Source organism: Bradyrhizobium sp. USDA 336 (assembly GCF_044908355.1).
In the GTDB taxonomy this organism is placed as follows: Bacteria; Pseudomonadota; Alphaproteobacteria; order Rhizobiales; family Xanthobacteraceae; genus Bradyrhizobium; species Bradyrhizobium yuanmingense.
This window is the reverse complement of the sequence record NZ_JBIYDC010000002.1, coordinates 4,004,695-4,232,637: the sequence shown is the minus strand read 5'-3', so window position 1 is coordinate 4,232,637 and position 227,943 is coordinate 4,004,695. Positions and strand designations below refer to the sequence as shown.

Below are 227,943 nucleotides of genomic sequence, written 5' to 3'. Positions count from 1 at the left end.
CTATGCCATCATCGGCGCCTCGGCGATCGACGAGGAGGGGGCGCTGCTCGACTTCGACTATCGCGAGGTGCAGGTGGCGCAGGCCATCATCGCCAATGCCCGCAGCGTCATGCTGGTCGCCGATTCCACCAAGCTGCGCCGCAGCGCGCCGGTGCGCATCGCGCACATCACCCAGATCCAGACCTTCGTCACCGACCAGGAGCTGCCCGAGCGCCTCGCCACCATCTGTCACAGCAAGGGCATCGAGGTGGTCGAGGCGATGCCGAAGGGCGCGGAGGTCGACGATGCGTCGGCCGAGGTGCAGGATGCCGCACCGGAAGCCGCACCAGTGGTGCGGCTGAGATAGCGGCTAAGCGTCGTCCCAGGGGTTGAGCAGCGGAACGCCCATCGGTTTGAAATCCTCTACATTGCGCGTAACAACCGTCAAACCATGAACTAGCGCCGTTGCAGCAATGAGCGCGTCGCGTTCAGCGCGCGGGTTGGGAACGTGAAGTTGTGCGGAACGTTGCGCGACAGCAATATCGATGGCCAGGATCCGCCCCTCGAAGCGTGCCAGAATCTGGCTGTTGATCCAGCTGCGCAAGATGGCACCTTGCGCTGCGTCCTTGCGTTCGATCAGGCGTGCGCCAAGTTCGATCTCGAGAATCGAGATGACTGAGATGAAGAAGTTTGCTGCTGGAATTGCGCCTGCCCAGGCAACGACGTGCCGATCAGCCTTGTCCGGTCGCCTCAGCTCGGAAACGACATTGGTATCCAGCAGAAACATCAGTCGAGATCGGCGGGCTTAGAGATGCCGCCCTCAATGCGAGGCGGATCGAAGTCGAAGTCCGCATCCGCCTGCGCCAGAGCTTCCGCAAGGCTCATGTGCCCGCCGGTCAGGCGCAAGTAATCCTCGATGGTCAGCAGGACATGGGCTGGACGGCCGCGATCCGTAATGAAAACGGGTCCTCGCGATGCCGCTTTCTTGGCGCCGCTGGTGTCTTGATTGAATTCTCGGCTGCTGAGGGTGGTGACCATCTTCTGAGCCTCCAAGCCGTGGCATGTCGATTGGGGGAATTTATGTAGAAATGTTGCTACATGCAAGCTGGTTCGCCGATGCTGGCTGCCGTTCGATTGTGCGGCTTGCCGCAAGTCTGTCCGTCCACCTGCCGATCTCGCCGCCTCCTTGCCCACCAAAAAGTTCCTCTTTCGCTTCCTTTCGCCTCTCTTTCATCTTGCTTTCGTTTTTCGGTGTGATCTAATCAAAAACGAAAGTAGCCGCTCGATGGAACGGGCGGTCGCCGGGGGATGCGTCTATTGGAGCGTATTTTCGATCTCGCCATCATCGGAGGCGGTGTTAACGGCTGCGGCATCGCGCGTGACGCGGTGGGCCGCGGCAATACCGTTTTCCTGTGCGAAATGAACGATCTGGCGAGCGGGACATCGTCCTGGTCAACCAAGCTCGTGCATGGCGGCCTGCGCTATCTCGAATATTACGAATTTCGGCTGGTCCGCGAGGCGCTGATCGAGCGCGAGATCCTCTGGGGCATCGCGCCCCACATCATCCGGCCCCTTCGTTTCGTTCTGCCGCATCACGCCGGCCTGCGCCCGGCCTGGCTGCTGCGCCTCGGCCTCTTCCTCTATGATCACATCGGCGGCCGCCACCTGTTGCCGGCGACCCGCTCGGTCGATCTCAAGCGCGATGAGGTCGGCAAGCCGCTGATCCCGAACCGCTACAGCCGCGCCTTCGAATATTCGGACTGCTTCGTCGACGACGCCCGCCTCGTCGTGCTCAATGCGCGCGATGCAGCCGACAAGGGCGCCGAGATCCGCACCCGCACCCGCGCCACCGAGATTCGCCAGTCGGACGGCGTCTGGACCGTCAGCATGGTCGATACGCTGACCGGCGCGCGCTCGCAGATTCAGGCCAAGGCGCTGATCAATGCCGGCGGGCCCTGGGTCGAGGACGTGCTCGGCCGCGGCGCCGGCGTGAATGCGAAAGCCAAGGTGCGCCTGGTGCAGGGCTCGCACATCGTCGTGAAGAAGCTCTACGACCACGACCGCGCCTACATGTTCCAGAATGCCGATGGCCGCATCATCTTCGTGATCCCGTACCAGGATGACTTCACGCTGATCGGCACCACCGACCGCGACTATGACGGCGATCCTGCCAAGGTGAAGGCGACGACTGAAGAGATCGAGTATCTCTGCAAGGCGGCCAGCGAATATCTGGCCAAGCCCGTCGCGCCCGCCGACGTGGTCTGGACCTATTCCGGCGTGCGTCCGCTCTATGACGACGGCGCCAGCGAGGCCAAGGCCGCGACGCGCGACTACGTGTTCGAGCTCGACACGCCCGGCGGCGTGCCGCTGCTGTCGATCTATGGCGGCAAGATCACGACCTATCGCAGGCTCGCCGAAGAGGCCCTGGAGCGCCTTGCGCCTTACTTGCGCAGTGCGAAAGCGCGCGAGGGCTGGACCGGCAAATGGCCGCTGCCGGGCGGTGACATGAACGTATCCGACATCGACGGCCTGATCGCTGAGCTGCAGCGCGGCTATCCCTTCCTCTCCCATGAGCATGCGCGGCGCCTGGCGCGCGCCTATGGCACCCGTGCGATCAAGCTGCTCGGCGATGCAAAATCGGCTGCCGATCTCGGCCAGGCCTTTGGCGCCACGCTGACCGAACGCGAGGTCCGCTATCTCATGGCCAATGAATGGGCCGTCACCGCCGAGGACGTGGTCTGGCGCCGTTCCAAGCTCGGCCTGCGACTATCTGCCGACGAGATCGCGACCCTCGACGACTGGATCAGGAGCCATGCCGTGGCGCAAAGTCCCCTGCTGGAAGCGGGAGGACGCTCATGACCGTGACACTCGATCACGTGACCCGGACCGTGGAAGGCGTGCCGCACATCCGTGACGTCTCGCTGACGCTCGAAAGCGGTACGCTCAACGTGCTGCTCGGGCCGACGCTGTCAGGCAAGACCTCGATCATGCGGTTGCTCGCCGGCCTCGACAAGCCGACCACGGGCAAGGTGTTCGTCAACGGCAAGGACGTCACCGGCGCCGACGTGCGCCAGCGCTCGGTCGCGATGGTGTACCAGCAGTTCATCAACTACCCCTCGCTCACGGTCTACGAGAACATCGCCTCGCCCCTGCGCGTGCAGGGCAAGCCGCGCGACGAGATCGAGGCGCGCGTCGCCGAGGCCGCAAAGCTGCTGCGGCTCGAGCCGTTCCTGAAGCGCACGCCGCTCCAGCTCTCCGGCGGCCAGCAGCAGCGCACCGCGATCGCACGCGCGCTGGTCAAGGGCGCCGACCTCGTGCTGCTCGACGAGCCGCTCGCCAATCTCGACTACAAGCTGCGCGAGGAGCTGCGGGCGGAGCTGCCGCGCATCTTCGAGGCCTCCGGCGCGATCTTCGTCTATGCCACAACCGAGCCGACCGAGGCGCTGCTGCTCGGCGGCAACACGGTGTGCATGTGGGAGGGCCAGGCGCTGCAGATGGGTGAGACCACCAATGTCTATCGCCGGCCGCAGACCTTGCGCGTTGCGCAGGTGTTTTCGGATCCGCCGCTGAATCTTGTGGGCCTCGAGAAGGGGAACGGCATGGTCCAATATGCGGGCGGGAGTGCAGCGCCCGCCTCCGGGCTTTATGCCGGTCTGCCCGACGGCTTCTATCGCGTCGGCTTTCGTGCCCATCAGCTCGGGCTTGCCAATGGCGAGGCCGACCGTCACGCCTTCCACGCCACTGTCACGGTGACCGAGATCACGGGTTCGGAGAGCTTCGTGCATCTGACCCGCGACGGATCGAATTGGGTGGCGGTGCTGCACGGCGTGCACGAGTTCGAGCCGGGCCAGATGCTCGATGCCGTGCTCGATCCCAATGATGTCTTCGTCTTCGATGCCGCCGACCGTCTGGTCGCGGCACCGGGCTCTTAGGAGGGAGATGCGCCATGGCCCGCATTGACCTCGTCGATCTCGCCCATTCCTACGGCGGCAACGATGCGCCGCAGGAGAGCTTTGCGCTCAAGCCTGTCACCATGACCTGGCGGCAGGGCGGCGCCTATGCGCTGCTCGGCCCGTCCGGCTGCGGCAAGACCACGCTTCTGAACGTCATCTCCGGCATCATCACGCCGTCGCGAGGGAAGATCCTGTTCGACGGCAAGGACATCACGCCGCTGTCAACCCAGAAGCGCAACATCGCGCAGGTGTTCCAGTTTCCGGTGATCTACGACACCATGACGGTGGGGCAGAACCTGGCGTTTCCGCTGAAGAACCGCGGCGTGCCGAAGGCCGACATTGACAGGCGCGTCGCCGAGATCGGTCGCCTGCTCGATCTCGAGCCCTATCTGAACCGCAAGGCCACGCGCCTGACCGCCGACGCCAAGCAGAAGATCTCGCTCGGCCGCGGCCTCGTGCGCAACGACGTTGCCGCCGTGCTGTTCGACGAGCCGCTGACCGTGATCGACCCCGAGCTGAAATGGCAGCTCCGCTCCAAGCTGAAGGCGCTGCATCGCGAGCTCGACCTCACGATGATCTACGTCACCCATGACCAGACCGAGGCGCTGACCTTCGCCGACACCGTGGTCGTCATGCATGACGGCCGCGTGGTGCAGAGCGGCACGCCGGCCGAGCTGTTCGACAAGCCGGCGCATACTTTCGTCGGCTATTTCATCGGTTCGCCCGGCATGAACATCCTGCCAGCCGAGGTGAGGGGGCGTGAGGCCAGGATCGACGGCCACGTCATCGCGCTGAATCGCAGCTACGACAACCTGCCTGCAGGGGCGAAGATCGAGATCGGCGTCCGTCCCGAATTCGTCGAGGTGGTCGCGCCCGCACCTAGCCTGCTCACTGCCAGGATCGAGCGCATCGACGATCTCGGCCGCATCCGCTTCGCTCGCGTGCGCGTCGGCGACGCCAAGCTCGCGGCGCGCGCGCCTGGCGGCTTCACCAGCGCGGACGGCACCGCCGGGCTGAAATTCGATCCGTCGCACGTCCACGTCTATGCCGACAGCCTTCTGGTGGAGGGGGCCGCCTGATGGACAAGACCGTCAACCAAAAAGCCTGGTTCCTGGTGCTGCCGGTGTTCCTGGTCGTCGCCTTCTCGGCGGTGCTGCCGCTGATGACGGTGGTGAACTATTCGATGCAGGACACCTTCGGCAACAACCAGTTCTTCTGGAACGGCGTCGGCTGGTTCAAGGAGCTGCTCGATCCCTCCACCGACCTCGGCGGCCGCTTCCTCGCCTCGCTCGGCCGCAACCTGTTCTTCTCGCTCGTCATCCTCGCCATCGAGGTGCCGCTCGGCATCGTCGTCGCGTTGTCGATGCCGCGCGAGGGCTGGACGGTCGCAGCCTGCCTCGTCATTCTCGCGCTGCCGCTGCTGATCCCCTGGAACGTGGTCGGTACCATCTGGCAGATCTTCGGGCGTGCCGACATCGGGCTGCTCGGCTACGTCCTCAACGCCATGGGCTTCGACTACAACTACGTCTCCAACGACGTCGATGCCTGGTTCACGGTCATCGTGATGGACGTCTGGCACTGGACCAGCCTCGTCGCGCTGCTGTGCTATGCCGGCCTGAAGTCGATTCCCGAAGCCTATTACCAGGCCGCGCAGATCGACGGCGCCTCGCGCTGGGCCGTGTTCAAGGCGATCCAGCTGCCGAAGATGAACGGCGTGCTGTTGATCGCGGTGCTGCTGCGCTTCATGGACAGCTTCATGATCTACACCGAGCCGTTCGTCGTCACCGGCGGCGGACCCGGCAATTCCACCACCTTCGTGTCGATCGAGCTGGTCAAGATCGCGCTCGGCCAATTTGACCTCGGCAAGGCCGCCGCCCTGTCGCTGGTCTACAATCTCATCATCCTGATTGTCTGCTGGATCTTCTACACCGTCATGACCAATGCCGGTGTCGAACGCAAAGTCCAGGCTTCGAGCGAGCCGGCGGTGGAGCCCAAGCCTTCGCCCGCGCTCAAGCCAGTGCCCGCACTCGAGCCAAGGGAAGGAGTGGCCTGATGCATTCGATCCCCGGCCGCCGCCTCATCATGGGGCTGTTCCTGATCTTCCTGCTGCTGCCGATCTACTGGCTCGTCAACATGAGCTTCAAGACCAACAGCGAGATCGTCTCGACGATGACGCTTTGGCCGCACAATCCGACGCTGCAGCACTACAAGCGCATCTTCACCGACGAGAGCTGGTATTCGGGCTACATCAATTCGCTGGAGTACGTCGTCCTCAACACCATCATCTCGATCGCCGTGGCGCTGCCGGCGGCTTACGCCTTCTCGCGCTACCGTTTCCTCGGCGACAAGCATCTGTTCTTCTGGCTGTTGTCGAACCGCATGGCGCCGGCGGCGGTCTATGCACTGCCGTTCTTCAACCTCTATTCGGCGATCGGCCTGTTCGACACCCCCTGGGCCGTCGCGCTCGCGCATTGCATCTTCAACGTGCCGCTGGCGGTGTGGATCCTCGAAGGCTTCGTCTCCGGCGTGCCGCGCGAGATCGACGAGACCGCCTTCCTCGACGGCTATTCCTTCCCGCGCTTCTTCATCAAGATCCTAGTGCCGCTGATCGCGAGCGGCATCGGCGTCGCCGCCTTCTTCTGCTTCATGTTCTCCTGGGTCGAGCTGCTGCTGGCGCGCACGCTGACCTCGGTGCACGCAAAGCCCATTGCCGCGATCATGACGCGCACGGTCTCGGCCGCCGGCATGGACTGGGGCCTGCTCGCCGCCGCCGGCGTGCTCACCATCATTCCGGGCGCGCTGGTGATCTGGTTCGTCCGCAACTACATCGCGCGCGGCTTCGCGCTCGGCCGCGTGTAAGGAGGCAACCATGGAGTCAATCGCATGGATGGCCTGGACGCTGCCGACCGCGATCTTCTTCGCCGCGCTCGCCTGCACGCTGGCGCTGATGACCTGGCTCGCCGCGGTCTATCCGGAGGCCGAGCGCGTCGGCGTGCTGCGCATTCCGACCACGCGCGGCGACCGCCTGTTCATCTCGCTGATCGCGGCCGCCGTCATCCACCTCGCCTGGATCGGCCTCGTCGGCACCGACGCGATCGCTACGCTGCCTATCGGCGAGGAGGGGTTTGAAATCTCGAGCCTGTGGCTCGCATCAGGAATTTCGCTGGTCACGGCCGCGCTCATTTTCCGCACGGTCTGAAGCTTGCGAAGGGACGGCCAGATCCGGGAGCAACCCGGGCCTGTATAAAAGTTTGTCGCTGCAACGGAGGAACAACATGCGACAGTTTAGGAGAAGGAAAGGTCCATTGACCAAGAATAGTTTTCTGACCATGTCCAGCGCCGCTGCGATCATCGCGGTGTCGTTCGCCGTCTCGGCGCCGGTTCGCGCCGCCGACGAGGCCGTGATCCAAAAGTGGATCGCGGAATTCACGCCTTCGACGCTGTCGAAGGAAGACCAGAAGAAGGAGCTGGAGTGGTTCGCCAAGGCCGCCGAGCCGTTCAAGGGCATGGAGATCAACGTCGTCTCCGAGACGATCACGACTCATGAATACGAGGCGCAGACGCTCGCCAAGGCATTCTCCGAACTGACCGGCATCAAGCTCAAGCACGATCTCATCCAGGAAGGCGACGTCGTCGAGAAGCTGCAGACCCAGATGCAGTCGGGCAAGAACGTCTATGACGGCTGGATCAACGATTCCGATTTGATCGGCACGCATTTCCGCTACAACCAGACCATTGCGCTCTCCGACTACATGACCGGCGAGGGCAAGGACGTCACCAACCCCATGCTCGACGTCAACGACTTCATCGGCAAGTCGTTCGGCACCGGGCCGGACGGCAAGCTCTATCAGCTGCCCGACCAGCAGTTCGCGAACCTCTACTGGTTCCGCTACGACTGGTTCACCAATGCCGACTACAAGGCCAAGTTCAAGGCCAAGTATGGCTACGAGCTCGGCGTGCCCGTGAACTGGTCGGCCTATGAGGACATCGCCGAGTTCTTCACCAACGACATCAAGGAGATCAACGGCGTCAAGGTCTACGGCCATATGGACTATGGCAAGAAGGACCCCTCGCTCGGATGGCGCTTCACCGACGCCTGGCTGTCGATGGCAGGCAACGGTGACAAGGGCATTCCGAACGGTCTGCCGGTCGACGAATGGGGCATCCGCATGGAGGGCTGCCGCCCGGTCGGTTCTTCGGTGGAGCGTGGCGGCGACACCAATGGCCCGGCCGCAGTCTACTCGATCACGAAGTATCTCGACTGGATGAAGAAGTACGCCCCGCCGCAGGCGCAGGGCATGACCTTCTCCGAGTCCGGCCCCGTGCCGTCGCAGGGTAACATCGCCCAGCAGATGTTCTGGTACACCGCCTTCACTGCCGACATGGTGAAGCCGGGTCTGCCGGTGGTGAATGCGGATGGTACGCCGAAGTGGCGTATGGCTCCGTCGCCGCACGGCTCCTACTGGAAGGAAGGCATGAAGCTCGGCTACCAGGACGCTGGCTCCGCCACGTTGCTGAAATCGACTCCGCCGGATCGCCGCAAGGCAGCCTGGCTCTATCTCCAGTTCATCGTCTCCAAGTCGGTGAGCTTGAAGAAGAGCCATGTCGGTCTCACCTTCATCCGTGAATCCGACATCTGGGACAAGTCGTTCACCGAGCGTGCGCCGAAGCTCGGCGGCCTGATCGAGTTCTACCGCTCGCCCGCGCGCGTGCAGTGGACCCCGACCGGCAACAACGTGCCCGACTATCCGAAGCTCGCGCAGCTGTGGTGGCAGAACATCGGCGATGCGTCGTCCGGTGCGAAGACGCCGCAGCAGGCGATGGATGCTCTCGCGGCGGCTCAGGACTCCGTGCTGGAGCGTCTGGAGAAGTCCGGCGTGCAGGGCGCCTGCGGTCCGAAGCTGCACAAGAAGGAGTCGGCCGAGTACTGGTTCGCCAAGGCTCAGAAGGACGGCACCATCGCGCCGCAGCGCAAGCTCGCCAACGAGAAGCCGAAGGGCGAGACGGTGGACTACGACACGCTGATCAAGTCGTGGCCCGCCACGCCGCCCAAGCGCGCGGAAGTGAAGTAAGCGGCGCTTAGAGCGACATCAAACGCGAAAGGCCGGGAGCGATCCCGGCCTTTTTGTTTTGTCGTTGTGGTGCGAGGGTTTTTCACACCCTCGGTGTCATTGCCCGCGAAGGCGGGCAATCCAGTATTCCAGAGACGGTCGTGGTTGAACCGAGAAGCCGCGGCCTACTGGATGCCCCGCCTTCGCGGGGCATGACAGCGTCCTGTGTGGAGAAGAACCTACTCCGCCGGCTCGGCCGCGAGCGTCGGGTAATCCGTGTAACCCTTGGCGCCGCCGCCGTAGAAGGTGTTCTTGTCCCAATCGTTCAGCGCCGCCCCCTGCTTCAGCCGCTCGACGAGGTCGGGGTTGGAGATGAACGGCTTGCCGAAGGCTATGAGGTCGGCGGCGTTCGCGTCCAGCACCTTGCTGGCGAGGTCGAAATCGTAGCCGTTGTTGGCGACGTAGGCGCCCGAGAAGCGCTTGCGCAACGATGCATAGTCGAACGGCGCGATGTCGCGCGGCCCGCCGGTGGCGCCCTCGACCACGTGGAGATAGACCAGCTTCAACGCGCTGAGGCCGTCGACGATGTGATCGTACAGCGCCTGCGGATTGGAATCCGAGATGTCGTTGGCCGGCGTCACCGGCGAGATGCGGATGCCGGTGCGCTCGGCGCCGGCCTCGGCGACGACGGCCTTGGAGACCTCCAGCATCAGCTTCGCGCGGTTCTCGATCGAGCCGCCATAGGCATCTAGGCGCTTGTTGGCGCCGTCCTTGGCGAACTGCTCGAGCAGATAGCCGTTGGCGCCGTGGATCTCGACGCCGTCGAAGCCGGCTTCCAGCGCGTTCTTCGTGGCGCGCTTGAAGTCGTCGATGATCCCTGGAATTTCAGCGAGCTCGAGCGCGCGCGGCTCGGAGACGTCGGCGAAGCCGCCATTGACGAAGGTCTTGCCCTTGGCGCGGATCGCGCTCGGTGCCACCGGGGCTGCGCCATTCGCCTGCAGATCGACGTGCGAGATGCGGCCGACATGCCAGAGCTGGACGAAGATCTTGCCGCCGCGTTCATGCACCTTGTCGGTGACCTTGCGCCAGCCGGCGACCTGCTCCTTGCTATAGATGCCAGGCGTGTCCTGGTAGCCCTGACCTTGTTGCGAGACCTGGCTTGCCTCGGTGATCAGCAGGCCTGCGGACGCGCGCTGGGCGTAATATTCGGCGGCGAGCGGACCGGGCACGAAGGTGCCGGATACGGCGCGGTTGCGCGTCAGCGGCGCCATGACGAGGCGGTTGGCCAGCGTGAGCGGGCCGAGCTTGTAGGTCTCAAACAATTTGGCCGAACGGCTCATGGGAATGCTTCCGGGCGGTGAGAGGTCTCGAACAATTGTGCATCGCGACATCGGGCGCAAGGGATGAGCCATACGGAAAGTGCAGGCGAGCTACGCGGCAGGGCGCGCGTAGCATAATTCATGTGCAATGTCGGCTGCGACAGCGAAATCCCACTGTCGCGGCCGTGCGATTTCACAAATCAGTTCGCGCCGAGGAAATCGCGCTTGCCGATCTCGACGCCGTTGTGACGCAAGATGCCGTGGGCGATCGCGGCGTGGAAATAGAGGTTCGGCAGCGAGAACGAGCTCAGGAATTGCTGTCCCGTCATGGTGATGGTCTTGCCGGGGCCGATCGGAAAGGTGACGTCCTTGGCGTCGGCGCCCTCAAACTGCTCGGGCTTGAAGGATTTGACGTAGTCGATCGTTTTCGCCAGCCGCTGCTTCAACTCCGCAAAGCTCGTTTCGGTGTCGGGCGTCGAGGGGACCTCGCTATGCGTCAGCCGCGCGCAGCCTCTGGTCGGATAGTCGCTGACCAGCTGGATCTGCCGCGACAGCGGCAGCATGTCCGGGAACAGGCGCGAGCCGAGCAGGACGCTGGGATCGATCTTCCTGGCCGCGCAATGCGCCTCAGCTTTGGTGAGCAGCCCGGTCACACTGTTCAGCATCTGCAAATAGGCGGGGACGACGGCGTCGTAGAAGGACATGTGATGCTCGCTTCAAATGGTGGGGAAATCTCAGGAGAAAACCTGAGCCACTCACATGGGAGCCTCATGGAAAATTGCAATCGCCGAAAGCCGCTTGTGCGATGCGAAAACTCTACCGCACCGTCGTCTGGGGCAGGACCTGCGCCGTGCCGCCGCGCATGCGCGCAAGCAGCTCGGCGGTCGGCCAGGAATCCGCCGGCAGGCCGTACTTGATCTGCGTCGCCTTCACCGCGGCGCGGCTCTGCTGCCCCAGCACACCGTCGACCTTGCCGACGTTGAAGCCGGCGCGCACCAAGAGCTGCTGCAATTCCTTGAGCTCGTTCAACGGCAATTGCGCGACCGGCGCAGCCGGCTTGCGCATCGGCGCGGCTCCGGCGATGCGCGAGGCGAGATAGCCCGCGGTGGTCGCGTAGATCAGCGAGTTGTTCCACTCGGTGTAGGCGGCGAAATTCGGATAGGCCATGAAGGCCGGCCCGAAGCGTCCCATCGGCAGCAGCACGGAGGCTGCGAGATTGTCGTTCGGCAAGGGCCGGCCGTCGGGATAGGTGACGCCGAGTTGCGCCCATGTCGAGCGCGGCTCGCGCACGGTGAGATCGGTCTTCTCCCACGGCAGGTTCGGCGGCACCTTGATCTCCTCCAGCCACGGCTCGCCGCGCCGCCATTTCAGTCCGTTTGCGATGTAGTTCGCGGTCGAGCCGATCACGTCGGCCGGCGAGCGCAACAGGTCGCGCCGTCCGTCGCCGTCAAAGTCGACCGCGTAGTTGAAGTAGTGCACGGGCAGGAATTGGGTTTGGCCGAGTTCGCCGGCCCAGGAGCCGATCATCTCGTCGGGATGCAGATCGCCGCGGTCGATGATCTTTAGCGCCGCGATGGTCTCGTTCACGAACATCTCCGAACGGCGGCAATCATAGGCCAGCGACACCAGCGATTTCAGCGTCGGCAAATTGCCCATGTTGGCGCCGAAATCGCTCTCGAGGCCCCAGAACGCGGCGATCACCGCGGGCGGCACGCCGTATTCCTTTTCCGCGCGCGCAAACGCCGCGGCGTATTGCTTGATGTGCTGCTGCCCGTTCTGCATGCGATAGGCCGCGGCCATGCGGCCGGCGAATTCGGTGAAGAGCTGGCCGAACACGCGCTGGCCGCGGTCGCGGTTGACGATGCCCTGGTCGTAGACAAGATAGGGCGATGCCTCCGCGATCGTGCGCTGCGACACGCCGGCGGCCACCGCCTGTTGCTTCACCTCAGTCAGGAAGCGATCGAAGCTCGCGCCATTGTGGCACGAGGCGGCGCGCGGCGAGGGGGCTGTCGCTTTCGGCGCTGCGGGCTTGGCCGGCGGCGGAAGCATTTGGGCGGATGCCGTGGCCGTGCATGCGACAAGCGCGACGGCCGCGATCGGAAATCGGGTCTGGACCATGGGGGTTCCGGCGGGGAGGAGCAGGCGTGGATTCGACCGGAGTTTAGGGGAAGCGGCCGCCCCAGGCCATCCCCACCCTGCACCTGATCTGGAGGACGATAGGTCGCCCGCCTTGGTGCGCGGGGCATGTATCCAGAAATCAAGCGCTTGGCTCGGTGGGATCAATCCAGCGAAATCGGGGTTGACCTGTCGAAACCGTTACGGAAAGGCTCGTGCTATGGCCGAGTTGCCTCCGGCGTCGACGCAACGAACACCGGCGGTGCCAGCCGCATCCTCGCCCATGCTCACGGCCGGCGGCATCGTCCTCGCCATCGGAGCCCTCTATCTCGGCCGGGAAATCTTCGTTCCTTTTGCCCTTGCGATCCTGCTGAGCTTCGTTCTCACGCCCTTGGTCAATTGGCTGAGACGTTGGAAAGTGCCCCGCATTGCGGCAGTGCTGATTGCCGTTTTCTTTGCCTTCATCGTCGTCGTAGGGATCGCCGTGGTCGTTGGGCGCCAACTGGTCCAGCTCGCCAGCAACCTTCCCAATTATCAGACCACCATCACCGAGAAGATCCGATCGTTGCAAAGCTCGGCGCCGGGCGGTGGGGTCGTCGACGCCGTCACCACGACGATGCAGGATCTCGGCAGAGAGATCTCGGGAGATGAGAAAAAGTCGCCGGCCGCGTCCTCCCGGCTTGGCACCGGTGGTGAGAGTCGGGAGCCAATCACCGTGCGGGTGGAGCCGCCACAGCCGAGACCGCTGGAGCTCATTCGTTCCGTCATAGGTCCGCTGCTGGCGCCGCTTGCGACTTCCGGGCTGGTCGTCATTTTCGTGATCTTCGTGCTGCTCGAGCGCGAAGACCTGCGCGATCGATTCATCAAACTGGCAGGAGCCGGTGACCTTCAGAAGAGTACTCAGGCCATCAACGATGCTGCGTCCCGGGTCAGCCGCTATCTGCTGATGCAGCTCGTTGTCAATCTGACTTACGGCGTGCCGATCGGTCTTGCACTCTACTTTATTGGCGTACCGAACGCGATTCTCTGGGGCTTGCTCGCAGCGGTACTCCGATTCATTCCCTACCTCGGCCCTTTCCTGGCTGCGATATTTCCCGTTGCCCTGGCGATCGCCGTCGATCCGGGCTGGACGATGCTGTTCTGGGTCGTCGGTTTGTTCGTTACCGCTGAACTCGTCAGCAACAATGTCATAGAGCCTTGGCTTTACGGCTCCAGCACCGGGCTGTCGTCCCTCGCAATCATCATCGCCGCGATCTTCTGGACGATGCTGTGGGGACCCGTCGGGCTGTTTCTGGCGACACCTTTGACCGTCTGCCTCGTCGTCATCGGGCGCTACGTCCCGCAGTTAGAGTTCTTGGGCATACTTCTCGGCAGCGACCCTGTGCTCGCGCCGGAGGAGCAACTCTACCAGCGCCTATTGGCCGGCAACCTGGAGGAGGCGGTTGAGTTCGCCGAGAATTATGTCGACGAGTGTTCCTCGTGTGAGCTGTACGATAACGTCGGAATTCCAGCGCTGCGCCTGGCGGAGAACGATCGTCAGCGCAGCAGCATTGATACCAACTATCGTCGTCTGGTCGCGGATACCGCTATCTCGGTTGTGCGGGAGGTTGACGACCATATCTGCGAGAAGGCGCCTGCAGTGAAAGAGGGCAATCACTCGGCGCAGCGACCATGCGTCCTCTGTCTCGCTGGACGCACGGAGCTCGATCATGCAGCGGCGGAGATGCTCGCGCAGGTGCTCGAGGAGCGCACCATCGGCGCCAAGGTCTTGCCGCCGATCGCGGTCAGTCGGGGAGCATTGGAGCAACTCGATCTCCAGGGGGTCGACGTGGTGTGCCTGTCCTACTTTCACCCGCAGCCGCAGGTCTACGCCCGCTATGTCTTTCGTCGCCTGCGCCGTCGGGCTCCACAGGTGAAGCTTGCCGCCTGCTGCTGGAATTTGATCGCCGGAACGGAACAGACGGGAGAGCTCAAGACCCAGATGGCGGCCGACGCGGCATTCGCCTCTCTCCAAGCATGCGTCGAGCAGGTTGAAGCATGGGTCGGTCGCGCGGCAGCTCTCGGCGATACGCCCCAGCTCACGGCCGACGCCGAACGTGCGCAGCTCGCCGCGCTGCGCGGACTTGGCCTGGACGCCTCGAAACGCCAGGACCTGGATGAGGCGTCCAGAAAGGTCGCGCAAGCGTTCAACGTTCCGATCGCGCTGGTGACATTGGTCGATAATATTCAGCTAACCGCCGCTGAAACCCGCGCCCAAGAAGTTCAAGCAGGTCTGCCGAGCAATCACGAGGGCTCCCTCGACGCGCATGTGATCGCTGCAGGCGATATGCTGGTTTCGGAGGATGTGACCGAAGACCCGCGCTTCGCCGACGATCCGCATGTGCTGGAGCGAGGCATTCGCTTCTACGCGGGGGTCCCGCTACGGACTTCATCCGGTCATGTTGTAGGCTGTCTTTGTGTAATTGATACTCAGCCGCGGGAGTTCACCGACCGGGATCGTGACCGCCTGCAGGAGATGGCGAAGCAATTGATGATCGATATCCAGAGCGCTCGAGCGGCCACAGGCGTCGAGTCGGATAGCTCGAGAGAGGTGCATCCCGCCCCCTAGCGGAGAGGAAGCCGACCTTGCCGCTAACAGTGCGCGGCGCTAGCCGAACAGCCGCATCAGCAGCGCCTTACCGACCGGGAGCGCCCTGACGCCCCGATAGGCTCGAACATATTCGCCGGCATAGAACGCCCTGATTGCATGCACGCGCGTGTCCATGCCTTCCGCGAACCGCACGGCAAATCCATCAATGGTCCGCCGCACCACGATGGCCGCGATCGAGCGGCCGTAGATCTGGCACTCGATGGTGCTCCCAAGCGCCGGCGGATCGAGATCGATTAGCCGCGCACCGGTGATGGAGATATCGGCGAGCCGCGCCAGATGCGACCTGCCGTCCTGGCGCAGCAGCACCGGCTCGTTGCGATTGAAGCGCTCCGCCTTGCGCTTGCGCGGCTGCTCGATGCAGACGAAGCAGACCACGGTGAGGATGAACGCGTTGTAGAAGCTCCAGGCGAGCGCCAGTCCGCCATAGGCGATGTTCTCGCCGCGCTGCTGCAGGATGAAGGCATAGGCGATGGATGCGAGCGTGATGAAAAGTGCGCAGCCGTAGATGCGCAGCAGCGGCCATTCGACGAAGCGTCGGTCGCGGTCGCCGCCTTTCGCGGTGACCTTGAACTTGTGTCCCTTCGGCTTCAACAGGCCGGTCGCCACCGCCTTGAGCACGGCAGGCGCGGCAATCAGTTGCGACACATCCGTCATCATTGCGAGCGAGCGGCCGCGCGAAAGCCAGGCCATGCTGAGGCCGTTCCAGACATAGAAGGGCAGAAAGACCCGTAACAGCTCGCTCAGATCGGCCCGCACCGCCTGGATGCCGAACAGCAGGAACAGCCAGGGCACTACAAGGCCCGCCACTTTCGAGGTGTAGACCGCGGACCAGCTCATGAAGGCGTCGGCCAGCGAGAGGCGGTCGATGAAGGGCAGCTTCGAGTCCCGCGAGAGCGGCCCGCTGCGGCCGCGCACGATCTGCATCAAGCCGAGGCACCAGCGGGCGCGCTGGGTGATGTATTCCTTCAGCCCTTCCGGCGCGAGCCCGATCGTCAGGCGCTCGTTGAGATAGATGGTATTGAGTCCGCGTTCCTTGAGGCGCAGCGTGACGAGATAGTCCTCCGTCACCGAATCGGTCGGAAAGCCGCCGATCCGCATCAGTCCGGAATAGCGGATGAGGGAGGAGGTGCCACAGCAGAACGCGACGCCCCAGGCGTCCTTGGCCGGCAGCAGGATGTCGAAGAAGAAGCGTTGCTCGTCGGGCCAGACGTCGGTCGCGGCGAGGTTGGTCTGGATCGGGTCGGGATTGATGAAGTGCTGCGGGGTCTGGACTACGCCGACCGACGCATCGTCCATGAGCGAGACGGTGCGCGCAAGGAAATCGGGCCGCGGCACGAAGTCCGCATCGAGAATGGCGACGAACTGCGGCCGCTCCGGCAGCGCCCCGACATGCCTCAGTGCGTGGTTGATGTTGCCTGCTTTGGCGTGCTGGTTGTCGGGCCGCGTCAGATAGTGGCAGCCGAGCTCGGCGGACAGCCGCCGCAGCCAGGGCCGCCTTCCGTCGTCGAGCACCCAGACGCGGTAATTGCCGTAGCCCATGCCCGTCGCGCCGATGATCGTGCGCTCGAGAATTCCTCGTTCCTCGTTGTAGGTGCAGATGAAGACGTCTATCAGCGGCGCGCCCGGATCGGTGGTGCGGCCGTCGACCTTCGCTGCGCCGGTGCGGTCGCGCGTCCGGCTCAGGAACAGCAGCGACAACGCGACCGCGACGAGCGAGGCCGCCTCCAGCAGCATGAAGGGGTAGCCGATCACGGCATCGACGGTCAGGCGCGGCGGCGGAAGCGTCGACATGATCCGCCAATAGAGATAGCGCAGCAGCAAGGTCACCGAGACAATGGCCAGGAACGAGCGCGCCATCGTGCTGTCGCGCCTCAGCAGCGGTACGATCGCCATGAAGGCGCCGAGCGCGATCAGGCCGGGCGTCAGCGCCGCCGTCACGGTGCGGTCTCGTGCCGCGCAAACACCACGCGGCCGGTGCGGCCGACCGTGCAGGCGCGAGCTGCGGCATCGCGCGAGGCCACGGTCACACGATAGGGCTCCTTGCTCAGCGCATCCGGATTGATGGCGAGATTGGCCGGCGCGCCGGCAGCGCCGGTCAGGTTGACCACGGTGCCGGAGATCGGCTCGCCGCCGTCATTGGGCTCGAACGTCGCGTGGTCGCCGAGCTGCAGGCGGTTGTAGACGCTCTCGGTGACATTGGCGGTGATCACGGCGCCGCTGCAATCGAGCACTTTGAGCAATGGCTGGCCTGCCTGCACGTCCTCGCCCGGCGATGTCATCATCTCCCAGACGCGGCCTGCGACGGGTGTCGTAATGTTGGCTTCGGTGAGATCCGCGAACCGGACCTCCTCCACGATGATCTCGTTGGCGAGCCAGGCGATCTCCGTATCGGTGCGCGCGAGATCGGCCTCGAGGTCGCCGGCACGCTGGCGCATCTCCTCCTCGCGCTGAACCGAGCTCGGCCGGTCGTTGTAGCTGTCGCCGAGGAAGGATCCGTTCCGCGCCGCGGCGAGCTCGACCTTGGCCGCGTCCAGCCGCTTGCGCGCACCGAGCTCGGTCTGTTGCGACACCGAGAGCTCGCGCGTCAGACGTGCCAGTTCGACGGTCGAGACATTGCCCGATTTTGCCAGCGAGGAGGCGCGCTCGACGGCGGCACTGGCCTCGTCCCGCCGCGCCGCCGCCGCCTCGATCGAGGTCTGGATCTCCGCGATGCGGGCCTCGAGCTGGAGCACGCGTCCGTCGCGAAACAGCGCGGCCTGCCGCGCCAGATCCTTTTGTGCCGCCTGCGCCGAAGCGAGCTTCGCCGCAAGGCTCGGCCGTTCGTTCTCCAGGCGCGATTTCTGCCGCCGGAGATCGTCAAGCCGGGTGCGATCGCCGCGCGAGTTGAAGACGCGCAGGACGACGGTCCCGGCTTCGAGCTTGGCCTGGTCAGTGACGCGCTGGGCGGCTGCGACGCGGCCACCGATCGGGGTGCGCAAGGTGACGAGGCGGGAATTTAGCACGGCTTCGACGCTCGAATTTTCCCAGATCGCCCGCAGCGGCAGCCAGCCGAAAACGGCGACGATGGCGAGCCCGATCGCGACCTTGGCGCCGCGCCGCAGATACGGCCAGCGGCGCCCCGATTCTTGCCCGCGCTGCGTCGTGGAAGCATGGTCGGACTCGTCATTGGTGAAGAGGTGCTCGTGCAGGGAGTCCTGCAAACCCTTCGCATCAGTTCTGGCGTCGTGAGAAGAGGGGGCGGATGAGGGGGCGACGGAGGCGGCGCTCGAGCGGTCTACCATGGCGGTCACCTTGCTGACGGGAGGCCAACGGGAACCCGGTCAATGCACAAGGCCAATGCCGCGTGCCCGTTACCGCGAGTTATGCGGAAATTGCGCTTTCCAGGTTGCTAAGCCTCCGCGTGTGTTTTTGCGCAAATCCCGGTCAAGCTTTAGTGGCGGCGGAAAGGCTGGCTGGCGCCGCTGGCGTCTGCGGCTCCACGACGCACGAACCTTGCAGCCGGCGGCCGCATTCATACTTCGAAGGTGCCGGCCAGAGGTTCGCCCGCGGCCGCCCTAGGAGACGGCCATGAACTATTTTCGTACCGCAATGCTGCTCGCTGGCCTGACCGCCCTGTTCATGGGCGTCGGCTATCTGATCGGAGGCGCCTCGGGCGCCATGATCGCGCTCGTCATTGCCGCCGCAACCAACCTCTTCACCTACTGGAACTCCGACCGCATGGTGCTGTCGATGTACGGCGCCCATGAGGTCGATCGTTCGACCGCGCCGGAGCTGGTCGGCCTCGTCGCCGAGCTTGCGGGCCGTGCCGGCCTGCCGATGCCGCGCGTGTTCGTGATGGATGAGGTCCAGCCCAACGCGTTCGCCACCGGCCGCAATCCGGAAAACGCCGCGGTCGCCGTCACCACCGGTCTGATGAACCAGCTCAGCCGCGAGGAGCTCGCCGGCGTGATTGCGCACGAGCTCGCGCATATCAAGCATCACGACACGCTGCTGATGACGATCACCGCGACCATTGCCGGTGCGATCTCGATGCTGGCGCAGTTCGGCATGTTCTTCGGTGGCAATCGCGACAACAACAACGGTCCGGGCATCGTCGGCTCGATCCTGTTGATGATCCTCGCTCCGCTCGGTGCCATGCTGGTGCAGATGGCGATCAGCCGGACCCGCGAATATGCCGCCGACAATCTCGGTGCGCGCATCGTGGGGCAGCCGATGTGGCTGGCCTCTGCGCTGGTGAAGATCGAGGGCGCCGCGCACCAGGTCCCAAACTACGAGGCCGAGCGAAACCCTGCGACCGCGCACATGTTCATCATCAATCCGCTGTCTGGCCACGGGGTGGACAACCTGTTTGCCACCCACCCCTCGACGCAGAACCGCGTCGCCGCCCTCCAGCAACTGGCAGCCGAGCTAGGCGCGCGCGCGGCGCCGTCGGTCGGCGCCAACGAAAACTATCCACCGCGCGGGCCGTGGGGCCGCTCCTCCTCACGTCGTAGTCCCTGGGGCTGACGGAGCCGGCAAGGATTGCGTCTGGCTTTGTGATCTGGCGCACACAGGGGGGTCCCCGACCGGTGTTAACTCCTCGGCGTGACCATTCCTTCGAAAGGGGATGCGTGGCCGGCGCGCTGCCGGCCACCGTCGAAGATGACCAGAATTGCCGTACCATTGCTGATCGTCCTTTGCGTGCTCGTCGGCTTGTCCACGCACATGGTCGTCAATTGCGGCGACGAGGATGATCCCGACATCTGCTCGGCCGTGATCGGCTTCTCGCCGCTGCGCGGCTCGCTGATCGCCTTCGCCTATGCGGGACGTGGACGGATCGCGCTGCGTCACGGCGACTTCAAGCGGGCGATCGCCGATTTCGATGAGGCCATCCACCTCAATCCCAACCGCGCTTCGCTTTATCGCTACCGGGCGCTGGCGCGCCGGCAGAACGGCGACCTCGAGCTTGCCATTGCGGATTACGACGAGGCGATCGCGCACGATCCCAAGCGCGCCGCACCTTATCACCAGCGTGGTCTCGCGCTCGCCGCAATGGGCGATCTCGACCGCGCCATCCTGAGCTACAGCACGGCGGTCCGCCTCGACCCCTCCGATGCGCAGGCCCGTCTCGACCGCGGCCTTGCGTTCCTCGCCCGCGGCCAGACGGACGACGCCCGCGCCGATTTCGAGGCCGCGCTGGCGCTGCCCGCCGGCAAGGACGGTCACGCGCGAGAGGCCGCGCGCGCCAAGCTCGCGGAACTCGACAGCGCCGAGCCGACACTGGTGGCCGCGCCGCGAAGATGAGCATCTGGCGCGGCGGCACCCTCTCACGTCTTTAGGACAGGTGGCTTGCCGCATAGCGACGAGATCGGTGAGAGATGCGGAAAGCGAGACTGTCGCGGCTGCCTGCTGCGCGTATGAACCAATTCAACAAGTATTGAGTTGGATCAATACCGGCAGGGTCCAGAGTGCATCCATGTCGTGCGCCCCCTGGAGGAGCTTCCAATGTACAAATGGGCTTTGACGATTCTGACCGTGAGTATTGCCCTGACAGCGGGAGATGCCCGGGCCCAAAGATATGACCCCGCTTATCCCGTTTGCTTGAACGTCGTTTCTCGCGGAATGACCCCTTACTACCGCTGCAGCTTCACGACGATGGACCAATGCAGGGCGTCGGCAAACGGCCAGATGTGCGTCCTCAATCCCTACTACGCCGGTCCTCCGGCGAGAGGAAACGCTCGGCGTCAGCATCGCCAGACCTACGTGCCACCGAGGCCGCCGATCCACTACCGGGCTGCACCCTACAATCAGTTCAATGAACCCTATTATGGAGCGTCCCAAGGTTACGCGCCTGGCGAGAAAGAGCGCTTTCTCCAAAGTGTGAGGCAATACATGTGAGGGATGTCGCTCGACTGTGTTGGCGCAGCGCATCCTAGGGCTGGGATCGTCGAGGTCGCGGCCGGCCCGATTGCGGCGGGCGCGCGGGAGCGTGTCGCAAACGCGCAACGCGGCGATCCGATCACGCCGGAGATGACAGGGTAGACAGGTCGTCGAGCCTCCAGATCGCCAACCCGCAGCGGCGATCAGGGAGGAACAACGGCTACGTCTTCTTTTTCGCTTTGGCTTTCTTTGCGGCCTTCTTCGCCGGCTTCCCGTCCTTTGCCTTCTCCGCCTTCACCGTAACAGGCGTGCTGGCGGCCAGGCGCATCGACCGCGCGTAGCTGTCGGCGACGTTGTCGGCGGACATCTGCAGGCGCTTGGCGGCCGCATTGGCCTGCTCCATGGTGGCCTTGGCCATCATCTTGAAGCGCTCGCCGGTCTCCTTGCCCTTGGCCTTGGCCGCAAGGCTGTTGAAGCGATCCCGCCGCTCCTTGGCGCGGGTCATCAGGCCCGCATGCAGCTGTCTGGCCAGTTGCCGGATCACGACATCCAGGTCGGCGTCCGCCATGGTCTCTCATCCCCTTCGAAAACGGTATCGATGCGGGCGGGACTATGCAGATCGGACCCCGGCTTGGCAATTCCCGGCTGTGCGTCATCCGCAGCTTACCGAGCGTGCGAAACAAAAAAGCCGCGCTGTTCGCGCGGCTCTTTGGCTTGGCTTGGCTTGGCGCCGTCCGCTCATTTCAGCGAGGCGACCGGGCCGTTCGAGGCCGCCGGCTCGGGGTCGAAGCCGAACACGCCGACGAGATATTTGTAATAGTCCGGCATCTTCTCCTTGAGCGCCTCGCGCGACTTTGGATCGTGGAATTCGCTCTTGCCGGCCAGGAAGATGCTGGCGGTCACCGCAAAGAATTCCATGGGATTCTTCATCGCATAGGATTCCTTGGGCAAGAGGTCCTTGGACTTGGCGAGGGCGTAGTAGGTGATCACGCCCTTGTTGGCGTAGCCGTCCGGCAGCAGCCGCGCGTGGAAGGCGTGCAGCATCTCGTGCAGCAGCACGGCCTCCTTCTCGTAGCGCATCATGTCCGGCCGCAGCATGATCACGCCGAGGCGCGAATCGACCGCGAGGTCGACGGCATTGGGATTGGTCCAGCGCTGCTTGGCGGGGTCCCAGACCGTCAGGGTCCGGGGCGCGGTGCGCTGCATGTCCGGCGTGACCCGGCCGTAGCAGGCGGTGGCGGCGCCTTCGTCGAGGCAGGCGAGTTCGCTCGCGACGATCGGAACGGTGTGGAAAAAGCGCAGCACGCGCGGGGAGAGGCCGACGCCTTCGACGACGTCGATCTGGCTCTTCAGGTTCTCGGTGAGCTTGTCGACATCCTTGCGGTCGCGGTTCTCGGAGATGTCGAACATGTAGCCGCGGTAGCTCTGGAAGCCCGGCGGCAGCGGCTGCGCCGCGCCGGCATCGAGCGACCCGGCGATGGTTGGACTGGCGAATAGCGCGCCGACAATGGTCGCGGTCAGCAGCAACGCAATGCGCATGGTGAACCCCCTGATGTCACTTCGCCCGGCAGATTAGGCCGCCCTTGTTTGCGAAAAGTGAGTGCGGCGAGACTAAGGCACCGATGTTGAGGCGTGCTTAACCGTTGGTTGCAGATCGCGCGGGCGGATTAGGGTCGGGTTAACCAAGCGTGGATCGGCTGCGCGCTTCGGCGTAACATCCGCCCGGGCTCGAGGCCCTCACATCATAGCCGAAGGGGAGGATGCCATGTATGCCGCCATCCGTCAGGCCAAGGCGAAAAGCGGGAGCGCGGAAGAGCTGACGCGCCGCATCAAGGACGGCGCCGTTCCCATCATCAGCGACGTCGACGGTTTCCGCGCCTATTACGTCGTCTATGGCGGCGACGACACGGTCACCGCGATCTCGATCTTCGACAAGTTCGAGCAGGCGGAGGAAGCCAACAAGCGCGCCATCGCCTGGATCGAGAAGGATCTCGGCCCGCTGCTCGCCGGCGACGCCCGCGCCGTGGCGGGGCCGGTGATCGTGCATACGCTGGCGTAGGTGGGCGGGTCGCTATCGCCACACATTCAACTGTCATCGCCCGCGAAGGCGGGCGATCCAGTACTCCGCGGCAGCAGTGATTGAGCCGATGGGCCGCGGCGTACTGGATGCCCCGCTTTCGCGGGGCATGACAGCGGTGGGTGTAGCGTGCTCCTCCTGCCAAACGCGCAGCCGCTCCCTCACAACTCCCTTGCATTCGAGAACGCAAAGCTCGACACCCTTCTCGTCGTCTCGTCCAGGATCAACGTGCGCGTGATCGGCGGCTCGGCGCGCTGGGCGCAGTTCTCGCGCTCGCAGAGGCGGCAGTTGACGCCGATTGGGGTGCCCTCGGCCTTCTCCAGGTCCAGGCCGGTGGCGTAGGTCAGGCGGGCGGCGTGGCGGATCTCGCAGCCGAGGCCGATGGCAAAGCGCGGCTGCGGCAGCGGATGCGGCGCCACGGGGCGGCGCACCATCTGCGCGATCGAGAAATAGCGCGTGCCGTCGGGCAGCTCGATCACCTGCTTGAGCAGACGATCCGGCGTGTCGAAGGTCGAATGCACGTTCCAGAGCGGACACGTGCCGCCGAATTTCGAGAACGGGAAGGTGCCGGAGGAGAAGCGCTTGGAGACGTTGCCGGCATTGTCGACGCGCAAGAGGAAGAACGGAATGCCGCGCGCATTCGGTCGCTGCAGCGTGGTGAGGCGGTGGCAGACCTGCTCGAAGCCGGAATTGAAGCGCTGTGCCAGCACGTGGATGTCGTAGTTCAGCGCTTCGGCGGCCGCGAGGAACGCCGGGTAGGGCATCATCACGGCGGCCGCGTAGTAATTGCCGAGCGTGATCCGGAACAGCCGCCGCGGCGCATCGTCCAGCGGGCCGGCCCGGCCGATGATGGTCTCCAGCGCCTGCGCGCATTCCGCTAAGCCCAGCTGGAAGGCGAGCTGGAATGCGCGGCCGGGCGGATCGACCAGCTCCGAGATCAGCAGCTGGCGGCGGTGGCGGTCGAATCGGCGGAGCGTCTCACGCATCACGTCGACCGGCATGATGCGGGTCTGGATCGAGTGCTTCTCGCGCAAGCGCGCGATCAGCGCGGCATACAGCCCTTCGGCGGGCTCGTTCAGCTCGTCGCGCAGATTTTCCGCCGCCTGCTCCAGCTCCGGAAAATAGTTGCGATTGGCCTCGATCAGCTCGCGCACGCGCTCGACCGGATTGGCCTCATAGCGCGTGCCGACGTCGCGGTCGGCCATCTGCGCCGCGGCCAGCGTCTCGCCCTGGCGCGCCTCGGTATAGGCCGCGTAGAGCCGCTGCAGCGCATGGGTGACGCCCGGGCAGAGCTCGGCGAGGTCGCGCAGCTCCTGCTTGGGCACGTCGATCTGCCGGAACAGGGGATCGGAGAAGATCTCGTTCAGCTCGGCGAAGAAGCGGTCCTCGTCCGCGGTGGCGAGGTCGCGCAGGTCAAGGTCATAGGTCTCGGCCAGCCGCAGCAGGATCTGCGCCGTGACCGGGCGCTGGTTGCGCTCGATCAGGTTGACGTAGCTGGGCGAGATCCCGAGCCCCTCGGCGATCTGGGTCTGCGACAGCCCCAATTGCTGCCGGATCCGCCGGAAGCGCGGGCCGACGAAGAGTTTCTTGCCGGAATCGGCGGGCATCACCAGCTCCCTTCTTCGCCTCTGCCCGCTTGCGGGGAGAGGCCGACACGCACCGAGCGATGAGAAGCATCGTTCGGGGCGTGGCGGGTGAGGGGGAGCTTCCGCAGGGGAGGTGAGAGTCGGACTCGCGGAGAGAGCCCCTCACCCCGACCCTCTCCCCGTAAGAACGGGGAGAGCGAGAAAGCAGCGGATTCGACGGGCATGTCTCAGATCTCCAGACTCAATCAAGGTCAGAATCGTTGACCTATAATTTTACAATTTTTACAAAGTTACATCTATTACACGTTCAGATGTTACATGACATCACCAATAAAAAACAAGCCATCTGTACGAACTTTTCCTTTTCGCGTTTAGCTCCTGACACGCATCTCGCAATGCATTGTCAAGAATGTCGATGGCCCCTCGCCATCGTCAGCGAAAGGATCAGGCACATGAATTACCAGCCCCGCGGTATCAGCACCCTCCAGGGTCCGTCCTCGTATCAGGACGAGGTCAAGGCGGCTCAGGCGCTCCTCGAGACCCAGCCGACCTGGAACGGCGTGTCGGCCGAGGCCGTCGCGCGCATGCGCCTGCAGAACCGCTTCAAGACCGGCCTCGACATCGCCCGCTACACCGCGGCCGTGATGCGCGCCGACATGGCCGCCTATGACAAGGATCCCACCAAGTACACCCAGTCGCTGGGCTGCTGGCACGGCTTCATCGCCCAGCAGAAGCTGATCTCGGTCAAGAAGCATTTCGGCGGCAAGACCGACCGCACCTACCTTTATCTCTCCGGCTGGATGATCGCGGCGCTGCGCTCCGAATTCGGTCCGCTGCCCGACCAGTCCATGCACGAGAAGACCGCGGTGCCGGCGCTGATCGAGGAGCTCTACACCTTCCTGCGTCAGGCCGATTCGCGCGAGCTCAACGACATCTTCCGTCTGCTCGACAAGGCGCGCAAGGAAGGCGACAAGACCCGTGAGAAGGAGCTGATCGAGAAGATCGACAACTTCCAGACCCATGTCGTCCCCGTCATCGCCGACATCGATGCCGGCTTCGGCAACGCGGAGGCGACCTATCTGCTCGCCAAGAAGATGATCGAGGCGGGCGCCTGCGCGCTGCAGATCGAGAACCAGGTCTCCGACGAGAAGCAGTGCGGCCACCAGGACGGCAAGGTCACGGTGCCGCATGACGTCTTCCTGGCGAAGATCCGCGCCTGCCGCCACGCCTTCCTCGAGCTCGGCGTCGAAGACGGCATCGTCGTGACCCGCACCGACTCGCTCGGCGCCGGCCTGACGCAGCAGATCGCCGTCAGCCACAAGCCCGGCGACATCGGCGACCAGTACAACAGCTTCCTCGATTGCGAGGAAATCACCGCGGAGAACGCCAAGAACGGCGACGTCATCATCAACCGCAACGGCAAGCTGATGCGTCCGAAGCGGTTGCCCTCCAACCTCTACCAGTTCCGCCCCGGCACCGGTGCAGACCGCTGCGTGCTCGATTGCATCACCTCGCTGCAGAACGGCGCCGACCTGCTCTGGATCGAGACCGAGAAGCCGCATATCGAGCAGATCGCCAGCATGGTCGACCGCATCCGCAAGGTGGTGCCGAACGCCAAGCTCGCCTACAACAACTCGCCGTCGTTCAACTGGACCCTCAACTTCCGTTGGCAGGTCTACGACGCGATGAAGGAAGCGGGCCAGGACGTCAGCAAGTACAATCGTGCCGAGCTGATGAAGGCGGAGTACGACGACACGCCGCTGGCAAAGGAAGCCGACGAGCGCATCCGTACCTTCCAGGCGGATTCGGCCAAGCGCGCCGGCATCTTCCACCACCTGATCACGCTGCCGACCTATCACACGGCCGCGCTCTCGACTGACAATCTCGCCCGCGAGTATTTCGGCGAGCAGGGCATGCTGGGCTACGTCAAGAACGTCCAGCGCGCCGAGATCCGTCAGGGCATCGCCTGCGTGAAGCACCAGAACATGGCCGGCTCCGACATCGGCGACGACCACAAGGAGTACTTCGCGGGCGAAGCTGCGCTGAAGGCAGGCGGCGTCCACAACACGATGAACCAGTTCGGCTAACGGCGGATCGGACCGGTCTGGAAGCCAGGTTGGAGTCCAGGCCGGTCACGCACCTCAACAGGAGACTGACAATGACCAAAGGCAGCAATTTCTGGGTGATCGGCGGCGAGTTCGGTTCGATGAACTTCCACAAGCTCGTGGAAGGCTCGGCCCAGGTCAAAGGTCCGTTCAAGACCCGCAAGGAAGCCGAAGAGTGCTGGAAGGAAGTCTCGGAAGAAAGCCGTCACAAGGCCGGCGTCCGCTTCTCGATCGTGGAAGAGCCCTCGCGGGTCTCGGCCTGATCGCCCCGACTTAAGAAGACGTCCAAGGACGGATGGTCCCATCCAGGCCCTGCCTGGGTGGGATCGTCTGTTTTTGGCACAGGTGAAACGGCTGTGGGCGCCGTAAGTCTCTGGAATTGTAGGCCTTTGCGGAGGGTTTGGTTGCTGATAGGTTAATGGGGATAAGTCGAGGACGAGGCCGACAATGTCAGAGCCCGAGACCAGCGGGACCGATCCCGGCCAGCCGCGCCCGGTGCGACTGCGCGATGCGCTGCTGCGCGCGCGGATCGAGGCGGCCGACCGCACCGGCGTCGTGGTCGATTTGCGCGACGCCGAGGTGGCGCGGCTCGAGATCCTCAACGACGCGCTCGATCCCCTGTTCGCCCAGGTGCCCGATCAGATCGACCTGTTCGACCGCGGCATCAGCCAGGGCGATACGCCGCGGCTGTGGATCGACGTCGTCGCCCACATCGTGATGGGGCGCGACAAGCGGATGTACCGCTTCGTCCAGGACACCCGCTTCGGCCGCATCGTGCTCGCCGAATCGCACGACACCGCCGTGATGGTCGAGGCCGTCACCGACTATGTCGCGCGCCGCATGGTCGAGCGCGAGCGTGCGATGGTGGTCCAGCCCGAACCGCAAGCACCGACCGCCGCGCCGCCGCCGCGCCGTTCGCGCGTCTGGCCGTTCGTGTTCGGCTTCGTGCTGGGCGCGGCCGCGCTGTTCGGGCTTGCAGTGCTGGCGGTCTTGCGGAACTGGTGAGGCTCTCTCCGCCGTCATTGCGAGGAGCCCTTGCGACGAAGCAATCCAGACTGCCTCCGCGGAGATTCCTGGATTGCTTCGCTGCGCTCGCAATGACGGCCGGGGACTAGATCAACCGCACATGCTTGATCTGTCCGATCTGAAATCCAGCCCCGAGGCTTCGCACCGTCTGCTCGCAGCGCCAGCCGGCATTGTCCTTCTCGATGGTGAACAGATTATACGCCGCCGCTGGATAACGTCCGTGCGCCAGCGCGGAGGCCGACGGCACGCCGAGCGCGGGAATGTTGCCGTTTGGACCCTCGAACCACATCGTCGAATGAATGTGGTCGTGCCCGTGCAGGACCAGCTCGACGCCGTGGCGCTTCAACAGTCCCAGCAATTCCGGCGCGTCCGTCATCCGCTTCGCCCGCGCGCTGGACTTCAGCGGATGATGCACCAGCAGCACGCGGAAGACGTCTTCCGCGGCGAGCCGCTCGAGCACCTCCGCAAGCGCGGCGAGCTGATCGCGCCCGAGCGTGCCGGTCGCCATCAGCGGCAGGGTCGGCACCGCCGTGGACAGGCTGATCAGGGCCAGCGGCCCGCGCCGGCGCACCGCGGGGAAGGCTGCGCCGCCGGGTGTGTCCGCGGCGATGTAGTGCAGGAACGTCTCGCCGAAGCGATGACGCGTCGCGCTGACATAGGCGTCGTGATTGCCGGGGATCGCGGTCACGCGGTCGGGCGGGCCGACGCTTTCGAGCCAGGCCAGCGCCGGTGCGAACTCCGCCTCCAGCGCCAGGTTGACGAGATCGCCCGTCACTGCGATGTGGTCGGGCGCCTGCGCCTTCATGTCGGCGACGAGCGCGTCGAGCACCTCGCGGCGCTGGTACTTGTGGCGGTTGCGCGTCCAGTTGACATAGCCGAGCGCGCGCTTGCCCGCGAGCTCGATCAGCCGCGGCTTCGGCAAAGGCGCCAGATGCGGATCGGACAGGTGGGCGAGCGTGAAGGGAGCCAGCGTGAAGGGAGTCATGGCGCGCGAATGCCTCGCTATTGCTCCGCTGTAATGGCAAGGTCGCGCGCGCCGCGCAAGCAGGGCCTGAAACGGGGGGCGTCGAGGAGCCTGATGGGAGAACGTCTGAACCGAGCCCGACGGAAAGCCGAGCCGCTGCTGCGGCGGTTCTTCCACGTCTATTTCCTGCTCGTCCGCGGCATGACGCTCGGCGTCCGCGCCGTGGTGCTGGATGCCGACAATCGCGTCTTCCTGGTCAGGCATAGCTACGTCAGCGGCTGGTATTTGCCTGGCGGCGGCGTCGACTTCGGCGAGACCATGGAAGAGGCGTTGCGACGCGAGCTCAAGGAGGAGGGCGACATCGATCTGACCGGCGAGGCGATCCTGCACGGCGTCTTCCTCAACAGCCACGTCTCCCGCCGCGACCACGTCGCGGTCTACGTGGTCAGGCAGTTCAGGCAGGACCGCGTCCCTGAGCCCAACCGCGAGATCGTCGAATGCGGGTTCTTCGACAATGCCGCATTGCCCGAGGGCACCACGCCCGGCACGCGGCTGCGGATCGCCGAAGTGCTCGATGGCAGGCCCGTGATTGCGACGTGGCGCTGAGGGCGGCTTGTGCTAGTAACCCGCTCGACGCGCACGGTAGGCCACGCCGCTCGGGCGCGAGCCGACAAGCCTCGGAGTGCTGCCCTGATGACCACAACGCAACTTCGTATCGCGGTGCTGGTGCCCTGCTACAACGAGGAGGCCGCGGTCGCGACCGTCGTTGCCGATTTCCGCAAGGCGCTGCCCGCGGCGGAGATCTACGTCTACGACAACAATTCGCGCGACCGGACCGCCGCGGCCGCGCGCGAAGCCGGCGCGATCGTGCGCAGCGAGCGGCGGCAGGGCAAAGGTCACGTCGTACGCCGCATGTTCGCGGACGTCGAGGCCGACGTCTATGTGCTGGTCGACGGTGATGCCACCTACGATGCGCCGAGCGCACCGATGATGATCGACAAGCTGCTCGACGAGCATCTCGACATGGTGGTCGGGCTTCGCGTCGATCAGGTCCAGGCCGCCTACCGGCTCGGCCACCGCACCGGCAATCGCATGCTGACCGGCTTCCTGTCCGATACCTTCGGTCACGCTTTCAAGGACATCCTGTCCGGCTACCGGGTGTTCTCGCGCCGCTTCGTCAAGTCCTTTCCCGTCCTCTCCGACGGTTTCGAGATCGAGACCGAGCTTGCGGTCTATGCGCTGGAATTGTCGCTGCCGGTCGCCGAGGTCGAGACGCCCTACTATGCGCGCCCCGAAGGCTCGTTCTCCAAGCTCAACACCTGGCGCGACGGCTTTCGCATCCTCGGCACCATGCTGAAGCTCTATCGCAGCGAGCGGCCGTTGCGCTTCTTCACGGTGATCGGAATCCTGCTGGCGCTGGCGTCGATCATCTTCGCGATTCCGATCGTGATCACCTTCATCGAAACCGGCCTCGTGCCGCGCCTGCCCACCGCGGTGCTGTCGATGGGCCTGATGATCATGGCCCTGCTGTCGGTGTCATCAGGGCTCGTGCTCGATACGGTGACGCGAGGGCGGCGGGAGATGAAGATGCTGGCCTATCTGTCCCAGCCGGCGTCGAAACGGGACGCAGGTTGAGCCAGGCCTGCAGTTCGCCCGCCGGGAGGTGAAACGGGGCACCGCCGCCGCCCATGGACCTTCGCAGGCGCAAGTGCTACTCCGCGAATTGACATGAACGATCTCTCACTGACCATTCTTCCCGAAGCCGCCGGCGACGCTCAGGCGATCGAGCGGCTGCACGAACGCACCTTCGGCCCCGGCCGCTTCGTGCTGAGCGCCTACCGGATCCGCGAGCACGTCGACCATCTGCTCGAACTGTCCTTCACGGCCCGTATCGGCACGCTCCTGGTCGGCTCCGTCAGGCAATTGCCGATCCTGATCGGCGAAACGCCCGCGCTGCTGCTCGGGCCGCTCACCGTCGAGCCGCCGTTCCGCGACCGCGGCATCGGCCGTCAGTTGATGGAGCGCGCGCTGAAGGACGCCAGGGAAAAAGGCCACCGCCTCGTGCTGCTGGTCGGCGACGAGCCCTATTACGGCCGCGTCGGCTTCAAGCAGGTGCCGAAGGGCCGCGTCACCATGCCGGGTCCCGTCGATGCCGCGCGCATCCTGGTGTTCGAGCTCGTCGACGGCGCCTTCGAGGGCGTGTCGGGCGCGGTCGGCCCCGACTGGAGCAAGGCGCGGACATAGGAGCGGCGCGCGTCGTTGGAAACGCCGTAGCCCGGATGGAGCGCAGCGCAATCCGGGAAGGTCCTGCCGCAACGAGAGAACCCCGGATTACGCTACGCTCCATCCGGGCTACGACACTGCTCGTAGCTCATCCGGCTAAGAGACCGTCGAGAAGACGCGCGGCTGCGCGCGTCATACTCCGTCATTGCGAGCGCAGCGAAGCAATCCAGAATCTTTCCGCGGAGGCGGTCTGGATTGCTTCGTCGCAAGAGCTCCTCGCAATGACGGCGTGTGTCGTTACCTAGAACTTGAAGTTCGCGAACGCCCTGACGCCGATGCCGGGCAACAGCACCTGGTCCTTGTTGAAGGAGACGGCGTTGCGGATGTTTTCGTTCAGCAGGTTGTTGCCGACTAGCCCAACATGCATCTCGCGCGCGCCGAACCAACGTTGATCGAGCTGCGTTTTGTAGCTGACCTCGGCCCTTAGCAGGTTGTAGCCGGGCGTCGGCGTCTCCGCGATCGGTGCGATGTCGTTTTGCGCGAACGCGTGCAGCAGGTTGATCCGCGCAAACCAGTTGGCGTCGCGATAGTACACACCACCGCCCAGCCGCTGGGGCGGAATGCGTGGCACGTTGGTGCCGTCATCGAAGGTCGCACGCACGATGTCGTATTGACCTTCGATGCCCCAGATCCCGTTCCAGACCGGCATCACGTCGTACTGGAACTGGAATTCGCCGCCACGAAATGTCGCGTCGCGCTGCGAATAGACCGCCTGATTCAGTTCGAGGCCGGCGCCAAGCTGGCAAACGCCGTCCTCACACGTGTTGCCGGTCAGGCGCCGGTAGATAAAGCCGTTGAACTTGGTGTAGTAGCCGGTGATTTCGAAGCGAAGCGGCCCGACCGCCCGTCGCAGTCCCGCCTCGACCGACTTGGCGGTCTCGATGCCGAGATTGGGATTGCCGATGTCGAAAGTGGTGGTGGCATCGTGGCCGCCGCGCGAGAACAATTCCGCCGGTTTCGGCGCGCGTTCGACATATTGGCCGGTGATGCTGGCGACCAGATCCCAGGGAAGGCTGTGGATCAGGCCGATGCTCCCGCTCACCGGCGTGAAGTTGCGGTTGACCGCTGTTGCGGGGCCGATCGCGGCCGGATCGACGGCGAGGTCGAACACATCGGGGACGAAGGCTGGCGCCGTGCCGCTCAACCTTGCGCTCTCGACGCGCCCGGCGATCTGAGCCTTGGTGGCTTCGCTGAACTTGAACTCGTTGAAGATGTACCCGGCGACCTTTGTGTTCTTGTTCGGATCGAACAGTCCGTTGATCGGACTGCCTGGATCGTCCGGACTCGGCGCAGTCAGCTTCTGGTGCGACGCCTGAACACCCACAGCGGTGGTCAGCGCGGCAAAGCGGACGTCGAATGGCGCAAGCTGCACCTCGACGCGGCCTTCCTGTTCCTTGTTGGTGAAGGTCTGTCTCACGCCGAGGGAGCCGAGGTCGGCAGAGTCGGCGAGCCCGACCTCATCGTGCTTATAGTCGGTGGCGCTGGCCCAGAACCGGATCGCATCGATCGCCGCCGCGTCCGGCCGATACTCGCCTTTTGTCGTGAATTTTGTTTGTCGTCCGTCGATCCGCGTCAGGAACTCGCTGCCCTCGATACCGGGAATGTGATAGAGCGCGTTGTGCTGCGTGATTGCCGCGCCGACGTAGCCGCCGTCGAAGATGTAGGAGCCGCCGACAGATCCGCCGTAGGCCTGCGATGCCGAATTCGGCTGACGGCCGTTGAACGGCAGCGTCGGGTCGGTCAAGAACGGGTAGCTCGGGATGTTGTAGTCGCCGGCCTTGCGGCCAAAGGCATCGGCGTGGAAGGCAAAGTTGCCGCCGCCGGCGTCGAGCAGCACGGCACCTTCGGTCCCGCGATCGACCGACGTCACGGCCGTCCGTGTTTCCGCGGTGATGCAGCCCGGCGATCCCACGTTTGCCAGCGGCGCCTTGGTCGGGAGTCCGTAAGTCGGGAAGGGCGCCGTGCAGGACGGCAAAGCATCCGGAATTCGATTGTTGGTTGCGCTGACCACGCCGCCGATCGCGGTGGAGCCGTAGCGCAGCGTCGCCGGTCCGCGGATGACCTCGACCTGGTTGGCTGCCAGCGGATCGATCGGCACGAAGTGATCCTCGCCGAGGTCGGACGCGCCGTTGCTGCCCGTTCCGTTCTCGACAATGCCGACACGGTTGGTGTCGAGGCCGCGAATGATCGGGCGGCTCGATGCACCGGGTGCGTATTCAGAGCCGGTGATGCCGGGCTTCGAGAACAGGAGATCGCCGAGCGTGCCGCCGCCGTTGCGCCGAATCTCCTCGTTCGGCACGACCGTGACGGTCGCGAACTGATCGGTCACAACAGGCAGCACGCCTTGCTGAGGCGCGGCAGGCACCGGGGCTGCCGGCGCCGCTTCCGCCGTCTGCTCACGGCTGCGCGCCCGCGCGGACCGCGTGCCGCGGCCCGCGTTGCGCGACGGCACCACTGCTCGACGCACGATGGGGCTCGGCGCGGTCACGGTGACGGCGGGAAGCTCGGTCGACGATCTGTCTTGTGCCGAGTCCTGGGCGAACGCGGATGTAGCGGCGGCGCCGAGCAGGAGCAGGCTTGCTCCGCCAAGGCGCTGCGCGCGTCGCAATTGAAATGACATGGTCCTGATTCCACTCAGGCGCCGTCCGGATGATGCTCTGCTGACCGGAGGCGGCCTGCCGTCGCGACGCGACGGAATTCGACTTCAACTTCTCCCAGATACTTGCCGATGGGCGGCGAGGCTGGGCGTGATCAAGCGTTGGAGTCAGGACGCAGGAGGGGCGCGCGGCTGGAACGCCGTGCCGGCCGATGTCAGATGAGCGAACTCGGCGTCGAGGCTGCGCCGGAGCAGCTCGATCGCCTGCGGGAGCAGCAGCACGGGCGGCGTCGCCGACACGATCGTGCCCGCCATCGCAATGATGGCGCAGATGGCGCAACCCTCGTCGCGCGAATGCTCGCGGTCGGGACTTGAGGGCGATTGCTTCTCGACGGCGGCGCTGTCGGTGGTTGCAACGTCCTTGGCGCCGCCTTCTGTGTGCTGGGCCGAGGATTGAGCAAGCGGCGCAGCCTGCGCGAACCAATGGCTGTGGCCGAACGTCAGCGCGAGCTGCACCAGCATCGCGAACAATGCGAGCCGGGCGCCGTGCCTGATCTTCGACCGGAACCACTTCATCTGGAAAACGCCACCCCCACACCGAGGCGTCAATCCCAGGACGCCGCGATGTTATAGTATAACATCGCCCGACGGTCCGTGCATGTCAACGGCAGGGCGAGCTGCCTGTGCACGCAGCCGCCCGATGTGTCCTTCGGGCAACGGGCGTGGGATGAATGGTGCTCGCCAAGCATTCGAAACACCTCCCCCGAAGGGAGAGGTCGGATCGCATCGGAGATGCGAGCCGGGTGAGGGCTTACGGTCTCACGATGCGCTGCGGCACCTCACCCGGATTGCTATGGCGCGCAATGCGCGCCGTAGCAATCTGACCTCTCCCCGTCGGGGAGAGGTGAGCCATGGACAGTCGGCAGAATTTCATCGCGCCTCAGGAGCTCACCGCCCCTCGCGCACCCAGGTCGCCGCGAATGCGCCGAGCAGCAGCAGCAGGCCGATCACGCCGGCGAAGATCGGCAGCACGCCGACGCCCTTGACGACGCTGGCGTCGCGCATCCGCACGCCCATCCAGCCATCGCCGTGGAACATGCCGACCGAGCGCACCGGCAGGATGCGCGGCAGCTCGACGCTCGAGCCAGAGGCCACGCGCACGGCATCGCCGCCTGTCGCCTGTGTCAGCGGCTTCAACGTATCGACCGTGGAGGTGACTTCCGAAAATTCCTTCGGATTGGTCGGGCCGACATTGATCAGCGCTTTCAGCGTGCCGTCGGTGGCCTGCCACAGGCCGAGCTCGCTCGCCGGCAGGCTGGCGCGCCACTCGCCGGGATCGCCGGCGCTCAGCGTCAGATCCTGCGATACACCCGATGGCGAGGTCACGCTGACGGGCTGGACGCTGTCCGCCATGGTCTGACGCACCACGACGAGGTCCTTGCCCTGCACCTGGAGGCGCAACGCCTCCTCGTCGAGATCAGGCTGCTTCATCAGCCAGTGCGACATCCGCCGCAGCAGGTCGAGATGCGGACCGCCGCCCTCATAGCCGCGCGCCCACAGCCAGATGTGGTCAGACAGCAGGAGCGCGACGCGGCCCTCGCCGAAGCGAGACAGGAACAGCAGCGGCTTGCCGTCGACGCCGGTCATGACGGGCGGGTTGACCGCATTGCGGGTATCGACGGTGCGGAAGAACCGGCTCCAGCGCGGCGGCTCGCTGGCGGAGCCCTCCAGCCCGCGCGTGACGGGATGGCGTTTGCCGAGGTCGGACAGATGCGCATAGAACGGCTTCTCGGTGACGCCGACGGGTTCGGCCGGCAGCACCGAATCGAGCGGCGTGCGCCAGATGCTGCTGTTCGAGGCATAGTCGGGGCCGGCCGAGACCAGCACGGCGCCGCCTGCGCGCACGTAACGTGCCATGTTCTCGAAATAGGGGATCGGCAGCACGCCCTGGCGGGCATAGCGGTCGAAGATGATCAGCTGGAATTCGTTGATCTTCTGCTGGAACAGCTCGCGGGTTGGAAACGCGATCAGCGACAATTCGTTGATCGGCGTGCCGTCCTGCTTCTCCGGCGGGCGCAGAATGGTGAAATGCACGAGGTCGACGCTGGCGTCGGACTTGAGCAGATTGCGCCAGGTGCGCTCGCCCGAATGCGGCTCGCCCGAGACCAGCAGCACGCGCAGCTTGTCGCGCACGCCGTCGATGGCGACGACGGCGCGATTGTTCACCGGCGTCAATTCGCGTTCGAGCGGCGAGGCCTCGATCTCGACGATGTTCGGCCCGGCATGCTTGATGTCGACGTCGACGCTCGCGGCCTGGCCGCTGGAGAGCGTGCGCTCGTTGATGACCTCGCCGTCGCGGCGGACCGTGACCCTGGCGCGCTCGCCGGTGACACCCTGGTCGTCGAGGCGGTAGGAGATGGTCTGGCTCTGCCCGACGATACCGAAGCGCGGCGCGGCGGTGATCGCGATGCGGCGGTCGCGCTCGTCCTTCTGGCCCGTAACCAGCGCGTGCACCGGCGCCTGGAAGCCGAGCGCGGCGGCGTTCGCGGGAATGTCGTGGACGCGGCCGTCGGTGATCAGGAACGCGCCGGCGACGCGGTCGACCGGGACGTCCGCCAAGGCCGAGGCCAGCGCGCCGAACAGCTTGGTGCCGTCGGTCTCGCCGTCGGCCTGTCCGGCTTCGACGACACGGACCTCGAGGCCCTTGATCTTCTTCAGGCTGTCGACCAGCGCCTCCTGCGCTTGCGCAGCTTCGCGATTGCGGTTGCCGAAGTTCTGGCTCGGGCTCTTGTCGACGACAACAGCGGCGACCGAGGTGAGGGGATCGCGGTCCTCGCGGGTGAAGGAGGGATTGGAAAGCGCCAGCAGGAACAGCGCCAGCGCGGCCACCCGCACCGCGGCGCCGCGCGCGCGCGCCAGCAGCAGCACGAGCGCGACAATGACGATCGCGGCGAGCGCGAGCCACAGCACGATGGTAGGAACAAGCGGTGTGAACGCGATGCCGTAGTTCATGTCGATCCTATTGCCCCAGCCGTTCGATCAGCGCCGGAGCGTGCACCTGGTCGGCCTTGTAGTTGCCGGTCAGCGTGTACATCACGATGTTGGCGCCGGCACGGTAGGCGAATTCGCGCTGGCGGGCGTCGCCGCCGGTCACCGGCAGCATGGCCTGTCCGTCGGGCCGCACCGCCCAGGCGCCTGCCAGGTCGTTCGAGGTGATGATGATCGGCGAGACGCCGTCGCCGCCGCGCGCCGGCCGTTGCGCGCTCTCATCGTCGTCTTCGCGCGGCAAGGTCTCGACCCAGGTCTGGCCGGCGGTGAAGCGGCCGGGGAAGTCGCGCAGCAGATAAAAGGTCTTGGTCAGCACGTGCTCTCGCGGCACCGGCTCGAGCTCGGGCACGTCGAGCGAGGACAGGATCTCGCGCAGCGTCTGCATGGCCGGCGTCTGCGCCGCGCCGTTGGCGCCGGGTGGCGCCTCGATCGCGTCGCGGGTGTCGAACAGCACGGTGCCGCCCTGCTTCATGTAGGCGTCGATCTTGTTGATGGCGTCCTGCGGCGGCTTCGGCGCGCCCGGCACGATCGGCCAGTAGATCAGCGGGAAGAACGCGAGCTCGTCGCGCGCGGGATCGACGCCGACGGGATCGCCGGCCTCGAGCGCAGTGCGCTGGGCCAGGAACAGCGTCAGCCCGTTCATTCCCGCCTTGACGATGGAATCGACGTCCGCATTGCCCGTGACGACATAGGCGAGGCGGGTCTGCGACACCGACTTCATCGCGAACTCGTCCGTGACGCCGTCGGCGCGCGACGGCGCCGGCGAGAGCGCCGCGAATCCCGCGAGCAGGGCGAGCACGATCATCGCGGGCGCGGCGCGGCGGCGCAGCAGCGCGGCAATGCCGCCGCCGAGCACCGCGATGATGATGGCGTCGATCAGGAACAGCGCGAGCGCCGTCGACAGCAGCCAGCCGCGCAAATCGCGCGGCTCGGCATTGGTGTAGGTGGCGTGCCGGGCGCGCAGGCTCGCGGTGTTCAGGGCGGCGATGCGGTCGGCGCTGGCAAGCGTGTTCACGGCGAGCGGTCCTTCTGCCGGGCCGTAGAAGCCGGGCGGATGATCTGATGTGGCGCGGTCGCGATAATCGGCAGGAAGCGGCTTGGCCGTCGCGGGCGGCGGACCGAACGCGCCAAATCCGTCGAGGATGTGCAGCGGCGCCACGGTCTCAGCGGTCGCTTCGCCGGCAACGCCAGCGCCGGGCTTCGCGGTGTAGCCGGACATGTCGACCACCCGCCGCAGCATTTCGACGAAGGTGCCCGACATCGGCAGATCCGACCAGCGCATGTCGGCGCTGACGTGGAACAGGCTGACGAGGCCCTTGCCACGATGCTCGCCGGTGACGAGCGGCGTGCCGTCTTCCAGCGAGGCCCAGCTCTTGGTGGCGAGCACGGCGTCGGGCTCGGCCAGCACCTGCCGGCTCACGGTGACGTCCTTGGGCACCGCGACGCCGGCGAACGGGCCGTCGACGGCGAAGGAGGCGAGATGCTGCGGCTTCTCCCAGGTCAGGCTGCCGCCGAGGGTGCGGCCGCCCTTGCGCAGCTTGACCGGCACGAGGTCGTCCTCCGCCTGTGCCAGCCGGGGCCCAGCGAACCGCACCAGCACGCCGCCCTGGTCGACCCAGGCATTGAGGCGTTCGCGCAGCTCGGGGGCGATGGTGCCGACATCGGCGAGGATGATCATCGGCAGCTTCTGGTCCAGAAACTGCGTGATGCCCTGCTGCGGCGAGCCCTTGTCGGCGAGCCGGACGTCGGCGAACGGCGCCAGCGCGCGGGTGAGATAGAAGGTCGGCGCCAGCAGTGGCTGCGCGGTCTCGCTGGTCGCGCCTGAGATGATGCCGATGGCGCGGCGACGCCAGCGCTTGTCGAGCAGCTGCACCGCGCCGGCCGAGCGCTCGCCGGAGATTTCGAGCCGTGTGATGTCGTTGCGCAGCTCGACCGGCAGATCGAACGCCGCCTCGGTTTCCTTGTCCTGCGGGCCGAACGAATAGCGCGCTTCGCCGATCGGCGAGGCCTTCTGGTCCAGCGCGCGCACCGTGCCGACCGCAATCCCGCTGTCGGTGCGCAGCACCTTCACCGTCATCTTCGCCGCGGCATTCTCGGCGGCGACCAGGGCCAGCGGCGAGGAGGTGCCGCCTTCGAACACGGTCAGGCTGCGGTCGCCGATGGTCTTGCCGAGGCCGGCCACGAAGTCCTCGCCGCGGCCGGTGTCGACGCCGTCCGAGAGCCAGGCGATCTCGCAGTCGCCGGTGACCTTGAGGAAACGGTCGACCGCAGCCAGCGTCTCGACCCGGTCGATCGAATAGGGCTTTGGCGCCAGCTGCCGCAGCGCGACGCGCGCCGCACCCGCCGGCATCAGGGTGATGTCGCGGTTCGGCTCGGACAGCGGCACCAGCGCGATGCCGCGGCCGTCATTGTCGGCATTGGCGATAAGCTCGTCGGCGGTCCTGATCCTGACGTCCCAGTGCGATGCAGCGCTCCAGCCGTCGTCGAACATGATCATCAGCGGCGCCTTGCTCCCGGCGACGCCAGTTTGCGGATTCCAGATCGGGCCGGCGGCGGCGAAGATCACCAGCGCGGCGGCGAGCAGGCGAAGCGCGGTCAGCCACCATGGCGTCCGCGAGGGCGTCTCTTCTCTTGGCGTGATGTCGAACAACAGCCGCGTCGGCGGAAACTCGATGCGCCGCGGCCGCGGCGGCATCACGCGCAGGAGCCACCACAGCACGGGCAGGCTGAGGAGGCCGATCAGGAGCAGCGGTTGTGTGAAGGCGAGCGGCAATCCCATCATGCGGCCGGCCCCGCCTTGATCGTCGTGGTGCGTGCGCCGGACTTGCTCACCTGCATGCCCGCATGCAGGAACAGCAAGAGCTCGGCGGCGGAACGGTCGGTCGCGTGCGTCGTGAACAGCCAGTCGAGCTTGTTGGTCTCGGCGCGGATCTGGTCGCGGTGCAGCGCGAGGCGCGCGGTGTAGTCCTGGGCCCAGCTCTCGGCGCGGCCGGCGGTGATCACGCCAAAGCCTTCCGGCTCGACGAACTCGACGCGGCCGGAATAGGGGAACGATTCCTCCGCGGGATCGACCACCTGCACCATCGTGCCGTGCGCGCCGGAGCTGGACAGCCCGGCGAGCGTCGTCCTGATCTCGGCGATCGGGGACCAGAAATCCGACAGCACGATGATCTCGGCCAGCGCGGCCGGAACGAAGGATGGCGGCAGGCTCAGTCGGTCCGCATCGTCATGCAGCATAGCCTGCGCCATCCTGTCGATGATGCTGCGGCTTGCAGTCGGTGCCATCAGCCCGGGAATGCCGACGCGCTCGCCGCCGGCGACGAGCAACTCGGCCAGTGCAAAGGCGACGATCAGTGTCCGCTCGAGCTTGGACTCGCGCGCGTTCTTCGAGGCGAACGCCATCGAGGGCGAGCGGTCCGGCCAGATCCAGACCGTGTGCGAGGCTTCCCATTCCAGCTCGCGCACGTAGAGATGGTCGTCGCGCGCCGAGCGGCGCCAATCGACGTTCTGCGACGGTTCGCCCGAGACGAAGCGGCGGTACTGCCAGAAGTTTTCGCCCGAGCCGGCGCGGCGCCGTCCATGCAGGCCGTGGATGACGTTGGCGGCGATGCGGCGGGCCTCGAGCACCAGGCGCGGCAACGAAGCGGCGAGCGTGCGGCTTTCGCCATCGGCACGTCGGATCGCCAGGATCTCCTTCGCTGCCCGCCCGTTCTCCGCTGCCATCAACCGATCCGTGTCTTCAATTGCCGGATCACGTCCGGAATCGTGCGGCCTTCGGCGCGCGCCTGGAACGTCAACGCCATGCGGTGCTTCAGCACGGGCTCGGCAAGGTCGAGCACGTCGTCGATCGAGGGGGCCAGGCGGCCGTCGATCAGCGCACGCGCGCGCACCGCCAGCATCAGGGATTGGCTGGCGCGCGGGCCGGGGCCCCAGGCAATGAACTTGCCGGCTTCGCCGGCGTCCGGACCCGGGCGGGCCGAGCGCACCAGCGAGAGGAATTGCTTCCACCACGGAATCTCCGACCGGCAGGCGCCGGATCAGGCGCTGCGCGGTGATCAGCGCATCGGGCGTCATCGCGCCCTTGGCCAGCGTCTCCTCCGCGCCCGTGGTCTCGAACAGGATGCGGCGCTCGGCATCGCGGTCGGGATAGTCGACGTCGATCTCCATCAGGAAGCGGTCGAGCTGGGCTTCGGGCAGCGGATAAGTGCCTTCCTGCTCCAGCGGGTTCTGCGTCGCGAGCACGTGGAAGGGTTTCGGCAGATCGTGACGCGCGCCGGCGACGGTGATGTGCTGCTCCTGCATCGCCTGCAACAACGCCGATTGCGTGCGCGGTGAGGCGCGGTTGATCTCGTCGGCCATCAGGAGCTGCGCGAACACGGGACCGGCAATGAAGCGGAAGGCGCGCCTTCCCGCGGTGCTCTCGTCCAGCACTTCGGCGCCGAGAATGTCGGAAGGCATCAAATCGGGCGTGAACTGGATGCGTTTGGCGTCGAGACCGAGCGTGACGCCGAGCGTCTCCACCAGCTTGGTCTTGGCAAGACCCGGCACGCCGATCAGGAGCGCATGGCCGCCGGAGAGGATGGTGACCAGCGTGTTCTCGATCACGCGATCCTGGCCGAAGATGACCGAGGCGATCGCGTCCTTGGCCGCGCGAACCTGGCTCGACACCTGCTCGGCCGAACGGACGATCCCGTCCTCGAGTTTCTCGACACTCTCCGCCATTCGCTTGCTCCTTCAGCCTGTGCAACGCGGCTTGCTTGCATCGTCAGATCCGCACGTCAGGTCATCACGCCAGATCATCACGCCAAGATCATGGGCCCCATGCTAGACTTGCAGGAAGGCCATGTATTCGTTGAATTAACCTATCCCCACCTTATCGGCTTCGGGGTATGTACGGCATCACGAAGTGGCGACCTCCACACCGGGCTATTCCGGATGGAACCGCGCACCTAAGTACAACGTAGACCTGCACCAATCGTGCCAATCACAAAGTCAGGGCAAACCATGGCGAACCAAGGGCAGAGCGCCGATCGGGGTCTTGAGGGACTGACTGCCGCCGCCAAAAGCGCTGCCAATGCCGAAGGGGCCAAAAAGGGCCTGCCTCCGGTGCATCTGTGGAATCCGCCGTTTTGCGGCGATCTCGACATCCGAATCGCCTCCGATGGTACTTGGTTCTACATGGGGACGCCAATCGGGCGTCCCGCTTTGGTGCGGCTGTTTTCGACCATTCTCAAGCGCGAGGGCGACAAGCATTTCCTGGTCACGCCGGTGGAGAAGGTCGGTATCCGCGTCGACGATGCGCCGTTCATGGCGGTCGAGATGCAGAAGGACGGCGAGGGCAGCCATCGCGTGCTGCACTTCCGCACCAATGTCGACGACTGGGTCAGCTGCGACGCGGCGCACCGGCTGCGTTTCGAGCAGGCGGAGGATGGCGGGCTGACGCCCTATCTGCACGTCCGTGCCAACCTCTGGGCCAAGGTGACGCGCGCGCTCTATTACGATCTGGTTGACATGGGCGAGGAGCGGATGGTCGATGGCCAGCCGATGTTCGGTGTCGAGTCGGCCGGCGAGTTCTTCGCCATGGCCGATGCGGAGCAGGTGAGGGCGGCGCTTTGAATTTGAACAACCCTATCCTGACGAACGAGCCGGTCGCGCTTGGCGCTGCGGATTTCTTCGCCCGCTCCAGGGCGCGGCTCGGCTTCGACGTGCCGCCCGGCCTCTATGATCCCAACATCATCCCGGCCTCGGGCGATCCCGGCACCGACAAGATGCTCGAGATCATCGCGCGCGAGCAGCCGGTGCGCCCGGCAGCGGTCTTGATCGCGGTGGTCGATCATCCCGAGCCCACCATCCTGCTGACGCAGCGCTCGGCGCATCTCAACGACCATGCCGGCCAGATCGCCTTTCCCGGCGGCAAGATCGACGCGATCGATGCCTCGCCGCTCGATGCGGCGCTGCGCGAGGCCGAGGAAGAGGTCGGGCTGTCCAGAGACTTCGTCGAGCCGCTCGGCTATCTCGATCTCTACGGCACCGCCTTCGGCTTCCGCATCCTGCCGACGGTTGCCAGGGTCAGGCCCGGCTTTTCGCTCAGCATCAACCATTCCGAGGTTGATGATGCGTTCGAGGTGCCGCTATCCTTCCTGATGAATCCGGTGAACCACCAGGTGCACAGCAAGGAATTCCGCGGCACGCCGCGATCCTATTACGCGATGCCGTTCGCGGAACGCTACATCTGGGGTGCGACGGCGGGCATGCTGCGTGTGCTGTATGAGCGGATCTATTCGTCATGATCCGGACGGTTCTGACCGAGATCGGAATTTTCCTCATCCCCTTTGCCGTCTATGCGCTGTTCCTGGCCGCGAGCCGCTCCGGAGTGTTCGCACGCTCCTCATGGCCGGTCGCGATCGTCGCGCGTCTTGCGCTGGTGGCGATCGTGCTGGTCATCGCCGGCCTCATCGGCTTGGCGGAGTTCTCCGGCGCGCCGCCGGATTCGACCTACGTCCCCGCCCATATCGAGGACGGCAAGCTCGTGCCGGGCACGGAAAAGTAGGGCCGGATCCATGAGCGCGGAGCCTTTACTCGCCAATGCGCCCTGGCTGACCGCAGGCGGTACCGCGCGCGTCCTGGCGCTGCTCGGCACTGATGGCGAGGAGGCGCGGGTGGTCGGCGGCGCCGTGCGCAACGCGCTGCTCGGTCTTGCGCCGGGTGACATCGACATCGCGACCACGGCGCTGCCCGACGAGGTGATACGGCGTGCCAAGGCTGCCGGCATCAAGAGCGTGCCGACCGGCATCGACCACGGCACGGTCACCCTGGTGATCGATGCCCACCCCTATGAAGTCACGACGCTGCGCGAGGACACCGAGACCTTCGGCCGCAAGGCGAAGGTCGCGTTCGGCCGCGACTGGGTCAAGGATGCCGAGCGGCGCGACTTCACCATGAACGGCCTGTCGGTCGATGCGCACGGCGTGGTCTACGATTATGTCGGCGGCATCAACGACGCCAAAGCGCGGCGCGTGCGCTTCATCGGCGATCCCGACCAGCGCATCGCAGAGGATTACTTACGCATCCTGCGCTTCTTCCGCATCCACGCCGCCTTCGGTGCCGGCGAGCCCGACCGCGACGGCTATCTCGCCTGCATCCGCGGACGCGCGGGCCTGGCCAGCCTGTCGGCCGAGCGGGTGCGCATGGAGATGCTCAAGCTGCTGGTCGCCGGTGGTGCGGCTGCGGCCGTGCGGGCCATGGCCGAGGGCGGATTGCTGCAGGCGTTGACCGGCGGCGTCGTCTATACGGGTCCCCTGGACACAATGATCGCGATCGAGCGCGAGCTCGGCCTCAGCCCCAGCAGCACGCGGCGCCTTGCCGCGCTCGCGGTCGCCGTCACCGAAGACGCCAAGCGCCTCGCCGTGCGCCTGCGGCTCTCCAATGCCGAGGCCAGGGCGCTGGATTCGATGGGGCACCGCTGGTGGCGCCTCGCCACCAAGGACGAAGCCAATGCGCGGCGCTTGCTGTACCGGCTCGGGCCCGAGAGCTATCACGACCGCGTATTGCTGGGCTGGGCACGCGCCGCCGCTGACGTGCATTCGCCGCGCTGGCGCGCGCTCGCCGAGCTGCCGCAGCGCTGGACCGCACCCAAATTTCCGCTGAAGGCCGCCGATTTCATCGCCCGCGGTCTCGCCGAAGGACCCGCGCTCGGCCACGTGTTGACGCTCGCGGAGGACGCTTGGCTCGCGGCGGATTTCCCGCTGGAGGAAGCCGCACTCGCCGCCATCGCCGATCGAGCCGTAGCCCGCATCAGAGGCGACCAGAAAGATTGACCATCGTCTCGGGCGTCGCCGATATCTCGCTGCTCCAGCTTCTGCTTCGGTATGGCCGTGCCCGGCGTTCTTCGCCAAGGCCTTCGTCGAGCGGATGCCGGTGCACATCCGCACCGCGATCCTCGATGCCGCCGTGATCGCCGGCGGACTCGTGATGATCTCGGCGGCGGCGAGGCAGCTGATCGCCGGCCGAAATGGCGCTCTTGGCGTCTGAGGAGTACCCGATGTCGCTACAGTCTGGGCTGCGTCGCGTCAGGCGAACTTGGCGCGCGTGAACCGTGTTCCGCAGCTCCACGCTGTGTCTCCGCCGCTACAGCCAAGACGTGGGATCACGTCTAATAATCGGCTTGTAATATAGTAATTGGCGCATGACTGGTCATCGGCGGTTCTATTGGCGCTCGCGCGGCGAGGCCCCGCCTTGTCACGGCGCACAACATTGAGGGAAGTTATGAAGTCCATCGTCTCTGCTGCCCTTCTGGCCTCGGCTCTGTGTCTGTCCCAGGGCGCCTTCGCGGCCGATCTCGGCAGGGCTTACACCAAGGCGCCGCCCGCGCCGGTCGCATTCAGCTGGACCGGTTTTTATGCTGGCGTGCATGGTGGTTATGGCTGGAGCGATCCGACCGCGACCTTCGATCCGGGCGCGCTCGCAACCGGGACGGTCCCCGGCTATGTCGTCACGGGTGGGACTGGGCCGTTCACCCTGGATGTGAGCCCCAAGGGCGGATTCGGCGGCGGCCAAATCGGCTATAACTGGCAGTCCGGCACGTTCGTGTACGGTCTGGAAGCGGATGTCAGCGGCGCTGCCATCAGGGAAACGGCGAGCCGCCCCTTCAGCGTCACCGGAACGATCGGCGGCGACAATGGCGCCTTCACCGGCGTATTCAATCTCAAGCAGGAAATCGACGTGTTCGGCACGGTTCGCGGACGCATCGGCTATGCCGCGAACAACCTCTTGATCTACGGTACCGGCGGCTTCGCCTGGGGCCACGTCAAGAACAGCATCTTCACCTCCAATCTCGCCACGCCGAACATCGCCAATTTCAACGGCTTCTTCCCGGCCCTGACGCGAAGTGCATCCTCGTCGGAGGTCCAGGTGGGCTTCTCCGCGGGTGGCGGCCTTGAATGGGCTTTCGATCCGCGCTGGACGTTCAAGGCCGAGTACATCTACATCAATCTCGGAAAGTCGAACGGCAATGCTCTTGCATTCCCCGGCGCGTCGTTCACGGACACCGAGGTTCAGCTTCATACGGCCAAGGGCGGCATCAACTATCGGTTCTGATCCGATCGGCATCAGCTCGCAGGAGGGTTTCGCCGTTGCGAAACCCTCGCCTCGAGCAATGTCGTCATTTGCTCACCGCGGGTGCGGTGAGCAGCATCGTCAGCCGATATACTGGCCAGCCCGCGAGCGACAGCGACACCTGCTGATAGTGCAGCACTCCCATGGCCGGGTGCTTGAACGCGCTCGCCGCCCATCCTGCGCGCGGGTCGCATAGAACCACATTCCGCCACATCGCAGTCTCAGGTTCCCAAACTGGGTCGTGCTATCCCTTCCGGGAGGTTAGCCCCTCACCATATTCGGGCTGGACGTCTTCACCTGAGGAAACGCGATGAAAGCCCCCGCAAATCTCGCCGAGAAGCTCGCCACGTTCACCGATCGCTTCTCCCCGCGCACGGTGGCGACCTACAACGACAACGACATCATGGTGGCCAAGCTCGAGGGGCCGTTTCATTGGCACAAGCACGAGGACACGGACGACTTTTTTCTCGTGCTCAGCGGGACGCTGGACATCGAGCTGCGGGACCGCACCGTCACCCTCAACCCCGGCGAGGTTTTTGTCGTGCCGAAGGGCGTTGAGCACCGGCCGGTGGCGCGTGGGGAAGTGCACATCCTCTTGATCGAACCGACGGGGACGCCGAATTCCGGAGACAAGGCCACGGCGGCGCCTCGTATCCTCGTCTGATCAACCCGCGCCCGTCATCAGGACCGCGGTGAGGCCCTCGACGCACAGCGCCTTCACCGTCGAGCCATTGGCGGCGAGCTTCGCTTGCGAAATCCATCGCTTGCGCTTCTGCGACAGCGATGTCCGCTATCGCCCTGTGTTGACAGGGAAGCGGACATCGGACGCGCCGGAGCCGAACTCGGCTCGCACGAGAATGCAGTCCGAGAAGTGCCTATTCCTCGTCATCATCTTCGTCTTCGTCGTCCTCGTCGTCTTCTTCCACCTGCACGAGCACGGCGAGCGGCAGCGTCTCGCGGAACAGGTCGCCTTCCATGCCCATCCACAAGCACAGCGCCTCGTTCTCCTTCACCTCCGCGACGGTCAGCGGCTGACCGCCGGATTTCAGCATCACGACATCGCCGGCCTTCAGATCCATGGATTGTCCTTTCGGGTTGATCGACACGGCCGACGCTAACAGGCCGTCATGACAGGCCGATCACGCCGGCTGCCGGCGCCGGAAGGTGTCTCCGCGGTACGCTTCAGCTGCGCTCGCTCGTGACCGGCTGGTTCGGCAGGCACTGGTTGCTGAAATAGCCGATGGCATCGCGCGCGAGCGGAACATGGCAGAAGAAGCCGGTGGGGCGGTATCGCACCCTGATGCGATCCAGCTGCGCCATGGTCAGCGTCATGAACGCGTCCAGCCGGCGGGCCTGAAGCTGTAGCCTGTGCTCATTGCTGTCGCGTGGTTTGTCGAGCTTGCGATCGTTCGGCACGTCGTTGCCGGACGCCGGAGCTTGCAACGCATTCGGCCCGCTGCGGAGCACCTCGAAGCAATGGTGCATCACCAGGACGTGGTGCTTGGCGCTCCACCAGTTGATGGTCACGACCTTCTGCAACGCATCGATCTCGCCATCCGCCCGCCTGGCACAGAGGTTGACGTAGGATTTGAGCCCATTGGCCGTCGGGTCGTTGCACAATTCGTCGCTGGGGCGTCCCGGATCGGCGCCATTGAAGATCGCACCCTTGAACTGCGGAAGGTTGGCGTCGGAATCGCAATCGAAATTGTACTTGGTGAGCAGCGTTGCCGTCAGGGGATCCTGGTCGAGCGTGTGCTCCGCGGCCGGGTCGCGCCCGAGGTCGCTGGGCCAGTCGATGTAGATCTCCGCCTTGCGCGCAAAGATGGCGCCGTTCCGCCGCAGCGACGTGCGCGCCTTCCAATAGTCCGAGAACGAGCCGAATGACTTGGAGTCCACCGGAATGAAAGCGGGGCTTGCCTGCACCTTCAGCGAGCCGAACTGCTCGCGCAGCATGGTCTCCTGCTGGATCTGCACGTCGGCGAAGGCGTCCGAGATCTCGAGGAAGGTGTCGGTCGCCTTCTGCATGTCCGCCTTGGCCTGCTCGCCGACCTTCTGTTCATAGGAATTCAGGTACTGGAAATATCCGCCCAGGAAGCCGGTCAGCAGCGTCACGGCCGTCAGTCCCTTGGTGACCGAGAGGCGGCTGTCCCAGGATTGAATTCTCTGCCAGATGCCCGCCGCCTTCACCGGGGATCGCGTGCGCGCTGCCTGCTTCGGAAGGTCCTGCTCCATTGTCGCCTCCAACTCGTCACGCCCCGTGGCACGAGGCTACCGCAATCCCGGATTGCGGCTTGTGAAGCATTTCACTTCAGGTGAGGCAGGGGGGCTGCCGGATGTCGGCCGGCGGCAGCTCCTCGATCGAGCGGGGAAGGTGTCTGGACCACCTCCCACGCGATGCGCCTGCGCGGAACGTCGCCTTGAATTCGCGGTCGGCATCGCCTAGTTTTTCGGCGTGCCGCACGGTATCCGCTACCATCTTCGTCAACTCGCCAGAACGGCCATGTTCGTGGCGATATCCGCGTTTGTGCTTCAGGCGGCCCTGATTTCGGTCTCGCAGGCGCAGGCGGCTGTTGGCGCCATTCCGATGCCGTCCGTCACGCTCAACGGCTCTCTGCATTTCCACGATCAGTTGGCAGGCCACGTGCATTCCCACGCCGGCGACGACGCGGAAGGCCACGTCCATGACGGGCCGGATCACGACGACGACGGCGCTTCCGGCGTGGCCTGGGACATGTTTGGCACCTCGATCGCTTCAGCGCAGGTCGTTCACCTGCTCAGCGTCTTCGAAGTGCTCGGCGCCATGGACCTGCCGCTCGCGCAGGCCGTTGTCGGGGTGCGCCCCGACGGACTCGTCCGGCCACCAAGTACCTTCAGCATCGCGTAGTCCCGGCGGCGCTTCGGCCGCCGCCTTTTCGCATGTCTGAAGGATCTTTCGATGTTGATGAATCAGCGCTGCCCGAAAGGGCGGCTCGCGGCTCTTGGGCTGGCTGGCGCTTTTTGGTTGGCGAGCCTGGTCTTTGGCTTGTCGGGCGCCTTTGGCCATGAGGGGCACGATCACGGCGACGCCGAAAAGACGGCGGTCGTGTCCTCAGCCTATCCGAGGATTGCCGCACGTTCCGAGCTCTACGAAGTCGTCGGCATCCTGAAAGACGGCAGGCTGTCCGTCTTCATTGATGATGCCGTGACGAACGAGCCGGTCTCGGACGCCGCCTTGCAGGTCACGATCGGCGATTCTGCCCCGATCGAGGCATCGAGCGGGGAGGACGGCGTCTACACCGCCCCGATTCCGAACGGCACGCCGTCCGGATCGGTCGAGGTGATCTTCTCGATCAACGCTAGCAGGGGGAATGATCTGCTGGTCGACTCGTTCATACCGCGTGCAGAGGCCCGGCCCGCAGAGCAGAAGCACGCACCCGGCTGGCTTCTCTCGACCCGAGCCGCCATCGCCTCGTCCGTGCTCGCCGCCTTGGGATTCGGCGGTCTCTTCGCCTATTGGAAGCGGCGTGGCCGCTTCATGGCGGCCTCGATGTCCGCGGTGGTGGCGGGGGCCTTCGTCATTCTCGCCTCCGTCATGTTCGGCGAGGGCCGGACCAATGCAACGCAACCAAATCCGCTTGATGTTCCAGCGCTGAGCGATGCCCCGCGCCGCCTGCAAGACGACACCGTCTTCGCGGCCAAGCCGACGCAGCGTCTGCTCGAGGTACGAACCGCTGCAGCCGAGCCGCAGACGATTCATCCCGCCGTCACCCTGATCGGCCGTGTCATGGCCGACCCCAACCGCAGCAGCATCGTGCAGAGCATCTACGGCGGCCGCGTGGTTCCCGGCGATGACGGCATCCCCCGCATCGGGCAAACCGTCCGCAAGGGCGATCTGCTCCTCCGGATCGAGCCGCATCTGCCGATCGCCGATCGCACGACGATCCTCGAGAAGGTCGGCGAGATCGAACAGCTGATGGCGATCACGGACAACAAGCTGCGGCGTCTCCGCCCGCTGGCCGAACGCGGCGCGGTGCCGCAAGGGCAGGTCAACGATCTCGAAAGCGAATTGGAGGGCCTGCGGGCCCGCCGCGAGACCGTTCGCAATTCCCGCACCGGCTTCGAGGAGCTGCGGGCATCGACCGACGGAATCATCACCTCCGCCAAGGTCGCGCCGGGCCAGGTCATACAGCCGCAGGACGTCCTGTTTCAGATCGCGGACCCCGGCAGCCTCTGGGTCGAGGCGCTCGCCTATGACGAAATAGGCTTGAAGCAGCCAGAAGCCGCAACGGCTATGGCCCCGAACGGGCAGCAGATTGCGCTGAGCTTCGTCGGAACGAGCCGGGCGCTGCGCCAGCATGCGTCCGTGGTTCACTTCGCCATTCCGGAGCCACCGGCAGGTCTCAACATCGGTCAGCCGTTGAATGTGATGATCCAGGCCGGAGCGCCCGTGTCTGGCCTGGTCGTGCCGCGCAATGCCGTCGTTCGAAGTGGCAATGGTGAAAATATCGTCTGGCTGCACACGGCGCCCGAGCGCTTCGAGCCGAGACCGGTTCGCGTGGTGCCGGTGGACGCCGCCCGCGTGATCGTGGCTGCCGGAGTCAAGGAAGGCGAACACATCGTCGTTCGCGGCACCGACCTCATCAACCAGATCCGGTAGCCGGCCATGTTCAAGCTCATCGTCCAGACCAGCTTGCGCAATCGCCTGTTCGTGCTGGCCGTCGCCGCCGCGCTGGTCGGCTACGGCCTGTTCGTGCTGCCGAGCGTTTCGGTCGACGTCCTGCCCGACATCAACCGCCCGACCGTCAACATCCTGACCGAGGCAGAGGGATTGGCCCCCCAGGAGGTCGAGCAGCTGGTGACGTTCCCGATCGAGACGTCAATGAACGGCATGCCCGGTGTGATCCGGGTGCGCTCCGTCTCGGGCGTTGGTCTGTCAGTCGTCTATGTCGAGTTCGACTGGGGCGTCGACGTTTACCGCGCCCGGCAATTCGTCTCGGAGCGGCTGGCGCTGATCCGCGAGCAATTGCCGGCTGCGGCCAATCCCCAGATGGGCCCGGTGACCTCGATCATGGGCGAGATCATGCTGATCGCGCTGACGAGCGATGGCACGGCTTCAGCCATGGACGTTCGCGAGATCGCCGACTTCGTCGTCCGGCCGCAACTCCTCGCCATTCCCGGCGTCGCCCAGGTAATACCCATCGGCGGCGAGGTCCGCCAATACCGCGTGACGCCGAACGTCGCCACCATGCAGGCGCTCGGCGTCACCCATGATCAGATCGAGCAGGCGGTCGCAAGATTCGGCACCAACAGCGGCGGCGGCTTCGTCGACCAGCATGGCCGCGAATATCTGATCCGCAATGTCGGTCTCACCAGGCGTATCGAGGACCTCCGCAACACCGTCGTCGTCAACCGCGGAGAGCAGCCGATCCTGCTGAAGCAGATTGCCTCGGTGGATTTTTCCGCGCGGACCAAGCGCGGTGACGCCGGATATAACGGCAAGCCCGCCGTCATCGTCAGCGTCATGAAGCAGCCGGCTGCGGATACTGTGGCACTGACGCGCAATGTCGAGTCCACGCTGCGCGACCTGCAACGCACCATGCGCGGGGGCATCAACATCACCAACGTGCAGTTCCGGCAGGCCACCTTCATCGAGACCTCGATCGGCAATGTCGAGCGCGTCCTGATCGAGGCCGCGATCGTCGTCGCAATCGTCCTGTTCGTCTTCCTCATGAACGGTCGCGCCGCGTTCGTCTCGCTGACCGCCATTCCGATATCGATCCTGGTCACGGTTCTGGTGTTTCGCGCCTTCGGCCTCACGATCAATACCATGACGCTGGGCGGCCTCGCCATCGCGATCGGCGAGCTGGTCGACGATGCCGTGGTGGACGTCGAGAACATCCTGCGGCGCCTGCGGGAGAACGCTGCGTCGAGCACGCCGCGTCCTGTCCTCGACGTGATCTCCGGCGCGAGCCAGGAGGTTCGTTCCAGTATCGTCTATGCAACGATGATCATCGTCCTCGTCTTCGTGCCGCTGTTCGCCCTTCCGGGAATCGAAGGGCGGCTGTTCACGCCGCTTGGCGTGGCCTATGTGGTCTCGATCCTCGCTTCGCTGCTGACCTCGATCACGGTGACGCCGGTGCTGTCCTATTATCTGCTTTCGGGACGGGCCTATTCAGGTGACCGCGAGAGCTTTGTCGTCACGAAACTGAAGCAGGCCAATCGGCGGGTGCTCGGCTGGGCCTTCGAGCGGCAGGGCCCGGTGCTGGTCTCCGTCGCCGCTGCGGTCGCGGTGGCAGGCTATGCCGCGAGCCAGATGCCCCGCAGCTTTCTTCCGCCCTTCAACGAGGGGACGCTGGTCCTGTCGCTGCAGTACAATCCAGGCATTTCGCTCGCGGAATCGAACCGTCTTGGCCTATTGGCGGAGCAGTTGCTCGCAAAAGTGCCCGAGGTGAAGTCGGTCGGACGCCGCACCGGCCGTGCCGTGCTCGATGAGCACGCCGAAGGCGTGCACTACAGCGAGATCGATGTCGATCTGACGCCATCCAAGCGCCAGAAGGCGGAGATCTATGCGAGCATCCGCGAAGCCCTGTCGGCGCTGCCGGCGTCGCTGGCCATCGGACAGCCGATCAGCCACCGCCTCGATCATCTCCAGTCGGGTATTCGTGCCCAGATCGTGCTCAAGATATTCGGCCAGGACATCGAGACGTTGCGGCGGCTGTCCGAAACGGTGCGCCAGCGTCTATCGACGATCCCGGGTCTGGTCGATCTCCAGGTCGAGAAGCAGGTGCTGATTCCGCAAGTGCGGGTTCAAATCGACCATGCCCGAGCAGCGCTCTACGGCCTGACGCCGGCTGCAGTCACCCAGGCACTCGACGCGCTGTCCAATGGCCGGAAGGTCTCCCAGATCGTCGACGGCAATCGCCGCTTCGACGTCGTGATGCGCCTGTCGGAGCAGGACCGTTCGACGACCGGACTGCACAATTTGCTGATCCCGACCGGGTCGGAGTTCGTCCCGTTGAGCGCTTTGGCCGACATCGTCGAGACAGACGGGCCCAACCAGATTCAGCGGGAGGGGACCCAGCGCAGGATCGTCGTCTACGGCAACGGGGACGGGCGCCGCGACATCGCCGATATCGCTGCCGACATTCAGAGGTCGGTTCGCGAGCTCGATTTCCCGCAAGGCTACACGACCCGTCTCGAAGGCGCGTTCCAGGCCCAGCAGGAGGCGTCCTGGCGCATTGGCATTCTGTCGCTGGCCTCGATGGCGATGATCTTCGTCGTCCTCTACAGCCGCTACCGGTCGATCGCACTGGCGCTGATCATCATGGGAGGTATTCCGCTGGCCCTGATCGGCAGCGTCGCCGCGCTGAAGATGTCCGGGCAGCCGTTGTCGGTGGCCTCGATGATCGGTTTCATCACGCTGGCCGGCATCTCGGCGCGCAACGGGATCTTGAAGATCTCGCACTACATCAATCTCGCTATCCACGAAGGCGAGCGTTTCGGGGCTGGGCTGGTCATTCGCGGCAGCATGGAGCGCCTCAGTCCGGTGCTGATGACGGCGCTTTGCGCAGGACTAGCGCTCACGCCGCTCTTGATCGGCGCGGACGAGCCGGGCCGGGAAATCCTGCACCCGGTGGCCGTGACGATCTTCGGCGGCCTGCTCAGCGCCACGGTCCTCGACACAATCGTGACCCCGATTCTGTTTCTGATGTTCGGCAAACAGCCGCTGCAGCGACTGGTGGCCGGACACGCGGCAACGTTCACCCCCGCGGAAGCCTATTGATGCGCGCGGAAAACCACCGAGGAGCCTGCAATGAGAACATATATCGGCCTCGTCATGACGGCTGTGATGATCGCGACGCTGGATGTTGCCGCGGCGCAGACGAAGGGCAGCAACGGCGGCCCCGTCGTCAAGTCGCAAGGGCATCCGATCGAATTCGTCAGCAAGGGGACCGACATCGTCTTTTACGTTGGGGACGACGATGGATCGCCGCTGTCGACGAAGGATATGCGGGGACGCGCAACGATTCAGGATGGCGGCAAGACGGTCACCGTTCCGCTTGCGCCGGCCAATCCCAACATGATGACGGGAAAGCTGCAGGCCGAGCTGTCGCCAAAGGCGATCGTGGTGTTCTCCGGCAGCTTGCACGGTCATTCGTTGACAGCGAGATACGCTGCGCAATGATTGACGAAGCGCCACCCCTCGGCAGGTTTGCACATCGGCGATTTCACCGCGACAAAGCGCCCGTGATAAATAGTGGATCAATCAATACAATCTGAGCATCAATCGGGATGGCATGAGCACGTAAAATAGGCCCTCAGAAAAAATGTCGCAACGGAGGATCGACAATGGGCAATGCAACTCTCTTATCGAAGATTCGTTTTGGTGCGGCTGGCATCATGCTTCTTGCCGCGACCTCGATGGCATACGCGGCCTGGCCGGAAAGGAATATCACCTTCATCGTTCCATTCCCGGCGGGAGGCTCGTCCGACATGGTCGCGCGCGCAATCGGACAGAAGGTCTCCGATACGCTGGGGCAGCCGGTGGTCGTCGAAAACCGCTCCGGCGCAACGGGCGCGCTTGGAGCAACAGCGGTGGCCCGGGCCGCAGCGGATGGATACACCGTTCTCGTCGGCTCGATCGGTGTCTATGCGACGAATCCATTTCTTCAGCCCAATCTGAAGTATGATCCTCTGAAGGACTTCGACCTTTTGACGGTCGCTGTGCGCGCACCGAACGTCCTGGTCGCCAACTTGAACTTTCCGGCAAACACGGTCGCCGAGTTGGTGGACCAACTGAAGAAGGCCCCCGGCAAGATCACTTTTGCAAGCTCGGGTGCAGGTTCGTCCGATCATCTCACGGCGGCGCTGTTCTGGCAGCGCACTGGGACGACCGGTCTCCACGTGCCGTATCGCGGCGGGGCGCCTGCCGTGAGTGATCTCATCGCGGGGCATGTCAACGTATCGTTTCAAAACATCAACGCCGTCATCGGGCAAATTCAATCCAAGCAGCTCAAGGTCCTCGCCATCACCGGCGATGCCAGATCCCCTCTGTTGCCCGACGTGCCTACCTTGAAGGAACTTGGGGTTGATGGTGTCGATGTGTTTTCGTGGCAGGCGGTGGCTGCTCCGAAGGGCCTTCCTGCCGACGTGAAAGCAAAATTGCATGGCGAGATCGTCGCGGCGCTGAAGGCACCGGACATACGCAAACGAATGGAGGATATCGGCCTCGAAATCGTGGCCAACACCCCGGAGCAATTCCGGGAGTTTCTGGTCTCTGAGCTCGCCCGTTGGAAGCGGGTCATCGAGACCGGCAATATCACCGTGGAATAGGTTGCCTTGGGCGAGCTCGCGGGAGCGCGACTAGAGCATGATCCGGAAAAGTGCGTAGCGGTTTTCCGAAAAGATCATGCTCAAACAATAAGCTAAGCTAAAGCGCGATGACGATTCATCCTGATCGCATCGCGCTCTGGGCTCGATGGCAACCCTCGCGACGATGCCATAATACCCCTGTTTTGCCCGACGGGTCAAAGCCGTTTCGTAAAATCCGTAAGACCTTGATTTTGCAGCAGCGCGCTACTGTGCATGGGGTTGTTTTCGCAGTTTTGTTTTGGGCCCCGATCATCCCCGGTCCGGCAGCAGCTCGCCCAGCGAGCGGATGATGCGGTCGGGCCTAACCGTCGACCCTTCGGGCAGGCCCTCGCCATGCACGTCCATCCAGATCGCATAGATGCCGAGGCGCTGCGGCGTCACCACTTCCCATTCCAGATTGTCGCCGATCATCCAGGTGTCCTCAGCGGTGACGCCGAGCGCCTGCATCGCGTGCAGATAGGCGCGCTCCTCGGGCTTGCCGAAGCCGTGCTCGCCCTCGATCTGGATGTGGTCGAAGCGATGCGCCAGCTCGAAGCGCTCGACCTTGGCGCGCTGCATGTCGGCGGCGCCGTTGGTGACCAGCGCGAGCTTGATGCCGAGCGCCTTGAACTGGTCGATCGCCTCGTGCGCGCCGGGAAAGACGAACATCTCCTCCTCGCGATAGGCGGTGAAGCGGTCGGCGAGGCGAATGGCGAGATCGTCGGGCAGGGCGCGGTGGCCGGCGGCCGCGAGCGCGGCGAAGCCGCCCTTCACCGTCAGGTGCCGCGCCTCGGCGAGCTTCATCCGCCACGCCGGCTCGGCACTGGCCCAGAAGTTTCGCGCGAAGGCCAGCACCGCGGTTGCGACCATCGGCGGCGGCAGCGGGGCGAGCTCCTCGGCGAATTCGGCCGTGATCGTGTTCCAGGCGATCTCGGGCCGGCCATAGGCCGACAGGATGGTGTCGTCCATGTCGATCAGCATGGCGCGGGGCAGCGGCGGCAGCATGGCGTTCATGGCCACTTCACCTCCGGCGGCAGCGACGACAGGATGGAGTCCACGTTGCCGCCCGTCTTCAGCCCGAAGATGGTGCCGCGGTCGTAGAGCAGGTTGAACTCGACGTAGCGGCCGCGGCGGATCAATTGCTCCTCGCGGTCAGCAGGCGTCCAGGCGCTCGCAAAATTGCGTCGCACGATCTCGGGATAGATCTTCAGGAAGGCGCGCCCGACGTCCTGGGTGAAGGCGAGGTCGGCGTCCCAGTCGCCGCTGTCGTGCCAGTCGTAGAAGATGCCGCCGATGCCGCGCGCCTCTTTCCTGTGCGGCAGGTAGAAATACTCGTCGCACCATTTCTTGTACTTGTCGTAGTCGGCAACACCGCTCGGCTGCGCGCAGGCCTGTTTCATCGCGGCATGGAAGGCGATGCTGTCGGGATCGTCCTGCGTCCGCCTTCGCTCCAGCACCGGCGTCAGGTCGGCGCCGCCGCCGAACCAGGCCTTCGTGGTGACGACGAAGCGCGTGTTCATGTGCACGGCAGGGACATTCGGATTGCGCATGTGCGCGATCAGCGAGATGCCGGAGGCCCAGAATTTTGGATCCTCCGCCGCGCCGGGGATCTGCGCCCGGAATTCGGGTGCGAACTCGCCGTGCACCGTCGAGCAGTGCACGCCGACCTTCTCGAACAGCCGGCCATGCATCATCGACATCACGCCGCCGCCGCCGGCCGCGCCGGAATGGTCGGTGCGCTGCCACGGCGTGCGCCTGAAGCGGCCGGCCTCGCCCGGATAGAGGCTTTGCGGCGCGTCGTCCTCGAGCCGCTCGAAGCTCGCGCAGATGTCGTCGCGCAAGCGCTCGAACCAGGCACGGGCGCGGGCCTTGCGGGCTTCGATCGTCGTCACGTCCATCTGCATTCGCGGGTCGCGTCCTATCTGATGCCGAGCGATTTGTGGGTCTGCACGCTGAGCCGCCATTGCGGATGGTGCAGGCAATAATCGATCGCGCGCGCGGTGTTCTCGATGATTTCAGGCCCGTCCATCGGTTGCAGCGAGAAGCGCTCGAAGGCGAGATCCTCAAATGCTTCGGGCATCGCCAAGGCCTGGGGATAGACCAGCTTCAGCTCGTGGCCCTGGCGCAGGATCAGCTCGCTGCCGCCCTTGGGGCTGACGCAGATCCAGTCGAGCCCATCAGGAGCTGCGATCGTGCCGTTGGTCTCGACGCCGATCTCGAAGCCTCTTTCGTGCAGCGCCTCGATCAGCGCAGCGTCGACCTGGAGCAGCGGCTCGCCGCCGGTCAGCACCACATAGCGATTGGCGGCAGCAGCCGTCCATTGCGCGGCGATGGTATCTGCGAGTTCCGCAGCCGAGCCATAGCGCCCGCCCAGCGTGCCGTCGGTGCCGACGAAATCCGTGTCGCAGAACTTGCAGGTCGCATCCGCGCGGTCGGCCTCCCGCCCGCTCCAGAGGTTGCAGCCGGCAAAGCGGCAGAACACCGACGCGCGCCCGGCATGGGCGCCTTCGCCTTGCAGGGTCAGGAAGATCTCCTTGACCGCGTAACTCAAGCCTCTCTCCTCAACCTGTCAAACCTTGCGGGTTCCGGATCTGCCGCAGCGCCTCGCCCGCGGCCATGGCCACGCTCATGGCCACATTGAGCGACCGCAGCCCCGCCTTGATCGGGATCACCAGACGCGCATCGGCCGCCTCGACCACCGCATCGGTGACGCCGGCGCTCTCGCGCCCGAATAGCAGGATGTCCGAGCTCTGGTAATGAAAATCGCGGTAGTCGGTGGCGGCCTTGGTGGTGAACAGCAGCAGCCGGTGGCCCTGGCCTGCGCGCCAGTGTTCGAATGTCGCCCAGGAGACGTGGCGGGTCAGCCTGACATGGTCGAGGTAGTCCATTCCCGCCCGGCGGAACAGGCGGTCCGAGATGGGGAAGCCCGCCGGTTCGATGATATGGGCATCGAGCCCCAGGCAGGCGCAGAGGCGAAGAATCGTGCCGGTGTTCTGGGGGATGTCGGGCTGGAAAAGTGCGATCTGCATGGGCGGCGGCGAGTTGGCTTGCGGGCGCAAAATGTCTCAATAAAACATCGCCCGCCCGGGAATTCGTGCATTGCACGCTCCCACGCCGTTAGCGGGCTTGCGCTCGCCCGGCAAGGGTGCCAATAGAACGATTCTGGACTGCTGTTTCACCCGTTTAGAGGTGAATAAGCCAAGTTCTGCCGCCGCGGGGGGCCGCGGGCGCCGGCAGCCTTTCCGGGGACCTCTTGGGCGCCCCCCGGAGCGGTTCCACCGGTAGCGCAAGAAGAAAGGGTTGGAATCGTGACGACAGCGTCTTCGGCGGACCATCCGACACGCCGTGATTTCTTATTTGTTGCAACAGGGGCATTTGCAGCAGTAGGGGGCGCGGCTGCGCTCTGGCCCTTCATCTCCCAAATGAATCCGGATGCCTCGACCATCGCCGCCGGTGCGCCGATCGAGGTCGATCTCAGCCCGATCGCGGAAGGCCAGGACATCAAGGTGTTCTGGCGCGGCAAGCCGATCTACATCAGCCACCGCACCAAGAAGCAGATCGACGAGGCGCGCGCCGTCAACGTGGCGAGCCTGCCGGATCCGCAGACCGACGAGGCCCGGGTCAAGTCGGGCCACGAGCAGTGGCTGGTCGTGATCGGCATCTGCACCCATCTCGGCTGTATCCCGATCGCTCATGAAGGCAGCTACGACGGCTTCTTCTGCCCCTGCCATGGTTCGGTGTACGATACGTCCGGCCGCATCCGCCAGGGCCCAGCGCCCACGAACCTGGCAGTGCCGCCGTACCAGTTCGTTTCCGACACCAAAATCCAGATCGGCTGAGCTTCGGACTCAAGTCCGAAGCTTCGCGCCGTCTCGTCGTACTATTTCCTCAGGATCGCATCATGAGCGGACCATCCGACTACCAGCCGAGCAATCCGGCCCTGCAATGGATCGAGCGGCGCCTGCCGATTTTTGGTCTCATCCATTCCTCCTTCGTCGCCTATCCCACCCCGCGCAACCTGAACTATTGGTGGACCTTCGGCGCCATTCTTTCCTTCATGCTCGGAATGCAGATCCTGACCGGCGTGATCCTGGCGATGCACTACACGCCGAACGCCGATCTCGCCTTCAAGTCGGTCGAGCTGATCGTCCGTGACGTGAACTACGGCTGGCTGCTGCGCAACATGCACGCGGTCGGCGCCTCGATGTTCTTCGTCGCCGTCTACGTCCACATGTTCCGCGGTCTGTACTACGGGTCGTACAAGGAACCGCGTGAGGTGCTGTGGATCCTCGGCGTCATCATCTACCTCCTGATGATGGCGACCGGCTTCATGGGCTACGTGCTGCCCTGGGGCCAGATGAGCTTCTGGGGCGCCACCGTCATCACCAATTTGTTCTCGGCCGTTCCCTATGTCGGCGAGAGCATCGTGACGCTGCTCTGGGGCGGCTATGCCGTCGGCAACCCGACGCTGAACCGCTTCTTCTCGCTGCACTATCTCTTGCCGTTCGTGATCGCAGGCGTCGTCGTGCTCCACGTCTGGGCGCTGCACGTCGCCGGCCAGAACAATCCCGACGGCGTCGAGCCGAAGACGGAAAAGGACACGGTGCCGTTCACGCCGCATGCGACCATCAAGGACATGTTCGGCGTCGCCTGCTTCCTGCTGCTGTACGCTTGGTTCATCTTCTACATGCCGAACTATCTCGGCGACGCCGACAACTACATTCCGGCGAACCCGGGCGTGACGCCGCCGCACATCGTGCCGGAATGGTATTACCTGCCGTTCTACGCGATCCTGCGCTCGATTCCCGACAAGCTCGCGGGCGTCATCGCGATGTTCGGGGCGATCATCATCCTGTGCTTCCTGCCCTGGCTCGACACCGCCAAGACCAAGTCCTCGAAGTACCGTCCGCTCGCCAAGCAGTTCTTCTGGATCTTCGTCGCGGTCTGCATCCTGCTCGGCTATCTCGGCGCACAGCCGCCGGAAGGCATCTACGTCATCGCCGGCCGCATCCTGACGTTCTGCTACTTCGCCTACTTCCTGATCGTGCTGCCGCTGCTCGCGCGCATCGAGAAGCCGCGGCCGGTGCCGAACTCGATCTCGGATGCCGTGCTGGCCAAGACCGGCAGCCGGTCGACGCCGATGGTCTCGACCGCGATCGTTCTGGCGCTCGCCGGCTCGCTGTTCGCGGGCTCGATCGACAGCGCGAAAGCGGCCGAAGGCAGCGACAAGCCTCCGGGCAACAAGTGGTCGTTTGCTGGGCCTTTCGGTACGTTCGATCGCGGCGCCCTGCAGCGCGGCCTCAAGGTCTACAAGGAGGTCTGCGCCAGTTGCCACGGCCTGTCCTTCGTCGCCTTCCGTAACCTCGCCGAGCCCGGCGGGCCCGGCTATTCGGTGGCGCAAGCCGCGGCGTTTGCATCCGAGTACAAGGTCAAGGACGGCCCGAACGATGCGGGGGACATGTTCGAGCGCCCGGGCCGGCCGGCGGACTATTTCCCCTCGCCGTTCGCGAACGAGCAGGCCGCGCGTGCCGCAAACGGCGGTGCGGCGCCGCCGGACCTGTCCCTGATCACCAAGGCGCGCTCCTACAAGCGCGGCTTCCCCTGGTTCATCTTCGACGTCTTCACCCAGTACCAGGAGCAGGGGCCTGACTACGTCGCCGCATTGCTCCAGGGCTATGAGGACAAGGTGCCGGAGGGCGTCACTCTCCCGGAGGGCTCGTACTACAACAAGTACTTCCCGGGCCACGCCATCAAGATGCCGAAGCCGATCAGCGACGGCCAGGTGACCTATGACGACGGCTCGCCGACTACGGTCGCGCAGTACTCCAAGGACGTCACCACCTTCCTGATGTGGACCGCCGAGCCGCACATGGAAGCGCGCAAGCGCCTCGGCTTCCAAGTCTTCGTGTTCCTGATCGTCTTCGCAGGCCTGATGTACTTCACCAAGAAGAAGGTCTGGGCCGCCTCGCACTGAGCGGCGAAGGACGAGACGAGATGAAGAAGCCCCCGCGAGGGGGCTTTTTGTTGACTGGTCATTCCGGGGCGCGTGATCGCGCGAACCCGGAATATCGAGATTCCGGTTCGGTGCTGCACACCGCCGGGAATGACGAGAGTGTGGATTGCGCCGCGCGCTCCCACCCGCCAAAATACCGCCAACCGATCCCCCAGAAACTCACCGGAGGACACCATGGGAACCAGCATCACCTTCAAGCGCCCGGACGGCAAGGACGCTTCGGGCTATCTCGCCAATGCCGGGCGCGGCAATGCGCCGGGCGTCGTCGTGATCCAGGAATGGTGGGGCCTATCCGATCAGATCAAGGGCCTGTGCGACCGCTTCGCGCTGGCCGGCTTCGACGCGCTGGCGCCCGATCTCTACAAGGGCAAGGTGGTGCCGTATCACGACACGGACAGCGCCAACAAGGAGATGAACTCGCTCGACTTCATGGACGCCACCACGCAGACCGTGCGCGGCGCCACGCAATATCTGTCGCGCAACGGTGCCAAGGTCGGGCTGACCGGCTTCTGCCTCGGCGGCGCCGTCACCATCATCGGCGCGACCAAAATCCCGGAGCTCGCGGCCGGCGTCGTGTTCTACGGCATCCCGCCCGAGCAGGCGGCCAAGCCCGCCGACGTCAAGATCCCGCTCCAGGCCCATTTCGCCAACAAGGACGATTGGTGCACACCGGAGCTGGTGGGCGGCTTCGAGAAGGCCATGAAGGCCGCCGGCAAGTCGCTGGAGCTGTTCCGCTATGACGCCGAGCACGCCTTCGTCAACGAGCAGCGCCAGGCCGTGCACGACCGCGAAGCCGCCGAGCTCGCCTGGGGCCGCGCGACGGAGTTTTTCAGGAAGCATCTGGGGTAGGAGCGTGCCAGACCGATCCGAGAACCAAAAGGCGTCGGGAGCGCGAGGTCTTCGCGATCCCGGAGGAGCACAGGGCGGCCGTTCGCGAGGGGCTCGATCAAGCTGAGCGCGGCGAGTTTGCCAGCGACGCCGAGATGGCAGCCCTCTGGAAGAAGGGTGGCCTCTGACCCGCAGCTCGGCCACCCTTGACGCCGCCCCCGCGCCATGGTGAGTATCCGCCCATGAGCACCGCCGTCCGCCCAGCCCGTCTTTGGTGGCGCACCTCCTAAAGAGGTGGCCGGTGCGATTTCATTTCTCAAAATCGTCGAAGGTCGCCACGCAGTGCGGCGGCCTGATCGTTTGTCCTGTGTGGCGTTCCCTCGGCAAGTTTCGTAAGAGGACGACATGAACAGGACAGTCTTTGCCCTCCCGGCCAGAAGTGCGTACGCGACCCGCGCCGGTCTTGCGATCACGCGTGTGGCCGAGCAGTTCACCGGCGGCGCCAACCGGCTCGACGACCTGATCAACCTGCTCGACCGCCGCCGCGGCGTGGTGCTGTCCTCGGGCACGACCGTGCCCGGCCGCTACGAGAGCTTCGATCTCGGCTTCTCTGACCCGCCGCTCAAGCTCGAGACCGTTGGCGTCAATTTCAAGCTGGAAGCGCTGAACGCGCGCGGAGAGGTGCTGATCGCCTTCCTCGGCGACGTGCTGCACGAACCCTGCGTGGTGATCTCCGAAAAGACGGCGACGCGCCTTTCCGGCCACATCATCCGCGGCGATGCGCCGGTCGAGGAGGACCAGCGCACGCGGCGTGCCAGCGTGATGTCGCTGGTGCGCGATCTCGTCGCTGCCTTCTCCGCCAGTGACGACGGCCTGCTCGGCCTGTTCGGCGCTTTCGCCTACGACCTCGTGTTCCAGATAGAGGACCTCGTGCAGAAGCGCCCGCGCGAGACCGACCAGCGCGATATCGTGCTCTATATTCCCGATCGCCTGCTCGCCTACGACCGTGCCACCGGCCGCGGCGTCGTGCTCTCTTACGATTTCGCCTGGAAGGGCAAATCGACCGAAGGCCTGCCGCGCGAGACCGCCGACAGCCCCTATCTGAAGACGCCGCGTCAGGGCTTTGCCGATCACGCGCCGGGCGAATATCAGGCCACGGTCGAGACAGCGCGCGCCGCCTTTGCCCGTGGCGATCTGTTCGAGGCCGTGCCGGGCCAGCTGTTCGCCGAGCCCTGCGACCGCTCGCCGGCCGAAGTGTTCCAGCGCCTCTGCGTCATCAACCCGTCGCCCTATGGTGCGCTGATGAATCTCGGCGAAGGCGAGTTTCTCGTCTCGGCTTCGCCCGAAATGTTCGTGCGCTCGGACGGCCGCCGCGTCGAGACCTGTCCGATCTCGGGCACGATCGCGCGCGGCCTTGATGCGATCGGCGATGCCGAGCAGATCCGCCAGCTGCTGAATTCGGAGAAGGACGAGTTCGAGCTCAACATGTGCACCGACGTCGACCGCAACGACAAGGCGCGCGTCTGCGTGCCCGGCACCATCAAGGTGCTGGCACGCCGCCAGATCGAGACGTACTCGAAGCTGTTCCACACCGTCGATCACGTCGAGGGCATGCTGCGTCCCGGCTTCGACGCGCTCGATGCGTTCCTCACCCACGCCTGGGCCGTCACCGTCACCGGCGCGCCAAAGCTGTGGGCGATGCAGTTCGTCGAGGACCACGAGCGCTCGCCGCGGCGCTGGTATGCCGGCGCGATCGGCGCGGTGAATTTTGACGGCAGCATCAACACCGGCCTCACCATCCGCACCATCCGCATGAAGGATGGCCTCGCCGAAGTGCGCGTCGGCGCCACCTGCCTGTTCGATTCAGACCCCGCCGCAGAAGACCGCGAGTGCCAGGTCAAGGCCGCCGCGCTGTTCCAGGCGCTGCGCGGCGACCCGCCGAAGCCGCTCTCGACCTTTGCGCCTGATGCCACTGGCTCGGGCAAGCAGGTGCTGCTGATCGACCATGACGACAGCTTCGTGCACATGCTCGCCGATTATTTCCGCCAGGTCGGCGCCAGCGTCACCGTGGTCCGCTATGTGCATGCGCTCGACATGCTCAAGCAGAAGAGGTGGGACTTGCTGGTGCTGTCGCCCGGCCCCGGGCGCCCTGAGGATTTCGGGATCAAGACGACGATCGATGCGGCGCTGGAGAAGAAGCTGCCGGTGTTCGGCGTCTGCCTCGGCGTGCAGGCGATCGGCGAATATTTCGGCGGCGAGCTCGGCCAGCTCACCCATCCCGCCCACGGCCGGCCCTCGCGGGTGCAGGTGCGCGGCGGACGGCTGATGCGCAATTTGCCGAACGAGATCGTCATCGGCCGCTATCACTCGCTCTATGTCGAGCGCGACAGCATGCCGGAGGTGTTGTCCGTCACCGCCAGCACCGAGGACGGCGTCGCCATGGCGCTGGAGCACAAGACCCTGCCGATCGCCGGCGTGCAATTCCACCCGGAATCGCTGATGTCGCTCGGCGGCGAGGTGGGGCTACGTATTGTCGAAAACGCGTTCCGGCTGGATGCGCCGGTCAATTGAGAGGCACGAATGACTTTTGACCACGACATCAAGGCGAGCGTCCGCACCATCCCGGATTATCCCAAGCCCGGGATCATGTTCCGCGACATCACCACCTTGCTCGCGGATGCGCGCGCATTCCGCCGAGCCGTGGACGAGCTCGTCAATCCCTGGGCCGGCAACAAGATCGACAAGGTCGCCGGCATGGAGGCGCGCGGCTTCATCATCGGCGGCGCGGTGGCGCATCAGCTCTCGGCGGGCTTCGTGCCGATCCGCAAGAAGGGCAAGCTGCCGCATACCACGGTGCGCATCGCCTATTCGCTCGAATACGGCATCGACGAGATGGAGATGCACGTCGACGCGGTCGCACCCGGCGAGCGCGTGATCCTGGTCGACGACCTCATCGCCACCGGCGGCACCGCAGAAGGCGCGGTCAAGCTGCTGCGCCAGATTGGCGCCAACGTGGTTGCCGCCTGCTTCATCGTCGACCTGCCCGAGCTCGGCGGCGCCGCCAAGCTGCGCGCCATGGACGTGCCCGTGCGCACGCTGATGTCGTTCGAGGGGCACTGAGCGTCCTGGTCGTTTCGCCTACGATCGCTGCAATATCAGGCTGAGCTCGAGCTCCCGGAACGCGATGTAATTCCGCCGGGTCCATTGGTGCAACTCGGTCGAAGAGTCCTTCTCCTGGCGCAGATAGCCGGTGAAGGAGAAATTTAGCCGATCGATATAGGTCTTGAGGAAACCGGGCAGCGCGGGAAGGCGGAACAGCCGGCCGCCTCCCATTGCCGGCGGCAGCTCGCCGCGGACGACATATTCGTTGTCCACCGTGACCAGGTTCATCCGCGGGATCTGCCCACGCAGCATCTCGTGGGCGCGGGCCGAGACGCGGTCGGTGTCGGCGACGAACAGGATCATCGGCGCAACGTGGCGCCGCGCCGCCTCCTTCAGCAGGCCGATCTCGTCGGTCATCTTGAAGAACTCGTCGAAGGCGTGGAAGCCGAGGTCGATCACCTTGGCGATACCGTCATCGACGATGACGCGGTCCATCAGCTGCATCTTGCCGAAGGTGTCGATCACGTCGGCGGTCTCGGTCACCTTCGGCAGGTAATCGAGCAGCGACGGCTCTTTCAGGTTGACGTCGAAGGCCGCGACGTTGCCGTTCTTGAGCAGCAGGAATTCCGTCAGCAGCCGCGCCAGCAAGGTCTTGCCGACCTGCGGGCGAGGCGAGCAGATGATGTAGACGGGCGTTGCGGGCATCGACAGCTATTATCTGGGCCAACTCACCGCCCAATCCAGCCGTATCCACCCGGCTTGCGCAACTATTTTTCGCTGTTGCGGGTCACCGGCTTCGAACCGACGATGTCGGTCAGGCGGATGCGGTCGAACTCGCTCCAGACATTGGCCAGCCAGTGCCGGACATAACCGCGCAGCACGAAGGAATAGTTCGCGGCCTCGTCGCTGATGCCCTTGTTGGCCACGAATTTCAGGAACGGGACGGAGGACACCTCGACCTGCTCATAGGCCATTTCGTTGAGCTTGGGGATCGTCAGCTCGGTCGCGTCCTTGATGCGGTGGAAGTAGGAATTGTAGGTCGCCTGGTCCCACTGGAAGAACTGGGTGTCGTTGATGAAGTTCTTCACCAGGAAATATTTCGCGCCCCCCATGAAGCCTGCGGTCTCCGCGATCTCCTCCAGCGAGGCGATCGAGGGTCCGAGGATGTGGAACACGGCGAAGGTGATCTGGCCGGCCTTGGCGGCGTCGAGGAAGCCGATGTCGCGCAGCGAGGCCAGCGCCGGCGAAAGCAGGCCGGCGCGGACGTCGATCACGGTGACCGAAGGGCTGACAGCGTTGAGCGTGTCGAAGATCTTCATCTGGTCGGCCGTCGTCGTCATGTCGACGATCTCGGTGATGTCGGGGTGGAAGCGTTTCAGGGTTCCGCGCGGCGACTCCGTATCGAACGCCCGCGTCGGCACGTTGTTGGCCGAGAAATAATCGAGCAGGGTGCGCGATACCGTGGTCTTGCCGACCCCGCCCTTGTCCGCGCCCACCACAACCACTGCCGGCTTTGCCATTGCTGTCCCCTAACGCGCGCCCCCGATCGCGAGGTCGCAATCGGCCGGGCCCCAAATCGATGTCCCGAAAGACGTCCCGAGTCTGCTGTTGGGCGCGAACATGGCAGAAACAAGGGAGAATTCAATTCCTCGCGCTCCACTTACGGCAATTCCCGAGGATTTTCCCGATTGCCGGGAAACCCGGCGCATGAAGCGGCAAATCACGCCGTCAGTGACGGCCCCACGGTCCCATCGGATTGGCTGCCGGGGCTCCTGAGGGACTGGGCGCGGGAACGGGCGGCGGGCTCGCGGGACCGGCCGCATCGCTCCACGGTCCCTGCGAGAGCGGCGGCGGCCCGTCCTGCGCGCCTGCTTGTTCGGTCTCGAGTTGTTCCGTCTCTTCGGCGGGGTCCGGCAGAGGTCCCGGATCGCGCCCGCCGGCGAACTTGACCAGCGCGTCGACCCGGGACTGCACGGAAGGGTGGGTCGCGAACAGGTCGGCAAAGCCCTCGCGCGGATTGTCGACGCAGAGCTCCATCACCGCCGAGGTGGCGCCGGGCAGCTCGCCGCGGCCCTCGATCTTGCGCAGCGCCGAGATCATGGCGTCGGGGTCTTTCGTCAGCTCGACCGAACCCGCGTCGGCTAGATATTCGCGCGACCGCGACAGTGCGAGCTTCACCACCTGCGACAGCAGCCAGGCCAGCACGATCAGCACGATGGCGATGATGATGACGATGATCGCGCCGCCGCCGGAGCTCTTGCTTTCGCTCGACGACGAGGACGACCGCGACGACGAGGAGGAGCCGGAGGACGAGGAGCCGCCGGAGCTCCAGTTCAGATTCGTGAACAGGCGGAAGAACAATTCGCCGAAGAAGCCGACCACGCCGGCGATGATGACGGCGACCACCATCAGTTGCACATCGCCGTTCTTGATGTGGGTCAGCTCGTGGCCGAGCACCGCCTCGATCTCCTTGTCGTTGAGCGCATCGAGGAGACCCGTGGTGACCGTGATGGAATATTGCCGCGGATTGAGACCGGTCGCGAAGGCGTTCAGCGCCGGGCTCTCCATGATCTTCAGCTTCGGCATGGTGAGACCGCGCGAGATGCAGAGATTCTCGAGCAGATTGTAGAGCCGCGGCTGTTCTTGCCGGGTGACGCTGTGGCCGCCGGTCACGGCATCGATCATCGACTGGTGAAAGAAATAGGCGATCACGATCCAGACCGCCGCCACGACCGTTGCAATGGGCGCGGCCTTGAGCAGGTCCGAGAAGGCGTGTCTGAGATAGTACGCGACGGTCTCACTGTCATCGATGAACACTTCGGCCACCAGCGCGCCGGCATAGACCAGCACATAGACCAGCGCGAACAAGCCGGCGAGCAGCAGCATCGAACGAAGCTTGTTCGAGGCGATGTGCGTGTAGAGACCATACGCGGCCATGACGCGATGCCCTGCCGGCCTATCGGCTCAAATCAGAACTTCACCTGCGGCACGGTCTCGACCTCGGTGCGGCTGGCGCCGAGATCGAAGAAGTCCTTTTTGGTGAAGCCGAACATGCCGGCGAACAGAGCTGCGGGCAGCTGCTGGATGCCGGTATTGTATTCCTGCACCGCGTTGTTGAAGAAGCGGCGGCTCGCCGCGATCTTGTTTTCGAGGTCGGAGAGCTCGGAGGCGAGCTGCTGGAAATTGGCGTTGGCCTTGAGGTCGGGATAGGCCTCCGACAGCGCGATCAGCCGGCCGAGCGCGCCGGAGAGCTGGGTCTCGGCCGCGGACACCTGCGCCGGGCCCTGCGCCGACATCGCCGAATTGCGCGCCTTGATGACGTCGTCGAGCGTGCCGCGCTCGTGCGAGGCGTAGCCTTTCACCGTCTCGACCAGGTTCGGGATCAGGTCGTGACGCTGCTTGAGCTGCACGTCGATGTCGGCAAAGGCCTGGCCGACACGCTGGCTCAGCGCCACCAGGCGGTTGTAGGCGCTGAAAGCGATCAGCGCGAGGACGACGATGACGCCGAGGACGATCCAGCCGGTCGACATGGAGAACTCCTGAAGAGGGAAGAAGGCGGGCGCTAGGGTAGACGAAATTAACGCAGGATGAGAGCCCGGCGCGGAGGGAAGGTAAGACTTGGTCGGATCAGGAACGGCCCGAGTTCAAGGCAGGCACGGCCAGCGAAATTAACTTTCGGACATGACGGCATCGCCCCAGCGCCAGCGCCGGGCCTCGGCATAGGCCACCTTGTCCCGCCGCGGGACTTTTGCCGGCGCGACCCCGGCCTCCGTGCAAAGCTTGGCCGTGATCTCGGCCTTGCCGACGTCCGGCGGTGCCAGCACGCGCGCGGCGCGGCTCGCGGGCGGCGTGCGGGTCAGGGCGACGTGGATGAAGCGCTCGTCCTCGAACGGCACCTCGGCGCCTTTGATCTGCCGGTGCGCCTGCGAGCGCGGCAGGCGCTGGCTGAAATGGCACCAGTCAGGCGCGATGAGCGGGCACGGCCTTTCGTGCGGGCAGGGCGCGGTGACGAAAGCGCCAGCTGCGATCAGCTGCTGCCGCACGGCGAGGATGCGGGCATAGCCGGCGGGCGTGCCGGGCTCGATCACCACCAGCGCGTGGCGCGCTTTGGCCCACATCGCCTCGGTCAGCTTGCGCTGATCGGCCTCGCTGAGCTCGCCGATGATGTAGCTGGCGATGACGAGATCGGCCTGTGAGACCTCGGCGAGGTTGCCGCCGGCATCGCCGGGCAGATAACGGCACTTCGCCAATCGCGAGCTGCCGTGTGCCAGTTCGAGCGCGAGCCGGCTCAGCGTGGTGTTGGCATCGAGCAGGGTAAAATCCTGTAGCGACGGAAAGGCTTCCGCGGCGGCCCAGCTTGCCGTGCCCGGGCCGGCGCCGACGTCGAGCAATGTTTCGGGGGCGAGATCAGGCGCGATCTCGGTGAGCGCATTGAGGCTGGCCGCCACCGCCGCGTAGGTCGCGGGCATGCGCGCCAGCGCATAAGCGAGCGCATCGGCGTCCGACTTGATCGTGCTGGAGGTGCCGCCGGCGCGATACGTAGTCGAGATCTTCTGCGAGCGCTGGGCTGCGTCGCTGCGGGACAAGCCCTGCAGCTTGCCGTCGAGGGCGGCTTTCAGTTCGGCGGGAAGGGTGGGGGAGATCATCAGCAACCCCACGTCATTCCGGGGCTCGCGAAGCGAGAACCCGGAATCCATTTATCTGCAGCGTCGGTCGCACCATGGATTCCGGGTTCGATGCTGCGCATCGCCCCGGAATGACGGTCCAAGATCACGCCACGTTCTGGTCGAGAATGTCCACGGCCTCGGCGAGGCTCACCGACACCAGCTGCGAGACGCCGCGCTCGGCCATGGTGACGCCGAACAGCCGGTTCATCCGCGCCATCGTGATCGGGTTGTGCGTGATGATGATGAAGCGCGTGTCGGTGGAGCCGGTCATTTCGTGCAAGAGGTTGCAGTACCGTTCGACGTTGTGGTCGTCGAGCGGCGCGTCGACTTCGTCCAGCACGCAGATCGGCGAGGGGTTGGTGAGGAACACCGCGAAGATCAGTGCCATCGCGGTCAGCGCCTGCTCGCCGCCCGAGAGCAGCGAAAGCGTCTGCGGCTTCTTGCCCGGCGGCTTGGCGATGATTTCGAGGCCGGCCTCCAGCGGGTCGTCGCTCTCGATCAGGTGCAGCGCGGCCTCGCCGCCGCCGAACAGCTCGACGAACAAGCGCTTGAAGTGGTCGTTGACGACGTCGAACGAGGTCAGCAGCCGCTCGCGGGCCTCCTTGTTGAGGCTCTGGATACCCTGGCGCAGCCGCTTGATCGCCTCGACCAGGTCGTCGCGCTCGGTGACGAGGCCGGTGTGCTGGGTCTCGACCTCGCGCAGCTCTTCCTCGGCGCGCAGATTGACGGCGCCGAGGCGTTCGCGGTCGCGGCGCATCTTCTCGAGGTCTTCCTCGATCTCGTGCAGCGGCGGCAGCTCGGCGCCGGGCTCGAGCTCGGCAAGGCCGGCGACGGCCTGCGGCTCGACCTCGAGCATGTCGCGGATCTCGCGCTCGATGTCCTCGAGCCGGCGGCGGGCGCCTTCCATGCGCTCCTCAGCGCGGGCGGTGGCCTCGCGGGCGCTGGAGAGCGCCTCGAGCGTCAGCTTGGCGACACGGTCGGTCTCGGCCATTGCGGTTTCCGCGGTGGCAAGTGCGTCGGCGGCCATGCGGCGGTCGTTCTCGGCGTATTCGATCTCGGTGATCAGCGCGCTGCGCTTTTCGGCAAATACGGCCGGGGCGTTTTCGAGCTCGCTGCGCTCGATCGTGAGCTCGGCGATGCGGGCCTGGATGGTGTCGATATGGGAGGCCGCGCTCTCCTTGCGGTTCTGCCACTCGGTGCGTTCGGCGAGGATCGCCTGCACGCGGCGATCGGCGAGCTCGGCCTCACGTGCCAGCGCCTGCGCCTCGGCGCGGACCTGGGCGGCCATGCGGCGGCGGCCTTCGATGTCGCTGCGGACGGCGGCGAGCTGGGTCTCGGTGTCTTCGCTCGACGGCAGCTCGCCGATGCCGGCCTGGGCGTATTCGTAGGCGGCCTCGGCTTCGGCGCGATCGGCGGCGAGCCGGCTGTGCGCTTCCGACAGCGTCGCCTTGCGCGCGGCATGGCGGCTGATCTCGCGCTCGGCATTGGCATGGCGCTCGCGCGCGACGTTCAGCTCGCGCTGCGCGGCACGCCAGGCTTCGCGGCTGGCGCCTTCGGTGCTCGCCGCCATCTGGAGCTCGGACTCGGCGTTCTCCAGCGCCTGACGCTTGATCTGCGCGTCGATGCGGGCCTGCTCCAGCTCGTTCTCGATGTCGACGAGGCGGGCACGCTCGGCCAGGCGCCGCGCGGCGCCGGTCGGGGCATGCGCCGCGGCAACAAAACCGTCCCAACGCCAGACGTCGCCCTCGGGCGAGACCAGCCGCTGGCCGGTCTTGAGCTGCGACACCAGCTCGGCGCCGCGCTCGCGCGGGACGACACCGATCTGCGCGAGGCGACGCGCCAGCTCGGCCGGCGCCTGCACATGGTTGGAGAGCGGAACGGCGCCCTCGGGCAGCTCCGGATCGCCCTCGGTGTATCCGACATTGGTCCAGCGCATCGGCGCCGACGGATCGATCGGTGCATCGAGATCGTCGCCGAGTGCTGCGCCGATCGCCTTTTCAAAGCCCTTGTCGACGGTGATGCCGTCGATGATCGGCGGCCACAGATTCTTGGTCTCGCCGTTGACGATCTTCGAGATCGTGCGCGCCTCGGTCTCGAGCCGCTGCACGCGCTTGTCGGCCTCGACCAGTGGCGAGCGCGAGGATTCCAGCGTCTGGCGTGCCGCGACATGCGTCGTTTCGCTCGCCTGCGCCGCAGCTTCGGAGGCGGCCAGCGTCTCTTCCGCGGTCTCGACCAGCGCGGTCAGCTCGTCGAGATCGCCGAAGCCGCCGGTATCGGCGGCAAGCTTCTGCTCTTCCGCCGTGACGTTCGCAATCTCCTGATCGAGCCGGGCGAGCTTGTCGCGATGGGTGCGGACGTTGGCCTCGAGCTGGTTGCGCTTCGCCGTGAGGTCGGCGAGCGCGGTGGTGAGCTCGGCGAAGCGCTGCTCGGTCTCGGTCAGCACCGCCTCGGCCTCGGCGACGCGCTCGTCGACGCCGGAGCGCTTCTCGACGCGCGACTTGATCTCTTCCTTCAGCTCGGCATCTTCGGCGTCGAGCCGCTGCAGCGCGACGTCGGCGTCCATGGTCTGCTGCTGGGCGCGCGAAATGTCGCCCTCGAACTGGGCGAGGCGGCGCTCGAGCTCGGCGACGCGCTCCTTGGCGCGCTCTTCCTCGCGGTCGAGCTGCTCGCGGGCATTGGTCAGGCGTTGCAGGCCGGCCGCGGCGCGCGCTTCAGCATCGCGCAGCGCCGGCATCTCGGCGGCGCGGATCGCCTGGATGCGGGCGGCTTCGGCCTGGTGCTGAGTGCGCTCGGCCATCTCGCGCACGGCGAGATCGTGGGTCTGGCCGGATTCGTTGACGTCGGCATGGGCACCGACCCAGCGCAGGTGGAACAGCGTGGCTTCGGCCTTGCGGACCTTGGCGGCGACCTCGCGATAGCGCACGGCCTGGCGAGCCTGCTTCTTCAGGCCTTCCATCTGGCCGGAGAGCTGGCCGATCACGTCCTCGACGCGGGTGAGGTTGGTTTCGGCCGCCTTCAGCCGCAGCTCGGCCTCGTGACGGCGGGCATGCAGGCCGGCAACGCCCGCGGCATCTTCCAGCACGCGGCGGCGCTGCTCGGGCTTGGCCTGGATAATCTCGCCGATCTTGCCCTGGTGAACGAGGGCGGGCGAGCGCGCGCCGGTGGCGGCGTCCGCGAACAGGATCTGCACGTCGCGGGCGCGCACGTCGCGGCCGTTGATGCGGTAGACCGAGCCCGCCTCGCGCTCGATGCGGCGGGAGATTTCCAGGATCTGGCTGTCGTTCATCGCCGCCGGCGCGGTGCGATCGGCATTATCGATCGTCATCGTCACTTCGGCATGGTTGCGCGCCGGACGATTGCCGGAGCCGGCGAAGATCACTGCATCCATGTCGGCCGCGCGCAAGCTCTTGTAGGAGGTCTCGCCCATCGCCCAGCGCAGCGCCTCGACGAGATTCGACTTGCCGCAACCGTTGGGGCCGACCACGCCGGTCAGGCCGGGCTCGATGACGAAGTCCGTGGGCTCAACGAAGGACTTGAAACCGTGAAGGCGCAGGCGGGTGATTTTCATAAGCACGCATCTCTGTTGGCAGGCGCGAATCCCCCTGCCGGGACAATACCATGGAAGGCAATGTCGCTGTCTGGGTGAGTCGCGCGAGGCGCCTCATGCGGCTGGACAATGGCCGCGGTGCGCCGCGAGGGCAACCGGCGAAAGCCGCTTTTCCCAAGGGATTTATGCCGGGAAAGATACGGCTTTCGAGATGCGAATCAGGATCTTGACGCGCGAATCAGCTCTTCAGCAGCGGGTTGATCTTCTTGGCGAACTCCTCGAACGAGGTGTCGCCCTTGATCTTCTCGCCGTTGATGAAGAAGGTCGGCGTCGAATCCACCTTGAGCACGTCGCTGGCATATTTCTGGTCGGCGGCAATCTTGTCGAGCAGCGCCTGGTCCTTCAGGCAGGCCTCGACCTGCTGCTGGGTGAGGCCGGCCTGCTTGCCGATCCGCGTCAGGGTCTCAGTGGTGTTCTTCATCACCCAGTCATTCTGCTGGCGGAACAGCATGTCGGTGACCGCGAAGTATTTCGGGGCATCGTCCTTGGCGATGCAGCGCGATAGCATCGAGCCGGCGGCGGCTTTGATGTCGAGCGGGAACTCGCGGAAGATGTAACGCACCTTGCCGGTGTCGATGTATTCCGTCTTGATCTTCGGGAACACCTGCTCGTTGAAGGCGGCGCAGTGCGGGCACGTCATCGAGGCGTATTCGGTGATGGTGACGGCGGCATCCTTCGGGCCGAGCGCCATGTCGGGCAGCGACACCGGCTTGGCCACGTCGGCGGCCGACTGAGCCATCGCTTCCGTGATGAACCGCAGCGGCGAGAGCCCGGCGAACGCGGCAAGCCCGGTCAGCGACAGCATCGTGGTGAAGGCGCGGCGGGTGATGATCAAGGTCGGCTCCCGGGATTGGCAAGGTTCGCCCAAAGGACGGTCAAGGTTTCCTGCTCGGACGGCCTGTCGCTAGCTTGAAACGTCGTTTGAGGCAATGGCGGGCGCTACGGACAGGTCCAGTTTGGCCGCGGAATGAGGCTCAATTTCGCTTGATGGCGGCCCCGAGGCGCGCCAGCGCGGTCTTCAGTTCTTCATCCTCGATGTCGGTCAGGTTCTCCGCCACCTTGGCGACGGCCTTGGGGTCGGGCGGGCCGGGCCGCTTCCGGGCCTGCGGCCGCGACAGGGGCGCCTGGCGGAAGGCCAGCTTGCCGACCGCGCTCCAGCCGAAGAAGCGGTTGACCCGCTCCAGGATCACGTCGGCCGAATGCTGGATCTCCAGCGCCATCGGCCCCTCGACCCGCAGCACCAGGGTTGCCGGCTCCTGCGGCTGACCCTCGACCGGCCGTGGCCATTGCATCTTGAGCGGCTCGGCATGGGCCGCGATCTCCGGCCCCGCGATCTGCGCCCACCGCGTCACCAACTCGCGCGCCGCAAAGCCCTGCTTGGCATAGGCCTCGGCAAAGACGTCGTCGAGCAGGATCCCGAGCGGTTTGGCGCTGACGGGGCCGGGCTTGAAGATGGGGCCGGATTTGGACATGAGGCCTTATAGCACTTCGAACGCCGGGCCACAGACCCCCGGGCCCGTCATGGCCGGGCTTGTCCCGCCTGCGCGGCCGAAGCCGCTTCGGCGAGGCGGAGGCCCGGCCATCCACGTTCTTCCTGCGAAGAAAGACGTGGATGCCCGCGACAAGCGCGGGCATGACGTGGAGAGGCCAGTGCATTGCCGCTACAGTGAGGAATGAGCCCCAGATCCGCACGCAAGCCGAAGCCGGAACCTTCTCAGCCGGAGACCTCATCGCGCCCGCTCGCGCTCCTGCAATGGTACGACCGCCACCGGCGCCGACTGCCTTGGCGCGCCGCGCCGGGCGAGGCGTCCGATCCTTACCGCGTCTGGCTCTCCGAGATCATGCTCCAGCAGACCACCGTGAAGGCGGTCGGCCCCTATTTCGAAAAATTCGTCGCGCGCTGGCCTGACGTCACGGCGCTAGGACGCGCCTCGCAGGATGACGTGCTGCGGATGTGGGCCGGGCTCGGCTATTACTCGCGCGCACGCAACCTCCACGCCTGCGCGGTCGCGGTGACGCGCGAACATGGCGGCGTGTTTCCGGATACCGAGGAGGGGCTGCGCGCGCTGCCGGGGATCGGGCCCTACACGGCGGCGGCGATTGCGGCGATCGCGTTCGACCGCCGCACCATGCCGGTCGACGGCAATATCGAGCGCGTGGTGTCGCGGCTGTTCGCGGTCGAGCAGGAGCTGCCGCAAGCCAAGCCGCTCATCCAGCAACTGGCCGCGACGCTGCTGGCGGAGTCTCGCGCCGGCGACAGCGCGCAGGCGCTGATGGATCTCGGCGCCTCGATCTGCACGCCGAAGACGCCGGCCTGCTCGCTGTGTCCGTTCACAGAGGACTGCACGGCAGGCGCGCAGGGCACCCAGGAGACGTTCCCGCGCAAGGCACCGAAGAAGAGCGGGACGCTCAGGCGCGGCGCCGCCTTCGTGGTCACGCGCGGCGACGAGCTGCTTGTCCGCTCGAGGCCCGAAAAGGGGTTGCTCGGCGGCATGACGGAGGTGCCGGGCTCGGACTGGCTCGCCGGCCAGGACGATGCAACGGCGAAGCAGCAGGCGCCGCAGCTCAAGGGGCTGTCGCGCTGGCAGCGCAAGGTGGGCGTCGTCACCCACGTCTTCACGCATTTTCCGCTCGAGCTGGTGGTCTACACGGCCAAGGCCGAGGCCCGGGTCCGCGCGCCCGAGGGCATGCGTTGGGTACCGATCGCGACTCTGGCAGATGAGGCGCTGCCCAACGTCATGCGCAAGGTCATCGCGCATGGATTGGATCTCTAGCATCCATCCTGCTGACAGCAGGCTGTCAGCTGTCTTGCGCTAGCAGGGGGCAAAGGAGATCTCGCATGGTCAAGACCGCGCTCGATAACTTCCCAAGGCCCCCATGCGCCGAGCTGCTCGGCTGGCGCCTGCTCGATGCCCGTCCGGAGGAGGGCTGGATCAAGCTTGGCTTCGACGGCAAGCCGGAGTTCTGCAACCCCGCGGGCTTCATCCAGGGCGGCATGCTCTCGGCCATGCTCGACGACACCATGGGTCCGGCGGTGCTGGTGATGAGCGAGGGCCGGCTCTACACCACCACGATCAGCATGACCGTGAATTTTCTCAACCCGGCAAGGCCGGGGACAATCATCGGCGAAGCCAAGGTGACGCAGCTCGGCAAGACCATCGCCTTCGTCGAAGCCAAGCTGATGGCGGAGGACGGCACCGTGCTGGCGACGGCAAGCGCCAGCGAGCGATTGTTGGAGGCGGCGAGGGTGGTGAAGTGAGCGGGCACTGGTCTCTCGCTCCCTCGCCCCGTTCTTACGGGGAGAGGGTGGGGTGAGGGGCCTCTCTCAACACGGGAGATCCACGAGGGACCTGTACCCCCTCACCCGGATTGCATCTTCGATGCAATCCGACCTCTCCCCGCAAGCGGGGAGAGGTGAAGAGGAATGCGCCGCGCGAGTTGATTGATCAGACCCTCAAGCGCTCGCGCGGGCGTCCTTGCTCACGATCGGCGGCTTCGCATTCAGCGCCTCGACCTGGAATCCCGCAACGCGCTTGTAGTTGCCGGCGATGTCTTCCAGCTCCTTTTGCGACAGCACGTCGGTGACGACCCTGTACCCGTCAGGCGCGCGCTCCTCGACCAGCTGCATCACCTGCTCGGGGCCGTTCTTGCGGTTGAGCAGGACGAGGTCGGTGGTCGCGGGCTGCCGCTCGGCTTCATAGGCGAGCAGTGCCGCCTGCGTCGGACCGTGCGCCAGGATCTCGCGGGTGATGACGCGCGCGTCGAGGATCGCCTGCGAGGCGCCGTTCGAGCCGATCGGGTACATCGGATGCGCGGCATCGCCCATCAGCGTGACGCGGCCGAAGGTCCATTGCGACACCGGATCGCGGTCGACCAGCGGATATTCGTAAGCGTGCGGGCAGTTCCTGATCAGGGCGGGCACGTCGAGCCAGTCGAACGTCCAGCTCTCGAACCAGGGCAGGAACTCCTCCAGCCGCGCGGTGCGGTTATAGTCCTCGCGACGCCACTGATAGGTCGGCGGCATGTGGCGCTCCGCGACCCAGTTGATGAGGTGGTTGCCGTTTGCATCCGGTTCTTTCGAGATCGGATAGCAGACGAATTTCAGGATCTCGTGGCCGGCCATGATCATGCTGCGGCCGGTGAGGAAGGCTTTGGCCGGCGTGACGCCGCGCCAGAGGATGCGGCCGTTCCAGATCGGCGGGCCTTCGTTCGGATAGAGCTTTTCTCGCGCGGCGGAATGGATGCCGTCGGCGGCGATCAGGATCGCGCCCTCGTAGGTGCCGGCGGCCTTGCCGATCGCCCTGTCGACGAAGTCGGCGCGCACGCCGCCCGCCGTCTCGGTCCAGCCGGTCAGATGATGGCTGGTGAGGATGTTGTCGCGGCCGAGCCGCTCGAGCGCGGTGTCGAGCAGGATCTGCTGCAGCGTGCCGCGATGGATCGAGAATTGCGGCCATTTGTAGCCGGCCTCCAGGCCGCGCGGCTCGCTCCAGATCGGCTTGCCGTGCTTGGAGAAATAGGCGAGCTCGCGCGTCCGCACGCCGCTGGCGTCCAGCTTGTCCAGCAGGCCGAGCTCGATCAGTTCGCGCACCGCATGCGGCAGCACGTTGATGCCGACCCCGAGCGGCTTCAGTTCCGCGACGCTCTCGAACACTTTCACGGGAACGCCGATCTGATGCAGGCTGAGCGCAAGCGTCAGTCCGCCGATGCCGCCACCGGCGATGAGTACCGTCATGAGAAAACCCCTCCGATGGAGGCGTCTTGGCACAGCCGGGCGGCCGTGGGCAACTGCGAACAGGCCGCCTATGGACGGCGCGGCGGAGGACCGTTAACCTCCGGTTTTCCCCATGAGGTCCGACATGCTCAAGCTCTACTACGCCACCGGCACCTGCGCGCTTGCCACCTACATCACCCTGGAAGAGGCCGGCGCCGAGTACACGGCTGAGCGGCTGAGCTTCAAGGACAACCAGCAGAACAGCCCGGACTATCTCGCCATCAACCCGAAGGGCCGGGTGCCGGCGCTGGTCACCGACCGCGGCGTCCTGACCGAGACGCCGGCGATGCTGGCCTATCTCGCGCAGACCTTTCCCAAGGCGAAGCTCGCGCCGCTCGACGAACCCTTCGACTTCGCCCAGGTGCAGTCGTTCAACTCCTATCTCTGCTCGACCGTGCACATCAACCACGCCCACAAGATGCGCGGCGCGCGCTGGGCGACGGAGGAGAGCTCGTTTGCCGACATGAAGGCGATGGTGCCGAAGACCATGGGCGCCTGCTTCAAGCTGATCGAGCAGAAGATGTTTCGGGGACCCTGGGTGATGGGCGATCAGTACACGATCTGCGATCCCTATCTCTATACGCTTTCGACCTGGCTCGAAGGCGACAGCGTCGACATCAATGCGACGCCGAAGATCGCCGATCACTTCAAGCGCATGTCCGATCGCCCCGCGGTGAGCAAGGTGATGGTGGCGCAGAAGGCGTAACAACCCGACGATTCTTGTAGGGTGGGCAAAGGCGCAGAGCGCCGTGCCCACCATCTTTCCAAGATTGCAACAAAGGTGGTGGGCACGCTTCGCTTTGCCCGCCCTACGAGAGCTGGCGCCTGGCTTGCTCCAGCTCCCGCCCCGTCTCCAGCATCAGCCGCCGCAGCCAGATCGAGCCGGGGTCCATCTGCGCGCGTGTCGGATGGAACATGAACTGCTCGTCGATCCCGGGATCGAACGGCGGCGTCACCGCGACGATGCCGAGCTGCTTCGACAGCGCGGCGATCAGCCGGCGCGGCACGAAGGCGACGAGATCGGTGCGCGCGGCGACGTGCAAGGCTTCGAGATAGCCCGGCACGACCAGCGAGATATGTCGCTCGACGCCTTTGCTGCGCAGCCAGGTGTCGATGAGATCCTCAGGCTGGCCGCGGATGATCACGCCGACATGGCGGGCGGCGAGGAACGCCTCGCGCCGCTTCAGCCTCGCTCCCACAGGATGGCCGCGCCGCACCGCCAGCGCGTCGCTGTCGGTGTAGAGCAACTGGCGATGAAACCCCTTGAAGGCGTTGCCGATCGAGATCACGAGATCGATGGTGCGGGCGAACTCGGCGTGGAAGATCGCAGGTCCCCGCCACGGCACCACGTCGATGCGGACGTTGGGGGCAAGGCGCGTCACTTTCGCCATCAAGGGCGGCATCAACAGCTCGACCGCGAGATCCGGCATCATCAGGCGGAACTGCCGCTCGCTGCGCGCGGCATCGAAGTCATCGGGCACGAACAGCCCGCGGACCTGGTCGAGCGCCTGCGCCAGCGGCGCACGCAGGGCCAGCGCCCGCGGCGTCAGCTCCATCCGTACGCCCGTGCGCACCAGCAGCGGGTCACCGAAGATGTCGCGCAGGCGCTGCAAGGCGTGGCTCGTGGCCGGCTGTGACAGGCCGATCCTCAGGGCCGCGCGGCTGACATTGGCTTCGCGGAGCAATGCGTCGAGCGCGGTCAACAGGTTAAGGTCGAGCGAATTCAAATTCATGGGGTGAATAGATATCATATTTCATATCGATTTGAAGAATGACGTTGGCCCGGCGATGATCTCGGCGTTGTCACCACGAGGAGATGCCGCCATGAACGCGAGCGCCAACAAGAAACTGCTGCAGGATATCTTTGCTGCGGCCGCCAATCCCGATCCGGCCGCGCGCGACCGCGCCCTGTTCAGCGCAAGTCTCGCCGACGACGCCAAATGGGTCGTCACGGGGCAATATTCCTGGTCGCGCACCTTTGCCGGCAAGGAGGCGATCCTCAAAGATCTCCACGGCTATGTCCGCACGCGCCTGCGCGACCGTACGCGAACCATCGCCCATCGCTTCATCGTCGATGGCGACATCGTGGTGGTGGAAGCCAAGGGCGATAACGTCACGCCCGAGGGCGTGCGTTATGACAACGACTATTGCCTGGTCTTTCGTCTGGAGGACGGCAAGATCAAGGAGATTCGCGAGTACTGCGACTCCATGCTGACCGAGAAGGCGCTCGGCCCGTTTCCGCAAGCCCCCGCGAGGGCCGCGGGCTAACGGCTTGGACGAGGTCGTGTCCACCGGCCGCTCCTGTTCGTCACGGCCCGCGATATTTGTGCGGGCCTGTCGGACGCTGCTGGAACTCATGCAGACTCGGCGCGGAACTTTCGCATGCCGCCGACGTTCCCTCGGTTGCCGGGCGCGCCGCGCCCGCGCCAACCTGCGTTCTCGGGAAATTCATGCTGGCTGGGGCTTCGGACGTTTCAACGCAGGTAGGCCGCAGCTTCTCCGGACTCCGCGAACGATTAAGAGACGCAACGTCGGCTGCGCACCGCGACCTCGACGCGCAGCTCTCGGCATTCGATCTGACCGAGCTCTCCGGCTATCGACGCTTTCTGCAAGCCAGTGCCGGTGCGCTGCTGCCGCTCGAGACGGCACTCGTCGAGGCCGGTGTCAGTGCGGTTTTCCCGGACTGGCCGGAGCGGTCGCGAAGCGTGGCAATCCTGGCTGATCTCGAGCGCCTCGGCAGCGCGGTGCCGCGGCTGGTGTCCGTACCCCCACTGACGCGCAGCGGCGTTGTGGGCACGATGTATGTGCTCGAAGGCTCCCGTCTCGGGGCAAAGTTCCTGCTGAAGATGGTCGCCGATTCCGCCGATCCGCGGCCTTGCGAAGCTGTCGCCTATCTCAGTCACGGCACCGGCAGGCGGTTCTGGCAAAGTTTCCTGGCAAAGCTTGCAACCGACGAGCGCTGGGACGAAGACGAGGCGATCGAGGCGGCTCGCATCACCTTCGCCGCATTCGAGCAGGCGGCGGACCGGGCATGAACCAGGCCGTCAATCTCACCAATTGCGATCGCGAGCCGATCCACATTCCCGGCAGCGTGCAGCCGTTTGGCTTCCTGCTGGCCGTGCTCTCGGATTTCACGATCTGCATGGCGTCGGACAACGTCGCGAGCTTCCTTGGAACGGATGTTGCCGACCTGCTGCAGCGGCCGCTGTCGGGCGTGATCTCCGAGGCGGCGGTCGAAACGATCCGCAGCCGGGTCGATCATCTCGGCGGTCCGGATGCGACCGAACGCCTGTTCGGCGTCGAGCTGCAGCCCGGCAAGCCACCCTTCGATCTTTCGATTCATCTCTCCGGCGTCTATCTGATCATCGAGGCGGAGCCGAGCGTCCACGAGCCCGGCGTCAATTCCGGCGAGCTCGTGCGCTTGATGCTCGAACGGATCCGCAAGACACGCGGGATGGCCGATCTGGCGCGCGAGGCGGCGCGTCAGCTCAAGGTGTTGACCGGCTTCGACCGCGTCATGGTCTATCAGTTTCACCCGGACGGGTCCGGCGAGGTGATCGCCGAGACGGCGGAGCCCGGGCTCGAATCCTTTTTCGGCCTGCGTTACCCTGCATCCGACATCCCAAGGCAGGCGCGCGCGCTCTATCAGCGCAACTGGCTGCGCATCATCGCCGACGTCGACGCGCGGCCTGCCGCGCTGATGTCCACGGCCACGCATAATGCCGCGCTGCTCGACCTCTCGATGAGCGTACTGCGCTCGGTTTCGCCGATCCACATCGAGTACCTGCGCAACATGGGCGTTGCCGCCTCGATGTCGGTGTCGATCCTGCGCGACGGCAAGCTGTGGGGTCTGTTTGCCTGCCATCATTATTCGCCGCGCTACATCTCGTTCGACAAGCGCACCGCCTCCGAGCTGTTCGGGCAGATGTTCTCGTGGATCGTCGAGGGACGCGAGCGCGAGGGTGACGTCGCCTATGAGGCCCGCGCGCATCAGATTCAGGAACGTTTGATCGAGGTCGCCGCCTCGCACGAGCACAGCCGTCGCGCCATCGTCGACTTCCTCGGCGACTACCGCAAGATGATCGAATGCGACGGCGTCGCGGTGTGGTCCGACAACAAGATCGCGCTTCAAGGCGAGACGCCGACCGAGGACGAGGTCACGGATCTCGTCGGCTTCATCAACCGGACTTCGCCGGGCCGGATCTTCGCCAGCGCCGAGATCGCCGAGGTCTACGCCGCCGGCCAGGCCTTCCGTGACCGTGCGGCGGGCTTTCTCGCCATCCCGATCTCGCGGACCCCGCGCGATTGCCTGATCTTCTTCCGCCGCGAGGTCACGCGATCGGTGAAATGGGCCGCCGATCCCAACAAGGTCTACGACGAAGGGCCGCACGGGCCGCGTCTCACCCCGCGCAAGAGCTTCGAGCTATGGCAGGAAACGGTGGCGGGGCAGTCGAAGCCGTGGTCGGCGGCCGATATCCGCATCGCCGAGAGCCTGCGCGTCACGCTGCTGGAGGTGATCCTGCAACTGTCCGACCTCGCCGCGCGCGAGCGTCGCGGGGCACAGGAGCGGCAGGAACTGATGATCGCCGAGCTCAATCACCGCGTCCGCAACATCCTGAGCCTCGTGCGCGCCCTGGTGGCGCAGAGCAAGGACACCGCGACCGGCATCGAGGAGTTCGCCAGCGTGCTCGGCGGCCGCATCCAGGCCCTCGCGCGCGCCCACGACCAGATCACGAACCTGAACTGGGCACCCGTCGCGCTCCGCACCCTGGTCGAGTCCGAGGCCGGCGCCTATCTCGGTGCGCGCGCAGACCGGGTGAAGATGGGCGGTCCGAACGTCGCGCTCGATCCAAAGGCGTTCGCGACGCTGGCGCTCGTCGTTCATGAGATGATGACCAATTCCGCCAAGTACGGCGCGCTTGCCGATTCCACCGGCAGTGTCGAGGTGGTCTGGCGCCTCGACCCGTCTTCCAGCCTCGTCATCGAGTGGAAGGAGAGCGGCGGGCCGCCCGTGCAGCCGCCGTCGCGGCGCGGCTTCGGCACCACCATCATCGAGCGGTCGGTGCCGTTCGATCTCAAGGGCGATGCCGAGATCCGTTTCGACCTCCTGGGCGTCCAGGCGAAGTTCGTCATTCCGCCCAACTTCGTCCAGCTCGTCCCATCCATCGCGGGAGCCGCCATGCGTATCGAGGAGCAGCAATCTGCCCGTCCACGGATTTCCGACACGGCCCTGATCGTGGAGGACAACCTGATCATCGCGATGGCCGCGGAGGTCATCCTGCTCGACCTCGGCGCCCGCCACGTCGACACCGCCGCAACCGTCGACCAGGCACTGCGCTCGATCGAGCGTTCGCGGCCGAGCTTTGCTCTGCTCGATCTCAATCTCGGCAGCGAGAGCAGCATCAAGGTGGCGCAGAAGCTGAAGGAGATCGGGGTGCCCTTCATCTTCGCGACCGGCTATGGCGAGCGCGCGCCGATCCCCGAGCAATTGGCCTCCGCGCCGGTGGTCCAGAAGCCCTACACGCTGGAAGTGGTCGAGAATGCACTCGGCAAGTTGCAACAGGCCGGCGCCCAATAGGCATCCCCAGACGAACAGCATGCATCGGCGTGCATGGCACAGCGGATTCGCATGCGGCTTTGCATAGCTGCCGCCAAAATCGGCAGATTTGGTGCGGGTCGAGATCGGGCGCGCGAGGAATTTGAAGGTTCAATTAAGAAGTGTCCCCCATTGTGTCGCGGTGCAGCGTAGGCCGCCGGGGCGCGGCGTGCGGCTGTCGGAGTGGCCGTGACGATCGCCGGAGTCGTTCGGCCCCTCGAATTCACATGCATCTGGGTGGACAGTGGGAATGCCGAAATTTCGTTTGCGGATCAGGGGACGCCTGTACGCAGGCTTCATGGCCCTGGTGGCGGTGGGTGTCGTGATGGCGGTGGTTGCCGTCTGGAATTTGCGGGACGTGCAGGATCAGGTCGCAAGACAATCCGCCCTCTCGGACAGCACGGCGCGGGTGCTGGAAATATCGGCCCATCTGCAGGCTATTCAGCGGGCCAATTTGCGCTACGTCTACGACGGCAACGAGTCCGCAATGAAGGAAGCGCAAGAGCGCGAGACCGCGGCGAGCGAGCTGCTCCGGGTCGGCGCTCAGGGGACGCTCTCCGAGGAGCGGCGCGCGCTCTACAACGGCCTGATCGACGAGATCGCGAAAATGCGACGCCTGCGTGACAATCTCGGCGACGCCGTCAACGAGACGAGAACGGGCAAGGCGACGCTGCTGCCGAGTGGCGAGGACCTGGCCACCAAGACGAACAAGCTCGTCGACGTGGCGCGCGCCGCCGTCGATGAAGATACCGCTTCCCTCGTCGCCGATCTCGAATCCCGAATCCTGCTCGTGAGGATCGTAAACTGGCGTTTTCTGGCTCTTCGCGATGCGCAGGGCCCCGCGACCTTCAGGGCGAGCATCGACAGGGCACTACAACGGCTCGGGGCACTCGAAAAGAGCCCGCAGGCGGCGGCGTTGCGCGCCACGCTGGCGCCGGTGAAGACCTCGCTTGAAACCTACAAGACGGCGTTCGAGACGACCTCCGCAGCGATGCTTAAAGCGGACGAGATCTACAACAAGAGCCTCGCGCCCCTCATCGTCGACAGCATCGGCAAGCTCAAGGTGGCGGAAACGACGCTGAAGGAGGACTACGAGGCATCGCGCACCACCGCCGAGGCCGTGATCGCGGGAACGACGACGGTGCAGGAGATCGCCGGCGGCCTCGCCATCCTGTTCGGAGGCATCGTGGCCTTCCTCATCGCCCGCAGCATCGTCGGTCCGCTGACCTCGATGACGCAGGCGATGGGGCGGCTTGCCGGCGGCAATCTCGAGATCGAGATTCCCGGCCGCGGCAGGGCCGACGAGATCGGCGACATGGCCAAGGCGATCCAGGTCTTCAAGGACAACATGATCGAGACCGAGAGCATGCGCGCCGAGCAGGCCGAACTCGAGGCGCGGCAGGCCGAGAACCGCAGGAAAGACATGGCGAGGCTCGCCGATCAGTTCGAGCAGGCCGTCGGCGAGATCGTCAACACGGTGTCGTCGGCATCGGGCGAGCTCGAAGCCTCCGCCGGCACGTTGACGACGACTGCCGCACGCGCCCAGGACCTCTCGACGGAGGTCGCCAGCGCTTCGCAGGAGGCCTCGGCCAATGTGCAGGCGGTCGCCTCTGCGACCGAGGAGCTCTCCTCCTCGGTCTCCGAGATTGCCCGCCAGGTGCAGGAATCCGCCCGCATCGCCACCGAGGCGGTGGGTCAGGCAAGCCGGACCAACGAGCGCGTCGGCGCGCTCTCCAAGGCCGCCGCGCGGATCGGCGACGTGGTCGAGCTGATCAGCACCATTGCCGGCCAGACCAACCTCTTGGCGCTGAACGCCACAATCGAGGCGGCGCGTGCGGGAGAAGCCGGCCGCGGCTTTGCGGTGGTCGCTACCGAGGTCAAGGCGCTCGCCGAGCAGACGGCAAGGGCCACCGGCGAGATCGCCCAGCAGGTCTCCGGCATCCAGGCCGCGACCGAGGAGTCTGTCGGCTCGATCCGGGAGATCAGCGGCACCATCGAGCGGCTGTCGGAGATCGCGTCGACGGTCGCCGCGGCCGTGGAGCAGCAGGGCGCGGCGACGCAGGAGATCTCCCGCAACGTCCAGCAGGCGGCCCAGGGCACGCAGCTCGTCTCGTCCAACATCGGCGACGTGCAGCGCGGCGCCTCCGAGACCGGCTCGGCCTCCTCGCAGGTGTTGTCGGCGGCCCGCTCGCTCTCGGCCGACAGCAACCGGTTGAAGCAGGAAGTCGCCAAGTTCCTGAGCTCGGTCCACGCCGCCTAAAGCATGATCCGGAAAAGTGTGCAGCGCTTTTCCGAAGAGATCATGCTTGAACAACCAACCTAGAGCGCGCGATGACGCTTCATCCTGATCGCATCGCGCTTTAGAGTCTCGAACGCAAGAGGCCACGCGCATGCGCGTGGCCTCGAACAGCGGCGCGATCAAGCCACCTTGGTCGTCATGTGCTTGAACATGTTGGCTCGCGCTTCGTCGTCCATCTCGGCCTTGAAGGTGAACTTGTCCTTCAGGGCGATGGCGCGCGAAGCCGCCGGGCGCGCCGAGATCTCGTCGACCAGCCGCTTCACGTTCGGGTATCGCGCAAAGGCCTCGTCGCCGAGCTTGAACGGCACCATCCGCGCCCAGCCCCACATCGCCATGTCCACGATCGAATAGCTGTCGCCGACCATGTAGCGGCGGTCCTTCAGGTGAGCGTCGAGAATCTTGTAGTGGCGGTCAGTCTCGTACTGATAGCGGTTATGGGCGTAGTCGTGGTTCTGCTCCTTCGGCGCAAAATGCTTGAAGTGCACGGCCTGACCCGAATAGGGCCCGACGCCGGTGGCCACGAACATCAGCCAGGACAGGAGCTCGGCTCGGTTGGCGGGCAGGAATTTGCCGGTCTTCTCGGCGAGATAGAGCAGGATGGCGTTCGAATCGAACACGATGGTGCCGCCATCGTCGATCGCCGGCACCTTGCCGTTCGGATTGATTTTCAGGAATTCCGGCGTGAACTGCTCGCCCTTGCGGGTGTCGATCTTCACCGGCTCGAAAGACAGGCCGGATTCTTCGAGAAAGAGCGCGACCTTGGTCGGGTTCGGTGATCCATTGAAATAGAACTTGAGCATCCAGCATCTCCCCGGTGTCTATGTTGCCGCGCGCGGACGCGGCGTCGTTGGGCGAGCCTTGTCTTGCCTGAACCTCGTCCGAGAGAGCAACCGGCGAGTTTGCCGGGCGGTGTCTGCGCGGTACGCAGATCAGGCGGCGTAACAAAGGCCGATTGCCGCCGCGATGACCATGGCCGCACCAACGGCTTCCAGCCGCAGGCCGAGCCGCGCTGCGAGATGCATGTCGGAGGCGCGCGCCGCGCGCTCCGAACCGCGCGCATAGCCGTGAACGATGACGTCGTGGTTGAAATTGTCGTGCGCCTCGTTGCTGCTGGCGAGGCCGACGCAGATCACGAGCACGCCGAACAGCGCCAGGCCGAAGAATCCGAGCAGCGCGATCAGGAACATCGGAAACATGCCGACCAGGAAGATCGGCAGCAGCGGCACCAGCAGCAATGTCTCGGACTGTCGTCGCATGGGAGCCCAACCGGTCAGGAGGGGGCTAGTCCGGCGAATCTAGTCCTGGTTGGCGCGGCTTTCAACTCACGCCGCCGTCATTCCGGGGCGCGCGAAGCGCGAGCCCGGAATCCATTGGGCGGCATGGGACGCTGTTGGATGGGATTCCGGGCTCGCGCGCTTTGCGCGCGCCCCGGAATGACTTAGGAGAGGAAAGCTACTCCGCCGCCATGCCGGCGCGGATCTCGGCACGCAACTCGTCGATCAGCTTGAGGCCCTTCTTGGTCTCGACGTGCCAGAACGTCCAGCCGTTGCAGGCCTGTGCGCCCTGCGCCACCGCGCCGATGCGGTGGATCGAGCCGACCTTGTCGCCCAGCATGATGGCGCCGTCGGCGCGCACCAGCGCCCCTAACTTCTTCTTGGCGTCGAACAGCTTGGTGCCGGGCATGATCATGCCGCGCTCGATCAGCTCGGAGAACGCAACGCGCGGCGCCTCGCGCGCGGTCATGAACGGGGCAAGGCTCTCTTCCGGCAACGGCTCGACCTTGGCGATGCGCGCCTCGGCCGCCTTGGCGTAGGTCTTGTCGCGCTCGAAGCCGATATAGGAGCGGCCGAGGCGCTTGGCGACCGCGCCGGTGGTGCCGGTGCCGTTGAACGGGTCGATGACGAGATCGCCGGGCTTGGACGACGACAGCAGCACGCGCGCCAGCAGGCCTTCCGGCTTCTGCGTCGGATGCACTTTCTTGCCGTCGGTACCCTTGAGGCGCTCCTCGCCGGTGCAGAGCGGAATCAGCCAGTCGGACCGCGCCTGCACGTCCTCGTTGGCGGCCTTCAGCGCCTCGTAGTTGAACGTGTAGCCCTTGGCTTTCTCGTCACGCGCGGCCCAGATCATGGTTTCGTGCGCGTTGGTGAAGCGGCGGCCGCGAAAATTCGGCATCGGATTGGTCTTGCGCCAGACGATGTCGTTCAGCAGCCAGAAGCCGAGATCCTGCATGATGGCGCCGACGCGGAAGATGTTGTGATAGGAGCCGATCACCCAGATCGTCGCCGACGGCTTCATGGCGCGGCGTGCGGCGAGCAGCCAGGCGCGGGTGAAATCGTCGTAGGCGGCAAACGAATCGAACTTGTCCCAGTCGTCGTTGACGGCATCGACATGGGATTCGTCGGGACGCTTGAGGTCGCCCTTGAGCTGCAGATTGTAGGGCGGATCGGCGAACACCAGGTCGACGCTGCCTGCCTGGAGCTTCGACATCTCGGCGACGCAATCGCCGACGATGATGCGATGCGATGGGGACTCAAAATTTGTGCGGGGCGCCCTTGCAGACGCCCCGCGACGCGACTCTACCATGACTCAAGAACTCTGACTCAGGCGACGCTGTCGGCGACGCGGGACCAAACAACCGACTGGCCGTTACATTGAAGGGGCAAAGTAAAAATCGACTTAACCCGCCGCTTTCGTGAGCACTCCCCGCATCATCGTTCGCGCGCAAATTGTTGCGCGCATTCGCCTTGTTTTACAGTGTATTTCGCGCTTGCGCGCCTCGCGAGATCGATCGTGGCGGGAAAAAGGCTGTAAATTTCTCTCGGAAAAAATTGCTCGGCCCTCGGAAAAATTTGCTGGCATCGACAGGCTGTCGCACTAGGCAATTTTTGCCGGCCACGATATTGATAAAAGCAACGGAAATTTTACGTATGTGGCGCGTTGAGCTTTCGCGTTTCTGTGCGCCGTCGAAACTTAAATCAGGGACCCCAGAGGAAAGGCCGCCATGCGCTACGATGACTTCCGCCGCAGCGACGATATCGAGGATCGTCGCGACGAAGGTGGTGGCTTTGGCGGCGGCGGAGGCGGCGGGTTCGGCCTGCCGATGGGCGGCGGCGGGCTCGGCATCGGCACCATCATCATCCTCGGCCTGGTCGGCTACGCCTTCGGCATCGATCCCCGCATCCTGATCGGCGGCGCCGAGATCCTCTCCGGCGGCGGCCATGCGCCGACCTACCAGACCGATCGCCAGGCCTCCTCGGGCAAGCGCGGCGCGCCGACCGACGAGATGGGCAGCATGATCTCCGGCATCCTCGGCGAGCTCGACGATCGCTGGAGCGAGATCTTCCAGGCCAACGGCCAGTCGTACACCGGCCCGAAGATCGTGCTGTTCCGCAACGCTACCAATGGCGGCCGCTGCGGCATGGCGCAGTCGGCCATGGGGCCGTTCTATTGTCCGCCCGACCGGACCATCTTCCTGGACACCGCCTTCTTCCGCGAGGTCGAGACCCGCTTTCGCGGCTGCTCCGGCAAGTCGGCGTGCAATTTCACCACCGCCTACATCATCGCGCACGAGGTCGGCCATCACATCCAGAACCTGCTCGGCATCATTCCGCGTGTGACGCGGCTGCAGCAGCAGGTCGGCTCGAAGGCCGAGGCCAATGCGCTCCAGGTCAAGGTGGAGCTGCAGGCCGACTGCCTGTCCGGCGTCTGGGTCAACCGCGAGGCGAAGAAGCGTCCGAACTTCCTCGAGCCCGGCGACATCGAGGCCGCGCTGACCACGGCAAGCGCGATCGGCGACGACACGCTGCAGCGCCAGGCCACCGGCCGCGTCGTGCCCGACTCCTTCACCCACGGCTCGGCGGCGCAACGCAAGCAATGGTTCATGATCGGGTACCAGCAGGGCACGGTCCAGGCCTGCAACACGTTCGGTGCGGGGGCGTTGTAAGGAAAGGCTCGTGCCCCGGACGCAGCGCGGCGCGCCTTCAGCGGTGCGCTGCAGAGCCGGGGCCCATATTGCCGGTTGCCCAAGCCTCTGAAGTGGGTCCCGGCTCTGCGGCGCGGCGCTGATGCGCCGCACCTTGTCCGGGACACGAAAGACGCAACATGGCCATCGACGAATCCAAACAATTCATCCCGCTCAACATTGCGGTGCTCACGGTGTCCGACACGCGCGCGCTCAGCGACGACAAGTCCGGTCAGACCCTCGCCGATCGTCTCACCGCTGCGGGTCATCATCTCGCCGCGCGCGAGATCGTCACCGACGATGTCGAGGCGATCCGCGCCGTGATCCGCCGCTGGATCGCCGATAGCGGCATCGACGTCGTCATCACCACCGGCGGCACCGGCTTTACCGGGCGCGACGTCACGCCCGAGGCGATCGAGCCGCTGTTCGAGAAGCGCATGGACGGCTTCTCGATCGCCTTCCACATGCTGAGCCACGCCAAGATCGGGGCGTCGACGATCCAGAGCCGCGCCACCGCGGGCGTGGCGGGCGCGACCTACATCTTCTGCCTGCCGGGCTCGCCCGGCGCCTGCCGCGACGGCTGGGACGGCATCCTGGCGGCTCAGCTCGACTACCGCACGCGTCCCTGCAATTTCGTCGAGATCATGCCGCGGCTGGACGAACATCTGCGCCGGCCGAAAGCGCAGGGCGCGACGGTGTGATGCGCGTTGTGCGGATGATGTCTAGCTGATCGAGGTCACCCTCCCCTGGAGGGGGAGGGGGTCGATCGCGCGCAGCGCGAGCGGGGTGGGGTGATCTCTCCACTCAGGCAGTGTTGGATGTGGAGAGACCGTCACCCCACCCCGTCTCACATTACGCTGCGCTCCATGTGAGCCGACCCTCCCCCTCCAGGACCCCTCCAGGGGAGGGTAAGGTCACGGCGCGCGTTGTTGAATAAAAACAGTCAGAGATCCCGTTCCCACGTTTCGCCGATCAGATCCTGCCCGAAGCTGTGATGCGGCTCCGTCGCGACCAGCTTGAACCCCGCACTCTTGTAGATCCCCCGCGCGGCCACCAAAATGCTCTGCGTCCACAGCGTCATCTTGCTGTAGCCGCGCTCGCGGGCGCCTTGGATGCATTGCTCGACGAGGGCGCGGCCGACGCCGAGGCCCCGTGCTTTCTTCTCAACCTGCAACAGGCGGAGTTTGGCGATTTCGTCCGTGGCCTTGACCAGGAACACCGAGCCGATCGGCTCGCCGCCGGCCTCGGCGATCCAGCAGTGCTCGCGCGCGGCGTCGTAATTCCTGATGAACTGTGCGCAGATCTCGGCGACCAGCGCCTCGTAGCTGATGTCCCAATTGTAGTCCGCGGCGTAGGCGGCAGCCTGGCGGGAGACGACCCAACCCATATCGCCGACGCGATGGCTGCGCAGCATGAAAGAAGCGGGCGAGCTTCGGCGTTGCTCCAGCACGGCCTCGATGGTCGCCATCGCCTGCGTGAGCCGCGTCGCATCGCCGGGTGAAAGCTGAGCCAGCATCGCGGCGACCTCGTTTTGCGAGCTCTGGTTCAGCTTGACGAAAGCCTGCCGGCCTTTGGCGGTCAGGCTGAGCTGGTATTGCCTGCGGTCCGCGGGCAGGGGCTTTCGCGTGATCAGCCCCTTCTCGTCGAAGCTCTGGACGATGCGGCTGAGATAGCCGGGATCGAGACCGAGCTCGTGTCCGATCTCTTTTGCCGCAAGATCGTCGCGTTGGGCGAGTTCGTAGAGCACCCGCGCCTCGCTGAGCGAGAACGGGCTCTTGCCGAGGTGCTGGTCGAGCACGCCGAGCTTGCGGGTGTAGAAGCGGTTGAAGGCGCGAACCGCTGCGACGTGGTCGTCGGCGGCCTGTTCGGCCACGGCGCTTGATGACGAAGCTTTCGATAGCATGGGATCACCTCGATATTTGCCATTGTCAATTAATTGATTGACGTTGGCAAGTATCTCGGCGCTTCAGCCGACCATCACGATCCGGCTGCGCAGCATGGTCCGGGACGACCGGCCGAGCCGCCGGAGCAGCCGCGCCTCGGAATGCCGGGCGTGGGGCGGGTATCCACCGATCCGGTCGTAATGATCACGCGCGATCAGCAGGCCTTGATCGCCGAGCGGACCGATGAGCCTGCGCGCCACGGCCCAGAGGACGTCGCGCACTGCGGTATTTGCGTAGGGCGAACGGGCATAGCGGAACACCGCCGCACGATCCCGGCCGCTGGTGGCGACGGCCTGGATGAACTGGGTGGTTTCCTCGATCCAGCCGGTTTCCAGCACCGCGCCCGCAGGCAGGAACATCAGCCAGGGCGATCGGGCCTGGCGCGCGCCGGCAGCAAGCGCAGCGCCTTGCGAATGCCCATCGAAGCCGATGAAACGGCAGCCCGCGACGTCGGCAACACGCTCGATGACGCCGTTGCGCGTGCCGTCGACCAGAAGCACTTCCCGGATCACGCCGGCTGCGGCGCCGGGCACCAGCGCGGCCAGGGTTGCGACCGCCGTCTGCTCGACACCTTCGGTCGGAATGATGACGCTCAGCATGATTGAGGCTTCAGTTTCCGCACTTCGGGAGAAGCGTAGCGTTGCGTTGCATAATGTTGTCATAAACCCGTCGCGCTGCCGAGTGCAACTTTCGGAAGGGGCTTCGGCGTGCGATGGTAAACTGCCGCGAGTTCATCGCGGCCAGATGTGCCAGGCGCGGGCTGATAATATTGCCGAATGTTTCGGCACAAGCCGATCCTGACGGTATTATCCCCGATGCTTCGTAGCGACCTTTCGCTGCCCGGGAGAGACCTTGCATGAACGCCGATCATCTCGCCGTTGGCACGGCGCCAAAATCGCCGAAGCAGGAGGCCGCACCGACCTTGCGGATCCGGGCGCTGATGCTGGGCGACCGCATCAATGCTTCCAACTTGGAGATCGGCACGCTGGTGTCCTCGACGCCGGCCGCCTTCCGCGTTCATGCCGGCCTTGCCGTGATCTTTCGCTATGGCGTGGTCGTGCTGATCGGGCTGTTGCCGTCGGAGGAGAAGGTTCTCGTCGACAGCCTGAAATCACGCGTGACCGGAGAGCTCAGCCCGTACGAGGAGGAGATCGCGCAGGCGCAGCTCTGCAACGAGGAAGCGGGCGAGACGATCCAGCCGGGCGGGCCGATCTGCCTCGCCAAGTTCTCCGACGACCGGCTGCTGCTGGTTGCCGATGCGCTCGCAAAGAGCACGTCGCTGGCGCGCGACGAGCGCCGCGTCGCCGCGGTGTTCGACGTCATCGAGCCGTTTGCACGGGAGCTCGCCGAACACGGCCGCACCCCGCGTCGGCGCACGGGCATTCTGCAATTGATCGGCAACGCGCTGCTGGTACAGCAGCGCGTTGCCGGCCGCGTCGCGGTCGCCGAGAAGCCCGACGTGCTCTGGGAGAAGCCCGAGCTCGATCGGCTGTATTCCCGTCTCGAGGACGAGTACGAGCTGAAGGAGCGCCTCGACACGCTCGAGCGCAAGCTCACCGCGGTATCGGAGACCGCCAACGCGCTGACCGACATCATCGACACCCAGCGCTCGCTGCGCCTGGAGATCGCGATCGTGGTGCTGATCGTGATCGAGATCGCGATGGGGACTTTTCAGCTCCTGACCGGCCGCGGTCACTAAAGCACGATGAGTTCAGGTTTGATTGCTACAACGTAAGTGCACACCCTCTCCGCCTGCGGAGAGGGTGTTTCCGCAATGGCATAACCCCCTAGATCAGCGCCGCGCAATGGCGCGCGATCATCATCTCTTCGTTGGTGGGAATAACGAAGACCGCGACGGTGCTGTCGTTGCCGTTGATGCGCTCGCGCGCGGCATCGTTGCTTGCGGCGTCGATGCGCACGCCCATCCAGGCGAGACGCTGGCCGATGGCGCCGCGGATCTCCCTGGCATGTTCGCCGATGCCGCCGGTGAAGATCAGACAATCCAGGCCGCCGAGCGTGGCCGCCATCATCGCGACCTGCTGCGCCGCACGAAAGGTGAAGAGATCGACCGCCTCGCGCGCCGCAGCCTCGCTACTCGCCAGCAGTGTACGCATGTCCGCGGAGATGCCGGAAACGCCAAGCAGGCCTGACTCGTGATAGAGCAGGTGCTGGACCTCCCGGGCCGACATGTTCTCGTACTGTTGCAGATAGAGCAGCACGCCCGGATCGATCGCACCGCAGCGCGTGCCCATGACGAGGCCGTCGAGCGGCGTCAGCCCCATCGTGGTGTCGATGCTGCGGCTATCGCGCAAGGCGCAGAGGCTGGCGCCATTGCCGAGATGCGCGATGACAGTGCGCTTGGCCACGAGCTCCGGCGCGATCTCGGCCAGGCGTCCCGCGACATATTCGAACGAGAGGCCGTGAAAGCCGTAGCGCCTGACGCCACGCGCCTCGAATCGCCTGGGAATGGCGAAGCGGCTCGCGGGCGGCGCGAGGCCGTGGTGGAAGGCGGTGTCGAAACACGCGATCTGCGTCAGCTCGGGCCGGATCGCCGCCAGCGTTCGCACCGGCGCGAGGCAGCGCGGCTGGTGCAGCGGCGCCAGCGGCGTCAAGGCCTCCAGTTTCGCAATGATGTCGTCCATCAGGACCACCGGGCCTGAATAATCCGCCCCGCCGTGCACGATGCGATGGCCGACGGCCCGCAGGCTGCGTCCACCGAACCGGTCCTCGATGAAGGCGAGCACGTCCGCGAACAGATGGTCGCCGGCTGCCTGCGGCGCCTGCTTGCTTGTCTCGAACAGGTCTTCGCCTGCAGGGCCTTTCACCACCAGCCGGGGTTTGGCCTCGTGCTCGTCCAGCAGGCCCTTGCAGAGCAGGGCGGGCTCGGCCGCCGCGACATCGAACAGGCCGAACTTGATGCTCGACGATCCCGCGTTGAGGACGAGGACCGTGTCCGGCATCGCTAGTCGCCGGCCTCGGCCGGCGTGTTGCCGCCGGCGCTGTTCTGCCAGACCCAGTCACGAATCTCAGGCATGTCCTCACCATGCTCACGGACATAGCGGGAGTGTTCGATCAGTCTGTCGCGGAATTGCTGCTTCACCTGCGCAGCCTTGGTCGCCAGTCCCGGCACGCGTTCGATCGCCTCGATCGCAAGGTGATAGCGGTCGAGTTCGTTGAGCACGACCATGTCGAAGGGCGTCGTCGTGGTGCCCTCCTCGGCAAAGCCGCGCACATGCATTCCGGCATGGTTGGTGCGGCTATAGGTCAGCCGGTGAATGAGATAGGGATAGCCGTGATAGGCAAAGATCACAGGCTTGTCGCGCGTGAACAGGCTGTCGAAGTCGCGGTCGGACAGGCCGTGCGGATGCTGCTCCCTCGGCTGCAGCGTCATGAGGTCGACGACGTTGACGACGCGGATCTTCAAGTCCGGCAGCGTCTTGCGCAGGAGGTCGACGGCAGCGAGCGTCTCCAGCGTCGGCACGTCGCCGGCGCAGGCCATCACCACGTCGGGCTCGCCCTTTCCATCCTCCGTTCCCGCCCAGGTCCAGATGCCGATGCCGGCATCGCAATGCGTCGCCGCGTCCTGCATCGACAGCCATTGCGGCGCCGGCTGCTTGCCGGCGACGATCACGTTGATGCGGTTATAGGTGCGCAGGCAGTGGTCGGCGATCCACAGCAGCGTGTTGGCGTCCGGCGGGAAGTAGATGCGGACGATGTCGGCCTTCTTGTTGGCGACGAGATCGACGAAACCGGGGTCCTGATGGCTGAAGCCGTTATGGTCCTGGCGCCAGACATGCGAGGTCAGCAGATAATTGAGCGAGGCGATCGGACGTCGCCACGGCAGCTCCCGCGTCACCTTCAGCCATTTGGCGTGCTGGTTGAACATGGAATCCACGATGTGGGTGAAGGCCTCGTAGCAGGAGAAGAAGCCGTGCCGTCCCGTGAGCAGGTAGCCCTCCAGCCAGCCCTGGCAGAGATGCTCGCTCAGCACCTCCATCACGCGGCCGTCCTGGGCGAGGTGCACGTCGTAAGGTTCGGTCGGCTCCATCCAGACGCGTTCGGTGGCCTCGAACACGGCGTCGAGCCGGTTCGATGCCGTCTCGTCCGGGCCCATGATGCGGAAATTGCGCGCCTTCGCATTCAGGCGAATGACGTCGCGCAGGAATTTGCCGAGCTCGCGCGTGGCTTCCGCCACGACCTCGCCGGGCTGCGGCACCTCGATCGCGAAGCTGCGGAAGTCGGGCAGCTTCAGCTCCTTCTTCAGCACGCCGCCATTGGCATGCGGATTGGCGCCCATGCGCCTGACGCCGTCGGGCGCGAGCGCCTGAAGCTCGGCAACGAGGGCGCCGTTGCCATCGAACAGCTTTTCTGGCCCGTAGCTGCGCATCCAGTCTTCGAGCACCTTGAGATGCGCCGGGTTCTCGCGGCAGCCTGCGACTGGCACCTGATGCGCGCGCCAAAAACCCTCGACCTTCTTGCCGTCGACCTCCTTCGGGCCGGTCCAGCCCTTCGGGCTGCGCAGCACGATCATCGGCCAGCGCGGCCGCTCGACGCTTGTGCGACCGTCGCGGGCATGTTGCTGGATCGAGCGGATGCTGGCGAATGCGACGTCCAGCGCATCGGCCATGGCCTGGTGCATCAATTTGGGATCGTCGCCCGTGACGAACAGCGGCTCGTGGCCGAACCCGCGGAAGAGGTCCCGGATCTCGGCGTCCTGCATCCGTCCGAGCACGGTGGGGCCCGCGATCTTGTAGCCGTTGAGATGCAGGATCGGCAGCACCGCGCCGTCATGGGCGGGGTTCAGGAACTTGTTGGAGTGCCAGGACGCAGCGAGCGGCCCGGTCTCGGCCTCGCCGTCGCCGACCACGCAGGCGACGATCAAATCCGGGTTGTCGAATGCGGCGCCATAGGCGTGCACCAGCGCATAGCCGAGCTCGCCGCCTTCGTGGATGGAGCCCGGCGTTTCCGGCGCGGCGTGGCTCGGGATGCCGCCGGGGAAGGAGAACTGCCGAAACAGCTTGCGCAATCCGTCCGTGTCGCGCGCAATATCGGGATAGATCTCGCTGTAGCTGCCTTCGAGATAAGTGTTGGCGACCATGCCCGGACCGCCATGGCCGGGACCGCAGACATAAATCACGTTGACATCGAGCGCCCGGATGACGCGGTTGAGATGGGCGTAGATGAAGTTCAGGCCCGGCGTCGTGCCCCAATGACCCAGCAGACGCGGCTTGATGTGCTCGGGCCGCAGCGGCTCGCGCAGCAGCGGATTGTCGAGCAGGTAGATTTGCCCGACCGAGAGGTAGTTGGCGGCGCGCCAATAGCGATCGAGCAGATCGAGGTCGCTGCTCGCTTCGGCCGTTTTTTGTTGGATTGTCATGGTCCTGCCGACCTTCACTTCGCGATCGTCACCAACCCGGTTCCAGGGCGATCGATCCGTCGGGCATGAGACGGGATGGTCGTGACGGCCGTGTTGCGTGAGGTCAAAGGCGGGCGCGCGAAGTTTGGGCAGCTCTACTGTGCATGGGGTTGTTTTCACGTTTTTGGTTTGCGTTCTTGATTTGTTCCCGCGCCGTGCTATCTTGGCTGCATGAGTCCAGCATCCTCTCATGCTCTCAAGCACCCGCCGGTCACGGCGCCCTCCGAGCCGGCGGGTGCGCCTTCAGATTTCCCCGAGCTTGGCGTCGCCATCGACCGCGCGCGAAGGCGAGGGCGGGGCGCACAATCCAATGCCAGCGGCCGCTACGAGGCTGAGGCGCGCGTCGCTTTCGATGACGGCTGGCAGAGCCTGGACGAGCTGCCGCCGTTCAAGACGAGTGTCGCCATCGACACCTCGCGCAAGGTGATCACTCGCAACGATTCCCCCGACATCGGCTTCGACCGCTCGATCAATCCGTATCGCGGCTGCGAGCACGGCTGCGTCTATTGCTTCGCGCGGCCGACCCACGCCTATCTCGGCCTGTCGCCGGGGCTCGACTTCGAGTCAAAACTGTTCGTGAAGCCCGAGGCGCCTTCGCTGCTCGAGAAGGAGCTTGCGGCTCCCGGCTACGAGCCGCGGATGATCGCGATCGGCACCAACACCGATCCCTACCAGCCGATCGAGCGCGAGCGCAAAATCATGCGCGGCATTTTGGAAGTGCTGGAGCGCACCTCGCATCCGGTCGGCATCGTCACCAAATCGGCCCTGGTGCTCCGCGACATCGACATTCTCCAGCGGATGGCCAAGCGCAACCTCGCCAAGGTCGCGATCTCGGTCACCTCGCTCGATCCGAAGCTGGCGCGCACGATGGAGCCGCGGGCCTCGACGCCGCCGAAGCGGCTGGAGGCGCTGAAGCAGCTCTCGGAGGCCGGCATTCCCACGACGGTGATGGTCGCGCCCGTGATCCCCGCGCTGAACGATTCCGAGATCGAGCGCATCCTCGACGCCGCCGCCCATGCCGGCGTCAAGGAAGCCGCCTATGTGCTGCTGCGGCTGCCGCTGGAGGTGCGCGATCTCTTCCGCGAATGGCTGATGGCGAACTATCCGGACCGCTATCGCCACGTCTTTACCCTGATCCGCGACATGCGCGGCGGGCGCGATTACGACGCCAAATGGGGCGAACGGATGAAGGGCACCGGACCGATGGCCTGGACCATCGGTCGACGCTTCGAGATCGCCTGCGAGCGGCTCGGGCTCAACAAGCGGCGCTCGAAGCTGACCATTGATCACTTTGCGCGGCCGAAGCGGAACGGCGATCAGCTCAGCCTGTTTTGAGCGGACAGGTGCAAGAGGTGTCGCATGCTTAAGGAACTCGCCGCGCCGGTGCCGCGGCTGACGGTCATCACCCTCGGTGTCAACGACATCCGCGCGAGCATCGCCTTCTACGACGCGCTTGGTTTCTCGCGTCGGCTGAAGGCAACCGGCGAGGCGGTTGCGTTCTACGATACCGGCGGTCCGGTGCTCGCCCTTTATCACTGGGATCGGCTCGCGGCGGACGCATCCTTGGAGGACCAGCCGAGGCCCACGACGTTTCGCGGCATGACGCTCGCCTGGAATTGCGCGACCCGCGAGGAGGTCGAGGAGGTGCTGGCCTTCGCCGTCCAGAAGGGGGCCACCTTGCTGAAAGCGGCGCATGCGACCGATTACGGCGGCTATTGCGGCTATTTTGCCGATCCCGATGCACATGTCTGGGAAGTCGTGGTCGCGCCGGGAATCGAGGTCGGCGATGACCGGCGGGTGCATCTGGCGGAGTAGGCGGGCGGCCTGAATAACGGGAATATCCCGGGTTCCGGGTTGCGCCGGCACCGCCGCTTGCGCACGATCCCGCGCATGATTCGGGACCCCTCCGCCAAGACCTCAGCCAAGGCCGCGCCGAAGAAAGCGGCCGCGAAGAAGGCTGCACCCATCAAGGCGGCAAAGAGCTCTGCGGCCGATGTTGCGAAGGTTCCTGCCGGCAAGAAGGGCATCATCGCCGTTGCTCCCCCGAGCTTCCGCCGCGAGCGCGCGCTGATCAAGCGCGGCGTCTGGCCGGTCGCGGGCTGCGACGAGGCGGGCCGCGGCCCGCTAGCCGGCCCTGTGGTGGCGGCGGCCGTGATTCTCGATCCCGACCGGATTCCCCGCGGCATCGACGATTCCAAGCGCCTGACCGCCGAGGAGCGCGAAAAGCTGTTCGACAAGATCTGCGCCACCGCGCAGGTCTCGGTCGCCGTCGCCTCGCCGGCGCGAATCGACCGCGACAACATCCTGCGCGCCTCGCTGTGGGCGTTGAAGCGCGCCGTGGTGGCCCTTCCAGAGGCGCCCAGGCACGTCTTCGTCGACGGCCGCGACCGGCTCGACACCGCATGCGACTGCGAGGCGGTGATCGGCGGCGACGGTATCGTGCTGTCGATCGCCGCGGCCTCCATCGTCGCCAAGGTCACCCGGGACCGGCTGATGTGCGCGCTGGCGCAGGACTGCCCGGGCTACGGCTTCGAGCAGCACAAGGGCTATGCCGTGCCAGAGCATCTCGACGCGCTCGATCGCCTCGGCCCCTCCATCCACCACCGCAGCTTCTTCGCCCCCGTCGCCGCCGCCCGCGCCAAGCACATGCCCTGGACCGTCGAGCCGGTGCAGGACCTGTTCTCGGTGACCGAGGTCGAGGTGCAGGTGGAGGCGAGCGTCGAGATCGACGCTTCCGCCGGCCTCTAGGATTTCTCTTTCGGCAGCGCCCCTTCGCCTCTCCCCGCCTGCGGGGAGAGGCCGGAATGCATCGCAGATGCATTCCGGGTGAGGGGGACTCTCCGCGAGTCCAACTGTTGCCGTGCTCGCGGATGCAGCCCCTCACCCCGGCCCTCTCCCCGTAAGAACGGGGAGAGGGAGCAGACCGAAGTTGCCACGACGCACAGCGCCCTTTATCAAAACAGACGCGAGCAAATGGGGCCGGCTGGACGGGTTGGCTGCACCTTCGGACGTTGCATGCGGTTTACCTCCCTGGTCATCGAGCTCATTCGCGCCCGGCCGCGGCTGATCGTTTGGATTGCGGTGCTGCTGCAGGCCGCGATGTGGCTGTTAGTGGCGCTGGTGTTCTACCGCAGCCCGCCCGGCACTCTCGCGACCCTTCTGGCCTTCGGCAGGGAATACCAGGTCGGCACCGATCTCGGCCCGCCGCTTGCGGTCTGGCTTGCCGACATCGCCTATCGCGCCGCCGGCGGCCACATGCTCGGCGTCTATGTGCTCGCCCAGCTCTGCGAGATCGCGACCTTCATCGCGCTCTATCATCTCTCCCGTGCCGTGGTCGGCTCGCAGCAGGCCGTGCTTGCCGTGCTGCTCACCATGACGGTGCTGGCCTTCTCCTCGTCCGCGCTGGACTTCGGTCCGCTGATCCTGGCGCGGCCGCTCTGGGCGCTGTTACTGCTGCACTCCTGGCAGATCATTGGCCAGCGCCGCGGCAATGCCTGGTTCGCCTGGTCGATCGAAGCCGGCCTCCTGCTGCTGACGACCCCCGCCGCGATCTACCTGCTGCTGCTGATCGTCGTCTTCGCGGTTTCGACCGCCGGCGGCCGCCGGACGCTGCGCGGACTCGATCCGCTGTTCGCGCTGATCGTCGTCGCCGTGCTGGCGCTGCCCTATGCGGTCTTTCTGATGCGTGCCGAGACGCTAACACTGCCGGCCTTGCCGCCAGTCGCCGAGCTCAAAGACCGTGCGCTACATGCGGTCTGGCTGCTCGGCGGGCTCGCGCTCGGGGCGGCTGCGATCCCGGCGCTGACCTTGCTCAACACCGGAATGTTCGCCGGCAAGGGCGAGGAGCCACCGATCATCTACCGCCCGCCGGTCGAGCCGCTCGCGCGCAACTTCGTCTATTTCTTCGCGTTCGCTCTGCCGCTCGGCGCGGTGCTGATCTCCGGCCTGCTCGGGCTCGAATCCGTCGTCGGCGGCCCCGGTGTCGTGCTGATCATGTCGGGGCTTGCCGTGGTCGTCGCGGCCGGCGATCTCATCGCGATGCGCCGCGCGCGCATGCTGCGCGTGGTCTGGGCCGCCGCCGTCGCCGCGCCCGCCGCCGGCGTGGTGCTCGCCGTCCTGTTCCTGCCTTGGACGGGCACTAGCGAAATTGCGACCTCGATGCCGGCGCGCGCGATCTCGGACTTCTTCGACGAGAGCTTCGCCCGCCGCACCAACCATCGCCTGCGCGCCGTCGCCGGCGAGACCCAGCTCGCCAGCCTGATCGCGCTTCATTCCGGCCGGCCGCACCTGTTCATCGACGCCGCCCCCGCGCGGACGCCGTGGATGAGCCAGACCAAGTTCAGCGAGACCGGCGGCGTCGTGGTCTGGCGCGCCTCCGATACCGCCGGCACGCCGCCGCCCGAGATCGTCAAGCGCTTTCCCGGCATCGTGCCGGAAGTGCCGCGCGCCTTTGAATGGCTGGTGACCGGCCGGCAGCAGCTGTTGCGAATCGGCTGGGCCATCGTGCGGCCGAAGGGGACGTAGGTCTCGTGCCCCGGACGCGGCGCAGCGCCTCTTCGGCGGTGCGCCGCAGAGCCGGGGCCCATCTCGCCGCATCGTACTATCTTGCGTTTCTGGGTCCCGGCTCTGCGGAGCGTTACTGGGTGCCGCACCGCGTCCGGGACACGAGAGCTCGCTAACCCGCCAGCACCTTCGCGATCGCCCGCAGATCCTGCCAGGCCAGCCGCTTGTAGGCCGGCGAGCGTAAGAGGTAGGCCGGGTGAAACGTCGGCAGCGCGCGGATCACCCGCTGGCCGGTGTCGTAGTCGAACCAGCGCCCGCGCGTGCGCATGATGCCTTCGCGCGTCGACAGCAGCGTCTGTGTCGAAGGATTGCCAAGCGTCACCAGCACGTCGGGGTTCACCAACTCGATCTGGCGCTGGATGAAGGGCAGGCAGATTTGCGTCTCCTGCGGCGTCGGCGTGCGGTTGCCGGGCGGCCGCCAGGGAATGACGTTGGCGATGTAGGCGGTGGTGCGGTTGAGGCCGATGGCTCCGATCATCAGATCGAGCAGCTTGCCGCTGCGCCCGACGAAAGGCAGTCCCTCGATGTCCTCGTCGCGGCCCGGCGCCTCGCCGACGAACATGATGCGCGCCTGCGGGTTGCCGTCGGCAAACACCAGCCGCGTAGCGGTGTGCTTCAACGCGCAGCCCTCGAAATTCTGCATCAGCTCGCGCAGCGCCTCCAGGGTCGGCGCGGTGCGTGCGGCTTCGCGTGCCGAGGCGATGGCGACGTCCGGTGCAGGCGCGGCTTCGCCGCGCATGACCGCGGGCGCGGCGACCGGCCGCGGCGCTTCGGCTGGCGGGGCCGCGCGCGGGCTGGGTGGCGGCGCATCGATTTCCGCGAGGCGGTCTATCGGTTCCTCCGCAAGCGCGCAGTCGACACCGGCCTCCAGATAGAAGGCGAGCAGCTCTCGGACGGTGGGTGCGGGTTCGGGGATCATGGGAAAGTCTGACTTTTATATCACCTTGGACGGCCTTGCATCCCGGCGGAACGCGATTCCGAGGTTGTCCTACCCGGAAAAATCGGAAACAAGAGGGCGCAAACGACCAAGGACCGTCTCAAGGGCTGAGATCAAATGAGCACCGAAGAACTTCCCCCGCGCGAATCCATGGAATTCGACGTCGTCATCGTCGGCGCCGGCCCGTCGGGTCTGTCGGCCGCGATCCGGCTCAAGCAGCTCAACGCCGAGCTCAACGTCGTTGTGGTGGAGAAGGGCTCCGAGGTTGGTGCGCACATCCTCTCGGGCGCCGTGATCGATCCCGCGGGCCTCGACAAGCTGATCCCGGACTGGCGCGAGGATGCCGACTGCCCGCTGAAGACGCAGGTCAAGGACGACCGCTTCTACTGGATGACCGGCGGCGGCGCGATCAAGCTGCCGAATTTCATGATGCCGCCGCTGATGGACAATCATCACTGCTACATCGGCTCGCTCGGCAATGTCTGCCGCTGGCTGGCGCGCAAGGCCGAGGCGCTTGGCGTCGAGATCTATCCGGGCTTTGCGGCGGCCGAGGTGCTCTATGACGAGGAGGGTAAGGTCAAGGGCATTGCCACCGGCGACATGGGCATCGGCCGCGACGGCAAGCCGAAGGATTCCTTCACGCGCGGCATGGAATTGCTCGGCAAGTACACGCTGTTCGCCGAAGGCGCCCGAGGCAGCCTGACCAAGCAGCTCATCAACAAGTTCGCGCTCGACGCCAAGAGCGAGCCGCCGAAGTTCGGCATCGGCCTCAAGGAGGTCTGGCAGATCGATCCCGCCAAGCACCAGAAGGGCTTGATCCAGCATTCATTCGGCTGGCCGCTTGACCTCAAGACCGGTGGCGGCTCGTTCCTTTATCACTACGACGACAATCTCGTCGCCGTCGGCTTCGTCGTGCATCTGAACTACGACGATCCCTATCTGTCCCCGTTCGACGAATTCCAGCGCTTCAAGACCCATCCCTCGATCCGCGGCACCTTCGAAGGCGCCAAGCGGCTCGCTTACGGCGCGCGCGCCATCACCGAGGGCGGCTATCAGTCGGTGCCGAAGCTGAGCTTCCCCGGCGGCGCGCTGATCGGCTGCGCGGCCGGCTTCGTCAACGTGCCGCGCATCAAGGGCGTGCACAATGCGATGGGCACCGGCATGCTTGCTGCCGAACATGTTGCGGCCGCGCTCGCCGCCGACCGCGCCAATGACGAGCTCGTCGAATACGAGAACGCCTGGCGCTCCTCATCGGTCGGTAAGGACCTGTTCCTGGTCCGCAACGTCAAGCCATTGTGGTCGAAGTTCGGCACCGTGCTCGGCGTCGCGCTGGGCGGCTTCGATATGTGGTGCAATACGCTGTTCGGCGCCTCACTGTTTGGCACGCAGTCGCACGTCAAGCCCGACCGCGCCACGCTCGATTCGGCCAAGAGCCACGCGCCCAGGAACTACCCGAAGCCCGACGGCAAGATCACGTTCGACAAGCTGTCCTCGGTGTTTTTGTCCAACACCAATCACGAGGAGGACCAGCCGATCCATCTGAAGGTCACCGACATGAACCTCCAGAAGAGCTCCGAGCACGACGTCTATGCCGGCCCCTCGAACCGCTATTGCCCGGCTGGCGTCTATGAATGGATCGAGGAGGGCTCCGGCCCGCGCTTCCAGATCAACGCCCAGAACTGCGTTCACTGCAAGACCTGCGACGTGAAGGATCCCAACGGCAACATCACCTGGGTTCCCCCGGAGGGCGGCGGCGGCCCGAACTACGAGGCGATGTGAGGGGCGCATCGCACGGGTGACCAGACGCACGTTCCCGTGAGGACGAGGCTGCGGCGACCCGCCGCGGCCACGATAAGGCCATAGTGGCGGCGTCTTGGGGCGCTGGCGCGGTTTCAATGGGCCGGTTTGGGCGTGCGGAGGGGATCTTCCCGGGTCCGAATCCTTGCGGCGAAGCGCCAAAAGCGGCATTGTCGGCCTGACGGTTCCGGGCCCGGATGTCACCGGCTGCGTTCGCTTGCGATACGGCCTTCTGCTGCAAACCCAGGCACCACCAACTCAAGGCGAGCCCTGATGTTTTCAAATCGTTTCAACCGCTGGACTGCTGCCGCCATCGCCCTCATGGGCACCGCGATCGCGACGGTCCCCGGCGCGGTCCTGGCGCAGACGCCGGATCATCCGGAGAACACGGCGGCGCAGTTTCCGACGCGAAACGATCTGAAGTCGCTCACCGGTGCCGGCAGCTATCTCGCCGCCCGCCATGCCAGCGTCGAGCGCGACGCGGCCTCGGCCGCCGCATTCTACCGTTCGGCGCTCCGCACCGATCCCAAGAACAACGAGCTGCTCGACCGTGCCTTCATCTCGTCGGTCGCCGACGGCGACATCGACGAGGCGGTCAAGCTCGCCGAGCGCATCCTCACCATCGACAAGACCAACCGCGTCGCCCGTCTCGTCGTCGGCGTGCACGATCTCAAGCTGAAGAAGTACGTCGCGGCGCAGACCAACATCAACCAGTCGATCCGTGGTCCGATCACCGATCTCGTCGCCACGCTGCTGTCGGGCTGGGCCGCCTATGGTGCGGGCGATGCCAAGGGTGGTGTCGCCACCATCGACAAGCTGACAGGTCCGGAATGGTATCCGCTGTTCAAGGATCTCCACACCGGCATGATCCTGGAGCTCTCCGGCAAGGACAAGGACGCCGGCACGCGCTTCGAGCGCGCCTACAAGCTCGACGATTCCATGCTGCGCGTGACCGAGGCCTATGCGCGCTGGCTGTCGCGCAACAAGGATTCCGCCGCGGCCACCAATGTCTACCAGGCCTTCGACAAGAAGCTGGCACGCCATCCGCTGATCCAGGAAGGCCTGCGCGAGACCAAGGCCGGCAAGAAGATGCCGCCGCTGGTCGATTCCGCGCAGGCCGGCGCCGCCGAAGCGCTCTACGGCATCGGCGCGACGCTGACCCGCCGCGGCGGCGAGGATCTGGCGCTGGTCTATCTCCAGCTCTCGCTCTACCTGCAGCCGAGCCATCCGCTGGCGCTGCTGTCGCTCGCCGATCTCTACGAATCAGTCAAGCGGCCGAAGATGGCGATCAAGGTCTACGAGCGCGTGCCCGCCAACTCGCCGCTCAAGCGCAACGCGCAGATTCAGCTCGCCATCGATCTCGATTCCGCCGACCGCACCGACGAGGCGATCAAGATCCTCAAGGGCGTCACCTCGGAGGATCCCAAGGACCTCGAAGCCATCATGGCGCTCGGCAACATCGAGCGCGGCCGCAAGCGGTTCGGCGATTGCGGCGCGACCTATTCACGCGGCATCGAGGTGCTGCCGCCCGGCAACGACAAGGCCAATAGCGTCTGGTACTATTATCGCGGCATCTGCCAGGAGCGCTCCAAGCAATGGGCCAAGGCCGAGGCCGACATGAAGAAGGCGCTGGAGCTGCAGCCCGACCAGCCGCACGTCCTCAACTATCTCGGCTATTCCTGGATCGACCAGGGCGTGAATCTCGACGAAGGCATGAAGATGATCAAGCGGGCCGTCGAGCAGCGTCCCGACGACGGCTACATCGTCGATTCCCTCGGCTGGGCCTATTACCGCATCGGCAATTTCGAGGAGGCGGTGAAGAACCTCGAACGCGCGATCGATCTCAAGCCCGAGGATCCCACCATCAACGACCACCTCGGCGACGCCTATTGGCGCGTCGGCCGAACGCTCGAGGCAAAATTCCAGTGGTCGCATGCGCGCGATCTCAAGCCCGAGCCGGAAGAGCTGCCGAAGATCGAGGCCAAGATCGCCAATGGCCTCCCCGACGACAATTCGAACTCTTCTGCGGCGCAGGCCGAGAAGAAGAAGGACGACGGCAAGGGCGGCTAAGCTAGGCGCATGATCCGGAAAAGTGTGGAGCGGTTTTCCGATCAGATCATGCGCAAACAAGTGAGTCTTGGGGGCTGATCGCCAATGTCGGCGTTGATTGAAGAGGGACGGGCGAAGGTCAATTTGAGCCTTCGCGTCGTCGGCCGTCGTGCCGACGGTTATCATGATCTCGAAAGCGTGGTCGCGTTTGCCGACTGCGCCGACCGGCTCACCTTGGAGCCGGGCGGGGAGCTGAAGCTCACCACGACTGGGCCGCTGGCTGCCGCCTGCGGCGACACCGCCGACAATCTCGTGCTCAAGGCCGCCAAGCTGCTTGCCGAGGCGATCCCTGGCCTGCAGCTGGGCGCCTTCGCGCTCGACAAGGTGCTCCCCGTTGCAGCCGGCATCGGCGGCGGCTCGGCGGATGCCGCGGCCGCGCTGCGGCTCCTGGCGCGTCTCAACGATTTGTCGCTCGATGATCCCCGCATTCAGAAGGTCGCGCTCGCAACCGGCGCCGACGTGCCGGTGTGCCTCCTCTCGCGCGCCTGCGACATGACCGGCGTCGGCGAGCAGCTGCTGCCGCTCGCGCTGCCGAGCATGCCTTGCGTCATGGTCAATCCGCGCGTGCCGGTCGCCACCAAGGACGTGTTCCAGGCGCTGGGCCTGCGCAACGGCGAGCTCCTGGTCGGCGTCACCGACGTCATCCGCGCGCCGGCTTGGCCGGAGGAGGGCGCCTCGATTTCCGATTGGGTCGAGGTTCTCGAGACCGTCGCCAACGATCTCGAAGCGCCCGCGCTGCGGATCGAGCCTGTGATCGGCGAGGTGCTGGACGCCTTGCGCGATTCCGCCGGCGTCAAGCTCGCCCGCATGTCCGGCTCGGGCGCGACGTGCTTTGCGATCTACGGCGCGCCCGCGGAGGCGCATGCCGCGGCCGAAAAGATCCGCCGCGATCACCCCGCCTGGTGGGTGCATGCGGGCACGTTGAGCTAGGGTACCGCTGCCGTAGTGTGGGCAAAGGCGCGATAGCGCTGTGCCCACGATCATTCCCGTTGCGCGGTGAAAGCGGTGGGCACGCTTCGCTTTGCCCACCCTACGGCAGTCAGCTACTCGCCGCTTTCCCCGGTCAATCCCAGAAACGTCCGGATCTCACCCAACACCTCCTGCGGCTTGTCGTGCTGCAGCCAGTGTCCCGCTCCAGCGATGGTCTTGACGCGCGCGTTCTGGAAGTATCGCTCCAGGCCGGCGGACCGAGCGCCCGCTAGAAAGCTTTCGCCGGCATTGAGCAGCAGCGTCGGGCACGTGATCCGCGACCACAGCTCGATGTGATCGTCGGGCCAGAGCCGATGTGGCGCGGAGGCGCGCTGATAGGGATCGAATTTCCAGCTGTAGCTGCCGTCTTCGTTCCGCCGTGCGCCGTGCCTGGCGAGATGCAGCGCGAGGTCGCGGGCAAGGCGCTTGTTGTGAAGCATCATCTGCGCGGCGGCGTCCTCGAGCGTCGCATAGCGGCGCGGGGTGCGGTCGTGCAGTCTGTCGAGCTGGCCGACCCATCTGCCGATGCGCTCATGCGCCGGCGGCTTCGGTGTATCGGGCAGCATGGTCACGCCGTCGAGGACGACGAGCCTCGTGACCTGTTCGGGGAATGCGCCCGAAAAGATCAGGCTCACCATGCCGCCCATCGAATGGCCGATCAGGGTGACCTGAGGCGCTGCGACGGTGCGAACCAGCTGCGCGAGATCGTACACGTATTCTGTCAGCGCGTAGCTGCCGCCTCTCGTCCAGTCGGAATCGCCGTGACCACGCAGGTCGGGCGCGACGACGCGAAAATGCGGTTGCAGCGAACGCGCGATGTGATCCCAGCTGCGGCAATGATCGCGACCGCCATGCACCAGGATGGCGGCGGGTGCACCCTCGTTGCCCCAGTCGGCGTAGTGCAGCCGCAGGCCGTGCGATTCATAGAAGCGGCTTTGCGGGGCGCTAGCCATTTGCCGGCCGCCGCGCCAAAGCGAGCGAGAGGCCGAGGCCGGCGATGAAGACGCCGGAGCCCTGCGTGAGGCGACGCATCAGAAGTGGCCGTCCGGTTAGTTGCGCGCGCGTCGCCGAGGCCATCAGGACTACCACGACATCGGCGAGCGTGTTCAGCGCCACCGAGATCGCACCCAGCAGGATGAATTGCAGCGTCGGGTTCGAGTCCGACGGATCGAGAAACTGAGGAATGAAGGCGAGGAAGAATGCCGCGGTCTTCGGATTGAGCGCTTCGACCAGCACGCCGTCGCGGAACGCGCGCTCGTCGCCGATCGGCTCGCTCCCAAGCGACAGGTTGCTGCCGGCGCTGCGAAAGGTCTTGATGCCCAGCCAGACCAGATAGAGCGCGCCGACGAATTTCACGGCGGCAAACAGCTCCGCGCTGGCCAGGATGATGGCGGAGATGCCGAGGCTGCCCGCGACCACATGAACCAGTCCGCCCAGCGCCGTGCCCGCGGTCGAGGCAAAGCCGCTGGTACGCCCCTCCGACAAGGTTCGCGCGGCGACGTAAAAAATGCCAGGGCCGGGAACGGCGGCAATGAGGAGAGCTGCGGCCAGGAACAGCCAGAAATTGGTTTCGATCATGCCGTTTTCGTAGCGGAGCGGGCGGCGATTGCAAGGCCTCTTGTTCAGCCCAGCCGGCGCAAGATCACGCTGGCATTGACCCCGCCGAAGCCGAACCCGTTGGAGATGGCATGCTGCATCGGCATCGGCCGCGCGCTGCCTGCGACAATATCGATGCCTTCAGCGCTCGCATCGGGGTTTTCGAGATTGAGCGTGGGCGGCGCGATCTGGTCGCGCAATGCGAGCACGGTGAAGATGGCTTCCAGCCCGCCGGCGGCGCCGAGCAGGTGACCCGTGGCCGATTTGGTCGCGCTCACGGCAATGCCGCGGTTGCGGCCGAACAGCGCGCCGATGGCGCCGAGCTCGCTCTCGTCGCCGGCCGGTGTCGAGGTCGCGTGCGCGTTCAGGTGCTGCACATCCGCGGGCGCAAGCTTGGCCTGCCGAAGCGCGATCTCCATGGCGCGGCGGGCACCATCGCCATCGGGCGGCCCCGAGGTCATGTGATAGGCGTCCGCGGTCGTGCCGTAGCCTACGATCTCGGCGATCGGCGTCGCGCCGCGCGCCTGCGCATGCTCCAGCGCCTCGATCACCAGGATGCCGGCGCCTTCGCCCATGACGAAACCGTCGCGGTTGCGATCGAACGGACGCGAGGCGAGCGCTGGCTCGTCGTTGAAGCCGCTCGATAGCGCGCGAGCGGCCGCAAAGCCGCCGAGGCTGACGATGTCGATGCAGGCCTCCGCGCCGCCGCAGATCGCAACGTCCGCTTCGCCTGACCGGATCATGCGCGCGGCATCGCCGATCGCCTGCACGCCCGCCGCGCAGGCCGTGACGGGCGTGCCCAGCGCGCCCTTGTAGCCGTATTTGATCGAGACGTGGCCGGCGGCGAGATTGGCGAGGAACGAGGGGATCGTGAACGGCGACAGCCGGCGCGCGCCGCGCTGCTCGGTGACGCGCACCGCCTCCGCCATGGCGGGAAAGCCGCCGACGCCGGAGGCGATGATCGTCGCGGTGCGCTCGAGCGCGCCAGCGTCCTGCGGTGTCCATTTGGCTTTCGCGACGGCTTCTGCCGTCGCGAGCAGCGCGAACAGGATGAAGCGGTCCATCTTGCGCTGATCCTTGGGTGCGGCAGCCTGCGCCGGATCGAAACCGCCTTCGGCATCATCGGCCTTGTCGGGAACGAGGCCTGCGATGCGCGCCGGCAGCGCCTCTGCCCATTCCGGCAGCGGGCGCAGCCCGCTTTGCCCGGCGAGCAGCCGCCGCCACGTCAATTCGACGCCGCAGCCAAGCGGCGACACCGCGCCCATTCCCGTCACGACGATACGACGCATGTCAGTCTCCAGCCGGCGCGACGGCCGGGTTCATGGCCTTGAGCGAAGCAAGCCGTGCGCGCATGCCGCGGCTGGCGCGGGGACCTGCGACGACGACCGCATTGGCGAGCGTGATCGGGCGCTTATCGGCGGCATCGACCAAGAGCGGCTCGAGCGGGCGGACATCGTCGCGGCTCGCCAGCAGGATGGATCTGCCTTTCGGCGCCAGATGCTTGTTGCCCCAGGCGAGCAGCGTAGCGATCACGGGGAAGAAATCGCGCGCCTTGTCCGTCAGCACATATTCGTAGCGCGGCGGGCGCTCCTGATAGCGGCGACGCACGAACATGCCGCTTTCGGTGAGATGCGAGAGCCGCCGCGACAGGATGTTGGGCGCAATGCCGAGGCCTTGCGAGAACTCGTCGAACTTCGTCGCACCCTGAAATGCGTCGCGCAGAATCAGGATGCTCCACCATTCGCCGACCGTCTCCACCGCGCGGCCGACCGGGCATTCCAGGATGGAAGGGGATTTGGGCTGCATGGCGGGCAAGGTAGGTCAGTAACTTGCAAAATGCAAGTGACTGCCCCGGGCAGCCATGTGGAGCGAGTGGGGCTGGGTTCTGCTGGTGAGATGAAGCGCGCTCTCGTGCCCCGGACGCAGCGCAGCGCCTCTTAGCGGTGCGCTGCAGAGCCGGGGCCCATATTGATCATGATTGCGGATGTCGCATGGGTGACGGCTCTGCGCAGAAGCGTTTCACGCTGCAGCGCGTCCGGGACAGGAGAGCGAGCGGTGCCGTCGCGGCGCACTCCGTCATTGCGAGCGCAGCGAAGCAATCCAGACTGTTTCCGCGGCGGGATTCTGGATTGCTTCGCTACGCTCGCAATGACGGGTGCAGGGAGCGCGCAAAAGCGTGAGCGTCAGTCGCCTAATGCGATCTTGCCAAGCAGAACGCCACGACCTGCTCCAGCGCGCTCTTCATCGGCGAGGGCGGGAACAGCGCCAGCGCATCCACGGCCATGGCGCCGTAGTGCTGGGCACGGATCAGCGTGTCCTCCAGCGCGCGGTGCTTGTTCATGAGGCCGATGGCGTGATCGAGATCGGAATCGCCGATCTCGCCGCGCTCGAGCGCGCGGATCCAGAAGGCGCGCTCGGTGTCGTTGCCGCGGCGGAAGGCGAGCACGACGGGCAGCGTGATCTTGCCTTCGCGGAAATCGTCGCCGGTGTTCTTGCCGAGCTTGGCGCTCTTGCCGCCATAGTCGAGCACGTCGTCGACGAGCTGGAAGGCGATGCCGAGATTCATGCCGACCGAGCGGCAGGCGGTCTGCTCCGCCTTCGGGCGGTTCGCGATCACGGGGCCGACCTCGCAGGCGGCGGCGAACAATTCGGCGGTCTTGCCGCGGATCACGGCGAGATATTCGTCCTCGGTGGTCGCGGTGTTCTTGGCGGCGGCGAGCTGCATCACCTCGCCCTCGGCGATGGTGGCGGCCGCCGCGGAGAGGATGTCGAGCGCGCGCAGCGAGCCGACCTCGACCATCATGCGGAAGGCCTGGCCGAGCAGGAAGTCGCCGACCAGCACGCTTGCCTCGTTGCCCCAGAGCATGCGCGCCGACAGCTTGCCACGGCGCATCTCGCTCTCGTCGACCACGTCGTCGTGGAGCAGGGTGGCGGTGTGCATGAACTCGACGCTTGCAGCTAACTTGATGTGGCCGTCGCCGCTGTAGCCGGCGAGGTTGGCCATGGCGAGCGTCAGCATCGGGCGCAGGCGCTTGCCGCCCGAGGAGATCAAGTGGTTGGCCACTTCAGGGATCATGGTCACGTCGGAGCCGGTCCGCGACAGGATCGTGGCATTGACGCGCTCCATATCGGGAGCGACAAGGGCAACCAGCTCTTCGATCGACGCGCCGGGGGTTTCGAAAGGTACGATGACGGCCACGCCGGTCTCCAATATTTGCCCCGGAAGGGCTATTCTGATGGAAATACAATAGAAACTGGCGGCGGATGCGGCAAGGGCCGCGGAACCATTGACATTTGCCGCGTTAGCCACTTTCAGGCAGGAGACCTCCGTTTTGCGTGAACTGGTTCGGACCAACGATATGGTGCTGGTGTCGGCGATTGGCGCGCTGCTCGACGGCGCCAACATCCATCATCTGGTGCTGGACCAGAACATGAGCATCATCGAGGGGTCTCTCGGCATTCTGCCGCGGCGGATCCTGGTTCATGAGGACGACGCCGAGGAAGCCAGGGCGCTCCTCACCGAGGCAGGCCTCAGCCACGAACTGCGCGGCGATGATTGAGGCCGCGGATATTACCGAGGACGCGTTTCTCGGCGGGCAGTTGCGCTTGATGCAGAAGCGGTCAGGTCACCGCGCCGGGCACGACGCCGTCCTGCTGGCAGCAGCGACCGACGCTAGGGCGGGTGACCGCGTGGTCGAGCTTGGCGCCGGCGTCGGCACGGCGGGCCTTGCGCTGGCGCGGCGCGTCGTGGGGATCAGGCTGAGCCTCGTCGAGATCGATCCGGAACTGGCAGAGCTCGCGCGGGCGAACGCCGCAGCGAACACGATTCCCGCCGAGGTCATCGTGCTCGACGTCACCGCCGACGCGCAGGCGTTTGCAGCGAACGGACTTCTGCCCGACAGTTCCGACGCCGTATTGATGAACCCGCCCTTCAACGATCCCGCACGCCATCGCGGCTCGCCGGATCAGGCGCGCCACACCGCGCATGTGGCGAGGGAGGAGACGCTGCATGCGTGGGTGCATGCAGCCCGGCGCATTCTCCGATCGAGCGGCGTGCTGACCTTGATCTGGCGCGCGGACGGAATTGGCGATGTCATGGCAGCGCTGTCACGCGGCTTCGGCAGCCTCGCGATCCTGCCGGTTCATGGCGAAGCGGGAAAGCCTGCCATCCGGGTGCTGGTGCGCGCAGTCAAAGGCGGCCGGGCACCGTCGCAATTGCTGCCGGGCCTCATGCTCAACGAGGAGTCAAACGTGCCGAAGAAAGAGGTGAAGGATATTCTGGAGGGGAGGGCGGCGTTGCCGCTGGCGAGGCCGTGACGGCTTATTGCGGAAGCGATTCCGTCTGCTGCTCTTGCGGCGACGTAAAGTGAAGCGCCGTGAAAAGCGCACCGATCAGCAGCAACAGCAGATAGATCTTCATGGCGTTTCCTTCCGCTGCGTATTGCAGCTTCCCAACGCGAATTCTGCAAAACACGTTCCTGGCACTTTCAATGACACTCGCGTGATAAGAAATGGTTAATCAGAGGTAAGGCCATGGCCGAACAATTGAACGATCGTGAGAGTTCCGGCCTGGCCGACAAGCTCATGCAATACCTGCCGGCGCGCTTTCGTCCCGGCACGGCGGTCGTGCCTGTGGTGCGACTGTCCGGTGTGATCGGTGCGGTGACGCCGCTGCGTCCGGGCCTGACGCTTGCCGGCGTCTCGCGGGTGCTCGAGCGCGCGTTTTCCTATCGGCACGCCAAGGCCGTGGCGCTGGTGATCAACTCGCCCGGCGGCTCGCCGGTGCAGTCGCGCCAGATCTACTTGCGCATCAAGCAGCTCGCCGCGGAGAAGAAGCTGCCGGTGCTCGTGTTCGTCGAGGACGTCGCGGCCTCCGGCGGTTACATGATCGCCTGCGCGGGCAACGAGATCATCTGCGATCCCTCCTCGATCCTCGGCTCGATCGGCGTGGTCGGCGGCAGTTTCGGTTTTCAGGAGGCGATCAGGCGGCTCGGCATCGAGCGGCGCCTCTACACCTCGGGCGAGCACAAGGCGATGCTCGACCCGTTCCTTCCGGAAAACCCTGACGATGTCATGAGGCTGAAGGCGATCCAGCGCGAGATCCACCAGATCTTCATCGCGCTGGTCAAGGAAAGCCGCGGCGCCCGGCTGAAGGGAGCCGACGATACGCTGTTCACGGGCGAATACTGGGCGGGGGACAGCGCGATCGCGCTGGGGCTCGCCGACAGCATCGGCGATCTCCGCTCAACTCTTCGTTCCCGCTATGGCGAGAAGGTTCTCACCCCCGTGATCGCGCAGCCGACCGGGCTGCTCTCCGGCCTTTTGGGCCGGAAATCGCCCGGCGCGGGGCAGCTTTCGGCTCTGGAATCGATGGCCGGGCTGCCGGACGAGCTGATCTCGGCAGTCGAGACGCGGGCGATTTGGGCGAAATTCGGGTTCTAGGTCTCGCGCTCCCGCGCCATTTCGTCCGGGCGGCACCAATTGCGGCGCAGGTCCATCTGCGCGACAATGCGTGTGGGGGCTGAGCATGAGACGAGGATCGACCGATGCCGCCGTTCGTCGCTTTCGCGGGCGTCCTGGGCGGGCTTGCCGTGGTCCGCTGGGCCTACAAGACCGCCATCCGAATCAACCAGGAGCTTGAGGAGATGCGCCTGTCGCGCGTCACCGAGGCCGCCCGCATGGGGGATATCCAGACGCTGAAGCGTGACCCCGTGACCGGAGCTTACCGGCCGGGTTAAGGGCACACCTCCACGCGTTCGTCATTCCGGGGCTCGCGAAGCGAGAACCCGGAATCCATCCGAACCACGGCCTGCGGGCGCCCCGGAATGACGCCCGAATCCGGCCCCCTTCGCCTTGATTCCCATCCCCGCCGTCGATACGGTCCCGCGCGATTCAAAACCCCCCGCGAGAGCCCGATCTGACGATGGACGCCTCATTGCCCGCCCATATGCGCCCGGAACGCTCGTTCCAGGGCTTCATCCTCGCGCTCCAGCGGTTCTGGGCCGAGCAGGGCTGCGTGATCCTGCAGCCCTACGACATGGAAATGGGCGCGGGCACCTTCCATCCGGCGACCACGCTGCGCGCGCTCGGGCCAAAGCCGTGGAATGCGGCCTATGTGCAGCCCTCGCGCCGGCCCAAGGACGGCCGTTACGGCGAGAACCCGAACCGGATGCAGCATTATTACCAGTTCCAGGTGATCATGAAGCCGTCGCCGCCGAACCTTCAGGAGCTGTACCTGAAGTCGCTCGCCGCGATCGGCATCGATTCCGCCGTGCACGACATCCGCTTCGTCGAGGACGATTGGGAGAGCCCGACGCTGGGCGCCTGGGGCCTCGGTTGGGAGTGCTGGTGCGACGGCATGGAAGTCAGCCAGTTCACTTATTTTCAGCAGGTCGCCGGCTTCGAATGCGCGCCGGTCGCGGGCGAGCTCACCTACGGGCTCGAGCGCCTCGCGATGTATGTGCAGGGCGTCGACCGCGTCTACGACCTCAACTTCAACGGCCGCGAGGGCGATGCCAAGGTCACCTATGGCGACGTGTTCCTGCAGGCCGAGCAGGAATATTCGCGGCACAATTTCGAATATGCCGACACCGCGATGCTGTTCGAACAGTTCAAGATGGCGGAAGCTGCCTGCAGAAAATATCTCGATGCCGGCTGGCGCGACGGCGGCAACCGGAAACAGCACCTGATGGCACTGCCGGCCTATGACCAGTGCATCAAGGCGAGCCACGTCTTCAACCTGCTCGATGCCCGCGGCGTGATCTCCGTGACCGAACGGCAGAGCTACATTCTGCGCGTGCGCGAGCTGGCAAAAGCTTGTGGCGAGGCCTGGATCCACACTGAAGCGGGCGGAGCGGCCTGATGCCCGATCTTTTGCTTGAACTGTTTTCCGAAGAGATTCCCGCGCGCATGCAGGCGAAGGCGGCGGACGATCTGCGCCGCATGGTCACCGACAAGCTGGTTGCCGAAGGCCTGGTCTATGAGGGCGCAAAGGCCTTCGCGACGCCGCGCCGCCTTGCGCTCACCGTGCACGGCATCCCTGCGCGCCAGCCTGACTTGAAGACCGAGCGGCGCGGACCCAAGGTCGGCGCGCCCGATGCGGCCGTGCAGGGCTTCCTGAAAGCGACAGGATTGAAGTCGCTGGACGAAGCAAAAATCCAGCGCGACCCCAAGGGTGATTTCTACATCGGCTTGATCGAGAAGCCCGGCCGCGACGCGATCGACGTGCTCGCCGAGATCCTGCCTGTCATCATTCGCGCCTTCCCGTGGCCGAAATCGATGCGCTGGGGCGCGCGTTCCGGCAAGCCCGGCTCGCTGAACTGGGTGCGTCCGCTGCACGCGATCACCGCGACCTTCGGCCCCGAGACCGAAGAGCCCGATGTCATCAAGTTCGAGGTCGACGGCATCGAGAGCGGCCAGACCACTTATGGCCACCGCTTCCTCGCGCCGGCGCCGATCTCCGTGCGCCGCTTCGAGGACTACGAGGCCAAGCTTCTTGCCGCGAAAGTGGTGCTCGACGCCGAGCGCCGCAAGGACGCCATTCTCACCGACGCCAAGCAGCTCGCGTTCGCGCAAGGTTTTGAGCTGGTCGAGGACCAGAACCTGCTCGATGAGGTCGCCGGCCTGGTCGAATGGCCGGTCGTGCTGATGGGCTCGTTCGAGCCGGAGTTCTTGAAGACTCCCGACGAAGTCATCCGCGCCACCATCCGCAACAACCAGAAGTGCTTTGTGGTGCGCGACCCCAAGACGGGCAAGCTCGCGAGCAAGTTCATCCTGGTCGCCAATATCGAGGCGACCGACGGTGGCAAAACCATCATCGCCGGCAACGAGCGCGTCATCCGGGCGCGGCTATCGGATGCGAAGTTCTTCTACGAGACGGACCTCAAGACCAAGCTCGAGGACCGGCTGCCGAAGTTCGAGCAGATCGTGTTCCATGAGAAGCTCGGCACGCAGGCGGAGCGCATCAAGCGCATCGAGCGGCTTGCTGCGGAGATCGCGCCGCTGGTCGGCGCCGATGTCGCCAAGGCGACGCGCGCGGCGCAGCTCGCCAAGGCGGATCTGCTGACGGAAGTCGTCGGCGAATTCCCTGAAGTGCAGGGCCTGATGGGGAAGTACTATGCGCTGGCGCAGGGCGAGGACGCCTCCGTCGCCGCGGCTAGCGAGGAGCACTACAAGCCGCAAGGGCCTGCTGATCGCGTTCCGACCGATCCGGTCAGCGTTGCCGTGGCGCTCGCGGACAAGATCGATACCCTGGTTGGGTTCTGGGCGATCGACGAGAAGCCGACCGGCAGCAAGGATCCGTATGCGTTGCGTCGCGCAGCGCTCGGTGTGATCCGATTGATTGCCGAGAACGCGCTGCGTCTGTCGCTCATGAAGGTGGCGGGATCCGCGCTCGCCGGCTTGTCGGTGAAGCCGACCGATGCCTCGCAGCTCCCGAGCGATCTACTGGCCTTCTTTGCCGATCGCCTGAAAGTCCAGCTTCGCGAGCAGGGCGCACGGCACGATCTCGTCGACGCCGTGTTCGCGCTCGGCGGGCAGGACGATCTCCTGATGATTGTCCGCCGCGTCGAGGCGCTCGGGAAATTCCTCGACACTGACGACGGCAAGAACCTGCTCGCCGGCACCAAGCGCGCCAGCAACATCCTGGCGATCGAGGAGAAGAAGGACAAGCGCAGCTTCGACGGCGTGCCCGATGCCGCGCTCTACAGCCTCGCTGAGGAAAAAGCGCTCGCAAAGGCGATCGGCGAGGTCAAGGCGGAAGCCGGCGCCGCCGTGGCCAGGGAGGACTTCGCTGCCGCCATGAGCGCGATGGCGAAGCTGCGCCCGCCGGTGGATGCGTTCTTCGACAAGGTGCGCGTCAACGACGACGATGCCAAGGTGCGCGAGAACCGCCTGAAGCTCCTGAACGAAATCCGCAGCGCCACGCGCGCGGTCGCGGATTTCTCGAAGATCCAGGATTGAGGCGCGGCCGCGCTACAAGCGCCACCGTCATTCCGGGGCGCGCCCCTTGGCGCGAGCCCGGAATCTATTCCCCCTCACGCGCTGCGGCCCGATGGATTCCGGGCTCGCGCTTCGCGCGCCCAGAATGACAGAGCGCAAAAATGCCCCGCCCGGCGGGGGGAGGACCGGGCGGGGCCTGATGTCCGATTTAACACTGCTCGCGCCAGCCTGATGTGACGCGCCGGACATCGAATGGAGCGGCAGCGTGTTTAGTCCAGCACCTCGACAATGCGACGCGACCGCGGCTCGACCAGCACGGTTTCGCCGTTCACGACGGTGTAGCGATAGGTCGTGGCGCCGAAACGTTGCGGCACGTCATAATAGGTGACGCCGACTTCGGGTAAGGTGGCACCGACCACCACGCGATCCGGAATGCGGAAGGGCGGAACACGTTGTTCAACGACATATTCGCGGAAGGCGGGCCGCTGTTCGACGGCAATGGTCGGAGCACCGTCGACCACGGCGGGCGCGCGTCCGACTGTGACGCTGCTTTGCGCCTGCGCCGCAAGGGGCGCGCCGATCGCGACGGCGAGCGCTGCGAGAGCAAGAATCCTGTTCCGCATGGACAACTCCTTCGACTTGAATCTTCTGACGCGCCAATGGCGCGACCGGTTGCCAATGCATGCCGAAAGCCAATGTTCCGGCAAAAGGTCTGCCGCATTCGCGGCAATTTCGGGCAGTTTTCGTGAGGTGGGGAACTCGTAGCCATTCTTGCGCATCTCTACTCCCGGAACTTGGCCGGTTATGATCCGCGCGCGATTCGCCTCACCTCCACAGAAAGATAGTTCATGCACATCACCGTCGCCCACATTTCGCCGATCCTGTCGTTGATTGCGGGCGTGCTCATCCTGATCATGCCGCGGCTCCTCAACCTCATCGTCGCGATCTTCCTCATCGTCAACGGCGCGATCGGGCTCGGGCTCCTGAAGTGGCTCCGCTTCTAGGCGTTCACTTTTCGGAACTGTCCGTCTTGCGCGGGCCCGCCCAAAGTGGTGTAAGGCCCGCGATTTCCCATTCCTCTCGCAGGTTGTGTGCAAGCTATGGCCAAAGCCGCCTCGAAGCCTTCTAAAACTGCAGCGAAATCAAAGCCCTCCGCCAAGGCGAAGGCCGCGCCGGCGGCCCGCAAGGCGCTGGCCAAGAGCGCGCCGAAGCCGGTCGCCAAACCCACTGCAAAGCCGGTGGCAAAGGCAATGACCAAGGCGGCTTCGCCGAAGGTTGCCGCGAAGCCTACGCCGAAGAAGGTTGTGCCTGCCAAGGCGGCGCCGGCAGCGGCCAAGGCCGGCAAATGGGTCTACACGTTCGGTGACGGCAAGGCCGAGGGCCGGACGGAAATGCGCGACCTGCTCGGCGGCAAGGGCGCCAACCTCGCCGAGATGGCCAATCTCGGCCTGCCGGTGCCTCCGGGTTTCACCATCCCGACCTCGGTCTGCACCTATTTCTACGAGCACGACAAGACCTACCCGAAGGAACTGAAGCCGCAGGTTGAGAAGGCGCTCGACTATGTCGGCAAGTTGACCGGCAAGGTGTTCGGCGACACCAGGAACCCGCTGCTCGTCTCGGTGCGCTCCGGCGCGCGCGCCTCGATGCCGGGCATGATGGACACCGTGCTCAATCTCGGCCTCAACGACCAGACCGTGGAAGCGCTGGCCGAGCTGTCGGGCGACCGCCGTTTCGCCTATGACAGCTATCGCCGCTTCATCACGATGTATTCCGACGTGGTGCTCGGCTTCGAGCATCATCATTTCGAGGAGATCCTCGACACCTTCAAGGACAGTCAGGGCTACACGCTCGACACCGATCTGTCGGCCGAAGATTGGGTCGAGCTGGTCGGCAAGTACAAGGACGCGGTCGCACGCGAGACCGGCAAGGAATTCCCGCAGGATCCGCACGACCAGCTCTGGGGCGCGATCGGCGCGGTGTTCTCATCCTGGATGAACGCGCGCGCGGTGACCTACCGCAAGCTGCACGACATTCCGGAATCCTGGGGCACCGCGGTCAACGTGCAGGCCATGGTGTTCGGCAACATGGGCGAGACCTCGGCCACGGGCGTTGCCTTCACCCGCAACCCCTCGACCGGCGAGAGCAAGCTCTACGGCGAGTTCCTGATCAACGCGCAGGGCGAGGACGTGGTCGCGGGCATCCGCACGCCGCAGGACATCACCGAGGAGGCGCGCAAGGAGTCGGGCTCCGACAAGGCGTCGATGGAAGCGGCGATGCCGGAAGCCTTCAAGGAGCTGACGCGGATCTACACGCTGCTCGAGAAGCACTACCGCGACATGCAGGACATGGAGTTCACCGTCGAGCAGGGTAAGCTCTGGATGCTCCAGACCCGCGGCGGCAAGCGCACTGCCAAGGCGGCGCTGCGCATCGCGGTCGAGCTCGCCAATGAGGGCCTGATCTCGAAGAAGGAAGCGGTGACGCGGATCGATCCGGCCTCGCTCGACCAGCTCCTGCATCCGACCATCGATCCCAACGCCAAGCGCGACGTGATCGCGACCGGCCTGCCGGCTTCGCCGGGTGCGGCCTCCGGCGAGATCGTGTTCTCCTCGGACGAGGCGGCCAAGCTTCAGGGCGACGGACGCAAGGTGATTTTGGTCCGCATCGAGACCAGCCCGGAAGACATCCACGGCATGCACGCCGCCGAAGGCATCCTGACCACGCGCGGCGGCATGACCTCGCACGCGGCGGTGGTCGCGCGCGGCATGGGCAAGCCCTGCGTCTCCGGCTGCGGCACCATCCGCGTCGATTACGGCCGCGGCACCATGAGCATCGGCTCGCGCACCTTCAAGACCGGTGATGTCATCACCATCGACGGCTCGCTCGGCCAGGTGCTCGCCGGCCGCATGCCGATGATCGAGCCGGAGCTGTCCGGCGAGTTCGGCACGCTGATGAACTGGGCCGACCAGGTCCGCAAGATCGGCGTCCGCGTCAACGGCGACACGCCGGACGACGCGCGCACGGCGATCAAGTTCGGCGCGGAAGGCATCGGCCTCTGCCGCACCGAGCACATGTTCTTCGAGGAGACGCGCATCCGCACGGTGCGCGAGATGATCCTCTCCGAGGACGAGCAGTCGCGCCGCGCCGCGCTGGCAAAACTGCTGCCGATGCAGCGCGCCGACTTCGTCGAGCTGTTCGAGATCATGAAGGGCCTGCCCGTCACGATCCGGCTTCTGGATCCTCCCCTTCATGAATTCCTGCCGCACACCCATGCCGAGGTCGAGGAAGTGGCGCGCGCCATGAACACCGACCCGCGGCGCCTCGCCGACCGCGCCCGCGAGCTCTCGGAGTTCAACCCGATGCTCGGCTTCCGCGGCTGCCGCATCGCGATCGCCTATCCCGAGATCGCCGAGATGCAGGCCCGCGCGATCTTCGAGGCGGCGGTCGAGGCGCAGAAGCGCACCGGCAAGGCCGTCGGCCTCGAGGTGATGGTGCCGCTGATCGCGACCAAGGCCGAGCTCGACCTGGTCAAGGCACGGATCGATGCCACCGCACAGGCCGTGATGCGCGAGACCAACACCAAGCTGGCCTATCAGGTCGGCACCATGATCGAGCTGCCGCGCGCCTGCCTGCTCGCGGGCGAGATCGCGCAGTCGGCCGAGTTCTTCTCGTTCGGCACCAACGACCTGACGCAGACGACCTACGGCATCAGCCGCGACGACGCGGCGAGCTTCCTCGGTCCCTATGTGGCGAAGGGCATCCTCACGGTCGATCCCTTCATCTCCCTCGATCAGGAAGGCGTCGGCGAGCTGGTCAAGATCGGCGTCGCCCGCGGCCGCAAGACCCGCACTTCGCTCAAGGTCGGCATCTGCGGCGAGCACGGCGGCGATCCTGCCTCCGTCGCCTTCTGCCACCATATCGGTCTCGACTACGTCTCCTGCTCGCCCTACCGCGTGCCGATCGCGCGGCTTGCAGCGGCGCAGGCCGCGCTCGGCAAGACGATCGCGAGCCAGGCGTAAGCCGAAGCACAGACTTGAGTTGAGAGAGGCGGGGCCCAACCCCGCCTCTCATTTTTGGCACTGCTCTCTCCGCGTCGTCATTGCGAGCGTAGCGACTTGTCCGCCGAAGCCCCGGAAGCAATCCAGAATAGTTCCGCAGAGGGACTCTACTCGGCGCTCCTCACATCATCCCCGTCTCATCCTCCTCGGCCTGCCCGATCAGCGCCGCGCTCGGCACCGCCTCGCGGCGGGGCACGACGAACATCATCACGCAGGCGCAAAGGATCGAGATCGCGAGAACCGCGGAGGTCAGCGGCAGCGTCGTTGCGGAGTGGCCGCCGAGATAGGCGCCGAACTGCGACATCAGCGCGCCAATGCCTTGCTGCAGGAAGCCCATCGCGCCCGAGGCGGTGCCGGCCGCTTCGGGACGGATGCTGATGGCGCCGGCGGCGGAATTCGCCATCACGAAGGCATTGCCGGCCATCACGATCATATGGGTGCCGAACAGCCAGGCGGGCGCCTCGTTCAAGCCGACGAAGCTCCAGAGCAGGTTCGCAAGGCTGCCGCAGAGCTGCAGGGCGAGCCCGAACCAGATCAGCTTCTCCAGTGAGTGGCGCGGCGCAAAGCGCACGCAGAGCAGGTTGCCGACCAGAAACGCAAAGCCCGTCGTCGCGAACCAGGCGCCGTATTCGGCGCTGCTGCGGCCCATCTGCGTCACCACGATGTAGGGCCCGCCACCGGCGAAGGTGAAGATGATCTGGGACGCCAGCACCTGGCACATCACATAGCCGACAAAGGCGCGGTTGCGGATGAGCATGCCGATATCGCCGCGGAAGCCGCTGCCGGCGGCGCGGCTGCGGCGGGTCTCAGGCAACGCCAAGGCGATCCCGACGGCAACGACGATGGCGGCGATGGTGATAGCATAGAAGATCGCACGCCAGCCGAACGCGGTCTCGATCAGGCCGCCGGTGAGCGGCGAGACCATCTGCCCGATCATCAGCGCCGCGACCACGAGGCTGATCATCGAGGCGACGCGGTCGCGCTCGTAGATGTCGCGGATGATGGCCCGGCTGATCACCATGCCGGATGCGCCGCCGAGCGCCTGGAAGAAACGTGCGGCAATCAGCTGCGGCAGGGTCTCGGCGAAAATGCAGGCGACGCTGGCCGCCACCATCAGTGCAAGTCCTCCGAGCAGCACCGGGCGCCGCCCGAACCGGTCCGACAGCGGGCCCATGATCAGCTGCGACAGCGCGATGCCGACCATGTAGAGCGACACCGTCATCTGCGCGATCGAGATGTCGCTGCCGAAATCCGTCGCCAGCACCGGCAGCGCCGGAACCAGGATGTAGAGCGAGATCGGTGCGACCCCGGTCATCACCACCAGCAGCAGCAACACCAGGCGCGAGGTCGCGAGGTTGCCGGCCGCTTCGGGCGGCTTGCTGATGATGCCGTGCATCGCCGGACACTAGCCGCATCGCGTTGCGAGCGAATACGCTCATTTCGGCATACGGCTATGCGCGACGCGTCAAGGCGCTGGGCCTGTAGGGTGGGCAAAGACGCGCTCTTTGCGCGGCGTGCCCACCATTGCTGCCGTCACGCGGAGATGGATGGTGGGCACGCATCCGCCTCCGCTCTTCGAGCGGCAGCGGATGCTTTGCCCACCCTACGCAGGCAGTCTTATGACGGAATTAGAGCTTCAGCTCCGCCGTGGCCTGATCGAGCCAGGTCTTCGTCGCCTCGTCCAGCGCCGGCCGCACGTCGTCCCTGACGCGCGCATGGTACGCGTTCAGCCAATCGAGCTCGTCGCGGCTCAGCATCGCGACATCGATCAGGCGGCGGTCGATCGGCGCCAGGGTCAGCGTCTCGAACGCGTTCATCGGCTTCTCGGCACCCTCAATGTCGGCGGTGACGACCAGCTCGAGGTTCTCGATGCGGATGCCGAAGCCATCGGTCTTGTAGTAGCCGGGCTCGTTGGACAGGATCATGCCGCGCTTCAGCGGCGTGGTGCCGAGCTTCGAAATTCGCGCCGGTCCTTCGTGCACCGAGAGATAGCTGCCGACGCCGTGGCCGGTGCCGTGCTCGAAATCGAGCCCGACGGCCCAGAGATGTTGCCGCGCCAGCGTGTCGAGTTGCGCGCCCGTGGTGCCGTCCGGAAAGACGGCGCGCGCGATCGCGATGTGGCCGCGCAGCACGCGGGTGAAGCGGTCGCGCATCTCATCCGTCGGCTCGCCTACCGCCATGGTGCGCGTGACGTCGGTGGTGCCGTCTTCATATTGCGCGCCGGAATCGATCAGCAGGAGATCGCCGGGCGCGATCCGCCGGTTGCTCTTGCGGGTGACGCGGTAATGCACGATGGCGCCGTTCGGGCCGGTGCCGGAGATGGTCGGGAACGAGACGTCCCTGAGCGCGCCGGTGTCGCGGCGGAAGGTCTCCAGCGCCTCGACCGCGTCGATCTCGGTGAGCTTGCCGCTTGGCGCCTCGCGATCGATCCATGCGAGGAAGCGCGCCAGCGCCACGGCGTCGCGCACGTGAGCCGTCTTGGTGCCCTTGATCTCGGTCGCGTTCTTGACCGCCTTCAGCAGTGCAACAGGATCGCTGCCGCGCACCGGCTTGCCGCCGGCCCCGCTGATCAGGCGGCTGAGTGCGTCGGCCGCTGTGGCATTGTCGAGCGCAATGGCCGCACCGCTCTTGGCCAGCGCCATCAGCGTCGGCGCCATGGCGTCCGGTTCGCGCACGTCGGCGGACTGCTCGAGATGGTCGCGTGTGAGGTTGGAGAGCTTGCGGTGGTCGATGAAGATCGTGGGACGGCCGTCCTTCGGCACCAGCGCGTAGGACAGGGGCAGCGGCGTATGGGCGACGTCGGCGCCGCGGATGTTGAAGGTCCAGGCCACTGCGTGGCTGTCCGACAGCACCAAGGCATCGGTGCCGAGCTTGGCGATCTCGGCCCTGATCTGGGTCAGCTTCTCCGCTTCAGTGATACCGGCGTGCTGAAGGCTGTGCACCGCGACGGGAGCGAGCGGCGGCTGCGGCCGGTCCTGCCAGATCGCGTCGATCGGATTGCTGTCGATCGCGACCAACTCGGCCCCGGCCTTGGCGCAGGCGGCGGACAATCGTTCGGCTGCCGAAAAAGTGTGCAGCCACGGATCAAATCCGAGGCGGTCGCCGGCTTTCAGATGCGCCGCCACCCAGCTCTCCGGCGGCGGATCGATCAGCGATTCCACTACCCATGCCTTGGCATCGACCTGCTTGGCCGCCTGCAGCGTGTAGCGGCCGTCGACGAACAGCGCAGCCTCCTGCGGCAGAACCACGGCCAGTCCCGCCGAGCCGGTAAAGCCGGTCAGCCAGGCGAGCCGCTCTTCCGATGGCGGCACATATTCGTTCTGCTGCTGGTCGGCACGTGGCACGACGAAGCCGGTCAACTTGCGACGGGCAAGTTCTTCGCGAAGTGCGGCCAGTCGTGCCGCCAAGGCGACGCCGGCCTCCGGCTCCTCGAATGTCTGGAAGTGCGCTTCGAACATGGTGGATCACTTTAGGATCATGGAGATCAGTCCGCAATGTAGACGCATTTGCGTCGCATCTGGCATGGACTGTGCTTGAAATAGTTCCATTCGAATTGAGTGGAGTAAAGGATGTGGCAGTTGCGCTTCGTCCGGATAACAGGGAAATTCGAGCGGGTGGTTCATCTCAACGGCGAGGGGACACACAATGCCAGCGTTCACCTTTGAGAAGATTTCGCCGCCGGCGCGCCGCGCTCCGACAGCGGCAGTACCGAAGAAGCCGCGCGGCCTCATCAGCCAGATGATCGACCGTTTCGCCGAGCGCCGCGCCAAACGCGCCTTGCGGGGCAAGCGCGCGTCACGCCGCGACGAGAAGCCGGCCGAGTAGCGCGGCAAGGGAGCGCACCGCCGTCGCGACGCGGTTAGTTCATCCCACCTTCCTCAGCAGCAGACTGCTCCACCCCTCGATGCGCAGATGCTTCACCGGCACGAGGCCGCGGGCGCGGTAGGCGGCGATCACGGCGGGCGCCTGGTGCGTCAAGAGGCCGGAGAGGATGACGCGGGCGCCAGGCGCAAGGTGCTGCGTCATCGGGCTCGCCAATTGCCGCAACGGATTGGCAAGGATATTGGCGAGCACCAGGTCGAACGGGCCTGCACGCGCAAAATCCGGCGCGGCAAAGCCGGTCGCGCGGATCACCCGCACATGGTTGCCAACTTCGTTCAGCGTGGCGTTCTCGGCGGCCACCCGGACCGATGGCGGATCGATGTCGGAAGCCAGCACCGCGCGATGCAGCGCCTTCGCCGCCGCGATCGCCAGCACGCCCGTGCCTGTGCCGAGATCGAGCAGGCTCCTCGGGCGGGAGCTCTTCAGGACATGGTCAAGCAGAAGTAAACAGCCGCGCGTCGTGCCATGGTGACCCGTGCCGAACGCGAGCGCCGCCTCGATCTCGATGGCGAGCTTGTTCGGCGCCACACGGTCGCGATCGTGGCTGCCGTGCACGACGAAGCGGCCGGCCGGCACCGGGACGAGATCTTCAAGGCTGGCCTTGACCCAGTCCTTGGCTTCGACAGTATCGAAGACGAGCGTCGCCGCGATCTCATTTCCTGCTGAAGTTGCAACGAGTTCGCGCAGCCATGCCTGATCGGGCGCTGCGGCGAAATGCAACGTGACGTCCCAGCGTCCGTCAGGCCGCTCGAACGCGGCGACCGCCGCATCGCCGTCGAAAAAGACCTCGGTGAGCACGTCGACGACGCGCTTGGCGTCGGCTTCGCTGCCGATCGAAAAGCTGGCGCGATGGGTCGGGGAAGGCTGCATTCAGGGTTCCGTTGAGTTCAATTTTTGGAACTTTTGGTGCCCAGTTTTCGGACAAGTTGAGGTTCCCACATTAACGCGCCTGCAGTGTGTGCCCGTATATTTTCGGATGTACAAGCAAGTCCACGCAGCTTGGAATTGAAACGGAGGCGAGTCTTGAAGCGCATGATTCAGAAGTTCTGGTCGGATGAGTCCGGTGCAACCGCGATCGAATACGGCCTGATCGCCGCGGGTATCGCCCTGGCGATCATTACCGTGGTGAACGGCCTGGGCACCACCATGAACGAGAAGTTCACTTCGATTAGCACCTCCTTGAAGTAATTTCCGCCGCCATTTCCCAGCGGGGGCTACTTTCTTAAGGCTGTTCCTGATCACCGCCCGCTGGGGATTCCCCCTGGCGGGCGAGGTCGTTTTTGCCGCCCGACTTCACAGCTTATCCGCCTGCTTGTCCGGACTTTATCCACCACTTTTCCCCTGATCGCCCCGCCGATTTCCCACCGGCTTTCCCCAGGATCGCTCCTGGCCGTATCGCCCAGGCCTCCTCTGGCCGCTCACAGGCCTTTCGACAGCCTGCCCACAACCAATCCACAGTCCTATCCACGGCTCCCGAACAGGGCGCGGTGATCCCGCAGGATCGCCTGCGCGGCGTTATGGCCGGGCGCGCCGGTGACGCCGCCGCCTGGATGGGCGCCGGATCCGCAATGGTAGAGGCCTCTCAGCGGCCCGCGATAATCGGCGTGGCCCAGCATCGGCCGCGCCGAGAACAGCTGGTTCAATGTCAGCGCGCCGTGGAAGATGTCGCCGCCGAGCAGCCCGAATTGCCGCTCGAGGTCGAGCGGAGACAGGATCTGGCGGCCGAGCACGCTCGCCGCAAAACCCGGGGCATATTTGTCCACCGTCGCGATCATGAGATCGGCGACCTCTTCGCGATGGTCGTCCCAGGACCTTCCATCGGGAAGCCCTGGGGCGACATGCTGACAGAACAGGCTCGCGACATGCTTGCCGGGCGGGGCCAGCGTGTCGTCGAGCGTCGAGGGGATCAGCATCTCCACCACGGGCTCGCGGCTCCAGCCCTGGGCGCGCGCGTCGAGCCAGGCACGGTCCATATAGCCCAGACTCGGCGCCAGGATGATGCCGGAGGTGAGGTGATCGCCCTCGCCTGAGAGCGCCGTGAAGGAGGGCAGGCGGTCCAGCGCCACATTCATCCGGAAGGTGCCGGAGCCATTCTTCCAATGCCGGATGCGGGCGAGGAAGTCCGCAGGCAGAGCATCGGCCGCGATCAAGCGCGTGTAGAGCAGCTTTGGATTGACGTTGGCCGCCACATATTTCGCGCGGATCGCAGAGCCGTTCTCCAGCACGATTCCGACGGCGCGGTCGCGCTCGACGATGATCTCACGCACACCGGCATCCGTGTCGATCGCGACGCCGCGGTCGCGCGCCGCGCGCGCCATCGCCTGCGTGATCGCGCCCATGCCGCCGATGGCGTGGCCCCACACGCCCTTCTTGCCGTTCACCTCCCCGAACGCGTGATGCAGCATCACATAGGCCGAGCCGGCGGCGTAGGGGCTGGCATAGTTGCCGACGATGGCGTCGAAGCCGAACAGCGCCTTGACCAGATCGTGCTCGAAACGTTCGTCCAGCATCTCGCCGGCCGAACGCGTGAACAGATCGAGCAGGCTGCGGCTCTGTTCCAGCGTCAGGCCGCGGAGAATGTTGGCGCTCTGCAAAGCGTTCACGGCCTCGCGGATCGCGTTGGTGCCAAAACCGTCGAGCAGGTTCGGCGGCGCGCGCAGCACGAACCGCCTGAGCACGTCGGCAATGTCTTCCAGCTCGCGCGCGAAGCCGTCGAGCGCTTCCGCATCATGCGCGCTGAGCCGCGCCACCGAGGCTTTCGTTCGCCCCTCGCCGGTGAGGAGATAGCTGCCGTCCGGCGCGGGCAGAAAATTCTGCGCACGCCGCTCGACGATGCGCAGGCCCTGCTCAGCGAGCTTGAGGTCACGGATCACCTGCGGATTGAGCAGGCTGACGGTGTAGGCGGCGACAGAATTGCGAAAGCCGGGGTGAAACTCCTCCGTCACCGCGGCACCGCCGACCACCTTGCGCCGTTCGACCACGCGCACGCGCAGGCCCGCCATCGCCAGATAGGTCGCGCAGGTGAGGCCGTTGTGGCCCGCGCCGATGATGATGACGTCGGTATCGGTCATGACTTCCTTGGCGTCATTCCGGCGCTACTCGGCAGAGCCGAACTATGGTGCGGGCTCCGCACCGGAGAATCTCGAGGTTCCGGGTTCGATGCTGCGCATCGTACCGGAACGACATCTCTATATCAGGCATTCCTTGCTGCAACATCACGCCACACTTTATTGCCCGTCCAGGCGCCTTGTGCTCCATTGCGCGCGATCCGGCGCCCGCCGGGGTTTGAGCCGGAGCATTCATGGATTCGATCGTGCAACCCGCCGCCACGGAGCAGCCGTCGTCGTCGCGCAACCGGCTGCTGCTGACGATCTACACCGCTGCGATCTTCGTCAGCGCGCTCCTGCTGTTCTCGGTGCAGCCGCTGTTCACCAAGATGGTGCTGCCGCGGCTCGGCGGCTCGCCGGCGGTGTGGTCGGTGGCCATGGTGTTCTTCCAGTCGCTGCTGCTGGCCGGCTATGCCTATGCGCATCTGCTGATGCAGGCGCGGAACCGGATCGTCCCCGTCGCGGTACATCTGGTGCTGCTGTTCGCCGCCTTCGCCACGCTGCCGCTCGGCATCGCCTCCGCCTATGGCGAGCCGCCGGCTTCGGGCTACGCGGTCTGGCTGCTCGCCCTGTTCGCGGTCTCGATCGGGCTGCCGTTCTTCGCGCTCGCCGCGAACAATCCGCTGCTGCAGGCCTGGTTTGTCCGCACCGGCCACCCGGCCGGGCATGATCCCTATTTCCTCTACGCCTCCTCCAATATCGGCAGCTTCCTTGCGCTGTTGTCCTATCCGTTCCTGCTGGAGCCGATGTTCACGCTTCAGATGCAGAACCGGTTCTGGACCGGTGGCTATGGCCTGCTGATACTCCTCATCGGCGCCTGCGGCGTGCTGATGTTGCGTTCGCCGAAGCTGGCGCTGACCGACACGCGGGCCGAGGACGTGAATGCACCCGCGCCCGGCCTCTTGACGCGGCTGCGCTGGATCTTCCTCGCCGCAGTGCCCTCGGGTCTGCTCATCGCCGTCACCGCGCACATCTCGACCGACGTCGCGGCGGCGCCGCTTTTGTGGGTGCTGCCGCTGTCGCTTTACCTCTTGACCTGGGTCGTCGTGTTCCAGTCGCGGCCGCTGCTGCCGCACAAATGGATGCTGATGCTCCAGCCGGTCGCGATCGCCGGCGTCGTCGTCCTGCTGGCTTTCGGCGGCGAGCAGAACCTGCTGCTGACGCTCGGCGGACATCAACTCTGCTTCTTCGTCATCGCCATGGCCTGCCACGGCGAGCTGGCGCGGACGCGGCCGGCCGCAAAATATCTCACCGGATTCTATGTCGCGCTGTCATTGGGCGGCATGGTCGGTGGCTTGTTCGCGGGGCTGGTTGCGCCCTTCACCTTCTCGTGGATCGCCGAATATCCGATTCTGATCGCGCTTGCCGCGCTGTGCCGTCCGTCCGCGAATGAGCGGCTGGCCGCAATCGTCAAATGGTACTGGCTGGCGCTCGCCGCGATCGCGGTGGCGCTCATCGCGCCGTCATACACGACCGGCGGCCTCCTGACTTGGTTCGAGGATCATCGCGTCTGGGTCGCCGGCGCCGTCGGCGTGCTCGCCGCGCTGCTCGCGCTGATCCTCAATGCCGGACGCTGGAAGATCTTTGCCACCGTCGCGCTGGCGCTGGCGTTGATCCGCGTTTATCCCGCGGACGAGGGCCGCGTCACGACCGTGCGCAGCTTCTTCGGCGTGCACAAGATCGTCGTGACGCCCGGCGGTTATTTCCACGTGCTGATGCACGGCACCACCATTCATGGCGCCGAGCGCTTCCGCAACAATGACGGCACGCCTGTGACCGGCCGGCCCGAGCCGATCACCTATTATCACAAGGACGGCGGCATCGGTCAGGCGGTCAGCGCGATCCGCGAGCGTAAGGGCGCGCCGCTGAAGGTCGCCGCGATCGGCGTCGGCTCCGGCACGCTCGCCTGCGCCGCCGAGCGGGGGGAGGACTGGACCTTTTTCGAGATCGACCAGTCCATGGTCGATGCGGCGCGTGATCCCAGGAATTTCCGCTACATCTCGAGCTGCATGCCGGACATGAAGCCTGTCATCGGCGATGCGCGCCTCACCTTCGCCAAGGAGCCCGACGGCGCCTATGATCTCGTCATCGTGGACGCCTATTCGTCCGACGCGATCCCGATCCATCTTGCGACCGAAGAGGCGATGAAGATCTACAAGGACAAGCTCGCGCCGCACGGTGCCGTGGTGATGCACGTCTCGAACCGGCATCTGGATCTCGAAACCGTCGTCGTCGGTATCGCGGACGCCAATGATCTCAAGAGCTGGGTCTTCAACGAGGATTCCGGGCGCGATGGTGACTACATCTTCTCCACCGACGTCGTCATCTCCGCGCGCGAGGAGGCCGACATCGGCAGGCTCGCGTCCTCCAAGCAATGGGAACAGACCGAAGCCGACGACAGGGTGCGAGTCTGGACCGATGACTATTCGAACATCCTGGGCGCGCTGTATCGGCGTTGGAAGAATGGGGAGTAGGGGACACGAGCGCGGCCTAAGGCGCCACGGGCGTCCCCACCGGCAGCGCAATTCCCTTAGCGCCGGCCACCTCTCGTAATAGATCCGGCCTGTCCGAGATGATGCCGTCGACGCCGAGCTCGATCATGCGCGTCATGTCCTCGCGCTTGTTCACCGTCCAGACCACGACGCGCAGTCCGAGCGCGTGGGCCTCCGAAACCAGAGGAGCGGTCACGTCGCCGAAATAGGGCGACCAGATCGCGCCGCCCGCAGCCTTGATCGTGCGCGGCAGCGAGCCGGCGTGATCGGCCGGGTTGAACCCCGCCGTCCAGTTTGTCGCCTTGTCGAGCGCTACCGTCGGAGCCAGGCCGCGCTGGATCGTCAGGTACGCGGTCGGGATGTTCGGCGCCTGCTGCTGGACGCGACGCAAGGTTCGCCAGTCGAACGACTGGATCATGACGCGATCGGAGACTCCCTCGGTCTCGATCACCCCGAACAGCTTCGCGACGAATTCTTGCGGATCAAGCGTTTCATCGGGACGGTTCGGATCGATCTTGGTCTCGATGTTGAAGCGCACTTGCCTGTTGCCGGACTTGCGCACCAGCGCGAACAGCTCGCGCAAGGTGGGAATGCGAGTCCCAGGGACGGCACGCTGGTCCGGAAATTGTTTCGCATAGGCACTGTCCGGCCGAATCTGGCCGACGTCATAGGTCCTGATCTCGTCGAGCCGCAATTTCACGAACGGCGTGCCGGGCGGAGCGATGTAGGCGCCATCGGGCCGCCGTGCGAGATCGGGATTGAGCCCGCGCTCATGCGCGACGATCACTTCGCCGTCGGCGGTGACGCCGACGTCGAGCTCCAGCGTGTCCACGCCCATCGTCAGCGAATGGGCGAAGGCGGGCAGGGTGTTTTCCGGCAGCAGCGCCCGCCCGCCGCGATGCGCCTCGAGGTCGAAGGCCAAATCAGATCCCATGGCTTGTCCGGCAGTGAGCAGCGAGAGCAGCACCGGGATTGTCGTGGCACGTGATGGCATGGTGCCTCGACGGTTCAAGGCGGTTGATGGTCGTCGCGTCAGTTCTGATAGTAGTAGCCGCGCGGCTGATAAACCTGCCGCGGCTGCGGCTGATAGTAATAGCCCTGCTGGCCGTAGCCCTGGTCGTAATAGGGCCGCGGCTGCTGCTGATAGACCTGCGCGTCGTAGAGCGGGCGGGTGGCCGAGCGCGGCGCCGGATAGCGCGCGCCGGTGTCGCTGCCGTCGGCCGGGTAGATGTAATTGTCGTCCTGCGGCATGTAGCGCCGCGCGGGCTGCGCCGGCGGGGTCAGGTCCACGGGGGCGCCGGTGGTCGCGTATTGGTCTTCGGCCGGCTGCGGGGCGCGGGCCACCGCAGTGTTGTTGCGGCCGCGCGGATTGCGCGCCAGCGCCACCTGTGCCGAGCCGGTCAGCGTCACCGTGGTGTTGAGCACGCCCTGCTGCTGTACCAGCGCATAGAGCGTCGAGGCATTCTGACGCGACAGGCGCACGCAGCCATGGGATGCCGGCCAGCCGAGCCGGCCGACCGAGTCGGTGCCGTGGATGGCGTGCCCGACCTTGGTGAAGAAGATCGCGTGCGGCATCGGCGCGTCGTCGAATTCCTTGGAGTAGTGATCCTCTTCCATGCGGAAGGCCCGGAAGGCGCCGTTCGGCGTCTCGCGCGAGGGGAGGCCGGTCGACACCGGCCAGCGGTAGCGCGCGACCCCGTCGACGGCGACGGTCATCTGCTGGTTGTCCTTGTCGACGGTGATCTCGACCTTGGCCTGCGCGGTGCCCGCGCTCAAAAGCATCAGGGATGTGAAAGCAATAAAAAACGAACGCATCTGACTTCTGGCCTCCGGCCTGTTCATGCTTAGCGCCGCGGCTCTCCGTCCCCCGGCGTGCATTATGCCTGCAGCCCGGCGTTGGTTCCAGCGGCCAGCCTGTCCATCGTTAACGTGATGGCAGGCGTAAGCAAGGCCGCTTTGTGCCGCGCCGGCCGGCGGCGCTGACATTTTCGCGAGCGCCGCGTGGTCAGTTCTTGAGCCGGTAGCCGGTTCGGAAAATCCACCAGATCACGACCAGGCAGATCACCAGGAAGGCCAGCGTCATGCCGATGCTGACGGACACGCTGACGTCCGCGATCTCGTAAAAGCTCCAGCGAAAGCCGGAGATCAGATAGACGACCGGATTGAGCAGCGCGACCGTGCGCCAGGTCGGCGGCAGCATGTCGATGGAATAGAAGCTGCCGCCGAGGAAGGTGAGCGGCGTCACCACCAGCATCGGAATCATCTGCAGCTTCTCGAACCCGTCGGCCCAGATGCCGATAATGAAGCCGAACAGGCTGAACGTCACCGCCGTCAGCACCAGGAAGGTCAACATCCAGACCGGATGCTGGATGTGCAGCGGCACGAACAGGCCGGCGGTTGCCAGGATGATCAGGCCGAGGATGATCGACTTGGTGGCGGCGGCGCCGACATAGCCGAGCACGATCTCGAAATAGGAGATCGGCGCCGACAGGATCTCGTAGATCGTGCCGGTGAATTTCGGGAAGTAGATGCCGAACGAGGCGTTGGCGATGCTCTGCGTCAGCACCGAGAGCATGATCAGGCCCGGCACGATGAAGGTGCCGTAGCTGACGCCCTCGACCTCGCTGATGCGCGAGCCGATCGCGGCGCCGAATACCACGAAATAGAGCGAAGTCGAGACCACGGGCGAGACGATGCTTTGCAGCAGCGTCCGCCAGGTGCGCGCCATTTCGAACAGGTAGATGGCTCGGATGGCGCGGTGGTTCATGACGTCCTCACGAGGTCGACGAAGATGTCCTCGAGCGACGATTGCGTCGTGTCGAGGTCGTTGAAGCGGATGCCGGCGGTGCGGAGGTCGCCGAGCAGGCTGGTGATGCCGGTGCGCTCGCCCTGGGTGTCGTAATCGTAGACCAGCGTCGCGCCGCCGTCGCAGAGCTCGAGCTCGTAATGGCTGAGGCTTTCCGGCAACGACGAGACCTTGTTCTGCAAATGCAGCGTCAGCCGCTTCTTGCCGAGCTTCTGCATCAAGGTCGTCTTGTCCTCGACCAGCACGATCTCGCCCTTGTTGATGACGCCGATGCGGTCGGCCATCTCCTCGGCTTCCTCGATGTAATGCGTGGTGAGGATGATGGTGACGCCGGATTGCTGAAGCCCGCGCACCACCTCCCACATGCCCTTGCGCAGCTCGACGTCGACGCCGGCGGTCGGCTCGTCCAGGAACAGGATCTGCGGCTCGTGCGATAATGCCTTGGCGATCATCACGCGGCGCTTCATGCCGCCCGAGAGCGTGATGATCTTGTTGTCCTTCTTGTCCCACAGCGAGAGGGCCTTCAGCACCTTCTCGATGTGATCGGGGTTCTTCGGCTTGCCGAACAGGCCGCGGGAGAAGCTCACGGTCGCCCACACGCTCTCGAAGGCGTCGGTGTGCAATTCCTGCGGCACGAGGCCGATCAGCGAGCGCGCCTTGCGGTAGGAGGCCTGGATGTCCTCGCCGCCGACCAGGACGCGGCCCTCGCTCGGATTGGCGATGCCGCAGATGATCGAGATCAGCGTGGTCTTGCCGGCGCCGTTGGGGCCGAGCAGCGCAAAAATCTCGCCGCGCTTGATGTCGAGATTGACGTTCTTGAGTGCCTTGAAGCCGGACCCATAGGTCTTCGACAGATTGGCGACGGAAATGATGGAAGACATGATGGCCGCAAGGCTGAGGAGCAAAGGCTGGGGGAGGGGCCGGACCATCCAGGAGGACAGGTCGGCGGAGCCCTGAAATAGGAACGCCATTGTCCCTCCGCAATTCCCCGGAGAAAAATGGTCTCAAAACAGGCGCTTTAGCGGCATGTTCCGGGCAAGTGTTGCGCGATGGTCACGGCTTGCTGCTAAGATTGGCGCTCACGCGCCTCTTTGTTGCGTCTGCGAGCGCGCCGTGGCTACGATTCCGGCCAATCGCGAAGCGTATTGTCTCCAGGGAAAAGATCGATGAGACCGAACGGCCGTCACACCGCCGGCGCCAGCCAATTGTCCGCCCTCCGTGTTTGGGCGATGGGCCTGCTCCTGCTGTCAGCTGTTGCCATCAGCCCGACCACCGCCAAGGCCGCGCCGAGCCAGGCCGCGGCGGCGACCACGCATGTCTATCTGCTCCGCGGCGTGCTCAACATCTTCTCGCTCGGCCTCGACACGATCGGCGCCCGCCTCCAGGCGCAGGGCATCCCGGTGACCGTCGCCAATTTCGTGTCCTGGTCCTCGCTCGCCGATGAAGCGGCGGCTGCCTACAAGGCCGGTCGGCTCAAGACCATCATCCTGGTCGGCCATTCCTCCGGTGCGACCGCGCTGCCCGACATGATCGCCAAGCTCAACCAACTCGGCGTGCCCGTGAAGCTCGCGATCGGCCTCGACTCCGTGTTCAAGAACCAAGCTCTCGACCGGCGCGGAACGCTACATCAACATCTATATCGGTGACGGCCCCGGCGAGCCGGTGCGGGCCGCGGCCGGGTTCCGCGGCAAGCTCGACAATGTCGATGTCCGCGGCACCGGAGTCGGCCACGTCTCGATCGACAAGAACGAGGCGATCCAGCGCCGTGTCATCGCCGAGATCAATGCCGCGATCATGCGCTCGCGCGCGCCGGCTGCTCCCGTCGCCGAGCCCGGCGCACCGCGGCCCGCGCGCGCTGCGGCGGCGACGGCGCCGGCGCGGAACTGAGCCGTCGCGCATCCGGCCGCGTGATGCCGCCTAAGCTGGCGTCACGCGAACCGGCATGCTCTCCAGCCCGCGCAGGGAATTGTTGAGCCTGCGCTTCGGCTCCGCCGTGAACTCGATCGTCTTCACGCGCCTTGCGAGCTCGCCGAAGATCAATTCGCCCTCCAGACGCGCGATCATCTGGCCGACGCAGGCGTGGATGCCTGCGCCGAAGCCGACATGGCCGGTTGCAACCCGCTCCACGTCGAAACGGCCCGGCTTGTCCCAGCGCGCGGGATCGCGATTGGCGGAGGCCATGAACAGCAGCACCTTACGGTGCGCCGGGATCACGCCGCCGCCGATCTCGGCATCGCGCGAGGTGGTACGAAAGAACGTCTGCACCGGTGAATCGTAGCGCAGACCTTCCTCGAAGGCGTTGCGTGCCAGCTCTGGTTTCTCGTGCAGCTTGCGATATTCGTCCGGATGGGTGGCGAGCGCGAGCAGGGTATTGCCGATGCCGTTGACGGTGGTGTCGATCCCGGCAGTGAGGAACGGCCGCACCAGATGCGTCGCCTCGTGCTCGGTGATCTCGCCCTCATCGGCCGCCTGGTAGATCATCATGCCGAGGCTGTCGGGCCGTAGCGCATCGCGCGCACAACATTCCATGATCCAGCTCTGCGCCGCGAGACCGTCCTTCCGCGACGCCGCGAGGATCTCGTTCTCCGGGCCGAAGCTGTTGAATACGAACGTGCTCCAGGCGAGCAGCTTCTCGCGCCCATCGGCGCGGATGCCGATCGCGTCCGGAAACACCTTCATCGGATAGGCTTCCGCAAGATCGGTCACGGCATCGAACGTGCCTTTGTCGATCAGCTCCGAGACCTTCCTCTCTGCTTCGCGCTGGAACGTCTCGCGCAGCTTCCTTGCGACGCCCGGAGACAGCGTGCGGCCGAGCACGCGGCGGCCCTTGTCGTGGTCGGGCGGATCGATCTGCAGCGTCAGCGGCTTTGGCAGCGCCGGGTTCATCCCGTTCAGCCCGACGCCCTCGCCACTGATGAACGTTTTCCAGTCCTTCAGGGCCGCTTCGACCTCGGCATTGCAGGCCATAGCCCACACGCCGTAGCGCTCCACTTCGAACACCGGCCCGATTGCGCGCAGCGCCTCATAGGCGGGATAGGGATCCGTCAGAAAGCCGGGCGCGAACGGATCGATCGGACTGGATGCAATGCCGCTCATGGTCAGCTCCGAACCGCTATTGCTTTGCGAGCGGGCACTGACCGTCACTCTCGGACCGGAACGCGTCCTCGCCCTTGATCGTGGCAACGACCTTCAGCAGATCCCAGGACGAATTCGATTCCTCGGGAGCCTTGACCTGCAACAGGTAGAGCGGATGGATCTTGCGGCCGTCCTTGCGGATGTAGCCCTTGCCGAACACCGGATCGTCGGTCGGCATCTGCTTCATCGTCGCGACCACGGCCTTGCCGTCCTTGGCGCCGCCGGCCTTGTCGACTGCCTTGAGGTAGTGGATGACCGAGGCATAGACGCCGGCCTGCATGTCGTTCGGATAGGCCTTCGAGGGAATGCGTTCGGCGAAGCGCTTCGCGAAAGCACGCGTGCCGTCGGTCAGATCCCAGTAGAACGGATTCATGATCTGCGCGCCCTGCGCAAACTTGAGCCCAAGCGCGGGAAGACCGTTCATGCCGAGGATCAATCCGACCAGCTTGTGATCCTTCGTCAGCCCGAACTCGGCGGCCTGCTTCATCGAGGTGATGGTATCGTCCCCTGCATTGGCGAATGCGATGACGCTCGCACCCGACGCCTGGGCCTGGAGCAGGAATGAGGCGTAATCAGCCGTGCCCAACGGATGCCGCACGCTGCCGAGCACCTCACCGCCGGACGCTTTCACGGCTTCCGCGGCCTGCTTTTCCAGATCATGGCCGAACGCGTAATCCGCGGTGATGAAGAACCATTTCTTGCCGCCCTGCTGCACAATGGCCTTGCCGAGGCCGCGCCCGTAGGAATAGGTGTCGTAGGTCCAGTGCACGGTGTTTGGCGTGCACTTCTCGCCGGTCAGCAGCACCGTGCCGGCGCCCGAGCCGACGAAGACCTTGTTCTTCTCGGCGCTCATGCCGGCCACGGCGAGCGCAATCGACGAGTTCGGAATGTCGAAGATCGCATCGACGCTCTCGTTCTCGTACCAGCGCCGGGCGATACCGATGCCGATGTCCGTTTTGTTCTGATGGTCCGCCGCAACGACTTCCACCGGCTTGCCGGCGGCCTTTCCGCCATAGTCCTCGACGGCCATCTTGGCGGCGACGACCGAGCCGATGCCCTGATAGCTCGCGAACGGCCCCGATTGATCGTTCAGGATGCCGATCTTCACGACGTCCTGGGCCAAGGCCGGTGCGGCGGTCAGCACCGCGGCCACCATGCATAGTTTATGCAGGAATTTGCTGTTCATTGTGTCCCTCCCATGGGCGGTCTTGGTGCCGCTCTATAATAGTTATATTTTATAGCTATTTTCGAGAGTGTCAATTCGGCCGACTTGTGGCCGCCGGATACAGGATCATGAGCCCGAAAGCAGTCAGACCCGGAGCGAAGCCCGCTCAACCGTCGGAGACGTCACTGGACTTGCGCGCGCTGCAGCGCACGCCCGGCTTCATGCTGCGGCTCGCGCAGCTGAAGTTCTTCGAAGGCTTCTACGAGGAGTTCGCCGCACTGGGCCTGACGCCGGCGACCTACGCGATCTTCGTCGTCATTCGCGACAATCCGGGCGTTCCCCCCAGCAGCCTTGCCAGCCTGCTCCGCCTGCGCCTGCCGAACCTGATCAAGATCCTGAACGAGCTGGAATCGTCCGGCTTCATCAAGCGTAACCGCTCGAAATCCGACCGCCGCGCCGTCGAGTTGATGCTCACGCCGAAGGGCGCCAAGCTCATTCAGGACGGGGCAAGCCTGACGGGGCTCTATAACCGGAAGATGCTGGCCCCGCTCACCGAGGCGGAGCAACGCACCCTGCTCGAATTGCTCAACCGGCTGCTGCCGCTTTAGCCCGGGAGAGGCCCGCCTGAGGCCGACGGTCGCAGCCCCGTCCCGCGGCGCGGCAGCCGGAGAGGGCGCCGGACGAGAGATGGTCGGTTCCGTGCCCCAAAATCCACCCAATTGGTGGTCACTAAGCCCGGCAGGGGAGGTCGCTGCCTCCCAGGGTGGGACTGCTGGACTGATGATTCATTCGAGGCGACTCCTCGCGCTGGCAGCGATCGTGCTGCTCGCCTTGAGCAGCGGCACGGCCGCTGCCTCACCGCCGAAGTCCAAGACCAACGCGACCGCCCCCGCCGCGCCGCCGCCGCCTCCGCCGTTCGAGCCGTTGCCGCCACCAAAAATCTACCTGTTCCGCGGCGCCATGGGTCCCATCTTCTCGACCGGCATGGATCGGCTCGAAGAGAAGCTAACGAAGGCGGGCTTCTCGGCTAACGTCTACGAATTCACCATCTGCCGGTGGATCGGCGATCGCGCCATCTCCAGCTATAAGGAATCGCCGGCGCCGATCGTGCTGATGGGCCATTCCATGGGCGGGCTGTGCTCGATCGTCATCTCCGAGATGGCGGCCAAGGAGAACATCCCGATCAGCCTCGTCATCGCCATCGATCCCGCGCAAGCGACCGGCGATGTTCCCCTCAACGTCGAGCGCTTCATCAACATCTTCCTGTCCGACAGCGTGCTCGGCGGCGGCGACGTCGTGGCTGTTCCCGGCTTTCGCGGCCATTACGCCAGCTATGACCTCAAGCGGAACGCGCGCGTCACCCACATCAACATCGAGAAGTCCGACGATATCCATCGTCAGATCGTCGAGATGGTGACGCAGCTGCCGCGCATTCCGCCGCAAACGCAGGCCGATGCCGTGCCGCTGCGCTATCTCGTGCCGGCGGACACGCTGGTCGAATTGTGGGACAGTGGCGTGCGGGTGCCGGTGCGCCGCGGCGACACCATGGAGAGCATCGCCGCAGCCAATCGCGTGCCGCTGTGGACGCTGGCGCAGAGCAACTCGCTGCCCGAGAACGCGCAGCTGACGCCGGGCCAGACCATCATCGTCCCCCGCCATCTGACACCGCCCGAGCCGGCCGCCGCGATGGCGGTCCCTTCGCCAGCTCCGGCGACGGCTGGACGAAAATAAGAGGCCCTCTTGTCGGCCGAGGAACGCAGTGCTTGTCGAGTGAGCAGTCGTTCCGCAAACTCGTCATGCCCGGGCTTGTCCCGGGCATCCACGTTCTTGTGCGGGACGAAAGATCGTGGATGGCCGGGACAAGCCCGGCCATGACGTAGAGCAGTCATCAAACGTTCGATCCGTGAATCGCATCGACCACGGCATCAGTCACTTCCTTCGTCGTTGCCTTGCCGCCGACATCCGGCGTCAGCACGCCGGCGGCGCAGACACGCTCGACGGCCGCCATCAGCCGTAAGGCGGCATCCTTCTCGCCGAGATGCTCGAGCATCTGCGCGCCGGTCCAGAACGTTGCGACCGGGTTGGCGATGCCCTTGCCGGTGATGTCGAAGGCCGAGCCGTGGATCGGCTCGAACATGGAGGGGAAGCGGCGCTGCGGATCGATGTTTCCGGTCGGCGCGACGCCGAGGCTTCCCGCCAGCGCGCCGGCGAGATCGGAGAGGATGTCGGCGTGCAGGTTGGTCGCGACGATGGTGTCGAGGCTCTTCGGATGCAGCGTCATGCGCACCGTCATGGCATCGACCAGCATCTTGTCCCAGGTCACGTCAGGGAATTCGCCGGCGACCTCGGCCGCGATCTCGTCCCACATCACCATGCCGTGGCGCTGCGCGTTCGACTTGGTCACGACGGTCAGCAGCTTGCGCGGGCGCGACTGCGCGAGCTGGAACGCATAGCGCATGATCCGCATGACGCCGACGCGGGTGAAGACGGCGACTTCGGTGCCGACCTCTTCCGGCAGGCCCTTGTGGGCGCGGCCACCCATGCCGGCATATTCGCCTTCCGAATTCTCGCGCACGATCACCCAGTCGAGATCGCCGACGCCGACATTGCGCAGCGGCGAGGCGACGCCCGGCAGGATCTTGGTCGGCCGCACATTGGCGTATTGGTCAAAACCCTGGCAGATCGGCAGGCGCAGGCCCCACAGCGTGATGTGGTCGGGCACGTCGGGGGCGCCGACCGCGCCGAAATAGATCGCGTCGAACTTCTTCAGTTCGTTGAGGCCGTCCGCCGGCATCATCACGCCGTGCTTTTTGTAATAATCCGAGCCCCAGTCGAACGTCTTGACGTTGAAGGCGAGATCGCCACTGCGTTTTGCGAGAGCCTCCAGCACGCGCAACCCGGCCGAGATCACCTCGGGGCCGATGCCGTCGGCGGGAATGGCTGCGATCGAATGGGTCCGCATGGGAAGGCTCCGTTTGAGAGATCGGGCCGGCATATCCGGCCGTCGGCGTCGCGGGCGAATCTAGACGGGAGCGCAGGGCAAACTCAATCGGCGCTAGTTTATACAAAAAAATGATATAATCCTGGGGAGGCCGCCACGGCGTCATGGCCGGGCTTGACCCGGCCATCCACGCCTTTCCCCGCGGCCCAAGAACGTGGATGCCCGGGACAAGCCCGGGCATGACGACCTCGCGCAAGGCTTCAAGCGCGGTCTGGCGAGGCGAGAGGACGGCGAATGGAATTGCATCAGCTCCGATGCTTCGTGGCGACGGCCGAGCAGCTGCACTTCGGCCGCGCGGCGCAGCAGCTCCAGATGCTACCTTCTGCGCTCGGCCGGCAGATCAGGCTGCTGGAGGAGCATTTTGGAACGCGGCTGTTTGCGCGGACGACGCGAGCGGTGCAACTCACCGAGGACGGCGCGACGCTGCTGCGCGATGCCCGCGCCATCCTCGCCAAGGTCGAGGCTGTCGAGAGCAACTTCCGAAATCGCTTGCGCGCGGGGACCGCGCGACGGCTGCGGGTCGGTGCCATCGACAGCGCGGCGGCCGGACTGTTGCCGCCGCTTCTGCGCGATTTTCGTGCCAGGCACCCTGACATTGCGGTGCAGCTCCTCGAAGACAAGACTGTCCGGCTGCTGCCGAAGATTTTGACCGGTGCGATCGATCTCGCCTTCGTGCGTCCGCCTGACCGGCCGGACAAGCGACTTGAATTCCGAGACCTGCTTCAGGAGAGCGCGATCGTTGCGTTACCACGGCGGCACGCTCTGGCCGGGCGCAAAGCGATCACGCTCGCGGATATCGCCCAGGAGGCGATGCTGGTGCCGGACCGCCGCTCGCGACCGGATAGCCACGACCTCACGGTCAAGCTGTTCGAGCAGGCCGGCCTAACGCCGCGCATCGTGCAGGTCGCCGACGAGAAGCAGACCATCATTAACCTCGTGGCAACGAAGCTCGGGGTCGCGATCGTGCCGCGCTGGACCGCACGGATGGCGGTGGCGGGTGTGCGCTTCGTGCCGCTTCGACTGAGGCAGAGCGGGTCGGTCGGCCGGTTGCCGCTTGCCGCCGCCTGGCTGCGTGGCTCGCGCGATCCGGCCCGCGATGCCATGCTGGCCGTTCTGGAAGCCCGCCTACGCAGCTATGCGCGGGAGGCGTGAGCGGCTATGACATCGGCCAAGACAGAGGCCAGGACAGAGGCCAAGACAGAGGGATGGTGATGACGGATCAGACGCCTTCAGGCGAATTGCGGGTGGCCATTGCCGGGCTGGGCTCGATCGGCACCAAGATTGCAGCCGCGCTCGATCAGGGCATCGAGGGCCTGTCGCTCGCGGCCGTGGCCGTGCGGGATCCCGCCAAGCATCAAGCCTTCGTCGACAGCCTGCGCCACCCGCCGAAGATCCTGCCGATCGCCCAGCTCGGCGATGCCGCCGACATCGTCGTCGAATGCGCGCCGAGCAGCCAGCTGCGTGCGATCGTCGAGCCGGCGGTGAAGCGCGGCAAGGCCGCCGTCGTGGTCAGCGTCGGCGGCCTGCTCGACAATTTCGATCTCGTCGATCTCGCCCGCGCCAATGGCGGCCGCATCCTCGTGCCGACCGGCGCGCTGATCGGCCTCGATGCCGTCAACGCCGCCGCAATCGGCACCATCCATTCCGTGAAGATGGTGACCCGCAAGCCGATTGACGGCTTGAAGGGCGCGCCGTTCATCGTCCAGAACAGGATCGACATCGACAATCTGCGCGAGCCGCTGAAGCTGTTCGAGGGCAGCGCGCGCGAAGCGGCAAAGGGCTTTCCGGCCAACGTCAATGTCGCCGTTGCGTTGTCGCTCGCGGGCATCGGGCCTGATCGCACCCAAATCCAGGTTTGGGCCGACCCGACCGTGACACGCAACGTTCACCGCATCGAGGTCGAGGCGGATTCGGCGCGCTTCTCGATGGGCACCGAGAACATCCCGTCCGAGAATCCCAAGACCGGCTTGATCACCGCGCTGTCGGTGATCGCGCTGCTCCGCAAGCAGCGCGCCACGCTGTGCGTCGGGACGTGAGCTCCTACGCCCCCGTCACGCGCCAGATCACGTTGCCGACGTCGTCGGCCATCAGTAGCGATTTCCTGTCGGGACCGATCGTGACGCCGACCGGGCGACCGTAGGATTCCTTCTCGTCCGGCGACAGGAAGCCCGACAGGATGTCGCGCGAGGGGCCGGACGGCTTGCCGTTCGCGAACGGGATGAACACCAGCTTGTAGCCGGACAGCTTGCTGCGATTCCACGAGCCGTGCTGGCCGATCACCATGCCGTCGCCGAAGCCGGGCAGGGTGCCTGCGGGCATCCAGCACAGGCCGAGCGAGGCTGTGTGGCCACCGAGCGCATAGTCCGGTTGAATCGCCTTGGCGACCATCACGGGATCCTGCGGCACGCGGTCGTCCACCGTCTTGCCCCAGTAGCAGTAGGGCCAGCCGTAGAAGCCTCCGTCGCGCACGGACGTGAGATAGTCGGGCGGCGTCTCGTCGCCGAGGCCGTCGCGCTCGTTGACGACGGTCCAGAGCACCTTCGTAGTCGGCTCCCAGGCAAGGCCCACGGGATTGCGCAGGCCGGCCGCAAAGATGCGATGCGTGCCGGCGACGAGATCGAGCTCGTAGACCGCAGCGCGGCCTTGCTCGACCTCCATGCCCATCTCGGCGATGTTGCTAAGCGAGCCGACGCCGGCATAGAGCTTCTTGCCGTCGGGACTGGCGAGCAGGCTGCGCGTCCAGTGGCCGGCAGGCTTGAACGTCGTGAGCCGCTTGCCCGGTGCTGTGATGCGGTCGGCATCGGCAACGTACGGGAAAGCCATTACGCCGTCGGTGTTGCCGACATAGAAAGTGTCGCCGACCAGTGCCATGCCGAACGGCTGGCTCAGGTTCTCCATGAACGTGCCGCGCACTTCGGCGACGCCGTCGCCGTCCTTGTCGCGCAACAGCGTGATGCGGTTGGCGGAGACGCCGAGCGCGGCGGCGCGGCGCATCGTCGCCTGCATCGCATAGTGGAACACGCTGCGCGGGGCGCCCGCGATCTGCGTTGCCTCTGCGATCAACACGTCGCCATTGGGCAGCACCTCGATCCAGCGCGGATGGTCGAGACCGGTCGCGAATGCATCGACCTTCAGCCCGGGTGCAGCGATCGGCTTCTGTCCGTCGCGCCAGCCGCGTGCGGTCGGCATCTTCAAGGTCGGGATCGCGCCTTGCGGTTTCGCTTCGGGAATGGCGGGCTTTTCGCCCCAGGCCGGCGTGGGCTCGGTGCCCGTCATCTTGCGCCATTGCAGCGCGATGCCGCCAATGAAGGCGACGAACTGCGCGAAGATGCTGGAAAACGTCATGACAAGCCCCCGTGTGCGCGCGCATCCAACTGGTTGACGGGGCCGACGTCAACCTGTGCGGAGCTCAGCAGGGGCCTATTCCCGTGGAATGGCAGCCGATCGAATTTGCATGGGACAGGTCGCGGCGTCGGCCCGGAGATCAACGGCCGATCTGCCGCTCCAGCCGTCGTGCCGCGCGAAAATCATCCAAGTGACGGATGTTCGGCGCCAGCGCCGCTTCCCTGGAGAGCAGATGATAGACCCGCGCCACCGTGCGCTGCTTCTGCTTCGTCCGCCCGGGGGGCAGCGCCCGCGCCTTGCGGACGGCGGCGATCGCGTGTGCGCGAAAATAATCGTAGGCGTCCGACATGGCTCGATGCTCTGCGGCCGTTGACAGATGTCGAGGGCTAACGGACCAGCGGAGGTGTGGTTCCTTGGCGAGTCGGATCGTGCACTCGTGCCCCGGACGCACCGCAGCGCGTCTGGACAGGAGAGTGACGCCCTCACCGCGGCGACGTGAACGGAATGATCATCGGAACGCGGCGGCAATAGGCGCCATAGGCGTGTTCGCCGAGCTCCTTGGACAGGAACACCTCTTCCATCCGGCCCTTCTGCCACATGCCGAGCGAGATCAGGATGGCGCCGAGGATCGTCGTCACCAAGCCGATCGCGACGCCGGTGACCAGCATCCCGAAGATTAGTCCGGTGTAGATGGGGTGGCGCACCAAGCCATACGGCCCGGTGTCGATGACGCGATGGTCTTCCTTCTGGGTGATGGTGTTGGACCAGAATTTTCCGAGATGCAGCCGCCCCCACCATGCGAAAGCGATGCCGGCCACGGAGAGGACCGCTGCGATGATGATGCCGGTGTTGCCGAGCACCCAAAGCGGCTTCCAGCCCATGGCTTCCGCAATGAACGGCGTGTACAGGATGCCGCCGACCAGGATCGGCAGGCGATAGCGCTGCGACTCCAGCGTCATGACCTGCTTCTTGGTTCGGCCCTGCCAGAACGAGGCGCCGACCCAGCTGACCAGAAAAGCGAGCCAGATCAGGGCGAGCAGTTGCGTCGGCCAGGTCGTGGTCCAGCCACCCCAGGCGACAGAGAGTAGCTTGCTGAAATCGAAAGACATGAAGGTTCTTTGCGTTTGAAGCGGCGTCAGCTCGCGCGCGAGGACAGCGCGTGATGCTTGAGGGCGCCGGAGGGCTGCTGGCCGTTGCGGGCGAGCAGATGGGTGATGGTTTCGCGCAAGACCGGCTCGATCGGACGCGGCGAATAGCCGAGCTCGGTACGGGCTTTGCCGATCGAAAGATCGCTCGCGGCGAGCGCGATCCGCACGCCCTCGGCGGTGCCGTTGGGCGGCCGGCGCGTGATGTGATCGGCGATGTATTCGAGCATGATCGCGGAGAGCTCGGCGATCTTGCCAGGTACGACGACCGGAAATTGCCGGCGGCCGCTCATCGCCGACATCATGCGCAGGATGTCGCCGAGCGGGACGCAGTCGCCGCCGAGGATGTAGCGCTGCCCGAGGCGGCCGCGTTCCATGGTCAGCACGAGACCCATGGCGACGTCGCGGACGTCGACCAGGTTGACCAGAAAGTTGAGATGCGGCTGCACCTTCTTCTGCAGGAAGTACCAGAGCATCGCGGTCGGCGGTGTCAGATGTTGGTCGGCGGCGCCGATCGGCATGGTCGGCGTGCCGATCACCACCGGGAAGCCCGCTTCTGCCGCCTTGGCGGCATGATGCTCGGCAAGCGATTTCGACCGCGTATAGGCGCCGGGCATCGCCTCGGCCGGCTGCAGCGCCTCTTCGGCGGGAACGCCCTTGAGGTCGGAATAGGGGAACAGGATCGATTCGGTCGAGCAGTGCAGGAAGCGCGAGACGCCGCGCTTCATCGCCGCCGCCAGCACGACTTCGGTGCCGCGGCAATTGACCTCGTGAAAGTCCTGCTTGTTGGCGACCCACATGCCGGGCAGGCCGGCGAGGTGATAGACCTGATCGCAACCGGCGATCGCCGCATCGACCGCGGCACAGTCCAGCACCGAGCCGTGGACATGCTCGACATCCGCGTTCGCCGCGCTCGGCACACGGACATCAAGAATGCGGACCCGCTGCCCACGGACGCGGAGCGCTTCTACGAGGTGATGTCCGATGAAGCCACTGCCACCGGTAACCAGGACGAGAGCCATGCAGAAGTTGCTGTTTCGCTTCGAGCGTTATCGGGTTGAAAGAGAATTGGCCGGAAGAGGCGCCAGAATCGCGGCAAGGTCGCGACGGAAGCCCAATGCAATGAATAATTTTGCCATGACGAACATCGGTCCAAGCAAAAGATGCGAGGGGAACGTGAACAACGAGGCCTCGCGCCCCTCAAAAACCTTGTGGCCGATGGCCTGCGCGGCGAGGCCGAGCACCACCAGCGTCGCGAAAATCGCCCACATCGTCGCGGTGCTGACTTGCGCCGCGATCGTCGTCGCAACCGAAAATAGCACGACGGAGACGGCCAGAATGCCGAGCCCGAGCGCCGCGTCGAGCAGCAGCCAATAAATCAAGACCGGAACAGCCAGGACCACCGCCAGGCTGACGTTGAATCCGAACAGCGGAAGCTTGACCAGCGTCAGCGGCAGCACGGCGCCGGTGAACAGCAGAAGGATGCCGACCACATGCATCGCCGTGTTGCGGGGATCGCGATGGTACTCGACATAAACGGCAAGTTGGCGCTGGAAAAAGCCACCCATTTCGGTCTCATGCAGCACGGGGTCGGGAAGGGCGAACAGAGGCTATAGCACTGGACCGGGCAGTGCACAAACCGGCACTTTTGTCGCGTGAAACCGCCTGCGCGCGTCCGGGACAGGCTGCAAAATAGTCCGCACTTCAAAGGGTTCCGTCAGCCGCGCAGCCGCCTTCACTCAGCGCTTCTTGACGGGCTTTTTCGCCGCAGGCGCTGGCGTCGCTGCCGGACGCGGCTCCTCCGGCAGCTTGGCATAAGTCAGGATCTGCAACTGGCCGTTGACGGCGGAGGTCGGCTTGGCCCGATCGAGAAACTGCTCCTCGCCGAGGCCGATCGGATGCAGCCGCTTGGTCGAGATCTTGAAGGTGTTCACCAGCACGTCACGGATCGCATCGGCCCGGCGCTGGCTCAGGATCGCATTGGCCTCGCGCGTCTTCGAATTGGATTCGACGTGGCCGACGATCAGGAAAGTGTAGGGCAGCAGCGAGGCATGAACCAGCGCGTCCGCAATGCGGCCGACCGTCTGGTAGGATGTCGGCTGGATGATCGGCGTGTCGGCGTCGAACTGGATCTGCGCATTGAAGGCGGGCAGCTTGGCGAGCTCCGGCGCGATCAGCGGCCGGTTCACCGGCCCCGGATCGTTCTTGATCCTGGTCTTGGCGCGCTCCATCACCTGCTGCTTCAGCGCGGGCAGGTCGATCTCGGCGGCCTCTTCGAAATGGTTCAGCTTCGCGACGATGTCGTCGCGGGTCGGCGCCGCCGTCTGCGCGCCGGCGGGGCCCGCGAGCAAAGCGAGGCCCAGCGCCAAGCCCAGTCCTGCGGTGGCGAGCCCGTTCGCGCGCATCAGCGATACCCCGCGTCGTCAACGGCCTTCAGGCAGTTGTTGCTGATGCCCTTGGGGGTCGAGACCAGGCACGGGACCGACTTGCTGGTCTCCTTGGTCGAGCCGCCGCAGACCTTGACGATCTCGCGCTGGCAGGCGTTCGCCACCGTCACGCGCGCGGCGACGCGCTTCTGGATGGCGTCGAACACGCCGAGATAGTCGCTCGTGCATTGCGGCGAGAGCACGTCGCGATTGCGCGACAGGCATTCCTTCAGCCGGTTCGAATCCGGGTTGACGCCGCGGCAATTGGCGACGATTTCCGCCCCGCAGCTCGCCGCCAGCTTGCCGATCGAATCGCCAAAGCTCATGGTCTCCGCCGCCGCAAGCGACGGCATCCCCAATGCAAGCAAGATCAGTGCGATGCCCCGGACCATGGGGTTATCTGATACGGGGAAGTTCGCGGTGGTCAAGGGGCGTTTCGGGCGAGAACTGTCGAGAGTTGCGCAGTGCGGCGAACAGTCCTCACTCGGCCTCAGCGAGGGGCGGCCAGTCGACCAGGGCGATGGTATGGTTCCTGACATCCTCGGCAAACGCCGGATCGGCCTTGAGCTCGTCCAGCGTCCGCGGTGGGGGCAGCTGGCGACCGTCCGCGATCAGCTCCTGCGCATAGAATGCGAGCGCCTCGGGCGCATTCTCCAGGGCCTCCTCGACGTCGTCGCCGCCAGAGATGCAACCGGGCAGGTCCGGAAACCACAAGCTCACGGTTTCGTCCGGCTCGGCGTCCTCGATGATGGCAACGTACTGAGCCATATCGGGCCTCACGCCCGCTGCACGAAACTGTCCACGACCTTCTTCTCGCCGGCCTTGTCGAAGGCGATGGTGAGCTTGTTGCCGTCGATCTTGGTGACGCGGCCATAGCCGAATTTCTGGTGGAAGACGCGGTCTTCCAGCGAGAATTCGGACGTCGTGCCGGTCGATTTGGCGACCAGCTCGCCTTCGATCGTCAAGGGCCCGCGCCGGCGCGAGGAGAAGCTGCCGAAATCGGGGCCGGATGACGAGGAGGAGAACGTCGCTGCCTCTTCCTCAAAACCGCCGCTTCGACCGCCGCCGCGATTCCGGTTCGCCTGCGCGCGCTGCCAGCCCGGGGTCGAATAGCTGGAGCCGAACGCCTCCATGTCGTCGAAGCGCGAGGCGCCGTAGCCGCCGCTGCCGCCCCATCCGGAGCCGCCCTTGGATTCCGTGATCTCGACATTGGCCGCCGGCAATTCGTCGAGGAAGCGCGACGGGATCGTGGTCGACCAGGCGCCATGGATCCGGCGATTGGTCGCGAAATAGATCTTTGCGCGGCGCCGGGCGCGGGTCAGGCCGACATGGCCGAGCCGGCGCTCTTCTTCCAGGCCGGCGCGGCCCTGCTCGTCCAGCGTGCGCTGGCTCGGGAACAGGCCTTCTTCCCAGCCCGGCAGGAATACGTTGTCGAATTCGAGGCCCTTGGCCGAATGCAGCGTCATTAGCGACACGGCATCGTCCTCGGCGCCACCCTCGCGGTCCATCACCAGCGAGATGTGCTCCAGGAACCCTTGCAGGTTCTCGAACTCCTCCATCGAGCGCACCAGCTCTTTCAGGTTCTCCAGCCGGCCCGCGGCGTCCGCCGAGCGGTCCTTCTGCCACATCTCGGTATAGCCGCTCTCGTCGAGCACGATCTGGGCGAGATCGGTGTGCGCGGTGACCTCGCGCTGGGCACGCCAGCGGTCGAACTGCGCGATGAGATCGCGAAGCGAGCCGCGCGCCTTCGGCTTCAGCTCGTCGGTCTCGACCACGGCGCGCGCCGCCTCGAACAAGGGAATGCGGCGCTTGCGGGCGTGGTCGTGCAGCATCTGCACGGTGGCATCGCCGAGCCCGCGCTTGGGCGTATTGACGATACGCTCGAAGGCGAGATCGTCGGCCGGCGAATTGATGACGCGCAAATAGGCCAGCGCGTCGCGGATTTCGGCGCGCTCGTAGAAGCGCGGGCCGCCGATGACGCGATAGGGCAGGCCCAGCGTGACGAAGCGGTCTTCGAACTCGCGCATCTGGTAGGAGGCACGCACGAGAATGGCGATCTCGTTGAGCTTCTCGCCCTGGCGCTGCAGCTGCTCGATCTCCTCGCCGATGCCGCGGGCTTCCTCTTCCGAATCCCAGGAGCCCGTGACGGTGACCTTCTCGCCGTCCTGGTCCTCGGTGCGCAGCGTCTTGCCGAGCCGGCCTTCATTGTGCGCTATCAGGTGCGAGGCGGCGGCGAGGATGTGGCCGGTGGAGCGGTAGTTGCGCTCGAGGCGAACGACCTTGGCGCCAGGGAAATCGTGCTCGAAACGCAGGATGTTGTCGACCTCGGCGCCGCGCCAGCCATAGATCGACTGGTCGTCGTCACCGACGCAGCAGATGTTTTTGGCCTTCTCCTTCTCCCCGCTTGCGGGGAGAAGGTCGGGATGAGGGGGAGTCTCCACGAGCTCGGTGCTTGGAGAGTCGCCCTCACCCGCATCGCTTCGCGATGCGACCTCTCCGCGCAAGCGGGGAGAGGTGGAAGACGGCGCCTGCGACAAGAGCCGCAGCCACAGATATTGCGCGACGTTCGTATCCTGGTACTCGTCGACAAGGATGAACTTGAAGCGCTGCTGGTACTGCCTGAGAATATCCGGGTGCTCGCGGAAGATGCGGATGTTCTCCAGCAGGAGGTCGCCGAAGTCGGCCGCGTTCAGGATCTTCAGCCGCTCCTGATAGCTCGCATAGAGCTTGCCGCCCTTGCCGTTGGCGAACATCGCGGCCTCGCCCGACGGCACCTGCGAAGGCATCAGGCCGCGGTTCTTCCAGCCGTCGATCAGGCCGGCCAGCATCCGCGCCGGCCAGCGCTTCTCGTCAATGTTCTCGGCCTGCAGCAGCTGCTTGAGCAGCCGGACCTGGTCGTCGACGTCGAGCACGGTGAAGTTCGACTTCAGCTGGGCCAGCTCGGCATGGAAACGCAGGACGCGGCCGCCGATGGAGTGGAAGGTGCCGAGCCACGGCATGCCTTCGACGGCGTGGCCGAGCATCTGGCCGAGCCGGTGCTTCATCTCGCGCGCGGCCTTGTTGGTGAAGGTCACCGACAGGATTTCGGCCGGGCGGGCGCGGCCCTGGCTCAAGATGTGCGCGATGCGCGTGGTCAGGACGCGGGTCTTGCCGGTGCCGGCGCCGGCCAGCACCAGGACCGGGCCGTCCAGCGTCTCCACCGCCTCGCGCTGCTCCGGATTGAGCCCGGCGAGGTATTTCGGGCCCACCGAGGCGCGCGCACGCGCGGCGATGCCGCCGGCTGCGGGCTGGTGGTCGGGTACGGCTGTGATCTTGCTCGGCTCGGTCATGCGAATCATCGGCCCCACGATGGCACCGCGGGGTGGTGGAAGGGAGCCTTCTTAACAGGGATTGGTGCCTATATGGGGCGCCGGGCCGGGTTTTCCACGTGCGCGTCAGGCCGATTTGTTCCAGCTGAGCCGGCGAATTTCGCTCCCGCCGGGACCGGAACTATCGTTCCCGCGTCGAGATTGTCAGGACAGGTGGCGCGGCCAGCCGCGTCGATCGCAGACAACATCAAGACGAGGGTTTGACCATGCTAGGCTGGGTTGTGACGTTTCTGGTTATCGCACTGATCGCCGGCATCCTGGGCTTCGGCGGCGTCGCCGGCGCTTCGATCGAGATCGCCAAGATCATCTTCTTCATCGCAGTCGTTCTGTTCCTGGTCTCGGCCGTCGTCGGCCTCGCCCGCGGCCGCAACAGAATATAGCGCGCCGTAGTTTACCTCTCCCGTAGGGAGAGGTCGGATCGCATCGCAAGATGCGATCCGGGTGAGGGGTTACAGTCTCGCTTGGTGCTGCAGCCCCTCACCCGGATTGCTGCGCAATCCGACCTCTCCCCGGCGGGAGAGGTCAATCCCAGGCAGCACCGCGCTGCTAACGCTTCGAGGGCATCGCCACGCTCCGGCCGATGCCCTCGGGTCGCGTCAAGGCGCTGTGGGATTTGGCGACCCCTGCAATGCGCTGCCGGATGTCGGGCGGAAACGGCGCAACGCGCCGCGCATTCATGTCCATGTGCAGTGACATGTTCTCAGACGTCGCCGACAGCCAGCCCTCGGTGCCGTGCCGCATCTCCTCGAATGTGTGCAGCCGCTTGTCATCGGCGTTCAGCAGCCACACCAGGATTTGCACGGGATCGCCGAGATGGATCTCGCGCAAATAGCGCACGTGGCATTCGGCGGTGAAGGTCGAGCCGTTGCACTCGGTCTTGTAGACCGGGCCAATCCCGAGCTCGAGCCAGAACTCGTCGATCGCCCGATCGAACATCACGTTGTAATAGGCCATGTTGAGATGGCCGTTATAGTCGATCCATTGCGGCTCGACCTGCATGATCGAGGAGCGAAACGGCTCTGCGATCGGGGCTGTGGCAGTCTCCGGCATGTGTCCTTCCCAAGCTATGCGTCCGGTCCCTTGACTTGACCGGTTATATGTCCTTTGCCACGGTCTCTTCTCGTCGGGAGGAATTCCGTGGGTACGACCATCACCAATAATCCGCCGCGGCCGGAGCCGAAAGCCCTCGCAAGCGCGCTGGAGCAGCTTGCCGCGCGCTTCGGCAACCGCCTCATCACCTCGCAGGCCGTGCGCGAGCAGCACGGCCATACCACCACCTGGATTCCCAACCAGCCGCCCGATGGCGTGGTGATGGCGCAGGAGACCGCCGACATCCAGGACGTGGTGCGGATCTGCGCGAGACATCGCGTGCCCGTCATTCCCTTCGGCACCGGCACCTCGCTGGAAGGGCAGGTCAACGCGCCCGCCGGCGGCATCTCGATCGACCTGCGCGACATGAACAAGGTGCTCGCGGTGCATGCCGAGGACCTCGACTGCGTGATCGAGCCCGGCGTCACCCGCAAGGCGCTCAACGAGCATCTGCGTGACCAGGGACTGTTCTTCCCGATCGATCCCGGTGCGGATGCCTCGCTCGGCGGCATGGCCTCGACCCGCGCCTCCGGCACCAACGCGGTGCGCTACGGCACCATGCGCGACAGCGTACTGGCGCTGAAAGTGGTGCGCGGCGACGGCGAGATCATCACCACGGGCACGCGCGCCAAGAAATCGTCCGCGGGCTACGACCTGACGCATCTGTTCGTCGGCGCCGAAGGCACGCTCGGCATCATCTCGGAATTGACGATCCGCCTGCGCGGCATCCCCGAGACGATCGCGGCCGGCGCGGTGTCGTTCGAGACCGTGCACGGGGCCTGCCAGGCCGTGATCCTGGCGATCCAGACCGGCATTCCCGTCGCGCGCATCGAGCTGCTCAATGCCGCGCAGGTGAAGGCCTGCAACGCCTATTCCAAGCTGACGCTGCCGGAGACGCCGCTGCTGCTGATGGAATTCCACGGTAGCGAGATCGAGGTCGCCGAGCAATCCAAGGCGTTCGGCGAGATCGCGAGGGACTGCGGCGGCGGCGATTTCTCCTGGACCACCAAGCCGGAGGACCGCACCAAGCTGTGGCAGGCGCGGCACGATGCTTATTGGTCGGTGAAGGCGCTGCGGCCCGGCGACAGCATCGGCGTGGTCGCGACCGACGTCTGCGTGCCGATCTCGCGGCTCGCCGATTGCGTCAGCGAGACCGAGGAGGATCTCAAGCGGCTCAATTTGCTGTCGCCGATCGTCGGCCATGTCGGTGACGGTAATTTCCACTGCTCGCTGGTGTGCGACACCAACGACGCCGACGAGATGGCGCGCGGCGAGGAGTTCATGCATCGCCTGGTCGAGCGTGCGCAGGCGATGGACGGCACCTGCACCGGCGAACACGGCATCGGGCAGGGCAAGCAGAAATATCTCGAGGCCGAGCTCGGCCCCGAGGCGCTCGACGCGATGCGGGCGCTGAAGCAGGCACTCGATCCGCTCAACATTTTCAACCCCGGCAAGATCGTGCCGGAGGCCTAAGGGCCAGTGCATCTCTGACCGGGAACTTTCGGCAATCCTGCCGGTTCCAATTCCCGCCAATTTCCGATGCTCAATGGCAGGGCTTTGCGCGGGAGGGTGCGATGGTGCGACCGGTCGTTGGAATTGCCGCGGTGGCCTTTGCCTGCATGCTTGCGGGGGCCGCGTTCGCGAAGGGCGGACACGGCGGCGGCCATGGAGGTGGCCATGGCGGCGGGCGCGGCGGCGGTCACCACGGCGGCCATTTCCGCGGCCACGGCGGCGGGCATGCGCATGGCGGGCATCATCGCGGGATGCGGTTCACAACCGGCGCCCGGCGTGGCGGCCCGAACTTCGGTCAGATCCGCAATGCCGCGATCCGGCCAGCGAACTTCCGCAACGCATGGAACGCCGGCGCATTCCGCAACGGCCGGCTGATCAGCAATCCGGCGGCCCGCGCGCAGATTGCCGCAGCGGCGGCACTCGCCGGCTGGAGCGGTGCAAGCAGCGGATGGTGGCAGCATCCCGGCGGCGGCTACGGTTGGGTCGGGCCGCTGTTCTGGCCGTTCGCCTATAACGACCTCTACGATTACACGATCTGGGGCGACGGGATCGCCTTCTGGGGCTACGGCTATCCGGACATCTATGCCGGCATTTTCGGCCCCTATGGCTATGATCGGCTGTCGGCCTATCTGCCGCAGCAGCCGCAGGGACGGCGGCGGGCGCGCAGCGCGCCGCTCGATCAGCTCTGCGGCAGCGATCGCCGCGCCATCGTCGGCCTGCCGATCGATCAAATCGCAGCCGCGGTGCAGCCGACGAACGCGCAAGGCGCTGCTCTCGATGCGCTAGGCAACGCCTCGGTCGACGCGGCAGCGTTGATCCGCACCTCCTGTCCGACGCAGGCCGCAGCGACGGCGCCCGGCCGGCTCGCCGCCATGCAGCAGCGGGTCGAGGCGATGCAGAAGGCCGTCGATCTGGTTCAGCCTGCGCTGGACCAATTCTATGGCTCGCTCAACGACGAGCAGAAGGCGCGCTTCAATGCGCTTGCCGACGATCAGCGTCGTGCCGCGGCATCGAACAATACAGGTGGATCGTCGGTGCAGACTTGTAGCCCGTCCGCCGCGTTCGATTGGCCCGGCGCCACGATCGAAGAACGGCTTCGTCCCAACGACACTCAGCGCGCGGCACTCCAGGTGCTCCAGGACACCAGCGCTAAAGTTAGCACGTCGCTCAAGGCGTCCTGCGAGCCCAATGAGGTGATGACGCCGCCGGCCCGCATGGCCGCGATCCGCAAGCGTCTCGATGTCATGCTGGACGGAATCAAGTCGGTCCGGGCGGCGCTCGATGATTTCTACGCCACGCTCAACGACGAGCAGAAGGCGCAGTTCGAGGCGATCGGCCCGCGCCGCATGTCCTGAACGCCGCGAGCAATTGAAGACCATTGGTGGGGCAATGAAGTGGTTCGCGAGGCGAGAGCCGGCAGACGTCTGGGACGAGCCGATCGGGGGGCCGCTCGGCGACATCGAAGCAGCCGACCGGATTCGCAACATCTGCCAGGCTGCGCGGGCGATCGCCGAAGCCGCCGGCGCTTCGGCGCCGACCAGCACGCGCGAGCGCTATGAGCGCGCAGCCCGCGCTGCCATGGAGATCGCGATGAAGATCTCCGACGATCTGATGCGCGACGACGCCGTGCGCCGCATCGTGGATCTCTGCATGAAGGCTGAGGACATCAAGACGGCGCAGATCTTGTCGCGTGCGATCCAGGCAGGCTGGATTCGAGAAGCCGTGCTCCGGGACCATCCGGCCCTGTCGCAATAAGCTCGGCTCGCGCGATTGGCGCGAGCCGAATGTTGCTGGTGCCGGACCGGCTCAGTATCTGCGGTAGCCACCGCTGTTATGGTCGCCGCCGCGGCCGCCCATTCCCATGCCGAGGCCGATCCCCACGCCGATGCCGATGCCCTGCATCACGGCCTCCGGCGGCGGGCCGCGATCCGGCGGCGGTGCGCGCTCGTAGACCACTTGCTCGGACGGCGGCCGTCGCTTGGGCGGCGTCTCGACCACCTTGCGCTTCGGCGGGGTCTCCTCGACGCGCTTCTTGATCACGGGCGGGACCGGCGTTGCCGGGGTCGCGGGCGTCGAACACGGGCAGGTCGGCGCCATCGCGACCGCGACGGGCGTCGCCGCGGCGGCGACGGGCACGGCGTAGTTGCGGTTCTGCACGCGCAGCAGCAGCCGGCGCGCGGTTGCCGCGAGATCGCTGTTGTCCCAGTTCGCCAGGTATGCCTCGAACGAGGCGCGGGTGTTGATGGCGGTGGCACGCTCCCACGCCAGCATCTGGCGACGCCGCTCCAGCACGGTGCGAAGGCGCGGCGTGCGGGTGTCCTGGGCGTACAGCTCGATATAGGCCTGATACGCCTCCACGGTGTCCTCGGTGATCACGAGCTCATAGGCGACCATGGCCGGCTTGCCCTGCAATGTCTTGCGCCAGTCTGCGACGCTGCGCGTGCCGCCGGCGAGCGCCATGGCGGATGCGCCGGGAAGAGCGGGCGTGCTGCCGCCGCTCTCGCCAAAGAACCTGAAATCGGTGGTCAGCGAGGAGCTTTCCCAGGGGATCTGCCGGCCGTCGGTCGACTGTGCCACCGCGACGCGGATGCGCTTGAACATCTCCTCGATCGGCAGGTTCGGCTGCTTGGCGACCGTCAGCACGGCCGTCGTATAGGGGCTGTCGAGGCCGTTGCCGTCCTCGGCCTCGGCGCCGGGCGAGGTCGAATAGGAGATGAACGAGCCGGGCGCGCCGGCCTTGGTATCGACGATCGCAAGGCCGTGGCCGGCGCCGCTGAGCGCTGGGAACGGGTTGTTGCGGCAGGCATCGAGCATGAAGATGCGCGCCCGCGTCGGCAGCGCGCCGAGCGTGTTGAGCATGTCGTTCAGCCGCACGCCCTGCAGCGGGATGTCGGCCTCGCGCTTGGGATCGAGATCGACAGGCACCAGATAGTTCTCGCCGTCGATCTGAAGGCCGTGGCCGGCATAGAACACCAGCGCGACGGTGTCGGGGCCGCTGGCACTGACCTTGCCGGCGAAGTCCGAGATCGCCGCGCGCATCTCGGTTTGGGCCAGATTGGCCGCCGTGGTGACGGTGAAGCCGGCACTGCCGAGCAGCTCCGTCATGCCCTTGGCGTCGTTGGCGGCGTTGGGCAGCTCCGGCACCGTGCGATAGGCCGATTGGCCGATTACCAGCGCAAGCCGCGCTTCGGCGGCCGCGTCCGTCGGCGTCACCAACTGGGTGAGTGCGAGAAGCCCGGACGCAACAAGCAAATTCGAAAAGACTGGACGGCGCATGATGTCACCTCCAACGGCAATGCGCACGATGATGTCACTATTTCTAAGTCCGCGCCATGAGGGCGTCTGTGCGCTGGATCACTCAGGGGCCGCGGCAAAATGGGGCAGGGTATCTGCCGGAGCCGTCCCTGTGCTAGACGTTTCGACCGCGCTGCCGCGGGCATTCGGCTATTGAAGGAGGCTTGTCGTGAAGGTTCTGCTCGCGCACACCCCGGAGATGCGGCGCAACTATTACGGCGATCGCAGCCTGAACGGCCTTCGTGCGGTCGCCGAGGTAATCCTGCACGAGAAGGATGAGCCGCTGGACGCAGCCAGCCTGGTGCGCGCAGCCAAAGACGCCGACATCATCGTCGCCGACCGCATGACTGAAGGGCGCGGCGAGATCTTTGCGCAATTGCCGCATCTGCGGGCCTTCGTCCGTTGCGCCGTCGACATCCGCAACGTCGACGTGGATGCGGCCTCGCAAGCCGGCGTGCTCGTGACCCGCGCCGGGCCCGGCTTCGTGCAGGCCGTGGCCGAGCTCGCGCTGGGCTTCATGGTCGATCTCTCCCGCGGCGTGTCGCGGACCACCGCAGATTACCAGGCAGGCCGCAAGCCGGAAGCACGGATGGGCCGCCAGCTCGCCGGCAGCCGGATCGGCATCATCGGCTACGGCAGCATCGGGCGCTACCTCGCCGAGATCACAAGAGTGCTGCGCATGGAGGTATTGGTCTCCGATCCCTTCGTAACCGTCAGCGATGCCGCGATCCGGCAGGTCGGTCTCGACGAGCTCCTCGTCGCATCGGACTATGTCGTCTGCCTAGCCGTCGCCAACGCGCAGACCGAGAATCTGATCGGGGAGGCGGCGCTGGCGCGCATGCAGAAGCATGCCGTCTTCATCAATCTCTCGCGCGGCAATCTCGTCGACGAGACCGCACTGGCGCACGCGCTGCGTGAGGGCCGCATCGCCGGCGCCGCCATGGATGTCGGCCGCGCACCGGACCAGATGCCGACGCCCGAGCTCGCCAGGCTGCCGAATGTCATCGCGACGCCGCATGTCGGCGGGCTGACGCCGCAGGCCATCGAATACCAGTCGCTGGAGACGGTGCGACAGGTCGAGGCCATCGCAAGGGGAGAAATCCCGCAAGGTGCCGTCAACGCCGACCGCTGGACGCGGCGGCCGTGAAGGGTCTCAAAGCCGGTCCACCGCCTTGAACGTCCCATCCTTCTGGATCACCGTCAGGAACACCTTCGGCGGCGTGTCGAGCATGCGTGTGCCGACGGTGACGATGCTGCCGCTGATGTCGAAACGGCCGGTATCGTTGATGGCGCGCAGCAGGCTGGCGCGGGTCGGATTAGGGCCGGCCTTTTCCAGCGCCGCGGCCGCAAGGCGGCCGGACAGATAGCCTTCCAGCGAGACGAAATCCGGTGTCAGCGTAGGGTCGAACGCCTTCTGCGCCGCCTGGTAGTCGGCGACGAGCTTGAGCGAGCGGTCCCAGGGAAACGGCACCACCTGCGAGACGATGACGCCGTCGCCCTCCGGGCCGAGCTCCGCGGCGAGCGCAACGGCGCCGACGAAGGAGATGTTGACGAAGGTTGGACGAGCGCCGCTGCGGCGGGCGAGCTTGATGAACTCCGCGCACGGACCATAGGTCCCGACCATGACGATGGCTTCGGGGTCGGCGCGCTTGATCATGCGCCAGGCCTGGCCGACCGCGCGGGTGTTGCGCTCGTAAGTGCCCTCGGCGGCGAGCTCGAGCCCGCGCTTGGCGAGCGCCCGCTTCACGCCGACAAGCCCGTCGCGGCCGAAGGAATCGTCCTGATAGAAGATGCCGATGCGGGTGAACTTGCGATCCTCGGTGAGATGCTTGATCCAGGCTTCCGCCTCCGCGCCGTAGCTGGCGCGGATGTTGACGACGTTCGGAAGCTCGAGATCGCGCAGGAACTCGGCGCCGGTGAACGGGCCGATGAAGGGCACGTTCCTGGAGCTGGTGATCGGTATCGTCGCCATCGCGGTCGGCGTGCCCACCGCACCGATCAGCGCGAACACCTTGTCGTCGTCGATCAGACGCAGCGTCTGCGCCACCGAACGGTCGGGATCGTAGCCGTCGTCGCGGCTGATGAGCTGGAGCTTGCGGCCATGAACGCCGCCCTTGGCGTTGACCTCGGTGAACGCGGCGACGATGCCTTGCCGCATGCGCTGTCCCAGCGCGGAGGAGGGGCCTTCCAGCGCCGCGGCCTGGCCGAGCAGGATCGCATCCTCGCTGATGCCGGCCTCGTCGCCTCTCGCAACCGGCATGGTGGCGGCCAGAAGCGCGACGGTCAGGACGACGGATCTCGCTGATCGAAATCGATGCATCGGGAGGCTTTGCCGGATCATGGGAAGGAAACCTTGCGCAACATAGCCTTGCGAGCCTGAATAGCTCGCTAAGCGGCACGACTCAGATAGGCCGTAGTACACCGGGGAAAACCGGCAACTTATGTCGAGAAAGCCGGGATCGTTCGCGCACTTCGTTAACTAATTTCCGCATTGCGGTACGACCAGTTTGCGAAATTGTGCACTTCTTAACCGCCGTCTTGTTCCGATAGCGGCACCGGCACCTCAACCAGAGGTTCGGTTCGTCGCGGATAGGGGACGGCGGCTTCAAGATGGGCGGTCGCGATCAGAACGATCAGGATCGGAGACGTAGAGGCGGATGGTGGCGTGCCGCGCCGCTGCTCGGGCTCTATCGTCCTGCGCTCGTCGCGGTCGGCGTCGGCCTGCTGTTCTCGATCGTAGGCGCTGCCGCCGTCGCGCGGTGGGAAGATCGCGTCAACAAGATCGAGTTCGAGAACGCGGCCGAGACCCAGGCGATCGTCCTGCAGAACGGCATGAACGAGTACATATCGAGGCTTCTCGCGCTGCGCACGCTGTTCGAATCGACCAACGAAGAAGTCACCCGCAGCGAATTCGAGACCTTCAGCGCCCGCTTGTTCGAGCGTCACCCCGGAATGCTGCGCATTTCCTGGTTGCCGCGCGTCAACCGCAAGGAGCGCGCGGAATACGAGGCCGCGGCGGTCCGGGATGGTTTGTCGAGCTATCACATCAAGGCGCTGCAGGGCGAGAGCTTCGTCACCGCGCCCCAGAGCGACGAATATTTTCCGGTGTTCTACTCGACGCAGCCGAAGACCTCGTCGGTCTACGGCATGGACTACACGACCGTTCCGGAGCGACGGGCGGTGCTGGAGCGCGCGCGCGACAACGATCGCGTCGCAGCCATGCGCACGCGCCTGTTCGGGCCGAAGGACAGCGACCGGCCGTCCTATGTCCTCGTCGTCGTTCCCGTCTACGCCAAGGGAACCTCGCGCGAGGAGATCGCGGACCGGCGCCGCAATATCGCCGGCGTCGTGGTCGGCGTCTTCGACCTGCCGCTGCTGATCCAGTCCATCCGCGTGACCACCGGAGCCAGCCCGGCGGTCAGCATGACGGTCTTCCCGCCGTACACGGCGCAGATCGTCAGCCTCGAGCAGATGCTGCCGGATTATGCGTCGGCCGCCTCGGCGCTGCGGTCGATGCGGGACATCGCGCGGACCCTGCACTGGTCGGGCAGTCTCAAGATCGGCGACACCGATTGGCAGGTGCGGGCGGTTCCGACCGCCGGCGGTCCGCTGGCGACGTCTTACGACCGCGCGGTTGCGGTCCTCGTCGTCGGCATGCTGCTGACGCTGTCGCTGTCGACCTATCTGATGCTCGCCAGCCGCAATTCGCGGCGGCTGTCGCTGGCGAACCGGCGGGTGCTCGAGCTTGCCCAGACAGACATTCTCACGGGATTGCCGAACCGCGCCTTTTTCCTCACCCGCCTCGACGAGATGAACGGCAAGTTGAGCGTGAGGGGCGAGCCCTTCGCGATCCTGATGCTCGACCTCGACCGCTTCAAGAACGTCAACGATTCCCTCGGCCACGCGGCCGGCGATGCGCTGCTGCGCCAGGTGGCGCAGCGGCTGAAATCCGCACTGCGCGCCACGGACGTGCTGGCGCGGCTCGGCGGCGACGAATTCGCCATCATCCAGCAAGCCGGCGAGCACCAGCGCGCCTGCTCGACCGATCTGGCGGCACGGATCGCCAAGCTCGTGAGCGAGCCGTTCCTGCTGCCCGGACACCGCGTCGAGATCGGCACCAGCATCGGCATCGCGATCGCGCCGGATCATGGCAGCGATCAGGAGCAGCTCCTGAAGAAAGCGGATCTCGCGCTCTACCGTTCGAAATCGGCCGGCCGCAACTGCTTCACTGTTTATGATGAGGCGATGTCGGCCGAGCTGGAGGCCCGCAACACGCTGGAAGGAGATCTGCGCGACGCCATCGCGCGCTGCCAGCTGGAGGTGCACTACCAGCCGTTCGTCGATGCCCTCAGTGGCGAACGACGCGGCTTCGAGGCGCTGGTGCGCTGGCGGCATCCGACGCGCGGCCTGATCCCTCCGGACCAGTTCATTGCGCTTGCGGAGGAGACCGGGCTGATCGTGCCGCTCGGCGAATTCGTGCTGCGGCGCGCCTGCGCGGACGCAGCCGCCTGGCCTGCCGATCTCATGATCGCCGTCAATCTGTCGCCGATCCAGTTCAAGGAAGCCGAGCTGTTCGACATGATCTGCGCGGCGCTCGCCGATTCCGGCCTGCCGCCGCAGCGGCTCGAGATCGAGATCACGGAATCCGTGCTGCTGGAGCGCGGCAGCGAAAACCACGCCTTCATGGAGCGGTTGAAGCAGCTCGGCGTCGAGCTCGCGCTCGACGATTTCGGCACCGGCTATTCCTCGCTCAGCTACCTGACCGCGTTCCCGTTCGACAAGATCAAGATCGACAAGTCGTTCATTCGCAACCTGACCCAGCAGCCGCGCTCTTCCGCCATCATCTCCTCGATCGTGACGCTGGCGCGCGGACTGGACATGTCGGTCACCGCCGAAGGCGTCGAGACGCGCGAGGAGTTCGACCGGCTGAAGGCGCTCGGCGTCAATTTCGCGCAAGGCTATCTGTTCGGCCGGCCGCAGCCGATCGAGCGGATCCTGTTCGACGCGCCGGTCAAATCCTCACGGCTCGACGCTGCCTGAGCGCACGCCTCGTCCTTCGAGACGACCGCTTCGCGGTCTCCTCAGGATGAGGCTGAGCGGCATCCGTGCCCGTTGAAACGGCTGCCGCGCATTCGGTCCTCATCCTGAGGAGCCCGCCTAAAGCGGGCGTCTCGAAGGATGGCCGCGAGGCCGCTCTCATTTTCAACGGCGTTGCTGCCCAGCGGGCATGCGCGAAAAGCGCTTGACCCGGACAGGCCCGGATGGTCCGAAGAACCGTCTAGGGATGAAACAAGCACACAACATGCGGCTTCCGTTCTTCTACGGCTGGATCGTCGTCGCCGTGACCTTCGTCACCATGGCGATCGGCGTCAACGCGCGCACCGCCTTTTCGCTGTTCTTTCCACCCATCATCTCCGAGTTCGGCTGGGAGCGCGGCGTCACGGCGGGCGCCTTCTCCTTCGGCTTCGTGGTGTCGGGCGTGGTCAGCCCGCTGATCGGCCGCCTGATGGACCGCGCCGGTCCGCGCGCGGTGATGGAGCTCGGAATCGTGCTGATGGGCGGCGGCCTGCTGCTGGCGCCGCTGACCAGCGCGCCGTGGCACCTCTATGTCACCATCGGTGTCATGGTCGGTGCCGGCAGCGTCTGTCTCGGTTATTCCGGCCAGTCGCTGTTCCTGCCGAACTGGTTCATCCGCAAGCGCGGCTTCGCCATCGGCATCGCTTTTGCCGGCGTCGGTATCGGCTCGGTGACGCTGCTGCCCTGGGTGCAGCACATGATCGAGCAGACCGGCTGGCGCACCGCCTGCACCGCGATGGGCCTGCTCGTCCTGATCGCGCTGGCGCCGATCAACCTGCTGCTGCACAAGCGTCCCGAGGACATCGGGCTCCAGCCGGACGGCGATACCGCCCCCGCCGCGGGCGCGGCAAGCCCGGTCTCCAATGTGGTCGATCCCGACTGGGTCAACACCGACTGGACGCTGCGGCGCGCCGTCGCGACCGCGCGGTTCTGGTGGATCGCCCTCGGCTATTTCTGCGGCCTGTACATCTGGTACGCGGTGCAGGTGCACCAGACCAAATTCCTGCTCGATATCGGCTTCAGCCCCAGCGTTGCGGTGTGGGCGCTCGGCATGGTCAGCCTGCTCGGCATTCCCGGCCAGATCCTGCTCGGCCATGTCTCCGACCGGATCGGCCGGGAATGGGTCTGGACGATCAGCTGCGCGGGTTTTGCGATCTGCTTCGCCGCACTGATGGCGCTGAAATTCTCGCCGTCATTGTGGCTGGTCTATCTCATGGTGTTCACGCAAGGGGCGTTCGGCTACGGCCTCACCTCGATCATGGGCGCGGTGGTGTTCGAGATCTTCCAGGGCAGGCACCAGGGCAGCATCTTCGGCACGATCATGCTCGCGGCGCTGGCGGGCGGTGCGGCCGGACCGTGGCTGACCGGCGTTCTCTATGATCGCGTCGGGGACTATACGCTGGCTTTTGCCCTCGCCATGGTGGTGAGCGGGGTGTCGGCGCTCGCGATCTGGCGGGCGGCGCCGGGCAAGGTGAGGGCCGTGGCCGGCCGGCTGCACAAGCTCAAAACGGGATCCGAATAGGTCCAGTACGCTTCAAGATACCTTCGGCGTTTTCGCGAAGCGTTAATCATGCCGCCTCTTGGCGCAGCGCGACCGGATTGCAAAAACGTCTTGGACACCATCGGAGCGTTAACCTCTCGCCGATTGCCGCATTTCCCGATGCCGCTGGTCCAGACGATGTCCGCCTCCGATCACCTTGCGACAGAAATTCCTGACATGCTGCGCGCCGCGCTCGAACGCGCCGACGACGGCATCGTCATCGTCGATGAGGCGCATCGCATCACCCATTTCAACCCCGCCGCGGAGCGGATCTGGAAGCTCGCTGCCGCCGAGGTGCTCGGCCGCGATGCCGCCGTCCTCACCCTCAAATGTCTTGGGGTCGGTGCGACCGCGGATTTCCGCGAGGAGATCAGTCTGGTGCGGCGCGACGGCAGCCGTATCAAGGCGCAGATCGCGATGTCGTCGGCGACGGTCGACGGCGCGACCCATCACATCGTGTTCGCGCGCGACGTCACCCTCGATGCCGAACGCCGCGCCAGGATCGGACTTCTCCACGCGGTCTCCGACCAGACCAACCGCGTGGTGATCATCACCGACGTCGAGCAGAACATCGTCTACGTCAATTCCGCGTTCACGACGCTGTTCGGCTATACCAGCGAGGAGGCCGAAGGCCGCCGCGCCCGCGAGCTCATTGCCGGCCGCCACACCGATCGCAAGGCGGTTGCGAAGCTCGTCAAGCGGCTGATGCATGGCGGTCACGGCGCCGAGGCCGAGGTGCTCGTCTACGACAAGGATGGTGAGGAGATTTGGGTCTCTGCCCGGATCGACGCCTTCCGCGACAAGAAAGGCCGGGTCAAGCACATCTTCGCGCTGCTCGAGGATATCACCGAATCCCGGCAGTTGCGCTCGCTGCAGCAGCTGATCATGGCGGCGCTCGCCGACGAGGCGCCGATCACCGAGATTGCCGATCGGCTGTGTCGCCGCGTCGAGCAGATCGCGCCCGGCGTCGTCTGCTCGCTGCTGCACGTCGATGCCGCCGGCCTGCTCCATCCGCTGGGCGGTCCGAGCTTGCCCGAGGACTATTCCCGTTCGCTCGACGGCATCGCGATCGGTCCCGAGGTCGGCACGTGCGGAACCGGAGCCTTCTACGGCATTCCGGTTCTGGTTGCCGACATCGATGCCGATCCGCGCTGGCAACCCTACAAGGCGCGGCCGCTCGAAGTGGGCTTGCGCGCCTGCTGGTCGACGCCGATCAAGGCCAAGGACGGCCGCGTCATCGGCACCTTCGGCTTCTATTATCGCGAACCGCGGGCGCCGAGCAGATGGCACCGCCAAATCGTCGATGCCTGCGTCAACCTCGGCGCGTTCGCGATCGAGCGCAAGGAGGCGCGCGCCGAAATCGCGCGGCTCGCCTATCACGACATGCTCACCGGCCTGCCGAACCGCGCGCAGCTGCGCCACCTGATCACGACCGCGATCGATGCCTGTCCGGCCGGTGGCCATGTCGCGCTCGCCTTCCTCGACGTCGATCATTTCAAGGACGTCAACGACACGCTCGGCCACGCCGCCGGCGACGAGCTCTTGATCCTGCTCGCACAGCGCCTGCGCGAGCAGATCGGTCCCGAAGACATGCTGGGGCGGCTCGGCGGTGACGAGTTCGTCATCCTGCTGCCGCAACGCAATGCCGAGGCCGCCGAGCGCATCGCGGCCGGGATCACCGAGGCCCTGTCCGCACCGTTGCGGCTCGGATCGAAGCTGATGCCGATGTCCGCCAGCATCGGAATCAGCCTCTATCCCGATCACGCCACCGACATCGACACATTGATGCAGCAGGCGGACGCCGCCATGTACATGGCCAAGCAGGCCGGACGCTCGACGCATCGCCTCTTCAGTGCCGAGATGAACGTGCTCGCGGAGCAGCGGCTGGCGCTGATCGCGGCGCTGCGCCGCGCCGTCGCGGAAGGTGCGCTGAGCCTCAACTACCAACCGCAGATCCGCAGCTGCGACGGCGCGATCCACGGCGTCGAGGCGCTCGCGCGCTGGCGCGATGCTGAGCTCGGCGACGTCTCTCCGGCAAAGTTCATCCCGCTCGCTGAGGAATGCGGGCTGATCGAGCAGATCGGCCTGTGGTCCGTGCGCGAGGCCTGCCGCCAGATGGCGAGCTGGCGCCGCGCCGGGCTCAACATCCCCTGCGTCTCGGTCAACCTGTCGCCGATCAATTTCCGCAACGTCACGCTGGCCGCGCGGCTCAAGGACATCCTGGCCGAGCACGATCTGCGGCCGGACGCGCTGATGCTGGAGATTACCGAAGGCGCGTTCATGCAGGACGGCGCCGCGGCGCTGGAGACGATGAACGCGATCCGCGAGCTCGGCGTCGGCCTCTCGGTGGACGATTTCGGCACCGGCTATTCCAGCCTCAGCCGGCTCGCGCATCTGCCGATCCGCGAGCTGAAGATCGACCGCAGCTTCATGCGTGACATCGAGCAGGACGCGGGCGCGCTCGCGATCGCCACCGCCGTGGTCCGCGTCGGTCAGGGCCTCGGCATGAGCGTGGTCGCCGAGGGGGTCGAGACCGAGGGGCAGCGCAGCACGCTGGCCGAGCTCGGCTGCGACATCGTCCAGGGCTTCCTCTACGCTCCCCCGCTGCCGCCGGCCGCCTTCGAGCGCTGGCTGATCGAGCATTGCGCCGAGCAGGCGAGGGCGATGCTGGGAAGGCTCGATGTTGCGGCAGTCGGACACGAGGCGGCGAAGCGGACGGCGTAGCTGCCTTGGGCGATATTCCCGGCCGATAGGAACGCATCTGCGACAGACGGTTTGGTGTACGGCATCCACCGGAGAGGCACCGCGCCATGGTCCGAGGCAATAAGCCGCCTGGTGGACTTGGGGCTTGCGTTGCAGGCCGATCCGGATAATCAGAAGGTGCGCGCTCGCAAAATGGCCGCTGACAAGATCGACCGCATGGGCGATGCGGCAACGACGGCGGAGGATAGGGCAACCCGCAAGCAGCATCTGCTCGATGGGCCCAACGAGTTCCGCCGGGTGCGAATTGATCGGTCCAAGCGCCGCAAGCCGACCCGAGAATAGGCCGAGCAGCAACCAAGCCGCCACAGCGGCGGACGTCGAATTCACGACGGAGGACAAGCCATGAGACGGAATTCCCAATCGCGTGCGGTAACCGAGGCGAACAACCTGTTCAAGCAGACCGCGACGAAACCAGCGACTGATTACCAGAAAGCAGACCAGGCCTTCCACGCAAATCGCGAGCGGCTAAAGGCCGAACGTCTGGCGAGGGAGGCCGAGCGACAAAGCCCCTCCGAGAAGACGAGTTAGTGTCGCATAGGCACGCAGGCGGGAGCGCCTTCAGAGCGGCCTTCGTCTATGACGAGAGCTGGACCGGTCTACCAGGATGTCGCTCATCTCGGAGATAATCGCGCTTCAGAGCATCGACAGGACGACAATCCCGTCTTCGAGCTCTCCTGAAGCCAGGCGCGCCCGCGCCATACGCTCGAATTCCGTGCGATGCTTCTGTAGATAGCTGAAGGCCTGCTTCTGCGTGTTGAATGTCGTTGCAAGCCGGCACATCTGCCGATTTGCGCCGGACGCGAGAAAGAAAGTGATGGTTCCGTGATCTGGCTTTATGCGAGGCACGATCTGCACTCTCCGGCATGGGATCGGCACTTCAGATTTCGCCGGCGGCGTTGGACGGCTATCGCGCCAGCTTCCTTGTCCGCTTCTTGAGCTTAGGCACCGGCAAAGTCGACCGAAGAGCTTCATCGGCCGCTTCCCTTGCCTGGCGCGCCTCTCGGAGCCGCGCCATGTTCTTGCGAACCTCGATGGCTTGCCTTTCCACGTCCGCCAATGCCCGCGCGCCCTCTTCAGCGGCCAGGCGCTTGCGATCGGAACGCGCAATGCTTTCGGGTGACGGCTCTGCCGGCTTCTTGCTGCTCATCATTCACCCGCAAAGACTAAACCCGCTCAATCCAGGGATTGAGCGGGCAAAGCGACCGTTTCAGTACATCCGTGAAACGGCGCCACGATATCAAGCCAGCGAGAGGTTCTCGGCGCTGGACTTGCCCCGCATCTTGTCGGTCTTGATCTCGAAATTGACCTGCTGGCCCTCGCCCAGACCAGCGAGCCCAGCCCGTTCAACGGCGCTGATGTGAACGAACACATCGTTGCCACCGTCGTTTGGCTGGATGAAACCGAAGCCCTTTTGGCCGTTAAACCACTTGACCGTACCTGTCGTCATTGTCTTCTCCAAAGCGCGCGAGCGCATCCCGCGCGACAATCGCGCGGTTACCTTCAACTTCGTCGATGTCTTTGGAAAAGGAGCCCGCGGGCGCATTCAACAAGGCACAGCGGCTAATCGAACAACTTCAATATATACGACTTTCGCGCATTTGCAAGGAGCGAAGCCAGTTTGTTTGCTGCAAGGCGGTTCTTCTGTTCCGATCGTGGCGCTTTGCGAGTGTCGGTCAATCAGCGAGCAAGGCGTTATCGATTGACAGCGCAGCACGACAATGGTCACGTGGCGCCACCAAGCTGCTCGCTGTGACAAGCAGATCGGCTCGTCCGAAGCCGCGACCAATGTCGCGGCCCACCATCCTCACACATCGCAATGAAGCTCCTGCGCAATTGGCTGCCCTGCAGGACGTGTCGCATTCGCAGCCCGAGCCAGGAGGATCAATTGCACGTACTCGTCAGAGACAACAACGTTGAGCAGGCACTGCGCGTTCTCAAGAAGAAGATGCAGCGTGAGGGCGTCTTCCGGGAAATGAAGCAGCGACGGTCCTACGAAAAGCCGTCGGAGAGGAAGACCCGCGAGAAGTCCGAGGCCGTTCGCCGCGCCCGCAAGCTGGCTCGCAAGCAGGCGATCAGGGAAGGATTGCTGCCCGCGCCGCCGAAAAAGAAACCTTTCGAGCGCAAGCCGCCCTTGCCGGAGATCAAGGCAAGGCCCGAGTAGCAACGATCGACTTTCCGGATCTCACACCATGCCGCGTCAGCGTGACGCTGCAGAAAAGCCCGACCAAGCTTCGCGGGCTGTCTTCGATGGGCTGAGATCCTATCGCCTGAAATCGATGCCGCGCAGAACGATGCCCGGCGGGGTACCTTCGAACTCTGTGGCGCGATACTTGCTCGCAGCACACGCTTCGATGCGATCCCGTAGACGCGCGAATTGGGCTTCCCGCTGCTCGGGCCTGACTTGCGGGCCCTGCTCGAGATCGTCCATCGCGGAGGTCGAAATTGCGCAAGGAATCTCCCTGGCGCCGTCATGCATCGAGAACCGTACGATCATCCGCTCGTATTCATGGCCGATAAAGCGGCCGCTCGTCAGGGTCATGGCCTACTCCATTGCACGTCGGTGTCCTGGCGCGGTCGCGCCATCCGGTCATTGACCGGGACCGCGCGCCGGTTTCCTGGCTCGCACCGGCATGCGCGTAGAATGCGGGCGGCCGTCGCTCGGCTCAGCCGTCCCCGGACAGCCGTGCGAAATCGTCGAACAGCGCCGACACGAGCGCGCGGTGGCGCGTGTCCTCTGCCGGAAGACTCGCAGCATAGAGGTTGAGCAGATGGCGCGCCTTCACCGCGGCTTCCTGCCAGGACGCAGCGGGCACCGTCATCATGCGGTGCTCGAGATCGGCCTCGCGCTCGCGCAACTCCCTGACATGGGCCTCGACCTCGGCCAGCGCGCGGCGCAGGTCGGTGGCCTTCTGCGCGGCCATGCCACGGTGCTTGTCGAGATCGACCGGCCGGTCAGTCATTGGCTATGCTCGCGTCCGCTGCTTGCGCATCAGCAAGATCGACAGAACCGATCGACAGTACCTCCGTGGTACCGCGCAGGCCTTCCGCAGGGACAGTGATCATCGTGGCAACCCGGCGATAGGCGGCGAATGTCAAGCCGTCGATCGTCTCCTCATCCGTGACGACCTCGTAAGTGCCCGCCGGCAAGGTGCGCGCGATGCCGCGGATTTGGAACGGACGCCTGAAGATGACGGTCTCTCGCCGCGAGCGGATGGTCATGCACGCCTGCCTTTCGCAAGTGAAGCCCCAACCGGTGCTGGCTGCGACGAGCATGCGCCTTTGGCGCGGCAATAGCCAGCACTATCGTCTGCGTTAGCGGCGAACGGTTTGTCACGGTGCGGCGCTGGCCCGCGACGCATTTAGCGCTCGCTATTGGTTCGGCCCGGGCGTAGGGTCGTTGTCATCACCGCGCTTCTCAACGGCATCGACCGGTGACTGAGGGTCACGTGTGCTCCCGCCGAAGGCTTCGCAGGAGCGTTCGATGTCGCGTGTCCGCATCTTGGAATGGATCGTGCCGCCGGTGATCGTTCCGCTGTTTCTTCTGATTCTCGTGTGCGCCGCTGCGGTCATCAATGGCTAGGACAACACGCGTGCCGTATCTGGTCAGCGGCACCAACGAATACGGCAGCTCCAATCTCGGCCGCGGAACTGCGACGGTCGCGCTACGTCTCGCGGAAAAGCTGCTGCGCGAGGGCTACATGGACGTCAGGGTCTGCACCCCGCGCGGCCGTGTCCTGCAGCCGAATGAATTCGACGAACTCAAACCAGCAACGGAGAGCGACATGGCAAAGGGCCAGCAACGCGGCAACCGCGAAGCCAAGAAGCCGAAGAAGGAAAAGGCCAAGGTCATCGCCGCGGCTCCGTCCCGCAAGGAAGTCGCCTGGCAACCGGATTTCGGACCCGCAAAGAAGAAGTAAGGAGCGCCGGTCGCGGAAGGCACCCGCTAGGCCGGGGCCAATCCAGTCCTGCGCCGCAGATCCGTGATCGCGCGCAGGAAACTGTCGGCCGGCGTCGTCTCGGGGTCGATCAGCCGGTGCAGGCGAAAGCCGTCTTCCAGCGCGAGCACGATGGCGGCCATCCAGGGCGGGTCCAGATTGTGGTGGCGACCGTTGCTCTTCAACGTCGCCTCGACGATGTCGGTGACCAGCTTGCGCCGCGCGCGCAGGCGTTTGGCAAGCTCCGGGCGGCGCTTTTCGGCGCGCGCGACGAACAGGATCATCTCCATGTGGAGGAGGGGCGAGCGGCCGAGCGGATCCTGGCGGCTGCGATCCATCGCCTTCAGCGCCGCGATGAAATCGTCGAGATTGTCGTGCTGCGCCAGGATGTCCATGTTGCGCCGGATCGACTGCGCGACATGATCCTCGAGCATGGCGATGATCAATTCGTCCTTGCTCTTGAAGTTCGAATAGAACGCGCCGCGGGTGAAGCCCGCCGCCGCCGCGATCGCCTCGATGCTGGCGCCGCCGATGCCGTCCGCCTCGAACACGCGCGCGGCCGCCTCGAACAGCGCCTCGCGCGTGTCGTCCCTGGTCGGCCTGGTTCTCACCCTTGACATCGGCGCAGCTTAGGGCAGAATGCAACTCGATACAACAATGTATCGAGTTGATAATCTTCAGGGATGGTTACGCCGGGCGATGGGGCAGCCTTGCGTATGCGTGTCATGCGGCAACCGATCCGAGGTCACCATGAACGAGCAAGTGCAACCATTTGGCGGACCGCTGTTCAACCCGCTCTCGCCGGATTTCATCCGCGATCCCTATCCGCACTATGAACGGCTGCGCACGGTCGATCCGATCCATGTGACGCCGTTCGGCCAGTACGTCGCCAGCCGTCACGCCGAGGTCAGCCTCGTGCTGCGTGACAAGCGCTTCGGCAAGGATTTCGTCGAACGCACCACGCGCCGCTACGGCCCGGAGATCATGAAGGAGCCGGTGTTTCGCAGCATGAGCCAATGGATGCTGCAAGCCGATCCGCCGGACCACACGCGCCTGCGCGGCCTGGTCGTGAAGGCCTTCACCGCCCGCCGCGTCGAGGACATGCGACCGCGGATCCAGGAGGTCGTCGACCAGGCGATCGATGCCGTGATCGCGCGCGGCCACATGGACCTGATCGAGGATTTCGCCTTCCGCCTGCCCGTCACCATCATCTGCGACATGCTCGGCATCCCCGAGGAGCATCGCGAGGTGTTCTACAAGAGCTCGCGCGACGGCGGACGGCTGCTCGACCCGGTGCCGCTCTCGCCGGAGGAGATCCGCCAGGGCAACGCCGCCAACCTGATGGCGCAGATGTATTTCCAGCAGCTGTTCGAGCTGCGCCGCAAGAATCCCGGCGACGACCTCATCACCCAGCTGGTGCAGGCCGAGGAGGACGGCAACAAGCTCACCAACGAGGAGCTGACCGCCAACATCATCCTGCTGTTCGGCGCAGGCCACGAGACCACGGTCAACCTGATCGGCAACGGCCTGCTCGCGCTCCACCGCAACCCGGATCAGCTTGCGCTCCTGAAAGCGAAACCGGAGCTGATGACGAACGCGATCGAGGAGTTCCTGCGCTATGATTCCTCGGTGCAGATGACCGGGCGCGTCACGCTGGAGGAGATCGAGGACCTCGGCGGCGTGACGATCCCCAAGGGCGAGACCGTGCTGTGCCTGCTGGGCTCGGCCAACCGCGATGGCGCGGTCTACCCCGACAGGCCCGACCGGCTGGACGTCACCCGGGCGAACGTCAAGCCGCTGTCGTTCGGCGGCGGCATCCATTTCTGCCTGGGGGCCCAATTGGCGCGGATCGAGGCCGAGATCGCCATCGCCACGCTGCTGCGGCGGCTGCCGGATCTGCGCATCGACGACATCGAGACCCCGGAATGGCGGCCGACCTTCGTGCTGCGCGGGCTGAGGCGGCTGCCGGCGAGCTGGTGAGGGGGCTTGCGCGTTAACCTCCGCGCGCAACAGTCGCTGTGACTTCGCCATACTTCCCCCTATATAAGGGGCTGTTCCGGCGCGCCTGAGGCTCTCAGCTTCGGCCCAGGCCGGTTTGGCCGAGGGGAGACCCGTGCAGACGACGCTGCTCGGATTGGCGATTGCCTTCATCATTGCGCTGCTGGCCGCGCTGATCGGGCCTTACTACATCGACTGGAACCAGTTCAGGCCCCAGTTCGAGGCGGAGGCCGGCAAGATCATCGGCGTGCCGGTGCGGGTGGCGGGCGAGCTCGATGCGCGGCTGTTGCCGGCGCCGACATTGCGGCTGCGCGGCGTCACCTTCGGTGGCAACAACGATCTCGGCCGCCTGCGCGCCGACAAGCTCGACGTCGAGTTCAGCCTCGGCTCCCTGATGCGCGGTGAATGGCGCGCCACCGAGCTTTCGGTCGGCGGCATGGCGGTCGATCTTGGCCTGGACGCGCGCGGACGGGTCGATTTGCCCTCCACCGCGAGCGGCACCTTCAACCTGGCCTCCCTCGCCATCGAGCGGCTGAACCTCGCCGGCCGCATCGCTCTTCACGATGCCGCCAGCCGCTCGACGCTGGAATTGAACGACATCGCCTTCTCCGGCGACGTGCGCTCGCTCGCAGGCTCGGTGCGGGGCGAGGGCAGCTTCGCCGCGCGCGGCGTGCGCTACCCGTTCCGCGTCTCCTCCGGCCCCAGCGCCGACGGCAGCGCCACCCGTCTCCACCTCAACGTCGATCCCGGCGAGCGCGCCATCCTCGCCGATCTCGAAGGCGTGCTCGCCTTCGACAATCGCCAGCCGAAATTCGAGGGCGCGCTGACCCTCGCCGTGCCCGCGGCCAGGAAGGGCGAAGCGGGGCCGACGCCCTGGAAGCTCGCGACCAGGCTCAAGGCCGATCCGGCCGGCGCGAAATTCGAGCAGATCGACGCGAGCTTCGGCCCGGAGGACACCGCGCTGAAGCTCGGCGGCGTCGGCGACCTCAGGTTTGGCGCATCGCCCTTGCTGCGCGCGGTGCTGTCGGCGCGGCAGGTCGATGCCGACAGGTTGACCGCCAAGGACGATGCCGATCCGCAGCGCGTCCTGCCGGCGCTGCGCGCAGGGCTGGCGGCGATCCCGCAGGTGCCGATCCCTGCCCAGATCGAGTTCAATGCCGATCAGATCATGCTCGGCGGCCGTCCGCTCCAGAATATCGCGACCGAGCTTGCGACCGACGGCCGGTCCTGGACGTTCCGGCGGCTGGAGCTGCGCGCGCCCGGCATGACGCAGGTCTCGCTCAATGGCGCAGCTCCCGGCGCCGACAGTTTCAGCGGCCGGCTCAGCGTCGAATCCTCCGATCCAGACACGCTGGTGGCCTGGCTGCAGGGCCGCAGCGAGATCAATCGCCGCAGCACGCGGCCGCTGCGCCTTTCCGGCGACGTCACCATCGCCGCCAATCATCTGGCCATCGAGAGGCTGAAGGCCGACATCGACGGCGGCGCGGTCGAAGGCCGCATCGTCTTCGTGCAGACAGGCGCGAGCAAGGGCTCGCGGATCGATGCGGACCTCAGGGCCGACCGGCTCGACCTCGATGCCGCCGCGAGCTTCGTGCGCGCGCTGGCGGGGCCGCAAGGCGAATGGCCGGAAGAGGCAAAGCTCTCGCTCGATATCGGCCGCGCGATCTCCGCCGGCCAGGAGCTGCGGCCGTTCGCAGCCAGGCTCGCCTACAGCCCGGCGTCGCTGTCGCTGGAGCAGCTGCGCTTCGGCCAGGGCGGCGGCGTGACCTCGGAGGCGAGCGGCAGCTTCGACCGCACCAAGACGACCGGCAAGCTCGCGCTGAAATCCTCGGCCAATTCGCTGCGCGAGCTCACCGCGCTGGTCGAGCCGTTCGCGCCCGCGCTGCGCGCGCGCCTCGATGCGCTCCCGTCCTTGCCCGGCGCGACCCGTCTCAAGCTCGATCTCAGCCTCGACAAGAACGCCGAGCATGCCGATCGCAGCAATGCCCGCTTCGTGCTCGACCTCGACGCACCGCAGCTCAAGACCACGGCGACCCTGGCCGCGCAGACGCCGGCGGCCGCCATCGGCGGTATCGACCTCGAACGCCTGCGCAACAGCGACTTTACGCTGGACGCGAAAGTCGCGGCGCCGCAGGCCGGCGCGCTGTTGGCGCTGCTCGGGCTCGACCGCATCGTGGCCGCGGGCGAGGGCGCCTCGCAATTCGAAGGACGGTTGAGCGGAGCCTGGCGCCGTCCCTCGCAATTGAACGCAAAGCTCAGCGGCGGCGGGCTCGATGCCGACGCGCAAGGCAGCGTCGAATGGTCGGAGCCCAAACCGTCCGAACCCAAATCGTTCGAGCCCAAATCGTTCGAACCGAAGGCGAGCGTGAACCTGCGCGTGCGCAACGCCAATCTGGCGCCGCTGCTCGGGACCAGCCCGGCCGACAAGTCGGCGCAGAATGTCAGCCTGTCCTCCCGCCTCACGCTCTCCGGCAATCGCCTGACCTTCGGCGATCTCGAAGGCAATGCCGCGGGCTCGCATCTGCGCGGCCATGTTTCGGTGACGCTCGATCAGGACAAGAGCATCGACGGCGAGGTCGGTCTCGACTCGCTCGATCTGGCGCCGGCGCTCGCAATCGCCGTCGGCGCAGCCGGTCGTGAGTCCGGCGAGCCGCTCAGCGCAGGATTGGTCAGCGGCTGGCGCGGCCGCATCGCCTTCCAGGCCTTACGCGGAACGTTGCCCGGCGGCATAGAGCTCCGCCCCTTCGGCGGCACGATCCGGAGCGACGGCCAGTCGCTCGCATTCGATGCGCTCAAGGGCGGCGTCGGCGGCGGCGACATGTCCGCAAGCCTGGACGCGCGCAATGGCGCGGGTGGTCTTGCGCTGAACGCGCGCATCGAGCTCAGCAACGTCGATGCGGCGGCGCTGCGCTATCGCGACCTCGCCCTGCCCAAGGGGCGCGCCTCGGTGCAGATGGCGCTGACCAGCCAGGGCCGCAGCGTCGCGGCCTTGACCGGCGCGCTCGCCGGCAACGGCACGGTGACGCTCGAATCCGCCGAGATCGCCGGCCTCAATCCGCGTGCGTTCGAGATCGCCATCCGCGCCAGCGACGGCGGCCAGGTCAATGACGACAACCGGCTGCGGCAGCTTGTCGAGCCCGCGCTGTCGGCGGGGCGCATCGCGGTGCCCTCGGCGCAGATTCCGTTCACGATCCGCGACGGCCGCCTGCGCATCGGCGCAACGCCGCTGGAAGCGAAGAACGCCCGCGCCATCGTCTCCGGCGGCTACGACATTCCGGCGGACCAGGCCGACATCCGCGCCAGCCTGACGCCGATCATGACCGGGCTTTCCGGCGCCCCGCCCGAGATCCAGCTGTTTGCGGCAGGCCCGCCCGACAGGCTGAACCGTACCATCGACCTCGCACCGCTGTCGTCATGGCTCGCGGTGCGCACGATCGATCGCGAGACGCGGCGGCTCGACGCCATCGAGCGCGGCGAGCCGCCGCCGGCCACCGCTGCGCTGCCGACGCTGGTGTCCCCGGAGATAGCGACCGAGCAGGCGCCACCCAACGTCCCGCTGCCGGGCCAGGACCCGCGCCGCGCGCCGGCAAAGCCCAGGGTGGCGCCGACCCCGAAAGCTCCGCAGGCCGCGCCCGCCGCGCCCAGCCCTTCACTGACGAGCCCGCCGCTCGCGAGCCAGCAGCTCGCGCCGCTCCCTCCGGCCATCGACGTGAAGCCCGCCCCGGGCCCGCCGCCCGCCAAGCCCAGGCCGAAGCCGCCGCTTGTGCTGACGCCGCAGAATCCGTAGACGGCGCTATCTAAAGCGCTCCGTTGCCGATGCTCGTCATGCCCGGGCTTGTCCCGGGCATCCACGTTCTTTGTTCCATGCGGCAAGGCGTGGATGGCCGGGACAAGCCTGGCCATGACGCGGAGAGGTTTCAGTGCCCAAAGCTTCTCGGCTCTTGCACAACAGTAAATCCATTCCCTCGCATTTGAACGAATTTTCGTCGGCAAAACTGATTTGCCGACTTTACTGAATTCTCGCGTTTCATCTCTAGCGTGGGTTCCCAGAGGAATTCGGCGTCGCGCCGCGAGCGGCGGGACGGCTCGCCAACGGGCTGCCAAGAACTGGGGTGATCGAGATGAACGGGGCGAAATCGCTTCTGCAGGATCTGGACGACGCGATCGCGCGCGGCACCGACGAAAGCCGGGCGCGTGCATTGTGGCATGCGACCGACATCCTCATCACCGGCCGCTACAGCGACGACGAGATCAGCATGTTCGGCGAGGTGATCGGCCGGCTCGCCGACGAGATCGAGGTGGCAGCGCGCGCGCAGCTCTCCGAAGTGATGTCGGCCTGCGATCACGCCCCGCTCAACGTCATCGAAAGGCTCGCCCTCGACGACGAGATCGCGGTTGCCGGCCCCGTGCTGCGCGATTCCAACCGCATCGACGAGAAGATGCTGGTCCAGAGCGCCATGACCAAGGGCCAGGCGCATCTGCTGGCGATCTCGCAGCGCCAGTCGATCGGCGAAGCCGTCACCGACGTGCTGGTCAAGCGCGGCAACCAGGAGGTCGTGACTTCGGTCGCCAAGAACGAGGGCGCGCGCTTCTCCGGCTCGGGCCTCTTGCACATGGTCCGCCGCGCCGAGGGCGATTCGATCCTTGCCGAGCAGCTCGGCCTGCGCAAGGACGTGCCGCGCCACATCTTTCAGCAGCTGATCGCGAAGGCCTCCGAAGACGTCCGCCGCCGCCTCGAGACCGAGCGGCCCGAGATGATGTCGCAGATCCAGAGCTCGGTCACCGAGGTCACCGGCGATCTCCAGTCCAAGTTCGGCCCGTCCTCGCGCAGCTATTTCGTCGCCAAGCGCGTGGTCACGACGCAGTATCGCCAGGGCAATCTCAACCAGGACTCGATCTCGAACTATGCCCGCCAGCATCGCTTCGACGAGGTGCAGATCGGCCTGTCGCTGCTGTCGGCGCTGCCGGTCGACGTGATCGAGCGCGCGCTGATGGACCGCAACCGCGAGATGATCCTGGTGCTGTGCAAGGCGCTCGACTTCTCCTGGGACACGACGATGTCGCTGTTGTTCCTCGGCGCCAAGGATCATCTGATCACGGCGCGCGACCTTCGCGACAACGAGCGCGAGTTCGGCCGGCTCAACATCGAGACCTCGCGCAGCATTCTGAAGTTCTACCAGTCGCGCAAGACCGGCGCGGGTGCCGATGCGGGCCGTCAGCCCGAGCTACAAGTCCACTGACAGGTCCACTGAGGAGAGGGGAGTACCTGCAATGTTGCCTCAATTCGGCACCGCCGTTCGCAAGAAGAATCTCGCCAATGCCGGCGCCACCGATCTCGGCGCCGCAGCTCCGGACAAGGCCTCGGTCGACGCCGCCTGGCTCGTGCTGGAAGCCGCCAACGACCTCGGCGATCACGCCGCGGTCGACGCCTGCCGCCGCGTCATCGACGCCGAGCTGAACGGCACGGCGGCCCGCAGCGCCGATGTCGATCTCGTGCTGGGATATTTCCGGTAAGGCGCCTGCGATCGCCCGTAGTCTGGCGCGCAGCGTAGTTCGCGACGTCTCTCAGCAGGAGTTCGAGCGTTTGGAGCCTGCATCGCGACGAAGACCTGATTTTGCCGCGGCCAAGGCCGCCGCGAGCTCGTCGATGTGATAGGGTTTGGCCAATATGGCGATGCCCGCGCTCTCCGCTTCATGGACCGAGGCTTCGGCGTATCCGCTGGTCAGCAATATCGGTATGTCGCTTCGTCTCTTCCTGATCTCGCGCGCAAGCTCGACCCCATTCATGCCGCCCGGCATCATGATGTCCGAGAAGATCAAATCGATGGGACGGCCATCCGCGAGGGCTCCAAGCGCTGCCGCGGCACTGGAAGCAAGTGTAACCTCGTAGCCGAGCTGGCCGAGCATCTCGCTGACCAGTGCGGCAACCTCGTTATCGTCCTCCACCAGCAGGATCTGCCCCTGATTGCTCTTTTTCGGGCGCACCCTGGTGAGGTCGATGAGGTGTCGCTCGCCGGAAGGCGTCTCGGAGGATCGCGGCAGGTACAGTTCGATGCTCGTGCCTCGTCCGACCTCCGATTGAATTCGCACGGTGCCGCGCGACTGCGTCGCAAATCCATGGACCTGTGCGAGCCCAAGCCCCGACCCCTTGCCGATGTCTTTGGTCGTGAAGAACGGCTCGAACACCCGCGACATGATCTCCGGGGGCATGCCGACACCGGTGTCGACGACGGACAGGCGGACATAGTCGCCGGCGATCTCTCCATCGTTCAGATCGGGTAGATTTTCGCCGCGCACGATGATCGTGCCGCCATTGGGCATGGCGTCGCGGGCGTTGACGGCCAGGTTGAGAATGACGAGCTCGAGTTCGCCGGGATCGACCTCCACCGGCCAAAGCTGCTCCGGAAAGTCGAACTCGACGTGAACGTCGCCCCTCAGGCTGCGATCGAGCAGTTCACGCATCCCGCCGATCTGCGCGGCGACGTCGACGGGCTGCGGCCGGAGCTTCTGCCGCCGGGAAAATGCCAGAAGCTGCTTGGTCAAGCTGGCGCCGCGCTGCGCCGCCTGGATCATCCCGTCCATCAGCCGGCGGCGGCGGTTCGGATCCGTCTGACGATCGAGCATGTCGAGCCCGCCGGAGATCACCATCAAGAGATTGTTGAAATCATGGGCGACACCACCGGTGAGCTGGCCGATGGCCTCGATCTTCTGGGCCTGGCGCAGCGTCTCCTCCACGCGCGTGCGTTCGTTCATTTCGAGGCGAAGCTGCTCGTTGGCTTCTTCCAGCTCTCGCGTCCGCTCGACCACCAGTTTCTCGAGCTCCTGCGCGGTCTGCTCGCGTGCTTCGAGCAGAGCCCGGATTTCATATTGACGCCGTCGGGCGCGCATCGCCGATTGAATCGCGCTGGTCAGCGTGATCGGCTGGACCGGACGTTCGAGCAGCGAAACGTTTCGCAGGAGCTCGACGATACTGCGTCTCCATGCGACAACTGCCGGCTGCTCCCGATGGCTGGTAAGAACGACAAAGGGAAGGTCGGACCATGGCGGCTGGTTCGCAATCCAATGTGCCAGCGGCGCCGTGTCTTTGCCGAATAGTCCTTCCTCGGCCAAAAAAACCGCTCCAACGCCAGCCGCCATCTCGGCAACGAGTTCTGGCAAGCTCCGGCAATTGACCGCTTCCAGGCTTGCGCCGCGAAAAAGCTCCGCCGATGCCGGTCCGTCGCGACCGATCGGGGCGAATATCAGAATGCGGTCGTCCCGGTCGGCACTCATTCGGCCGGTCCGTCCGGTAACACCGTGCCGGTGTAACGAGGATTGCCGGAGAAAATGCCGCTGAACTCCTGGAGAGGTGGACCGAGCTTGATCCCCGCGCCGCCGAGCCGGAACTCGCGGATGCTGTGTTCGTGATTGCCGCTGCGCTTCTTGACGACCGAGAGCGCGCGCCGCACCGTCCCGCCGAACTCGAAATAGCGCAGCATCAGCACCGCATCGCTCAAATAGCTGATGTCGAGCGGCGTATCCATCGGGCCAACGAGCCCATGCTGGGCGAGGATCAGGATGGTGAGCACGCCCTGCTGGGCCAGATAGCTGAGCAGTTCATGCATCTGCAGAATGAGGAAGCGTTCGTCCGGCATCGCGTTCAGATAGCCGTTCAAGCTGTCGATGACGATGATGCGGGCATTGTCGGCCTCGACGCTGCGGCGAAGCGTTGCCGCGAACTCGCCCGGCGACAATTCGGCGGGATCGATCTGCTGAAAGCGGATCCGTCCGGAGGCGAGGTGCTCGTCCAGCGGCAGTCCGAGCGTCCTGGCACGTGCCTCAACCGTTCCGCGTCCTTCATCGAATGCGAACAACACGGCGTGCTCGCCGCGTTGCGCCGCCGCGATGGCGTAGGTCAGCGCAAGTGACGACTTGCCGACGCCGGCCGAGCCGAGCAGGAGCGCGTTGGTGCCGCGCTCGAGCCCGCCTCCGAGGAGCTGGTCGAGCTCGGGGTTGCCGCTGGACACCATGTCGCCTTCGAATGATCTGTGATGTTCGGCTGCGACGAGCCGGGGATAGATGCGCAGGCCGCCTTGCGCGATCGTAAAATCGTGGAAGCCGCCGCGAAAACGGATGCCGCGCATCTTGATCACGCGAAGCCGTCGCCGCTCGGCACCGTAGTCGATGGCCAGTTGCTCGAGCATCACGACGCCGTGTGCGATCGAATGCAGTTGCAGGTCGTCCTGGGAAGAGGACAGATCGTCGAGCAGAACCACGGTGCAATTGCGGTTGGTGAAGAAGTGCTTCAGGGCCAGAACCTGGCGCCTGTAGCGGAGCGGGTTCTGCGCCAGCAGCCGCAATTCGGAGAGACTGTCGAGCACCACGCGGGTGGGATTGATCCGTTCGACCTCCTTGAAGATCAGACCCGTGGTCTCGCTCAGCTCCATCTCGGCAGGATGAAAAACCGTCAGCTCCCGCTCGGGATCGAGCGTCGTCTCGGGCGGGACAAGCTCGAAGATGTCGACTCCGTCCAGCGACCAGCCGTGTCGTTGCGCGACCAAGGTGAGCTCGCGCTTCGTCTCGGAAAGCGAGATGTAGAGTACGCGTTCGCCGTCCCGCACCCCGCGGAGCAGAAACTGGAGCGCAATCGTGGTCTTGCCGGTGCCGGGTCGTCCCTCATAGAGGTACATCCGGTTGGGGTCCAAGCCACCGCCGAGGATATCGTCCAGTCCTTCGCTGCCGGTCGAAACTCTCGGCGAATCCTTGAGGTCGCTGCCTGGGGCAGCCGCGGATTGACCGGTCATGAACCCCCCTTACGCGTATCTTCCCAAAGCTCTCCATGCGCTCCAAGCGCTTGCCGGGAGCCGGATGACTGAAAGGTCCGTCTAAGGAACTCCGAGGCCGGGCTTGAGTTCCCGCTCGAATGCCTCGGGCTGTCAGGCGACCGCTTCGCCGCTCAGACTGAGCCGACCCCCTGGGGGGTGTCGGTTCAAAAATGAACACAAGCGATCAGCCGCCGTCGGCCCCGCCGCGGCATTCACCGCCTGATGCGGTAAATCACGACATCTTCGCCGTGACGGTTCGTGCTGCGCTCGAGGAGATAGTTCGACTTCTCCAGCACGCGGCGGGATGCAGTGTTGCCGACATGGACGATGCCGATGAGGGACGGCAGCGCAAGCTGCAACAGGCCGATGTCCGTCAGCTTGGCCGCGATCTCGCTTGCAAATCCCTGGCCCCAGAATTCGCGCTTGAATGCGTAGGCGATCTCGATCTCGTCGACATCGTCCACCACAATGTGCCGAATGCCGGCACGTCCGGCGAAGGCCCCGTCCTTCGTTCGCAGCGTCCAGAGCCCGAAGCCGTGCTGGTCCCAATGGGCCATGTTGGTCGCGAGATAGGCCTTCGTGACCTCGGGCGTCCGTACCCCGCCGAGAAAACGGGAGACCTCGGCGTCGCGATGCAGCGCGACAAGGTCGCCGAGGTGATCTTCGCGCAATCGCTCGGCGGTCAGGCGGTCGGTGGTGAAATGGTCCAGGGGGACAGATCGCCGGGTCGGTGGCGTGTCGTTCATGGTGCTATCGCTGGGGCTGAATTTTGACATCATGCCACTGTTTTGCCCGACGGAGCAAGCAGCGACTTAGGATAATCCGCAATCCATTGATTTCACGACCCCCGGTCCACTGTGCATGGGGTTGTTTTCGCAGTTTTGTTTTGGAAGGGGGCTACCCCGCCCCCAGCGCGACCGCGACGTTGTACGTCACGAGGCTCGCCGCATAGGCCAGCACCAGCATGTAGGCGAAGGTGACCCCCATCCAGGCCCAGCTGCCGGTCTCGCGCCGGATCACGGCCAGCGTGGAGGCGCATTGCGGGGCGAAGATGTACCAGGCCAGCATCGACAGTGCGGTCGCGAGCGACCATTTCGTCGCCAGCACCTGGCCGATCTGCTCGACCGCTTCGTTGCCGCCCTCGATCGCATAGACGGTGCCGAGCGCCGCGACCGCGACCTCGCGCGCCGCCATGCCCGGGATCAGCGCCACCGCGATCTGCCAGTTGAAGCCGACGGGGGCGAGCAGGGGTTCGAGCGCCTTGCCGATCATCGCCGCGAGGCTGAACTCGATGGCCGGCCCGGACGCGCCCGCGGGCGGCTGCGGGAACGAGGCCAGGAACCAGATCAGCACCATCATCGAGAAGATCGTGGTGCCGGCGCGGTACAGGAACATCTTCGCGCGGGTGAAGATGCCGATCGCGACCGACTTCAGCCGCGGCATCTTGTAGTCCGGCAGCTCCAGCATGAAGGGCGCCGGCGCAAAGTCGCGCAGCATGAAGAACTTGATCAGGAACGAGACGACGAGAGCGCTGACGATGCCGGTGGCGTAGAGCCCGAACATCACGAGGCCCTGCAGGTTGATGAAGCCCCAGACGTCCTTGGCCGGGATGAAGGCGGAGATGATCAGCGTATAGACCGGAATGCGCGCCGAGCAGGTCATCAGCGGCGCGATCAGGATCGTGGTCAGCCGGTCGCGCTTGTTGTCGATGACGCGCGTCGCCATGATGCCGGGAATGGCGCAGGCAAAGCTCGACAGCAGCGGAATGAAGGCGCGGCCGTGCAGGCCGGCGCCGCCCATGATGCGGTCCATCAGGAACGCCGCGCGCGCCATGTAGCCGAAATCTTCCAGGAGCAGGATGAACAGGAAGATGAGGATGATCTGCGGCAGGAACACGATGACGCTGCCGACGCCGGAGATCACGCCGTTCTGCAGGAAGCTTTGCAGCAAGCCGTCGGGCAGGGTGGCCTGCACCAGCTCTCCGAGCGAGTCGAAGCCGGACTTCAGCAGCTCCATCGCCGGCTGCGCCCAGGCGAACACCGCCTGGAACATCACGAACAGGATCAGCGCGAGCACGATCAGCCCGCCGACCGAATGCAGCACGATCGCGTCGATCCGTGCGGTCCAGGTGTCGGGACGAGCAGGCAAGCTGACGCAGTCGGCGATGATGCGGTCGGCCTCGCGTTGGGTGGCGCGCAGCTCGGAGACGCCGAGCGCGCGCCAGCTGTTCTCGACCGGCTCGGCGGCGAGCGCTGCGGAAATCTCGTCGGTCAGCTTGAGCAGGTCGGCCGTGCCGCCCTTGCGCACCGCGATCGAGGTGACCACGGGCACGCCGAGCTCCTTGGCGAGCCGCTCGACGTCGACAGTGATGCCGCGGCGGCTTGCGATGTCGAACATGTTGAGCACGAGGATCATCGGCCGCCCGGTGCGCTTCAGCTCCAGCAGCAGCCGGATGGTCAGGCGCAGATTGGTGGAATCGGCGACGCACAGCACGAGATCGGGCAGGGTCTCGCCGGAGGCCTTGCCGAGCACGAAGTCGCGGGTGATCTCCTCGTCCGGGCTGCGGCCGCGCAGCGAATAGGTGCCGGGCAGGTCGACCACGGAGACCTGGCGGCCGAGCGGGGTGACGAAGAAGCCTTCCTTGCGCTCGACCGTGACGCCGGGATAGTTCGCGACCTTCTGACGGCTGCCGGTCAGCGCGTTGAACAGCGAGGTCTTGCCGCTGTTGGGCGTGCCGACCAAAGCGAGATGCAGCAGCGGTGCTTCCATGGGATCAAGGGCCTGGGGCAAGATTCCGGTCGCGCGTCAGGCGACGATGATGGCCATGGCTTCGCGACGGCGGACCGCGATCGTGGTGCTGTCGACCCGTACCGCGATCGGATCACGCCCGACCAACCCTTCATGCAGGATCTCGACCCGGGCGCCCTCGACGAAGCCGAGTTCGATCAGGCGGCTCTCGAGCTCGACGTCCGAAAGCGCCGAGCCAGCCTCTTTGGCGGCAAGGTGTTGGATGACGCCGGTATAGCCGCGCTGGGCCAGACCCAGCGGCATGTGCGAACGCGTATCAGTGGTGTCGGTCATGCCCTGTATTTTCAACGCCGGGCATTGAGGTCAAGCGTGCCCGCGCGCCGAAGCTGCACCTTAGAGCGATTTTAAAGTGCAGGGGCGTGGGCGCCGTCGCAGGCGCCTCCCGACGGCTACTGGGCCGGGACCTTGTCCGGCTGGGCGGCCATGGCGCGGCTCTTGAAGTAGTCCAGGACGAAGAGGCGGATCGCCGACGACAGATTGCCCTGCTGGCGGTTGTTGTCGATCTCACCGACCAGCTCGGACAACGTCATGTTGCGCAGGCCGGAAATCTCTTTCATGCCGTTCCAGAACGCCTCTTCCAGGCTGACGCTGGTCTTGTGGCCGGCGACGACGATCGATCGTTTCACCACCGGCGACTTCATGGCTGCTCCTCGCGATCGATCCGGTGCTGGTCCAGATGCTCCTTGGCCTGGTCCGCCCGCTTCGCCTCGGACGACCGTTCCGCCTTCGTGCGCCCGAACTTCGCCCGGTTGGCGTCCGCCTGCTTCGCCGAGGCTTCCCGCTCGACGCGCTTCCTGAAACGATTCAGGTTGATGACGTTCCCCATGCCGCGTCTCCATCACCCGATCCTCTTCTTGCCGGATGAAACACTCAGAAACAGGACGCCGCATTGCGCCCCAGAAGACTTGATCGCCATTCGCTCGTCCTCGTCAATCGGCCCTTGGGCCATCAAACGATGAATTTCGCCCCGTCGAGGGCAGTAGAGCCGCGTAACACGCCGCCCCGGCCGCAACATTGACGGTAATCAAATCCCGCCCCCAAAGCCGCATATTTTTGGGCGCCGAGCGTCCGTATCATTACGGATGGCTATCGGAATTCGGAATCATCCCGGGCTGGTCATCTTCTCGGGGCGCACCAGACGGTCGAACTCGTCGGCCGCGACGAAGCCGAGCCGCAGCGCCTCCTCCTTCAGCGTGGTGCCGTTGGCATGCGCCGTCTTGGCCACCTTGGCGGCGTTGTCGTAGCCGATCTTCGGCGCCAGCGCCGTCACCAGCATCAGCGAGCGCTGCATCAGCTCCCTGATGCGCTTCTCGTCGGCGCGGATGCCGCTGACGCAATGTTCGGTGAAGGAGCGCGCGGCATCCGCCATCAGGCGGATCGAATGCAGCATGTTGTAGGCCAGCACCGGCTTGTAGACGTTGAGCTCGAAATGACCCTGGCTGCCGGCGACCGTGATCGCGGTGTGATTGCCGAACACCTGGCAGCACACCATGGTCATCGCCTCGCACTGTGTCGGGTTGACCTTGCCCGGCATGATCGAGGAGCCGGGCTCGTTCTCCGGCAGGATCAATTCGCCGAGGCCCGAGCGCGGGCCGGAGCCGAGCAGGCGAATGTCATTGGCGATCTTGAACAGGCCGGTCGCGACCGAATTGATGGCGCCGTGCGCCAGCACATAGGCATCGTTCGAGGCCAGCGCTTCGAATTTGTTGGCGGCGCTGGTGAAGGGGAGCTTCGTAATCCCGGCAACGTGCTTTGCGAACAGCTTGGCAAAGCGCGGCTTCGAGTTGAGGCCGGTGCCGACGGCTGTGCCGCCCTGCGCCAGCGGATAGAGGTCCTTCACCGCGATCTTGAGCCGGGCGATGCCGCTTTCGACCTGCGCGGCATAGCCGGAAAATTCCTGACCGAGCGTCAGCGGCGTCGCATCCTGGGTATGGGTGCGGCCGATCTTGACGATCTTCGAAAACTCCCTCTCCTTCTTGCGCAACGCGCGCAGCAACTCGGCAAGGGCAGGCACGAGATCGGCATTGATGCGGCTTGCCGCGGCGATGTGCATCGCGGTCGGGAAGGAGTCGTTCGACGACTGGCTCATGTTGACGTGATCGTTGGGATGCACCGGCTTCTTGGCGCCGAGCTCGCCGCCGAGCAACTCGTTGGCGCGGTTGGCGATCACCTCGTTGAGGTTCATGTTGCTCTGGGTGCCCGAGCCGGTCTGCCATACGACCAGCGGAAAATGGTCGTCCAGCTTGCCCTCGATCACCTCGCGTGCAGCGCGGATGATGGCATTGGCGCGGCGCTGGTCGAGCAGGCCGAGCTCGAGGTTGGATTGTGCGGCGGCGAGCTTGACCATGCCGAGTGCATGCACGAGCGAGATCGGCATGCGGTCGGTGCCGATGCGGAAATTCTGACGCGAGCGCTCGGTCTGCGCCCCCCAATAGCGGTCGGCGGCGACCTCGATGGGACCGAAGCTGTCGGTCTCGGTGCGGGTTGCGGGGCGGGCAGTCTTCGAGCGGGACGCTTTGGCCATGAGCACATCCATTCTGCCGCGCGAAACGCCGCGCGGCCTGTTCATGTGCTTCTCTATATAGGCAGTTTGGGCGGGCGCGACGGCTTCGCGGCCAACCTAGATCATTTCTTGCGAAAACGATCGAGCCGCACGACCTCGGCGCCGCCCTGGCTCGGCGGCGGCGGCTCGTCGGCAGCTTCCGGCTTCTCCGCGGCAGGTGCCGGGACCGATACGGCCGATGGTGCGGGCGCTGCCGGCAGATTGTCCGGCGCGACCTCGGCGACGTCGGAGGTGTCGAACTGGAGGCCGAACTTCACGGACGGATCGAGGAAGCTCTTGATGGCACTGAACGGCACCACGAGCCGCTCCGGAATGCCGCCAAAGGACAGGCCGACCTCGAAACGATCCTCGAGCACGGTCAGGTCCCAGAACTGGTGCTGGAGGATGATCGTCATTTCTTCCGGATATTGCGCGAGCAGCCGCGGCGACAGCTTCACGCCTTCGGCCTTGGACACGAAGGTGATGAAGAAATGATGCTCGCCCGGCAGGCCATGCGCCGCGGCATCGGTCAGCACCTTCCGCAGCACGCCGCGCAGCGCATCGCGGGCCAGCACATCGTATCGGATATGATCGGTCGCCATGGTGGTCCTGTTGCATCCAAGCAGCCGGATCCTGCCGATCCGACTCGCCAAGCCGCAATAGTACCGCGCCTGACGGGCGAGCAGGAGTCCCCGCCGGGGAAGAATCAAAGAGTAAAGTGGAGGCTTCTGTTGCCAGGTGCCTCCGAACCCCGCCTAGCGGAGCTTAACCCACTAGGACTTTAGAGTGGTCTTTCAAACTGCGTTACGCAGCCTGAGCAACCGGAGCAAAGTTGTCGTTGGCAACTATTGCAGTAGCCCGATAACGGCGGAACAATACCGGGAAAAAGTACGCCCTTTACGCCCTCGTCGATCCTATTTCGCCCCCGCCAAAGCCCAGCTTCGAGCACGCCCGATGGTGGGCTTTGGTGGAGGCGCCGGGTACCGCCCCCGGGTCCGAATGGTTTATTGCGACGACCGTTTATTTCCATAGCCGGCGAACCGGCACCCCCAATATAGGGGGCAAAGCTTTCGAAAAACAGAGGGTTGGGGGCGCGATCCCGCGGTTCCCTTTTGATAAGCTTCGGACTGCCGGGCCTATCGCGGCTCTGGCCTTTGGCAGAGGTCGCCGGCCCGATGTGCTGAATCCTTGCGCATGATGACGCTGCTGCTCCAGCGAACGACATTGTCAGTCTCGGCGTCGGTTAATTTCCTGCGGCGGAAAGTAGCAGCACGAGGAGCCGCAAGCTGATCTCCAGCTTCGGCCGGATCTCGCTCTCTCGCCGGGGCTGCGGCGGCAGTGCCCGAAGACGCACAGCATCGCGGTCAGGGCAAAGCACCGACTAAAACGCCCACGCGACTTCACAGGTCTCGCCAGGTCCGAACGTGCTTATCGTGATGTTAAATCGGCCTGGTCCAGCAATTGCTGCACTGCGTCTGACGCAATGGTTGCGGCGGCCGCGTCCATCTCGCGCAACTATCCAGTCCGGCTTCTGCTTGCCGGCGGCGCGTTGGGTTTTGCTGGCATTGTGTAACGAAAATCGCTAGGCAGTGATCCGGGGCGGGGGATCCAGTTCCAGTCGATTTAAAACAACAGTGCTCGTGACTTACGGGTCGCGGAGGAGACAGGCATGGCCGACACGATGGGCCACTCAGCGACGGCCACCCGAAATACCAGGCTGGCGCTCGGCTTTTGTCTGCTGGCGATTGCGCCGCAGATTTTCGAATTGATCTGGTCGATCGGGACGATCTTTGGCTGGGGAGCCGGCCGCGGTCCGGCGGCGGTCGTCACCGGCCACGCGACGGCGCTGCTCGCCGGCGCGCCCAGCGCCTTGTTCGGATCGTTCGGCGGCGGCGCCAAGAAGATGTCGTCCGAGGTGCTGCTGGCGCTGATCTATTCCTATCCGCTGTTTGCGGTGGCGATCCTCACGTTGTTCATGACGATCCGATCGGCACAGGATTATGTCGGCGGCGTCGTTCTGATGGCCGTCGCCCTGTTCGCGCTGTGGGCAGGGAGCGATCTGCAGGGCATGCGGGGCTTCTCCTTCGGCGCAGGGACCGCGCCGCGCATGTTCGGCGGGTTGCTGGTCGCCTTGTCAGCCGGCATTGCCTTGACGGGTCTTCTGACGAACGGGCCGCCGATGGCCCATTATTCCTGGCGGGGACCGCTGTTCGTGGTGGCTGCGATCGTCTTCTTCGCCCTGTCGATCCGCTCCCTCGGCCTCGTAGTCACGGCTTTTACCAGCTTCATGATTTCGGCGGCCGGTTCGCACGAGACACGCTGGCTCGAAGCAGCGATCGTCGGCGCCTGCCTGACGCTCGGTTGCGCCATTCTGTTTCCTTACATACTCGGGCTGCCGATGCCGATGTATCCGCGTTTTCTGATCCAGTGAGGGCGTGATGGATATCTTTGCCAACCTCGCTCACGGTTTTGCCGTCGCGTTTACTCCGATCAACCTGCTGATGTGCTTGATCGGCGCCCTGGTCGGAACGCTGGTCGGCGTTCTCCCCGGAATCGGCACCATCGCCACCGTCGCGATGCTCTTGCCGATTACCTTCGGATTGCCGCCGGTTGGCGCGCTGATCATGCTCGCCGGCATCTATTACGGCGCGCAATATGGCGGCTCGACCACGTCGATCCTGGTCAACATACCCGGTGAGGCGACGTCGGTCGTGACCGCCATCGACGGTCACCAGATGGCCAAGCAGGGCCGCGCCGGCCCGGCGCTGGCGATCGCGGCGATCGGCTCGTTCTTCGCTGGCTGCGTCGCGACGGTGCTCATTGCCCTGCTCGGTGCGCCGCTGACGAAACTCGCGCTGGCGTTCGGCCCGGCCGAATATTTCTCGCTGATGGTGCTCGGCCTGATCTTCGCGGTCGTGCTGGCCAAGGGCTCGGTGCTGAAGGCGATCGCGATGATCGTGTTCGGCCTGCTGCTCTCGATGGTCGGTTCGGACATCGAAACCGGTGCCTCGCGCATGGCCTTCAATATTCCGGAGCTTGCTGACGGCCTCGGCTTTGCGACGGTGGCGATGGGGGTGTTCGGCTTTGCCGAGATCATTCGCAATCTAGACCACGGCGCCGGGATGAACCGCGATCTCGTGCAGCAGAAGATCACCGGACTGATGCCCACCAGGAAGGACCTGGCCGATGCGACGCCGCCGATCCTGCGCGGTACCGTGCTCGGCTCGATCCTCGGCATCCTGCCCGGCGGCGGCGCGGTGATCGCGTCCTTCGCGGCCTACACGCTCGAGAAGAAGCTCTCAAAGAACCCGTCCCGGTTCGGGCGCGGCGCGATCGAGGGCGTGGCGGGGCCGGAGAGTGCCAACAACGCCGCGGCACAGACCTCGTTCATTCCGCTGCTCACCCTCGGCATCCCGCCGAACGCGGTGATGGCCCTGATGGTGGGCGCCATGACCATCCATGGCATCGTGCCGGGCCCGCAGGTGATGCAGAAGCAGCCGGATCTGGTCTGGGGCATGATCGCCTCGATGTGGATCGGCAATCTGATGCTGATCATCATCAACCTGCCGCTGGTCGGAATCTGGGTGCGGCTGTTGCGCGTGCCCTACCGGCTGATGTTCCCTTCGATCGTGATCTTCTGCGCGATCGGAATCTATTCGGTGAACAACGCGCCGGTCGACGTCATCCTCGCGGGCGTCTTCGGTCTCGTCGGCTATTGGCTGATCAAGCACGATTTCGAGCCGGCGCCGTTGCTGCTCGGCATGGTGCTGGGACCGCTGATGGAGGAGAACCTGCGCCGGGCGCTGCTGATCTCGCGCGGCGACTGGAGCGTGTTCCTGACGCGTCCGTTGTCCGCGGTGCTGCTCGCGGTCGCGGCGGGCCTGCTTGTCCTTACGGTGCTACCGGCGTTGCGCGCCAAGCGCGACGAGGTGTTCACCGAGTCCGAGAATTGATGTTGTGTGCGCCTGCGTCGGCTTCGGTCCTGCGTCGGCGCGCCGCATTCGGAAGTCGAATCGACTTGTGTTACGGCTTTGTGAAATGGAAATGCCGGCCTTTGGGCCGGCATTTTAGTGTGTCCAAAGGGAGGATCGCCATGACGTTCATTCGCGCGCTCACAGGCGCATGTGCAGCTGCGATAGCATCGCTGGGCGCCTTCATCGCAACGGCTGAGGCGCAGACCTATCCGACGCGCAACATTACCGTGATCGTGCCCTTCGCGGCCGGCGGGCCGACTGATGTGATCTCACGCATCGTCACCGGGCACATGGCGCAGACGCTGGGGCAGAGCATCATCATCGAGAACGTGGTCGGCGCCGGCGGCACCACCGCCACGACGCGTGCCGCGCGTGCGGCCAACGATGGCTATACGCTGATCACCGGGCATATGGGCACGCATGCCGCCTCCGTGCCCCTCTATCCGAAGCTGGCCTATCACCCCGAGAACGACTTCGTGCCGATCGCACTGCTGGCCGGCACGCCGATCCTGATCCTGGCCCGCAAGGACTTTCCGCCAAAGGACCTCAAGGAGTTCGTCACCTATGTGAAGGCGAATGCCGAGAAGGTGAACGCCGCGCATGCTGGTGTCGGCTCGGTTTCGCACGTCTCGTGCGAGCTCCTCCACTCCATCCTCGACATCAAGCCCGTCGGCGTGCCCTTTAACGGCACGGGACCTGCGATGAACGCGCTGGTGGCGGGTCAGGTCGACTATATGTGCGACCAGATCGTCAACGCCGTCCCGCAGATCAATGCCGGCACCATCAAGGCCTATGCGATCGCCACGGCCGAACGAAACCCGTCGCTGCCGAACGTGCCGACCACGGCGGAAGCCGGCCTGCCGGCATTCCAGGCTCAGGCCTGGAACGCGATGTTCGCGCCCAAGGGAACCTCGCCCGCGATCGTGGCAAGTGTGAACGCCGCCGCCATCAAGGCACTCGACGACGAGACGGTGAAGAAGCGCCTGCTCGAGCTCGGTAGCGTCATCCCCGCGCCGAAGGACCGAACCCCGGAGGCGCTGGCGACCCTCGTCAAGAGCGAGATTGCGAAGTGGAGTCCGGTGCTCAAGCCGGCGAATTAAGCGAAGGCGATCAAGCCACTAGGCGAGGGGCGGAACGCTGAGTTCCGCCCCTTGCCGTTTGTGCCGGGAACACTCACTTTTCCGGGTATAATCGACGGCGACAGCGAATCGCCGCTGTCGCAGCGCTGGGGGTGTCGCTAAGTTCGCCGCCTCCCCAAAGGCTCAGTCGCAACATGCACCAGTACCAGGACCTGCTCGAGCGGATTCTTTCCGACGGCGCCGAGAAGACCGACCGGACCGGCACCGGCACGCTGTCGGTGTTCGGCCACCAGATGCGCTTCAATTTGTCGGCCGGCTTCCCGATGCTGACGACCAAGCGGCTGCCGCTGAAAGCGATCGTGCATGAGCTGCTCTGGTTCCTGAAGGGCGACACCAACATCAAATATCTGCGCGACAACGGCGTCACCATCTGGGACGAGTGGGCGGACGCCAATGGCGATCTCGGCCCGGTCTACGGCCATCAATGGCGCTCCTGGCCCACGGCGGACGGACGCAGCATCGACCAGATCGCCAATGTCATCGACATGATCAAGCGCACGCCTGATTCCCGCCGCCTGATCGTCACCGCCTGGAATCCGGCCGACGTCGAGAAGATGGCGCTGCCGCCCTGCCACCTGCTGTTCCAGTTCTATGTCGCGAACGGCAAGCTGTCCTGCCAGCTCTATCAGCGGTCGGCCGACGTGTTTCTCGGCGTGCCCTTCAACATCGCCTCTTACGCGCTGCTCACCATGATGGTCGCGCAGGTCACAGGCCTGAAGCCCGGCGACTTCGTGCACTCGCTCGGCGACACGCATCTCTATTCCAACCATCTGGAGCAGGCGAGGCTGCAGCTCAGCCGCGCGCCGCGCGCGCTGCCGGTGATGCGGATCAATCCTGACGTGAAGGATATCTTCTCCTTCCGCTACGAAGACTTCGAGCTTGTCGGCTACGATCCGCATCCGCACATCAAGGCGGAAGTGGCGGTCTAGCGCCCTATGTCGCTCACCATCCGCCGTGCACGGCCCGAGGAAGCCGGGCTCGTTCTCTCCTTCATCCGCGAGCTCGCCGAGTACGAAAAGCTGTCGCACGAGGTCGAAGCGACCGAGGCTGACATCGCCGACGCGCTGTTCGGCGAGAGGCCGCAGCTCTATTGCGCGATCGCGGAGTGGAACCGTGAGCCGGTCGGCTTCGCGGTGTGGTTTCTCAATTTCTCCACCTTCAGCGGCCGTCACGGCATCTATCTCGAAGATCTCTATGTGCGGCCGTCGCATCGGGGCAAGGGCCTCGGCAAGGCGCTGCTGGCCTATCTCGCCAGGGAATGCGTCGACAGCGGCTGGTCGCGCCTGCAATGGGCGGTCCTCGACTGGAACGCACCCTCGATCGAGTTCTACAAATCGATCGGCGCGGTCATGATGGACGACTGGACGCTGTGCCGGGTCACCGGGCCTGCGCTGACCCAGCTTGCCGGGAGCTCTGCCTGATGGAGATCGTCTTCGTCGTCGCCATCGCAGAGAATGGCGTCATCGGCGCGGGCCATGCGATGCCGTGGCGATTGAAGTCCGATATGGCGCGCTTCAAGGCGCTGACGATCGGCAAGCCGGTGATCATGGGCCGCAAGACCTTCGAGACCCTGCGCCGGCCGCTGCCGCGTCGCACCAACATCGTGGTCACGCGCGATCCGGCCTATCGCGCCAATGGCGCCATCGTCACGACATCGCCAGCGGATGCGGAGGCAGTCGCGCGCGGCGACGCTCTGCGGCGTTCGGTCACTGAGATCGCGGTGATCGGCGGCGCCGAGATCTACCGGCAATGGCTCGGTCGTGCCGATCGTCTCGAGATCACCGAAGTGCATGCGCGCCCCGAAGGGGACACGCATTTCGACATCGACAAGGCGGAATGGGACGAGGTCGAACGCATCCGCCATCCGGCCGGCCCCGACGACAGCGCCGACCTGTCCTATGTGACATATCGTCGGCGGCGCGGCCATTAACCGCTTTTGCCAATGTTTACATTGACTTTTTCGTACCCGAGCATAGCTCGGAAGACGGTCAGGGCTGCGTTGTAAGGGACTTGCCTGTCCCCTATAAAGCCGGACCGGACAAAGCGGGCGGTGGCAATTCCACCCTGCCGAGGAGAACGTCGAATGCCGTGGAAGAATCAGGGCGGTGGCCCGTGGGGCTCGGGTCCAAAGGGACCGTGGGGCTCAGGCCCGCAACCGGTCGGGCCGAGGCCGCCGGATCTGGAAGACCTTCTGCGGCGCGGCCAGGACCGCCTCCAGCAGATCATGCCGGGCGGTTATTTCTCCGGCATCGGCATCACGCTGATCATCCTGCTGATCGTCGCATTCTGGCTGCTGTCGGGCTTCTTCCGCGTGCAATCCGAAGAGCTCGGCGTCGTGATGCGCTTCGGAAAGCACGTGCGCACCGTGCAGCCGGGCCTGAACTATCATCTGCCTTATCCGATCGAGACCGTGCTGCTGCCGAAGGCACTGCGCGTCAACACCACCTCCATCGGCATGACGGTGATCGAGGACCCGGCGCGGCGCGGCCGCTCCATCCGGGACGTGCCGGAAGAGAGCCTGATGCTGACCGGCGACGAGAACATCGTCGACGTCGACTTCACCGTGCTGTGGCGGATCAAGCCGGACGGCATCGGCGACTTCCTGTTCAACATCCAGAATCCCGAAGGCACCGTGAAGGCGGTCTCCGAGAGTGCGATGCGCGAGGTGATCGGCCGATCTCAGATCCAGCCGATCCTGACCGGAGCGCGCAACGTCACCGAGCAGGGCGTGCACGAGCTGATCCAGAAGACTTTGGACAGCTACGGCGCCGGCATTCAGATCACCCAGGTGCAGATGCAAAAGGTCGATCCGCCCGCGCAGGTGATCGATGCCTTCCGCGACGTCCAGGCCGCACGAGCCAATCTCGAGCAGCTGCAGAACGAAGCGCAGACCTATGCCAACCAGGTGGTGCCGCAGGCGCGCGGACGTTCGGCCAAGATCCTGCAGGACGCCGAAGGCTACAAGGAGCAGGCGGTCGCCGAGGCCAAGGGCCAGAGCGCGCGCTTCCTGAAGGTTTACGAGGAATACAAGAAGGCGCCCGACGTGACGCGAGAACGCATTTATCTGGAGACGATGGAGCGCGTGCTCGGCGGCGCCGAGAAGCTCGTCTATGACGGTGGCCCCTCAGGCCAAGGCGTGGTGCCCTATCTGCCGCTTCCCGAACTGACGCCAAAACGGACACCTACGACCGGTCCGCAGTCGAGCGGAGGCAACCGATGAAGTCTCCGGTTACAGGTTTCGTCACGCTGCTCGGGCTGCTTCTGGTCCTGATCGTGGCCTACATGTCGCTGTTCACGGTGCAGCAGACCGAGCAGACGATCGTGCTCCAGTTCGGCAGGCCCGTCGACGTCGTCACGGCGCCCGGCCTGCACTTCAAGGCGCCGTGGAATTCGGTGATCAACATCGACAAGCGGATCCTCGACCTGGAGAACCCGTCGCAGGAGGCGATCGCCTCCGACCAGAAGCGGCTCGTGGTCGATGCCTTCGCGCGCTACCGCATCAAGGACGCACTGCGCTTCTATCAGAGCGTCGGCTCGATCCAGGCTGCCAACATCCAGCTCACCACGCTCCTGAACGCGGCGCTGCGCCGCGTGCTCGGCGAGGTTACCTTCATCAACGTGGTGCGCGACGACCGCGAGAAGCTGATGCTGCGCATTCGCGACCAGCTCGACCGCGAAGCCGATGGCTACGGCATTGAGGTCGTCGACGTCCGGATCCGCCGCGCCGACCTGCCGGAGCAGAACAGCCAGGCGGTCTATCAGCGCATGAAGACCGAGCGTGAGCGCGAGGCCGCCGAGTTCCGGGCACAGGGCGGACAGAAGGCTCAGGAGATCAGGTCCAAGGCCGACCGCGAGGCGACCGTCATCATCGCGGAAGCCAATTCGCAGGCCGAGCAGACCCGCGGTGCAGGCGATGCCGAGCGCAACCGCCTGTTTGCGGAAGCCTACGGCAAGGACGCCGACTTCTTCGCCTTCTACCGGTCGATGACGGCCTATGAGAACGGGCTGCGTGCCAGCGATACCCGCTTCCTGTTGCGGCCGGACACGGATTTCTTCCGGTACTTCAGTAACCCGTCCGGCAAGATGGCAACTGAGACGCCGGCGAAGCCGTAAGTTAGACAGAGGGCGGCGGATTTCGCCGCCCTCCGTCCAGACAAGAACAGCATAGCGGGAGGTTCCATTCCGATGAGGTCCATTGCGTTCGCCGACTTCCTCATCGGCCTAGGCATCCTGTTCGTCCTCGAAGGCTTGATGTTCGCGGCCAGTCCAAACTGGATGCGCAAAGCCATGAAAAGCGCCATCGCCACGCCGGACAACATCCTGCGGGCGGTCGGGATCGGCTCGGCCGTGGCCGGCCTGGTCCTGATCTGGGTTATGCGGCGCCCGATTTAAGCCTTCGGCCCAACGCCAAAGTGAAGGCGCCAGACTGGTTTTCGCCGTATTATCGGGCTCTTGAGGCCCGTTAAGCTCCGCGCTTGCGCCGCGCCCCCGTTCGAGCGCAGTCTGGCGCCGAATCCCTTTTGCCTGGAGATCACAATGACCGCTGCCACCATTGCCCCGTCCCGCGCGCGCCGCCGCGCGCGATTTGGTGTTCGACTTGGGCTGGTCGCGCTCGCCATCGGTGCTTGCAGCGCGTTCGGCGCGCCGGCCCATGCGCGTGGACCGGATGGCATCGCCGACGTCGCCGAGAAGGTGATCGACGCGGTGGTCAACATCTCGACCTCTCAGACGGTCGACGCCAAGGGGGGCGGCAGCAACACCATGCCGCAACTGCCGCCCGGCTCGCCGTTCGAGGAGTTCTTCGACGACTTCTTCAAGAACCGCCGGGGACCAGGTGGCGGCAGCAAGGGCGGCGAGAACAGCGCGCCGCGCAAGACCAATTCGCTCGGAAGCGGTTTCATCATCGACACCGCGGGCGTCGTCGTCACCAACAACCACGTCATTGCGGACGCCGACGAGATCCACGTCATCCTCAACGACGGCTCCAAGATCAAGGCCGAGCTGGTCGGCGTCGACAAGAAAACCGATCTCGCCGTGCTCAGGATCAAGCCGACGAAGCCGTTGGTCGCAGTCAAGTTCGGCGACTCCGACAAGCTGCGCCTCGGCGACTGGGTGGTCGCGATCGGCAATCCCTTCAGTCTCGGTGGTACGGTGACCGCCGGCATCGTCTCGGCCAAGAACCGCGACATTTCTTCGGGGCCGTACGACAGCTACATCCAGACCGACGCCTCCATCAACCGCGGCAATTCCGGCGGACCCCTGTTCAACCTCGATGGCGACGTCATCGGCGTCAACACGCTGATCATCTCGCCGTCCGGCGGCTCCATCGGCATCGGCTTCGCCGTGCCGTCGAAGACGGTGGTGGGCGTCGTCGACCAGCTCCGCCAGTTCGGCGAGCTGCGCCGCGGCTGGCTCGGCGTGCGCATCCAGAGCGTCACCGACGAGATCGCCGAGAGCCTCAACATCAAGCCTGCGCGCGGTGCGCTGGTTGCCGGCGTTGATGACAAGGGCCCGGCCAAGCCTGCAGGCATCGAGCCCGGAGACGTTGTCGTCAAGTTCGATGGCAAGGACGTCAAGGACCCGAAGGACCTGTCCCGCGTCGTCGCCGACACCGCGGTCGGCAAGGAGGTCGACGTCGTCGTCATCCGCAAGGGCCAGGAGGAGATCAAGAAGGTCACGCTCGGCCGCCTCCAGGATCCCGATAAGGTGCAGGCGGCGGTGAAGACCGACGAGCCGGCGCCGGAGAAGCCGGTGACGCAGAAGGCGCTCGGCCTCGATCTCGCAACGCTGAGCAAGGATCTGCGCACGCGCTACAAGATCAAGGACAGCGTCAAGGGCGTGGTCGTCACCAATGTCGACGCCAGTTCGGATGCCGCCGAGAAGCGCCTGTCCGCCGGCGACGTCATCGTCGAGGTGGCGCAGGAGGCGGTGTCGAGCGGCGCCGACATCCAGAAGCGGGTCGATCAGCTCAAGAAGGACGGCAAGAAATCGGTGCTGCTGCTGGTCTCGAACGGCGAGGGCGAGCTGCGGTTCGTCGCGCTGAGCGTGCAGTAGGGATAACGCGTAGAGCCGTAGGGTGGGCAAAGCGAAGCGTGCCCACCATCATTCTGTCCGCCATCACGGCGTGAAGTGGTGGGCACGGCGCAAGTGCGCCTTTGCCCATCCTACGGCTGCTGAGCGAGCAGCGAGAGCGGTTACCCCTCCACGAACTCTTCGCGCCGATACCCCTGCGCATACAGCAGCGCGGTGAGATCGCCGTGATCGATCCGCGCGGCCGCGGCGGCCGCCACCGCCGGCTTGGCGTGATAGGCGACACCCAGACCCGCGGCCTGGATCATCGCAAGGTCGTTGGCGCCGTCGCCGACCACGACCGAGTCGATGTCGTCGAGATCGAACGATTCCATCAGGTCCACCAAGGTCGCGAGCTTCGCCGCGCGGCCCAGGATCGGCTCCTTCACTTCGCCGGTGAACTTGCCGTCGCGCACGACGAGCTCGTTGGCACGGTTCTCCTGGAAACCGATCTTGGCGGCGACCGCGCGCGTGAACAATGTAAAGCCGCCGGAGACGAGGCAGGTATAGGCGCCGTTCGCGCGCATGGTGGCGACCAGCTCGCGGCCGCCCGGCGTCAGCGTGATGCGCTCGGCCAGCACCTCGTCGACCGCGCTGGCGGGCAGGTCCTTGAGCAGCGCGACGCGCTCGCGCAGCGCTGGCTCGAACTCGATCTCGCCGCGCATCGCACGCTCGGTGATGTCTGCGACATGCGCCTTGACCCCGACGAAATCGGCGAGCTCGTCGATGCATTCCTGGCCGATCATGGTGGAATCCATGTCGGCGAGAAAAAGCTTCTTGCGCCGGAAGCCAACAGGCTGCACGACGATGTCGATCGGCAAATCGCCGCGGAGCTCGCGGAGCCGCTGCTCGATGGCGTTGCGGTCGCCTTCGAGGTTACTGTCCGCGCCGAAGGGGATGTCGACCGCAACCCCGTCGAACAGCCAGTGCGCGGGCGCCGCCTGCGGCAGCACGGCGCGGGCGCCATCGACGATGGTCGAGTCGAGCGCGGGATTGTCAGGGTTGCAGATCAGCGTGGCGACGAGGGACATTTGAGGTTTTCGTGAGCGAGGGGTATTCGAGCAAGGCCGTGCTTATCGCAGGCCCGACCGCCAGCGGCAAGTCGGCGCTTGCGCTCGATCTTGCGCGCGCCGCCGGCGGCGTCGTCATCAATGCCGATTCCATGCAGGTCTATCGTGACCTCCGCATCATCACGGCGCGGCCGACCGCAACGGACGAGGCGCTCGTGCCGCATCGTCTTTATGGCCACGTCGATGCCGCCGTGAATTTCTCGGCCGGTGCCTGGGTTAGCGATGCGGCGAAGGCGCTCCATGAGGCGAGGGCTCAGCGACGGCTGCCGATCTTCATCGGCGGCACCGGACTCTATTTCAAGGCGCTGACCACAGGTCTCTCCATGGTGCCGCCGATCCCTGCCGAGCTGCGCGAGGATGTGCGCGCGCGGCTGGAACGGAACGGCGTCGAAGCGCTGCACGCGGAACTCGCAGGCCGCGATCCGCGCGCGGCCGAGCGATTGAACCTGCGCGACCGCACCCGCATCGCCCGCGCGCTCGAGGTGATCGAGGCAACCGGCCGTTCGCTGCTCGATTGGCAGCGGGAGGGACAGCCACCGCTGCTGCCCAAGGACAGATTTCGCGCGGTCTTCCTCGCGCCCGAACGTGACGAGCTCTATGCCCGCATCGATGCCCGTTTCGATGCCATGCTGGGCGCCGGCGCGCTCGAGGAGGTCGAGCGGCTGGCCGCCAGGCATCTCGATCCGCTGCTGCCGGCCATGAAGGCTCATGGCGTGCCGGCCTTGATCCGGCATCTGCGCGGCGAGCTCAGCCTGGAGGAGGCCGGCAGCATTGGCCGCGCCGATACCCGCCATTACGCCAAGCGGCAATTCACCTGGTTCCGGCACCAGCTGCCGGACTTCGAATGGGTGAGGCCGGAGGAGGCGAGGGGATGGCTCGCTGCGGCCGTGACGTCGGAGCGGGACTCCAACTGACGCGCTTTTGTGCCGGGTTCCCGAATTTACCTCTCGCCGAACCCGGGGAACACCGCTACACTGCCAAAATCGCGCGAGAACGGCCGCATTGCCTTGACATCCAAGGTTTGGCCGCTATGTTTCGCGCAACCTTTGGGAAGCCGAGCCCAGCCATGCGTAACATTATTACCAAACTCCTTATCGCCGTCGTACCCAGGCACACCGCCGGGGGTGGCTAGCTGCCATCCACATGACAGGCGGTGTGCATGGGCCCTCTTCGGGGCCTTTTTTATTTCCCGAACCCGACACGAATGAAGCCGCTGACAACAGCGCATCCGGAGCAAGCCAATGAGCGACAAGAGCCACGATCCGAACCAGATGACCGGCGCCGCGATGATCGTCCGCGCACTCATCGATCACGGCGTGACCGATATTTTCGGCTATCCCGGCGGCGCGGTGCTTCCGATCTATGACGAGATCTTCCAGCAGAGCGAGGTCCAGCACATCCTGGTCCGCCACGAACAGGGCGCGGGCCATGCCGCAGAGGGCTATGCGCGTTCCACCGGCAAGCCGGGCGTTGCGCTGGTGACCTCCGGCCCCGGCGCCACCAACATGGTGACGCCGCTGACGGATGCCCTGATGGACTCGATCCCGCTGGTCTGCATCTCCGGCCAGGTGCCGACGCATCTGATCGGCAACGACGCGTTCCAGGAATGCGACACCGTCGGCATCACGCGTCCCTGCACCAAGCACAATTGGCTGGTGCGCGACGTCAACGATCTCGCCAAGGTGCTGCATGAGGCCTTCTACGTCGCCACCTCGGGCCGTCCGGGCCCGGTGCTGGTCGACGTTCCCAAGGACGTGCAGTTCGCCACCGGCACCTACCATCCCCCGCGCAAGTCCGACGTGCACCGCTCCTACGCGCCGCGCGTGAAGGGCGATGCGACGCAGATCCGCAAGGCGGTCTCGCTGCTCGCGAACGCCAAGCGTCCCGTGATCTACAGCGGCGGCGGCGTCATCAATTCCGGCCGCGAGGCGACCAAGCTGTTGCGCGAGCTGGTTGAGGTCACCGGCTTCCCGATCACCTCGACGCTGATGGGCCTCGGCGCCTATCCGGCGTCGGGCAAGAACTGGCTCGGCATGCTCGGCATGCACGGCACCTACGAAGCCAACATGACCATGCATGATTGCGACGTCATGCTGTGCGTCGGCGCGCGCTTCGACGACCGCATCACCGGCCGCGTCGATGCGTTTTCGCCCGGCTCGAAGAAGATCCACATCGACATCGATCCGTCCTCGATCAACAAGAACATCCGCGTCGACGTGCCGATCATCGGCGATTGCGGCAACGTCCTCGGCGACATCCTCCAGGTGTTCAAGGCGGAGGCGAAGAAGCCCGACATCAAGTCATGGTGGCAGCAGATTGCGCAATGGCGCGCCCGCAACTCGCTCTATTACAAGAAGAGCAGCGACGTCATCCTGCCGCAGCACGCGATCCAGGCCTTGTTCGAACAGACGCGCGGCAAGGATACCTACATCACGACCGAGGTCGGCCAGCATCAGATGTGGGCGGCGCAGTTCTATGGCTTCGAGGAGCCGCATCGCTGGATGACCTCGGGCGGTCTCGGCACCATGGGCTACGGCCTGCCGGCCGCGGTCGGCGTTCAGGTGGCCCATCCCGACAGCCTCGTCATCGACATTGCCGGCGATGCCTCGGTGCAGATGACAATGCAGGAGATGTCGACGGCAGTTCAGTACGAGCTGCCAATCAAGATCTTCATCCTGAACAACCAGTACATGGGCATGGTGCGCCAGTGGCAGCAGCTGTTGCACGGCAACCGGTTGTCGCATTCCTATTCGGAGGCGCTGCCCGATTTCGTCAAGCTCGCGGAGGCCTACGGCGCCGTCGGGCTTCAGGTGCACAAGCCGGCCGATCTCGATGGCGCCATCAAGGAGATGATCTCGGTCAAGCGCCCCGTGCTGTTCGACTGCCGCGTCGCGGCGCTCGAAAACTGCTTCCCGATGATCCCCTCCGGCAAGGCCCACAACGAGATGTTGCTGCCGGAGCAGGCCAACGACGAGGCGACCGCGAAGGCATTCGCCGGCGGCAAGGCGCTGGTGTGATGCCATGTTCGACCTGAAAGAGCTCGAGCGCGCACATGCGATCGTGGGGCAGGCGGTGCCGGCAACGCCGGCGCATGCCTGGCCGTTGCTCGCAGGTCGGCTCGGCACCGAGGTTGTGGTCAAGCACGAGAACCACACGCCGATCGGCGCCTTCAAGGTGCGCGGCGGCCTCGTCTATCTCGAACGCCTGAAGCGCGAGCGGCCGAAGACATCGGGCATCATCTCGGCGACGCGCGGCAATCACGGTCAGAGCCTCGCCTTTGCCGCGAGCCGCCACGGCGTGCCCGCGGTGATCTATGTGCCGCGCGGCAACTCGGTCGAGAAGAATCGGGCGATGAAGGCCTTTGGTGCCGAACTCGTCGAACACGGCGAGGACTTTCAGGCGGCACGCGAGGAAGCCGAGCGCCGCGCGCAGTTCGCGGGGCTCCACATGGTGCCCTCGTTCCACCCGGATCTCGTTCTTGGCGTTGCGACCTACGCTCTCGAACTGTTCCGCGCAGTGCACGACCTCGATATCCTCTATGTGCCGATCGGGCAGGGCTCCGGCATCTGCGGCTGCATCATGGCGCGCGACCTGCTCGGCTTGAAGACCGAGATTGTCGGCGTGCAGTCGACGGAAGCGCCGTCCTATGCGCTGTCGTTCGCGGCCGGAAAAATCGTGACGACCGGAACCAGCAACACGCACGCCGACGGCATGGCGACGCGCATCCCCGACGAGGATGCATTCGCGCTGATCTGCAGGGGCGCCTCGCGCATTGTTGAGGTCACCGACGACGAGGTCGCCGCCGCGATCCGCGCCTACTGGACCGATACGCATAATCTCACCGAAGGCGCCGGCGCCGCCGCGCTGGCCGCGGCGCTGCAGGAAAAGAGCAAGCTAAAGGGCAAGCGCGTCGGTCTCGTGCTGTCCGGCGGCAATATCGATTTCGATCTGTTCCGCCGTTGGGTCGGAACGGACGCGCCGGCGATGGCGTGACGGACAGACAAGAGGGGACGACAATGAACCAGCCCGCATCCGCCTATTTCATCGAGGACCGTCACGATCCGAACGAGACGCATACGCTTGCGGTGCTCGTGCAGAACGAGCCGGGCGTGCTCGCGCGCGTCATCGGCCTGTTCTCGGGGCGCGGCTACAACATCGAGAGCCTCACGGTCTCGGAGACCGAGGCCCAGAAGCATCTGTCGCGGATCACCATCGTCACCACGGGCACGCCGATGGTGATCGCGCAGATCAAGAACCAGCTCGACCGCATGATCCCGGTGTACCAGGTCGTCGACATGACCCAGACCAAGCGCTCGATCGAGCGCGAGTTGGCGATGGTCAAGGTGCGCGGGCAGGGCGAGCATCGGGTCGAGGCGCTCAGGTTGGCGGACGCGTTCCGCGCCCGTGTGATCGACGCCACCACCGAGAGCTTTGTGTTCGAGATCACAGGCAATACGGACAAGATCAATCAATATATCGATCTGATGCGCCCGCTCGGCCTCGTCGAGGTGTCGCGCACGGGTGTTGCCGCGATCGGTCGCGGGCCTGAAGGGATGTGAGCCATGTTGGCGCGCGACTGGTACTACAACGAGCGGAACCGGATGGGGATCGAGCCCGCTGTGGCCTCGATCTACGACAACCATGACGATGCCGATCTACGGGCGCGCGCCGCTCTGAAGATGCTCGGGGTCCAGCGCGGCTGGCGCATCGCCGATATCGGCTGCGGCAACGGCGTGCTCGCCACCGAAGCGGCGTTGATGGGGGCCGACGTCGACGCCATCGACATTTCCCCGGCCATGCTGGCGCTCGCCGAGATCTACGCCCGCGACCGCAAGGCGCCCGTGCGCACCCAATCCGCCGGTCTGCTCAGCTTCGCCTACCGGCCCGAGTCCTACGATCTCATCGTCAGCGAGTTCACGCTGCACCACCTGCCGGATTTCTGGAAAGCGGTGGCGATGTCGCGGATTTTTCGCGCGCTCAAGCCCGGAGCGACATTTTATCTCCGCGACATTGTTTACTCATCGATGCCCGACGCGATCGAGCGTGACGTCGAGCAATGGGCCGACTTCCAGATCAAGAACCACGATTTCTCCCGCGAGGGCGTGGTGACCCACATGCGCGACGAATATTCCACCTTCGGCTGGGTGATGGAGCGGATGCTGACCGACGTCGGCTTCACCCTGGTCGCGGCCGACTACCACGCGCCGATGCACGGCACGTATCTGCTGCGGAAACCGAAAGCCGGCGAGCAAGGCTAGACCAAAACAACAAGCAGGGCTGCGAGACAAAGCAGAACCGGAAACAACAATGAAGCCGGCCGACATCCTCATCGCCGTCATGGTGGCGATCATCTGGGGGCTTGCCTTCGTGGCGAGCCGGATCGCGCTCGACGAGCTGTCGCCGGAGCTGATGACGGCGTTGCGCTTCACCATCGCCGCGGTGCCGTGCCTGTTCATTCCCAGGCCGAAGGTCGCTTGGTCACTGCTGATCGCGATCAGCTTCACGCTGTTCCTCGGTCAGTTCCTGTCGCAGGCCTACGGCATCGCTCATGGGGTGCCCGTGGGCCTGACAAGCGTCGTCGTGCAGAGCCAGGCACTCTTCACGATCGGCTTTGCCGCGCTCGCGTTCGGCGAGCGGCCGACGCCGATGCAGACTCTGGGGATCGTCATTGCCGCGGCCGGCCTTTTGATGATCTGCGGCACCGTCGGCTATGATTTCAGCGTTGTCGCCTTTGCAGTGCTGATGATCTCGCCGCTCAGCTTCGCCATCGGCAATCTGTTGCTGCGCGGCGCCCGCGGCGTGCCGATGTTCGATCTGTTCGCCTGGCTCTGCCTCGCCTCGGCCGTGCCGCTGTTCGTGCTGGCGCTGATCGCCAACGGTCCGGCGCCGACCTGGACGTCGCTGACGCACATGTCGCTGGCATCGGCGCTCTGCATGCTGATGCTCGGCGGCATTTCCACCAGCATCGCCTATTGGCTATGGGGCCGCCTCTTGCGCGACTATCCGGCTGCACAAGTGGTGCCGTTCGCACTGCTGGTGCCGTTCGTGGGCTCGGCGGCCTCCAGCATCGTGTTCGGCGAACGGTTCGGGCCGCTGCGCCTCGCCGGCATGCTGACCGTGATCTTTGGGATCGCCGTGATGGTGCTGGCGAAGCGCCCGCAAGTTCTACCGAAGACTGCGTGAGGGTGATGATGACCTACTCGCTGCTCTACGCCTTCCTCGTCTTCATGGTCGTGATGTATTTCACGCCCGGGCCGAACAACATCATGCTGCTGTCCTCCGGCCTGACCTACGGCTTCCGGCGCACCATCCCGCACATCGTCGGCATCGTGCTCGGTTTCGCCTTCATGGTCGCCGCGGTCGGCCTCGGGCTCGGCTCCGTGTTCCTGGCCTATCCGATCCTGCAGACCATCCTGAAATATGCCGGTGCCGCTTATCTGATTTACCTCGCCGCTGTGATCGCCATGGCCGGTCCGGCCAAGCCGGGCGAGGAGAATGGCCGCGGCCCCATGACCTTCTGGGGCGCGGCCATGTTCCAATGGATCAATGCCAAGGGTTGGGTGATCGTGATCGGCACCATCACTGCCTATGCGGCGATCGCCCAATTCCCGCTCAACATCGCCATTCAGACCGTGATCAGCCTCGTCGTCGGCACGGTCTCGACCGTGGTCTGGGCGCTGTTCGGCACCGCATTGCGGCCGGTTCTGACTTCCGAGCGGCTGGTCCGCGCCTTCAACATCCTGATGGCGATCCTGCTGCTGGCCTCCCTCTACCCCGTTTTCATGGATGCATGATGTCGCGGATTTCCATGCAGAAACGGGTTTCCCTCAGGGCTGAAAATGCTCTAGACAGCCCCCGAAATCCGCAAATTTCACCCTTCGGACACTGACCAATGGCCGATTTTCGGCCCTGAACGAGGAAACGACCTATGCGTGTTTATTACGATCGCGACGCCGACCTGAACCTGATCAAGGGCAAGAAGGTCGCCATCGTCGGCTACGGCAGCCAGGGTCACGCCCATGCGCTCAACCTGAAGGATTCCGGCGTCAAGGAAGTCGCCATTGCGCTGCGCAAGGGTTCGGCTTCGGCGAAGAAGGCGGAAGCCGCCGGCTTCAAGGTGCTGGAAGTTGCGGAAGCTGCCAAATGGGCCGACCTCGTCATGATGCTGACCCCGGACGAGCTCCAGGGCGACATCTATCGCGAGCACCTGCACGACAACATGAAGAAGGGCGCTGCCCTCGTGTTCGCGCACGGCCTTAACGTCCACTTCAACCTGCTCGATCCGCGTGCCGATCTCGACGTGCTGATGATCGCGCCGAAGGGCCCCGGCCACACCGTGCGCTCGGAATATCAGCGCGGCGGCGGCGTGCCCTGCCTGATCGCAATTGCGAAGGACGTCTCGGGCAACGCCCACGACCTCGGCCTGTCCTACGCCTCCGCCATCGGCGGCGGCCGCGCCGGCATCATCGAGACCACGTTCAAGGAAGAGTGCGAGACCGACCTGTTCGGCGAGCAGGTGGTGCTGTGCGGCGGCCTGGTCGAGCTGATCAAGGGCGGCTACGAGACCCTGGTCGAAGCCGGCTATGCGCCCGAGATGGCCTATTTCGAGTGCCTGCACGAAGTGAAGCTGATCGTCGACCTGATCTATGAAGGCGGCATCGCCAACATGAACTACTCCATCTCCAACACCGCCGAGTACGGCGAGTACGTCACCGGTCCGCGCATCATCACCGACGAAACCAAGAAGGAGATGCGCAAGGTTCTGGCCGACATCCAGGGCGGCAAGTTCGCCCGCGACTGGATGCTCGAGAACAAGGTCAACCAGACCTCGTTCAAGGCGACCCGCGCCAAGCTCGCCGCACACCCGATCGAGGAAGTCGGCGCCAAGCTGCGCGACATGATGCCCTGGATCAAGAAGGGCGCGCTGGTCGACAAGAGCAAGAACTGACGTCTGCGCCGTCATTCCGGGCTCGCGCTCAGCGTGCGCCCCGGAGTGACGAGCGAAATTCAAGCTTCGCTCGCCAAGCCAAATCTTGGACCTTGGCGGCTATGGTCGAGCGAGATCGCAAACAGCGGTCTCGCTCTTTTCGTCTCGGCGAGACATTGCTCTCTCATTCTGTCCGCGGCCTGAAGCAGTTGAGCGGCTCGGCTCTTGCCAAGTAAGCCGTCGCATCAGCCCGCCGGGACGGTCTGCCCACGCGGATCGCGAGCCATCGCAATCATGCGCAGCGCCATTACGATGAGCAGCGGAAGCAGGAAGGCGGCATAGAACGGCATCGTCGGCACGCGCTTGCCGAACGAGACCATGAACTGGAGCCAAAGGTAATAGCCGCCCACTAGGTGCAGGGCCCGCCAGGCGCGCGGGCCGATCAGTGCAGCGGTGCGGTCGAACGACGTCGCGCTCATGGCGATGATGAAGCCGTAGCCGATGCCGCCGAAGATGTAGGAGGCCGCCGAGGTGGCCTCGGCAAATCCGGCCGGATCCATCCCGGCAAACGTCATGATCGCCGCCGCGTGGATGGCGTGGGAGGCCGCGAAGCTGAGGCCCAGATAGCGGCGGTTGCGCTTCTGCCAGCGCGTCCAGGCATTAGGCCACAGCCGCGCCAGCGCCGCGGCGCTGAAGGCGAGGCAGAACAACAGGAGCGAGCTTCGCGCCGTGAAGCGGATCACCATGCGAACGCCCTCGACCTCGAACTGCCGCATCGAGGCGATCCATAGGCTGAGGGTGACGAGGCTCCAGCAAAGGACGGCCAGCAGGCGCCAGCCTTCGAGCCAGCTTCGACGTTCGGACATGGCGATCTCCCTCTCTATGTAATCACTGATTACATTTGGACGTTGCGGGACCGTCAATGGTGTAATCATCGCTTACATTCACGTTCGGGTGAGGCTAGAAGGATCCATGCCTGTCCGTCAGCCGTCCAAGCCGCGCGCGCACCGCCCTGCCACCGAAGCCCGGCCGTACCATCACGGCGACCTCCGCCGCGTGTTGATCGATGCTGCACTGCAACTCGCAGCGGAAGGCGCCGAAGTCTCGGTGCGTGAGGCTGCGCGCCGGGCCGCGGTGTCGCCGGGGGCGCCGTTCCGACACTTTCCCAACCGCGATGCGCTCATGGCAGCCGCGGCCGAGGAGGCGCAGCGGCGCTTTCGCGCCGAGATCGATGCGGCGCTGCGCGAGGCTCCGGCCGCCGACCCGCTCGCCCGCTTCCGCGCCTTCGGTCTCGCCTATTTGCGTTGGGCCATGCGCAATCCCGCGCATTTCGAGATCATCTCGACCGGGCGCTACTTTGCCCATGGCAGCTCGCCGGACCTGACACGAGACAACGCCGAGCTGATCGCGCTAACGGAGCAGATGCTGGTCGACGCGGCAGAGCAAGGCCTGCTGCGGTCGGCCGACCTCAAGCGTACCCAGATCGCCGGGCGCGCCCTCGTCTACGGTTTCGCCCGGATGAATCTCGACGGCCATTTCCCGCGCTGGGGCGTCAGGGAGGGCGAGATCGAGCGGATGGCGGAGGGGGTGATCGACCTGTTCATCGCAGGTATCGCAAAGCCCTAGCGGGCCAACGGCTCTGGTCGATGCCGTACGGCGCAGCCCGCTAACATTAAGCGAAGGTCGGACCGCGCCGCGCGTTGCCTCTCCTTGACCATTCCGTTACAGTTTTATGACACGGTGCAGGCTTCCGGCTGCTCCGGACGCCCTGGCTGTTTTTAAGTCGGCCAGCCAGGCTTGGCATCACCGCGCCGGACCAGAAGTTGCGTGTCGTCGATGGCGTCCGCGCCCAATCCAGGTCCTTCTGCCACGACGGCCGTGCTGGCGAGCGTCGCCGCGCTCGGCATCTGGCGGCTGCTCGCGGTTGCAGCGCCGCATCTGGCGGCTCTCGCGCTGATGTACGAGACCGAGACCGATTTCGGCTCGCGTCTGACCTTCGCACTGGCCTGGGGAATCCTTAATTTCTTCTGGATCACGCTGCTGCGTCGCCCCGCGCTGTCGGGCGCGCTGTCGCTGACGATGGTCGTCGTGCTGGTGCTGCTGTCGCGGCTCAAGCACGACGTCGTGCAGATGACGGTCAATTTCATCGACCTGATGATGATCGACCGCGACACCGTCGCGTTCCTTTTCACGATCTTCCCGAATTTGCGCTGGTCGGTGATCCTGGCCGGTCTCGTCACGCTGCCGCTGATGTATGCGCTGTGGTGGCTCGATCCGTTCCGCATCCGCCGCCTGCCGGCGCTCGCCTGCAAGCTCGCCTGCCTTGCCGCCCTGGTCAGCTATTCGCTCTATCACCCGGACGAGGCCTGGCGCGGCTATTACGACGACGGCTATCTCTCGAAATTCTTCCGCTCGGGCGTCACGGCCGTCTCCGACTTTGCGCAATACGGCTTCATGGAGGCGTCTGCTTCGACCGGCGAGCGGCTCAACATGCCGCTGGTCGATGCCTGCCATCCGGCGGGCCGCCGCCCCAACATCATCATGATCCATGATGAATCGAGCTTCGACATCCGCGCCGCCCAGGGCATCAAGGTGCCGCCGCGCTATGGCGACTATTTCAAATCGTGGGACGGCAAGCAGCGCACGTTCCTCGCCGAGAGCAATGGCGGGCCGAGCTGGTTCACCGAGTATAACGTGCTCGCAGGGCTTTCCTCGCGTTCATTCGGCCGCTTCGCCTATTTCGTCACGCGCATCGCCTCGAACCGGGTCGAGCGCGGCCTGCCGCTGGCGCTGCGCCGCTGCGGCTATGACACGCTGTCACTTTATCCCGCCCATGGCGGCTTCATGGGCGCGCGCAGCTTCCAGATGACGACGGGAATCGAGCGCTTCCTCGATTCCAAGGATCTCGGCGCCAAGGATGTCGAGCCCGACAGCTTCTTCTACGACAAGGCGCTTCAGCTGATCGGCCAGCAGCCGCCGAACAAGCCGCTGTTCGCCTTCATCTATCTCGGTGCCAACCACTTCCCCTGGGAGACCCGCTTCCGTCCCGATCTGCTGCCGAATTGGCGCGCGCCGGGCAATATGCCGTCCATCGATGAATATCTGCGCCGCCAGACCATGAGCGCAGAGCAGTACAAGGCGTTCGTTGCCGGTTTGAAGAAGACCTTTCCCGGCGAGCCATTCCTGATCGTTCGCTACGGCGATCATCAGCCGGAGTTTGCGGCTGCTATCCTCGAGCCCGGGCTCGACGAGGGCGCGATCGGCAAGAAGCTCGACGCCTACGATTCGCGCCTCTACGCGACCTATTACGCCATCGACGCCATCAATTTCGAGCCCGTTGGAAGCCAGGCCGTGATGGACACGATTGACGGTCCCTATCTGCCGCTGGTGGTTCAGGAAGCCGCCGGCATCCCGCTCGATCCGTCCTTTGCCGAGCAGAAGGAGATCATGCTCCGTTGCAAAGGCATCTTCTACGGGTGCAAGGATGGCGCCGAGGCGCGGCGGCTGAATCGGCTGCTGATCGACGCGGGGATGATCCGGGGGCTGTAGCCCATCGTCATCCCGAGAATCCGTCGGGTGGGCAAAGCGACTTGTCCGCCGTAGCTCGGAGAGCGAAGGCGGAAGCGTGCCCACCACCTCTCACATGCAGAGACCGTGGGCACGGCGCTTACGTGCCTTTGCGCACCCTACGAAATCTCACCTTATCGCCCGCCCACCTTCTCCCACAGCCATTTCGCCACCGCATCCGGTGATGAATTCGCATCATTGCCGCTGGCGCGCAGGTTCGCCTCGCGCATGGTAGCGATGTCGATCTTGCCGAGCAATGGCTTGAGCGCCGCCTGCAGTCGCGCGTCACCGGCGCGCTTCGGCGCAAGCAGCAGGATGGCGTCGTAGGGCGGGATCGCGCGTTTGGGATCGTCGAGCGCTGTGAGCTCGTATTTGGCGATCAAGCCGTCGCTGGTGTAGCCAGCGATGACGTCGACCTCGCCGCTGGCCACGGCCGCATACATGAAGTCCGGCTGCATCTGGCGCTGGGCGCGGAACTGTAGCCCATAGGCCTTTTGCAGCGCAGCCCATTCGGGGCGCGAGAAGAACTCGTAGTCGCCGGCAATCGACAGCGTAGCCGCATGTGCGGCGAGATCGGCGACGGTTCGGATGCCGAGCGCATCGGCGCGTCGTCTTGGCATCACCAGCGCATAGGCGTTCTCGAAGCCGAGCTCGCCGAGCAGGGTGATGTTGTCCTTGGCGAGCGCCGTCTTCAATTCCGCGACCAGTTCTGCGCGGGGCTTGATGTCGGTGCGATGCAGCTGGTTGGCCCAGAGCGTACCGGAATAATCGACATAGAGATCGATGTCGCCGGCCTTCAGCGCCCCGAAGATCACGCTGGAGCCGAGGCCGGAGCGCGCCGTCGCGGACAGACCGGCGGCCTGGAGGCGATCCCTCATCAACGCCGACAGCACATATTGCTCCGCGAAGGTTTTGGCGCCGACCACGTGGCCTGACGACGAGCGCCCCATGGTCGGCACTAGCGTTGCTGCAACCAGCGCCGCGATTCCGAGCGCCCCGAGGCCGCTGCGTGCGCGGCTGCGGCGGCGCAGGCCGCTCTCGATCAGGCCGAGCAACTGGTCGACTGCGAGCGCGAGCAGGGCGGAAGCCACGCAGCCGAACAGCACGAATACCCAGTTCTGGGTCTGGAGGCCGGCGAAGATGTAATTGCCGAGACTGGTCTGCCCGATCGGCGTCGACAGCGTCGCGGTGCCGATCACCCACACCGCCGCGGTGCGGATGCCGGCCATCATCACCGGCAGCGCGAGCGGCAGCTCGACGATCAGCAGCGATTGCCGCGCGGTCATGCCGACGCCCTCGGCAGCCTCGATCAGCGCGGGATCGATGCCGTTGAGGCCGGTGATGCCGTTGCGCAGCACCGGCAGCATCGAATAGAGCGCCAGTGCCAGCATCGCCGGCAGGAAGCCGAACGCGGAGAAAGATATGCCGAACCAGGCCAGCGTGACGGAAGCAGCCAGCAACAGCAGCGGATAGAACAGCGCGAGCAGCGCCAGCCCGGGTACGGTCTGCACGATGCTGGCCAACGCGAGCAGGATGCCGCGCGGCGCCGGACGCTTGCGCGTCAGGATCGCCAGCGGCAAGCTCACGGCGAGGCCGAGCGCGAGGGCGGCAAGACTCACCCGCACATGGTTGCCGAGGTAATCAGGCAGATGCGACAGCGCCTCGCCCCAGCGCGGATCGGTGAAGAGGCTCATGCCGCACCGCCCATCGGCAGCAACGCATTCAGCCGCTCGACCTGGCGGCGCGGGGTACGCAACAGCTCGAGCACGTAATCGTCGCTGCTGCTCGAGAGCTCCGCAGCCGTACCCTGTGCGAGCAATCGTCCCCCGCGCATCACTGCGATGCGATCGGCGAGCAGGATCGCCTCGGTCATGTCATGGGTGATCATCACGGTGGTCAGGCCGAGCTTGCGGTGCAGCGCGCGATAATCGTCACCGAGCGCATCGCGGGTGAGGGGATCGAGCGCGCCGAACGGTTCGTCCATCAGCACGATGCGGGGCCTTGCCGCGAGCGCCCGCGCCACACCGACGCGCTGGCGCTCGCCGCCGGAGAGCGCCTCGGGCAGCCGGTCGCGATGCGATGCGCGGTCGAGCTGCACCAGCTCCAGCAGCTCGTCGACGCGGCCTGCAACGGCCGCAGCCGGCTCGCCGAGCAGCTTCGGCGTGATGCCGATATTGTCGGCGACGCTCAGATGCGGAAACAGCCCGCCGCTCTGGAAGACGTAGCCGACCCGGCGCCGAAGCGCGACCGGATCGACATTCCGCACGTCCTCGCCTTCAACGGTGATGGTGCCGCTATCGGCCTCGATCAGCCGGTTGGCGAGCCGCAGCAGCGTGGTCTTGCCCGAGCCCGAGCCGCCGACGACGGCCACAAACTCACCCGCGGCGATGTCGAACGACACGTTATCGACGGCTGCAAGGGAGCCGAAGCGCTTGGTGACGTGCTGGTAGCTGATCGCCAGCTTGGAAGACATCGCAGGTGAGCTCTCTTTTCTCTTATCCTCCCCTGGAGGGGGAAGGTCGATCGCGCGCAGCGCGAGCGGGGTGGGGTGCTCTGTCCACGCGGGCACTGCCTCTGTGGAGAGACTGTCACCCCACCCCGTCTCACATTTCGCTGCGCTCATGTGAGCCGACCCTCCCCCTCCAGGGGAGGGTAAGAGCGCGGCAGCACGCCATGCGTAGCACGCCCGGCGCCTCGATTGAACTTGGCCGCACGAGCGGCTAAGGCATCGGCCTGAGTTCGGAGGAAGCACATGACGACGCCCACGGCAGTGGCGCTGGAAGATACCAGGGTGGCATTCCGGCTGGGGGACGGCCGGGTCTATACGGCGGTGGAGAACGCGCATCTTGCGGTCGCGCAGGGCGAGTTCGTGGCCATCGTCGGCCCGACCGGCTGCGGGAAATCGACGCTGCTCAACGTCGCGGCGGGCCTGCTCAAGCCCGCCGCGGGCAGCGTCAGGATTTTCGACCAGCCATTGGCGGGGCTGAATCGGGATGCCGGCTATTTGTTCCAGGCCGACGCGTTGTTCCCCTGGAAGACCGCGCTCGACAATGTCGCGATCGGACTCGAGGTCAAGGGCACGCCGCGCGCGGAGGCCTTGTCGCAGGCGCAGAAATGGCTGACCGCCGTCGGCCTCGGCGCCTTCGCGAACCGCTATCCGCACATGCTTTCGGGCGGCCAGCGCAAGCGCGTGGCGCTGGCGCAGGTGCTGATCCGCGATCCGAAGATCCTGTTGATGGACGAGCCGTTCGGGCCGCTCGATGCGCAGACGCGCCAGGTCATGGGCAATCTGCTGCTCGATTTGTGGAGTGCCGACCGCAAGGCCGTGCTGTTCGTCACCCACGATCTCGAAGAGGCCATCGCGCTGGCCGACCGCGTCGTGATCATGTCGGCGGGGCCGTCCTCGCGCATCATCGGTGACTGGCGCGTCGGCCTGGCCCGCCCGCGCGACATCTTCGAGGTGCGCCTCGACAAGGAATTCCATGCGCTCCATCGCGAGATCTGGAGCGTGCTCAAGGACGAGGTGATGAAGGGGTACGCACAGTCCACCCAGGCGGCGGAGGTGGTCTGATGTCGCGCACGACGCTGTTTGCGCTGCAGGTCCTGGTCGCTGTCGTCGGCCTGGTGCTGTGGCAGGTGCTGTCGACCATTCCCGTGTTCGGCAAGATCCTGCTGCCGCCGTTCTTCTTTTCCAACCCGCTCGACGTGTTCAGCCAGATCGTGAAATGGTTCGCCTCCGGCGTGATCTGGAAGCACCTCGGCATCACGCTCGCGGAATCGATCCTCGCCTTCGTGATCGGATCGCTCGGCGGCGTCCTGGTCGGCTTCTGGTTCGCGCGCCAGCCGCTGGTCGCCGCGGTGTTCGACCCCTATGTGAAGATGGTCAACGCCCTGCCGCGTGTCGTGCTGGCGCCGATCTTCGCGCTGTGGCTCGGGCTCGGCATCTGGTCCAAGGTCGCGCTCGGCGTCACCCTGGTGTTCTTCATCGTCTTCTTCAACGTCTATCAGGGCGTCAAGGAGGTCAGCCGGACTGTGCTCGACAACGGCCGCATGCTCGGCATGAGCGAGCGGCAGCTGATGCAGCATGTCTATTGGCCGTCGGCGCTGTCGTGGATGTTCTCGTCGCTTCATACCTCCGTCGGCTTTGCCGTGGTCGGCGCGGTGGTCGGCGAATATCTGGGATCGGCGGCCGGGCTCGGCTATCTGATCCAGCAGGCCGAGGGCATCTTCGATGTCGCCGGCGTGTTCGCCGGCATGTTCGTGCTGTCGGCCTTCGTCATCCTGATCGATTTCGGCGTCACCTTGGTGGAGCGGCGCCTCCTGGTGTGGCGGCCGGCTGCGTCGGACGGGCGGGGGTAGGAAGCAGGGTCTATTTGATCGCGTCGATGCGATCGCGGACGTGTGTTGGGCATGCTGTTGCGCCGAGGGGCTGACGGCCAGCCCGCTCAGGCGGAGCTTCTCAAGCCAGTCCCGCTGCTCTATGGTGCCGCCGGCCGAACGGAGGAAACCAATGAAGAAAACGATTGCCAGGCTCGCCGGCGCGCTGCTCGCGCTGACGCTCACCACCTCGCTTGCCGCGGCGCAAAGCAAGGTCACCATCGCGGTCGGCGGCGGCTCCTGCCTGTGCTATCTGCCGACCGTACTGGCCAAGCAGCTCGGCGAATACGAGAAGGCCGGCGTCAGTGTCGAGCTCGTCGACCTCAAGGGCGGCTCGGATGCGCTCAAAGCCGTGCTCGGCGGCAGCGCCGACGTGGTCTCCGGCTATTTCGATCATTGCGTCAATCTCGCCGCCAAGAAGCAGGAGCTGCAATCCTTCGTGGTCTATGACCGCTATCCCGGCCTCGTCCTGGTGGTCGCGCCATCGCGGACCAACGACATCAAGTCGGTCAAGGATCTCGCCGGCAAGAAGGTCGGCGTCAGTGCGCCCGGCTCCTCCACCGACTTCTTCCTGAAATACATGCTCAAGAAGAACGGGCTCGATCCCACCAGCGTCGCCGTGATCGGGGTGGGCCTCGGCGCCACTGCGGTGGCCGCAATGGAGCAGGGCCAGATCGACGCTGCGGTGATGCTCGATCCGTCCGTGACCGTGCTGCAGGGCAGCCACAAGGATCTGCGTATCCTCTCGGACACCCGTACCCAGAAGGATACGCTGGAGACGTTCGGCGGCGAATATCCGGGCGGCGCGCTGTATTCGACCGTGGCCTGGATCAACGGCCATGAGAAGGAGGCGCAGGCGCTCACCAATGCGATCCTCGCCACGCTCGCCTGGATCCATTCGCACAGCCCTGAGGAGATCATGGCGAAGATGCCCGAGCAGACCGTCGGCAAGAACAAGGAACTCTATCTCGCCGCGCTGAGGAATACGATCCCGATGTATTCCGAGACCGGCAAGATGGATCCGAAGGGCGCCGACGCCGTGCTTGCAGTGTTCAGCGTCGGCTCGCCCGAGGTGGCGAACGCCAAGATCGACGTCAGCAAGACCTTCACCAACAAATTCGTCGAGCAGGCCAAGAAGACAACGGGGAGCGCCAAATAGCCGACGCCATGGCGTGGTATCAGGCGTCATGACGTCACCGGTCATACATCGCGTCGCGACGCTCGATCTTGCGGTGCGGCCGATCGTGTGGCCGTTCGCCGAGGAACGGCGCGCCGAGATCGCGGCGCATTTCGCCGAGAAGCAGCGCGAGCGGCCGAAAATCTGGAACGGCCGCGTCCTGCTCGGGCGTGACGCCGTGTTCAACGACGGTCACCTGACGGCGACCTATTTCGAGACGGATTTCGCAAGCTTCCTCGCCTGGCGCGACTGGGGCTTTCCCGACAAGGCCGTGTTCAACGGCTTCGGCATGGGCGCGCTGCGCGCCTCCGACGGCGCCTTCATCATGGGCGAGATGGCGCCCCACACCGCCAATGCCGGCCGCATTTATTTCCCCTCGGGAACGCCTGATCTCGACGATGTCAGCGACGGCGCGCTCGATATTCCCGGCAGTGTCGTCCGCGAGCTCGGCGAGGAGACCGGCCTGACCGCGGCCGACTATCGGATCGAGCCGGGCTGGCATTGCGTGGTCACGGGCCCCACGATCGCGATGTTGCAGGTCATCAACCTGGGCATGCCGGGCGATGTGGCTCGCGCCCGGATCGAAGCCAACCTTGCGCGCGAGACCGAGCCGGAGCTATCCGCCATTCACCTCGTGCGCGGGACCAGCGATCTCAGGCCGTCCATGCCGCGATTTGTCACGGCCTTCGTCGAGCAGCAGTTCGCAGCGCGCTGATGCGCGAGGCTTGACATCGCCGCGCGCAGCCCATGTGATGGGCCGAAGAATTGCACCAAGAATGCAATGCACAAATCGTCCAGGGAGGTTTTGATGCGCCTGCGCATGGCTGCCCGCTTGGTACGTGGGCTGTTGGTCGCGATATCAGCGACGGGCTTGGCGGTGTCTGCCGCGGCCCAAGACAAGGCTCAAGAGAAAAAGCTCAGGATCGGCGTCATCTACGATCTCACCGGCCCGCTCGCCGGCGGTGGTTCGGAGCTGCAGTACACCGGCGCGAGGATCATGCTGGATCAGTACAGCACGAAAGACGTCGAAGGCTACAAGATCGAGGCGATCTATGCCGATGCTCAGAGCAAGCCGGATATCGCCATCAATGAAGCGATCCGTTTGATCGAGCAGGAAAAGGTCGACATGCTGCTCGGCTTCTTCTCCTCGGCGCAATGCGTGCCGGTGGCAGCGCGCGTCGAGCAGCTGAAGAAGTTCATGTGGATCACGACCTGCATTTCGTCGGCGGTGCTGGAGAACAAGAACTACAAATACGTGTTTCGCCCGCAGGCGTCCGGCGACCAATTCGGCATGATGACGATGGACTTCATCGCGCAGAACGCGAAGGAAAAGCTGGGCAAGGACCCGAAGGACCTGCGGGTCGCCATCATCCACGAGGACGGCGCCTACGGCGTCGACGTTGCCAAAGGCAACGAGGCCGGTGCCAAGAAGGCCGGTTTCAACATCGTGCTCAGAGAGGGCTATTCGGCGACGGCCCCGGATCTGTCTGCGCTGGTCACCAAGCTGAAGCGGGCCAAGCCGGATGTGGTGTTCCATACCGGCTATAATCCCGACATCACCCTGTTGCTTCGGCAAGCCCGCGAACAGGGGCTGAAGTTCGGCGCGCTGGTAGGACATGGCGCCGGCTACGGGGTCTATGAGAAGCTGAAGGAAGGCCTGGGCGCCGACGTAAACTATGTCTTCAACACCGATCCGATCTCGATCTGGCTCGCCAACCAGAAGAGCATGGATCCGAAGCTGCCGCCGATCATCAAGGCGGTCGGCGAGGAGTTCGACAAGCGCAAGCCGGGTGTCGCCATCCGTTCGGCCCATGTCGGCATGGCTGCGTCCAACACCTATTTGTTCCTGAACGACGTGCTGCCGCGAGCGATCAAGAAATATGGCGGTGTAGATCCCGATTCCCTGCGCAAGGCAGCACTGGACACCGACATACCCGAAGGCGGCACCATGCTCGGCTTCGGCGTCAAATTCCACGGCGAGGGCTCGCCAATGGCCGGCCAGAACGAGCGCTCGTTCCCGGTCGTGATCCAATACGTCGACGACAAGTCCTATGTGGTGTGGCCCAAGAGCCAGGCGCAGCGCGAGGCCGTGCTGCCGCTGCCCAAGGGCACCACCTACAGCAACCAATAGCGGGGTTCTGCGGTGTTGGAAGTCAGCGGATTGGTGAAGCGGTTTGGCGGCTTCACCGCCGTGAATAACGTCTCGTTCCGGGTCGACCAGGGCGAGATCCTCGGCCTGATCGGTCCCAACGGCTCGGGCAAGAGCACGATCTTCAACATGCTGTCCGGCACGCTGGCGCCGACCTCCGGATCGATCCTGTTCGCCGGGCACGAGATTGCGGGCCTTGCGCCGCACCGGATCATCAACAGCGGCATCGGGCGGACCTTCCAGATCCCACGGCCGTTCCGCCGCCTCAGCATTTTCGAGAACGTCGCGCTTGCCGGCTTCTACGGCCAGGGCCGCCACAGCCGCGCCAAGGCGGAGGAGGCGGCCGAGCGGTCGCTGGCGATGGTCGGCCTGCCGACCGACCGCCATGCCAGCGTCGATGGGCTCGGCGCGGCGGGGCTGAAGAAGCTCGAGCTGGCGAAGGCGCTCGCCACCGCGCCAAAGCTGTTGCTCGCCGACGAGAGCCTCGGCGGTCTCGACGAGACCGAGATGGACCAGGCTGCGGACATGCTGCGCAACATCCGCGACGAGCTCGGCATCACCATCATCTGGGTCGAGCACATCATGGGCGTCCTGATGCGCGTCGTCGACCGCGTCATGGTGCTCGATCACGGCGAGAAGATCTCCGAAGGCCTGCCGAGCGCGGTCGCCGGCGATCCGCGCGTCATCGAGGTCTATCTCGGCACCGACGCCGAGACCACGCAGGCCGCGGCCGCCGAAGCGCGCCGCCGCGCGGGAGGCTAGGTGATGCTGGAGCTTCGCGGCCTCAATGCCGGCTATGGCACCTTCCAGGCACTGTTCGACGTCAACCTCGACGTGAAGGCCGGCGAAGCCGTCGGCGTCATCGGCCCGAACGGCGCCGGCAAGACCACCTTGATGCGCGTCATCTCCGGCCTGATCCGCCCCTCGCGCGGATCGATCAGGATGGAGGGCGTCGACCTCATCGCGACACCGTCGCACAAGATCGTCAGCCTCGGCATTGCGCATGTGCCGGAGAACCGGCGGCTGTTTCCGCAGCTCACGGTCGACGACAATCTCAAGATGGGCGCCTTCATGAAGGAGGCGCGGGACCGCTACGCCGAGCGCCTCGAAGTCGTGTTCGACCTGTTCCCCCGCCTGAAGGAACGCCGTCACCAGATGGCCGGCACCATGTCCGGCGGCGAGCAACAGATGTGCGCCATCGGCCGCGCGATGATGTCCAATCCGAAACTGTTGCTGCTCGACGAACCCTCGGCGGGGCTCGCGCCGGTGGTGGTGCAGCAGGTGTTCGAGCTGGTGAAGCGGATCCGCGCCAGCGGGCTGACGGTGCTGATCGTCGAGCAGAACGTGCAGCAGGTGCTGAAGGTGGTCGACCGCGCCTATCTGATCGAGGCGGGCACGATCCGCACGTCCGGCACCTCGGCCGAGATGCTGGCGAGCGACACGGTCAAGGAAGCTTATCTCGGGGTGTGATGGGCATGCAGGCGTTCCTGGACGTATTCGACATCTACCTGCTGGAGGCCGTCATCAACGGCATCCTGCTCGGCGGCGTGCTGGCGCTGCTCGCGCTCGGGCTCAACCTGATCTTCGGTGTCATCGACGTGACCTGGATCTGCTACGCCGAGCTCGTCATGATCGGCATGTACGGCATGTATTTCATGGTGCAGTATTATGGCGTCAGCTATTTCGTCGCTGCCCCGCTCACTATCCTGCTGGTCGCCGTGCTTGGTGCGGCGCTGCACTACCTCGTCATCGCGCCGCTGCTGACCGCACCACCGATCAACCAGCTGCTCGCGACCGGCGGGGTGCTGTTCGTGCTGCAGAGCTTTGCCACGGTTGCCTTCGGCATCGACTTCCGCAATCTCGGCATCCGCTTGCCGGTGCTCGCCTTCGGCGACATGAATTTCAGCTACGCACGACTGCTTTCGTTCGTCGCCGCGCTGGTCGGCATGGTCGCGGTCTATCTGTTCATGACGCGCACCTTCACCGGCACTGCGATCCGCGCCATCTCGCAGGACCGGCAGATCATGGCGCTGATGGGCGTCGATACCAAGCGGATCTACCTGATCACGTCGGCGCTCGGCGGCGCGCTCGCCGGCCTCGCGGCCTGCCTCCTGGTGCTGCAATACGACGTGCATCCCTTCGTCGGCCTGTCCTTCGGGCCGATCACCTTCCTGATCTGCGTGCTCGGCGGCCTCGGCAATTTCATCGGCGGCTTCATCGCCGCCTTCGTGTTCGCCGAGATCATCTCGCTCGGGGGCCTGTTCTCCGACCTCGAATGGGGCTATGTGCTGGCCTTCGCGTTCTTCATCGTCATGATGTTCATCCGGCCCGCGGGCCTGCTTGCGAGGCGCCGATGATGGGGCAGGGGCGGCTTGCTGCATGGGGCGTGGGGCTGGCGGCGCTGGTCGCGCTGCCCTTCGTCTATCGCGATCCCTATCATCTGCACATCCTGGTGCTGATCCTGATCTGGTCGTTCGCCTATACGTCCTGGTCGATGATGGGGAGGTTCGGCCTCGTGTCGCTCGGCCATGGCGGCTTCATGGGGATCGGCGCTTACGTCACCGCGCTGTTGTGGAATCACGCAGGATTGTCGCCCTGGATCGGCATTCCCATCAGCATGGCGGCGGCCGGTGCGCTGGCGATGATCGTCGGCTATCCCTGCTTTCGCTTTCGTATCACCGGGCATTATTTCGTGCTGGTGACGCTGGCGCTGTCAGGCATCGTGCTCCAGGTCATCACCGCGACGCGCGACTATACCGGCGGCTCGCTCGGCTACACCCCGAACCGCGCGTCCGGCAACAGGCTGCTGGCGCTGCAATTCGACGACAAGACCACCTGGTACCTGATCGCGCTTGCGGTCTGGCTGTTCGGCATCGTGGTCTGGCACTGGGTCGACCGCAGCATGGCGCGTTATGCGCTGGAGGCGATTTCCGAGGACGAGGATGCTGCGGCCGCGGCCGGTGTCGACGTCACCGCCGAGAAGCTGAAGATCACGCTGCTCAGCGCGTTGATGACGGCTCTGGCGGGCGCGATCTACTGCCAGTACCAGATGTTCATCACGCCGGACACGGTCAGCGGCATCGCGGTCTCGCTGCAGATGGTGTTCGCCGCGATCGTCGGCGGGCTGTTCGTCTCGCTCGGTCCGACCGTCGGCGCCATCATCACCATTCTGCTGGCGGAAACGCTGCGCATCGGTTTCGGCACCAAGGCGGTCGGCTGGGACAACCTCGTCTACGGCGTGCTGCTCGTGCTCTTCATCATATTCCTTCCCAAGGGCATCCTTGGTAGCTTGCTCGACCGATTGAAGTTGCAACGCAAGGTGCCCCGCGCTCATGAGCAAAAAGCCGTCCAAGTCGCTCGCCCAGGAGCTTGACCGCTACATCACGCCGTTTCGCTACGATGGCTCGGGCAAGTTTCACCTCAAGGACCACAAGACCGACGAGAGGGGCGATCTCGACAAGGAGAAGGCGCTCGCGATCCTCGACGCCAACAAGAAGCGGCTGATCGCGTTTCAGGAGAAGCTCTACGCGCAGGATCGCTGGTCGCTCCTGATCGTATTCCAGGCGATGGACGCCGGCGGCAAGGATTCTGCGATCAAGGCGATCTTCGAGGGCATCAATCCGCAGGGCTGCGAGGTCACGGCCTTCAAGGCGCCGAGCAGCAAGGAGCTCGACCACGACTTCCTCTGGCGTCATGCGGTCGCGCTGCCCGAGCGCGGCCATATCGGCATCTTCAACCGATCGCACTACGAGGAATGCCTGGTGACGCGCGTGCATCCCGAGATTCTCGCCAAGCAGAAGCTGCCGCCGAAGCTCGTCACCAAGAACATCTGGAAGGAGCGGTTCGAGGACATCTCCGCCTTCGAGCGCTATCTCTGCCGCAACGGTACCGTGGTGCTGAAGTTCTTCCTCAACCTCTCCAAGGAAGAGCAGCGCGAGCGCTTCCTCGCGCGGCTGGACGATCCGGCCAAACAGTGGAAGTTCTCCATGGACGACATCCGGGAGCGTGCGCTGTGGCCGCGCTACCAGGCGGTCTACCAGGACATCGTCCGGCACACGGCGACGTCCCATGCACCCTGGTACGTCGTGCCCGCCGACCACAAATGGTTCGCCCGCGTCGTGATCGGCTCGGTGATCAATGCCGAGCTGGAAAAGCTCGACCTGCGCTTCCCCCGCGCCGACAGGGCCTCGCTTGAGGAGTTCAAGCAGGTGCGCAAGGCTCTGGAGAGAGAAGGGACGGGCGGCAGGAAGCAAGCAAAGTGACAGCCAGCGGGACCACGAACTGCAAGAACGTCAACTTCGCGCTCCAGGGCGGCGGCGCGCACGGCGCTTTCGTGTGGGGCGTGCTCGACCAGGTGCTCGAGGACGGCAGGCTCGCGATCGAGGCGATCAGCGCGACCAGTGCCGGCGCCATGAATGCGGTGGCGATGGCCTCCGGCATGGCGCATGGAGGCGCGGAGGCCGCGCGGGAGAGCCTGCACGCATTCTGGTACGAAGTCTCGCGCATGGACATGGCATACGACCTGATGTCGCCGCTGAACCAGTGGATTCAGGCCCTGAAGCTGCCGCCGGAATATCATCCGGTCCACGCATTCATCCACACGCTGACGCACACGCTGCCGCCCAACCTGCTCAATCCCTTTCAGTTCAATCCGCTCCGCGCGCTGCTGCAGCGCGTGATCGATTTCGACCGGCTCAATTCCTCGCCCGAGGCGCCGCAGCTGTTTCTCAACGCCACCAACGTCCGCACCGGCAAGATCAAGGTATTCCAGAGCCCGCTGCTGACGGCGGAAACCGTGCTCGCCTCGGCCTGCCTGCCGCCCTATTTCCAGGCCGTCGAGATCGATGGCGAGCATTACTGGGACGGCGGCTATCTCGGCAATCCCGCGATCTATCCGTTGATCTACCGCAAGGGCAGCCACGACGTCGTCATCGTGCAGGTGACGGCGATCCGGCGCGACGAGCTGCCGGCCAGTGCCGCCGATGTCCTGCACCGAATCAACGAGATCAGCTTCAATTCGTCCTTGATGCGCGAGATGCGCGCGGTCGCTTTCGCCACCCGGCTGATCGACGATGGCGAGCTCGACAGCAACAAGCATAGCCGCATGTACATGCATTGGATCGGCAACGACGCGCTGATGTCGCAGCTCGGCACGGCCACGCAGTTCCACCCCGAATGGAGCCTGTTGTGCCGCCTGCGCGATGAGGGCCGCGCGGCGGCGCGCAACTGGCTGGCGCGAAACTTCGACCAGATCGGGAAGGCCTCGACGGTCGACCTCGCGGAGATGTTTCTCTAGTTGGCCGGGTGGCCATCGACCAAAAGTGCGAAAACAACCCCATGCACAGTAGCCAGGAATAGCGGTATCAATGGCTTATCGGGTCCTATCATCCGCGATGCGGATTTCACGAAATTCGTTTGCATCGTCGGGCAAAACAGGGGCATGATGTCACCATGCCGGCTGCCTTCGGAAATCCCTCACTTCGCGCGGAAGCGATTTGCACAGCGGAACTCGGGCCGTCAAATGTGATCGTCAGATCATTGATCCTGCTTGACAGTTTTGTGTCGCAGGGGGACCATGCCCCTGGTCGCCAACAAGCGACGCGCAACGTCCACCTCATGAGCAAGGGGAGGTCTATGACACCACCTCCGCAAATCCAGCCGCGTTAATTGCGATGGAGCTCGTTCGGACTATCGCATAGCGGCGCAAACCGCGAACGGCACGCCGGGACAAGGTTTAGCGGGCTGCATCAGTGAGGCAAAGCCCCTACCTTCCCGGCGCTGTATTTTGATCGTGTCGGATGGCCGTGAAGGCCGCCGCACCGCTTTTTTTTGACACCCCGCTCGTCTTAATCCTGTTGTCTGATCCGCAAACGGTCTTTGTGCGCGCTGACGGGACATCAGCTCCCGATCCTGCGCTGCGGCAAATGCCAAGAGAATGTCGTCCCAAAGGCCAACTTCCGACACAGGCTGGGGGCGAATAGCGCCGATCCGACATGACGGATGTGCTTCGGCGGTGGCGGCCACGCTACCTGCGCGCACATTCACTTTTCCAGGGAATCTGCGTGTCGCAAAAGCTTGTCCCGGCGCTTCTCGCCGCTCTTTTCCTTGCGATCTCTTCTCTCTCCTGCGCCCGCGCCGATGCGCCAGCCGCGAACGGTGCCGCGGCGCTATCGCCTGACGAAGCCAGGCGTGCGTTGGACACGCTTCAGGACGACAAGAAGCGCGCGCAGATGATCGATACGCTCCGTGCGATCGCCAACGCGTCTGGTCCGCAACAGGCCGGGCCGCAGCCGAATTCGCCGATCCCGCTTTCGGCCGACGGCCTCGGAGCGCAGCTCATGCTCACGGTCTCGGAGGAGATCGGCGAAATCTCGCGTGAGATCGCCGGCATCGCGCGGACGCTCACGCACTTTCCCGCGTTCTACTACTGGATCGTGCGCACCGCGAACGATCCCGCGGCTTACAATCTTCTGATCGAGATCGCCTGGAAGCTGGCGCTGGTGCTCGGCTGCGCCCTCTCGGCCGAATGGGTGATCTTCCGCCTGATCCGCCGGCCGGTCGCGTTCCTGGAGGGACGCGTGCCGCAAACCGCGCGCCTGCCGGCACCCGCGTTGCCGCTTGCCGATCCGCCATCGTCAGTCGCCGACGTTACGCCTGCACCTGAAATGCAGGAGCGACGCCACAGCCTTGCGCGGGTCTGGCAGATCATGCTGCGCCTGCCCTTCGTGTTCGGGCGTTTCGTGCTCGAGCTGCTTCCCGTGCTCATCTTCGTCGGCGTCGCCACCGCGCTGCTCGGGACGGAGATTGGAGAACCGACAACCGTCCGCCTCGTGATCCTCGCCGTCGTCAACGCCTATGCGTTCTCGCGCGGGCTCATCTGCCTGGTTCGGGCGCTGGCGGGGCCGTTCGGCTTGTTTCCGGTGCGCGCGGAGACCGCCGCCTATGTCGAGATCTGGGCGCGCCGCATCGTAGGCGTCGGCATCTCCGGCATCGCCTTTGCCAATGTGGCGCTGCTGCTCGGCCTGCACCGCGCCGGCTACGCCGCGCTGCTGCGCATGGTGATGCTGGTCGTGCACCTCTTCATCGCCGTCATCATCCTGCAATGCCGCCGCCAGGTCGCCGATGCCATCCGCGCGCCGGCCGAGCGGCAGGGGATCGCGGCTCGTTTGCGCAACCGCATCGCCGGCGGCTGGCACTATCTTGCCATCGCGCTCGACCTCGCGCTCTGGGCGGTGTGGGCGCTCAACATCCGCAACGGCTATTCGCTGCTGCTGCAATATTTCGTCGGCACCATCGCGGTGGCGCTGGTCACGCGTGTCGTCATCATGCTGACGCTGAGCCTGATCGACCGCGGCTTCCGCATCAAGCCGGAAATCCTCCAGCGCTTTCCCGGCCTCGAGATCCGTGCCAACCGCTATCTGCCGCTGCTCCGCAGGATCGTATCCGGCGTGATCGCCTTCATCGGTTTCGTGGCGGTGCTCGAGGTCTGGGGCGTGGACGCGATCGTCTGGTTCTATGGCGGCCAGATCGGCAGCCGGCTGATCTCGGCCGTGGTGACCATCGGCCTCGCCGTGCTCATCGCTGCAGCGATCTGGGAAGCCAGCAATGCGCTGCTGGACCGCCAGATCAATACGCTGTCGCGGGACGGGCACTATGCCCGCGCCGCGCGGTTGCGCACCTTCCAGCCGATGCTGCGCACCGCGCTGCTCTGCCTGATCGCGACAATCGTCGGCCTCACGGCGCTGAGCGAGATCGGCGTCAACGTCGCCCCGCTGCTGGCGGGTGCCGGCATCGTCGGCATTGCGATCGGCTTCGGCTCGCAGAAGCTGGTGCAGGATCTCATCACCGGCCTGTTCCTGCTGCTGGAGAATACGGTGCAGGTCGGCGACACCGTCAGCGTGTCCGGGCTGTCGGGCGTCGTCGAGAACGTCTCGATCCGCACCATCCGCCTGCGCGCGGGCGACGGCGCCGTGCACATCGTGCCGTTCAGCGCGGTCACGACCATCACCAATGCCAGCCGCGGCGCCGGCAACGCCTCGGTCAGCGTCAACGTCGCCTACAAGGAAGACACCGACCGCGCCGGCCAGATCCTCAAGGACATCGTCGACGAGATGCGCCGTGAAGCGGATTTCCGCGCGCTCATCCGCGGCGACCTCGAGCTGTGGGGCGTCGACAAGGTCGACGGCGCGATGGTGTCGATCGTCGGGCAGATCCGCTGCACCGAGGCCGGCCGCTGGCCGGTCCAGCGCGAATTCAACCGCCGCATGAAGCTGCGCCTTCAGCAGAACGGCATCGAGGTCGCATCGTCGGGGCAGACCATCCTGATGCACATCGCGCCGCCGGCAGACAGCGCTGCCAATCTGACGCCCCGGCGGGCGGCGGGATAAACAGTCCCAAAGTCTGGCCTGCCTTTATTTGCGCGTCCGCCAACGCGCGCCCCGGTTGGCGCGTTAAACCTTTTCGCGCGCAAGTGCCAGGCGTTTGCAAAAATCTGCTGCGGTGCGAGATCACGATCGCGGCCGGAGTCGCTACGTCCTTGATCTCGACTGAACGCTGGCCGACAATGGCCGCGGTTCAATAAGAAACTCCTTGGGGGAATCGTGAATAGACCTGCTCGGGTCAGCGCCCATTCGACATCATCCGAGATCGCGCACGGCATGACGCTGCTGCGCGACCCCCTGCTCAACAAGGGCACGGCCTTCACGGAAGCAGAGCGCGCCGCACTCGGCTTGCGCGGCCTGTTGCCGCCCTGCGTGCTGACGATGGAGACGCAGGCTCAGCGCGTGCTCACCAATCTGCGCACGCTGCCGACGGACCTGGAAAAATACGTTGCCCTGAACGCGCTGCATGACCGCAACGAGGCGCTGTTCTTCCGCGTCGTCGTCGACAATATCGACGAGATCCAGCCGATCATCTACACCCCGACGGTCGGACTTGCCTGCCAGAAATACGGCCTGATCTTCCAGCGGCCGCGCGGCATGTTCATCTCCTCGCGCGACCGCGGCCAGATCGCGGAGATCCTGAAGAACTGGCCCTA

At 65.4% G+C, this 227,943-nt stretch carries 204 protein-coding genes, 1 other RNA gene and 3 pseudogenes (2 of these 208 cut by a window edge); 117 read left to right on the top strand and 91 right to left on the bottom strand.

The window, feature by feature from the left end:
• Positions 1–346, top strand: the 3' portion of a protein-coding gene (locus ABIA45_RS20715; RefSeq protein WP_036013860.1) for a DeoR/GlpR family DNA-binding transcription regulator. It extends 500 nt beyond the left edge of the window; 346 of the gene's 846 nt are visible here — the last part of the coding sequence; its start codon lies beyond the left edge, outside the window; it ends in the stop codon at positions 344–346.
• A gap of 3 nt (positions 347–349) precedes the next feature.
• Here the strand turns inward: ABIA45_RS20715 and ABIA45_RS20710 are convergent, their stop codons facing one another.
• Together ABIA45_RS20710 and ABIA45_RS20705 are read right to left on the bottom strand one after the other, a co-directional pair.
• Positions 350–766: a type II toxin-antitoxin system VapC family toxin gene (locus ABIA45_RS20710; RefSeq protein WP_404653422.1), complete on the bottom strand. Its 417-nt coding sequence runs from the start codon at positions 764–766 to the stop codon at positions 350–352.
• The gene (locus ABIA45_RS20705; RefSeq protein ID WP_275497524.1) at positions 766–1,017 is read right to left on the bottom strand and encodes a type II toxin-antitoxin system Phd/YefM family antitoxin; all 252 of its coding nucleotides are present in this window, start codon (positions 1,015–1,017) and stop codon (positions 766–768) included. The genes ABIA45_RS20710 and ABIA45_RS20705 overlap by 1 nt, the downstream gene beginning before the upstream one ends.
• A gap of 270 nt (positions 1,018–1,287) precedes the next feature.
• Here ABIA45_RS20705 and glpD point away from each other — a divergent pair, with 270 nt between their 5' ends.
• The 7 genes from glpD to ABIA45_RS20670 all read left to right on the top strand — a co-directional run bounded on the left by glpD (position 1,288) and on the right by ABIA45_RS20670 (position 9,004).
• Complete coding sequence (gene glpD / locus ABIA45_RS20700) at positions 1,288–2,838, top strand: glycerol-3-phosphate dehydrogenase (RefSeq protein WP_157286416.1); 1,551 nt, start codon at positions 1,288–1,290, stop codon at positions 2,836–2,838.
• Positions 2,835–3,911: an ABC transporter ATP-binding protein gene (locus ABIA45_RS20695; RefSeq protein ID WP_057026248.1), complete on the top strand. Its 1,077-nt coding sequence runs from the start codon at positions 2,835–2,837 to the stop codon at positions 3,909–3,911. The genes glpD and ABIA45_RS20695 overlap by 4 nt, the downstream gene beginning before the upstream one ends.
• 14 nt (positions 3,912–3,925) lie before the next feature.
• Positions 3,926–5,011, top strand: a complete 1,086-nt coding sequence (locus tag ABIA45_RS20690) for an ABC transporter ATP-binding protein (RefSeq protein WP_275497525.1) — start codon at positions 3,926–3,928, stop codon at positions 5,009–5,011.
• A complete protein-coding gene (locus ABIA45_RS20685) occupies positions 5,011–5,985 on the top strand; it encodes a carbohydrate ABC transporter permease (protein ID WP_404653418.1) in 975 nt (324 codons plus the stop codon). Before ABIA45_RS20690 ends, ABIA45_RS20685 begins: the two co-directional genes overlap by 1 nt.
• A complete protein-coding gene (locus ABIA45_RS20680) occupies positions 5,985–6,791 on the top strand; it encodes a carbohydrate ABC transporter permease (RefSeq protein ID WP_157286413.1) in 807 nt (268 codons plus the stop codon). Before ABIA45_RS20685 ends, ABIA45_RS20680 begins: the two co-directional genes overlap by 1 nt.
• Before the next feature lie 10 nt (positions 6,792–6,801).
• Positions 6,802–7,131 (top strand): DUF2160 domain-containing protein, encoded by a 330-nt coding sequence (locus ABIA45_RS20675; protein WP_157286412.1) that lies wholly within the window; start codon positions 6,802–6,804, stop codon positions 7,129–7,131.
• Positions 7,132–7,261: 130 nt separating this feature from the next.
• Positions 7,262–9,004 (top strand): ABC transporter substrate-binding protein, encoded by a 1,743-nt coding sequence (locus tag ABIA45_RS20670; protein WP_198399939.1) that lies wholly within the window; start codon positions 7,262–7,264, stop codon positions 9,002–9,004.
• A gap of 218 nt (positions 9,005–9,222) precedes the next feature.
• Here the strand turns inward: ABIA45_RS20670 and ABIA45_RS20665 are convergent, their stop codons facing one another.
• The 3 genes from ABIA45_RS20665 to ABIA45_RS20655 form a co-directional block, all read right to left on the bottom strand.
• A complete protein-coding gene (locus ABIA45_RS20665) occupies positions 9,223–10,323 on the bottom strand; it encodes an alkene reductase (RefSeq protein ID WP_404543431.1) in 1,101 nt (366 codons plus the stop codon).
• A 179-nt stretch (positions 10,324–10,502) separates the two neighbouring features.
• A complete protein-coding gene (locus tag ABIA45_RS20660) occupies positions 10,503–11,006 on the bottom strand; it encodes a DUF1993 family protein (protein WP_036013837.1) in 504 nt (167 codons plus the stop codon).
• A 112-nt stretch (positions 11,007–11,118) separates the two neighbouring features.
• Entirely contained in the window at positions 11,119–12,420 is a 1,302-nt protein-coding gene (locus ABIA45_RS20655; protein WP_404653415.1) for a lytic murein transglycosylase, read from the bottom strand.
• 280 nt (positions 12,421–12,700) lie between these two features.
• On the opposite strand from ABIA45_RS20655, the gene ABIA45_RS20650 reads away from it, so the two are divergent.
• The gene (locus ABIA45_RS20650; RefSeq protein ID WP_404653413.1) at positions 12,701–15,025 is read left to right on the top strand and encodes an AI-2E family transporter; all 2,325 of its coding nucleotides are present in this window, start codon (positions 12,701–12,703) and stop codon (positions 15,023–15,025) included.
• Between the two features lie 39 nt (positions 15,026–15,064).
• Here ABIA45_RS20650 and ABIA45_RS20645 read toward each other — a convergent pair whose 3' ends face one another.
• The gene (locus ABIA45_RS20645; protein WP_404653411.1) at positions 15,065–17,005 is read right to left on the bottom strand and encodes a glycosyltransferase; all 1,941 of its coding nucleotides are present in this window, start codon (positions 17,003–17,005) and stop codon (positions 15,065–15,067) included.
• A complete protein-coding gene (locus ABIA45_RS20640) occupies positions 17,002–18,348 on the bottom strand; it encodes an HlyD family secretion protein (RefSeq protein WP_271538379.1) in 1,347 nt (448 codons plus the stop codon). Before ABIA45_RS20640 ends, ABIA45_RS20645 begins: the two co-directional genes overlap by 4 nt.
• Before the next feature lie 286 nt (positions 18,349–18,634).
• Between ABIA45_RS20640 and htpX the strand changes: the two genes are divergently transcribed.
• From htpX to ABIA45_RS20625, 3 genes are all read left to right on the top strand, one after another.
• Entirely contained in the window at positions 18,635–19,573 is a 939-nt protein-coding gene (gene htpX, locus ABIA45_RS20635; protein ID WP_157286406.1) for a zinc metalloprotease HtpX, read from the top strand.
• Between the two features lie 135 nt (positions 19,574–19,708).
• Positions 19,709–20,350, top strand: coding sequence for a tetratricopeptide repeat protein (locus ABIA45_RS20630; RefSeq protein WP_157286405.1), 642 nt, complete (start codon positions 19,709–19,711; stop codon positions 20,348–20,350).
• Positions 20,351–20,551: 201 nt separating this feature from the next.
• Complete coding sequence (locus ABIA45_RS20625) at positions 20,552–20,944, top strand: DUF3551 domain-containing protein (RefSeq protein WP_343212577.1); 393 nt, start codon at positions 20,552–20,554, stop codon at positions 20,942–20,944.
• 202 nt (positions 20,945–21,146) lie between these two features.
• Here the strand turns inward: ABIA45_RS20625 and ABIA45_RS20620 are convergent, their stop codons facing one another.
• Entirely contained in the window at positions 21,147–21,494 is a 348-nt protein-coding gene (locus tag ABIA45_RS20620; RefSeq protein WP_157286403.1) for a hypothetical protein, read from the bottom strand.
• Positions 21,495–21,664: 170 nt separating this feature from the next.
• Entirely contained in the window at positions 21,665–22,465 is an 801-nt protein-coding gene (locus ABIA45_RS20615; protein WP_404653409.1) for a hypothetical protein, read from the bottom strand.
• A 226-nt stretch (positions 22,466–22,691) separates the two neighbouring features.
• Here ABIA45_RS20615 and ABIA45_RS20610 point away from each other — a divergent pair, with 226 nt between their 5' ends.
• On the top strand, positions 22,692–22,985 hold the full coding sequence (locus ABIA45_RS20610; RefSeq protein WP_036013813.1) for a hypothetical protein: 294 nt from the start codon (positions 22,692–22,694) through the stop codon (positions 22,983–22,985).
• Positions 22,986–23,164: 179 nt separating this feature from the next.
• On the opposite strand, the gene ABIA45_RS20605 is transcribed toward ABIA45_RS20610, so the two are convergent.
• Positions 23,165–24,610: a short-chain fatty acyl-CoA regulator family protein gene (locus ABIA45_RS20605; RefSeq protein WP_271538366.1), complete on the bottom strand. Its 1,446-nt coding sequence runs from the start codon at positions 24,608–24,610 to the stop codon at positions 23,165–23,167.
• A 431-nt stretch (positions 24,611–25,041) separates the two neighbouring features.
• On the opposite strand from ABIA45_RS20605, the gene ABIA45_RS20600 reads away from it, so the two are divergent.
• The 3 genes from ABIA45_RS20600 (at position 25,042) to ABIA45_RS20590 (ending at position 27,699) form a co-directional block, all read left to right on the top strand.
• Positions 25,042–26,676, top strand: a complete 1,635-nt coding sequence (locus ABIA45_RS20600; protein ID WP_036013803.1) for an isocitrate lyase — start codon at positions 25,042–25,044, stop codon at positions 26,674–26,676.
• A 71-nt stretch (positions 26,677–26,747) separates the two neighbouring features.
• Positions 26,748–26,957: a hypothetical protein gene (locus tag ABIA45_RS20595; RefSeq protein ID WP_036013800.1), complete on the top strand. Its 210-nt coding sequence runs from the start codon at positions 26,748–26,750 to the stop codon at positions 26,955–26,957.
• Between the two features lie 184 nt (positions 26,958–27,141).
• The gene (locus ABIA45_RS20590) at positions 27,142–27,699 is read left to right on the top strand and encodes a hypothetical protein (RefSeq protein ID WP_404653406.1); all 558 of its coding nucleotides are present in this window, start codon (positions 27,142–27,144) and stop codon (positions 27,697–27,699) included.
• Between the two features lie 106 nt (positions 27,700–27,805).
• On the opposite strand, the gene ABIA45_RS20585 is transcribed toward ABIA45_RS20590, so the two are convergent.
• Positions 27,806–28,690: a metallophosphoesterase gene (locus tag ABIA45_RS20585; RefSeq protein WP_157286436.1), complete on the bottom strand. Its 885-nt coding sequence runs from the start codon at positions 28,688–28,690 to the stop codon at positions 27,806–27,808.
• A gap of 108 nt (positions 28,691–28,798) precedes the next feature.
• Here ABIA45_RS20585 and ABIA45_RS20580 point away from each other — a divergent pair, with 108 nt between their 5' ends.
• The 3 genes from ABIA45_RS20580 (at position 28,799) to ABIA45_RS20570 (ending at position 30,928) form a co-directional block, all read left to right on the top strand.
• The gene (locus ABIA45_RS20580; protein ID WP_036037090.1) at positions 28,799–29,290 is read left to right on the top strand and encodes an NUDIX domain-containing protein; all 492 of its coding nucleotides are present in this window, start codon (positions 28,799–28,801) and stop codon (positions 29,288–29,290) included.
• Between the two features lie 87 nt (positions 29,291–29,377).
• Complete coding sequence (locus ABIA45_RS20575; RefSeq protein WP_404653404.1) at positions 29,378–30,319, top strand: glycosyltransferase family 2 protein; 942 nt, start codon at positions 29,378–29,380, stop codon at positions 30,317–30,319.
• Between the two features lie 93 nt (positions 30,320–30,412).
• Positions 30,413–30,928: a GNAT family N-acetyltransferase gene (locus ABIA45_RS20570; RefSeq protein WP_157286398.1), complete on the top strand. Its 516-nt coding sequence runs from the start codon at positions 30,413–30,415 to the stop codon at positions 30,926–30,928.
• Between the two features lie 280 nt (positions 30,929–31,208).
• Here the strand turns inward: ABIA45_RS20570 and ABIA45_RS20565 are convergent, their stop codons facing one another.
• The 6 genes and pseudogenes from ABIA45_RS20565 to ABIA45_RS20540 form a co-directional block, all read right to left on the bottom strand.
• On the bottom strand, positions 31,209–33,587 hold the full coding sequence (locus tag ABIA45_RS20565; protein ID WP_404653402.1) for a TonB-dependent receptor: 2,379 nt from the start codon (positions 33,585–33,587) through the stop codon (positions 31,209–31,211).
• Between the two features lie 144 nt (positions 33,588–33,731).
• Positions 33,732–34,139: a DUF2946 domain-containing protein gene (locus tag ABIA45_RS20560; protein WP_275497535.1), complete on the bottom strand. Its 408-nt coding sequence runs from the start codon at positions 34,137–34,139 to the stop codon at positions 33,732–33,734.
• A 372-nt stretch (positions 34,140–34,511) separates the two neighbouring features.
• Entirely contained in the window at positions 34,512–36,575 is a 2,064-nt protein-coding gene (locus tag ABIA45_RS20555; RefSeq protein ID WP_157286395.1) for a hypothetical protein, read from the bottom strand.
• Between the two features lie 7 nt (positions 36,576–36,582).
• On the bottom strand, positions 36,583–39,393 hold the full coding sequence (locus ABIA45_RS20550; protein ID WP_157286394.1) for a DUF4159 domain-containing protein: 2,811 nt from the start codon (positions 39,391–39,393) through the stop codon (positions 36,583–36,585).
• On the bottom strand, positions 39,390–40,334 hold the full coding sequence (locus ABIA45_RS20545) for a DUF58 domain-containing protein (protein WP_275497536.1): 945 nt from the start codon (positions 40,332–40,334) through the stop codon (positions 39,390–39,392). The genes ABIA45_RS20550 and ABIA45_RS20545 overlap by 4 nt, the downstream gene beginning before the upstream one ends.
• Positions 40,334–41,333, bottom strand: a pseudogene (locus tag ABIA45_RS20540) (AAA family ATPase). Before ABIA45_RS20540 ends, ABIA45_RS20545 begins: the two are co-directional and overlap by 1 nt.
• 282 nt (positions 41,334–41,615) lie before the next feature.
• Between ABIA45_RS20540 and ABIA45_RS20535 the strand changes: the two are divergent.
• The 6 genes from ABIA45_RS20535 (at position 41,616) to ABIA45_RS20510 (ending at position 46,389) form a co-directional block, all read left to right on the top strand.
• A complete protein-coding gene (locus tag ABIA45_RS20535; protein WP_404653400.1) occupies positions 41,616–42,227 on the top strand; it encodes a DUF1285 domain-containing protein in 612 nt (203 codons plus the stop codon).
• Between the two features lie 2 nt (positions 42,228–42,229).
• Positions 42,230–42,901 carry a CoA pyrophosphatase gene (locus tag ABIA45_RS20530; protein WP_157286391.1) on the top strand — a complete coding sequence of 224 codons (672 nt, stop codon included), beginning with the start codon at positions 42,230–42,232 and terminating at the stop codon, positions 42,899–42,901.
• Positions 42,898–43,161: a DUF6111 family protein gene (locus ABIA45_RS20525; protein WP_404653398.1), complete on the top strand. Its 264-nt coding sequence runs from the start codon at positions 42,898–42,900 to the stop codon at positions 43,159–43,161. Before ABIA45_RS20530 ends, ABIA45_RS20525 begins: the two co-directional genes overlap by 4 nt.
• A 10-nt stretch (positions 43,162–43,171) precedes the next feature.
• Complete coding sequence (locus ABIA45_RS20520; RefSeq protein WP_404653396.1) at positions 43,172–44,428, top strand: CCA tRNA nucleotidyltransferase; 1,257 nt, start codon at positions 43,172–43,174, stop codon at positions 44,426–44,428.
• A gap of 448 nt (positions 44,429–44,876) precedes the next feature.
• Positions 44,877–45,707, top strand: coding sequence for an outer membrane protein (locus ABIA45_RS20515; RefSeq protein ID WP_404653394.1), 831 nt, complete (start codon positions 44,877–44,879; stop codon positions 45,705–45,707).
• Between the two features lie 328 nt (positions 45,708–46,035).
• Positions 46,036–46,389, top strand: coding sequence for a cupin domain-containing protein (locus ABIA45_RS20510; protein ID WP_036024830.1), 354 nt, complete (start codon positions 46,036–46,038; stop codon positions 46,387–46,389).
• A 211-nt stretch (positions 46,390–46,600) separates the two neighbouring features.
• On the opposite strand, the gene ABIA45_RS20505 is transcribed toward ABIA45_RS20510, so the two are convergent.
• Together ABIA45_RS20505 and ABIA45_RS20500 are read right to left on the bottom strand one after the other, a co-directional pair.
• On the bottom strand, positions 46,601–46,804 hold the full coding sequence (locus ABIA45_RS20505; protein WP_036024831.1) for a DUF2158 domain-containing protein: 204 nt from the start codon (positions 46,802–46,804) through the stop codon (positions 46,601–46,603).
• Positions 46,805–46,907: 103 nt separating this feature from the next.
• Positions 46,908–47,957, bottom strand: coding sequence for a hypothetical protein (locus tag ABIA45_RS20500; RefSeq protein WP_404653393.1), 1,050 nt, complete (start codon positions 47,955–47,957; stop codon positions 46,908–46,910).
• A gap of 268 nt (positions 47,958–48,225) precedes the next feature.
• On the opposite strand from ABIA45_RS20500, the gene ABIA45_RS20495 reads away from it, so the two are divergent.
• The 5 genes from ABIA45_RS20495 (at position 48,226) to ABIA45_RS20475 (ending at position 55,037) form a co-directional block, all read left to right on the top strand.
• A complete protein-coding gene (locus ABIA45_RS20495) occupies positions 48,226–48,609 on the top strand; it encodes a hypothetical protein (RefSeq protein ID WP_404653392.1) in 384 nt (127 codons plus the stop codon).
• A gap of 51 nt (positions 48,610–48,660) precedes the next feature.
• Positions 48,661–50,361: an efflux RND transporter periplasmic adaptor subunit gene (locus ABIA45_RS20490; protein ID WP_404653390.1), complete on the top strand. Its 1,701-nt coding sequence runs from the start codon at positions 48,661–48,663 to the stop codon at positions 50,359–50,361.
• Between the two features lie 6 nt (positions 50,362–50,367).
• Positions 50,368–53,487: an efflux RND transporter permease subunit gene (locus ABIA45_RS20485; protein ID WP_404653388.1), complete on the top strand. Its 3,120-nt coding sequence runs from the start codon at positions 50,368–50,370 to the stop codon at positions 53,485–53,487.
• 30 nt (positions 53,488–53,517) lie between these two features.
• Positions 53,518–53,889 carry a hypothetical protein gene (locus tag ABIA45_RS20480; protein ID WP_246732427.1) on the top strand — a complete coding sequence of 124 codons (372 nt, stop codon included), beginning with the start codon at positions 53,518–53,520 and terminating at the stop codon, positions 53,887–53,889.
• A gap of 164 nt (positions 53,890–54,053) precedes the next feature.
• A complete protein-coding gene (locus tag ABIA45_RS20475; RefSeq protein WP_404653385.1) occupies positions 54,054–55,037 on the top strand; it encodes a Bug family tripartite tricarboxylate transporter substrate binding protein in 984 nt (327 codons plus the stop codon).
• Positions 55,038–55,325: 288 nt separating this feature from the next.
• Here the strand turns inward: ABIA45_RS20475 and ABIA45_RS20470 are convergent, their stop codons facing one another.
• From ABIA45_RS20470 to ABIA45_RS20455, 4 genes are read right to left on the bottom strand one after another with little or no spacing between them, the layout of a single operon-like run.
• A complete protein-coding gene (locus ABIA45_RS20470) occupies positions 55,326–56,060 on the bottom strand; it encodes an HAD family hydrolase (RefSeq protein ID WP_404655713.1) in 735 nt (244 codons plus the stop codon).
• A gap of 5 nt (positions 56,061–56,065) precedes the next feature.
• Positions 56,066–56,953, bottom strand: coding sequence for an oxygen-dependent coproporphyrinogen oxidase (hemF, locus tag ABIA45_RS20465; RefSeq protein WP_275509201.1), 888 nt, complete (start codon positions 56,951–56,953; stop codon positions 56,066–56,068).
• Between the two features lie 20 nt (positions 56,954–56,973).
• A complete protein-coding gene (gene queE, locus ABIA45_RS20460; protein WP_404653383.1) occupies positions 56,974–57,606 on the bottom strand; it encodes a 7-carboxy-7-deazaguanine synthase in 633 nt (210 codons plus the stop codon).
• Positions 57,607–57,616: 10 nt separating this feature from the next.
• On the bottom strand, positions 57,617–58,084 hold the full coding sequence (locus tag ABIA45_RS20455) for a tRNA (cytidine(34)-2'-O)-methyltransferase (protein WP_404653381.1): 468 nt from the start codon (positions 58,082–58,084) through the stop codon (positions 57,617–57,619).
• Positions 58,085–58,363: 279 nt separating this feature from the next.
• On the opposite strand from ABIA45_RS20455, the gene petA reads away from it, so the two are divergent.
• From petA to ABIA45_RS20430, 5 genes are all read left to right on the top strand, one after another.
• Positions 58,364–58,894 carry a ubiquinol-cytochrome c reductase iron-sulfur subunit gene (petA, locus tag ABIA45_RS20450; protein WP_036006265.1) on the top strand — a complete coding sequence of 177 codons (531 nt, stop codon included), beginning with the start codon at positions 58,364–58,366 and terminating at the stop codon, positions 58,892–58,894.
• A gap of 62 nt (positions 58,895–58,956) precedes the next feature.
• On the top strand, positions 58,957–61,029 hold the full coding sequence (gene fbcH, locus ABIA45_RS20445) for a cytochrome b/c1 (RefSeq protein WP_404653379.1): 2,073 nt from the start codon (positions 58,957–58,959) through the stop codon (positions 61,027–61,029).
• Positions 61,030–61,242: 213 nt separating this feature from the next.
• On the top strand, positions 61,243–61,917 hold the full coding sequence (locus tag ABIA45_RS20440) for a dienelactone hydrolase family protein (protein WP_036006275.1): 675 nt from the start codon (positions 61,243–61,245) through the stop codon (positions 61,915–61,917).
• A gap of 384 nt (positions 61,918–62,301) precedes the next feature.
• The gene (locus tag ABIA45_RS20435) at positions 62,302–64,467 is read left to right on the top strand and encodes an anthranilate synthase component I (RefSeq protein WP_157286379.1); all 2,166 of its coding nucleotides are present in this window, start codon (positions 62,302–62,304) and stop codon (positions 64,465–64,467) included.
• A 9-nt stretch (positions 64,468–64,476) separates the two neighbouring features.
• Positions 64,477–65,016, top strand: coding sequence for an adenine phosphoribosyltransferase (locus ABIA45_RS20430; protein WP_036024845.1), 540 nt, complete (start codon positions 64,477–64,479; stop codon positions 65,014–65,016).
• Between the two features lie 18 nt (positions 65,017–65,034).
• On the opposite strand, the gene ABIA45_RS20425 is transcribed toward ABIA45_RS20430, so the two are convergent.
• The 8 genes from ABIA45_RS20425 to ABIA45_RS20390 form a co-directional block, all read right to left on the bottom strand.
• Entirely contained in the window at positions 65,035–65,703 is a 669-nt protein-coding gene (locus ABIA45_RS20425; RefSeq protein WP_271538304.1) for a hypothetical protein, read from the bottom strand.
• 62 nt (positions 65,704–65,765) lie between these two features.
• Entirely contained in the window at positions 65,766–66,518 is a 753-nt protein-coding gene (locus ABIA45_RS20420) for a hypothetical protein (RefSeq protein WP_271538302.1), read from the bottom strand.
• Positions 66,519–66,726: 208 nt separating this feature from the next.
• Positions 66,727–67,935, bottom strand: coding sequence for a M48 family metallopeptidase (locus ABIA45_RS20415; RefSeq protein ID WP_404653377.1), 1,209 nt, complete (start codon positions 67,933–67,935; stop codon positions 66,727–66,729).
• 32 nt (positions 67,936–67,967) lie between these two features.
• Entirely contained in the window at positions 67,968–68,528 is a 561-nt protein-coding gene (locus tag ABIA45_RS20410; protein ID WP_036037187.1) for a LemA family protein, read from the bottom strand.
• A 138-nt stretch (positions 68,529–68,666) separates the two neighbouring features.
• Entirely contained in the window at positions 68,667–69,644 is a 978-nt protein-coding gene (locus ABIA45_RS20405; protein WP_404653376.1) for a small ribosomal subunit Rsm22 family protein, read from the bottom strand.
• Between the two features lie 124 nt (positions 69,645–69,768).
• Positions 69,769–73,233, bottom strand: a complete 3,465-nt coding sequence (smc, locus tag ABIA45_RS20400; protein ID WP_404653374.1) for a chromosome segregation protein SMC — start codon at positions 73,231–73,233, stop codon at positions 69,769–69,771.
• A 217-nt stretch (positions 73,234–73,450) separates the two neighbouring features.
• A complete protein-coding gene (locus ABIA45_RS20395; RefSeq protein WP_271538294.1) occupies positions 73,451–74,107 on the bottom strand; it encodes a DsbA family protein in 657 nt (218 codons plus the stop codon).
• 139 nt (positions 74,108–74,246) lie between these two features.
• Complete coding sequence (locus tag ABIA45_RS20390; RefSeq protein ID WP_128263036.1) at positions 74,247–74,744, bottom strand: DUF721 domain-containing protein; 498 nt, start codon at positions 74,742–74,744, stop codon at positions 74,247–74,249.
• A 201-nt stretch (positions 74,745–74,945) separates the two neighbouring features.
• Here ABIA45_RS20390 and mutY point away from each other — a divergent pair, with 201 nt between their 5' ends.
• Complete coding sequence (gene mutY / locus ABIA45_RS20385) at positions 74,946–76,046, top strand: A/G-specific adenine glycosylase (protein WP_271538289.1); 1,101 nt, start codon at positions 74,946–74,948, stop codon at positions 76,044–76,046.
• A gap of 65 nt (positions 76,047–76,111) precedes the next feature.
• Entirely contained in the window at positions 76,112–76,531 is a 420-nt protein-coding gene (locus tag ABIA45_RS20380) for a PaaI family thioesterase (RefSeq protein ID WP_157287807.1), read from the top strand.
• Between the two features lie 195 nt (positions 76,532–76,726).
• Here ABIA45_RS20380 and ABIA45_RS20375 read toward each other — a convergent pair whose 3' ends face one another.
• On the bottom strand, positions 76,727–78,004 hold the full coding sequence (locus ABIA45_RS20375) for a flavin-dependent oxidoreductase (RefSeq protein ID WP_271538287.1): 1,278 nt from the start codon (positions 78,002–78,004) through the stop codon (positions 76,727–76,729).
• Positions 78,005–78,128: 124 nt separating this feature from the next.
• On the opposite strand from ABIA45_RS20375, the gene ABIA45_RS20370 reads away from it, so the two are divergent.
• Positions 78,129–78,749, top strand: a complete 621-nt coding sequence (locus tag ABIA45_RS20370; protein ID WP_271538285.1) for a glutathione S-transferase family protein — start codon at positions 78,129–78,131, stop codon at positions 78,747–78,749.
• 103 nt (positions 78,750–78,852) lie between these two features.
• Here ABIA45_RS20370 and ABIA45_RS20365 read toward each other — a convergent pair whose 3' ends face one another.
• Positions 78,853–79,776, bottom strand: a complete 924-nt coding sequence (locus ABIA45_RS20365) for a LysR family transcriptional regulator (protein WP_271538282.1) — start codon at positions 79,774–79,776, stop codon at positions 78,853–78,855.
• 91 nt (positions 79,777–79,867) lie between these two features.
• On the opposite strand from ABIA45_RS20365, the gene ABIA45_RS20360 reads away from it, so the two are divergent.
• From ABIA45_RS20360 to ABIA45_RS20345, 4 genes are all read left to right on the top strand, one after another.
• Positions 79,868–80,311 (top strand): nuclear transport factor 2 family protein, encoded by a 444-nt coding sequence (locus tag ABIA45_RS20360; RefSeq protein ID WP_271538280.1) that lies wholly within the window; start codon positions 79,868–79,870, stop codon positions 80,309–80,311.
• A gap of 182 nt (positions 80,312–80,493) precedes the next feature.
• On the top strand, positions 80,494–81,078 hold the full coding sequence (locus tag ABIA45_RS20355) for a biliverdin-producing heme oxygenase (protein WP_271538278.1): 585 nt from the start codon (positions 80,494–80,496) through the stop codon (positions 81,076–81,078).
• Positions 81,075–83,621: an HWE histidine kinase domain-containing protein gene (locus ABIA45_RS20350; RefSeq protein ID WP_404653370.1), complete on the top strand. Its 2,547-nt coding sequence runs from the start codon at positions 81,075–81,077 to the stop codon at positions 83,619–83,621. Before ABIA45_RS20355 ends, ABIA45_RS20350 begins: the two co-directional genes overlap by 4 nt.
• 268 nt (positions 83,622–83,889) lie before the next feature.
• A complete protein-coding gene (locus tag ABIA45_RS20345) occupies positions 83,890–85,899 on the top strand; it encodes a methyl-accepting chemotaxis protein (protein ID WP_404653368.1) in 2,010 nt (669 codons plus the stop codon).
• Positions 85,900–86,057: 158 nt separating this feature from the next.
• On the opposite strand, the gene ABIA45_RS20340 is transcribed toward ABIA45_RS20345, so the two are convergent.
• The 3 genes from ABIA45_RS20340 to ABIA45_RS20330 form a co-directional block, all read right to left on the bottom strand.
• Positions 86,058–86,738: a glutathione S-transferase family protein gene (locus tag ABIA45_RS20340; RefSeq protein WP_275497561.1), complete on the bottom strand. Its 681-nt coding sequence runs from the start codon at positions 86,736–86,738 to the stop codon at positions 86,058–86,060.
• Between the two features lie 129 nt (positions 86,739–86,867).
• Positions 86,868–87,194: a hypothetical protein gene (locus ABIA45_RS20335; protein ID WP_225147847.1), complete on the bottom strand. Its 327-nt coding sequence runs from the start codon at positions 87,192–87,194 to the stop codon at positions 86,868–86,870.
• Between the two features lie 196 nt (positions 87,195–87,390).
• Positions 87,391–88,521, bottom strand: coding sequence for a site-specific DNA-methyltransferase (locus tag ABIA45_RS20330; RefSeq protein ID WP_036037228.1), 1,131 nt, complete (start codon positions 88,519–88,521; stop codon positions 87,391–87,393).
• 418 nt (positions 88,522–88,939) lie between these two features.
• Here ABIA45_RS20330 and ABIA45_RS20325 point away from each other — a divergent pair, with 418 nt between their 5' ends.
• Together ABIA45_RS20325 and moaB are read left to right on the top strand one after the other, a co-directional pair.
• Positions 88,940–89,881: a neutral zinc metallopeptidase gene (locus ABIA45_RS20325; protein ID WP_036006315.1), complete on the top strand. Its 942-nt coding sequence runs from the start codon at positions 88,940–88,942 to the stop codon at positions 89,879–89,881.
• Positions 89,882–90,039: 158 nt separating this feature from the next.
• Entirely contained in the window at positions 90,040–90,600 is a 561-nt protein-coding gene (gene moaB / locus ABIA45_RS20320; RefSeq protein ID WP_404653367.1) for a molybdenum cofactor biosynthesis protein B, read from the top strand.
• Positions 90,601–90,842: 242 nt separating this feature from the next.
• On the opposite strand, the gene ABIA45_RS20315 is transcribed toward moaB, so the two are convergent.
• The gene (locus ABIA45_RS20315; RefSeq protein WP_404653366.1) at positions 90,843–91,802 is read right to left on the bottom strand and encodes a GNAT family N-acetyltransferase; all 960 of its coding nucleotides are present in this window, start codon (positions 91,800–91,802) and stop codon (positions 90,843–90,845) included.
• A gap of 63 nt (positions 91,803–91,865) precedes the next feature.
• On the bottom strand, positions 91,866–92,441 hold the full coding sequence (locus tag ABIA45_RS20310) for a glycosyl transferase (RefSeq protein WP_404543371.1): 576 nt from the start codon (positions 92,439–92,441) through the stop codon (positions 91,866–91,868).
• Positions 92,442–92,698: 257 nt separating this feature from the next.
• On the opposite strand from ABIA45_RS20310, the gene ABIA45_RS20305 reads away from it, so the two are divergent.
• Positions 92,699–93,541: an RMD1 family protein gene (locus ABIA45_RS20305; protein WP_157284784.1), complete on the top strand. Its 843-nt coding sequence runs from the start codon at positions 92,699–92,701 to the stop codon at positions 93,539–93,541.
• A gap of 88 nt (positions 93,542–93,629) precedes the next feature.
• Here the strand turns inward: ABIA45_RS20305 and ABIA45_RS20300 are convergent, their stop codons facing one another.
• Positions 93,630–94,802, bottom strand: coding sequence for an acetate/propionate family kinase (locus ABIA45_RS20300; protein ID WP_271540437.1), 1,173 nt, complete (start codon positions 94,800–94,802; stop codon positions 93,630–93,632).
• 2 nt (positions 94,803–94,804) lie between these two features.
• Complete coding sequence (locus ABIA45_RS20295) at positions 94,805–97,219, bottom strand: phosphoketolase (RefSeq protein ID WP_404653364.1); 2,415 nt, start codon at positions 97,217–97,219, stop codon at positions 94,805–94,807.
• 210 nt (positions 97,220–97,429) lie between these two features.
• On the opposite strand from ABIA45_RS20295, the gene ABIA45_RS20290 reads away from it, so the two are divergent.
• The 4 genes from ABIA45_RS20290 to ABIA45_RS20275 all read left to right on the top strand — a co-directional run bounded on the left by ABIA45_RS20290 (position 97,430) and on the right by ABIA45_RS20275 (position 101,782).
• A complete protein-coding gene (locus ABIA45_RS20290) occupies positions 97,430–98,593 on the top strand; it encodes a PA0069 family radical SAM protein (protein WP_404653363.1) in 1,164 nt (387 codons plus the stop codon).
• 24 nt (positions 98,594–98,617) lie between these two features.
• Positions 98,618–99,073 carry a VOC family protein gene (locus ABIA45_RS20285; protein WP_404653362.1) on the top strand — a complete coding sequence of 152 codons (456 nt, stop codon included), beginning with the start codon at positions 98,618–98,620 and terminating at the stop codon, positions 99,071–99,073.
• Positions 99,074–99,148: 75 nt separating this feature from the next.
• Positions 99,149–100,006, top strand: coding sequence for a ribonuclease HII (locus tag ABIA45_RS20280; RefSeq protein ID WP_404653360.1), 858 nt, complete (start codon positions 99,149–99,151; stop codon positions 100,004–100,006).
• Between the two features lie 267 nt (positions 100,007–100,273).
• Entirely contained in the window at positions 100,274–101,782 is a 1,509-nt protein-coding gene (locus tag ABIA45_RS20275; RefSeq protein ID WP_271540446.1) for a glycosyltransferase family 39 protein, read from the top strand.
• A 151-nt stretch (positions 101,783–101,933) separates the two neighbouring features.
• On the opposite strand, the gene ABIA45_RS20270 is transcribed toward ABIA45_RS20275, so the two are convergent.
• The gene (locus ABIA45_RS20270) at positions 101,934–102,740 is read right to left on the bottom strand and encodes a uracil-DNA glycosylase family protein (RefSeq protein ID WP_271540449.1); all 807 of its coding nucleotides are present in this window, start codon (positions 102,738–102,740) and stop codon (positions 101,934–101,936) included.
• Positions 102,741–102,875: 135 nt separating this feature from the next.
• Between ABIA45_RS20270 and ABIA45_RS20265 the strand changes: the two genes are divergently transcribed.
• From ABIA45_RS20265 to ABIA45_RS20255, 3 genes are all read left to right on the top strand, one after another.
• On the top strand, positions 102,876–104,537 hold the full coding sequence (locus ABIA45_RS20265) for an electron transfer flavoprotein-ubiquinone oxidoreductase (RefSeq protein WP_157284777.1): 1,662 nt from the start codon (positions 102,876–102,878) through the stop codon (positions 104,535–104,537).
• 291 nt (positions 104,538–104,828) lie between these two features.
• Positions 104,829–106,625, top strand: coding sequence for a tetratricopeptide repeat protein (locus tag ABIA45_RS20260; protein WP_275508400.1), 1,797 nt, complete (start codon positions 104,829–104,831; stop codon positions 106,623–106,625).
• Between the two features lie 84 nt (positions 106,626–106,709).
• Complete coding sequence (locus tag ABIA45_RS20255; RefSeq protein ID WP_404653358.1) at positions 106,710–107,594, top strand: 4-(cytidine 5'-diphospho)-2-C-methyl-D-erythritol kinase; 885 nt, start codon at positions 106,710–106,712, stop codon at positions 107,592–107,594.
• A 113-nt stretch (positions 107,595–107,707) separates the two neighbouring features.
• Here the strand turns inward: ABIA45_RS20255 and ABIA45_RS20250 are convergent, their stop codons facing one another.
• The 5 genes from ABIA45_RS20250 to ABIA45_RS20230 all read right to left on the bottom strand — a co-directional run bounded on the left by ABIA45_RS20250 (position 107,708) and on the right by ABIA45_RS20230 (position 112,428).
• The gene (locus ABIA45_RS20250; RefSeq protein WP_271540453.1) at positions 107,708–108,586 is read right to left on the bottom strand and encodes an alpha/beta fold hydrolase; all 879 of its coding nucleotides are present in this window, start codon (positions 108,584–108,586) and stop codon (positions 107,708–107,710) included.
• Positions 108,579–109,211, bottom strand: a complete 633-nt coding sequence (locus tag ABIA45_RS20245) for a LysE family translocator (RefSeq protein WP_271540455.1) — start codon at positions 109,209–109,211, stop codon at positions 108,579–108,581. The genes ABIA45_RS20250 and ABIA45_RS20245 overlap by 8 nt, the downstream gene beginning before the upstream one ends.
• A 44-nt stretch (positions 109,212–109,255) precedes the next feature.
• Positions 109,256–110,518 (bottom strand): beta-ketoacyl-ACP synthase II, encoded by a 1,263-nt coding sequence (fabF, locus tag ABIA45_RS20240; RefSeq protein WP_404653355.1) that lies wholly within the window; start codon positions 110,516–110,518, stop codon positions 109,256–109,258.
• A 1-nt stretch (position 110,519) separates the two neighbouring features.
• Entirely contained in the window at positions 110,520–111,035 is a 516-nt protein-coding gene (locus ABIA45_RS20235) for a winged helix-turn-helix transcriptional regulator (RefSeq protein ID WP_404653354.1), read from the bottom strand.
• Positions 111,036–111,420: 385 nt separating this feature from the next.
• The gene (locus tag ABIA45_RS20230; protein WP_271540461.1) at positions 111,421–112,428 is read right to left on the bottom strand and encodes a polyprenyl synthetase family protein; all 1,008 of its coding nucleotides are present in this window, start codon (positions 112,426–112,428) and stop codon (positions 111,421–111,423) included.
• A gap of 133 nt (positions 112,429–112,561) precedes the next feature.
• Here ABIA45_RS20230 and ABIA45_RS20225 point away from each other — a divergent pair, with 133 nt between their 5' ends.
• The 6 genes from ABIA45_RS20225 to glyS all read left to right on the top strand — a co-directional run bounded on the left by ABIA45_RS20225 (position 112,562) and on the right by glyS (position 118,190).
• A complete protein-coding gene (locus ABIA45_RS20225; RefSeq protein ID WP_008562067.1) occupies positions 112,562–112,789 on the top strand; it encodes a DUF2007 domain-containing protein in 228 nt (75 codons plus the stop codon).
• Entirely contained in the window at positions 112,782–113,546 is a 765-nt protein-coding gene (locus tag ABIA45_RS20220) for a tRNA1(Val) (adenine(37)-N6)-methyltransferase (RefSeq protein ID WP_271540465.1), read from the top strand. The genes ABIA45_RS20225 and ABIA45_RS20220 overlap by 8 nt, the downstream gene beginning before the upstream one ends.
• Positions 113,547–113,762: 216 nt before the next feature.
• Positions 113,763–114,671, top strand: coding sequence for a S49 family peptidase (locus ABIA45_RS20215; protein WP_157284769.1), 909 nt, complete (start codon positions 113,763–113,765; stop codon positions 114,669–114,671).
• Between the two features lie 104 nt (positions 114,672–114,775).
• Positions 114,776–114,967 (top strand): hypothetical protein, encoded by a 192-nt coding sequence (locus ABIA45_RS20210; RefSeq protein ID WP_036006375.1) that lies wholly within the window; start codon positions 114,776–114,778, stop codon positions 114,965–114,967.
• Positions 114,968–115,152: 185 nt separating this feature from the next.
• Positions 115,153–116,091 (top strand): glycine--tRNA ligase subunit alpha, encoded by a 939-nt coding sequence (locus tag ABIA45_RS20205; RefSeq protein ID WP_157284768.1) that lies wholly within the window; start codon positions 115,153–115,155, stop codon positions 116,089–116,091.
• The gene (glyS, locus tag ABIA45_RS20200) at positions 116,091–118,190 is read left to right on the top strand and encodes a glycine--tRNA ligase subunit beta (RefSeq protein ID WP_271540470.1); all 2,100 of its coding nucleotides are present in this window, start codon (positions 116,091–116,093) and stop codon (positions 118,188–118,190) included. Before ABIA45_RS20205 ends, glyS begins: the two co-directional genes overlap by 1 nt.
• A 248-nt stretch (positions 118,191–118,438) precedes the next feature.
• Here glyS and ABIA45_RS20195 read toward each other — a convergent pair whose 3' ends face one another.
• Positions 118,439–118,792, bottom strand: a complete 354-nt coding sequence (locus ABIA45_RS20195; RefSeq protein ID WP_157284819.1) for a DUF1236 domain-containing protein — start codon at positions 118,790–118,792, stop codon at positions 118,439–118,441.
• 225 nt (positions 118,793–119,017) lie between these two features.
• Here ABIA45_RS20195 and ABIA45_RS20190 point away from each other — a divergent pair, with 225 nt between their 5' ends.
• A complete protein-coding gene (locus tag ABIA45_RS20190; protein ID WP_008562090.1) occupies positions 119,018–119,173 on the top strand; it encodes a DUF3096 domain-containing protein in 156 nt (51 codons plus the stop codon).
• Positions 119,174–119,269: 96 nt separating this feature from the next.
• A complete protein-coding gene (gene ppdK, locus ABIA45_RS20185) occupies positions 119,270–122,185 on the top strand; it encodes a pyruvate, phosphate dikinase (protein ID WP_404653351.1) in 2,916 nt (971 codons plus the stop codon).
• Between the two features lie 160 nt (positions 122,186–122,345).
• Here ppdK and ABIA45_RS20180 read toward each other — a convergent pair whose 3' ends face one another.
• Both ABIA45_RS20180 and ABIA45_RS20175 read right to left on the bottom strand, forming a co-directional pair.
• Positions 122,346–123,620 carry a multidrug effflux MFS transporter gene (locus ABIA45_RS20180; RefSeq protein ID WP_404653349.1) on the bottom strand — a complete coding sequence of 425 codons (1,275 nt, stop codon included), beginning with the start codon at positions 123,618–123,620 and terminating at the stop codon, positions 122,346–122,348.
• 232 nt (positions 123,621–123,852) lie between these two features.
• On the bottom strand, positions 123,853–125,682 hold the full coding sequence (locus ABIA45_RS20175; protein ID WP_404653348.1) for an aminopeptidase P family protein: 1,830 nt from the start codon (positions 125,680–125,682) through the stop codon (positions 123,853–123,855).
• Positions 125,683–125,869: 187 nt separating this feature from the next.
• On the opposite strand from ABIA45_RS20175, the gene ABIA45_RS20170 reads away from it, so the two are divergent.
• Positions 125,870–126,049 carry a hypothetical protein gene (locus ABIA45_RS20170; RefSeq protein ID WP_271540478.1) on the top strand — a complete coding sequence of 60 codons (180 nt, stop codon included), beginning with the start codon at positions 125,870–125,872 and terminating at the stop codon, positions 126,047–126,049.
• A gap of 39 nt (positions 126,050–126,088) precedes the next feature.
• Here ABIA45_RS20170 and ABIA45_RS20165 read toward each other — a convergent pair whose 3' ends face one another.
• A complete protein-coding gene (locus ABIA45_RS20165; protein ID WP_157284762.1) occupies positions 126,089–126,976 on the bottom strand; it encodes a 50S ribosomal protein L11 methyltransferase in 888 nt (295 codons plus the stop codon).
• Between the two features lie 162 nt (positions 126,977–127,138).
• Here ABIA45_RS20165 and ABIA45_RS20160 point away from each other — a divergent pair, with 162 nt between their 5' ends.
• Entirely contained in the window at positions 127,139–127,294 is a 156-nt protein-coding gene (locus ABIA45_RS20160) for a Flp family type IVb pilin (RefSeq protein WP_085968950.1), read from the top strand.
• A gap of 272 nt (positions 127,295–127,566) precedes the next feature.
• Here the strand turns inward: ABIA45_RS20160 and ABIA45_RS20155 are convergent, their stop codons facing one another.
• Complete coding sequence (locus ABIA45_RS20155) at positions 127,567–129,177, bottom strand: phytoene desaturase family protein (RefSeq protein ID WP_404543347.1); 1,611 nt, start codon at positions 129,175–129,177, stop codon at positions 127,567–127,569.
• Positions 129,178–129,407: 230 nt separating this feature from the next.
• On the opposite strand from ABIA45_RS20155, the gene ABIA45_RS20150 reads away from it, so the two are divergent.
• On the top strand, positions 129,408–131,687 hold the full coding sequence (locus ABIA45_RS20150; protein ID WP_404653346.1) for a fused MFS/spermidine synthase: 2,280 nt from the start codon (positions 129,408–129,410) through the stop codon (positions 131,685–131,687).
• 16 nt (positions 131,688–131,703) lie between these two features.
• Here the strand turns inward: ABIA45_RS20150 and ABIA45_RS20145 are convergent, their stop codons facing one another.
• The 4 genes from ABIA45_RS20145 to ABIA45_RS20130 form a co-directional block, all read right to left on the bottom strand.
• Positions 131,704–132,699: a glycerophosphodiester phosphodiesterase gene (locus ABIA45_RS20145; RefSeq protein WP_271540485.1), complete on the bottom strand. Its 996-nt coding sequence runs from the start codon at positions 132,697–132,699 to the stop codon at positions 131,704–131,706.
• Between the two features lie 38 nt (positions 132,700–132,737).
• Positions 132,738–133,547, bottom strand: a complete 810-nt coding sequence (locus tag ABIA45_RS20140) for a L,D-transpeptidase (RefSeq protein ID WP_404653345.1) — start codon at positions 133,545–133,547, stop codon at positions 132,738–132,740.
• 163 nt (positions 133,548–133,710) lie between these two features.
• Complete coding sequence (locus tag ABIA45_RS20135) at positions 133,711–134,472, bottom strand: ABC transporter permease (protein WP_126255290.1); 762 nt, start codon at positions 134,470–134,472, stop codon at positions 133,711–133,713.
• Positions 134,469–135,392, bottom strand: a complete 924-nt coding sequence (locus ABIA45_RS20130) for an ABC transporter ATP-binding protein (RefSeq protein WP_271540491.1) — start codon at positions 135,390–135,392, stop codon at positions 134,469–134,471. Before ABIA45_RS20130 ends, ABIA45_RS20135 begins: the two co-directional genes overlap by 4 nt.
• A 285-nt stretch (positions 135,393–135,677) precedes the next feature.
• On the opposite strand from ABIA45_RS20130, the pseudogene ABIA45_RS20125 reads away from it, so the two are divergent.
• A pseudogene (locus tag ABIA45_RS20125) lies at positions 135,678–136,398 on the top strand (hypothetical protein).
• A 30-nt stretch (positions 136,399–136,428) separates the two neighbouring features.
• On the opposite strand, the gene ABIA45_RS20120 reads toward ABIA45_RS20125, so the two are convergent.
• Positions 136,429–137,607 carry a cytochrome P450 gene (locus ABIA45_RS20120; protein WP_404653343.1) on the bottom strand — a complete coding sequence of 393 codons (1,179 nt, stop codon included), beginning with the start codon at positions 137,605–137,607 and terminating at the stop codon, positions 136,429–136,431.
• Positions 137,608–137,623: 16 nt separating this feature from the next.
• A complete protein-coding gene (locus tag ABIA45_RS20115; RefSeq protein ID WP_271540738.1) occupies positions 137,624–138,832 on the bottom strand; it encodes an ABC transporter substrate-binding protein in 1,209 nt (402 codons plus the stop codon).
• 107 nt (positions 138,833–138,939) lie between these two features.
• Between ABIA45_RS20115 and ABIA45_RS20110 the strand changes: the two genes are divergently transcribed.
• Together ABIA45_RS20110 and ABIA45_RS20105 are read left to right on the top strand one after the other, a co-directional pair.
• Positions 138,940–139,419 carry a MarR family winged helix-turn-helix transcriptional regulator gene (locus ABIA45_RS20110; RefSeq protein ID WP_036024920.1) on the top strand — a complete coding sequence of 160 codons (480 nt, stop codon included), beginning with the start codon at positions 138,940–138,942 and terminating at the stop codon, positions 139,417–139,419.
• Positions 139,420–139,591: 172 nt separating this feature from the next.
• On the top strand, positions 139,592–140,542 hold the full coding sequence (locus ABIA45_RS20105) for a LysM peptidoglycan-binding domain-containing protein (RefSeq protein ID WP_271540737.1): 951 nt from the start codon (positions 139,592–139,594) through the stop codon (positions 140,540–140,542).
• Positions 140,543–140,699: 157 nt separating this feature from the next.
• Here the strand turns inward: ABIA45_RS20105 and ABIA45_RS20100 are convergent, their stop codons facing one another.
• Positions 140,700–141,773 carry a tartrate dehydrogenase gene (locus tag ABIA45_RS20100; RefSeq protein WP_404653341.1) on the bottom strand — a complete coding sequence of 358 codons (1,074 nt, stop codon included), beginning with the start codon at positions 141,771–141,773 and terminating at the stop codon, positions 140,700–140,702.
• 273 nt (positions 141,774–142,046) lie between these two features.
• Between ABIA45_RS20100 and ABIA45_RS20095 the strand changes: the two genes are divergently transcribed.
• Positions 142,047–142,964, top strand: a complete 918-nt coding sequence (locus tag ABIA45_RS20095) for a LysR family transcriptional regulator (RefSeq protein ID WP_404653339.1) — start codon at positions 142,047–142,049, stop codon at positions 142,962–142,964.
• A 59-nt stretch (positions 142,965–143,023) separates the two neighbouring features.
• Positions 143,024–143,848, top strand: coding sequence for an aspartate dehydrogenase (locus ABIA45_RS20090; RefSeq protein WP_404653338.1), 825 nt, complete (start codon positions 143,024–143,026; stop codon positions 143,846–143,848).
• Between the two features lie 4 nt (positions 143,849–143,852).
• Here ABIA45_RS20090 and ABIA45_RS20085 read toward each other — a convergent pair whose 3' ends face one another.
• The 9 genes from ABIA45_RS20085 to ABIA45_RS20045 form a co-directional block, all read right to left on the bottom strand.
• Positions 143,853–145,157, bottom strand: a complete 1,305-nt coding sequence (locus tag ABIA45_RS20085; protein ID WP_404653337.1) for a PQQ-dependent sugar dehydrogenase — start codon at positions 145,155–145,157, stop codon at positions 143,853–143,855.
• 139 nt (positions 145,158–145,296) lie between these two features.
• Positions 145,297–145,506 carry a hypothetical protein gene (locus ABIA45_RS20080; RefSeq protein WP_025038081.1) on the bottom strand — a complete coding sequence of 70 codons (210 nt, stop codon included), beginning with the start codon at positions 145,504–145,506 and terminating at the stop codon, positions 145,297–145,299.
• Positions 145,507–145,639: 133 nt separating this feature from the next.
• A complete protein-coding gene (locus ABIA45_RS20075) occupies positions 145,640–146,266 on the bottom strand; it encodes an isoprenylcysteine carboxylmethyltransferase family protein (protein ID WP_271540733.1) in 627 nt (208 codons plus the stop codon).
• 26 nt (positions 146,267–146,292) lie between these two features.
• Complete coding sequence (locus tag ABIA45_RS20070; protein WP_404653335.1) at positions 146,293–147,324, bottom strand: NAD-dependent epimerase/dehydratase family protein; 1,032 nt, start codon at positions 147,322–147,324, stop codon at positions 146,293–146,295.
• Positions 147,325–147,351: 27 nt separating this feature from the next.
• Complete coding sequence (locus tag ABIA45_RS20065; RefSeq protein ID WP_157284818.1) at positions 147,352–147,870, bottom strand: DUF962 domain-containing protein; 519 nt, start codon at positions 147,868–147,870, stop codon at positions 147,352–147,354.
• Positions 147,871–148,041: 171 nt separating this feature from the next.
• The gene (locus ABIA45_RS20060; RefSeq protein WP_271540731.1) at positions 148,042–148,707 is read right to left on the bottom strand and encodes an OmpA family protein; all 666 of its coding nucleotides are present in this window, start codon (positions 148,705–148,707) and stop codon (positions 148,042–148,044) included.
• On the bottom strand, positions 148,707–149,120 hold the full coding sequence (locus tag ABIA45_RS20055; protein ID WP_157284744.1) for a hypothetical protein: 414 nt from the start codon (positions 149,118–149,120) through the stop codon (positions 148,707–148,709). The genes ABIA45_RS20060 and ABIA45_RS20055 overlap by 1 nt, the downstream gene beginning before the upstream one ends.
• Before the next feature lie 88 nt (positions 149,121–149,208).
• Positions 149,209–149,496: a type II toxin-antitoxin system HicB family antitoxin gene (locus ABIA45_RS20050; protein ID WP_157284743.1), complete on the bottom strand. Its 288-nt coding sequence runs from the start codon at positions 149,494–149,496 to the stop codon at positions 149,209–149,211.
• A gap of 8 nt (positions 149,497–149,504) precedes the next feature.
• Complete coding sequence (locus ABIA45_RS20045) at positions 149,505–152,066, bottom strand: ATP-dependent helicase (protein ID WP_404653333.1); 2,562 nt, start codon at positions 152,064–152,066, stop codon at positions 149,505–149,507.
• 236 nt (positions 152,067–152,302) lie between these two features.
• Between ABIA45_RS20045 and ABIA45_RS20040 the strand changes: the two genes are divergently transcribed.
• Positions 152,303–152,476 (top strand): DUF1328 domain-containing protein, encoded by a 174-nt coding sequence (locus tag ABIA45_RS20040; RefSeq protein WP_036006471.1) that lies wholly within the window; start codon positions 152,303–152,305, stop codon positions 152,474–152,476.
• A 166-nt stretch (positions 152,477–152,642) separates the two neighbouring features.
• Here ABIA45_RS20040 and ABIA45_RS20035 read toward each other — a convergent pair whose 3' ends face one another.
• Positions 152,643–153,146: a thioesterase family protein gene (locus ABIA45_RS20035; RefSeq protein ID WP_271540728.1), complete on the bottom strand. Its 504-nt coding sequence runs from the start codon at positions 153,144–153,146 to the stop codon at positions 152,643–152,645.
• An 87-nt stretch (positions 153,147–153,233) separates the two neighbouring features.
• Here ABIA45_RS20035 and ABIA45_RS20030 point away from each other — a divergent pair, with 87 nt between their 5' ends.
• The 3 genes from ABIA45_RS20030 to ABIA45_RS20020 all read left to right on the top strand — a co-directional run bounded on the left by ABIA45_RS20030 (position 153,234) and on the right by ABIA45_RS20020 (position 156,452).
• A complete protein-coding gene (locus ABIA45_RS20030; RefSeq protein ID WP_271540727.1) occupies positions 153,234–154,658 on the top strand; it encodes an FAD-binding oxidoreductase in 1,425 nt (474 codons plus the stop codon).
• 101 nt (positions 154,659–154,759) lie between these two features.
• Entirely contained in the window at positions 154,760–156,052 is a 1,293-nt protein-coding gene (locus ABIA45_RS20025; RefSeq protein ID WP_275497599.1) for a Spy/CpxP family protein refolding chaperone, read from the top strand.
• Between the two features lie 34 nt (positions 156,053–156,086).
• Complete coding sequence (locus tag ABIA45_RS20020; protein ID WP_036037392.1) at positions 156,087–156,452, top strand: hypothetical protein; 366 nt, start codon at positions 156,087–156,089, stop codon at positions 156,450–156,452.
• Between the two features lie 51 nt (positions 156,453–156,503).
• Here ABIA45_RS20020 and ABIA45_RS20015 read toward each other — a convergent pair whose 3' ends face one another.
• The gene (locus tag ABIA45_RS20015) at positions 156,504–157,973 is read right to left on the bottom strand and encodes a caspase domain-containing protein (protein WP_404543339.1); all 1,470 of its coding nucleotides are present in this window, start codon (positions 157,971–157,973) and stop codon (positions 156,504–156,506) included.
• Between the two features lie 187 nt (positions 157,974–158,160).
• Between ABIA45_RS20015 and ABIA45_RS20010 the strand changes: the two genes are divergently transcribed.
• Complete coding sequence (locus ABIA45_RS20010; RefSeq protein WP_271540724.1) at positions 158,161–159,138, top strand: hydroxyacid dehydrogenase; 978 nt, start codon at positions 158,161–158,163, stop codon at positions 159,136–159,138.
• Between the two features lie 6 nt (positions 159,139–159,144).
• Here the strand turns inward: ABIA45_RS20010 and ABIA45_RS20005 are convergent, their stop codons facing one another.
• Positions 159,145–160,311 (bottom strand): ABC transporter substrate-binding protein, encoded by a 1,167-nt coding sequence (locus ABIA45_RS20005; protein ID WP_271540723.1) that lies wholly within the window; start codon positions 160,309–160,311, stop codon positions 159,145–159,147.
• Positions 160,312–160,601: 290 nt separating this feature from the next.
• Between ABIA45_RS20005 and ABIA45_RS20000 the strand changes: the two genes are divergently transcribed.
• From ABIA45_RS20000 to ABIA45_RS19980, 5 genes are all read left to right on the top strand, one after another.
• The gene (locus ABIA45_RS20000; RefSeq protein ID WP_157284734.1) at positions 160,602–163,031 is read left to right on the top strand and encodes an EAL domain-containing protein; all 2,430 of its coding nucleotides are present in this window, start codon (positions 160,602–160,604) and stop codon (positions 163,029–163,031) included.
• A gap of 262 nt (positions 163,032–163,293) precedes the next feature.
• Positions 163,294–164,589, top strand: coding sequence for an MFS transporter (locus ABIA45_RS19995; protein WP_404655711.1), 1,296 nt, complete (start codon positions 163,294–163,296; stop codon positions 164,587–164,589).
• A 156-nt stretch (positions 164,590–164,745) separates the two neighbouring features.
• On the top strand, positions 164,746–167,331 hold the full coding sequence (locus ABIA45_RS19990; RefSeq protein ID WP_404655710.1) for an EAL domain-containing protein: 2,586 nt from the start codon (positions 164,746–164,748) through the stop codon (positions 167,329–167,331).
• Between the two features lie 51 nt (positions 167,332–167,382).
• The gene (locus tag ABIA45_RS19985) at positions 167,383–167,652 is read left to right on the top strand and encodes a hypothetical protein (protein ID WP_404653332.1); all 270 of its coding nucleotides are present in this window, start codon (positions 167,383–167,385) and stop codon (positions 167,650–167,652) included.
• Between the two features lie 60 nt (positions 167,653–167,712).
• Entirely contained in the window at positions 167,713–167,898 is a 186-nt protein-coding gene (locus ABIA45_RS19980; RefSeq protein ID WP_404653330.1) for a hypothetical protein, read from the top strand.
• A 105-nt stretch (positions 167,899–168,003) separates the two neighbouring features.
• Here ABIA45_RS19980 and ABIA45_RS19975 read toward each other — a convergent pair whose 3' ends face one another.
• From ABIA45_RS19975 to ABIA45_RS19965, 3 genes are all read right to left on the bottom strand, one after another.
• A complete protein-coding gene (locus tag ABIA45_RS19975; protein ID WP_027572524.1) occupies positions 168,004–168,225 on the bottom strand; it encodes a hypothetical protein in 222 nt (73 codons plus the stop codon).
• Positions 168,226–168,274: 49 nt separating this feature from the next.
• On the bottom strand, positions 168,275–168,517 hold the full coding sequence (locus ABIA45_RS19970; protein ID WP_157284815.1) for a transcriptional regulator: 243 nt from the start codon (positions 168,515–168,517) through the stop codon (positions 168,275–168,277).
• Positions 168,518–168,607: 90 nt separating this feature from the next.
• A complete protein-coding gene (locus ABIA45_RS19965) occupies positions 168,608–168,817 on the bottom strand; it encodes a cold-shock protein (protein ID WP_197961561.1) in 210 nt (69 codons plus the stop codon).
• 438 nt (positions 168,818–169,255) lie between these two features.
• Between ABIA45_RS19965 and rpsU the strand changes: the two genes are divergently transcribed.
• Positions 169,256–169,531, top strand: coding sequence for a 30S ribosomal protein S21 (gene rpsU, locus ABIA45_RS19960; protein WP_128263103.1), 276 nt, complete (start codon positions 169,256–169,258; stop codon positions 169,529–169,531).
• Positions 169,532–169,630: 99 nt separating this feature from the next.
• Here the strand turns inward: rpsU and ABIA45_RS19955 are convergent, their stop codons facing one another.
• The 3 genes from ABIA45_RS19955 to ABIA45_RS19945 all read right to left on the bottom strand — a co-directional run bounded on the left by ABIA45_RS19955 (position 169,631) and on the right by ABIA45_RS19945 (position 170,589).
• The gene (locus ABIA45_RS19955) at positions 169,631–169,909 is read right to left on the bottom strand and encodes a DUF1488 domain-containing protein (RefSeq protein WP_036037411.1); all 279 of its coding nucleotides are present in this window, start codon (positions 169,907–169,909) and stop codon (positions 169,631–169,633) included.
• A 124-nt stretch (positions 169,910–170,033) separates the two neighbouring features.
• The gene (locus ABIA45_RS19950) at positions 170,034–170,330 is read right to left on the bottom strand and encodes a hypothetical protein (protein ID WP_157284730.1); all 297 of its coding nucleotides are present in this window, start codon (positions 170,328–170,330) and stop codon (positions 170,034–170,036) included.
• On the bottom strand, positions 170,323–170,589 hold the full coding sequence (locus ABIA45_RS19945) for a hypothetical protein (RefSeq protein WP_271540719.1): 267 nt from the start codon (positions 170,587–170,589) through the stop codon (positions 170,323–170,325). The genes ABIA45_RS19950 and ABIA45_RS19945 overlap by 8 nt, the downstream gene beginning before the upstream one ends.
• 371 nt (positions 170,590–170,960) lie before the next feature.
• On the opposite strand from ABIA45_RS19945, the gene ABIA45_RS19940 reads away from it, so the two are divergent.
• Positions 170,961–171,287 (top strand): hypothetical protein, encoded by a 327-nt coding sequence (locus ABIA45_RS19940; RefSeq protein ID WP_271540718.1) that lies wholly within the window; start codon positions 170,961–170,963, stop codon positions 171,285–171,287.
• Between the two features lie 26 nt (positions 171,288–171,313).
• Here ABIA45_RS19940 and ABIA45_RS19935 read toward each other — a convergent pair whose 3' ends face one another.
• Positions 171,314–171,925, bottom strand: a complete 612-nt coding sequence (locus ABIA45_RS19935) for a TetR/AcrR family transcriptional regulator (protein ID WP_404653328.1) — start codon at positions 171,923–171,925, stop codon at positions 171,314–171,316.
• Positions 171,926–172,055: 130 nt separating this feature from the next.
• Here ABIA45_RS19935 and ABIA45_RS19930 point away from each other — a divergent pair, with 130 nt between their 5' ends.
• The 4 genes from ABIA45_RS19930 (at position 172,056) to ABIA45_RS19915 (ending at position 178,817) form a co-directional block, all read left to right on the top strand.
• On the top strand, positions 172,056–173,285 hold the full coding sequence (locus ABIA45_RS19930; protein WP_404653326.1) for a cytochrome P450: 1,230 nt from the start codon (positions 172,056–172,058) through the stop codon (positions 173,283–173,285).
• Positions 173,286–173,418: 133 nt separating this feature from the next.
• Complete coding sequence (locus ABIA45_RS19925; protein ID WP_404653324.1) at positions 173,419–177,090, top strand: AsmA-like C-terminal region-containing protein; 3,672 nt, start codon at positions 173,419–173,421, stop codon at positions 177,088–177,090.
• Positions 177,091–177,424: 334 nt separating this feature from the next.
• The gene (locus ABIA45_RS19920; protein WP_271540714.1) at positions 177,425–178,543 is read left to right on the top strand and encodes a DUF2336 domain-containing protein; all 1,119 of its coding nucleotides are present in this window, start codon (positions 177,425–177,427) and stop codon (positions 178,541–178,543) included.
• Between the two features lie 31 nt (positions 178,544–178,574).
• Positions 178,575–178,817 (top strand): hypothetical protein, encoded by a 243-nt coding sequence (locus tag ABIA45_RS19915; RefSeq protein ID WP_404653322.1) that lies wholly within the window; start codon positions 178,575–178,577, stop codon positions 178,815–178,817.
• A gap of 51 nt (positions 178,818–178,868) precedes the next feature.
• Here the strand turns inward: ABIA45_RS19915 and ABIA45_RS19910 are convergent, their stop codons facing one another.
• From ABIA45_RS19910 to ssrA, 10 genes are all read right to left on the bottom strand, one after another.
• Positions 178,869–180,575 (bottom strand): ATP-binding protein, encoded by a 1,707-nt coding sequence (locus tag ABIA45_RS19910; RefSeq protein ID WP_404653320.1) that lies wholly within the window; start codon positions 180,573–180,575, stop codon positions 178,869–178,871.
• Positions 180,572–182,086, bottom strand: coding sequence for an ATPase domain-containing protein (locus tag ABIA45_RS19905; RefSeq protein WP_271540712.1), 1,515 nt, complete (start codon positions 182,084–182,086; stop codon positions 180,572–180,574). The genes ABIA45_RS19910 and ABIA45_RS19905 overlap by 4 nt, the downstream gene beginning before the upstream one ends.
• Before the next feature lie 233 nt (positions 182,087–182,319).
• On the bottom strand, positions 182,320–182,817 hold the full coding sequence (locus tag ABIA45_RS19900; RefSeq protein WP_271540742.1) for a GNAT family N-acetyltransferase: 498 nt from the start codon (positions 182,815–182,817) through the stop codon (positions 182,320–182,322).
• Positions 182,818–183,004: 187 nt separating this feature from the next.
• Positions 183,005–184,876, bottom strand: a complete 1,872-nt coding sequence (locus ABIA45_RS19895) for a ferrous iron transporter B (protein ID WP_404655709.1) — start codon at positions 184,874–184,876, stop codon at positions 183,005–183,007.
• Positions 184,877–184,912: 36 nt separating this feature from the next.
• Entirely contained in the window at positions 184,913–185,188 is a 276-nt protein-coding gene (locus tag ABIA45_RS19890; RefSeq protein ID WP_036006563.1) for a FeoA family protein, read from the bottom strand.
• Positions 185,189–185,304: 116 nt separating this feature from the next.
• Positions 185,305–185,556, bottom strand: coding sequence for a ribbon-helix-helix domain-containing protein (locus tag ABIA45_RS19885; protein WP_025038043.1), 252 nt, complete (start codon positions 185,554–185,556; stop codon positions 185,305–185,307).
• Positions 185,553–185,741, bottom strand: a complete 189-nt coding sequence (locus ABIA45_RS19880) for a DUF4169 family protein (RefSeq protein ID WP_109144934.1) — start codon at positions 185,739–185,741, stop codon at positions 185,553–185,555. Before ABIA45_RS19880 ends, ABIA45_RS19885 begins: the two co-directional genes overlap by 4 nt.
• Positions 185,742–186,017: 276 nt before the next feature.
• A complete protein-coding gene (fumC, locus tag ABIA45_RS19875; protein WP_404655708.1) occupies positions 186,018–187,451 on the bottom strand; it encodes a class II fumarate hydratase in 1,434 nt (477 codons plus the stop codon).
• An 89-nt stretch (positions 187,452–187,540) separates the two neighbouring features.
• Positions 187,541–188,059: an SspB family protein gene (locus ABIA45_RS19870; protein WP_157284719.1), complete on the bottom strand. Its 519-nt coding sequence runs from the start codon at positions 188,057–188,059 to the stop codon at positions 187,541–187,543.
• Positions 188,060–188,174: 115 nt separating this feature from the next.
• Positions 188,175–188,541, bottom strand: a transfer-messenger RNA (tmRNA) gene (ssrA, locus tag ABIA45_RS19865).
• 585 nt (positions 188,542–189,126) lie between these two features.
• On the opposite strand from ssrA, the gene ABIA45_RS19860 reads away from it, so the two are divergent.
• From ABIA45_RS19860 to ABIA45_RS19815, 10 genes are all read left to right on the top strand, one after another.
• Complete coding sequence (locus tag ABIA45_RS19860) at positions 189,127–189,888, top strand: tripartite tricarboxylate transporter TctB family protein (RefSeq protein ID WP_404653317.1); 762 nt, start codon at positions 189,127–189,129, stop codon at positions 189,886–189,888.
• A gap of 7 nt (positions 189,889–189,895) precedes the next feature.
• The gene (locus tag ABIA45_RS19855) at positions 189,896–191,410 is read left to right on the top strand and encodes a tripartite tricarboxylate transporter permease (protein ID WP_404543333.1); all 1,515 of its coding nucleotides are present in this window, start codon (positions 189,896–189,898) and stop codon (positions 191,408–191,410) included.
• Positions 191,411–191,550: 140 nt separating this feature from the next.
• Positions 191,551–192,531 carry a tripartite tricarboxylate transporter substrate binding protein BugD gene (locus ABIA45_RS19850; protein ID WP_404543332.1) on the top strand — a complete coding sequence of 327 codons (981 nt, stop codon included), beginning with the start codon at positions 191,551–191,553 and terminating at the stop codon, positions 192,529–192,531.
• Between the two features lie 173 nt (positions 192,532–192,704).
• Positions 192,705–193,499 carry a thymidylate synthase gene (locus ABIA45_RS19845; RefSeq protein WP_128263120.1) on the top strand — a complete coding sequence of 265 codons (795 nt, stop codon included), beginning with the start codon at positions 192,705–192,707 and terminating at the stop codon, positions 193,497–193,499.
• Between the two features lie 6 nt (positions 193,500–193,505).
• On the top strand, positions 193,506–193,991 hold the full coding sequence (locus tag ABIA45_RS19840) for a GNAT family N-acetyltransferase (RefSeq protein ID WP_404653316.1): 486 nt from the start codon (positions 193,506–193,508) through the stop codon (positions 193,989–193,991).
• Positions 193,991–194,500: a dihydrofolate reductase gene (locus tag ABIA45_RS19835; RefSeq protein ID WP_404653315.1), complete on the top strand. Its 510-nt coding sequence runs from the start codon at positions 193,991–193,993 to the stop codon at positions 194,498–194,500. The genes ABIA45_RS19840 and ABIA45_RS19835 overlap by 1 nt, the downstream gene beginning before the upstream one ends.
• 153 nt (positions 194,501–194,653) lie before the next feature.
• Positions 194,654–195,790: an FtsH protease activity modulator HflK gene (gene hflK / locus ABIA45_RS19830; RefSeq protein ID WP_271540706.1), complete on the top strand. Its 1,137-nt coding sequence runs from the start codon at positions 194,654–194,656 to the stop codon at positions 195,788–195,790.
• Positions 195,787–196,683: a protease modulator HflC gene (hflC, locus tag ABIA45_RS19825; protein ID WP_271540705.1), complete on the top strand. Its 897-nt coding sequence runs from the start codon at positions 195,787–195,789 to the stop codon at positions 196,681–196,683. The genes hflK and hflC overlap by 4 nt, the downstream gene beginning before the upstream one ends.
• Positions 196,684–196,755: 72 nt before the next feature.
• Positions 196,756–196,962, top strand: coding sequence for a DUF2065 domain-containing protein (locus tag ABIA45_RS19820; RefSeq protein WP_025038031.1), 207 nt, complete (start codon positions 196,756–196,758; stop codon positions 196,960–196,962).
• Positions 196,963–197,106: 144 nt separating this feature from the next.
• Positions 197,107–198,624: a Do family serine endopeptidase gene (locus ABIA45_RS19815; protein WP_404653314.1), complete on the top strand. Its 1,518-nt coding sequence runs from the start codon at positions 197,107–197,109 to the stop codon at positions 198,622–198,624.
• Between the two features lie 140 nt (positions 198,625–198,764).
• Here ABIA45_RS19815 and serB read toward each other — a convergent pair whose 3' ends face one another.
• Entirely contained in the window at positions 198,765–199,670 is a 906-nt protein-coding gene (serB, locus tag ABIA45_RS19810; protein WP_404653312.1) for a phosphoserine phosphatase SerB, read from the bottom strand.
• Between the two features lie 11 nt (positions 199,671–199,681).
• Between serB and miaA the strand changes: the two genes are divergently transcribed.
• From miaA to ilvC, 8 genes are all read left to right on the top strand, one after another.
• A complete protein-coding gene (gene miaA, locus ABIA45_RS19805; RefSeq protein ID WP_404653310.1) occupies positions 199,682–200,623 on the top strand; it encodes a tRNA (adenosine(37)-N6)-dimethylallyltransferase MiaA in 942 nt (313 codons plus the stop codon).
• A 327-nt stretch (positions 200,624–200,950) separates the two neighbouring features.
• Positions 200,951–202,726 carry an acetolactate synthase 3 large subunit gene (locus ABIA45_RS19800; RefSeq protein ID WP_404653308.1) on the top strand — a complete coding sequence of 592 codons (1,776 nt, stop codon included), beginning with the start codon at positions 200,951–200,953 and terminating at the stop codon, positions 202,724–202,726.
• A gap of 4 nt (positions 202,727–202,730) precedes the next feature.
• A complete protein-coding gene (locus ABIA45_RS19795) occupies positions 202,731–203,702 on the top strand; it encodes a threonine dehydratase (protein ID WP_404653307.1) in 972 nt (323 codons plus the stop codon).
• 23 nt (positions 203,703–203,725) lie between these two features.
• Positions 203,726–204,268 carry an acetolactate synthase small subunit gene (gene ilvN, locus ABIA45_RS19790; RefSeq protein ID WP_018640841.1) on the top strand — a complete coding sequence of 181 codons (543 nt, stop codon included), beginning with the start codon at positions 203,726–203,728 and terminating at the stop codon, positions 204,266–204,268.
• Positions 204,269–204,271: 3 nt separating this feature from the next.
• Positions 204,272–204,967 carry a class I SAM-dependent methyltransferase gene (locus ABIA45_RS19785; RefSeq protein WP_036006616.1) on the top strand — a complete coding sequence of 232 codons (696 nt, stop codon included), beginning with the start codon at positions 204,272–204,274 and terminating at the stop codon, positions 204,965–204,967.
• Positions 204,968–205,016: 49 nt separating this feature from the next.
• Positions 205,017–205,892: an EamA family transporter gene (locus tag ABIA45_RS19780; RefSeq protein WP_404653305.1), complete on the top strand. Its 876-nt coding sequence runs from the start codon at positions 205,017–205,019 to the stop codon at positions 205,890–205,892.
• Positions 205,893–205,900: 8 nt separating this feature from the next.
• On the top strand, positions 205,901–206,503 hold the full coding sequence (locus ABIA45_RS19775) for a LysE family translocator (protein WP_036006650.1): 603 nt from the start codon (positions 205,901–205,903) through the stop codon (positions 206,501–206,503).
• Between the two features lie 134 nt (positions 206,504–206,637).
• Positions 206,638–207,657, top strand: a complete 1,020-nt coding sequence (gene ilvC, locus ABIA45_RS19770; protein ID WP_027577255.1) for a ketol-acid reductoisomerase — start codon at positions 206,638–206,640, stop codon at positions 207,655–207,657.
• 224 nt (positions 207,658–207,881) lie between these two features.
• Here the strand turns inward: ilvC and ABIA45_RS19765 are convergent, their stop codons facing one another.
• Positions 207,882–208,502 carry a hypothetical protein gene (locus ABIA45_RS19765; protein WP_404543320.1) on the bottom strand — a complete coding sequence of 207 codons (621 nt, stop codon included), beginning with the start codon at positions 208,500–208,502 and terminating at the stop codon, positions 207,882–207,884.
• A 106-nt stretch (positions 208,503–208,608) separates the two neighbouring features.
• Here ABIA45_RS19765 and ABIA45_RS19760 point away from each other — a divergent pair, with 106 nt between their 5' ends.
• The gene (locus ABIA45_RS19760) at positions 208,609–209,262 is read left to right on the top strand and encodes a TetR/AcrR family transcriptional regulator (protein ID WP_404653304.1); all 654 of its coding nucleotides are present in this window, start codon (positions 208,609–208,611) and stop codon (positions 209,260–209,262) included.
• A gap of 210 nt (positions 209,263–209,472) precedes the next feature.
• Positions 209,473–211,185 (top strand): sulfatase-like hydrolase/transferase, encoded by a 1,713-nt coding sequence (locus tag ABIA45_RS19755; RefSeq protein WP_404653302.1) that lies wholly within the window; start codon positions 209,473–209,475, stop codon positions 211,183–211,185.
• 152 nt (positions 211,186–211,337) lie between these two features.
• Here ABIA45_RS19755 and ABIA45_RS19750 read toward each other — a convergent pair whose 3' ends face one another.
• Together ABIA45_RS19750 and ABIA45_RS19745 are read right to left on the bottom strand one after the other, a co-directional pair.
• A complete protein-coding gene (locus ABIA45_RS19750) occupies positions 211,338–212,897 on the bottom strand; it encodes an ABC transporter permease/substrate-binding protein (RefSeq protein ID WP_404653301.1) in 1,560 nt (519 codons plus the stop codon).
• Positions 212,894–213,676, bottom strand: coding sequence for an ATP-binding cassette domain-containing protein (locus ABIA45_RS19745; protein ID WP_404653300.1), 783 nt, complete (start codon positions 213,674–213,676; stop codon positions 212,894–212,896). The genes ABIA45_RS19750 and ABIA45_RS19745 overlap by 4 nt, the downstream gene beginning before the upstream one ends.
• A gap of 279 nt (positions 213,677–213,955) precedes the next feature.
• Here ABIA45_RS19745 and ABIA45_RS19740 point away from each other — a divergent pair, with 279 nt between their 5' ends.
• The 13 genes and pseudogenes from ABIA45_RS19740 to ABIA45_RS19680 all read left to right on the top strand — a co-directional run.
• On the top strand, positions 213,956–214,774 hold the full coding sequence (locus tag ABIA45_RS19740) for an ABC transporter ATP-binding protein (protein ID WP_157284705.1): 819 nt from the start codon (positions 213,956–213,958) through the stop codon (positions 214,772–214,774).
• Positions 214,774–215,562 (top strand): ABC transporter permease, encoded by a 789-nt coding sequence (locus tag ABIA45_RS19735; RefSeq protein WP_157284704.1) that lies wholly within the window; start codon positions 214,774–214,776, stop codon positions 215,560–215,562. Before ABIA45_RS19740 ends, ABIA45_RS19735 begins: the two co-directional genes overlap by 1 nt.
• Before the next feature lie 151 nt (positions 215,563–215,713).
• Complete coding sequence (locus tag ABIA45_RS19730; protein ID WP_271543704.1) at positions 215,714–216,739, top strand: ABC transporter substrate-binding protein; 1,026 nt, start codon at positions 215,714–215,716, stop codon at positions 216,737–216,739.
• Positions 216,740–216,767: 28 nt separating this feature from the next.
• Complete coding sequence (locus tag ABIA45_RS19725) at positions 216,768–217,472, top strand: NUDIX hydrolase (protein ID WP_157284702.1); 705 nt, start codon at positions 216,768–216,770, stop codon at positions 217,470–217,472.
• 93 nt (positions 217,473–217,565) lie between these two features.
• Positions 217,566–218,888: an ABC transporter substrate-binding protein gene (locus tag ABIA45_RS19720; RefSeq protein ID WP_404653297.1), complete on the top strand. Its 1,323-nt coding sequence runs from the start codon at positions 217,566–217,568 to the stop codon at positions 218,886–218,888.
• A gap of 12 nt (positions 218,889–218,900) precedes the next feature.
• Complete coding sequence (locus ABIA45_RS19715) at positions 218,901–219,668, top strand: ABC transporter ATP-binding protein (RefSeq protein ID WP_404543310.1); 768 nt, start codon at positions 218,901–218,903, stop codon at positions 219,666–219,668.
• 3 nt (positions 219,669–219,671) lie between these two features.
• Positions 219,672–220,376: an ABC transporter ATP-binding protein gene (locus tag ABIA45_RS19710; RefSeq protein WP_404543309.1), complete on the top strand. Its 705-nt coding sequence runs from the start codon at positions 219,672–219,674 to the stop codon at positions 220,374–220,376.
• Between the two features lie 5 nt (positions 220,377–220,381).
• Positions 220,382–221,263, top strand: coding sequence for a branched-chain amino acid ABC transporter permease (locus tag ABIA45_RS19705; RefSeq protein WP_036006719.1), 882 nt, complete (start codon positions 220,382–220,384; stop codon positions 221,261–221,263).
• Positions 221,260–222,279 carry a branched-chain amino acid ABC transporter permease gene (locus ABIA45_RS19700; protein ID WP_036025024.1) on the top strand — a complete coding sequence of 340 codons (1,020 nt, stop codon included), beginning with the start codon at positions 221,260–221,262 and terminating at the stop codon, positions 222,277–222,279. The genes ABIA45_RS19705 and ABIA45_RS19700 overlap by 4 nt, the downstream gene beginning before the upstream one ends.
• Positions 222,239–223,168, top strand: a complete 930-nt coding sequence (locus ABIA45_RS19695) for a polyphosphate kinase 2 family protein (RefSeq protein ID WP_404653295.1) — start codon at positions 222,239–222,241, stop codon at positions 223,166–223,168. Before ABIA45_RS19700 ends, ABIA45_RS19695 begins: the two co-directional genes overlap by 41 nt.
• Complete coding sequence (locus ABIA45_RS19690; RefSeq protein ID WP_338122693.1) at positions 223,165–224,202, top strand: patatin-like phospholipase family protein; 1,038 nt, start codon at positions 223,165–223,167, stop codon at positions 224,200–224,202. The genes ABIA45_RS19695 and ABIA45_RS19690 overlap by 4 nt, the downstream gene beginning before the upstream one ends.
• 766 nt (positions 224,203–224,968) lie before the next feature.
• A complete protein-coding gene (locus tag ABIA45_RS19685; protein ID WP_404653294.1) occupies positions 224,969–227,293 on the top strand; it encodes a mechanosensitive ion channel domain-containing protein in 2,325 nt (774 codons plus the stop codon).
• 270 nt (positions 227,294–227,563) lie between these two features.
• A pseudogene (locus ABIA45_RS19680) lies at positions 227,564–227,943 on the top strand (NAD-dependent malic enzyme) (it continues 1,221 nt past the right edge of the window).

Coding starts and splice junctions, on each gene's coding strand:
- ABIA45_RS20710 (WP_404653422.1), bottom strand. CDS start 766: ATGTTTCTGCTGGATACCAATGTCGTTTCCGAGCTGAGGCGACCGGAC.
- ABIA45_RS20705 (WP_275497524.1), bottom strand. CDS start 1,017: ATGGTCACCACCCTCAGCAGCCGAGAATTCAATCAAGACACCAGCGGC.
- glpD (WP_157286416.1), top strand. CDS start 1,288: ATGCGTCTATTGGAGCGTATTTTCGATCTCGCCATCATCGGAGGCGGT.
- ABIA45_RS20695 (WP_057026248.1), top strand. CDS start 2,835: ATGACCGTGACACTCGATCACGTGACCCGGACCGTGGAAGGCGTGCCG.
- ABIA45_RS20690 (WP_275497525.1), top strand. CDS start 3,926: ATGGCCCGCATTGACCTCGTCGATCTCGCCCATTCCTACGGCGGCAAC.
- ABIA45_RS20685 (WP_404653418.1), top strand. CDS start 5,011: ATGGACAAGACCGTCAACCAAAAAGCCTGGTTCCTGGTGCTGCCGGTG.
- ABIA45_RS20680 (WP_157286413.1), top strand. CDS start 5,985: ATGCATTCGATCCCCGGCCGCCGCCTCATCATGGGGCTGTTCCTGATC.
- ABIA45_RS20675 (WP_157286412.1), top strand. CDS start 6,802: ATGGAGTCAATCGCATGGATGGCCTGGACGCTGCCGACCGCGATCTTC.
- ABIA45_RS20670 (WP_198399939.1), top strand. CDS start 7,262: ATGTCCAGCGCCGCTGCGATCATCGCGGTGTCGTTCGCCGTCTCGGCG.
- ABIA45_RS20665 (WP_404543431.1), bottom strand. CDS start 10,323: ATGAGCCGTTCGGCCAAATTGTTTGAGACCTACAAGCTCGGCCCGCTC.
- ABIA45_RS20660 (WP_036013837.1), bottom strand. CDS start 11,006: ATGTCCTTCTACGACGCCGTCGTCCCCGCCTATTTGCAGATGCTGAAC.
- ABIA45_RS20655 (WP_404653415.1), bottom strand. CDS start 12,420: ATGGTCCAGACCCGATTTCCGATCGCGGCCGTCGCGCTTGTCGCATGC.
- ABIA45_RS20650 (WP_404653413.1), top strand. CDS start 12,701: ATGCTCACGGCCGGCGGCATCGTCCTCGCCATCGGAGCCCTCTATCTC.
- ABIA45_RS20640 (WP_271538379.1), bottom strand. CDS start 18,348: ATGGTAGACCGCTCGAGCGCCGCCTCCGTCGCCCCCTCATCCGCCCCC.
- htpX (WP_157286406.1), top strand. CDS start 18,635: ATGAACTATTTTCGTACCGCAATGCTGCTCGCTGGCCTGACCGCCCTG.
- ABIA45_RS20630 (WP_157286405.1), top strand. CDS start 19,709: ATGACCAGAATTGCCGTACCATTGCTGATCGTCCTTTGCGTGCTCGTC.
- ABIA45_RS20625 (WP_343212577.1), top strand. CDS start 20,552: ATGTACAAATGGGCTTTGACGATTCTGACCGTGAGTATTGCCCTGACA.
- ABIA45_RS20620 (WP_157286403.1), bottom strand. CDS start 21,494: ATGGCGGACGCCGACCTGGATGTCGTGATCCGGCAACTGGCCAGACAG.
- ABIA45_RS20615 (WP_404653409.1), bottom strand. CDS start 22,465: ATGCGCATTGCGTTGCTGCTGACCGCGACCATTGTCGGCGCGCTATTC.
- ABIA45_RS20610 (WP_036013813.1), top strand. CDS start 22,692: ATGTATGCCGCCATCCGTCAGGCCAAGGCGAAAAGCGGGAGCGCGGAA.
- ABIA45_RS20605 (WP_271538366.1), bottom strand. CDS start 24,610: ATGCCCGCCGATTCCGGCAAGAAACTCTTCGTCGGCCCGCGCTTCCGG.
- ABIA45_RS20600 (WP_036013803.1), top strand. CDS start 25,042: ATGAATTACCAGCCCCGCGGTATCAGCACCCTCCAGGGTCCGTCCTCG.
- ABIA45_RS20595 (WP_036013800.1), top strand. CDS start 26,748: ATGACCAAAGGCAGCAATTTCTGGGTGATCGGCGGCGAGTTCGGTTCG.
- ABIA45_RS20590 (WP_404653406.1), top strand. CDS start 27,142: ATGTCAGAGCCCGAGACCAGCGGGACCGATCCCGGCCAGCCGCGCCCG.
- ABIA45_RS20580 (WP_036037090.1), top strand. CDS start 28,799: ATGGGAGAACGTCTGAACCGAGCCCGACGGAAAGCCGAGCCGCTGCTG.
- ABIA45_RS20575 (WP_404653404.1), top strand. CDS start 29,378: ATGACCACAACGCAACTTCGTATCGCGGTGCTGGTGCCCTGCTACAAC.
- ABIA45_RS20570 (WP_157286398.1), top strand. CDS start 30,413: ATGAACGATCTCTCACTGACCATTCTTCCCGAAGCCGCCGGCGACGCT.
- ABIA45_RS20565 (WP_404653402.1), bottom strand. CDS start 33,587: ATGTCATTTCAATTGCGACGCGCGCAGCGCCTTGGCGGAGCAAGCCTG.
- ABIA45_RS20560 (WP_275497535.1), bottom strand. CDS start 34,139: ATGAAGTGGTTCCGGTCGAAGATCAGGCACGGCGCCCGGCTCGCATTG.
- ABIA45_RS20555 (WP_157286395.1), bottom strand. CDS start 36,575: ATGAACTACGGCATCGCGTTCACACCGCTTGTTCCTACCATCGTGCTG.
- ABIA45_RS20550 (WP_157286394.1), bottom strand. CDS start 39,393: ATGATGGGATTGCCGCTCGCCTTCACACAACCGCTGCTCCTGATCGGC.
- ABIA45_RS20545 (WP_275497536.1), bottom strand. CDS start 40,334: ATGGCAGCGGAGAACGGGCGGGCAGCGAAGGAGATCCTGGCGATCCGA.
- ABIA45_RS20535 (WP_404653400.1), top strand. CDS start 41,616: ATGGCGAACCAAGGGCAGAGCGCCGATCGGGGTCTTGAGGGACTGACT.
- ABIA45_RS20525 (WP_404653398.1), top strand. CDS start 42,898: ATGATCCGGACGGTTCTGACCGAGATCGGAATTTTCCTCATCCCCTTT.
- ABIA45_RS20520 (WP_404653396.1), top strand. CDS start 43,172: ATGAGCGCGGAGCCTTTACTCGCCAATGCGCCCTGGCTGACCGCAGGC.
- ABIA45_RS20515 (WP_404653394.1), top strand. CDS start 44,877: ATGAAGTCCATCGTCTCTGCTGCCCTTCTGGCCTCGGCTCTGTGTCTG.
- ABIA45_RS20510 (WP_036024830.1), top strand. CDS start 46,036: ATGAAAGCCCCCGCAAATCTCGCCGAGAAGCTCGCCACGTTCACCGAT.
- ABIA45_RS20505 (WP_036024831.1), bottom strand. CDS start 46,804: ATGGATCTGAAGGCCGGCGATGTCGTGATGCTGAAATCCGGCGGTCAG.
- ABIA45_RS20500 (WP_404653393.1), bottom strand. CDS start 47,957: ATGGAGCAGGACCTTCCGAAGCAGGCAGCGCGCACGCGATCCCCGGTG.
- ABIA45_RS20495 (WP_404653392.1), top strand. CDS start 48,226: ATGTTCGTGGCGATATCCGCGTTTGTGCTTCAGGCGGCCCTGATTTCG.
- ABIA45_RS20490 (WP_404653390.1), top strand. CDS start 48,661: ATGTTGATGAATCAGCGCTGCCCGAAAGGGCGGCTCGCGGCTCTTGGG.
- ABIA45_RS20485 (WP_404653388.1), top strand. CDS start 50,368: ATGTTCAAGCTCATCGTCCAGACCAGCTTGCGCAATCGCCTGTTCGTG.
- ABIA45_RS20480 (WP_246732427.1), top strand. CDS start 53,518: ATGAGAACATATATCGGCCTCGTCATGACGGCTGTGATGATCGCGACG.
- ABIA45_RS20475 (WP_404653385.1), top strand. CDS start 54,054: ATGGGCAATGCAACTCTCTTATCGAAGATTCGTTTTGGTGCGGCTGGC.
- ABIA45_RS20470 (WP_404655713.1), bottom strand. CDS start 56,060: ATGCTGCCGCCGCTGCCCCGCGCCATGCTGATCGACATGGACGACACC.
- hemF (WP_275509201.1), bottom strand. CDS start 56,953: ATGGACGTGACGACGATCGAAGCCCGCAAGGCCCGCGCCCGTGCCTGG.
- ABIA45_RS20455 (WP_404653381.1), bottom strand. CDS start 58,084: ATGCAGATCGCACTTTTCCAGCCCGACATCCCCCAGAACACCGGCACG.
- fbcH (WP_404653379.1), top strand. CDS start 58,957: ATGAGCGGACCATCCGACTACCAGCCGAGCAATCCGGCCCTGCAATGG.
- ABIA45_RS20440 (WP_036006275.1), top strand. CDS start 61,243: ATGGGAACCAGCATCACCTTCAAGCGCCCGGACGGCAAGGACGCTTCG.
- ABIA45_RS20435 (WP_157286379.1), top strand. CDS start 62,302: ATGAACAGGACAGTCTTTGCCCTCCCGGCCAGAAGTGCGTACGCGACC.
- ABIA45_RS20430 (WP_036024845.1), top strand. CDS start 64,477: ATGACTTTTGACCACGACATCAAGGCGAGCGTCCGCACCATCCCGGAT.
- ABIA45_RS20425 (WP_271538304.1), bottom strand. CDS start 65,703: ATGCCCGCAACGCCCGTCTACATCATCTGCTCGCCTCGCCCGCAGGTC.
- ABIA45_RS20420 (WP_271538302.1), bottom strand. CDS start 66,518: ATGGCAAAGCCGGCAGTGGTTGTGGTGGGCGCGGACAAGGGCGGGGTC.
- ABIA45_RS20415 (WP_404653377.1), bottom strand. CDS start 67,935: ATGGCCGCGTATGGTCTCTACACGCACATCGCCTCGAACAAGCTTCGT.
- ABIA45_RS20410 (WP_036037187.1), bottom strand. CDS start 68,528: ATGTCGACCGGCTGGATCGTCCTCGGCGTCATCGTCGTCCTCGCGCTG.
- ABIA45_RS20405 (WP_404653376.1), bottom strand. CDS start 69,644: ATGATCTCCCCCACCCTTCCCGCCGAACTGAAAGCCGCCCTCGACGGC.
- smc (WP_404653374.1), bottom strand. CDS start 73,233: ATGAAAATCACCCGCCTGCGCCTTCACGGTTTCAAGTCCTTCGTTGAG.
- ABIA45_RS20390 (WP_128263036.1), bottom strand. CDS start 74,744: ATGTCCAAATCCGGCCCCATCTTCAAGCCCGGCCCCGTCAGCGCCAAA.
- mutY (WP_271538289.1), top strand. CDS start 74,946: ATGAGCCCCAGATCCGCACGCAAGCCGAAGCCGGAACCTTCTCAGCCG.
- ABIA45_RS20380 (WP_157287807.1), top strand. CDS start 76,112: ATGGTCAAGACCGCGCTCGATAACTTCCCAAGGCCCCCATGCGCCGAG.
- ABIA45_RS20375 (WP_271538287.1), bottom strand. CDS start 78,004: ATGACGGTACTCATCGCCGGTGGCGGCATCGGCGGACTGACGCTTGCG.
- ABIA45_RS20370 (WP_271538285.1), top strand. CDS start 78,129: ATGCTCAAGCTCTACTACGCCACCGGCACCTGCGCGCTTGCCACCTAC.
- ABIA45_RS20365 (WP_271538282.1), bottom strand. CDS start 79,776: ATGAATTTGAATTCGCTCGACCTTAACCTGTTGACCGCGCTCGACGCA.
- ABIA45_RS20360 (WP_271538280.1), top strand. CDS start 79,868: ATGAACGCGAGCGCCAACAAGAAACTGCTGCAGGATATCTTTGCTGCG.
- ABIA45_RS20355 (WP_271538278.1), top strand. CDS start 80,494: ATGCTGGCTGGGGCTTCGGACGTTTCAACGCAGGTAGGCCGCAGCTTC.
- ABIA45_RS20350 (WP_404653370.1), top strand. CDS start 81,075: ATGAACCAGGCCGTCAATCTCACCAATTGCGATCGCGAGCCGATCCAC.
- ABIA45_RS20345 (WP_404653368.1), top strand. CDS start 83,890: ATGCCGAAATTTCGTTTGCGGATCAGGGGACGCCTGTACGCAGGCTTC.
- ABIA45_RS20340 (WP_275497561.1), bottom strand. CDS start 86,738: ATGCTCAAGTTCTATTTCAATGGATCACCGAACCCGACCAAGGTCGCG.
- ABIA45_RS20335 (WP_225147847.1), bottom strand. CDS start 87,194: ATGCGACGACAGTCCGAGACATTGCTGCTGGTGCCGCTGCTGCCGATC.
- ABIA45_RS20330 (WP_036037228.1), bottom strand. CDS start 88,521: ATGGTAGAGTCGCGTCGCGGGGCGTCTGCAAGGGCGCCCCGCACAAAT.
- ABIA45_RS20325 (WP_036006315.1), top strand. CDS start 88,940: ATGCGCTACGATGACTTCCGCCGCAGCGACGATATCGAGGATCGTCGC.
- moaB (WP_404653367.1), top strand. CDS start 90,040: ATGGCCATCGACGAATCCAAACAATTCATCCCGCTCAACATTGCGGTG.
- ABIA45_RS20315 (WP_404653366.1), bottom strand. CDS start 91,802: ATGCTATCGAAAGCTTCGTCATCAAGCGCCGTGGCCGAACAGGCCGCC.
- ABIA45_RS20310 (WP_404543371.1), bottom strand. CDS start 92,441: ATGCTGAGCGTCATCATTCCGACCGAAGGTGTCGAGCAGACGGCGGTC.
- ABIA45_RS20305 (WP_157284784.1), top strand. CDS start 92,699: ATGAACGCCGATCATCTCGCCGTTGGCACGGCGCCAAAATCGCCGAAG.
- ABIA45_RS20300 (WP_271540437.1), bottom strand. CDS start 94,802: ATGCCGGACACGGTCCTCGTCCTCAACGCGGGATCGTCGAGCATCAAG.
- ABIA45_RS20295 (WP_404653364.1), bottom strand. CDS start 97,219: ATGACAATCCAACAAAAAACGGCCGAAGCGAGCAGCGACCTCGATCTG.
- ABIA45_RS20290 (WP_404653363.1), top strand. CDS start 97,430: ATGAGTCCAGCATCCTCTCATGCTCTCAAGCACCCGCCGGTCACGGCG.
- ABIA45_RS20285 (WP_404653362.1), top strand. CDS start 98,618: ATGCTTAAGGAACTCGCCGCGCCGGTGCCGCGGCTGACGGTCATCACC.
- ABIA45_RS20280 (WP_404653360.1), top strand. CDS start 99,149: ATGATTCGGGACCCCTCCGCCAAGACCTCAGCCAAGGCCGCGCCGAAG.
- ABIA45_RS20275 (WP_271540446.1), top strand. CDS start 100,274: ATGCGGTTTACCTCCCTGGTCATCGAGCTCATTCGCGCCCGGCCGCGG.
- ABIA45_RS20270 (WP_271540449.1), bottom strand. CDS start 102,740: ATGATCCCCGAACCCGCACCCACCGTCCGAGAGCTGCTCGCCTTCTAT.
- ABIA45_RS20265 (WP_157284777.1), top strand. CDS start 102,876: ATGAGCACCGAAGAACTTCCCCCGCGCGAATCCATGGAATTCGACGTC.
- ABIA45_RS20260 (WP_275508400.1), top strand. CDS start 104,829: ATGTTTTCAAATCGTTTCAACCGCTGGACTGCTGCCGCCATCGCCCTC.
- ABIA45_RS20255 (WP_404653358.1), top strand. CDS start 106,710: ATGTCGGCGTTGATTGAAGAGGGACGGGCGAAGGTCAATTTGAGCCTT.
- ABIA45_RS20250 (WP_271540453.1), bottom strand. CDS start 108,586: ATGGCTAGCGCCCCGCAAAGCCGCTTCTATGAATCGCACGGCCTGCGG.
- ABIA45_RS20245 (WP_271540455.1), bottom strand. CDS start 109,211: ATGATCGAAACCAATTTCTGGCTGTTCCTGGCCGCAGCTCTCCTCATT.
- fabF (WP_404653355.1), bottom strand. CDS start 110,518: ATGCGTCGTATCGTCGTGACGGGAATGGGCGCGGTGTCGCCGCTTGGC.
- ABIA45_RS20235 (WP_404653354.1), bottom strand. CDS start 111,035: ATGCAGCCCAAATCCCCTTCCATCCTGGAATGCCCGGTCGGCCGCGCG.
- ABIA45_RS20220 (WP_271540465.1), top strand. CDS start 112,782: ATGATTGAGGCCGCGGATATTACCGAGGACGCGTTTCTCGGCGGGCAG.
- ABIA45_RS20215 (WP_157284769.1), top strand. CDS start 113,763: ATGGCCGAACAATTGAACGATCGTGAGAGTTCCGGCCTGGCCGACAAG.
- ABIA45_RS20210 (WP_036006375.1), top strand. CDS start 114,776: ATGCCGCCGTTCGTCGCTTTCGCGGGCGTCCTGGGCGGGCTTGCCGTG.
- ABIA45_RS20205 (WP_157284768.1), top strand. CDS start 115,153: ATGGACGCCTCATTGCCCGCCCATATGCGCCCGGAACGCTCGTTCCAG.
- glyS (WP_271540470.1), top strand. CDS start 116,091: ATGCCCGATCTTTTGCTTGAACTGTTTTCCGAAGAGATTCCCGCGCGC.
- ABIA45_RS20195 (WP_157284819.1), bottom strand. CDS start 118,792: ATGCGGAACAGGATTCTTGCTCTCGCAGCGCTCGCCGTCGCGATCGGC.
- ABIA45_RS20190 (WP_008562090.1), top strand. CDS start 119,018: ATGCACATCACCGTCGCCCACATTTCGCCGATCCTGTCGTTGATTGCG.
- ppdK (WP_404653351.1), top strand. CDS start 119,270: ATGGCCAAAGCCGCCTCGAAGCCTTCTAAAACTGCAGCGAAATCAAAG.
- ABIA45_RS20180 (WP_404653349.1), bottom strand. CDS start 123,620: ATGCACGGCATCATCAGCAAGCCGCCCGAAGCGGCCGGCAACCTCGCG.
- ABIA45_RS20175 (WP_404653348.1), bottom strand. CDS start 125,682: ATGTTCGAAGCGCACTTCCAGACATTCGAGGAGCCGGAGGCCGGCGTC.
- ABIA45_RS20170 (WP_271540478.1), top strand. CDS start 125,870: ATGCCAGCGTTCACCTTTGAGAAGATTTCGCCGCCGGCGCGCCGCGCT.
- ABIA45_RS20165 (WP_157284762.1), bottom strand. CDS start 126,976: ATGCAGCCTTCCCCGACCCATCGCGCCAGCTTTTCGATCGGCAGCGAA.
- ABIA45_RS20160 (WP_085968950.1), top strand. CDS start 127,139: ATGATTCAGAAGTTCTGGTCGGATGAGTCCGGTGCAACCGCGATCGAA.
- ABIA45_RS20155 (WP_404543347.1), bottom strand. CDS start 129,177: ATGACCGATACCGACGTCATCATCATCGGCGCGGGCCACAACGGCCTC.
- ABIA45_RS20150 (WP_404653346.1), top strand. CDS start 129,408: ATGGATTCGATCGTGCAACCCGCCGCCACGGAGCAGCCGTCGTCGTCG.
- ABIA45_RS20145 (WP_271540485.1), bottom strand. CDS start 132,699: ATGCCATCACGTGCCACGACAATCCCGGTGCTGCTCTCGCTGCTCACT.
- ABIA45_RS20140 (WP_404653345.1), bottom strand. CDS start 133,547: ATGAACAGGCCGGAGGCCAGAAGTCAGATGCGTTCGTTTTTTATTGCT.
- ABIA45_RS20135 (WP_126255290.1), bottom strand. CDS start 134,472: ATGAACCACCGCGCCATCCGAGCCATCTACCTGTTCGAAATGGCGCGC.
- ABIA45_RS20130 (WP_271540491.1), bottom strand. CDS start 135,392: ATGTCTTCCATCATTTCCGTCGCCAATCTGTCGAAGACCTATGGGTCC.
- ABIA45_RS20120 (WP_404653343.1), bottom strand. CDS start 137,607: ATGAGCGGCATTGCATCCAGTCCGATCGATCCGTTCGCGCCCGGCTTT.
- ABIA45_RS20115 (WP_271540738.1), bottom strand. CDS start 138,832: ATGAACAGCAAATTCCTGCATAAACTATGCATGGTGGCCGCGGTGCTG.
- ABIA45_RS20110 (WP_036024920.1), top strand. CDS start 138,940: ATGAGCCCGAAAGCAGTCAGACCCGGAGCGAAGCCCGCTCAACCGTCG.
- ABIA45_RS20105 (WP_271540737.1), top strand. CDS start 139,592: ATGATTCATTCGAGGCGACTCCTCGCGCTGGCAGCGATCGTGCTGCTC.
- ABIA45_RS20100 (WP_404653341.1), bottom strand. CDS start 141,773: ATGCGGACCCATTCGATCGCAGCCATTCCCGCCGACGGCATCGGCCCC.
- ABIA45_RS20095 (WP_404653339.1), top strand. CDS start 142,047: ATGGAATTGCATCAGCTCCGATGCTTCGTGGCGACGGCCGAGCAGCTG.
- ABIA45_RS20090 (WP_404653338.1), top strand. CDS start 143,024: ATGACGGATCAGACGCCTTCAGGCGAATTGCGGGTGGCCATTGCCGGG.
- ABIA45_RS20085 (WP_404653337.1), bottom strand. CDS start 145,157: ATGACGTTTTCCAGCATCTTCGCGCAGTTCGTCGCCTTCATTGGCGGC.
- ABIA45_RS20080 (WP_025038081.1), bottom strand. CDS start 145,506: ATGTCGGACGCCTACGATTATTTTCGCGCACACGCGATCGCCGCCGTC.
- ABIA45_RS20075 (WP_271540733.1), bottom strand. CDS start 146,266: ATGTCTTTCGATTTCAGCAAGCTACTCTCTGTCGCCTGGGGTGGCTGG.
- ABIA45_RS20070 (WP_404653335.1), bottom strand. CDS start 147,324: ATGGCTCTCGTCCTGGTTACCGGTGGCAGTGGCTTCATCGGACATCAC.
- ABIA45_RS20065 (WP_157284818.1), bottom strand. CDS start 147,870: ATGGGTGGCTTTTTCCAGCGCCAACTTGCCGTTTATGTCGAGTACCAT.
- ABIA45_RS20060 (WP_271540731.1), bottom strand. CDS start 148,707: ATGCGCGCGAACGGGCTCGCCACCGCAGGACTGGGCTTGGCGCTGGGC.
- ABIA45_RS20055 (WP_157284744.1), bottom strand. CDS start 149,120: ATGGTCCGGGGCATCGCACTGATCTTGCTTGCATTGGGGATGCCGTCG.
- ABIA45_RS20050 (WP_157284743.1), bottom strand. CDS start 149,496: ATGGCTCAGTACGTTGCCATCATCGAGGACGCCGAGCCGGACGAAACC.
- ABIA45_RS20045 (WP_404653333.1), bottom strand. CDS start 152,066: ATGATTCGCATGACCGAGCCGAGCAAGATCACAGCCGTACCCGACCAC.
- ABIA45_RS20040 (WP_036006471.1), top strand. CDS start 152,303: ATGCTAGGCTGGGTTGTGACGTTTCTGGTTATCGCACTGATCGCCGGC.
- ABIA45_RS20035 (WP_271540728.1), bottom strand. CDS start 153,146: ATGCCGGAGACTGCCACAGCCCCGATCGCAGAGCCGTTTCGCTCCTCG.
- ABIA45_RS20025 (WP_275497599.1), top strand. CDS start 154,760: ATGGTGCGACCGGTCGTTGGAATTGCCGCGGTGGCCTTTGCCTGCATG.
- ABIA45_RS20020 (WP_036037392.1), top strand. CDS start 156,087: ATGAAGTGGTTCGCGAGGCGAGAGCCGGCAGACGTCTGGGACGAGCCG.
- ABIA45_RS20015 (WP_404543339.1), bottom strand. CDS start 157,973: ATGCGCCGTCCAGTCTTTTCGAATTTGCTTGTTGCGTCCGGGCTTCTC.
- ABIA45_RS20005 (WP_271540723.1), bottom strand. CDS start 160,311: ATGCATCGATTTCGATCAGCGAGATCCGTCGTCCTGACCGTCGCGCTT.
- ABIA45_RS20000 (WP_157284734.1), top strand. CDS start 160,602: ATGGGCGGTCGCGATCAGAACGATCAGGATCGGAGACGTAGAGGCGGA.
- ABIA45_RS19995 (WP_404655711.1), top strand. CDS start 163,294: ATGCGGCTTCCGTTCTTCTACGGCTGGATCGTCGTCGCCGTGACCTTC.
- ABIA45_RS19990 (WP_404655710.1), top strand. CDS start 164,746: ATGTCCGCCTCCGATCACCTTGCGACAGAAATTCCTGACATGCTGCGC.
- ABIA45_RS19980 (WP_404653330.1), top strand. CDS start 167,713: ATGAGACGGAATTCCCAATCGCGTGCGGTAACCGAGGCGAACAACCTG.
- ABIA45_RS19970 (WP_157284815.1), bottom strand. CDS start 168,517: ATGAGCAGCAAGAAGCCGGCAGAGCCGTCACCCGAAAGCATTGCGCGT.
- ABIA45_RS19965 (WP_197961561.1), bottom strand. CDS start 168,817: ATGACGACAGGTACGGTCAAGTGGTTTAACGGCCAAAAGGGCTTCGGT.
- ABIA45_RS19955 (WP_036037411.1), bottom strand. CDS start 169,909: ATGACCCTGACGAGCGGCCGCTTTATCGGCCATGAATACGAGCGGATG.
- ABIA45_RS19950 (WP_157284730.1), bottom strand. CDS start 170,330: ATGACTGACCGGCCGGTCGATCTCGACAAGCACCGTGGCATGGCCGCG.
- ABIA45_RS19945 (WP_271540719.1), bottom strand. CDS start 170,589: ATGACCATCCGCTCGCGGCGAGAGACCGTCATCTTCAGGCGTCCGTTC.
- ABIA45_RS19935 (WP_404653328.1), bottom strand. CDS start 171,925: ATGTCAAGGGTGAGAACCAGGCCGACCAGGGACGACACGCGCGAGGCG.
- ABIA45_RS19930 (WP_404653326.1), top strand. CDS start 172,056: ATGAACGAGCAAGTGCAACCATTTGGCGGACCGCTGTTCAACCCGCTC.
- ABIA45_RS19920 (WP_271540714.1), top strand. CDS start 177,425: ATGAACGGGGCGAAATCGCTTCTGCAGGATCTGGACGACGCGATCGCG.
- ABIA45_RS19915 (WP_404653322.1), top strand. CDS start 178,575: ATGTTGCCTCAATTCGGCACCGCCGTTCGCAAGAAGAATCTCGCCAAT.
- ABIA45_RS19910 (WP_404653320.1), bottom strand. CDS start 180,575: ATGAGTGCCGACCGGGACGACCGCATTCTGATATTCGCCCCGATCGGT.
- ABIA45_RS19905 (WP_271540712.1), bottom strand. CDS start 182,086: ATGACCGGTCAATCCGCGGCTGCCCCAGGCAGCGACCTCAAGGATTCG.
- ABIA45_RS19895 (WP_404655709.1), bottom strand. CDS start 184,876: ATGGAAGCACCGCTGCTGCATCTCGCTTTGGTCGGCACGCCCAACAGC.
- ABIA45_RS19890 (WP_036006563.1), bottom strand. CDS start 185,188: ATGACCGACACCACTGATACGCGTTCGCACATGCCGCTGGGTCTGGCC.
- ABIA45_RS19885 (WP_025038043.1), bottom strand. CDS start 185,556: ATGAAGTCGCCGGTGGTGAAACGATCGATCGTCGTCGCCGGCCACAAG.
- ABIA45_RS19880 (WP_109144934.1), bottom strand. CDS start 185,741: ATGGGGAACGTCATCAACCTGAATCGTTTCAGGAAGCGCGTCGAGCGG.
- fumC (WP_404655708.1), bottom strand. CDS start 187,451: ATGGATGTGCTCATGGCCAAAGCGTCCCGCTCGAAGACTGCCCGCCCC.
- ABIA45_RS19870 (WP_157284719.1), bottom strand. CDS start 188,059: ATGGCGACCGATCATATCCGATACGATGTGCTGGCCCGCGATGCGCTG.
- ABIA45_RS19860 (WP_404653317.1), top strand. CDS start 189,127: ATGGCCGACACGATGGGCCACTCAGCGACGGCCACCCGAAATACCAGG.
- ABIA45_RS19855 (WP_404543333.1), top strand. CDS start 189,896: ATGGATATCTTTGCCAACCTCGCTCACGGTTTTGCCGTCGCGTTTACT.
- ABIA45_RS19850 (WP_404543332.1), top strand. CDS start 191,551: ATGACGTTCATTCGCGCGCTCACAGGCGCATGTGCAGCTGCGATAGCA.
- ABIA45_RS19845 (WP_128263120.1), top strand. CDS start 192,705: ATGCACCAGTACCAGGACCTGCTCGAGCGGATTCTTTCCGACGGCGCC.
- ABIA45_RS19840 (WP_404653316.1), top strand. CDS start 193,506: ATGTCGCTCACCATCCGCCGTGCACGGCCCGAGGAAGCCGGGCTCGTT.
- ABIA45_RS19835 (WP_404653315.1), top strand. CDS start 193,991: ATGGAGATCGTCTTCGTCGTCGCCATCGCAGAGAATGGCGTCATCGGC.
- hflK (WP_271540706.1), top strand. CDS start 194,654: ATGCCGTGGAAGAATCAGGGCGGTGGCCCGTGGGGCTCGGGTCCAAAG.
- hflC (WP_271540705.1), top strand. CDS start 195,787: ATGAAGTCTCCGGTTACAGGTTTCGTCACGCTGCTCGGGCTGCTTCTG.
- ABIA45_RS19820 (WP_025038031.1), top strand. CDS start 196,756: ATGAGGTCCATTGCGTTCGCCGACTTCCTCATCGGCCTAGGCATCCTG.
- ABIA45_RS19815 (WP_404653314.1), top strand. CDS start 197,107: ATGACCGCTGCCACCATTGCCCCGTCCCGCGCGCGCCGCCGCGCGCGA.
- serB (WP_404653312.1), bottom strand. CDS start 199,670: ATGTCCCTCGTCGCCACGCTGATCTGCAACCCTGACAATCCCGCGCTC.
- ABIA45_RS19800 (WP_404653308.1), top strand. CDS start 200,951: ATGAGCGACAAGAGCCACGATCCGAACCAGATGACCGGCGCCGCGATG.
- ABIA45_RS19795 (WP_404653307.1), top strand. CDS start 202,731: ATGTTCGACCTGAAAGAGCTCGAGCGCGCACATGCGATCGTGGGGCAG.
- ilvN (WP_018640841.1), top strand. CDS start 203,726: ATGAACCAGCCCGCATCCGCCTATTTCATCGAGGACCGTCACGATCCG.
- ABIA45_RS19785 (WP_036006616.1), top strand. CDS start 204,272: ATGTTGGCGCGCGACTGGTACTACAACGAGCGGAACCGGATGGGGATC.
- ABIA45_RS19780 (WP_404653305.1), top strand. CDS start 205,017: ATGAAGCCGGCCGACATCCTCATCGCCGTCATGGTGGCGATCATCTGG.
- ABIA45_RS19775 (WP_036006650.1), top strand. CDS start 205,901: ATGACCTACTCGCTGCTCTACGCCTTCCTCGTCTTCATGGTCGTGATG.
- ilvC (WP_027577255.1), top strand. CDS start 206,638: ATGCGTGTTTATTACGATCGCGACGCCGACCTGAACCTGATCAAGGGC.
- ABIA45_RS19765 (WP_404543320.1), bottom strand. CDS start 208,502: ATGTCCGAACGTCGAAGCTGGCTCGAAGGCTGGCGCCTGCTGGCCGTC.
- ABIA45_RS19760 (WP_404653304.1), top strand. CDS start 208,609: ATGCCTGTCCGTCAGCCGTCCAAGCCGCGCGCGCACCGCCCTGCCACC.
- ABIA45_RS19755 (WP_404653302.1), top strand. CDS start 209,473: ATGGCGTCCGCGCCCAATCCAGGTCCTTCTGCCACGACGGCCGTGCTG.
- ABIA45_RS19750 (WP_404653301.1), bottom strand. CDS start 212,897: ATGAGCCTCTTCACCGATCCGCGCTGGGGCGAGGCGCTGTCGCATCTG.
- ABIA45_RS19745 (WP_404653300.1), bottom strand. CDS start 213,676: ATGTCTTCCAAGCTGGCGATCAGCTACCAGCACGTCACCAAGCGCTTC.
- ABIA45_RS19740 (WP_157284705.1), top strand. CDS start 213,956: ATGACGACGCCCACGGCAGTGGCGCTGGAAGATACCAGGGTGGCATTC.
- ABIA45_RS19735 (WP_157284704.1), top strand. CDS start 214,774: ATGTCGCGCACGACGCTGTTTGCGCTGCAGGTCCTGGTCGCTGTCGTC.
- ABIA45_RS19730 (WP_271543704.1), top strand. CDS start 215,714: ATGAAGAAAACGATTGCCAGGCTCGCCGGCGCGCTGCTCGCGCTGACG.
- ABIA45_RS19725 (WP_157284702.1), top strand. CDS start 216,768: ATGACGTCACCGGTCATACATCGCGTCGCGACGCTCGATCTTGCGGTG.
- ABIA45_RS19720 (WP_404653297.1), top strand. CDS start 217,566: ATGCGCCTGCGCATGGCTGCCCGCTTGGTACGTGGGCTGTTGGTCGCG.
- ABIA45_RS19710 (WP_404543309.1), top strand. CDS start 219,672: ATGCTGGAGCTTCGCGGCCTCAATGCCGGCTATGGCACCTTCCAGGCA.
- ABIA45_RS19705 (WP_036006719.1), top strand. CDS start 220,382: ATGCAGGCGTTCCTGGACGTATTCGACATCTACCTGCTGGAGGCCGTC.
- ABIA45_RS19700 (WP_036025024.1), top strand. CDS start 221,260: ATGATGGGGCAGGGGCGGCTTGCTGCATGGGGCGTGGGGCTGGCGGCG.
- ABIA45_RS19695 (WP_404653295.1), top strand. CDS start 222,239: ATGAGCAAAAAGCCGTCCAAGTCGCTCGCCCAGGAGCTTGACCGCTAC.